General features: G+C 56.8%; 208 protein-coding genes (1 of these 208 cut by a window edge). 122 read left to right on the forward strand and 86 right to left on the reverse strand.

Features of this window, described 5'->3' with window-relative positions:
- Positions 1–250: 250 nt before the first annotated feature.
- Complete coding sequence (locus ABNH18_RS09270; RefSeq protein WP_349382540.1) at positions 251–2395, reverse strand: TonB-dependent siderophore receptor; 2145 nt, start codon at positions 2393–2395, stop codon at positions 251–253.
- Positions 2396–2539: 144 nt separating this feature from the next.
- On the reverse strand, positions 2540–4306 hold the full coding sequence (locus tag ABNH18_RS09275; protein ID WP_349382541.1) for a monovalent cation:proton antiporter-2 (CPA2) family protein: 1767 nt from the start codon (positions 4304–4306) through the stop codon (positions 2540–2542).
- A gap of 196 nt (positions 4307–4502) precedes the next feature.
- Here ABNH18_RS09275 and ABNH18_RS09280 point away from each other — a divergent pair, with 196 nt between their 5' ends.
- Positions 4503–5105, forward strand: a complete 603-nt coding sequence (locus ABNH18_RS09280; protein WP_349382542.1) for an HPP family protein — start codon at positions 4503–4505, stop codon at positions 5103–5105.
- Between the two features lie 75 nt (positions 5106–5180).
- Positions 5181–6440 carry a PepSY-associated TM helix domain-containing protein gene (locus ABNH18_RS09285; protein ID WP_349382543.1) on the forward strand — a complete coding sequence of 420 codons (1260 nt, stop codon included), beginning with the start codon at positions 5181–5183 and terminating at the stop codon, positions 6438–6440.
- Between the two features lie 185 nt (positions 6441–6625).
- On the opposite strand, the gene ABNH18_RS09290 is transcribed toward ABNH18_RS09285, so the two are convergent.
- The 5 genes from ABNH18_RS09290 to serA form a co-directional block, all read right to left on the reverse strand.
- Complete coding sequence (locus tag ABNH18_RS09290) at positions 6626–7918, reverse strand: CsgG/HfaB family protein (protein ID WP_349382544.1); 1293 nt, start codon at positions 7916–7918, stop codon at positions 6626–6628.
- 196 nt (positions 7919–8114) lie between these two features.
- The gene (gene lpoB / locus ABNH18_RS09295; RefSeq protein ID WP_349382545.1) at positions 8115–8705 is read right to left on the reverse strand and encodes a penicillin-binding protein activator LpoB; all 591 of its coding nucleotides are present in this window, start codon (positions 8703–8705) and stop codon (positions 8115–8117) included.
- Between the two features lie 43 nt (positions 8706–8748).
- Positions 8749–9147: a YcfL family putative periplasmic lipoprotein gene (locus ABNH18_RS09300; protein ID WP_349382546.1), complete on the reverse strand. Its 399-nt coding sequence runs from the start codon at positions 9145–9147 to the stop codon at positions 8749–8751.
- Positions 9144–10511: a COG3014 family protein gene (locus ABNH18_RS09305; protein ID WP_349382547.1), complete on the reverse strand. Its 1368-nt coding sequence runs from the start codon at positions 10509–10511 to the stop codon at positions 9144–9146. Before ABNH18_RS09305 ends, ABNH18_RS09300 begins: the two co-directional genes overlap by 4 nt.
- A 122-nt stretch (positions 10512–10633) precedes the next feature.
- Positions 10634–11863 carry a phosphoglycerate dehydrogenase gene (gene serA, locus ABNH18_RS09310; RefSeq protein ID WP_349382548.1) on the reverse strand — a complete coding sequence of 410 codons (1230 nt, stop codon included), beginning with the start codon at positions 11861–11863 and terminating at the stop codon, positions 10634–10636.
- 142 nt (positions 11864–12005) lie between these two features.
- On the opposite strand from serA, the gene ABNH18_RS09315 reads away from it, so the two are divergent.
- From ABNH18_RS09315 to ABNH18_RS09335, 5 genes are all read left to right on the forward strand, one after another.
- A complete protein-coding gene (locus ABNH18_RS09315; RefSeq protein WP_349382549.1) occupies positions 12006–13400 on the forward strand; it encodes a D-2-hydroxyglutarate dehydrogenase in 1395 nt (464 codons plus the stop codon).
- Positions 13393–14094, forward strand: coding sequence for a fumarylacetoacetate hydrolase family protein (locus ABNH18_RS09320; protein WP_349382550.1), 702 nt, complete (start codon positions 13393–13395; stop codon positions 14092–14094). Before ABNH18_RS09315 ends, ABNH18_RS09320 begins: the two co-directional genes overlap by 8 nt.
- A 229-nt stretch (positions 14095–14323) precedes the next feature.
- Entirely contained in the window at positions 14324–15802 is a 1479-nt protein-coding gene (locus tag ABNH18_RS09325; protein ID WP_349382551.1) for an SEL1-like repeat protein, read from the forward strand.
- 262 nt (positions 15803–16064) lie between these two features.
- Complete coding sequence (locus ABNH18_RS09330) at positions 16065–16346, forward strand: putative quinol monooxygenase (protein WP_349382552.1); 282 nt, start codon at positions 16065–16067, stop codon at positions 16344–16346.
- A 137-nt stretch (positions 16347–16483) separates the two neighbouring features.
- Entirely contained in the window at positions 16484–16720 is a 237-nt protein-coding gene (locus tag ABNH18_RS09335) for a DUF5062 family protein (protein ID WP_349382553.1), read from the forward strand.
- 18 nt (positions 16721–16738) lie between these two features.
- On the opposite strand, the gene ABNH18_RS09340 is transcribed toward ABNH18_RS09335, so the two are convergent.
- Both ABNH18_RS09340 and ABNH18_RS09345 read right to left on the reverse strand, forming a co-directional pair.
- Complete coding sequence (locus ABNH18_RS09340; protein WP_349382554.1) at positions 16739–18124, reverse strand: PepSY-associated TM helix domain-containing protein; 1386 nt, start codon at positions 18122–18124, stop codon at positions 16739–16741.
- 17 nt (positions 18125–18141) lie between these two features.
- Complete coding sequence (locus tag ABNH18_RS09345; RefSeq protein ID WP_349382555.1) at positions 18142–20217, reverse strand: TonB-dependent receptor family protein; 2076 nt, start codon at positions 20215–20217, stop codon at positions 18142–18144.
- Between the two features lie 273 nt (positions 20218–20490).
- On the opposite strand from ABNH18_RS09345, the gene ABNH18_RS09350 reads away from it, so the two are divergent.
- Positions 20491–22680, forward strand: coding sequence for an OsmC domain/YcaO domain-containing protein (locus ABNH18_RS09350; RefSeq protein ID WP_349383253.1), 2190 nt, complete (start codon positions 20491–20493; stop codon positions 22678–22680).
- Positions 22681–22741: 61 nt separating this feature from the next.
- Here the strand turns inward: ABNH18_RS09350 and ABNH18_RS09355 are convergent, their stop codons facing one another.
- Positions 22742–23698 carry an NAD(P)-dependent alcohol dehydrogenase gene (locus tag ABNH18_RS09355; RefSeq protein ID WP_349382556.1) on the reverse strand — a complete coding sequence of 319 codons (957 nt, stop codon included), beginning with the start codon at positions 23696–23698 and terminating at the stop codon, positions 22742–22744.
- A 135-nt stretch (positions 23699–23833) separates the two neighbouring features.
- Positions 23834–24250 (reverse strand): alternative ribosome rescue aminoacyl-tRNA hydrolase ArfB, encoded by a 417-nt coding sequence (gene arfB, locus ABNH18_RS09360; RefSeq protein WP_349382557.1) that lies wholly within the window; start codon positions 24248–24250, stop codon positions 23834–23836.
- Between the two features lie 49 nt (positions 24251–24299).
- Here arfB and ABNH18_RS09365 point away from each other — a divergent pair, with 49 nt between their 5' ends.
- Both ABNH18_RS09365 and ABNH18_RS09370 read left to right on the forward strand, forming a co-directional pair.
- The gene (locus ABNH18_RS09365) at positions 24300–25988 is read left to right on the forward strand and encodes an Hsp70 family protein (protein WP_349382558.1); all 1689 of its coding nucleotides are present in this window, start codon (positions 24300–24302) and stop codon (positions 25986–25988) included.
- Positions 25988–27268: an RDD family protein gene (locus tag ABNH18_RS09370; RefSeq protein WP_349382559.1), complete on the forward strand. Its 1281-nt coding sequence runs from the start codon at positions 25988–25990 to the stop codon at positions 27266–27268. Before ABNH18_RS09365 ends, ABNH18_RS09370 begins: the two co-directional genes overlap by 1 nt.
- A gap of 152 nt (positions 27269–27420) precedes the next feature.
- Here the strand turns inward: ABNH18_RS09370 and ABNH18_RS09375 are convergent, their stop codons facing one another.
- The 6 genes from ABNH18_RS09375 to ABNH18_RS09400 all read right to left on the reverse strand — a co-directional run bounded on the left by ABNH18_RS09375 (position 27421) and on the right by ABNH18_RS09400 (position 33541).
- The gene (locus tag ABNH18_RS09375) at positions 27421–27957 is read right to left on the reverse strand and encodes a cytochrome b (protein ID WP_349382560.1); all 537 of its coding nucleotides are present in this window, start codon (positions 27955–27957) and stop codon (positions 27421–27423) included.
- 178 nt (positions 27958–28135) lie between these two features.
- Positions 28136–29392 (reverse strand): DUF445 domain-containing protein, encoded by a 1257-nt coding sequence (locus tag ABNH18_RS09380; protein WP_349382561.1) that lies wholly within the window; start codon positions 29390–29392, stop codon positions 28136–28138.
- Positions 29393–29395: 3 nt separating this feature from the next.
- On the reverse strand, positions 29396–30055 hold the full coding sequence (locus ABNH18_RS09385) for an Abi-alpha family protein (RefSeq protein ID WP_349382562.1): 660 nt from the start codon (positions 30053–30055) through the stop codon (positions 29396–29398).
- A 163-nt stretch (positions 30056–30218) separates the two neighbouring features.
- Positions 30219–32105 carry an MFS transporter gene (locus tag ABNH18_RS09390; protein ID WP_349382563.1) on the reverse strand — a complete coding sequence of 629 codons (1887 nt, stop codon included), beginning with the start codon at positions 32103–32105 and terminating at the stop codon, positions 30219–30221.
- Positions 32106–32167: 62 nt separating this feature from the next.
- The gene (locus tag ABNH18_RS09395) at positions 32168–32767 is read right to left on the reverse strand and encodes a TetR/AcrR family transcriptional regulator (RefSeq protein ID WP_349382564.1); all 600 of its coding nucleotides are present in this window, start codon (positions 32765–32767) and stop codon (positions 32168–32170) included.
- A 141-nt stretch (positions 32768–32908) separates the two neighbouring features.
- On the reverse strand, positions 32909–33541 hold the full coding sequence (locus ABNH18_RS09400) for an acyltransferase (RefSeq protein ID WP_349382565.1): 633 nt from the start codon (positions 33539–33541) through the stop codon (positions 32909–32911).
- Positions 33542–33771: 230 nt separating this feature from the next.
- Between ABNH18_RS09400 and ABNH18_RS09405 the strand changes: the two genes are divergently transcribed.
- Positions 33772–34479: a DUF4197 domain-containing protein gene (locus tag ABNH18_RS09405; RefSeq protein ID WP_349382566.1), complete on the forward strand. Its 708-nt coding sequence runs from the start codon at positions 33772–33774 to the stop codon at positions 34477–34479.
- A gap of 177 nt (positions 34480–34656) precedes the next feature.
- Here the strand turns inward: ABNH18_RS09405 and ABNH18_RS09410 are convergent, their stop codons facing one another.
- Together ABNH18_RS09410 and ABNH18_RS09415 are read right to left on the reverse strand one after the other, a co-directional pair.
- Positions 34657–35388 carry a glutamine amidotransferase gene (locus ABNH18_RS09410; RefSeq protein WP_349382567.1) on the reverse strand — a complete coding sequence of 244 codons (732 nt, stop codon included), beginning with the start codon at positions 35386–35388 and terminating at the stop codon, positions 34657–34659.
- Between the two features lie 209 nt (positions 35389–35597).
- Positions 35598–36161 carry a DNA-3-methyladenine glycosylase I gene (locus ABNH18_RS09415; protein ID WP_349382568.1) on the reverse strand — a complete coding sequence of 188 codons (564 nt, stop codon included), beginning with the start codon at positions 36159–36161 and terminating at the stop codon, positions 35598–35600.
- Between the two features lie 161 nt (positions 36162–36322).
- Between ABNH18_RS09415 and glyQ the strand changes: the two genes are divergently transcribed.
- The 5 genes from glyQ (at position 36323) to ABNH18_RS09440 (ending at position 41402) form a co-directional block, all read left to right on the forward strand.
- Positions 36323–37327 carry a glycine--tRNA ligase subunit alpha gene (gene glyQ / locus ABNH18_RS09420; RefSeq protein WP_349382569.1) on the forward strand — a complete coding sequence of 335 codons (1005 nt, stop codon included), beginning with the start codon at positions 36323–36325 and terminating at the stop codon, positions 37325–37327.
- Positions 37327–39399, forward strand: a complete 2073-nt coding sequence (glyS, locus tag ABNH18_RS09425) for a glycine--tRNA ligase subunit beta (RefSeq protein WP_349382570.1) — start codon at positions 37327–37329, stop codon at positions 39397–39399. The genes glyQ and glyS overlap by 1 nt, the downstream gene beginning before the upstream one ends.
- 153 nt (positions 39400–39552) lie before the next feature.
- Positions 39553–40095, forward strand: coding sequence for a D-glycero-beta-D-manno-heptose 1,7-bisphosphate 7-phosphatase (gene gmhB / locus ABNH18_RS09430; protein ID WP_349382571.1), 543 nt, complete (start codon positions 39553–39555; stop codon positions 40093–40095).
- A 2-nt stretch (positions 40096–40097) separates the two neighbouring features.
- On the forward strand, positions 40098–40826 hold the full coding sequence (locus ABNH18_RS09435; protein WP_349382572.1) for a lysophospholipid acyltransferase family protein: 729 nt from the start codon (positions 40098–40100) through the stop codon (positions 40824–40826).
- A 219-nt stretch (positions 40827–41045) separates the two neighbouring features.
- Positions 41046–41402 carry an H-NS histone family protein gene (locus ABNH18_RS09440; protein ID WP_349382573.1) on the forward strand — a complete coding sequence of 119 codons (357 nt, stop codon included), beginning with the start codon at positions 41046–41048 and terminating at the stop codon, positions 41400–41402.
- Positions 41403–41556: 154 nt separating this feature from the next.
- Here the strand turns inward: ABNH18_RS09440 and gyrB are convergent, their stop codons facing one another.
- The 4 genes from gyrB to dnaA all read right to left on the reverse strand — a co-directional run bounded on the left by gyrB (position 41557) and on the right by dnaA (position 47756).
- Complete coding sequence (gene gyrB / locus ABNH18_RS09445) at positions 41557–43974, reverse strand: DNA topoisomerase (ATP-hydrolyzing) subunit B (protein WP_349382574.1); 2418 nt, start codon at positions 43972–43974, stop codon at positions 41557–41559.
- Between the two features lie 9 nt (positions 43975–43983).
- Positions 43984–45093: a DNA replication/repair protein RecF gene (recF, locus tag ABNH18_RS09450; RefSeq protein WP_349382575.1), complete on the reverse strand. Its 1110-nt coding sequence runs from the start codon at positions 45091–45093 to the stop codon at positions 43984–43986.
- Between the two features lie 84 nt (positions 45094–45177).
- Complete coding sequence (gene dnaN / locus ABNH18_RS09455) at positions 45178–46278, reverse strand: DNA polymerase III subunit beta (protein ID WP_323774854.1); 1101 nt, start codon at positions 46276–46278, stop codon at positions 45178–45180.
- Positions 46279–46331: 53 nt separating this feature from the next.
- Positions 46332–47756, reverse strand: a complete 1425-nt coding sequence (gene dnaA / locus ABNH18_RS09460) for a chromosomal replication initiator protein DnaA (protein ID WP_349382576.1) — start codon at positions 47754–47756, stop codon at positions 46332–46334.
- A gap of 511 nt (positions 47757–48267) precedes the next feature.
- Here dnaA and rpmH point away from each other — a divergent pair.
- The 4 genes from rpmH to mnmE all read left to right on the forward strand — a co-directional run bounded on the left by rpmH (position 48268) and on the right by mnmE (position 52068).
- On the forward strand, positions 48268–48402 hold the full coding sequence (gene rpmH / locus ABNH18_RS09465; protein WP_011590025.1) for a 50S ribosomal protein L34: 135 nt from the start codon (positions 48268–48270) through the stop codon (positions 48400–48402).
- Between the two features lie 38 nt (positions 48403–48440).
- The gene (gene rnpA, locus ABNH18_RS09470; protein ID WP_349382577.1) at positions 48441–48806 is read left to right on the forward strand and encodes a ribonuclease P protein component; all 366 of its coding nucleotides are present in this window, start codon (positions 48441–48443) and stop codon (positions 48804–48806) included.
- Positions 48807–48846: 40 nt separating this feature from the next.
- Positions 48847–50595, forward strand: coding sequence for a membrane protein insertase YidC (gene yidC / locus ABNH18_RS09475; RefSeq protein WP_349382578.1), 1749 nt, complete (start codon positions 48847–48849; stop codon positions 50593–50595).
- A gap of 102 nt (positions 50596–50697) precedes the next feature.
- Positions 50698–52068, forward strand: coding sequence for a tRNA uridine-5-carboxymethylaminomethyl(34) synthesis GTPase MnmE (gene mnmE, locus ABNH18_RS09480; RefSeq protein WP_349382579.1), 1371 nt, complete (start codon positions 50698–50700; stop codon positions 52066–52068).
- 148 nt (positions 52069–52216) lie between these two features.
- Here the strand turns inward: mnmE and ABNH18_RS09485 are convergent, their stop codons facing one another.
- Positions 52217–52783 carry a carboxymuconolactone decarboxylase family protein gene (locus ABNH18_RS09485; protein WP_349382580.1) on the reverse strand — a complete coding sequence of 189 codons (567 nt, stop codon included), beginning with the start codon at positions 52781–52783 and terminating at the stop codon, positions 52217–52219.
- Between the two features lie 163 nt (positions 52784–52946).
- On the opposite strand from ABNH18_RS09485, the gene ABNH18_RS09490 reads away from it, so the two are divergent.
- The 6 genes from ABNH18_RS09490 to ABNH18_RS09515 all read left to right on the forward strand — a co-directional run bounded on the left by ABNH18_RS09490 (position 52947) and on the right by ABNH18_RS09515 (position 62227).
- Positions 52947–53552 carry a TetR/AcrR family transcriptional regulator gene (locus ABNH18_RS09490; RefSeq protein WP_349382581.1) on the forward strand — a complete coding sequence of 202 codons (606 nt, stop codon included), beginning with the start codon at positions 52947–52949 and terminating at the stop codon, positions 53550–53552.
- A gap of 83 nt (positions 53553–53635) precedes the next feature.
- The gene (locus tag ABNH18_RS09495) at positions 53636–55015 is read left to right on the forward strand and encodes a class II fumarate hydratase (protein WP_349382582.1); all 1380 of its coding nucleotides are present in this window, start codon (positions 53636–53638) and stop codon (positions 55013–55015) included.
- 276 nt (positions 55016–55291) lie between these two features.
- Positions 55292–56923, forward strand: a complete 1632-nt coding sequence (locus ABNH18_RS09500) for a fatty acid--CoA ligase (RefSeq protein WP_349382583.1) — start codon at positions 55292–55294, stop codon at positions 56921–56923.
- A gap of 280 nt (positions 56924–57203) precedes the next feature.
- Positions 57204–58352: an efflux RND transporter periplasmic adaptor subunit gene (locus ABNH18_RS09505; RefSeq protein ID WP_349382584.1), complete on the forward strand. Its 1149-nt coding sequence runs from the start codon at positions 57204–57206 to the stop codon at positions 58350–58352.
- Positions 58349–61453, forward strand: a complete 3105-nt coding sequence (locus tag ABNH18_RS09510; RefSeq protein ID WP_349382585.1) for an efflux RND transporter permease subunit — start codon at positions 58349–58351, stop codon at positions 61451–61453. Before ABNH18_RS09505 ends, ABNH18_RS09510 begins: the two co-directional genes overlap by 4 nt.
- A 108-nt stretch (positions 61454–61561) precedes the next feature.
- Positions 61562–62227: a M48 family metallopeptidase gene (locus ABNH18_RS09515; RefSeq protein WP_349382586.1), complete on the forward strand. Its 666-nt coding sequence runs from the start codon at positions 61562–61564 to the stop codon at positions 62225–62227.
- Positions 62228–62344: 117 nt separating this feature from the next.
- Here ABNH18_RS09515 and ABNH18_RS09520 read toward each other — a convergent pair whose 3' ends face one another.
- From ABNH18_RS09520 to ABNH18_RS09535, 4 genes are all read right to left on the reverse strand, one after another.
- Positions 62345–62809 (reverse strand): REP-associated tyrosine transposase, encoded by a 465-nt coding sequence (locus ABNH18_RS09520; RefSeq protein WP_349382587.1) that lies wholly within the window; start codon positions 62807–62809, stop codon positions 62345–62347.
- A 226-nt stretch (positions 62810–63035) separates the two neighbouring features.
- The gene (gene cspE, locus ABNH18_RS09525) at positions 63036–63239 is read right to left on the reverse strand and encodes a transcription antiterminator/RNA stability regulator CspE (protein WP_011590014.1); all 204 of its coding nucleotides are present in this window, start codon (positions 63237–63239) and stop codon (positions 63036–63038) included.
- A gap of 199 nt (positions 63240–63438) precedes the next feature.
- Entirely contained in the window at positions 63439–64326 is an 888-nt protein-coding gene (locus ABNH18_RS09530; RefSeq protein WP_349382588.1) for a D-hexose-6-phosphate mutarotase, read from the reverse strand.
- A 70-nt stretch (positions 64327–64396) separates the two neighbouring features.
- Positions 64397–65770, reverse strand: coding sequence for a WS/DGAT/MGAT family O-acyltransferase (locus ABNH18_RS09535; RefSeq protein ID WP_349382589.1), 1374 nt, complete (start codon positions 65768–65770; stop codon positions 64397–64399).
- Positions 65771–66186: 416 nt separating this feature from the next.
- On the opposite strand from ABNH18_RS09535, the gene ABNH18_RS09540 reads away from it, so the two are divergent.
- Complete coding sequence (locus tag ABNH18_RS09540) at positions 66187–67785, forward strand: isocitrate lyase (RefSeq protein ID WP_349382590.1); 1599 nt, start codon at positions 66187–66189, stop codon at positions 67783–67785.
- A gap of 174 nt (positions 67786–67959) precedes the next feature.
- Here ABNH18_RS09540 and ABNH18_RS09545 read toward each other — a convergent pair whose 3' ends face one another.
- The 5 genes from ABNH18_RS09545 to ABNH18_RS09565 form a co-directional block, all read right to left on the reverse strand.
- The gene (locus ABNH18_RS09545) at positions 67960–68328 is read right to left on the reverse strand and encodes a hypothetical protein (RefSeq protein ID WP_349382591.1); all 369 of its coding nucleotides are present in this window, start codon (positions 68326–68328) and stop codon (positions 67960–67962) included.
- A gap of 161 nt (positions 68329–68489) precedes the next feature.
- Positions 68490–69785 carry a hypothetical protein gene (locus tag ABNH18_RS09550; RefSeq protein ID WP_349382592.1) on the reverse strand — a complete coding sequence of 432 codons (1296 nt, stop codon included), beginning with the start codon at positions 69783–69785 and terminating at the stop codon, positions 68490–68492.
- A gap of 154 nt (positions 69786–69939) precedes the next feature.
- Positions 69940–71754 (reverse strand): acyl-CoA dehydrogenase C-terminal domain-containing protein, encoded by a 1815-nt coding sequence (locus ABNH18_RS09555; RefSeq protein WP_349382593.1) that lies wholly within the window; start codon positions 71752–71754, stop codon positions 69940–69942.
- 249 nt (positions 71755–72003) lie between these two features.
- Complete coding sequence (locus ABNH18_RS09560) at positions 72004–72816, reverse strand: SDR family NAD(P)-dependent oxidoreductase (RefSeq protein ID WP_349382594.1); 813 nt, start codon at positions 72814–72816, stop codon at positions 72004–72006.
- Positions 72817–72984: 168 nt separating this feature from the next.
- On the reverse strand, positions 72985–74685 hold the full coding sequence (locus ABNH18_RS09565) for a potassium/proton antiporter (protein WP_349382595.1): 1701 nt from the start codon (positions 74683–74685) through the stop codon (positions 72985–72987).
- Between the two features lie 282 nt (positions 74686–74967).
- On the opposite strand from ABNH18_RS09565, the gene mnmG reads away from it, so the two are divergent.
- From mnmG to ABNH18_RS09655, 18 genes are all read left to right on the forward strand, one after another.
- Positions 74968–76863, forward strand: coding sequence for a tRNA uridine-5-carboxymethylaminomethyl(34) synthesis enzyme MnmG (gene mnmG, locus ABNH18_RS09570; protein ID WP_349382596.1), 1896 nt, complete (start codon positions 74968–74970; stop codon positions 76861–76863).
- Positions 76860–77474 (forward strand): 16S rRNA (guanine(527)-N(7))-methyltransferase RsmG, encoded by a 615-nt coding sequence (gene rsmG, locus ABNH18_RS09575; protein ID WP_349382597.1) that lies wholly within the window; start codon positions 76860–76862, stop codon positions 77472–77474. The genes mnmG and rsmG overlap by 4 nt, the downstream gene beginning before the upstream one ends.
- Positions 77475–77541: 67 nt before the next feature.
- Entirely contained in the window at positions 77542–78339 is a 798-nt protein-coding gene (locus ABNH18_RS09580) for a ParA family protein (protein WP_007151340.1), read from the forward strand.
- 96 nt (positions 78340–78435) lie between these two features.
- Positions 78436–79350 carry a ParB/RepB/Spo0J family partition protein gene (locus ABNH18_RS09585; RefSeq protein WP_349382598.1) on the forward strand — a complete coding sequence of 305 codons (915 nt, stop codon included), beginning with the start codon at positions 78436–78438 and terminating at the stop codon, positions 79348–79350.
- A gap of 393 nt (positions 79351–79743) precedes the next feature.
- Positions 79744–80169, forward strand: a complete 426-nt coding sequence (locus ABNH18_RS09590) for an ATP synthase subunit I (RefSeq protein ID WP_349382599.1) — start codon at positions 79744–79746, stop codon at positions 80167–80169.
- Positions 80170–80202: 33 nt separating this feature from the next.
- Positions 80203–81111 carry a F0F1 ATP synthase subunit A gene (atpB, locus tag ABNH18_RS09595; RefSeq protein ID WP_349382600.1) on the forward strand — a complete coding sequence of 303 codons (909 nt, stop codon included), beginning with the start codon at positions 80203–80205 and terminating at the stop codon, positions 81109–81111.
- Between the two features lie 70 nt (positions 81112–81181).
- Complete coding sequence (atpE, locus tag ABNH18_RS09600) at positions 81182–81403, forward strand: F0F1 ATP synthase subunit C (protein ID WP_007151035.1); 222 nt, start codon at positions 81182–81184, stop codon at positions 81401–81403.
- A 65-nt stretch (positions 81404–81468) separates the two neighbouring features.
- Positions 81469–81939, forward strand: a complete 471-nt coding sequence (locus ABNH18_RS09605; RefSeq protein ID WP_349382601.1) for a F0F1 ATP synthase subunit B — start codon at positions 81469–81471, stop codon at positions 81937–81939.
- A 15-nt stretch (positions 81940–81954) separates the two neighbouring features.
- Positions 81955–82491 carry a F0F1 ATP synthase subunit delta gene (locus ABNH18_RS09610; protein ID WP_349382602.1) on the forward strand — a complete coding sequence of 179 codons (537 nt, stop codon included), beginning with the start codon at positions 81955–81957 and terminating at the stop codon, positions 82489–82491.
- A 16-nt stretch (positions 82492–82507) separates the two neighbouring features.
- Positions 82508–84052: a F0F1 ATP synthase subunit alpha gene (atpA, locus tag ABNH18_RS09615; protein WP_323774881.1), complete on the forward strand. Its 1545-nt coding sequence runs from the start codon at positions 82508–82510 to the stop codon at positions 84050–84052.
- A gap of 23 nt (positions 84053–84075) precedes the next feature.
- The gene (gene atpG, locus ABNH18_RS09620) at positions 84076–84936 is read left to right on the forward strand and encodes a F0F1 ATP synthase subunit gamma (protein ID WP_349382603.1); all 861 of its coding nucleotides are present in this window, start codon (positions 84076–84078) and stop codon (positions 84934–84936) included.
- 49 nt (positions 84937–84985) lie between these two features.
- The gene (atpD, locus tag ABNH18_RS09625) at positions 84986–86368 is read left to right on the forward strand and encodes a F0F1 ATP synthase subunit beta (protein WP_323774883.1); all 1383 of its coding nucleotides are present in this window, start codon (positions 84986–84988) and stop codon (positions 86366–86368) included.
- Between the two features lie 22 nt (positions 86369–86390).
- On the forward strand, positions 86391–86810 hold the full coding sequence (locus tag ABNH18_RS09630) for a F0F1 ATP synthase subunit epsilon (RefSeq protein ID WP_349382604.1): 420 nt from the start codon (positions 86391–86393) through the stop codon (positions 86808–86810).
- Between the two features lie 161 nt (positions 86811–86971).
- Positions 86972–88330, forward strand: a complete 1359-nt coding sequence (glmU, locus tag ABNH18_RS09635; RefSeq protein ID WP_349382605.1) for a bifunctional UDP-N-acetylglucosamine diphosphorylase/glucosamine-1-phosphate N-acetyltransferase GlmU — start codon at positions 86972–86974, stop codon at positions 88328–88330.
- 172 nt (positions 88331–88502) lie between these two features.
- Positions 88503–90332: a glutamine--fructose-6-phosphate transaminase (isomerizing) gene (gene glmS / locus ABNH18_RS09640; protein WP_349382606.1), complete on the forward strand. Its 1830-nt coding sequence runs from the start codon at positions 88503–88505 to the stop codon at positions 90330–90332.
- A gap of 636 nt (positions 90333–90968) precedes the next feature.
- Entirely contained in the window at positions 90969–91427 is a 459-nt protein-coding gene (locus ABNH18_RS09645) for a hypothetical protein (RefSeq protein WP_349382607.1), read from the forward strand.
- An 87-nt stretch (positions 91428–91514) separates the two neighbouring features.
- Complete coding sequence (locus ABNH18_RS09650; protein WP_349382608.1) at positions 91515–92108, forward strand: hypothetical protein; 594 nt, start codon at positions 91515–91517, stop codon at positions 92106–92108.
- Between the two features lies 1 nt (position 92109).
- Positions 92110–93231, forward strand: coding sequence for a DUF262 domain-containing protein (locus tag ABNH18_RS09655; RefSeq protein ID WP_349382609.1), 1122 nt, complete (start codon positions 92110–92112; stop codon positions 93229–93231).
- A gap of 134 nt (positions 93232–93365) precedes the next feature.
- Here the strand turns inward: ABNH18_RS09655 and ABNH18_RS09660 are convergent, their stop codons facing one another.
- Positions 93366–94166 (reverse strand): SDR family NAD(P)-dependent oxidoreductase, encoded by an 801-nt coding sequence (locus tag ABNH18_RS09660; protein ID WP_349382610.1) that lies wholly within the window; start codon positions 94164–94166, stop codon positions 93366–93368.
- A gap of 104 nt (positions 94167–94270) precedes the next feature.
- On the opposite strand from ABNH18_RS09660, the gene ABNH18_RS09665 reads away from it, so the two are divergent.
- On the forward strand, positions 94271–94540 hold the full coding sequence (locus tag ABNH18_RS09665) for a hypothetical protein (protein WP_349382611.1): 270 nt from the start codon (positions 94271–94273) through the stop codon (positions 94538–94540).
- Positions 94541–94606: 66 nt separating this feature from the next.
- Here ABNH18_RS09665 and ABNH18_RS09670 read toward each other — a convergent pair whose 3' ends face one another.
- Both ABNH18_RS09670 and ABNH18_RS09675 read right to left on the reverse strand, forming a co-directional pair.
- Positions 94607–95647 carry a YHYH protein gene (locus ABNH18_RS09670; RefSeq protein WP_349382612.1) on the reverse strand — a complete coding sequence of 347 codons (1041 nt, stop codon included), beginning with the start codon at positions 95645–95647 and terminating at the stop codon, positions 94607–94609.
- A gap of 119 nt (positions 95648–95766) precedes the next feature.
- Positions 95767–96210: a hypothetical protein gene (locus tag ABNH18_RS09675; protein ID WP_349382613.1), complete on the reverse strand. Its 444-nt coding sequence runs from the start codon at positions 96208–96210 to the stop codon at positions 95767–95769.
- Between the two features lie 236 nt (positions 96211–96446).
- On the opposite strand from ABNH18_RS09675, the gene ABNH18_RS09680 reads away from it, so the two are divergent.
- The 3 genes from ABNH18_RS09680 to ABNH18_RS09690 all read left to right on the forward strand — a co-directional run bounded on the left by ABNH18_RS09680 (position 96447) and on the right by ABNH18_RS09690 (position 102320).
- Entirely contained in the window at positions 96447–99719 is a 3273-nt protein-coding gene (locus tag ABNH18_RS09680; RefSeq protein ID WP_349382614.1) for a carboxyl transferase domain-containing protein, read from the forward strand.
- Between the two features lie 251 nt (positions 99720–99970).
- Positions 99971–101317: a Na+/H+ antiporter NhaC family protein gene (locus ABNH18_RS09685; protein WP_349382615.1), complete on the forward strand. Its 1347-nt coding sequence runs from the start codon at positions 99971–99973 to the stop codon at positions 101315–101317.
- 70 nt (positions 101318–101387) lie between these two features.
- Positions 101388–102320: a DUF808 domain-containing protein gene (locus ABNH18_RS09690; RefSeq protein ID WP_349382616.1), complete on the forward strand. Its 933-nt coding sequence runs from the start codon at positions 101388–101390 to the stop codon at positions 102318–102320.
- Positions 102321–102390: 70 nt separating this feature from the next.
- On the opposite strand, the gene msrB is transcribed toward ABNH18_RS09690, so the two are convergent.
- On the reverse strand, positions 102391–103452 hold the full coding sequence (msrB, locus tag ABNH18_RS09695) for a peptide-methionine (R)-S-oxide reductase MsrB (protein ID WP_349382617.1): 1062 nt from the start codon (positions 103450–103452) through the stop codon (positions 102391–102393).
- Between the two features lie 145 nt (positions 103453–103597).
- Here msrB and ABNH18_RS09700 point away from each other — a divergent pair, with 145 nt between their 5' ends.
- A complete protein-coding gene (locus ABNH18_RS09700) occupies positions 103598–104470 on the forward strand; it encodes a DNA ligase (protein ID WP_349382618.1) in 873 nt (290 codons plus the stop codon).
- 229 nt (positions 104471–104699) lie between these two features.
- Positions 104700–106103: a phospholipase D family protein gene (locus ABNH18_RS09705; RefSeq protein ID WP_349382619.1), complete on the forward strand. Its 1404-nt coding sequence runs from the start codon at positions 104700–104702 to the stop codon at positions 106101–106103.
- A gap of 44 nt (positions 106104–106147) precedes the next feature.
- On the opposite strand, the gene ABNH18_RS09710 is transcribed toward ABNH18_RS09705, so the two are convergent.
- Positions 106148–107758: a class I adenylate-forming enzyme family protein gene (locus ABNH18_RS09710; RefSeq protein ID WP_349382620.1), complete on the reverse strand. Its 1611-nt coding sequence runs from the start codon at positions 107756–107758 to the stop codon at positions 106148–106150.
- 100 nt (positions 107759–107858) lie between these two features.
- On the opposite strand from ABNH18_RS09710, the gene ABNH18_RS09715 reads away from it, so the two are divergent.
- A complete protein-coding gene (locus ABNH18_RS09715; RefSeq protein WP_349382621.1) occupies positions 107859–108314 on the forward strand; it encodes an acyl-CoA thioesterase in 456 nt (151 codons plus the stop codon).
- 70 nt (positions 108315–108384) lie between these two features.
- Here the strand turns inward: ABNH18_RS09715 and ABNH18_RS09720 are convergent, their stop codons facing one another.
- From ABNH18_RS09720 to ABNH18_RS09745, 6 genes are all read right to left on the reverse strand, one after another.
- Positions 108385–108789: a PaaI family thioesterase gene (locus ABNH18_RS09720; protein ID WP_349382622.1), complete on the reverse strand. Its 405-nt coding sequence runs from the start codon at positions 108787–108789 to the stop codon at positions 108385–108387.
- A gap of 98 nt (positions 108790–108887) precedes the next feature.
- Positions 108888–109868 carry an NADPH:quinone oxidoreductase family protein gene (locus tag ABNH18_RS09725; RefSeq protein ID WP_349382623.1) on the reverse strand — a complete coding sequence of 327 codons (981 nt, stop codon included), beginning with the start codon at positions 109866–109868 and terminating at the stop codon, positions 108888–108890.
- Positions 109869–110128: 260 nt separating this feature from the next.
- A complete protein-coding gene (locus tag ABNH18_RS09730; RefSeq protein ID WP_349382624.1) occupies positions 110129–113236 on the reverse strand; it encodes a penicillin acylase family protein in 3108 nt (1035 codons plus the stop codon).
- A gap of 406 nt (positions 113237–113642) precedes the next feature.
- Entirely contained in the window at positions 113643–114488 is an 846-nt protein-coding gene (locus tag ABNH18_RS09735; RefSeq protein WP_349382625.1) for a MerR family transcriptional regulator, read from the reverse strand.
- A 153-nt stretch (positions 114489–114641) separates the two neighbouring features.
- Entirely contained in the window at positions 114642–116387 is a 1746-nt protein-coding gene (locus ABNH18_RS09740) for an SDR family oxidoreductase (RefSeq protein ID WP_349382626.1), read from the reverse strand.
- Positions 116387–117082, reverse strand: coding sequence for a hypothetical protein (locus tag ABNH18_RS09745; RefSeq protein WP_349382627.1), 696 nt, complete (start codon positions 117080–117082; stop codon positions 116387–116389). Before ABNH18_RS09745 ends, ABNH18_RS09740 begins: the two co-directional genes overlap by 1 nt.
- A gap of 246 nt (positions 117083–117328) precedes the next feature.
- Between ABNH18_RS09745 and ABNH18_RS09750 the strand changes: the two genes are divergently transcribed.
- Positions 117329–119635 carry a mechanosensitive ion channel domain-containing protein gene (locus tag ABNH18_RS09750; RefSeq protein ID WP_349382628.1) on the forward strand — a complete coding sequence of 769 codons (2307 nt, stop codon included), beginning with the start codon at positions 117329–117331 and terminating at the stop codon, positions 119633–119635.
- Positions 119636–119841: 206 nt separating this feature from the next.
- Here ABNH18_RS09750 and ABNH18_RS09755 read toward each other — a convergent pair whose 3' ends face one another.
- Positions 119842–120687, reverse strand: coding sequence for a metal-dependent hydrolase (locus ABNH18_RS09755; RefSeq protein ID WP_349382629.1), 846 nt, complete (start codon positions 120685–120687; stop codon positions 119842–119844).
- A gap of 86 nt (positions 120688–120773) precedes the next feature.
- Between ABNH18_RS09755 and ABNH18_RS09760 the strand changes: the two genes are divergently transcribed.
- The gene (locus ABNH18_RS09760) at positions 120774–121769 is read left to right on the forward strand and encodes a hypothetical protein (protein WP_349382630.1); all 996 of its coding nucleotides are present in this window, start codon (positions 120774–120776) and stop codon (positions 121767–121769) included.
- Positions 121770–121890: 121 nt separating this feature from the next.
- On the opposite strand, the gene ABNH18_RS09765 is transcribed toward ABNH18_RS09760, so the two are convergent.
- Positions 121891–124770, reverse strand: coding sequence for an EAL domain-containing protein (locus ABNH18_RS09765; RefSeq protein WP_349382631.1), 2880 nt, complete (start codon positions 124768–124770; stop codon positions 121891–121893).
- Between the two features lie 177 nt (positions 124771–124947).
- On the opposite strand from ABNH18_RS09765, the gene uvrD reads away from it, so the two are divergent.
- The 7 genes from uvrD to ABNH18_RS09800 all read left to right on the forward strand — a co-directional run bounded on the left by uvrD (position 124948) and on the right by ABNH18_RS09800 (position 133271).
- Positions 124948–127110 (forward strand): DNA helicase II, encoded by a 2163-nt coding sequence (gene uvrD / locus ABNH18_RS09770; RefSeq protein WP_349383254.1) that lies wholly within the window; start codon positions 124948–124950, stop codon positions 127108–127110.
- A gap of 143 nt (positions 127111–127253) precedes the next feature.
- Complete coding sequence (locus tag ABNH18_RS09775) at positions 127254–128402, forward strand: TRAP transporter substrate-binding protein (protein ID WP_349382632.1); 1149 nt, start codon at positions 127254–127256, stop codon at positions 128400–128402.
- A 220-nt stretch (positions 128403–128622) separates the two neighbouring features.
- A complete protein-coding gene (locus tag ABNH18_RS09780; RefSeq protein ID WP_349382633.1) occupies positions 128623–129477 on the forward strand; it encodes a sugar phosphate isomerase/epimerase family protein in 855 nt (284 codons plus the stop codon).
- Between the two features lie 10 nt (positions 129478–129487).
- Positions 129488–130513, forward strand: coding sequence for a fatty acid desaturase (locus ABNH18_RS09785; protein ID WP_349382634.1), 1026 nt, complete (start codon positions 129488–129490; stop codon positions 130511–130513).
- Between the two features lie 9 nt (positions 130514–130522).
- Complete coding sequence (locus ABNH18_RS09790) at positions 130523–131398, forward strand: ABC transporter permease (protein ID WP_349382635.1); 876 nt, start codon at positions 130523–130525, stop codon at positions 131396–131398.
- Positions 131399–131414: 16 nt separating this feature from the next.
- A complete protein-coding gene (locus ABNH18_RS09795) occupies positions 131415–132452 on the forward strand; it encodes an ABC transporter substrate-binding protein (protein ID WP_349382636.1) in 1038 nt (345 codons plus the stop codon).
- 21 nt (positions 132453–132473) lie between these two features.
- Positions 132474–133271: an ABC transporter ATP-binding protein gene (locus ABNH18_RS09800; RefSeq protein ID WP_349382637.1), complete on the forward strand. Its 798-nt coding sequence runs from the start codon at positions 132474–132476 to the stop codon at positions 133269–133271.
- Positions 133272–133277: 6 nt separating this feature from the next.
- Here ABNH18_RS09800 and ABNH18_RS09805 read toward each other — a convergent pair whose 3' ends face one another.
- Both ABNH18_RS09805 and glnT read right to left on the reverse strand, forming a co-directional pair.
- Positions 133278–133886 (reverse strand): TetR family transcriptional regulator, encoded by a 609-nt coding sequence (locus tag ABNH18_RS09805; protein ID WP_349382638.1) that lies wholly within the window; start codon positions 133884–133886, stop codon positions 133278–133280.
- A gap of 58 nt (positions 133887–133944) precedes the next feature.
- Complete coding sequence (glnT, locus tag ABNH18_RS09810; RefSeq protein ID WP_349382639.1) at positions 133945–135303, reverse strand: type III glutamate--ammonia ligase; 1359 nt, start codon at positions 135301–135303, stop codon at positions 133945–133947.
- Between the two features lie 93 nt (positions 135304–135396).
- Here glnT and ABNH18_RS09815 point away from each other — a divergent pair, with 93 nt between their 5' ends.
- On the forward strand, positions 135397–136410 hold the full coding sequence (locus tag ABNH18_RS09815) for an alpha/beta fold hydrolase (protein WP_349382640.1): 1014 nt from the start codon (positions 135397–135399) through the stop codon (positions 136408–136410).
- Here the strand turns inward: ABNH18_RS09815 and ABNH18_RS09820 are convergent.
- From ABNH18_RS09820 to ABNH18_RS09830, 3 genes are read right to left on the reverse strand one after another with little or no spacing between them, the layout of a single operon-like run.
- A complete protein-coding gene (locus tag ABNH18_RS09820) occupies positions 136407–136802 on the reverse strand; it encodes an acyl-CoA thioesterase (RefSeq protein ID WP_349382641.1) in 396 nt (131 codons plus the stop codon). The genes ABNH18_RS09815 and ABNH18_RS09820 overlap by 4 nt on opposite strands.
- A gap of 4 nt (positions 136803–136806) precedes the next feature.
- Positions 136807–138177 (reverse strand): TRAP transporter large permease, encoded by a 1371-nt coding sequence (locus tag ABNH18_RS09825; protein ID WP_349382642.1) that lies wholly within the window; start codon positions 138175–138177, stop codon positions 136807–136809.
- The gene (locus ABNH18_RS09830) at positions 138177–138743 is read right to left on the reverse strand and encodes a TRAP transporter small permease subunit (RefSeq protein WP_349382643.1); all 567 of its coding nucleotides are present in this window, start codon (positions 138741–138743) and stop codon (positions 138177–138179) included. Before ABNH18_RS09830 ends, ABNH18_RS09825 begins: the two co-directional genes overlap by 1 nt.
- Before the next feature lie 289 nt (positions 138744–139032).
- Between ABNH18_RS09830 and ABNH18_RS09835 the strand changes: the two genes are divergently transcribed.
- The 9 genes from ABNH18_RS09835 to arsH all read left to right on the forward strand — a co-directional run bounded on the left by ABNH18_RS09835 (position 139033) and on the right by arsH (position 147419).
- Positions 139033–140085 (forward strand): substrate-binding domain-containing protein, encoded by a 1053-nt coding sequence (locus ABNH18_RS09835; protein WP_349383255.1) that lies wholly within the window; start codon positions 139033–139035, stop codon positions 140083–140085.
- 138 nt (positions 140086–140223) lie between these two features.
- A complete protein-coding gene (gene pstC / locus ABNH18_RS09840) occupies positions 140224–141612 on the forward strand; it encodes a phosphate ABC transporter permease subunit PstC (RefSeq protein ID WP_349382644.1) in 1389 nt (462 codons plus the stop codon).
- Between the two features lie 18 nt (positions 141613–141630).
- Positions 141631–142899 (forward strand): phosphate ABC transporter permease PstA, encoded by a 1269-nt coding sequence (gene pstA / locus ABNH18_RS09845; protein WP_349382645.1) that lies wholly within the window; start codon positions 141631–141633, stop codon positions 142897–142899.
- 25 nt (positions 142900–142924) lie between these two features.
- Positions 142925–143818, forward strand: a complete 894-nt coding sequence (pstB, locus tag ABNH18_RS09850) for a phosphate ABC transporter ATP-binding protein PstB (protein ID WP_349382646.1) — start codon at positions 142925–142927, stop codon at positions 143816–143818.
- A 24-nt stretch (positions 143819–143842) separates the two neighbouring features.
- On the forward strand, positions 143843–144556 hold the full coding sequence (gene phoU, locus ABNH18_RS09855; protein ID WP_349382647.1) for a phosphate signaling complex protein PhoU: 714 nt from the start codon (positions 143843–143845) through the stop codon (positions 144554–144556).
- Between the two features lie 231 nt (positions 144557–144787).
- On the forward strand, positions 144788–145105 hold the full coding sequence (locus ABNH18_RS09860; RefSeq protein WP_349382648.1) for a metalloregulator ArsR/SmtB family transcription factor: 318 nt from the start codon (positions 144788–144790) through the stop codon (positions 145103–145105).
- Positions 145106–145137: 32 nt separating this feature from the next.
- A complete protein-coding gene (locus ABNH18_RS09865; RefSeq protein WP_349382649.1) occupies positions 145138–145632 on the forward strand; it encodes an arsenate reductase ArsC in 495 nt (164 codons plus the stop codon).
- Positions 145632–146663, forward strand: coding sequence for an ACR3 family arsenite efflux transporter (arsB, locus tag ABNH18_RS09870; RefSeq protein ID WP_349382650.1), 1032 nt, complete (start codon positions 145632–145634; stop codon positions 146661–146663). The genes ABNH18_RS09865 and arsB overlap by 1 nt, the downstream gene beginning before the upstream one ends.
- A 45-nt stretch (positions 146664–146708) precedes the next feature.
- Positions 146709–147419 carry an arsenical resistance protein ArsH gene (gene arsH, locus ABNH18_RS09875; protein WP_349382651.1) on the forward strand — a complete coding sequence of 237 codons (711 nt, stop codon included), beginning with the start codon at positions 146709–146711 and terminating at the stop codon, positions 147417–147419.
- A 61-nt stretch (positions 147420–147480) separates the two neighbouring features.
- On the opposite strand, the gene ABNH18_RS09880 is transcribed toward arsH, so the two are convergent.
- The 3 genes from ABNH18_RS09880 to ABNH18_RS09890 form a co-directional block, all read right to left on the reverse strand.
- Positions 147481–148665: a hypothetical protein gene (locus tag ABNH18_RS09880; RefSeq protein ID WP_349382652.1), complete on the reverse strand. Its 1185-nt coding sequence runs from the start codon at positions 148663–148665 to the stop codon at positions 147481–147483.
- A gap of 139 nt (positions 148666–148804) precedes the next feature.
- Positions 148805–149356 carry a YaeQ family protein gene (locus ABNH18_RS09885; RefSeq protein WP_349382653.1) on the reverse strand — a complete coding sequence of 184 codons (552 nt, stop codon included), beginning with the start codon at positions 149354–149356 and terminating at the stop codon, positions 148805–148807.
- 125 nt (positions 149357–149481) lie between these two features.
- The gene (locus ABNH18_RS09890; RefSeq protein WP_349382654.1) at positions 149482–150033 is read right to left on the reverse strand and encodes a TMEM165/GDT1 family protein; all 552 of its coding nucleotides are present in this window, start codon (positions 150031–150033) and stop codon (positions 149482–149484) included.
- A 510-nt stretch (positions 150034–150543) separates the two neighbouring features.
- On the opposite strand from ABNH18_RS09890, the gene ABNH18_RS09895 reads away from it, so the two are divergent.
- Positions 150544–150750, forward strand: a complete 207-nt coding sequence (locus ABNH18_RS09895) for a SlyX family protein (protein ID WP_349382655.1) — start codon at positions 150544–150546, stop codon at positions 150748–150750.
- 143 nt (positions 150751–150893) lie between these two features.
- On the opposite strand, the gene ABNH18_RS09900 is transcribed toward ABNH18_RS09895, so the two are convergent.
- From ABNH18_RS09900 to ABNH18_RS09910, 3 genes are all read right to left on the reverse strand, one after another.
- Positions 150894–151319, reverse strand: coding sequence for an NINE protein (locus ABNH18_RS09900; RefSeq protein ID WP_349382656.1), 426 nt, complete (start codon positions 151317–151319; stop codon positions 150894–150896).
- 203 nt (positions 151320–151522) lie between these two features.
- Complete coding sequence (locus tag ABNH18_RS09905; RefSeq protein ID WP_349382657.1) at positions 151523–152644, reverse strand: PilT/PilU family type 4a pilus ATPase; 1122 nt, start codon at positions 152642–152644, stop codon at positions 151523–151525.
- 66 nt (positions 152645–152710) lie between these two features.
- A complete protein-coding gene (locus ABNH18_RS09910) occupies positions 152711–153745 on the reverse strand; it encodes a type IV pilus twitching motility protein PilT (RefSeq protein WP_349382658.1) in 1035 nt (344 codons plus the stop codon).
- A 135-nt stretch (positions 153746–153880) separates the two neighbouring features.
- Here ABNH18_RS09910 and ABNH18_RS09915 point away from each other — a divergent pair, with 135 nt between their 5' ends.
- From ABNH18_RS09915 to ABNH18_RS09935, 5 genes are all read left to right on the forward strand, one after another.
- On the forward strand, positions 153881–154570 hold the full coding sequence (locus ABNH18_RS09915) for a YggS family pyridoxal phosphate-dependent enzyme (protein WP_349382659.1): 690 nt from the start codon (positions 153881–153883) through the stop codon (positions 154568–154570).
- A 19-nt stretch (positions 154571–154589) separates the two neighbouring features.
- On the forward strand, positions 154590–155399 hold the full coding sequence (proC, locus tag ABNH18_RS09920) for a pyrroline-5-carboxylate reductase (RefSeq protein ID WP_349382660.1): 810 nt from the start codon (positions 154590–154592) through the stop codon (positions 155397–155399).
- A gap of 175 nt (positions 155400–155574) precedes the next feature.
- Complete coding sequence (locus ABNH18_RS09925) at positions 155575–156123, forward strand: YggT family protein (RefSeq protein WP_349382661.1); 549 nt, start codon at positions 155575–155577, stop codon at positions 156121–156123.
- A gap of 179 nt (positions 156124–156302) precedes the next feature.
- Positions 156303–157766, forward strand: coding sequence for a sensor domain-containing diguanylate cyclase (locus tag ABNH18_RS09930; RefSeq protein WP_349382662.1), 1464 nt, complete (start codon positions 156303–156305; stop codon positions 157764–157766).
- Between the two features lie 81 nt (positions 157767–157847).
- The gene (locus ABNH18_RS09935) at positions 157848–158321 is read left to right on the forward strand and encodes a PaaI family thioesterase (RefSeq protein WP_349382663.1); all 474 of its coding nucleotides are present in this window, start codon (positions 157848–157850) and stop codon (positions 158319–158321) included.
- A gap of 109 nt (positions 158322–158430) precedes the next feature.
- Here the strand turns inward: ABNH18_RS09935 and ABNH18_RS09940 are convergent, their stop codons facing one another.
- Positions 158431–159366 (reverse strand): hydroxymethylglutaryl-CoA lyase, encoded by a 936-nt coding sequence (locus tag ABNH18_RS09940; RefSeq protein ID WP_349382664.1) that lies wholly within the window; start codon positions 159364–159366, stop codon positions 158431–158433.
- Between the two features lie 329 nt (positions 159367–159695).
- Between ABNH18_RS09940 and ABNH18_RS09945 the strand changes: the two genes are divergently transcribed.
- The 8 genes from ABNH18_RS09945 to ABNH18_RS09980 all read left to right on the forward strand — a co-directional run bounded on the left by ABNH18_RS09945 (position 159696) and on the right by ABNH18_RS09980 (position 168106).
- On the forward strand, positions 159696–160550 hold the full coding sequence (locus ABNH18_RS09945) for an esterase/lipase family protein (protein WP_349382665.1): 855 nt from the start codon (positions 159696–159698) through the stop codon (positions 160548–160550).
- 84 nt (positions 160551–160634) lie between these two features.
- Positions 160635–161084, forward strand: a complete 450-nt coding sequence (locus ABNH18_RS09950) for an OsmC family protein (RefSeq protein WP_349382666.1) — start codon at positions 160635–160637, stop codon at positions 161082–161084.
- A gap of 189 nt (positions 161085–161273) precedes the next feature.
- Positions 161274–162413, forward strand: a complete 1140-nt coding sequence (locus ABNH18_RS09955) for an acyl-CoA dehydrogenase family protein (RefSeq protein WP_349382667.1) — start codon at positions 161274–161276, stop codon at positions 162411–162413.
- Between the two features lie 402 nt (positions 162414–162815).
- Positions 162816–163667 carry a hypothetical protein gene (locus tag ABNH18_RS09960; RefSeq protein WP_349382668.1) on the forward strand — a complete coding sequence of 284 codons (852 nt, stop codon included), beginning with the start codon at positions 162816–162818 and terminating at the stop codon, positions 163665–163667.
- 152 nt (positions 163668–163819) lie between these two features.
- On the forward strand, positions 163820–164761 hold the full coding sequence (locus ABNH18_RS09965; RefSeq protein WP_349382669.1) for a HamA C-terminal domain-containing protein: 942 nt from the start codon (positions 163820–163822) through the stop codon (positions 164759–164761).
- Between the two features lie 2 nt (positions 164762–164763).
- Positions 164764–166962 carry a DEAD/DEAH box helicase gene (locus ABNH18_RS09970; RefSeq protein ID WP_349382670.1) on the forward strand — a complete coding sequence of 733 codons (2199 nt, stop codon included), beginning with the start codon at positions 164764–164766 and terminating at the stop codon, positions 166960–166962.
- A 169-nt stretch (positions 166963–167131) separates the two neighbouring features.
- Positions 167132–167551, forward strand: a complete 420-nt coding sequence (locus ABNH18_RS09975; RefSeq protein WP_349382671.1) for an SRPBCC family protein — start codon at positions 167132–167134, stop codon at positions 167549–167551.
- Positions 167552–167794: 243 nt separating this feature from the next.
- Positions 167795–168106: an EthD family reductase gene (locus tag ABNH18_RS09980; RefSeq protein WP_349382672.1), complete on the forward strand. Its 312-nt coding sequence runs from the start codon at positions 167795–167797 to the stop codon at positions 168104–168106.
- 411 nt (positions 168107–168517) lie between these two features.
- Here the strand turns inward: ABNH18_RS09980 and ABNH18_RS09985 are convergent, their stop codons facing one another.
- The 4 genes from ABNH18_RS09985 to ABNH18_RS10000 all read right to left on the reverse strand — a co-directional run bounded on the left by ABNH18_RS09985 (position 168518) and on the right by ABNH18_RS10000 (position 172857).
- The gene (locus ABNH18_RS09985; protein ID WP_349382673.1) at positions 168518–169369 is read right to left on the reverse strand and encodes a hypothetical protein; all 852 of its coding nucleotides are present in this window, start codon (positions 169367–169369) and stop codon (positions 168518–168520) included.
- 13 nt (positions 169370–169382) lie between these two features.
- Positions 169383–169961 (reverse strand): hypothetical protein, encoded by a 579-nt coding sequence (locus ABNH18_RS09990; RefSeq protein ID WP_349382674.1) that lies wholly within the window; start codon positions 169959–169961, stop codon positions 169383–169385.
- Between the two features lie 378 nt (positions 169962–170339).
- The gene (locus tag ABNH18_RS09995) at positions 170340–170900 is read right to left on the reverse strand and encodes a class GN sortase (protein ID WP_349382675.1); all 561 of its coding nucleotides are present in this window, start codon (positions 170898–170900) and stop codon (positions 170340–170342) included.
- Entirely contained in the window at positions 170887–172857 is a 1971-nt protein-coding gene (locus ABNH18_RS10000; RefSeq protein WP_349382676.1) for a marine proteobacterial sortase target protein, read from the reverse strand. Before ABNH18_RS10000 ends, ABNH18_RS09995 begins: the two co-directional genes overlap by 14 nt.
- A gap of 371 nt (positions 172858–173228) precedes the next feature.
- On the opposite strand from ABNH18_RS10000, the gene ABNH18_RS10005 reads away from it, so the two are divergent.
- Together ABNH18_RS10005 and ABNH18_RS10010 are read left to right on the forward strand one after the other, a co-directional pair.
- On the forward strand, positions 173229–173621 hold the full coding sequence (locus ABNH18_RS10005; protein ID WP_349382677.1) for a DUF4345 family protein: 393 nt from the start codon (positions 173229–173231) through the stop codon (positions 173619–173621).
- Complete coding sequence (locus ABNH18_RS10010; protein ID WP_349382678.1) at positions 173618–174061, forward strand: hypothetical protein; 444 nt, start codon at positions 173618–173620, stop codon at positions 174059–174061. Before ABNH18_RS10005 ends, ABNH18_RS10010 begins: the two co-directional genes overlap by 4 nt.
- Before the next feature lie 47 nt (positions 174062–174108).
- Here the strand turns inward: ABNH18_RS10010 and ABNH18_RS10015 are convergent, their stop codons facing one another.
- Positions 174109–175053 carry a LysR family transcriptional regulator gene (locus tag ABNH18_RS10015; protein WP_349382679.1) on the reverse strand — a complete coding sequence of 315 codons (945 nt, stop codon included), beginning with the start codon at positions 175051–175053 and terminating at the stop codon, positions 174109–174111.
- A 119-nt stretch (positions 175054–175172) separates the two neighbouring features.
- On the opposite strand from ABNH18_RS10015, the gene ABNH18_RS10020 reads away from it, so the two are divergent.
- Positions 175173–176210, forward strand: a complete 1038-nt coding sequence (locus ABNH18_RS10020) for a zinc-binding alcohol dehydrogenase family protein (RefSeq protein ID WP_349382680.1) — start codon at positions 175173–175175, stop codon at positions 176208–176210.
- A 98-nt stretch (positions 176211–176308) separates the two neighbouring features.
- Here the strand turns inward: ABNH18_RS10020 and ABNH18_RS10025 are convergent, their stop codons facing one another.
- Positions 176309–176974: a GntR family transcriptional regulator gene (locus ABNH18_RS10025; RefSeq protein ID WP_349382681.1), complete on the reverse strand. Its 666-nt coding sequence runs from the start codon at positions 176972–176974 to the stop codon at positions 176309–176311.
- Positions 176975–177136: 162 nt separating this feature from the next.
- Here ABNH18_RS10025 and ABNH18_RS10030 point away from each other — a divergent pair, with 162 nt between their 5' ends.
- On the forward strand, positions 177137–178285 hold the full coding sequence (locus tag ABNH18_RS10030; RefSeq protein ID WP_349382682.1) for an alkane 1-monooxygenase: 1149 nt from the start codon (positions 177137–177139) through the stop codon (positions 178283–178285).
- Positions 178286–178622: 337 nt separating this feature from the next.
- Here the strand turns inward: ABNH18_RS10030 and ABNH18_RS10035 are convergent, their stop codons facing one another.
- The 5 genes from ABNH18_RS10035 to def form a co-directional block, all read right to left on the reverse strand.
- On the reverse strand, positions 178623–180074 hold the full coding sequence (locus tag ABNH18_RS10035) for a TrkH family potassium uptake protein (RefSeq protein ID WP_349382683.1): 1452 nt from the start codon (positions 180072–180074) through the stop codon (positions 178623–178625).
- Positions 180075–180189: 115 nt separating this feature from the next.
- The gene (trkA, locus tag ABNH18_RS10040) at positions 180190–181566 is read right to left on the reverse strand and encodes a Trk system potassium transporter TrkA (protein WP_063538233.1); all 1377 of its coding nucleotides are present in this window, start codon (positions 181564–181566) and stop codon (positions 180190–180192) included.
- Positions 181563–182876 carry a 16S rRNA (cytosine(967)-C(5))-methyltransferase RsmB gene (gene rsmB, locus ABNH18_RS10045; RefSeq protein ID WP_349382684.1) on the reverse strand — a complete coding sequence of 438 codons (1314 nt, stop codon included), beginning with the start codon at positions 182874–182876 and terminating at the stop codon, positions 181563–181565. The genes trkA and rsmB overlap by 4 nt, the downstream gene beginning before the upstream one ends.
- Positions 182863–183855, reverse strand: a complete 993-nt coding sequence (gene fmt, locus ABNH18_RS10050; protein WP_349382685.1) for a methionyl-tRNA formyltransferase — start codon at positions 183853–183855, stop codon at positions 182863–182865. Before fmt ends, rsmB begins: the two co-directional genes overlap by 14 nt.
- 202 nt (positions 183856–184057) lie before the next feature.
- Entirely contained in the window at positions 184058–184564 is a 507-nt protein-coding gene (def, locus tag ABNH18_RS10055; protein ID WP_349382686.1) for a peptide deformylase, read from the reverse strand.
- Positions 184565–184711: 147 nt separating this feature from the next.
- Here def and ABNH18_RS10060 point away from each other — a divergent pair, with 147 nt between their 5' ends.
- The 7 genes from ABNH18_RS10060 (at position 184712) to ABNH18_RS10090 (ending at position 190865) form a co-directional block, all read left to right on the forward strand.
- Positions 184712–185782 (forward strand): LysM peptidoglycan-binding domain-containing protein, encoded by a 1071-nt coding sequence (locus tag ABNH18_RS10060; protein WP_349382687.1) that lies wholly within the window; start codon positions 184712–184714, stop codon positions 185780–185782.
- A gap of 145 nt (positions 185783–185927) precedes the next feature.
- Positions 185928–186989, forward strand: coding sequence for a DNA-processing protein DprA (dprA, locus tag ABNH18_RS10065; RefSeq protein WP_349382688.1), 1062 nt, complete (start codon positions 185928–185930; stop codon positions 186987–186989).
- A gap of 76 nt (positions 186990–187065) precedes the next feature.
- Entirely contained in the window at positions 187066–187614 is a 549-nt protein-coding gene (gene tsaC, locus ABNH18_RS10070) for an L-threonylcarbamoyladenylate synthase type 1 TsaC (RefSeq protein WP_349382689.1), read from the forward strand.
- Positions 187615–187643: 29 nt separating this feature from the next.
- On the forward strand, positions 187644–188552 hold the full coding sequence (gene hemF / locus ABNH18_RS10075) for an oxygen-dependent coproporphyrinogen oxidase (protein WP_349382690.1): 909 nt from the start codon (positions 187644–187646) through the stop codon (positions 188550–188552).
- Positions 188549–189385, forward strand: coding sequence for a shikimate dehydrogenase (gene aroE, locus ABNH18_RS10080; RefSeq protein WP_349382691.1), 837 nt, complete (start codon positions 188549–188551; stop codon positions 189383–189385). The genes hemF and aroE overlap by 4 nt, the downstream gene beginning before the upstream one ends.
- A 2-nt stretch (positions 189386–189387) precedes the next feature.
- Positions 189388–189834: an ion channel gene (locus tag ABNH18_RS10085; RefSeq protein ID WP_349382692.1), complete on the forward strand. Its 447-nt coding sequence runs from the start codon at positions 189388–189390 to the stop codon at positions 189832–189834.
- A gap of 50 nt (positions 189835–189884) precedes the next feature.
- The gene (locus ABNH18_RS10090) at positions 189885–190865 is read left to right on the forward strand and encodes a lipid A deacylase LpxR family protein (RefSeq protein WP_349382693.1); all 981 of its coding nucleotides are present in this window, start codon (positions 189885–189887) and stop codon (positions 190863–190865) included.
- A 203-nt stretch (positions 190866–191068) separates the two neighbouring features.
- Here ABNH18_RS10090 and ABNH18_RS10095 read toward each other — a convergent pair whose 3' ends face one another.
- The gene (locus ABNH18_RS10095; protein ID WP_349383256.1) at positions 191069–191605 is read right to left on the reverse strand and encodes a gamma carbonic anhydrase family protein; all 537 of its coding nucleotides are present in this window, start codon (positions 191603–191605) and stop codon (positions 191069–191071) included.
- A 212-nt stretch (positions 191606–191817) separates the two neighbouring features.
- On the opposite strand from ABNH18_RS10095, the gene prlC reads away from it, so the two are divergent.
- From prlC to ABNH18_RS10110, 3 genes are all read left to right on the forward strand, one after another.
- Positions 191818–193851 carry an oligopeptidase A gene (gene prlC / locus ABNH18_RS10100; RefSeq protein WP_349382694.1) on the forward strand — a complete coding sequence of 678 codons (2034 nt, stop codon included), beginning with the start codon at positions 191818–191820 and terminating at the stop codon, positions 193849–193851.
- Between the two features lie 78 nt (positions 193852–193929).
- The gene (locus ABNH18_RS10105; protein WP_349382695.1) at positions 193930–194127 is read left to right on the forward strand and encodes a YheV family putative metal-binding protein; all 198 of its coding nucleotides are present in this window, start codon (positions 193930–193932) and stop codon (positions 194125–194127) included.
- A gap of 242 nt (positions 194128–194369) precedes the next feature.
- Positions 194370–195098, forward strand: coding sequence for a hypothetical protein (locus tag ABNH18_RS10110; RefSeq protein ID WP_349382696.1), 729 nt, complete (start codon positions 194370–194372; stop codon positions 195096–195098).
- A 108-nt stretch (positions 195099–195206) separates the two neighbouring features.
- On the opposite strand, the gene ABNH18_RS10115 is transcribed toward ABNH18_RS10110, so the two are convergent.
- Entirely contained in the window at positions 195207–196067 is an 861-nt protein-coding gene (locus ABNH18_RS10115) for a metal-dependent hydrolase (protein ID WP_349382697.1), read from the reverse strand.
- A gap of 113 nt (positions 196068–196180) precedes the next feature.
- On the opposite strand from ABNH18_RS10115, the gene ABNH18_RS10120 reads away from it, so the two are divergent.
- Positions 196181–197245 carry an AraC family transcriptional regulator gene (locus tag ABNH18_RS10120; protein ID WP_349382698.1) on the forward strand — a complete coding sequence of 355 codons (1065 nt, stop codon included), beginning with the start codon at positions 196181–196183 and terminating at the stop codon, positions 197243–197245.
- Positions 197246–197296: 51 nt separating this feature from the next.
- Here ABNH18_RS10120 and ABNH18_RS10125 read toward each other — a convergent pair whose 3' ends face one another.
- Positions 197297–198505, reverse strand: coding sequence for an FAD-dependent oxidoreductase (locus ABNH18_RS10125; protein ID WP_349382699.1), 1209 nt, complete (start codon positions 198503–198505; stop codon positions 197297–197299).
- 144 nt (positions 198506–198649) lie between these two features.
- Positions 198650–199426: a ferredoxin--NADP reductase gene (locus tag ABNH18_RS10130; RefSeq protein ID WP_349382700.1), complete on the reverse strand. Its 777-nt coding sequence runs from the start codon at positions 199424–199426 to the stop codon at positions 198650–198652.
- Positions 199427–199585: 159 nt separating this feature from the next.
- Here ABNH18_RS10130 and ABNH18_RS10135 point away from each other — a divergent pair, with 159 nt between their 5' ends.
- Positions 199586–200470 carry a LysR family transcriptional regulator gene (locus ABNH18_RS10135; protein WP_349382701.1) on the forward strand — a complete coding sequence of 295 codons (885 nt, stop codon included), beginning with the start codon at positions 199586–199588 and terminating at the stop codon, positions 200468–200470.
- Complete coding sequence (locus ABNH18_RS10140; protein ID WP_349382702.1) at positions 200437–200985, forward strand: M23 family metallopeptidase; 549 nt, start codon at positions 200437–200439, stop codon at positions 200983–200985. Before ABNH18_RS10135 ends, ABNH18_RS10140 begins: the two co-directional genes overlap by 34 nt.
- 1 nt (position 200986) lies before the next feature.
- On the opposite strand, the gene ABNH18_RS10145 is transcribed toward ABNH18_RS10140, so the two are convergent.
- Entirely contained in the window at positions 200987–202690 is a 1704-nt protein-coding gene (locus tag ABNH18_RS10145) for an alkyl sulfatase dimerization domain-containing protein (RefSeq protein ID WP_349382703.1), read from the reverse strand.
- 89 nt (positions 202691–202779) lie between these two features.
- On the opposite strand from ABNH18_RS10145, the gene ABNH18_RS10150 reads away from it, so the two are divergent.
- Together ABNH18_RS10150 and ABNH18_RS10155 are read left to right on the forward strand one after the other, a co-directional pair.
- The gene (locus ABNH18_RS10150) at positions 202780–203796 is read left to right on the forward strand and encodes an AraC family transcriptional regulator (RefSeq protein WP_349382704.1); all 1017 of its coding nucleotides are present in this window, start codon (positions 202780–202782) and stop codon (positions 203794–203796) included.
- The gene (locus tag ABNH18_RS10155; RefSeq protein WP_349382705.1) at positions 203796–204575 is read left to right on the forward strand and encodes an adenosylcobinamide-GDP ribazoletransferase; all 780 of its coding nucleotides are present in this window, start codon (positions 203796–203798) and stop codon (positions 204573–204575) included. Before ABNH18_RS10150 ends, ABNH18_RS10155 begins: the two co-directional genes overlap by 1 nt.
- 99 nt (positions 204576–204674) lie before the next feature.
- Here the strand turns inward: ABNH18_RS10155 and ABNH18_RS10160 are convergent, their stop codons facing one another.
- On the reverse strand, positions 204675–205487 hold the full coding sequence (locus tag ABNH18_RS10160) for a DUF3298 and DUF4163 domain-containing protein (protein WP_349382706.1): 813 nt from the start codon (positions 205485–205487) through the stop codon (positions 204675–204677).
- Positions 205488–205732: 245 nt separating this feature from the next.
- Between ABNH18_RS10160 and ABNH18_RS10165 the strand changes: the two genes are divergently transcribed.
- The 3 genes from ABNH18_RS10165 to ABNH18_RS10175 all read left to right on the forward strand — a co-directional run bounded on the left by ABNH18_RS10165 (position 205733) and on the right by ABNH18_RS10175 (position 207250).
- The gene (locus ABNH18_RS10165) at positions 205733–206179 is read left to right on the forward strand and encodes a YtoQ family protein (RefSeq protein ID WP_349382707.1); all 447 of its coding nucleotides are present in this window, start codon (positions 205733–205735) and stop codon (positions 206177–206179) included.
- Between the two features lie 140 nt (positions 206180–206319).
- Positions 206320–206784 carry a sll1863 family stress response protein gene (locus ABNH18_RS10170; protein WP_349382708.1) on the forward strand — a complete coding sequence of 155 codons (465 nt, stop codon included), beginning with the start codon at positions 206320–206322 and terminating at the stop codon, positions 206782–206784.
- A 103-nt stretch (positions 206785–206887) separates the two neighbouring features.
- On the forward strand, positions 206888–207250 hold the full coding sequence (locus ABNH18_RS10175; RefSeq protein WP_349382709.1) for a SpoIIAA family protein: 363 nt from the start codon (positions 206888–206890) through the stop codon (positions 207248–207250).
- Positions 207251–207468: 218 nt separating this feature from the next.
- On the opposite strand, the gene ABNH18_RS10180 is transcribed toward ABNH18_RS10175, so the two are convergent.
- On the reverse strand, positions 207469–207699 hold the full coding sequence (locus tag ABNH18_RS10180) for a hypothetical protein (protein WP_349382710.1): 231 nt from the start codon (positions 207697–207699) through the stop codon (positions 207469–207471).
- Positions 207700–208115: 416 nt separating this feature from the next.
- On the opposite strand from ABNH18_RS10180, the gene ABNH18_RS10185 reads away from it, so the two are divergent.
- Positions 208116–209207, forward strand: coding sequence for a hypothetical protein (locus ABNH18_RS10185; RefSeq protein ID WP_349382711.1), 1092 nt, complete (start codon positions 208116–208118; stop codon positions 209205–209207).
- A gap of 62 nt (positions 209208–209269) precedes the next feature.
- Entirely contained in the window at positions 209270–210052 is a 783-nt protein-coding gene (locus ABNH18_RS10190; protein WP_349382712.1) for a substrate-binding periplasmic protein, read from the forward strand.
- 54 nt (positions 210053–210106) lie between these two features.
- Here the strand turns inward: ABNH18_RS10190 and recG are convergent, their stop codons facing one another.
- Both recG and ABNH18_RS10200 read right to left on the reverse strand, forming a co-directional pair.
- Positions 210107–212218, reverse strand: a complete 2112-nt coding sequence (recG, locus tag ABNH18_RS10195; protein ID WP_349382713.1) for an ATP-dependent DNA helicase RecG — start codon at positions 212216–212218, stop codon at positions 210107–210109.
- A 90-nt stretch (positions 212219–212308) separates the two neighbouring features.
- Complete coding sequence (locus tag ABNH18_RS10200; RefSeq protein WP_349383257.1) at positions 212309–213211, reverse strand: hydrogen peroxide-inducible genes activator; 903 nt, start codon at positions 213209–213211, stop codon at positions 212309–212311.
- Between the two features lie 146 nt (positions 213212–213357).
- On the opposite strand from ABNH18_RS10200, the gene ABNH18_RS10205 reads away from it, so the two are divergent.
- The 4 genes from ABNH18_RS10205 (at position 213358) to ABNH18_RS10220 (ending at position 217176) form a co-directional block, all read left to right on the forward strand.
- Positions 213358–214212, forward strand: coding sequence for an NAD-dependent epimerase/dehydratase family protein (locus tag ABNH18_RS10205; RefSeq protein WP_349382714.1), 855 nt, complete (start codon positions 213358–213360; stop codon positions 214210–214212).
- A gap of 469 nt (positions 214213–214681) precedes the next feature.
- A complete protein-coding gene (purE, locus tag ABNH18_RS10210) occupies positions 214682–215173 on the forward strand; it encodes a 5-(carboxyamino)imidazole ribonucleotide mutase (RefSeq protein WP_349382715.1) in 492 nt (163 codons plus the stop codon).
- Between the two features lie 45 nt (positions 215174–215218).
- On the forward strand, positions 215219–216325 hold the full coding sequence (locus ABNH18_RS10215; protein ID WP_349382716.1) for a 5-(carboxyamino)imidazole ribonucleotide synthase: 1107 nt from the start codon (positions 215219–215221) through the stop codon (positions 216323–216325).
- Positions 216326–216603: 278 nt separating this feature from the next.
- Positions 216604–217176 (forward strand): TVP38/TMEM64 family protein, encoded by a 573-nt coding sequence (locus ABNH18_RS10220; protein ID WP_349382717.1) that lies wholly within the window; start codon positions 216604–216606, stop codon positions 217174–217176.
- A 139-nt stretch (positions 217177–217315) separates the two neighbouring features.
- Here ABNH18_RS10220 and ABNH18_RS10225 read toward each other — a convergent pair whose 3' ends face one another.
- From ABNH18_RS10225 to gmk, 5 genes are all read right to left on the reverse strand, one after another.
- Positions 217316–217552, reverse strand: a complete 237-nt coding sequence (locus ABNH18_RS10225; protein WP_349382718.1) for a DUF2789 domain-containing protein — start codon at positions 217550–217552, stop codon at positions 217316–217318.
- A gap of 188 nt (positions 217553–217740) precedes the next feature.
- Complete coding sequence (ridA, locus tag ABNH18_RS10230) at positions 217741–218127, reverse strand: deaminase RidA (RefSeq protein ID WP_349382719.1); 387 nt, start codon at positions 218125–218127, stop codon at positions 217741–217743.
- A 157-nt stretch (positions 218128–218284) separates the two neighbouring features.
- Positions 218285–220396, reverse strand: a complete 2112-nt coding sequence (locus ABNH18_RS10235) for a RelA/SpoT family protein (protein ID WP_349382720.1) — start codon at positions 220394–220396, stop codon at positions 218285–218287.
- Positions 220397–220670: 274 nt separating this feature from the next.
- Entirely contained in the window at positions 220671–220934 is a 264-nt protein-coding gene (rpoZ, locus tag ABNH18_RS10240) for a DNA-directed RNA polymerase subunit omega (protein WP_007149241.1), read from the reverse strand.
- A 208-nt stretch (positions 220935–221142) separates the two neighbouring features.
- A complete protein-coding gene (gmk, locus tag ABNH18_RS10245) occupies positions 221143–221766 on the reverse strand; it encodes a guanylate kinase (RefSeq protein WP_349382721.1) in 624 nt (207 codons plus the stop codon).
- A 100-nt stretch (positions 221767–221866) separates the two neighbouring features.
- Between gmk and doeB the strand changes: the two genes are divergently transcribed.
- Both doeB and ilvD read left to right on the forward strand, forming a co-directional pair.
- Positions 221867–222856 carry a N(2)-acetyl-L-2,4-diaminobutanoate deacetylase DoeB gene (doeB, locus tag ABNH18_RS10250; protein ID WP_349382722.1) on the forward strand — a complete coding sequence of 330 codons (990 nt, stop codon included), beginning with the start codon at positions 221867–221869 and terminating at the stop codon, positions 222854–222856.
- Positions 222857–222874: 18 nt separating this feature from the next.
- Positions 222875–224560, forward strand: coding sequence for a dihydroxy-acid dehydratase (gene ilvD / locus ABNH18_RS10255; RefSeq protein ID WP_349382723.1), 1686 nt, complete (start codon positions 222875–222877; stop codon positions 224558–224560).
- 122 nt (positions 224561–224682) lie between these two features.
- On the opposite strand, the gene ABNH18_RS10260 is transcribed toward ilvD, so the two are convergent.
- On the reverse strand, positions 224683–224898 hold the full coding sequence (locus tag ABNH18_RS10260; protein ID WP_349382724.1) for a hypothetical protein: 216 nt from the start codon (positions 224896–224898) through the stop codon (positions 224683–224685).
- 39 nt (positions 224899–224937) lie between these two features.
- Complete coding sequence (locus ABNH18_RS10265; RefSeq protein WP_349382725.1) at positions 224938–225750, reverse strand: ribbon-helix-helix protein, CopG family; 813 nt, start codon at positions 225748–225750, stop codon at positions 224938–224940.
- A gap of 579 nt (positions 225751–226329) precedes the next feature.
- Here ABNH18_RS10265 and ABNH18_RS16920 point away from each other — a divergent pair.
- Both ABNH18_RS16920 and ABNH18_RS10270 read left to right on the forward strand, forming a co-directional pair.
- Entirely contained in the window at positions 226330–227034 is a 705-nt protein-coding gene (locus tag ABNH18_RS16920; protein WP_063521151.1) for an inovirus Gp2 family protein, read from the forward strand.
- 65 nt (positions 227035–227099) lie between these two features.
- Positions 227100–227315 (forward strand): helix-turn-helix transcriptional regulator, encoded by a 216-nt coding sequence (locus ABNH18_RS10270; RefSeq protein ID WP_035460473.1) that lies wholly within the window; start codon positions 227100–227102, stop codon positions 227313–227315.
- Here the strand turns inward: ABNH18_RS10270 and ABNH18_RS10275 are convergent.
- On the reverse strand, positions 227312–228211 hold the full coding sequence (locus ABNH18_RS10275; RefSeq protein ID WP_349382726.1) for a helix-turn-helix transcriptional regulator: 900 nt from the start codon (positions 228209–228211) through the stop codon (positions 227312–227314). The two genes, ABNH18_RS10270 and ABNH18_RS10275, sit on opposite strands and share 4 nt — an antisense overlap.
- Positions 228212–228386: 175 nt before the next feature.
- On the opposite strand from ABNH18_RS10275, the gene ABNH18_RS10280 reads away from it, so the two are divergent.
- The 5 genes in view from ABNH18_RS10280 to ABNH18_RS10300 are tightly spaced (at most 57 nt apart) and all read left to right on the forward strand, a layout consistent with a single transcriptional unit that may run on beyond the window.
- Positions 228387–228815, forward strand: coding sequence for a hypothetical protein (locus tag ABNH18_RS10280; RefSeq protein WP_155849254.1), 429 nt, complete (start codon positions 228387–228389; stop codon positions 228813–228815).
- Complete coding sequence (locus tag ABNH18_RS10285) at positions 228769–229029, forward strand: hypothetical protein (RefSeq protein ID WP_051428740.1); 261 nt, start codon at positions 228769–228771, stop codon at positions 229027–229029. The genes ABNH18_RS10280 and ABNH18_RS10285 overlap by 47 nt, the downstream gene beginning before the upstream one ends.
- 23 nt (positions 229030–229052) lie before the next feature.
- Positions 229053–229661: a hypothetical protein gene (locus ABNH18_RS10290; protein WP_155849255.1), complete on the forward strand. Its 609-nt coding sequence runs from the start codon at positions 229053–229055 to the stop codon at positions 229659–229661.
- 30 nt (positions 229662–229691) lie between these two features.
- Positions 229692–230615 (forward strand): metallophosphoesterase, encoded by a 924-nt coding sequence (locus tag ABNH18_RS10295; protein ID WP_035460478.1) that lies wholly within the window; start codon positions 229692–229694, stop codon positions 230613–230615.
- Positions 230616–230672: 57 nt separating this feature from the next.
- Positions 230673–230686, forward strand: partial view of a hypothetical protein gene (locus ABNH18_RS10300; RefSeq protein WP_349382727.1) — the 5' portion only. It continues 901 nt past the right edge of the window; the window shows 14 of its 915 coding nt (coding positions 1–14); it begins with the start codon at positions 230673–230675; its stop codon lies off the right edge, out of view.

Consider the following 230686-nt stretch of genomic DNA (forward strand, 5'->3'; position numbering starts at 1 on the left):
GTCGGCGCTTGGAGCCGCCATGAGAAAGCTGGTGCACATCGCTTACGGCGTACTGGCGCACCAGAAAGAATATGAACCACAACCCATGTGAGAGGGTTGTAGTTCATTAGGAGAGACGGTATCTACACGCTCTCGCGGTACCCTCCAAAAAAACGCCGACGCCCTTGCTTGTGCAGACGTCGGCGTTAAACGGTTGCGCTTTTTTCTGACTCAAGGCGGGTTAGCTGTAAGCCCCAGCCATCAGCCCTTCTCAGAATGTATAATCGAACCGCACATTGGCCCCACGTGGCGCCCCGTAGAACGCCTGCCCAACGTACAGCGAGTTGTAGTATTTCTCGTCGGTCACATTGTTCACGTTCAGCGTGGTGGTCAGGTGTTTGGTCCAGTCATAGCTGGCCATCAGGTTCACCAGGGTGTAACTGTCCTGCGTGGTTTTTGGAACGCCACCGGTACCACCCCGGTAAATGCTGTCCTGCCAGCTGACCTGTACACCGGTTTTCAGCTTCTGAATAGCCGCAGGGCGGTAGGTCGTAGATAGGCGGAAGATTTCCCGCGGGGTATAGGTGCGAATTTCGTCGCCGTCCTCATCTTCAATTTCCAGCCAGGTGTAACCACCAGACACTTGCCAGCCGGGCAGAAGCTCACCGCTGATCTCCCCTTCATAGCCGAAGCTTTCCACGTCCACACCACCGTAGTAGGTGTCCGGGCCGATCATGCCCGCAGCCTCTGCCAGGTTTTCCTGATCCGTTCGGAAGGCAATCAAGGCAGTATAAATCCGGCCATCCTGCCATTCGGATTTGAGGCCCAGCTCCTGGGTTTCACCGGTCACCGGCTCCAACCGCTGGCCGGTGATGTCTTCTTCGGTCTGCGGGTTAAAGATTTTGGTGTAGCTACCGTAGACCGAATGCACATCGGTCAGGTCGTAGATCAGGCCGACATAAGGCACCGTTTCACTGGCGCTAGCATCCTTACTACTGCCGCCGTAGCCTTCCCCCTCGCTGGTCACATCCACATAGCGCGCGCCGCCAATCAGGGTCAGCGGATCGGCCAGGCTCAAACGAGTGGCCAGGTAAGCACTGCGGTACCGGTCATCCCACGTGCTGCCATCAATGGCGGCATCAAACAGCGGCCTGGGGTAACTGCCACCAAACGCCTCATCTGGCGTCAATGCAGTACCAATGCCACGCCCATAATTGGACGTTTCTTCAATGCGGCCTTTCGCATAGTTAGCGCCAACCACCATTTCATGGACACGGCCCCCGACTTCAAATGGCCCACGGGCATACAGGTCGAGCACCCGCTCAGTCACTTTATCTTCATAGTAGCTGGGATAGGCGAACAAGCCGGTTTCGTCCTTGTTCGGGGTGCCATAAACGTAGAATAGTTCTGACTCACCTTCCATCTTGCGGTAGGTGTAAACCGCCTTGGCTTCCCAGCCGTTATCAAAGCGCTGCTGCAGCTCCGCAAACACCGATTCGGTGTTGCTGTCCCAGTACGCCCAATCTGCCGCGGTGCTGGTCTCCACGTCGTAGTCTGTGGCGGTACCGTCAGAATAGAACAGTGGCAGCGAACCCCACATGGGGCTGTCGGCGTTGCTGTTCTGATAGCTATAACCCAGTGTGAACAGAGTGGAGTCGGTCAGATCGGCCTCTACCACACCGTAGAAAACACCGCGCTCATTCTCGTAACGGTCCAGGTAGGAATTGCGATCCTGATAGGCACCGACCATGCGACCACGCACCCGGCCGTCTTCCGTCAAGCTGCCGGAGGTGTCCACTTCCAGGCGGCGGTTATCCCAAGACCCGTAAGACGCCGATAGCGTCGTATTGCTGTCCAGAGTCGGCCGCTTGCGCACGTAGTTAACCGTGGCCGAGGGGTTGCCCAGGCCGCTCATCAACCCATTGGAGCCACGTACGATCTCCACCCGCTCGAACATGCTGGTGTCCATATCACCGTTAACGATTTCGTAGGGCAGTGGCATGCCCAGGCCATCGTACTGGTAGTTGGTGATTTCAAAACCACGGGCGTTGTAATAGACCCGGTCGGTTTCCACCTGATCTACGACGACACCCGGCGTGGCTGCCAGCGCTTCACTAACGGAGACAATCTGGAAATCATCCATCAGTGTCCGCGTTACCACCGACACCGCCTGAGGCGTTTCGCGGCGGGTCAACGCTAAACCCGTAGCCGAGCTCACCGGGGTTTTCGGTTCGTAGCTTTCCGTGGTGTCGGCGAGGGTGCCCTGGTTTCCGTCGGCGTTGACGCTGACTTCAGGGATTTCGTGAACGTTACTGCTGGAGGCTTCCGTTTCGGCCTCTGCCGCCAATGTGGCCAGCGGCAATAACAACAGGGTGGCCGTCAGTGAACGGCCCAGCAAGCGGGCGGGTAGGGTCATGGGAGTGCCTGTGGTTGTTTCTGCGATCCCCCGGCCTGAGCCTTACCGCCAATAACGTCCCTTTCGTCAGCGCGGCAAACCGGAATTCAGGGCGGGGATGATAATGCAGATGCAAACCATTCTCAACACATGGAGCCTCACTTGTTACTCGCCATCCCCCTTGGAGAGCAGCGACTGCAGCTCCGCTCGGCCTTTGGCATTAGTTTCCACCAGCATGTCCATGTCGCTGCGATGGGCAATTTGTTCCTGCAATAAGCGATCATCCAGCTCCCGGAAACTGCGCACCAGATCAATGGCGGTAGATTCAGGCACGCCGAGCTGCATCAGGGTCAGCCGCGCACTGAGCAACGCGGACTCGAAGGTTTCCCGGATCACTTGATGCACGCCCAGCGCATGAAGCTTATAGGCGTGGTAGCGGTCTCGGGCCCGGGCAACAATGGTAATGGCCGGAAAATGGTGGCGCACCAGCTCCACGGTTTTCAATGACGCCTCCACATCGTCCACCGCCAGCACCAACACCTTGGCGTGCTCCAGGCCGGCGTTGTAAAGCAGGTCCAGCCGGGTTACGTCGCCGAAATACACCTCGTTGCCGTAGCGGCGCAGCATGTCGATTTCGTCCGGGTCGGAATCCAGGGCGGTGAATGGAATCTGCCGCCCCACCAGAATCCGGGCGGTGATTTGCCCAAAACGACCCAGCCCGGCTATCACCACCTGGGGATGGTGCGCAGGCATGCTTTCTTCTTCCAGATCCTTGCGTGGCGCCTTACTGCTCGCTTTCGGCCACAGCATGGCCATCAGTTTCAGCAATAACGGCGTACACGCCATGGATAACGCAACCACCAGATTCAACTGCCCGGCGATGGCACTGTCGAGCAAGTTCAACGTTTGCGCCTGGGTGAGAAGCACAAAGGCGAATTCGCCCCCTTGGCTGAGCAGAATCCCGAACATAAAGGTACTGCGCCATTCACCGCCGCGCAGACGGCTGATTACGATCAACACCAGCGCCTTCAGGCCCAGCAGCATCACCAGAAACAAGGCAATATTACCCGGGTGATCGAGCAGCAGGCGCAAATCCATGGTCATGCCGATGGCCAAAAAGAACAGCCCCAACAACAAACCCTTGAAGGGCTGAATGTCCGTTTCCAACTGCTCCCGGTAGGGCGAGTTGGCCAGCAGCACACCCGCGACAAACGCACCGAGCCCCATGGACAGGCCCAGGTGCTCCATCAGCGCCGCAGACCCCAGCACCAGCATTAAGGCACTGGCGGTCATCAACTCCCGGTTACGCAACTTGGCCAACCAACCCAGCCAGGGATTCAGCGCATACTTGCCCGCCAGCACCATGGCCACCAGTGCCGCCAGCCCGGCCAGCAACTGCGGGCTATCCTCGCCGGCCTGGGCTCCGGCCAGCACCGGCAACAGCAGCAAGATGGGAATCACCGCCAGATCCTGAAAAAGTAAAATAGAAAACGCGGAGCGCCCTTGCGGCGTACCCAGCTGATTGTTCTCCACCAGCATCTGTACCACAAAGGCTGTGGATGACAGCGCCAGCGTAGCGCCGATGGCCAGGCTTTGGTTGGTGCTGAACCCCACCAGCCAAAACCCGCCTGCCAGCAGCAGGGCACTGAATACCATCTGGCTGGCGCCCAGCCCCACCAGGCGACGGCGTTGTGCCCACAGTTGCTGAGGGGCCAACTCCAAGCCCACCAAAAATAACATCAGCACCACGCCTAATTCGGCAAAATGCAGCACGTCGTTACCGCCGCTGACCAACCCGAACCCCAATGGGCCCACCGCAATACCCGCGGCCAGATAACCGAGAATGCTGCCTAGCCCCAGCCGCTGGAACAGCGGTAACAACAGCAGCGTCGCCGCCAGCAATACCAGCGCCTGCGAAAAAAATCCGTCCACACCCGATCTCCTTGTCATCTGCGTTCATGCTAGCGGATTTACCCTTGTCGCGTTGTTAAAAAGCCGCTGGCGCGCCCTGGCGAAGCCTGTTCGGCCTCCACACACCTTGCTCCCGCATGGGATGCACCACAATTGCCCATCGACCCGCAAAGCCTTAGTATGCGCGCTCTTTTTCTGCCCCGGATTAGTGCAAGCCATGAGTAAGGAAAGTGATCAGCTCCGCCAGCAACAGGTTGGCGGGCTGCTGCGGTTGCTGCACCTGGAAACCATGAGCGAACGCTTTAATCCGCGCGTAGTGCTGGCGCTGTTCAATCTGGTCAATGGCGGCCTGAGCATCGCGCTGATCGCCAGTGTGGCCTTGATCACCCAGCAGTCATTTATCTTTCCCTCACTGGGCGCCAGCGCCTTCCTCCTGTTTCACCTGCCGCTGGCGGAAGCGGCATCTCCGCGCAATGTACTTAGTGGCCACCTGATTGGCGCCCTGTGTGGGTGGGCAGCGCTGTGGCTGTTCGGCCTGCACGATGCGCCTGCCGCCTTTATCTCTGGCGTTGAATGGTCTCGGGTAGCCGCCGCCGGGCTGTCGCTGGGCCTGACCAGCGCACTGATGATTCTATTCCGTGTTGCCCACCCACCGGCCGGGGCGACCGCCCTAATTGTGTCTCTAGGGTTGATGCCCGAACTGCAGCAGCTGCCCGTACTGCTCAGTGCAGTGGCCTTATTGGTCGGCCAGGCCTTTGTTATCAATCGTCTGGCGGGGATTCCCTACCCGTTGTGGAAATCTCGCCAAGCGGGCGCTTGACCCTTCATTTCTGTAATGAGAACTATTCCTCCTTATGCTAGGCTGCGCCGCATTGTCAGCCCGGTTGGATTTCCCATGCGCGCATTTCTGGTTCTACTTCATCGCTGGTTCGGCCTTTTTATTGCCGTCTTCCTGATTATTGCCGGCCTGACCGGGGCGCTAATTTCCTGGGACCACGAGCTGGACGAGTGGCTCAACCCGCACTTGTTTAAAAGCCAAAGCCAGGGCGAGCCGCTACCCATGCTGGAGCTGGTTCGCCATGTGGAAGACGCCGACCCCCGGGTGCGTGCCAGCTTCTTTGGCCTGGAAGCCGAGCCTGGCCATAACGCGGAAATCTGGGTGGATGCCCGGGAAAACCCGGAAACCGGGCAGCGTTATGAACTGGGTTACGATCACGCCTTCGTGGACCCGGTCACCGGCGAGATTGTTGGTAAACGCGAGTGGGGGAAAATCTCCCTGCACCCGGAACACCTGATGTCGTTTCTCTACAAGCTGCACTTCACCCTGCACCTGCCTGAATGGAAGGGCATCGACCGCTGGGGCACCTGGTTGATGGGTGCCGCCGCCATGGTCTGGCTGTTCGATACCTTTATCGCCATGGCGCTGACCCTGCCGCGCAAACGCCGCGTGCAAAAGCCCGGTGGCAAAGGCTGGCTGCAACGCTGGAAACCCGCCTGGATGATTCGCCGCGGGGCGGGTGCCTACAAGCTGAATTTCGACCTGCACACGGCGGTGGGTCTGTGGCTGTTCGCGCTGCTGCTGATGCTGGCCTTTACCTCTTTTTCCCTGAATTTGTACCGAGAAGTTTTTTACCCTGTCATGTCCATGGTGTCCGAAACGACGCCGGGGCCTTTTGAAACGCGCACTCCCACCGCTCTGCATGACCCGGTAGAACCCCAGGTAAGCTGGCAGGAACTGCTTAAGAAGGCCCGCAGCGAAGCGGACAAGCGCGGCTGGGAAGAACCCATTGGCGACACTTTTTACAGCGACAATTTTGCCGTTTTCGGCGTGCGTTTCTACTACCCGGGCGAGGACCACGACAGTGGCGGCATGAAAGTGAAAAGCCTCTACTACGATGGCAAGAACGCGGACTTGATCGGGGACGAAGTGCCGTGGACCGGCACCGCCGCCGATGTCTTCAACCAGCTGCAATTCCCGCTGCATTCCGGCCGCATTGCCGGCCTGCCCGGGCGCATCATCGTGTCGATCATGGGTATCGCTGTGACCATGCTATCCATCACCGGCCTGGTGATTTGGTGGAAGAAAAGAAAGGCGAGGGTGGCCAGCAAACGCCGCAAGCAGGATGCAGCCCTGACGGCCACGTCTTCAACCTGATCGGCTGCATACCAAAACCGCTGTAGGAGCACCTCTCGAGGTGCGAACCCCAGCATATAAATGATGCCCAAACCTGTGGGTGTTGCGGAAAGGCTTCTGTTCGCACCTCGAAAGGTGCTCCTACCGGACCGCGCCGGGAGTGCTTCACCTGAAACAAAAACCCCCGCGTTGCGGGGGTTTGGGCTTTACCATTTTAGCGGGGCTTCGCCAGAGCCGGGGGTGGCCTGCTGGCCGGCCGGACCGGCGGAGGCGTTGTTAGCCTGCTTGTCCGGGCGGACGCGGTCGCCCACTTGCAAGGCACTGGCTTCGCCTTCCATCTTGGCAATACCGTAGTCGGTGCGTACATCACTGACCTTGAGGGTGGCCAGGGATTCGCCTTCCAGCTTGATGGTCATGCCGGTGTCCGGGTCTTTCATTTCACCGGCGGGACGATACACCTTCATGATGCCGTCCTTTTCCAGACGACCTTGCCCTTGGCTAAGGAACACGGTTTCACCGTCCACTTTGATTACCTGCACCGGGTACAGCACGTCGGTGGCATCACCGGCGATGGCACGGGCAATTTCCGGGTAGAGTTGGTCAGCCAGACGCTCCGGATGATTACGGTCGTCGATGTTCTGTTGGCGAGCCATTTCACGGATCACCGCTTCGGACTTATCCCACTCGTAGAGGTCGCTCCACAGAATTTCCGTGGTGGTGGTGTCGATTAAGCGATAACGCACCCGCACATAGGGTTCATAGCCGCCCATCTTGGCACCGTAGAACTCACGCTCACTGTCGCCAATCTGGAAGTCTTCGATGGTGCCCACCAACAGCAGATCGGCGCCCTTGCGCTGACCCAGACGCGCCATTTCTTCCGGCGCGATGCTACCGCTGGCCACCACACCCAGCTCCTCATCGATATCATCCAGGTAGGCGCGGTCCAGTACCCGGTAACGACCAGACTGGGTGAACGCCATGGTCAGGTTATCCTGCAGCTGGCGTTGCACGTCACTGGCCGACACCTTGATATCGCCAAGGTCGTAGCTGCTGCTACGGCTATCGAAAGTGGCAATGGCAATGCCGGGCAGGTGAGAGCGATCCGGGCCGATGGACTTGGGACGCAGGATTTCTGCCTGGACGTCCGCCTGCCACATGCCGTCATCCACTTGCTTAACGGACTGCACTTCATAGGTCTTGATGTTGCCCAGGGTCGGCAGCTGCGGTTCCGGCACGGACGTTTCCTTGCCCATCCAGGTAGAGACGTCACCCTGGGACTGGATGACCCACTCATACACATTGGTGCGGAAGTTGGGGTCCACCGCCAGGGTCACACCACCGCCCTGTCGCACGGCGGCGACCAGGGCATTGGTCATGGCCTGCTCCGGATTATCACCATAACCACGCGCGGATACGGAAACGGTTTCCGTCATCGCATGGCTGAAGGACGAGCACAGTAGCAGGACAAGAAAAAAGGGAGAGAAAAGACGTTTGATCATGATGACCTCCTTGCCAGTAGCGACAATCGTGCCACCACTTATATCACGAATATGGCCGGCGCGAGCCGGAAACGGGCGGCATCGTTGATACCGCCCCGGCGAATCTCAAACGGCCGAGGCAGGGCGCCCCTGCCTCCAGCCTCCCCGCAGCTCTACGCTATGGCCGTTGCCGTTTGCAGCCGCGAATACGGCCGGTTTACAGGCCGAACAGGCTTTTGCTCTGACTTTTACGAATTTCTTTCTCGTTGGCCCACTCGATGATGCCGGTCTGGATGTTGAGCAGCTTCAGGGTGAACTTGTAGTACACATCCTTGGTGCTGCCTTCACGCTTCACGATGGAGGAAAAATTACCGTACATCATGAACTCAGCGCCGATCTGACGGCCCATGGCCGCAGCCGTGCTCTGATCAACCAGACCAGATTCGCTTTGGTAATCCAGCTGTTCACGTACACGGTTAACCACGGTCATGTCCGCAAAGCGGAACTTGCCGGAGTTGATCAGTTTGGACTGGATGGTGTCGGTGATGGACTCAGTGTCCACATGCTCGGTGGTCTTGTTTTTAATGCTGTCGACAAACACCACCGGACGACGGTTCTGGGTCATCTGCACAATGGGCGGGAACACCAGCATGTCATCCACCATCTTGCTGGAAATCATCTGCAGGTCGGTGGAACCGAAATCGGTATTGACGGTTTCACGGCCCTGGGCATCGCCATAATCCACGGTGGAACAGCCAGACAGCGCCAGTGCAGCGCCGAGCATCATCATTGAAAATACACGTACCATTCTTGTTTCTCCTTGTTCCTTGTTACGTCAGCCGGGCTGACAGTTATTCCTGCACCCAGATTTCGAAGCGCACGGCGGACGGATTGGGGGAGACCCCCTGCACACTGTTCTGGCTGCGACCAGCCATGACCACCTGCCGCCAGGGCTGGGCTTCCGGCTCCAGTTCGAAACCGTCAGCATCAAACCATTTGAATTTGTATTGGAAGTCGAGCTGGAATTTCCAGTCGTTCTCCAGCACGGCCTGCACCTGAAGCAAATCGCCTGCGCGCTTTTGACGCAGGTCTTCTACAGAAATGCGGCTGGAAAGCAGGCTGTTGCTGGAATACACCTTGGTAACGACTTCACCATCTTCGGTCACTTCCATCTGGCCTTTATTACTGGCCGAACATGCGGCCAGCATCAATGCGACCAGTATCGCCAACATGGGGCGTAAGAATGTCATAAGGGTCCCTCCTGAACGGGTAATACGCGAGTAATCAATTGGCCATGTACAGCCACTGCATGAATCACGGTGAGGCCCCGGCGCACAACCGGAACCGTCAGCGTTCTGTTACCTGCCGGGGTACTGAGCACCAATGCATGCTCCCCCTGGGGCAGGTGAAAGCGGGTGGCCTGGGCATAGGCCGGCAGGCTCAGCCAGCTGCGTCGATCGGCCTGCTCACTGACCAAATTATAGATCTGCGTACTCAATGAGCCTAACAGACCGAAGTTGTCGTTGGCCTGTTTTTGTAAATTGTACTTGGCGGTAGCCCGCAGGGTCTGCCGGACCAGCATGCCGGCCATGCGCTCTTTCAAGTCCTTGGCGGCCAGACCGCCCACGTCGGCCAACACCACGGTTTCTCCCAGCGGCTGGCTGGCGCTATCGAGTACTCGCAGGCTGTCCGGGCGCGGCTTACTGCCAATGGCATAGGTGGGGAAGGCCACGGAAAACACCCCGTGGACGGTGGGGATGGGCAGCGTGAACTCTTCCCGGGGCTGCACAAAACCTTGTTCATAGAGCACCGCGACCATCCCTTCGTCGCTGCCACGCAACGCACGGGGGTTGGAGACTCGCTCCACATCTTCCTTAATCATATCCACACCGGGATTGATCTCCAGCGCTTTCTTGTAATCCACCAAAGCACTGTTGTACTCGCCGTGGGCTTCCCAGAAGAGGGCGGAGAGGTAGAAGGTCCAGGCGTTCTGGAAGCTGGCCTTGACGCCACCGGCCACCGCATCAATGCCGTCGAAGTAACCGTCGAACTGGCCAATGTCGATCTTGTTCTCTTCCGCCTCTTCCTCGGCCTTGGCGATTTCCTTTTCCCGCTTGTTGGCCGAAACCCGCTGCTCCAGGGCCGCTGCCCGCAATTCCACGGCGGTGCCGGTCACATCGTTATCGGCCCAGTAATTCATGGCCTGATAGGCACGGGTGAAGATGCGCTCGTAGTCCGGCGCCACGTAAGGGCGGGCGTTATCGTTGGTAATCAGCGAAGTGCCGCTGGCGGCCAGGGAAGACACCTGGATTTTCGCGCTGGCGTCTTCTGCATCGTATTTGGACACCGCGTCGGCAAAAGCATTGCGGCTGGCTTCACCTTCGCCATTGAGCTGCGTGACCCGCCCCAGTTCTTGCAGATAGAGCACGCCATCGCCCCCGGCGGTGGCCTTCTCAAGCTTCAATGTCGTCCCTGAACTGGCGGCCTCATTCCCCAATGTGGCCTTCCATTTCTCTGCCTGGCTGGGGTAGGACACGAACAGGGAATTCGTGGCACAGCCGCTCAGCATCGCCAATAACGCGACAGACAGGCATCCCTTCCTGAAGAAATTCATAATCTTAGTGTACGCCCCAAGAAAAAAGCCGAAGCAGGCAAGTTAGCCTGACTCCGGCTTTTTGTCGAGCAGTTCACATCCTGCTGGCACATTATGCCAACATTTGTATCCCGCTATGCCGACTAGAACAGCACCCGGGTACGGATGGTGCCATCGATGGTGCGCAGCTTCTCCAGCGCCAGCTGGCTGTAACCCTTGTCCACATCGATCACCACGTAACCAATCTCTTCGTTGGTTTGCAGGTACTGGCCGCAGATGTTGATGCCGTTCTCGGAAAACACGGTGTTGATCTGGGTCAGCACGCCGGGCACGTTCTGGTGAGTGTGCAGCAGGCGGTGCATGTCCGGGTGCGGCGGCAGGGCCACTTCCGGGAAGTTCACCGCGCCCAGAGTAGCGCCGTTGTCGGAATAACGGATCAGCTTCTCGGACACTTCCGTGCCGATGTTCACCTGCGCTTCCTTGGTGGAACCACCAATGTGCGGGGTGAGAATCACGTTATCGAACTCGCGCAGCGGGCTGATGAACTCATCATCGTTACCCTTGGGCTCTTCCGGGAACACATCGATGGCGGCGCCCAGCAGGTGGCCGTCTTTCAGGGCTGCTGCCAGGGCGTCGATGTCTACCACTTTGCCGCGGGCATAGTTGATCAGGTAGCCCTTGGGCTTGATCGCACGAATCTGCTCTTCCTGAATCATCCAGCGGGTGTCGGCGGTATCCGGTACGTGCAGGCTGACCACATCGGACTGACTCAGCAGGTCGGTGAGTGTGCCCACCTGTTCGGCATTCCCCAGCGGCAGCTTGGGCACCACGTCGTAGAATTTCACCTTCATGCCCATGGACTCGGCCAGCACGCTCACTTGCGCGCCGATGTTGCCGTAACCCACGATGCCCAAGGTCTTGCCACGAATTTCGTAGCTGTCCTTGGCAGACTTCAGCCAGCCGCCACGGTGGGCAGAAGCGTTCTTCTCGGGAATGCCGCGCATCATGTTGATGGTGTGGGCAATCACCAGCTCCGCCACCGAACGGGTATTGGAGTAGGGCGCATTAAAGACCGGAATACCACGCTTGAGGGCGGACTTCAGGTCCACCTGGTTGGTACCGATACAGAAACACCCAACGCCAATCAGCTTTTCCGCCGCCTCGAACACCTCGTCGGTGAGCTGGGTACGGGAGCGAATGCCGACAAAATGGGCATCTTTGATTTTGGCAGTCAGGTCATCCCCGGTCAGTGCGGTGGGCAGCAGCTCCACATTGGAGTAACCGTTCGCTTTCAGGTTCTCCACAGCATTTTCGTGGATGCCCTCGAGCAGGAGAACGCGGATCTTATCCTTCTCAAGAGAAGTATCGGCCATGATTCTGTCTCGGTAGCCTGTGAAATGGGCGCGTATGTTAACATAGCGCGCTCAAATTGAGAGCAACCCATGCTGTACTTCTGTTCAAGTCAGCGTGAAGCCGTTTCAAGCCCCCGGTTAGACCCGTTCAGGAGACCCGTTGATGACTGCCCTTGCCCATGCTGCTCTGGAGCAACTCACTGATTTGCTTGGCAATCGCTGCCTCACCGACCAGGAAAGCGCCGAGCGCTACGGGGTCGACTGGACCAAGGTCTGGGCGCCAGCCCCCTGCGCCGTGGCACTGCCGGAAACCACCGACGAAGTGCAACAGATCGTCGAAATTGCCAACGAGCATGGTTTGCACCTGGTGCCATCCGGGGGCCGCACCGGCCTGTCCGCCGGCGCGGTTGCGGCCAACGGCGAGCTGGTGGTGGCCTTCGATCGCATGAACCAGGTGCTGGATTTCAACGAGTTCGACCGCGCCGTCACCGTACAACCCGGCGTCATTACCCAGCAGCTGCAGGAATTCGCCGAACAGAAAGGTCTGTTCTACCCGGTGGATTTCGCCTCCGCTGGTTCCAGCCAGATCGGCGGCAACATCGGCACCAACGCCGGCGGCATCAAGGTCATTCGCTACGGCATGACCCGCGACTGGATCACCGGCCTGAAAGTAGTCACCGGCAAGGGCGAACTGCTGGACCTAAACAAGGGCCTGATCAAGAACGCCACCGGCTACGATTTCCGCCACCTGTTTATCGGTTCCGAAGGCACCCTGGGCTTTGTGGTGGAAGCCACCGTCAAGCTGGCCCGCGAACCGAAAGACCTGACCGCACTGGTACTGGGCGCGCCGGGCTTTCGCGAGATCATGAAAATCCTGCACGCCTTCCAGCAGGACATCGACCTGACCGCCTTCGAATTTTTCTCCGACAAGGCCATGGCTCACGTACTGGAACACGGCGTGGCCAAACCTTTCGACACCGAATGCCCGTTCTACTGCCTGCTGGAATTCGAGCAGCTCTCGGAGACCATCGGCGATAAGGCCATGGCGATCTTTGAAAAATGCGTGGAAGAAGGCTGGGTGCTGGACGGCGTCATGAGCCAATCCCTGCAACAGCTGGATCAGCTGTGGCAGCTGCGCGAGCGCATCTCCGAATCCATCGCTCCGCACACCCCGTACAAGAACGACATTTCTGTCAGCGTCTCCAAAGTGCCGGACTTCGTGGAAGACATCGACACCGTGGTGCAAGACGCCTACCCGGATTTCGAAATCGTCTGGTTTGGCCACATCGGCGACGGCAACATGCACCTGAACATCCTCAAACCGGCAGACCTGGCCAAGGAAGACTTCTTCGCCAAGTGCAACAACGTTTCCAAGTGGGTGTTCGAAATCGTCGAAAAATACAACGGCTCCATTTCTGCCGAACACGGCGTGGGCATGACCAAGAAGCCCTACCTGGAATATTCCCGCAGCCCAGAAGAAATCGCCTGCATGAAAGCGGTTAAGCAGGTGTTTGATCCCAACAATGTGATGAACCCCGGGAAACTGTTCGATGTTTGATGAGATAAACGAAGTCCACATCGACCCGAACGGTTATCAACATCGCTGGATCGACGGCGCTCCCATGAACATGCCCGTGGGCAAGGTGGTCTGCGTGGGCCGCAACTACGCCGACCACGCCAAAGAGCTCGGCAACGACGTGCCGGATGCCCCCATCCTGTTCATGAAACCCGCCACCGCCTTGACCAGCCTGCACGAGCCGATCGTGCTGCCCGAAGGGCAGGGACCGGTACACCACGAAGTGGAAATGGTGGTGCTCATTGGCAAACGGCTGTGCAAGGAAACTCGCCTGGACCACGTGCGCTTCAGCGTGGCCGCCTACAGCATCGGCCTGGACCTGACCCTGCGCGAAGTGCAAAACCAATTAAAAGAAAAAGGCCATCCCTGGGAGCGCGCCAAAGCCTTCGACGGCGCCGCCCCGGTGTCTGGCTTTATCGATGCCCGCGGCATCTCCGTGCGTCAGAGTCTGAATCTTTCTTTAGACATTAATGAAAAAATTCGTCAAGACGGCAGCACCGCGGACATGCTATTCCCCACTTTCGAGTTGCTGTCAGAAATCAGCCAGACCTTCACCCTGGAACCCGGCGATGTGGTCTTCACCGGCACCCCCGCCGGCGTCGGCCCACTGAACAGCGGCGACAAGTTCACCGCACGGCTGGGCAACATCATTCAGGTGTTTGGTTCGGTCGCCTGATCTCCAGCCACGGTGAAAATCTGGCTTAGCCAGCCACCTTCCTGCAGCGACCCAGCCCACGTTGGGTCGCCCGCTTAAACAACCTATGCCAAACCGTTGTGGCCTTTTTTTCTAAAACAAGCCGCCCTCCCCAATTTGGGGTATGACCCTGGCGCGAAAGCTCCCTATTATGGATCACTACCACCGAGAGATTGGCAGTTATTTTATGGGGTCAGTGATGAGACGAGCTGTGCGAGCTTATGTGTTTTTTTCTGTGTGTGCCATCTGGAGCAACACGGTTCAGGCATCGGATAATTGCGGCAAGGAGGCGTATCAGGAAGCGTTCCATTATTGCATGTCGACCAATGGCCACTGCAAAGAAAAAGCTCGCCAAGGCGACTATGCCGCACAGCACCGCCTGGCCGCACTGGAATACTTTGGCGCAAAAGAGCAAGGCATAAAGCAGAACATAAAATCCGCAATGAAAAAAATGGCAACGCTCGCCGACCAAGGCTATACGGATTCATCGTTTTTTCTTTACCAACGATACTCCCTGGGGCAAAAGACCCGAACAGATCTATTTACCGGCAAAGATACCCAGGAAGCTATCTGCCCACTAAACCCCAACCGCGACGATAAAAAAAGCGAACGCTATTTTTTTAAAACTCTGGATCCGGCAGCGCAACCCTGGCACAAAAGGATCGAGTTACTCTTGATAAACAAACTCAACAGTGACCCCTCCCTCGCAAACAACCCAAGCCTTGCCCCGATCATTGATCAGGCTCTGGCCCAACCAGAACAATATCCTGATTTCCTGTCCAGCTATTTTTTGGCTCAGTATAGAATAACCGGTGATGCACCCTACCTTCTGAAAACTGCGGAAATTGAATTAGCCATCGGGGATGCCCACAAGCGAGATTTCATCCGGAAAAGAGGCAGCCTGGGTGGCATCAATAGCTCACCCTCGTCCTATATCGATATATATCCAGCGGGTACCCTTGGTGATTTCTATGACCAAGCCTTTCTTATCGACTATTTAAAGAAAAAATCAGACCAGGGTAGCGCCACCGCCGCCGTGGTATTAACCGATTTCTATGAAGAAAGAGACAAGGATAAAGCGGCATACTACAAGGAAGAGTCCGCCACTCATGGCTATATTGGTGCCCAGTTAGCACTAGCCTCTCTGTCGACGGCCAAAGGACTGGGTTTTGCCGAAAAGGCGGCTGAAAGTGAGAGCTTGTGGAAAGTGCTTGTCGGGGTGGGCTATGCCGTCAGCTGGCAAGGCGCTCCGCATGATCCTGACAAGGGAGTTCGCTACCTTAAGAGTGCGGTTAACGGGGTCACCGGCGGCCAGGGTCAAGCGTATACGGAAATGGATACCGTCCAGGCCATGAAAGCAGCGAGGCGACTAGGCCTATTTCTTGGTTGTCAGGGCCGATTTGAAGGAAAACTGGGTACCCACTGCAGCATTGAAGATGCCTATGCGTACTCAAAACTGTCTGATCAATCGCATATTCTGCAGCGCTATGAGAACGCCATGAATAGCCAGCAGAAAGCCGAGGCAGAAAAACGCTACGAGGCCCTACAGACGCGTTTTGATGAGGATATCCATCAGGCCCGCATCGACAATATAAAACACGCCAACACGGTAGAGGCACAACGCCGGCAGGCACTCCTTGATTACTCAAAGAATATCGACTTGCGCTCGCAGTCTCTGATGAATCAATAAGTGATTGCTGATACGCACACAGGACAAGCCCGCCCTGTGTGCGTCACGGCGTTACACCCTCCCGCATTCAAATACCCTACCTTTCGATCTCTTGTAGACGCCTGGCACCTCATTACTGCGACTTGCCAATGCAGATCTTCTGTCGGCATCTATTGGGCCTTTCTGGCCGCAACAGCGACGTGAAACACCATGGTTGCGTTTGCCAGGCTGTGTGAGGATCCCTTATCCACCCATAACCACAGCCAGATAACGGGAGAGAACCATGATTGCTATTACCGCTGTCATGTCCGCCACGCCGGGTAACGGTGACGCACTGATCGCAGAGATGAAGAAGATCGCCGCCGAAGTGGTGAAGGAAGAGGGCAATCATTGCTACCTGGTGCACCAGTCCGTAGACAATGCCGATACGGTACTGATCTACGAACAGTACACCGACCAGGACGCGATTGTGGCCCACCAGGAGAACATGAAAGCACTGGGTGGCGGCCTCAAGGGCCTGCTCGCCGGGCGACCCGATGTGAAGCTGTTTACGCTGCAAGGCTAAATACACACGAGGCAGGGGCCGACTGTTACCCAAAGGCCCCACTCCGCCATGCGCACTTCCCTCAACTCCTCCGGCACTTATGCCCAGGTCTGCTTTGTGCCAAGCTGCACCCTGAGCCAGCGGTGACGGAGAGCCCCATGAAGAAACTAAAAAACGAAAAAGAACTGGTGAAGAAAGCCATACAGATGGGCGTTGCCTATGCCGAGAAGCGCGGCGTGGTGGAATTTGAAGCGACGGACTCCGCCGCTGAAAAGACCCTCTATATTTACCGCTTGCTAGTTCATGACAAGATCATCCAGCCACTGCCGGAAGACCAGGTGTCGCAGCCGGCCATTCAACACAAGCTGGCGATCTGGGCCTCCAAGCAAAAGTAACGGCACAATATAGCCGCGCTACGGCCTTGCGGTTTTACGCGCCGTCAGCACGGTATCCAGCAGGATGATGCCGAGCAAGGCGGCGGCGGATAGCGGGAAGGCAAGGGCAACCACCAGCATAATCAGGCCGACCGCACGGGCCGGTGCGGGCTCCGCTTTCGGTGGCGCCCGCCGTGACTGGCGCTTCCACCACAGCAGAGCGCCGGTGACGATCAATACCATGATCAGGCACACCAACAGCACATTCAGCAACCAGTTCCACAGCCCCAGATCCCCCTGATGCAAGGGAATGGAGGCGGCCATGGCCTTACCCATGATGGGGTAATCCGCGAACTGGATATCCTGCAACACCTGGCCACTGTGTTTATCCAAATGCACAATGCGTTCCCCGGCGGGGTTGTCGATATCACCGGCGATGGTGGTAGCGGAGAGCGTCCACACACCGCTATCACCTTGCGGGAAGTGCACCCGGAAAGGCCCCAGCCCCTGGTGGCCGGCCATTGCCACCACTTCATCCAGTTGCAAAGCGTCCTCCCCAGTCGCGGACTCAGGCATAGGCGTTTGTTCCACCGCCCAAGGCACTCGGTGCAGGCCTGCCTCATTCATAGAGGCATGATCCGCCACCGGCTGTGGCTCGGCTTTCTTGTCCGTCTGGCTTTCCTGCGAGGCTTTATAAGTCGTGCCAGGCAACGAGCCCCAGGGCTGTACGATCTTGCCACCCCAGATATTGGTCCAGGCCAGCCCGGAGATCAGAAAGAACAGCAGCGGCAACGCGATCAACCAACCCAGACTCAGGTGCCAACGGCGCCAGCCTTCCCGTTGGCCTGCTTTTCTTGCCGGCGCCGGAAGACGCTCGCCCCCCTTGGGCCAGGCCAGATACAAACCCGAGACGATCATTAATACCGCCAGCCCAGCGGCGATTTCTATCAACGCATCCCCCAACGAGCCCATAAAGAGTGAGCCATGGAAGGTTTTGATACGCGAATACAGGCTTGCCGCCGGGTCCTGGTCACCCAATATCTCGCCGGTGTATGGGTTCAGGTACACCAATGTGGAAGGCGCATGGTGGCCACCATGGCCCGCATGCGAATGGGGCTGCAGGGAAAAGCGTGCGGATTGGTCCTTTGCCTGCGGCGGCAAATACAATTTCACCGACGCATGCGGATAGTGCTGCTCGACAGTCTCCAGCAACACTGTTGCGGGCAGTGGCTGATCGCCCACTTTCACCGTCAACAGCGATTCATTCAAAACACTATCCAGTGGTTTGCTCAACAGCATGAGCAAACCACTGAACGCCAGCAGGAACAGGAAGGGAATGACCAGCACGCCAATCATAAAGTGCCAGCGCCATACGGCCGCATAGAAACGGCGGGGCGCTGACGGTGCGGGTGAGGTGCGGGTCATATCAGGTACTCTTTACTTCAAAAATCGAACCGGACGCCAGCATAAACAGAGCGGGGCTCGCCTGCCTGAATGCCGACCGGATTGATGGTCTCGTCGTTACTGACGCTCACATTGGTGACATAGACTTCGTCGGTAAGGTTGCGGCCTTCCAGATAGACTTCCCAGCTATCGCGGGTCACACCGGTGCGAAGGCCCAGCAGCTCATAACCGTCCACCTCCTTGTTATTGGCGAAGTCACCGTAACGATCATCGACAATGTCGAAGGTGGGGCCAGCGAAGAAGCCATTGCCATGGCGATACATGATTTCGCCCTTGATAAAGAAGGTGGGCGCCACTGGCAGTTGGTTGTCGCCATACTTCGGGTCGTTATCGAAAGTGAAATCGTTGTAGGTCATGCTCAGCAGCGGCTCAATACGCTGACCGTCATTGCCCAACGCAACGCTGGCACCGACCAACGCTTCCACGCCGGCGTGAATGGTGTCTTCCACGTTAAGGGCCAGGCTGGTGCCAGTTGCTGCCGGGTTATCCACAGAGAGGATTTCATCTTCCAGCTGGGCATAGTAAACCGATACTTCCCAGTTCCATTCGCTGGCCTGCCCCAAGGGTGCCGTACCGCGGGTACCGATTTCCCCGACTACGCCCTGCATGGCATCCAAGGTTTCATCGCTGGCATCCGCATCGTCTTCCAGTTCGTACAAGGTCGGCGCTTCGTACAGCTTGCTGACATTGGCAAACAACTCGCTGCGATCGGCGACCTGATAAATCACCCCCACACGCGGGTTGATAGATTCATAGTCATCTTTAGGATTGCGTTCGGTGCCCGCAGCAACGTCCACGTTGCGGACCTCGCGGGTGCCGGTAACGGCCTGAGCCCCATAGACCAGCGTCCAGCGATCGGCAAAATGCCAGCGATCCATGGCGAACACTTCCAGGTTATCGGCCTTGTTATCCACCCGCACATCGAGAGCACCGCGAATACCGCCGGTATGGGAGTAGTTACCGCCTTTCACCCGGGTTTCGCCATAGTTCAGGCCGAACAGCAAATCGTGGTTACCCAGCTGCTTGTCATAGCGAATGTTGGTGCCAAAGGTGGTCTGGTCATTGTCGATCAGCAGGCTGAAGAAAGGATTCTCAACGATGGGGTGATACAGGTGCTGGTCCTCGAAGGAAAAGCCCACCACCAGGCGACTGGTATCATCGAGCTGCCACTGGGTACGGTTGGCGACACGCCAGCTTTCCACGTTCTTGAGGAAATTGCCGGGGATGTTATTCGGGTTGGCCTGATAGGGGTCGTCGTCAAACTGAGCCTGCGTCAGTGAACCGGGAAGCTCCTGATCATTATCCACATAGGTGAAATAAAACCGGTTCTCCACCGCGTCATTGATCTGCCAGCCAGTGTTGGCATAAACGCTGCCTCGCTGTTGCTCCTGATGGCCGCGAAAACCGTCATAGCTGCGCTGCTCCACTGTCACCAGGCCATCCAGATCACCCTCAACACCGCCCGCGGTAATGCGGCTTTGCACCGTACCGTGGCTACCACCACTCAGATAGATCTGATTGTCCGTGTTACGCGCCGTGGGGCTGATGAAATTGATGGCACCGCCCAGGGTGCTGGCTCCGTAGGTCAGCGCATTGGCGCCACGGGCGATCACCGCATAGCGCGCTGCCAACGGGTCGATAAAACTGTTGTGGTTGTTGCCATCGGCAGCGGTCACCGGCAACCCGTCGACCATTAATTTGATGCCATTACCGTCGTAGGCAACCGCATCCAGATTGGAGCCCCGGCTGGAAATAAAAGTGTCGTCACCCGTGGACCCGTTGCCTGTCCACATCCCCGGAACGTAGCGCAGCATATCGCCGATACTGACCACATTACGCTCGGTCAGGTCTTCCGATTCCACCAGGGTCACACCGCCCGGCGTCAGGGCCTGCTCACGCTCAAGCTCAATTTTTGTGGCTTCGACGCTCTGTTCCCCTTGCTCGGAAACCGTAATAGGTGCCAGTTCATTGGCCTCGGGTTCCACCGCAAGCGCACTGACCGGGGTTAAAAGGGTCAGGCAGCCGAGCAATGATGTTCGAGTAGACAAACGCATGATGGTATTCCCCCAAGGCAACCGGTTGCTGCCATAGAGGTTATGGCAGCAAGACGGCGAGGGATTCTACGGCAGTGGCTGAGGCGCCAACATGCGGCATATCGCCGCACAGGTCTGACAATCGTCCGTCTTCGCGGCATTCCCTGCGCGTAATCATCGAAAATGTGCCTCTTGGGCCACGCCTGATGGCACCAGACATCCGATGCCAAGACGCCAGCCCCCAAAAACTGGATAATGGCCGCCACAGCCATTCCCCAACTCGGTAGCCTCACCATGGAAATCAACGTTAACTTCCTCGACAACCTTCGCCTGGAAGCCAAGTTCGACGACTTTACCGTTATCACCGACCAACCCATCCGCTACAAGGGCGATGGTTCGGCGCCGAGCCCGTTCGACTACTTCCTGGCATCGTCGGCCATGTGTGCAGCCTATTTCGTGAAGGTGTACTGCAAGGCGCGAGATATCCCCACCGACAATATCCGCCTGTCGCAAAACAACATCGTGGATCCGGAAGACCGCTATAACCAGATCTTCAAGATTCAGGTAGAGCTACCGGAAGATATTTCCGACAAGGATCGCCAAGGCATTCTGCGCTCCATTGATCGCTGCACGGTAAAGAAGGTGATCCAGACCGGGCCGGACTTTCAGATCGAACAGGTAGACAGCCTCACCGAGGATGCCCAGGCCCTGCTGATGGTGGAACCGGACGAAGCCCACCGCACCTTTATCGAAGGCAAGGACCTGCCGCTGGAGCAGACCATCGCCAACATGACCGCCATCTTGGCGGAGCTGGGCATGAAGATTGAAATTGCCTCCTGGCGCAATATCGTCCCCCACGTCTGGTCTCTGCATGTCCGCGACGCGGCGTCGCCCATGTGCTTTACCAACGGGAAGGGCGCCACCAAGGAAGCGGCGCTGTGTTCGGCGCTGGGCGAATTTATCGAGCGCCTCAACTGCAACTTCTTCTACAACGACCAGTTCTTCGGGGAAGAGATCGCCAACAACGACTTTGTTCATTACCCCAACGAGAAATGGTTCAAGCCTGGCGCCAACGACTCACTGCCCCAGGACATTCTCGATGACTACTGCCTGAGCATTTACAACCCGGAAGGCGAGCTGGGCGGCTCCAACCTGATTGATACCAATTCCGGGCGGACGGATCGGGGCATTTGTTCGCTGCCGTTTGTACGACAGTCTGATGGCGAAACGGTGTACTTCCCCTCCAACTTGATTGAAAACCTGTACCTGAGTAACGGCATGAGCGCGGGCAACACTCTGGCCGAAGCCAAGGTCCAGTGCCTGTCGGAAATTTTCGAACGGGCGGTCAAGAGACACATTATTGAAGAAGAAATTGCCCTGCCGGATGTGCCTGAGGAAGTACTGGCCAAGTACCCCGGCATTGTCGAAGGCATCCGCACGCTGGAAGAACAGGGCTTCCCGGTTCTGGTGAAAGATGCGTCGCTGGGCGGGCAGTTCCCGGTCATGTGCGTAACGCTGATGAACCCTCGCACCGGCGGCGTATTCGCCTCCTTTGGCGCCCACCCAAGTTTCGAAGTCGCCTTGGAGCGCAGCCTTACCGAGTTGTTGCAGGGTCGCAGCTTCGAAGGCCTGAACGATTTGCCGCCGCCGACTTTCAATAGTCAGGAAGTCTGCGAACCCAATAATTTCGTAGAGCACTTTATCGACTCCAGCGGTGTAGTGAGCTGGCGGTTCTTCAGCGCCAGCGCTGACGAAGATTTTTGTGAATGGGACTTCGCCGGCACCACCGAAGAAGAAACCGCACGTCTCTTCGGTATCTTGAAAGACTTGGAAAAAGAAGCGTACGTCGCGGTCTACGAAGAACTCGGCGCACCGGTCTGTCGTATTCTGGTGCCGGACTTTTCCGAGGTGTACCCGGTGGAAGACCTGGTCTGGGACAACACCAATATGGCACTGGATTACCGCGAGGATATTCTCAACCTGCACACACTCAACGATGAACAGTTGAGCCAACTGGTTGAACGCCTGGAAGAAAGTCAGATTGATAACTACACCGACATCATCACCCTGATCGGTATCGAGTTTGACGAAAATACCGTGTGGGGTCAGCTCACCATTCTGGAATTAAAACTGCTGATCTACCTGGCATTGCAACGCCATGAAGACGCGCTGGAAATGGTGGAAATGTTTATCCAGTTCAATGACAACACGGTGGAACGGGGCCTGTTCTATCGGGCGGTGAATGCGGTACTGGAAATTACCCTGGACGAAGAACTGTCGCTGGATGATTACCGGGTTAACCTGGGCCGCATGTATGGCGAAGAGACCCTCAACACGGTGATAGGCGCCGTTGAAGGCAGCGTGCGCTTCCCCGGCCTGACGCCCACCAACATGCAGCTGGACGGACTGGAAAAACACCAGCGTCTGATCGAAAGCTATAAAAAACTGCATGCCGCCCGGGCGGCGAAAGCAGCAATAACTTAACGGAGAGGCGAAGATGCCCTACAGGCATTTCCGCCCTACGTTATTCACACGCAGGCGGTAATTAAATAGCTGAAACCTCGATGACCACCTTCCCACGGCAACGCCCAGAGCGGCTGCGATTATAGGCCGCTTCGCTGTCTGCCAACGCAAAGGCGCTATCGATGATCGGCGTCAGGGTGCCCGCCTCGACCATGGCTTTCAGTGTTTCCAAATCACGCCGGTAAGATTCCACCACCACGGTGCCGGATTTTTTACCCAACAAGCGGTAGAACGGGGTGCCCAGCATGGACTTGCCGTCACCACCGGTGGAAATAAAGTAGCCGTTCTTGCCCAGCAATGTGGCGCAGGTCAGCGGAGTTTCGTAGGAGGTGACGTCGAATACCAGATCGAATTCACCCGCCGATTGGCGATAATCCCCCTGGGTATAATCAATCACCGTATCGGCACCCAGTTCGCGCACAAAATCCGCGTTTCGCCCGCTGCACACCCCGGTGACATGCAACCCCAAGTTTTTGGCCACTTGCACAGCGAAAGTGCCCACACCGCCCGACGCGCCAATAATCAACACGGATTTTCCCGCGGCGGCCTTCCCTTTGCGCAACCCTTGCAGGGCGGTGAGCGCGGCCAACGGCATGGCAGCGGCTTGTGCGAATGACAGGTTCTCCGGTTTTTTGGCAATGCGACGCTGGCTAATCCGGGCCAGCTCGGCCAGCGATGCGGTGCGCAGGCGCATGTCCATACCGTAGACCGCATCACCAATCTCGAAGTCACGCACGTTGCGGCCCTTGTCCACCACGATACCGGCCAGGTCATCACCGAACAGGGGAGGCAGATGGTTGACCATGACCGGGCTAGCCGCCACGGCCAGGTGGTAATTCAGCTTCCAGTCCTTGGGATTCACCGATGCCGCATGGACGGCCACCAGCACATCATCCGGCTTTAACCGCTCGGGGGCATCGGTATCCATCAGAGTGAGAGTGGGCTTCAGGCCCCAACCGGTGGTGACGATGGCTTTCATGTATGGCTCCGTAAGGATCAAGGCGAAACCCAGCCTAACAAAGGGCGGCGCATTGCAAACCATCCGATAGAGCCAAAGGTAGAAGACGTTTGTGTCAAGAAAGCCCTGCTAAACCGCAACGCAGCCGGGAAACCCTCAGCTAGGGTCAACCTTGCCGCGCAGGGACTTGGTTTTCCCACGTTTGGTCTTGCTGTCCAGGCGCCGACGTTTGCTGCCCAGCGTCGGACGGGTTGCCTTGCGAGGCTTCTGCTCCACGGTCACGCTTTTAATCAATTGGGCCAGTCGCGCCAGGGCATTTTCCTTATTCATTTCCTGGGTACGAAATTGCTGGGCCTTGATGACAACCACGCCGTCGGTGGTAATGCGCTGGTCACTCAGCGCCAGCAGCTTGTCCTTATAACGGTCGGGCAGGGACGAAGCGCGAATATCGAACCGCAAATGGATGGCTGAAGCGACCTTGTTCACATTCTGGCCACCACTGCCCTGGGCACGGATCGCCTGCAGGTCGATCTCGTTGTCGGGAATCTGTAAATTACGGCTGACTTGAAGCATAACCACGGCTGCTGCAACGGGATTGCCAGCCTAACAACTAGGAACTCGCATGACCATTATCGGTATCGACTTGGGGACCACCAACAGTGCCTGCGGCATCTGGACGGACGAGGGGGTCACGCTGATACCGAACCGGCTAGGCGAGGTACTGACCCCCTCGGTGGTGGGGCTGGACACCCATGGCGAACTGATCGTGGGCCGTACCGCCCGCCAGCGGCTAATCAATCACAGCGACAAGACCGTGGCGGCTTTCAAGCGACTGATGGGCACCGACCATAAAATCAAACTGGGCCGCCAGGCATTCACCGCTACGGAACTGTCGTCGCTGGTGCTACGCTCGCTCAAGGATGACGCCGAGGCCTATCTGGGCGAAACGGTCACTGACGCGGTGATCAGTGTGCCCGCCTACTTCAATGACAACCAGCGCCACGCCACCAAACAGGCCGCCGAACTGGCAGGCCTGAAAGTGGAACGGTTAATCAACGAACCCACCGCCGCCGCGATTGCCTATGGCCTGCACGAAAAGCAGGAAGGCCTGTTCCTGATTTTGGATTTGGGCGGCGGCACCTTTGATGTATCACTGCTGGAATTTTTCGACGGCATCATGGAAGTCCACGCCAGCGCCGGGGACAACTTTCTCGGCGGCGAAGACTTCGTCGATGCCATGGTCGATGACGTGCTCCGTGAGCATGCACTGCGTCGTGATGACCTGAAGCCTCAACTGCTGCAACAACTGTACCTGCAGATGGAAGGCGCCAAGCGCAAGCTGGGCCCAGCGGACCAGACCCTGTCGCTGGATCTGGGCGGCAAGACCGTGGAGCACGTGGTGACCAACGACTGGTTTATCCGGGTCAGCACACCACTGCTGTTGCGCGCCAAACATCCCATCGAGCGAGCGTTGCGCGATTCCAATACCCACCCAAGCAAGATCGACGATGTGGTGCTGGTGGGTGGCTCAACCCGGCTGGCTATTTTCCGCTCCACCGTGGGCAAGATGTTCGGCCGCCTGCCGTCCTGTCACCTGGACCCGGATACCGTGGTGGCCATGGGAGCCGCCATTCAGGCCGGGCTGATGATGCGCAACGAAGCGCTGGATGACGTGGTGCTAACGGATGTCTGCCCGTACACCTTGGGCACCGGTGTGATCAATCGCGATAACAACAAGCTAGGCGACTATTTCATGCCCATCATCGAACGCAATTGCGTGGTGCCTGTGAGCATCGCCCGGCAGGTATGCACCGCTTACGATGACCAGACCGAACTGACCATCAAGGTGTACCAGGGCGAAAACCGCTACGTGGAAAAAAATGTCTTTCTTGGCGAATTGAATGTGCGCGTCCCCAAAGGACAGCAGGGCGAGCAGGCTGTGGACATTCGCTACAGTTACGACATGAATGGTTTGCTGGAAGTGGACGTAACCGTGGAATCCACCGGTCAGGTTCACAGCCATCTGATTGAACATGCACCGGGGGCCCTCAGTGACGAGCAAAAAAAGGCCGCCCGGGAAAAACTCGCGGCGCTGAAATTTCACCCCCGCGATGGCGAAGACAACCGCGCACTGATTGCCCGTGGCGAACGGTTATACGAATCCAACCTGGGAGATCGCCGTGAGTACATCGCCAACATCATGAAGCGATTTGAGAAAGTCCTCGACGACCAGAACCCGGCGGACATCGCGCGTATTCAGAAACAAGTAAAAGAAGCGCTGGATAGCCTGGAAAGCGAGGACTGGTTCTGATGCCGCCCTGGGATAGTCTGCAGATTGAACCTACCGCCGACGCGCGGGCAATCAAACGTGCTTACGCGAAACAACTCAAGCAGACCCGTCCGGACGAAAACCCCCAAGGCTTCCAGCAACTGCATGAAGCCTACAAACAGGCACTGACCTGGGCCGAACAGCAATCGTCGCAAGACGCGCCCGCGGCGCCCCTGGAAGGCTGGCACAGCGACCCGCTCTCGCCACCGGTTGGCGCCGCGCCCCATGAACCAGTGGAAACCAGGCCTGAGCCCGAGCCGGAACAGGTGCCGGGCCCAGCCCATACCCCACCGCCCAGCCACGATACCTTCGTCACTGACCCGGAACCGGACGAGACTCTGAAGCAGGCCAGTTGGTCGGTGCAACTGACAGCCACGCCACCGCCTCCCATTGACGACGACCCGGACCCGCTGGATACCAGCAACGACCCCATCGTCAGTGCCGATGAGCAGGACCAGACACTGGCAGCACTGCTGTCGCAAGCCCGCGACCTTGTGCAGCAACCCACGGATACACAGCAAGCAGATCGCTGGCATTTTCTTACCCGCACATCACTGATTCTGGACGATACCTTTAACCATCGGCTCGGCCATGCCCTATTTGCCCTACTGGCCGAACAGCAACAATCCGGGCAGCTGTCCCTGTCATGCCCGGAGATCCGCTACTTGAACGGACTGTTCAACTGGGAAGGGCAGCGTCGCTGGCTGAACGAAGAGTTTAACCAAGACGTCTGCGATTCACTGTTTCGGATACTGGACGATACACCACTGAACCAGGAGGCCATCAAGGCCGTGCGTGGTGGCCATGGCGTCGTCACACAGATAAAGAAACGGCCAGAGATAGCACCGGATGAGGTGGCTATGGGCGGCTACCTTTTGCGCATGCTCGCTTTTTCCATGGATGTTTTTCTGGTGGTGGTCTGCGCTATTTTTGTGGTCGAAGCCCTGCACAGCGTCAGCGACAGCAGTGACGAAAGTGGTGCCCCACTGGCCCTGATTTTAGCCGTCCCGCTCTATTTGTTAATGGCGCTAATCATGGAATGCAGCTCACTGCAATCCACACCCGGCAAACGACTTCTCGGTATGCGTGTGACCAACCGGCGGTTGCAACGGCTTCATCCGCTGCACAATCTCGGGCGGATTCTGGCCTTCTGTATTACCGGTGCCTTGTGGAAGGTCATCTTTATTCTCAATGCTTTTATGAAAGGGCATCTGCTACATGACCGCATCAGCCGCAGCTATGTGGTTATGCACAAAAGATAAGGTTTTCTGCGGGTATACCAGATGCCTGCAGTGCAGGCATCGATAGAGACCTAAAAATCTGTGTTCAACCGGCATAACGTCATTCAGCCGGCATAGGGACGGGTGTACGCCTCGGCGCCGATATTTCGCGCTTTTGCTTCTGGAAAAACCCATCAATCCTTGCCCCACATGCGTGGCAGCACATTGATCTGGCCCGGTTGCTTACGGTGCAGTAGCGCCATGCCTACATGACCGATAACCATCGCCAGCAATACCCAGCCCAGCACACCGTGAAGCAGGTTTCCCGGTTCCACCATCCAGGCAATCTTGTCACCCTCGAAGCCCGACATCAGAGGCAGACCGAAAGGCTCAAACGCGCGGCCAGAACCGTATTGGCGCAGTAGGGCCAGGGCCGGAATGAAGAACAACAATCCATACAATCCCAGGTGACCCAATTTCGCAGCCAGGTTGATGGACGGTGGGCGACGAGCCACGTTGACTAGTGCCCAAAGCAGGCGAATTACCACCAGCACAATAAGGATCACCCCCAAAGGTTTATGGGTGGGCCAGAACAGGGATTCAAACGCCGTATCTTCAAAACCGTAGTGCGACAGGGCAGACAGAAACTGCCAGATCAACAGCAACGCCATGCTCCAGTGCAATAACCGGCTGATGCTGCCGTAGCGTGTAGGACTGTCTTCCATGGCCATGGGGTTCTCCCGTCAGGTCAGATTAAGGTGGCACAAGGCTGCCGGAAACCGTTACCGATTATCAAAATACGCAGGGAAAATAATGGCAAGGGAATGTGCAGGAAATATGGAAGCCGACTCTGCCATCCAATCTCAGGCCGACTCGGGCCGTTCGCCCAAGCCAGCCAGTGATAACAAATCAGCTAACCGGGACAGCAAAGTGCAGCATAGCGTGCACCTGAATCTCGCCCACCAGGAAACCCAACACGGCCCCCACGGTAATCAGGATCCATTCGTCTTGCTGAAAGGCCGGGCGCAGCAATCCCTCAAATTCCTCTTCGGTGAGCTCCTGCATTTTTTCCACCATGAGATTTTTCAGATCCATGGCTTCTTCGGCGTACTCTTCCATGTGGCTCAGGGTTTCTGGCAGGTGCTCCATGACTTTCTCAGACACGGACCGTTTCATTTCCTGGTATTTGGTACTGCCGACGGCAAATACCACCAGCGGCTTAGCGAGCCCGGATTGCTCATCCAGTGTCCGCTGTACCTGCTTTTGCACCAGCCCAAACAAACGGTCTGACATTGGGCCTTTCAAAATGCCTTCGATAACCGCCGCTGGCGTCACCACTTCACTGGCAATCAGTTCACCGTAGCGGGCCGCGACCTGCTGGCGCCGCTTGAGAAACAGGCCCTGCCATTCAAACAAGCCCAAATACCGCACCGGCTGTTTCGGGTTAAAAATCATTTTCAATGCGAGCCAATCGGTAAACCAGCCGGTGAACAAACCGAACAGGGGTATCACCCAGATGTTGTGGGTAAAGGCCCACACCACCGCCTGAACAATACCGATGGCAAAGCCAAAATAAATCCCGGAATTGCGAATGAACTTGAACTCCACGTGGCCGGCTTCCAGGAACACGCGGTTGAGCAATTCCTTGTCTCGCACCAGCGCGTTGATCACCAGATCCTTGAGATCAAACACCCGGGTGATATTGCTTTTAATGTCCTCCATGATCTGCTCGACCATGTGCGGCGCTTCATGCTGGATCCGCTGGATCACCAAGCGTTTCACCGATTCCGGGGCCGCTTCCCACAGGCCCGGTTGGTATTCCGCCGCCACTTCTCGGGTGATGTCCTCCACCGAACGAATCAGCGGCTCGCGAATTTCCTCGGCCACCCGATGTGGATCCAGTTTATTGAACACGTCTTCCGGTTTGAGTAACCGTTCCATCATCAAATCGCAGGCGATACTGGCCATGGTGGCGGCTTTACTCGGCACAATACCTTGCCATCCCAAAAAAGGGCGCCAACCGACAAAGGTCAGTGGTTTGAACATCATCTTGATGGCCACCACCTTGGTGCCATAACCAATAGCCGCCGCCACAAACGGCATAGACAGATACAACAGCCAATTGGCCTGCAGGTCGGCCAGAATTAGATCCAGATCAGTAATCACGGGCTACTCCTCAACGTCCGCAGGGGGTGTCATCAACGTCCACAATTGCCGTCCCAGCGGGCTGATCCGCAAGGTTTCCCGTCGCGTGGATAATTTTGGCAGGTGAGTTTCCAGCTCGGTTTTCGCGGTACGGAAGCCGCTATCCCCTTCACACAGTTCATAATCCGTGCGCATTGCTTCGATGAAATCGCTGGCAATGACCAAGCCCTGTGCAAACAGCCGATTCAGGTACAGAGCAATAAAATCATTGCACTGGATACCGGCCGCACGACCCACGTTGGAATGGCGATACAACACCTCGCCGCGAGAGAAACGTCCGCCGCTGTATACCGTCAACATGGGAAAGGCGCTGCCATCGGATAAAGCCGCCAACAGGCGCGCTTCATCCGCCGTCAGGTTTGCCAGCTGGCGCTGCACCAACATCGTCTGTGCCTGGGGCACACTCTGCTCCATGGACACATCCAGCAACTGGTGCAGGCTGTCTGGTGTCGCATCCATTTCACCGGGCTCATGGAGAGATTCAAGTCGGTGCTTCAATCCGTGCAGCAGATCGTGCTCCACCTCATGATAGCGAGCATCCGCACGCTGCACCGGCGGCAATTGCAGCAATATCTGCTGAATCCGCGCCCGCAGCGATGCGGGCGACAGTGGGGAGTCAGACACATTCGTTCCCTGTTGTTATTGTCGTTGTGGGCTTTCCCTGCCTTCCTGTCATACCGACAAAGGAAGCCACTTACCCTTTATTATTGAGTGTCCGGTCTTTTCGGCCGACTGCAAGTTACTGTGCGTATGCTTTCGGCAACCACGGAGAATAGGCGCCGTTTTGCTAAGGGCGTTCTCGCAGTGCCAGCACCCGTGTACGCAGATCCTCTGCCTGTACAGATTGAGGCGGTACACCTGTGCCCACAGCCAGTTTGATCCGCGACCAGAAACGGCGGGGCAAGCGGGTCAACGCCTTGCCACCCTTGTGGCTGAACACGCTGCCCCACAACCCGGACAGGGCCATGGGAATCACCGGCACCGGACTATCGCTGACGATTTTCTCAATGCCCGCGCGAAATTCATCAATTTCACCGTCATTCGTCAACTTGCCCTCCGGAAAAATACACACCACTTCTCCAGCCGCCAGCTCTTCGCGAATGCGCACAAAAGCCCGGTCATAAATCTCCGGATTACGGGTTTTCGAATCAATAGGGATGGTTTTACCGGTGCGGAAGATATAATTGAGCACCGGCATGTCATAGATCGGCTTGAACATTACGAATCGCACTGGACGCCGAATTGCGCCGGCCAGGAGCAATGCATCCACGTAGCTCACATGGTTACAGACCAGCATGCACGGGCCCTCATCCGGAATGTTATCCATGCCCTCGTGCTTCACCCGATACAGGGTGTGGGTGAGCATCCACACCAGCAGACGGATCAGGAACTCCGGCACTACCGAATAGATATAGACCGCCACCACCACATTGGTCAGCGCCAACGCCAGGAAGAATTGCGGCACCGTCATATCCAGCATGCCGATCAAAACGATACCCGCCACCGCGGATAGCACCATCAGTAAAGCATTGATAATATTGTTGGCAGCGATAATCCGTGACAAATGTTTAGGATTGGCTCGGTGCTGAATAAAGGCAAACAACGGCACGATATAAAAGCCGCCAAACACGCCAATACCCAGCAAGTCCAACAACACCCGGTAACCCCCGGCCTGTTGCAGAAAGCTACCAATCCCGACAGCACTGTTCATCACTGGATCCACACTGCCCAGCCCCGCGTAGGAAAAAAACAGGTCAACGCCAAACACACTTAAGCCAATCGAACCCAACGGCACCAGCCCCAGTTCTACCCGTTTCCCCGACAATTTTTCGCACAGAAATGAACCCAGCCCAATACCCACGGAAAAGGTGCCCAGTAGCAGGGCGTACAGGCCATCGGTACCGAACAGGTAATCATCCACATAGACTTTCAACTGGGTGGTGTACGCCGCCCCCATAAACCAGAACCAGGAAATCGCCAACACACACATCCACACCGATTTTACTTCCCGCGCGTAACCGACGATGTGCCAGGTTTCCTTCCATAAATTCCAGTTAATTTTGATCGATGTATCCGCCGCCGGCGCGGCCGGAATGCCTCTTGCCGCCAGATAGCCGAGCACCGCCAGTCCCACTACGGTCATAGCCACAACACCATCGCCCACGCCGTCCATTTTCAATAACACACCGGAAATGGAACCAAGCAAGATGGCCAGAAAAGTCCCCATTTCTACCAGTGCATTGCCGGACACCAGCTCCTTGTCGGTCAGATGCTGGGGAATGATCGAGTACTTGATAGGGCCAAAGAAAGTAGATTGCAGCCCCATGCAAAAAAGCACCGCCAACAGGAAATAAACACCATCAAAAAAGAAGCCCACAGAAGCGGCAGACATGATGAACACTTCCACCAGTTTTATCTTACGAACCAGTGTGGCCTTGTCGTACTTGTCCGCCACCTGTCCGGCCAGGGCAGAAAACAAAAAGAAGGGCAGAATGAACAACGCGAGCGCCACATTATTCAGGGTATTCACACTGACCGTGCTCACCACCCCGGAGGCGATCAGCAAGATCAGTGCTTGACGAAAAACATTATCATTAAACGCACCCAGAAATTGGGTCATAAAAAACGGCCCGAAACGCCGTGCGGCCAATAATGAGAACAACCCTTTTTTCATTTTTTCGCCTTTGATTTTTGTTCGGGTTTGAGTTGAAAGTGCAAAGTTAAAACTTTGCACTTTTAACTCTCCTTCGCCCAACTATTCAAATAATGGTCCAGTAACGAATCCAGCATGACCTGTTCGTCCACATCGCCCGCTACGTCCAGTTTGTTCTCTGCTGCCAGTACCGCGATACCATGAACACTGCTCCACAGAGTACGGGCTGCCAGATGGATTGCCGCAGCTGACTGTCCATCAGCCAATCGCGCCATTTGCTGTTCTACTCGCTCGAACAATTGTGCCGTACGTTGTTGGTACCAGTCCGGCACCGGCGCTGCATTGTGCATGCGATGCATAAACACCATTTGCCATAGCGCGGTTTGCGTACGCGCCAATGACAGGTAGGCGCTAGCCATCTTATGCAGAACCTGAATCGGAGACAGGTTTGATGATGCCCGCATATCCGCCAACAGGGTATCCAGGGTGGCCGCATTGGCATGCAGAATCAGGTCATCAAGATTGGTGAAGACGTGATACAACATGCCGGGGGTATAGCGTATTTTTTCCGCCACTTTGCGTACGCTCAGTTTCGCCAGCCCCTGTTCAGCCACCAATTCACGCACGGCGTCGATGGCCAGGGCCTGTAATTCTTCGCGGCTGTGTTGGTTGCGGCGTGCCATGGTTGATACCTGCAGTGATTTTTGCTGTTTCGGAGCAGGGCCTTTGCTTGATCACAGCCCGTGCATCCACTCAGAACCAGTTAACCACAACTTCTAAACGCTGTTCAATAGTGAACTGTTTCCGATCATGACACCCTGCGCTCAGGAGGGGAGCGACAGCGGCGGGGCCCCCGGGCGGCGGCCAATGGGCCGGGCCGGGTTTCCGGCGACGATGGTCCAGGGCGGCACGTCATGGGTGACCACGGCCCCCATACCCACCACTGCGTGGTCGCCCAGAGTGACGCCGTCCACGATACCCGCTCGGGCACCAACCCAGACATCCCGGCCAATGCGAATGCCCCTGGAGCTCACCGGTTGCTCGCGCACAAGCCGGTCCGCCTGCATACCATGGTTAAAGGCAAAGAGCGTGCAATAGGCAGCGATACGGGTGTCATCACCGATTTCAATGCCCGCCGCGCCGCCTTCCAGGCTCACATGGTGGTTGAGGCTGACACGCTGACCCAGCCGAATCGGGCCATGAATAACGCAATCAGCAGCGATTTGGCAGCCATCTCCCACGAAAATATCGCGACCTGGCTCGGCAAGTACAACCGCCTGGGGCGCCACAAAACACCCCTGGCCGATGTGCACCGTCTCCAGCGCCATCAATGCCTGCTGAATGGCCTGCTGCCAGGGCTCCGCCCAGGCCCTGTGTTTTGGCTTGAGCCGACCGTACAACCAAGGCATGTAGGCAAGGCGCTGTTTGTGTTGTTCGCGGTAATCGTCGTCGGTCATAAAAGCAGGAACGAGTTGAAAGTTTAAAGTTGAAAAGCGCGAGTCAGGTCATTGGGCCCTGAAAGCCCGTGCACGCGCAACCGCTGATACCCTAATCGCGGTGAAAATCGTTTTATCGACGATAAGGCCTTGTCCGCGTTTAAACTTTGAACTTTAAACTTTCAACTCAAGAAGTGTTTAGCCGCCCCCGCCCATGCAGTAGCATGACGCCCCAAAACAAGGAGAACACCGTGAAGACATTATTGCCGCTGGTCATCGGGCTGGCTCTGGCCGGTTGCCAGAACATGGAATCGGTCATGCCCTGGGTAAACGTGGGCAACGAAATGGCCAAGAATGCTGGCTACGATACCGATGCGCGGCTGGCCGCCGGCATCAAGGAAGCCCTGATCAAGGGCACCGATACCGCTGCGGCACAGTTATCCCGTGAAGGGGCCATGAATCTGCAATTGCCCCAGGCGGCACAGCCTGTGGCCAACACCTTGCGACAGTTCGGGCTGGGCAGTTACGTGGATCAGCTGGAAACCGCCATGAACCGTGGGGCGGAAAGCGCCGTGGCCGCCGGGGCTCCGGTCTTCAAGAGCGCCATTAATGCCATGAGCGTGGACGATGCCTTGGGCATCATTCAGGGCGGCGACACCGCTGCCACGGATTACTTCCAAGGTGAGACCGAAAGTGCCCTGCGCCAACGCTTTGCGCCAATCGTGGAAGACAACCTGCGCAAGACCGGATTCTACGACCAATACCAGACGTTGCTGGAGGCCTATAATAAGTTACCACTTACTAACAAGCCAAATCTGGATCTGGAAGACTACGTGATCACTACCAGTATGGATTCGCTCTACACCCGCATCGGCGATGAGGAAACCCTGATCCGTCAGAACCCCATGCAGCAGGGTAGTGCGCTGATTGGTGCGGTGTTCGGGAACTCGAATAAGTAGCCCGTCGATCGGCAAGAGCGTCACGGACGGCGCGATCACAAAAATATCGGGTTGCGAGAAGCGAGTTTCGACAGTCAACATTCGAAAGCCGAGAACGCCAGGTTTTTCGTTTCTCACTCCTCGTGACACGTACTTGGGTGATCGCGCCGCCAGCGACGCTCCTACGGCAAAATGTCGCTACGCCACCTCCGCCAGGGTGAGCTGAGCGAAGCGCGCAAGGATGCCGCTGGCATCATGACATTCGCGCACATCCTGTAGATGCGCATCCACCTGTTGCTGGGTGAGTCCTTCTCCACTCAGGGCCTGCAAGTAGGCCCGCATCACATCGGCGCTGAATTCCGGATGAAACTGCACCCCCCACACCTGTTTCCCATAACGAAAGGCCTGGCAGGCGTCGTGCCCATTACTGGCCAGCACCGTGCAGCCCGGCGGCGGAGTAAGCACTGACTGTTTGTGCACCACTTGCGCCCATGGGTGGCCTGCCATGGCCCCTAACAGCGCATCCTGATACCCCGCCGGGGTAAGCCGCAGCGGCACGGTTCCCACTTCCATCCCCAACGGGTTATCCGCCACCTCACCCCCCAGCGCCTGAGCCAGTAATTGATGGCCAAAACACAAACCAAGCACTGGCAGCTGCGAGCCCCCTTCAACCGTCGAAAACAACCAGTGCGCTAGCTGCCGCATCCACGGTTGTGCCTCAGTAACCATGGCATGAGAACCGGTAATCACCGCGCCAGCCAGTGATTCCGGGGCGGGCAGGGCACGTTCATTGGTGGCGTCTATCCGAATCACCGGCGTCGACGGGCCCAGTCCCTGGGCAATCCAATCATCAAAGTCGCCAGAATGCTGGCTGATTTGTGGATAGGTCTGGCCGGCTTTGATAATGGCTATCGGTTTGTTGCTGCTCATAACACTCTCCTTGTAGAGGAAACCTCAGCAAGGGATGTACCAACTTTTCAGGGGCAGGCTGAAAGCCACAGTCTGCAACACGAGGACTGGATTGCAGGGTCGATACGTTGCGGGACTCGGCGCTCAAAAGCAGGGGCGCGGGTAATGCCTCTCCGCCTACCTATCATCGTGTTTCGCGTTGCCGCTTGAAGCTTGTCACTTGAAGGCTTTCAACTTAAATCCCGGTGCCGCGGGCAACTAGTAAGGTGGTCATTCACCATGCCGGTGGCCTGCATGAAGGCGTAGACGATGGTGGGGCCCACAAAGCGAAAACCCCGTTTCTTCAGCTCTTTACTCATGGCTTGTGCCACCGGGGTGGTCACCGGCACCTCTTTCAACGAGCGGAAACGGTTAATCTGTGGTTTACCGTCGACAAAAGCCCACAAATATTCGCTCAGCGTGCGCCCCTGCTCGCGCAACGTCAGGTACGCCTGGGCATTGCCAATAGTGGCAGCCACTTTCAGCCGATTGCGAATAATCCCCGGGTCAGCCAGTAACGTCGCCACTTTGGCATCGTCATAGCGGGCGATTTTCTCCGCGTCGAAGCCATCAAAGACTTGCCGGTAATGGTCGCGTTTACGCAACACCGTGATCCAGCTCAACCCGGCCTGCGCCCCCTCCAGGTTCAAACATTCGAACAGGCTGCGGTCATCATGGTCGGGCACGCCCCACTCATGGTCATGGTAATGCTGATACAGCGGATCTTCCCCACACCAGGGGCAACGGTCATTCATGCTGGCACCTCTTGATTCGCTTTGCTGTGCTAATCGCCCGGCAACCGCCGCCCGCCACCGGTATCACCGACCGGGCCGGGCCGGTATACTTGGCGCCTTTCGTGGCAATCTCGCGCGGCAATCTAATACCGGAACACCATTACCGAATAACAGGATTCACCATGGCGGAACAACCGCAAACGGATATCTTAACGTTCCAGGGCCTGATTCTCGCCCTGCAACAATACTGGGCAGAGCAGGGCTGTGTCGTTGTACAGCCGCTGGATATGGAAGTAGGCGCGGGCACCTTTCACCCCTCCACCTTTCTGCGAGCCATCGGCCCGGAAAACTGGAACAGTGCTTATGTGCAGCCATCCCGTCGGCCCACCGACGGCCGCTATGGGGAAAACCCCAACCGGCTGCAGCATTATTACCAGTTCCAGGTGGTACTGAAACCGTCGCCGGACAACATCCAGGAGTTATACCTGGGTTCGCTACGCATGCTCGGTTTTGACCCGCTGGTTCATGATATCCGTTTTGTGGAAGATAACTGGGAATCGCCCACACTGGGCGCCTGGGGTCTGGGCTGGGAAGTGTGGCTCAACGGCATGGAAGTCACCCAGTTCACCTATTTCCAGCAGGTAGGCGGGATCGACTGTTATCCCGTGACCGGGGAAATCACCTATGGCCTGGAACGCCTGGCCATGTACATTCAGGGCGTGGATTCAGTCTACGACCTGGTGTGGTCTGATGGCCCGTTCGGCAAGGTCAGCTACGGCGATGTATTCCTGCAGAACGAAATCGAGATGTCCACGTTCAACTTTGAACACGCCAACGTTGACGAACTGTTCAAACAGTTCGATCTGTTCGAGGGCGAGTCCACCAAGCTGATCGCCGCAGGCCTGCCCCTGCCCGCCTACGAGTATGTTCTGAAAGCGTCGCACACCTTTAACCTGCTGGACGCACGCAAGGCCATCTCGGTCACTGAGCGGCAGCGTTTTATTCTGCGCGTGCGCACCCTGGCCCGGGCCGTGGCCCAGGCCTATTTCGACAAGCGCCGTTCGCTGGGCTTCCCCATGGCGGATGATTCCATTCGCGACGAAGTGATGGCCGAGCTGCAAAAGCAGGATGAGAAAGCCGCCAAGCAGGCCCAGAAAGACGGCCAAAAGAAAAAGGGGAAGCAATAATGTCCCGGGATTTACTGATTGAACTGGGCACCGAAGAGCTGCCGCCGAAAGCGCTGGCGTCCCTAAGTGCCGCACTAACCGAAAGTTTTGTACATCAACTGGATTCACATGGACTTTCCCATGGTGAAGTTGAGTCTTTTGCAGCACCAAGACGTCTTGCTGTGCTAGTAAGGAATCTGCAAGAGAAACAGGAAGACCAAGAGATTGAACGCCATGGTCCAGCTGTAAAAGCTGCATTTGATGCTGACGGGAATCCGACTAAAGCAGCGGAAGGCTTTGCCGCTTCACTGGGACTATCTGTCTCTGATTTAGGAAAACAAGACTCTGGGAAGGGCGAAAGACTTTTTGCAAAAGTCACTGTAAAAGGCACTAATACAGCCCTTCTCATTCCCACGTTTCTTAACGTGGCAATCACAAACCTGCCGATCCCCAAACGCATGCGCTGGGGCAAGCGCAAAGTACAGTTTGTGCGCCCGGCCCATTGGCTGGTCGCGCTGTTCGGTGACGAGGTGATTCCCTTCGAGTTGCTGGATCTACAATCCGGTCGTACCAGTTACGGCCACCGCTTCCACGCGCCCGGCGCCATCGAGCTGGCCAACGCCGGCGATTATGCTGCACGCATTGAGAAAGACGGCCACGTTCTGGCGGACTTTGATCGCCGCAAGGCAATGATCGAAGAGCAGACCCTGGCGGCGGGTAAACAAGCCGGCGGTGTCGCCCAGATCGACCCGGACCTGCTTAACGAAGTCACCGCGCTGGTGGAGTGGCCCGAAGCGCTGATGGGCAGTTTTGATGATGACTTCCTGCGGGTGCCCCAGGAAGCTCTAATCAGCGCCATGGAAGAACACCAGAAGTACTTCTCTGTACTGGATGCCGACGGCAAGCTGATGCCACGCTTTATTACCATCAGCAATATTCAGTCCAAGGATCCCCAGCAGGTAATTCACGGCAACGAAAAAGTGATCCGCCCACGCCTGGCTGACGCTGCGTTCTTCTATGATAACGACTGCAAACGCACCTTGGCCCAGCACGCCGAAGGCTTGGCCAATGTGGTGTTCCAGCAGCAGCTGGGCACCGTGGCCGATAAGTGCCAGCGCATTGGTCGCCTCGCCGCTGTGATTGCGGGACAAATCGACGGCGATGCCGCCAACGCCAAACTGGCCGGTGAACTGAGCAAGGCCGACCTGAACAGCGAAATGGTCGGCGAATTCGACACCATGCAGGGCATCATGGGCTTCTACCTGGCCCAGCGCGAAGGGCAGCCCGAAGAGGTGGCCAAGGCCCTGTATGAGCAATACCTGCCACGCTTCGCCGGCGATAGCCTGCCGCAGAGCAAAACCGGCATGGCCGTTTCCCTGGCCGACAAGATTGATACCCTGGTGGGCATTTTTGGCATTGGCCAGAAACCCAGCGGCACCAAAGACCCCTACGCATTGCGTCGCGCCACCCTGGGTGTCCTACGTATCATCATTGAGAATGAGCTAGCTCTGGACCTGCGCGAGTTACTGGACCAGGCCGCTGAACAACTGGGTGAGCGCATTGATGCCAGCCAGGTAGAAGACGCGTTCGACTTTATCAAGGGTCGCTACCGCGCCATCTACCAAGAGCAGGGCATTGCCACCCCGGTGATTCTCTCTGTGCTGGCCATTGACGACGCCTGCCGCAAGCCGCTGGATTTTGATCGCCGGGTGAAAGCCGTAGCGGCCTTCCAGCACCGCGAAGAAGCCCAGGCCTTGGCCGCCGCTAACAAGCGAGTGTCAAACATTCTGGCCAAGCTGGACAGCGCACCGCCAGAGGAAATCGACGGTGCACTGCTGGAGGACGAAGCGGAACAAACACTCACCAATATGGTGGTTGGTGCCTTTGAGCAATCCTACGAACTGCTGGAAGCCGGCGATTACGCCAGCGTGCTGGAATTGCTCGCGGATCTGCGCGAACCGGTGGATGCCTTCTTTGATACCGTCATGGTGATGGCGGAGGATGAGGCAGTTCGCAATAACCGCCTGGCGCTGCTGGCCTTCCTGCGTGACCTGTTCCTGAACGTGGCGGATATTAGCCTGTTGCAGGAATAAGAGAGGCAGCATCAGGCAACACGCTGAACACAGGGCCGCTTTTATAGCGGCCTTTGTTTATATCGCCGTAGGAGCGGCGCTTGAGCCGCGAACAATCCAAAGTCCGATTCGCGGCTCAAGCGCCGCTCCTAAGGCAAACAGAGAAGGAATCCCATGAACAAACTCATCATTCTTGATCGCGACGGGGTCATCAACGAGGACTCTGATGCCTACATCAAGACTGTGGACGAGTGGATTCCGATCTCCGGCAGCATCAACGCCATCGCCCGCTTAAGCAAAGCGGGCTATACGGTGACGATTGCCACCAACCAGTCCGGCATTGGCCGTGGCTATTATGATGAAGCTACCCTGGATGCCATGCACGCGCAGCTGCGGGAGTTGGTGGCAGAGCAGGGCGGCACAATCGGCACAATCGTCTATTGCCCCCACGGCCCGGATGACGGCTGTGATTGCCGCAAGCCGCTACCCGGGCTGATCGACCAGATTGTTACCGAGTATGGCGATGTCACCGGTGCCCCCCTGATTGGTGATAGCCTTAGGGATCTTGAAGCGGGAGTCGCTCGCCATTGCGCACCAGTATTGGTGCGGACCGGTAAAGGGAACAAGACACTGGAAAAAGGTCTACCTGAATCCCTGGGTCCGGTTGCCGTTTACGACTCACTGGCTGACTTTGTTGATCACACCTTGAAGGATTAGGCATGACCCAGCACGCGCCACCGTCGCTGTCGATCAAGGTCCGCAGCGCGCTGTTTTTTGTGCTGTATAACCTTGCCGGTATTTTCCACAGTTTCCTCTGTGTTCTGATTGGCCCCCTCCTACCGCTTCGCGCCCGCCACCGGTTTATCAATCAGTGGACCCGTTTCGCCATGTGGCTGGACCAGCGCCTCAACCGCATCACGGTAAAGGTGGAAGGGCGGGAATACCTGACCGATGATCCCTGTGTCGTGCTGGCCAATCATCAAAGCAGCTGGGAAACCTTTTACCTGCAAGTCCTCATCAGCCCACAGTCCACTGTGCTAAAACGAGAACTGTTGTGGATACCTTTCTTCGGTTGGGGCCTGGCCCTGCTTAATCCCATCCGAATTAACCGTAGCGATGGCAAAGCCGCGTTGAAATCGGTGTTGTCTCAAGGGAAGCAGCGTCTTAACCGTGGCCTTCGTGTGGTTATTTTTCCGGAAGGCACACGACAACCGCCAGGCACCCACGGCAAGTTCAATCACGGTGGCAGCATGCTGGCCACGCAAGCGGGGGTACCCGTCATTGCGCTCTCCCATAATAGTGGTAACTGCTGGCCCCGCAGAACCTGGGTGCGTTACCCGGGCACCATCACACTGTGTATCAGTCCCCCGATACAGACACACAATAAAAAGGCCAAACAAGTCACCGCCGAAGCACAACAATGGATTGTGGATAATTATCCCGGCTAGACTCCACCTTTTCCCACGGTCTTTATTTCCGAACACAGCCGGTGCGCTAATCAGTGCACCGGCTTTAGGTGGTTTAATAATCACTGGCTGCTGGAATATTATCGCTGATCGATTTATCTGGCCGTTTTCTGTTTGCTTTTAACCCACTATATTGCCAAGCCCCGTTAAAATAATTACAGTCCTTTCCGTTATTCAATGACCTAAAACAAGGGCACCTCAATGAGCATTAATCTTGACGAACTGTCTGTAGACGAACTGGAAAAATTGATCAAACAGGCAGAGTCCGCGCTCGACAAAAAGCGTAAAGCCGAATTGAAAAATGCCCAGGCGGTACTGGAAAAAATGGCCAAGGATCTGGGTGTGGATCCCCAGGATCTGCTGAAAAATACCGCCGACAAGAAAAAGACCACGCGCAAGAAAGCCGCCAAGAAAAAAACCGGCGTGCGCCGTCCAGCCAAAGTAAAGTTCCGCGACCCGAACAACAGCAGCAACACCTGGACCGGCCGCGGCAAGCGCCCGCTCTGGTTGCAGGACGCACTGAGTAAAGGTGCGAACCTGGACGACTTTTTGGTGTAATCAAGAAACGCTACACGCTGCAGGCACCACGAAAAAGCGAACCCGAAGGTTCGCTTTTTTTATGCTTCAACCACAGTAACGAGTTGCGAGAAGCGAGTTTCGAAAGGCAGGAACCAATGGTGGTTTTCGAAACTCGTATCTCGCTTCTCGGCGCTTATACGTCCAGGTTGGATACCTGCAGTGCATTGGACTCGATGAACTGACGGCGCGGGTCCACGTCATCACCCATCAGGCAGGTAAAGATCTGGTCGGCGGCAATGGCATCCTCAATGGTCACCTGCAGCATGCGGCGGCTTTCCGGGTCCATGGTGGTTTCCCACAGCTGATCCGCATTCATCTCACCCAACCCCTTATAACGCTGGAAACTGGTGCCACGGCGCGCCTGAACCATCAACCAGTCCAATGCTTGTGCAAAGTGACGAATTGGCCGTTGTGATTCACCACGCTGGATGTACGCATCTTCAGCCAACAAGCCTTCCAGGGTTTCCCCCAGCGCTTTGATTTTCTGATAGTCCGGTGATTGCAAGAAATCCTGAGTGACCTTGTATTCGCGGGGCACACCGTGAGCAAGTACTTGCACACGTGGCAGGTAAAGACCTCGCTCCTCATCACGCTGGGCGGTAATCGTGAACGTCTGGGTCGCATCGGTGATGGCATCCACACGTTTACCCAGGACCTCGCACCACTGCGTCATAGCCGCCTCATCATTCAGCGACTCTTCACTGAGTGAGGACATATAGATCATCTGCTCCAGCACTTCCTCAGGGAAAACCCGGGACTGGCGGTCGACAATTTTCATTACGCTGCGGTATTCGGCGATCAGCTTTGCCAACGGCTCTCCACTGATCGGTGGGGCACTATCGCCCGGGTACAAACCGGTTTTATCCAGGGCCAGGGTGGTGAGGTACTCTTCCATGGCCGGGTCGTCTTTCAGGTAGGTTTCCTGCTTACCCTTTTTCACCTTGTAGAGAGGCGGCTGGGCGATGTAAATATAGCCGCGCTCGATCAGCTCGGGCATCTGACGGAAGAAGAAGGTCAGCAGTAGGGTGCGGATGTGAGAGCCATCCACGTCCGCATCGGTCATGATGATGATGCGGTGATAACGCAGCTTGTCGATATTGTATTCGTCACGGCCAATGCCACAGCCCAGAGCCGTAATCAGCGTGCCCACTTCCTGGGAAGACAGCATCTTGTCGAAGCGCGCCTTTTCCACGTTGAGGATCTTCCCTTTGAGCGGAAGAATCGCCTGATTCTTGCGGTTACGACCCTGTTTCGCCGAGCCCCCCGCAGAATCACCCTCCACAATGTAGAGTTCGGACTGCGCCGGGTCTTTCTCCTGGCAGTCTGCCAGCTTGCCAGGCAAACCCGCGATATCCAGCGCTCCTTTGCGGCGCGTCATGTCCCGCGCTTTACGCGCCGCATCACGGGCACGGGCCGCATCGATGATTTTTTGTACGATACTGCGAGCTTCACCCGGGTTTTCCAGCAAATAATCCTGGAAAAGGTCACCCATGGTTTGCTCCACCGCACTTTTCACCTCGGAGGAGACCAGCTTGTCCTTGGTCTGGCTGGAGAATTTGGGATCCGGCACCTTCACGGAAATCACCGCTGTCAGGCCTTCCCGGGCATCATCTCCGGACGGGTTGGCTTTCTCCTTCTTGAGGAAGCCTTCCTTGTCCATGTAGCTATTCATGGTGCGCGTCAGCGCGGCCCGGAAACCGGCCAGGTGTGTGCCGCCATCACGCTGGGGAATATTGTTGGTGAAACAGAAGATGTTTTCCTGGTAGGAATCGTTCCATTGCATCGCCACTTCCACCGCGATGCCATCCTCTTCACGCTCATAGTTAAAATGGAAAACCTGATTCAACGCCGTTTTATTGGTGTTGAGGTAGGCAACAAAGGCGCTCAAACCGCCTTCATACTCAAACACATCTTCGTCACCGCTGCGCTCATCCATCAGGTGAATACGCACACCAGAGTTCAAAAAGCTCAATTCACGCAAACGTTTGGCGAGGATATCGTAGTGAAACTTGATATTGGTAAAGGTGTCCGGGGAAGGGCGGAAGTGCACCGCTGTCCCGCTGGAATCCGTAGTTCCGACCACTTCTAACGGTTTGGCGGGTACGCCGTGATGGTAAATTTGCTCGTGGACCTGGCCATTACGACGGATAGTCAGTTTCAACTCTTCCGACAGGGCATTCACCACAGACACCCCCACACCGTGGAGACCACCGGACACCTTATAGGTGTTATCGTCGAACTTACCGCCGGCATGCAGCACCGTCATGATCACTTCGGCGGCGCTCACCCCTTCCTCTTCGTGCATATCGGTGGGAATACCACGGCCATTATCCTGGATGGACATGGATTCGTCCGGGTGGATAATCACCTTGATCTCGGAGCAAAACCCGGCAAGTGCTTCATCGATGGAGTTATCCACGACCTCAAACACCATATGGTGCAGGCCTGTGCCATCATCTGTATCACCGATATACATGCCGGGACGTTTACGTACGGCATCCAATCCTTTCAGCACCTTAATGCTGGATGAATCGTAATTTTTCTCCGCCATGGTATTTCCTTATTTACTCTCGGTGAGGGGTCGCAGCTTGCCATGTTCCACGTGGAACATTTTGCTCTCAACCGCCTGTAATGCGTTATTGTCATTCACGATGGCTGCCCACTGGGGCATATCCAACGCTGTAATCAGTGTCTGGTGGCCCGTGGTGGCCAGATAACCCAACAACTGATTACGGTGTTCTTCATCCAGCTCCGCCGCCAAATCATCCACCAACAGGGTGCAGACCTTTCCAGCCTGACTAATCAGCGGTAGCTGGGCCAGCACCATGCCATAGGCCACTAATTTAGCCTGCCCACGAGATAAACGGTCGCGGGCCACAACCCCGTGGCTCTCAATGCGAATGTCGCTGCGATGAAATCCAGCCTGACTGAAACCACGCCGGAGATCATCCTGCTGCAGCCGATCCAGGGCCTGCGCGTAAGACTCGTCTTTCTGTAGCCCTGTTTGCAGCCTGAGCCGTATTTTCAGCTCGGGCGCCAGAACCATTAGGACCTCATCCAAACCGTGCTGTAGCGAAGCCAGATAGCTTCTGCGTAACCCTTCGATTCTATCAGAAGTCTGCGCCAGTTGCTGATTCCAAAAGCCCAGTTCTCGCGAGGTCGGACGACCGGTACGCAGCAAGGCATTACGTTGCTTCAATGCCGCCGATCCCTCTCGCCACAGGGGCATAAACTGATGTTCCACGTGGAACATTCCCCAGTCCATAAACCGCCGCCGCAGCTGAGAAGAACCAAAAACCAGCTCCACAGACGTGGGATGCAGTGCCAGAACGGGCAGCAGCGCCGCCACTTCGCTCAGCGCTTTAGGAGTCTGGCCATTGAGCTTGATAGCATCAATTCCGCCCGGTGTGCGACGCACTCCAAGCCGGTGCACATCCTCGGCAACCAACACCTCTGCATACAGCGTCGCCGCCTCAGCGCCGTCACGCACCAGGCGCGACAGTCGACCGCCACGGAAAGAGCGGCCACCACTACCAATAAAATAAATCGCTTCAAGCAGACTGGTTTTGCCACTGCCGTTATCGCCGAGGATCACATTCAGCGACGAAGACAGATCCACCTCTGCGGTGCCGTAATTACGGAAATCGCTCAATTGAAGGCGGCTAAGCATCAGGGGAACAACAGCAAAGAAACAGGGGAGAGGAGAACAACGGCGGGGCAGCCATGGCGGCCACCCCGGAAAGACGCATCATACTCAGAGGCGCATCGGCATAACCACATACACGGCTGCCTTACTCTCTGGGTCAAATACCAGGGCGCTACTATTGCTGTCGCCCATTTCCAGCTCTGCCTGGGTGCCACCCATGGTGTTCAGCACATCCAGCAGGTAGCTCACGTTAAAGCCGATTTCCAGCGGCGAGCCGTTGAAGTCCACGGATACTTCTTCTTCCGCTTCTTCCTGTTCCGGGTTGTTTGCCACAATTCTCAAGCTTCCCTCAGACAACTGCACTCGCACACCGCGGTACTTCTCATTGGAAAGAATCGCTACCCGGGCCAACGCCTGACGCAGGGTTTCGCGGTCGGCAACCACCTTGCGGGAACCTTCCTTGGGGATCACCCGATCGTATTCTGGGAACTTTCCGTCCACCAGCTTGGAAGTGAAGGTGATGGCGCCCACCACAATGCGCACATGATTGCGGCCAATGGTCAGGCGAGCCGCCTCACCGCTGTCACCTAGAATACGGGACAGCTCCATCACCCCCTTACGCGGCAGGATCACCGAGGCTTCTTCCACTGGCGCATCCAACTCTGCATCGCACAGAGCCAGGCGGTGTCCATCGGTAGCCACAGCACGCAGACGACCCGGCTTTAGCTCGAACAGCATGCCATTCAGATAATAACGCACGTCCTGCTGCGCCATAGAAAAGGCAGTACGATCAATCAGACCGCGCAGCACATCCGGCTTCATTTCCAGGCTGCTACCGGCGGCATCTTCTTCCAGATTCGGGAATTCTGAAGCGGGCAGAGTCGATAAGGTAAAGCGGCTACGACCAGAACGAACCAGCATGCGCTCACCATCAACCTCGAAGCGGATATCCGCTTCCGCCGGCAGGCTCTTGGCAATATCCACCAACTTACGGGCAGGCACGGTGGTTTCACCGGGCTCCAGCTCACCCTCAAGCGGCAACCGCGCCACCAGCTCCAGCTCCAGGTCAGTCCCGGTCATGGAAAGCTGGCCATCACCCACTTCCAGCAATACGTTGGACAGTACCGGCAGGGTCTGCCGCTTTTCCACCACGGCGGCGACCTGCTGTAGCGGCTTGAGCAGTTGTTCTCTATTGATTGAGAATTTCATTGCGCTTTCCCGTTCTGGTTATTGGGCTTGCTCGCCACAGAGCGCCACCCCGATTAGGACGTCAATGTCCGTAACAGATTCTGATAATCTTCTTCAATTTCCGGGTTGGATTCCCGCAGCTGCAACACCTTGCGACAGGCGTGCAATACAGTGGTGTGATCCCGGCCACCAAAATTCTCACCAATCTCAGGCAGGCTGTGGCTGGTCAACTCTTTCGACAGTGCCATGGCAACCTGGCGGGGCCGCGCTACAGAGCGCGTCCTCCGTGGTGATAACAAATCATTGATCTTGATCTTGTAATACTCGGCCACGATACGCTGAATATTATCGATACTGATTTGCCGCGCCTGCAACGCGATCAGATCTTTCAGCGCTTCCTTGATCAAGCCGATATCAATCTGCGCCCCGGTAAAACGCACATGAGCGATCACCCGGCGCAACGCGCCTTCCAGCTCCCGAACGTTAGAACGGATTCGCTGGGCGATAAAAAACGCAGCGTCATTGGGCAAATCTACTTTCGCCTCTTCCGCCTTCTTCTTCAGGATCGCTACCCGGGTTTCCAGCTCCGGCGGTTCCATGGGCTGAGACAGGCCCCAACCAAACCGGCTCTTGAGGCGCTCCTCCAAGCCATCCACTTCTTTGGGGAACTTGTCGCAGGTGAGAATGATCTGCTGACCATTTTCCAGCAACGCATTAAAGGTATGAAAGAACTCTTCCTGGGACTGCTCTTTACCTGCAAAGAATTGAATATCATCAATCAGCAGCGCATCCACCGAGCGATAGAAACGCTTGAACTCATTAATGGTTTTGTTACGCAGAGCGGAAATCATATCCGCCACAAAGCGCTCACTGTGCAGGTAAACCACCTTGGCATTGGGGTTGCGGCGTAGCAGTTCATTGCCCACCGCATGCATCAGGTGCGTCTTACCCAGGCCCACCCCCCCGTATAACAGCAACGGGTTATAGCCGTGGCTGGCCGGGTTCTCGGCAACCTGCTGGGCCGCCGCCGCCGCCATGCGGTTGGACTTGCCTTCAACAAAGGTGGAAAAGGTAAAGCCGGTATTGAGGTTGCTGCGATGTTTGCGGGCTCCGCCCAGCGCTGTGGGCTGCGGCCGAGTATCCGATTCCGGCTGACGGGGCGCAGGAGCCACCGCAGGCGTGGTTATCGGCCCATGGCCGGCAGCAGGAGCGGAACCATTAAAAGACGCCGCCACGGGCGTGCTAGCACGGGTGGAACCCACTTCCAGACGCAACTGGGGCAGTGGACCTGATTGCATCTCCCCCAAGACCTCACCGATGCGGTCCAGGTATTTGTCGCGGACCCAGTCCACCACAAAACGGTTAGGGGCAAACAAGGTCAGCTCCGCACCATCCGCAGATGCAGCCACCTGAAGCGGCCGAATCCACATGTTGAACTGCTGCGACGGCAACTCATCCTCGAGTCGCGTCAGACAGCGTTGCCAGAGCTCTTCAGACACGCAACCGCCTTTATTTCCTTGATGTATTACTCGTCGTGATCGCGGTTCAACCATTCGTACACAACCGCTATCGAGCCAGCCATTCTACCCCTACAGAAGGCTACCTATCCACAGGAGAGCCGGCTTTTTTTGATCGCAACTTTCTGTGGATAACTAGGGCCATAACCCTGTTAACCAGTACCGGTACAACCCGGTGGATAACCTGGGGCACAACTTATACCCACATTTAATGACAGCTAGTCCACACACAGCCCCCAACACTTACGCACAGTGATACGCAAGTTATCATTGCTCCAGGTAACTGAAATATAAGAGATTTCAAGGCTTACCCACAAAAAATGGGCTCCCCTATAACTACTACTACAATCAATAAATACTTAAATATATAAAATCTATTAACAGTCTTTTCTTTTCTTCTTTCGAGCAGGCTGAAAAGCGCGTTGACACAACCCCTCAGGTTCCCTAGACTTGCCGCCCTTCTAATCGCTGTCTAATCCATGGGGAAGACGCCATGAAACGCACATTCCAGCCAAGCGTACTCAAGCGCAAACGTGCTCACGGTTTCCGTGCTCGTATGGCCACGAAAAATGGCCGCAAAATCCTGGCCGCTCGTCGCGCCAAGGGCCGTAAGCGGTTGGCTGCATAAGCCAACCGTTTTACCTTGCCTTCCTGGCTGAGGTAACAGTGCCAATATCACAGGCCTTTACCCGCCAACATCGCCTTCTTACCGGTTCCCAGTATCAAACCGTCTTTGATCAACCTGAATGGAAGGTTGGCCTTGGCAGTTATCTGCTTCTGGTAACCCGAAATACCCAACCGCAGCCCAGACTGGGCTTGGTGATTGGCCGTAAGCGCGCCAAACGCGCCGTAGACCGTGGCCGAATCAAACGCCGGGTACGCGAACAGTTTCGCTGCCGACAGCAGGAACTGGCTGGCCTCGATATTATTTTGCTGGTTCGGGGGCGTATCGAGAACCCGGATCCCGATCAGGTTACCCGCGATATCACCCGGCTATTTGACAAGCTGCTTGCTAAGTGCCGGCAAGCTTGAGAAACTGCGGCCCGTTTTTCACGCCACAGATAAGCCTCTTATGGAAATCCAGCGCGCCCTAGTTATTACCGGTATTGCCGTTGTCTCTTACCTGATGATTCAGGCTTGGCAACAGGATCACGCAGACTCGGCAACCCCTGTCCCTGTTGAGCAGGTGACAGAGCAAGGTAGCCCTTCATCCGCCAATGGTGCGGATTTGCCTGCGGCACAGCCGGAAACCGATAACAGCATTCCTGCGGCCCAGGCCGATAGCGATCAGCCAACGGTTGCATCAGCGGACATTGCTGAAACTACTCCCACTTCAGAACGGATCGAAGTCAACACCGATGTACTGCGTGTGGAAATCAATCCGGTGGGCGGCGATATCGTTCGCTTGGCATTGCCTGATTATCCCAAACATATCGATACCCCCGATCAGCCCTTTGTGTTCATGGACCAGAACAGCAATGGCACCTATGTGGCTCAGAGCGGGCTGGTAGGCAAAAACGGCACGGACTCCAGCAAAGGGCGTCCGCACTGGAGCAGCGCAAAGCAGAGCTACCAGCTTGCTGATGGGGATAACGAGCTAAACGTTGACCTGACCCTGACTCAGGACAACGGCGCTGAAATCATCAAGCGGTATACCTTCGAAAAAGGAAGCTACCTGGTTCGCGTCAGCCATATCGTCCGCAATAAGGGGAACGCTCCCTGGACAGGCGCTTTGTATGGCCAGATCAAGCGCGACGGCAGCGATGACCCCGGGCTCTCCAAGGCTGGCTTCGCCCCCATGCCGACCTACCTGGGTGCTGCGTACTGGAGCACTGAGAAGCCTTACAACAAGCTCACGTTTGATGACATGAGCGAAGATGACGTCAAGCTGAATCAAACCGTGGAAGGCGGCTGGCTTGCTATGGTGCAGCATTACTTTGTGTCTGCCTGGATTCCCGACGCCAAACAGAAAAACCATTATTCCAGTGTGTACCTGCAATCCCGCGATCAGTACCTGCTGCGATTCGTTTCTCCGAATACCACTGTGCAGCCTGGTGAAGAATCGGTGCTGTATGCCGAGTTCTATGCCGGTCCCAAACAGCAGGACAACCTGGAAGCGATTAGCCCCGGTTTGAACATGACTGTGGATTACGGTTGGTTGTGGTTTATCTCTCAGCCCATTTTTGCCCTGCTAGTGTTCCTGCAAAGCGGGGAAGTGTCCGTGTTCGGTATGGATATCGACATCGGTGGCGGTGTGGGGAACTGGGGTGTGGCAATCATCCTGCTGACCTTCATTATCAAGTCGATCTTCTTCAAGCTCAGTGCCACCAGTTATCGTTCCATGGCCAAGATGCGCAAAGTTGCGCCGGAAATGCAGCGCATTAAGGAGCAGAACAAGAACGACAAGCAGAAGCAGCAGATGGAAACCATGAATCTGTTCAAGCGGGAAAAGATCAATCCGCTGGGCGGCTGCTTGCCCATGCTCGTGCAGATGCCGGTGTTTATTGCTCTGTACTATGTGCTGTTGGAGTCCGTTGAGCTGCGCCAGGCGCCGTTCTTCCTGTGGATCAACGACCTGTCCGTGATGGATCCGTACTTTGTACTGCCGATCCTGATGGGTGCGTCGATGTTCCTGCAGACACGCTTGAACCCGACACCGGCGGACCCGACCCAAGCGCAGGTGATGAAATGGATGCCGATGATCTTTGCGGTCTTCATGCTGTGGTTCCCGGCCGGCTTGGTGCTGTACTGGCTGACTAACAACATCTTGTCCATTGCCCAGCAGTGGATTATTACCCGCAAGATTGAAAAAGAGGCCTGACGCCCGATACGCGGAATGCAAGACAGAATGAAGCCGGTCGAGAGATCGGCTTTTTTCTTTTCTGTCTGGCATCAAGCGTTCGGTGCTCTCTATAATCTCCTTATGCACATTGCTTCCCCAGACACCATCGTTGCTATTGCCACCGCTCCCGGTCGGGGCGGTGTGGGTGTGGTTCGTCTTTCCGGCCCACAGGCTTTGAGCATTGCCTCTGTCATTGTTGGTGAGCGATCACTTTCGCCCAGGGTGGCGCACTTTCGACGCTTTCGGGATCAAGCCGGTGAGACTCTCGATGAAGGCCTGGTTATCACGTTTCCGGCCCCGCATTCCTTTACCGGAGAAGATGTGGCGGAACTGCAGGGCCACGGTGGTCCGGTGATTCTGGACATGTTGGTGGCCGCTTGCATTGCCGCCGGCGCCCGCCAGGCTCGTGCCGGAGAGTTCTCTCAGCGTGCCTTCCTCAACGACAAGATGGATCTGACCCAAGCGGAAGCTATCGCGGATCTCATTGATGCTGGCACCACCGCCTCGGCCCGAGCGGCCCTGCATTCCTTGCAGGGGGTGTTTTCCGATGAAGTGAACCAGCTGGTCGAAGCGCTGATTGGGCTGCGCATCTATGTGGAAGCGGCCATCGACTTCCCGGAAGAGGAAATTGATTTCCTGTCCGACGGCAAGGTGGCTAGCGACCTGACCGAAGTGCAAACCCAGTGTCTGCGCGTGTTGGATGAAGCCAATCAGGGGCGACTGGTACGCGAAGGCATGACCCTGGTGATCGCAGGTAAACCCAATGCCGGCAAGTCCTCCTTGATGAATGCTCTGGCGGGTTTTGACGCCGCCATTGTCACCGACATTGCCGGTACGACCCGAGATGTACTGCGTGAATCCATTCAGCTGGATGGTATGCCCCTGAATCTGATCGACACCGCCGGCCTGCGTGACAGCGCTGACGTGGTGGAACAGGAAGGCATTCGTCGTGCCTACGCGGAAATGCGCAAGGCAGACAGATTGTTGGTGATGGTGGATTCCCGCGATAGCGAGGACGATACCCGGGATATCCACAGTCTGCTCCCACAAAGCCAGCAACAGTTAGAAAACCTGGATTTGCCTGTCACCGTGGTGCTTAACAAGGCGGACTTGTCCGGTCTGCCGGCCGGTCAGCGTAAGGATGGTGCGTTTGTCATTTCAGCCGTCAGCGGCGACGGACTGGAGGCGCTGCGTAGCCACCTGAAAGATGCCGCTGGCTACCAGGGCGAAGGGCAAAGTCGTTTCTCCGCCCGGCGCCGCCACATCACTGCGTTGGAGCAGGCGCTAGTGGCGCTGGATAGCGGTGAGCGACAACTGCATGGCCATGCCGCCGGCGAGCTGCTGGCCGAAGACCTGCGCGCTGCCCAAAAAGCGCTGGAGGAAATCACCGGGACGTTCACAGCGGACGATCTGCTCGGGCGGATTTTCTCGTCTTTCTGTATTGGAAAATAAGCAACCCCAATAGCCACACTGACGAAATGCCACAGGCTTTAATCGCGCGGATCTTTTGGGGGTGGCTTGTCGGTATGGAGAGGTTCGGGCGAGGGCAATCGGTGGGGGCATTGCCCCACCGTTAGTGGTGGGGCAAGAAAGGCCTTGTTCAGGAAGTGGGTGCACCATCCGCATGCCATTCAAACTTTTTGAAGGGCTTGTCCACCGGCGTGTTTGCCAGGTGATTGGTGTAGTTGCTCATCACTTTCTGGGACAGGCCGAGAATTATTTCCAGAATATGCCGTTTTTCAAAACCCGCGTCGAGGAAGGCTTTGACGGCGGCATCGTTCACCTCACCGCGATCACGCACCACGGATAACGTGAAATCCCGCAGGGCTTCCAGTTTGTCTGTGGGCAACGGCGTTTTGTCTCGCAGGGCATCAGTAATGCGGTCGTCCACTTCCATGGATTTGGCAATGCCGGTATGCGCTGGGACGCAATAGTGGCAGGCATGTTCCACATTAATGGTTTGCCAGACGACGGTCACTTCCTCATCGGTAAAGCTGGTTTCCAGGAATAGAGCATGCAGTTTCTGGTAGCCCTCCAGCAGGCCGGGGGCTTCCGCCATAACGGCATGCAGATTGGGAATCATCCCAAAGCTTTTCTGCGATTCTTTCAAAAGCGCCAGGCTGGCTTCGGGGGCCGTCTCTTCGGTGTGCAGGGTGAAATCGGTCATGGTGTCCTCCTTTGGATCAGCCGGGGTAAGCGATGTCTTTATTTGAGTGATCGCTCAATAACGGCATTACCCTAACACGTGTATGAGCGACTGCAATACCTTTTTTGAGTGAATGCTCAAAAATTGTTAAACTGCCTCATTGTTTGCATGGTGGAGATAACAGATGCCCAGAATGGCGGCGTATGATCGGCAAGATTGCCTCGAGAAGGCCGTGACCCTGTTCTGGGAGAAAGGCTTTCATGCCACTTCTCTCAAAGACATCGAGCATGCGCTGGATATGCGCCCCGGCAGCATCTATGCCGCGTTTGGTAACAAGGAGTCGCTCTATAGTCAGGCTCTGGACTTGTATGCAGGCACCATGGGTCAGGATTTCCTGGACAATCTCCGTGGCAAGCAAACCCCCATTGAAGGTCTGGCAGACTATCTGCGCGAACTGGGCAAGCTGCGCGACACCAACCCGCCTTCCCGGGCCTGCATGTTAGTAAAGGGGCTGCTGGAAGCGGGAGCAGAAACCCCGGCGTTACAGCAGAAAATTGAAACGCGCCTGGCGGATATGGAAGCGATCTTCCGGGAAGCCTTTACGGAGGCGAAAGCGGCAGGCCAGATTCGTGATCCTGGCCATCCCTCCCATCAGCCGGAACGGCTCGCGCGCCGTCTGCAGTGTGAAGTCATGGGGTTGCGGGCGTTCGCTCAACGTTCCGGCGACAGGCAGGAACTGCAGCAGCTGGCGGGGGACTTGGCAGATACTGTGCTGTCTCTTCAAGCCTGAGGCGGGCCGACTTGTAATGAATCCCCATTGTCGCCATGCCATGATGAAACAACACAGGTTCTATTGTTGGCAGGAGGCTGATCATGTCCACGCACCATCCAGAAACCCGCACCGAAACCGATTCCCTTGGCGACATTCAGGTTCCCGTAGCCGCCCGTTGGGGTGCACAAACTCAGCGAGCAGTGGATAACTTTCCCATTAGTGGTCGGTGCTTGCCTGTGCGTTTTATTCAGGCGGTGGTGCAGATCAAACGTTGTGCTGCACAAGCGAACCGTGAACTGGGCGAGTTATCAGAGGACAAGGCGGTGGCCATTGTCGGCGCCTGTAATGATTTGCTCGAAGGTCACCACCAGGACCAGTTCCCGGTGGATATTTTCCAGACCGGTTCCGGCACCAGTACCAATATGAACGTGAACGAGGTGATCGCTCATCTTTGCGATGAGGCCGGGGCGTCAATTCATGCTAATGACGATGTGAACCTGGGCCAGAGCAGTAACGACACGATCCCCACGGCGATTCATCTGTCTGCCGCGTTGGCGGTAACCGAGCAGCTAATTCCGGCACTGGAAACGCTGATCGCTGAGTTGGGCCTGCGCGCCCGGGAACACCGCAGCACGGTGAAAACCGGGCGTACACACCTGATGGATGCCATGCCAGTGACTGTGGAACAGGAGCTGCAGACCTGGGCCATGCAGTTGCAGGATGCCTGTGCGCGCGTGGCGCGGGCCCGTGATGACCTGTTGGCGGTACCACAGGGCGGGACGGCCGTGGGCAGCGGTATCAATGCCCACCCGGATTTTGCCGACACCTTTGCCCGCCACCTGGCCGAAGAAACGGATCTGGCCTTTCGCGCCATGCCCCATCCCTTTGTAGCGCAGAGTGCGCTGGACAGTCCGCTGGCGTTATCCGCCGCGCTGCGCGGCGTGGCGGTGGTGCTGATGAAGATCAGCAACGACCTGCGCTGGATGAACTCCGGGCCGATCCATGGGTTGGGTGAGGTGCAGCTGCCGGCCACCCAGCCGGGTTCGTCGATCATGCCGGGTAAGGTGAATCCGGTGATTTGCGAGTCTGCCACCATGGTGGCGACGCAGGTGATGGGGCTGGATCAGGCCAATGTCATCGCCGCTCAGAGTGGCAACTTCCAGCTCAATGTGATGCTGCCGCTGGTGGCCAGCAACGTGCTGGATATGACCGAATGGCTGGCCAACAGCTGCACAAACCTGGCAGAGCGAGCGATCAAGGGTATGACGTTCAATGAAGAACGCTTGGCCGAAGGGGTGGGCAAAAATCCCATTCTGGTAACGGCGCTGAATCCGGTGATCGGTTACGAAAAAGCCGCCAAGATTGCCAAGGAAGCGTTTGCCAGTGGCCGGGCGGTGCTGGATGTGGCGCAAGAGCAGTCTGGCCTGTCCCGTCAGGAGCTGGAAAAGCTGCTGGACCCCAAGGATCTCACCCATCCTTGATAGGATGTTTAAGGTTATTGCAGGGGCTCCGTTCCTCTGTAAAAGGCGAGTTGTCTTTGAAGGGAAATGTCCAAGGGGCAGGAAAATGGGCTGAATAGGTGAGCTAGACAAGGTGTCTACAGCGGGTAGTATTTTGTAACCTAATGGGCCTGAGCGTGGATGACCTGTGCAGAGGTCTGTGTCAGTCTTGAGCGCCACACATACTCATGGGTAGGAAGAATCGAGCCGTTTTTCCCTGCTCGTGAACGGCAGAATAACAAGGTAACGGAGCAAGTTATGAGTAGTCACCTGAACATCCCCCGCAGCGCCTCTGCGGTGGAGTCGTCACTGGTCATCAACCATATTCTGGAAGCCGGCGTGCGCAAGGCACCGGACCAGACGATTACCTATGGCGATCGCACGTTCACCTACCGCGACCTTAACGAGCGCGTGCACCGTCTGGCCGGGGCGCTGGCGGCGCAGGGCGTGAAGCCCGGTGATACCGTGGCGGTGATGGACTGGGATACCAACCGCTACCTGGAAGCGTTTTTTGCCATCCCGATGATGGGGGCAGTGCTGCATACCGTGAATGTGCGCCTGAGCCCGGAGCAGATTCTCTACACCATCAACCATGCTGAAGATGATGCGATTCTGGTCAACAGCGAATTCCTGCCGATCCTGGAAGAGCTGAAAGACCGAGTCGAGACGGTAAAGACTTATATCCTGCTCGACGACGATGGCGTAAAGGGTAGCGACAGCCTGCCGCTGGCTGGTGAATATGAAGAGCTGCTGGCCAAGGCGCCGGCCCAGTACGATTTTCCCGAGCTGGACGAAAATACCCGCGCCACGACCTTCTACACCACCGGAACCACCGGCCTGCCCAAGGGAGTCTATTTCTCCCATCGTCAGCTGGTGCTGCATACCTTCGCCGGCCGTAACACCATGGCGGGTGTGGGGCAGGGGCGTTTCAACGAAGACGATGTCTACATGCCGATCACGCCCATGTTCCATGTGCACGCCTGGGGCATCCCGTTCATGGCCACCATGATGGGGGTGAAACAGGTGTACCCAGGGCGTTATGAACCGGCCACCCTGCTGAAATTGCTGGTAACCCACAAGGTCACCTTCTCACACTGTGTACCCACGATTATTCAAATGCTGTTGCAGGCGGAAGCGGCCAAGAGCATCGACCTGAGTGGCTGGAAAGTCATCATCGGCGGGTCCGCCCTGCCCAAGGCACTGGCCATGGGAGCGCTGGAGCGCGGTATCGATATCTATACCGGCTACGGCATGAGTGAGACTTGCCCGTTGTTGACGCTGGCCCAGCTGACTCCGGAACTGGAAAACGCGGACCTGGAAACCCAGGCGGATTACCGCACTCGCACCGGTCGCCCGGTGGCCATGGTGCAGATACGCATCGTCGATGGTGAAATGAACGACGTGCCCCATGACAACAAGAGCCAGGGGGAAGTGGTCGTGCGCGCGCCCTGGCTGACCCAGGGTTACCTGAACGATCCCGACAAATCTGAAGAACTCTGGCACGGCGGCTGGTTGCATACCGGTGATGTGGCGGTGATGTCGGATGACGGCTGGCTGAAAATCGTCGATCGCATCAAGGACGTAATCAAGACCGGTGGCGAGTGGGTGTCCTCCATCGACCTGGAAGGCCTGGTGCTGCAGCACCCCGGTGTGGGCGAGTGTGCCGTGGTGGGCGTTCCCGATGAAAAATGGGGCGAGCGTCCGGTGGCACTCGTGGTGAAGAGCGGTGATACAGATGAAGATAGCATCAAGGCGCTGGTTGGCGATTATGCCGACAAAGGCGTGATCAGCCGCTATGGCATCCCTGACCGGGTAGTCTTTGTGGACGAGCTGCCACGCACCTCCGTGGGCAAGCTGGACAAGAAGAAGATGCGCGCTGAAATGGTTTAGATAGAGACGCAACACGGTAAAAGAGACGCAACACGCTTCACGCAACACGCGGCACGAAAAGAAAAAACCCACCAGCATGGTGGGTTTTTTTCTTTTTAGGGGGGGCTTAGAGCCCTCACTCCACTGGGGCAGTGTTTCGCGCCGCTGACGATCTTTACATGAACCCTCTTCAATTTATTTGTTCCCACTAACGAGTAGTGACGCATTCCTTGCATAATTGCACGCTAGACTGCTTTGTCGTCAATCAGACTTGGCTTGAATCAGCATAACGGAGAATGGCATGGCGCGGATTATCGCGGGGCTGGTGCTGGTGGCACTGGTGGGGATGGGCGCATGGTGGTTTTGGCCCGCCGAGCAGGTGCCCATGGGAACCCGCCCGCCTACAGTAGTGAATCTGGCTCCGAGCATTGAGCGCCCCCTGTATGACCGGGTGGAAGCCGTGGGGACCGCCCGCGCGGCCCAGGCCGTTGTATTGTTGGCAGAAGTGCCCGGCCGTGTAGGCGAGCTTCATTTTCAGCAGGGCCAGCAGGTCACTCGTGGCCAGTTGCTGGTGACTCTCGATGATCGCAACGCCCGTGCCGAACTGGCCCGGGCGGAAGCTGAATACCAGCGCGCCAAGGCGGATTACCGCCGCGGTCAGCAGCTGGTGGAACGGCGCGCCATTTCCCAGTCCGAAGTGGATACATTCCGCACCACCCTGGAAGCGGCCGAGGCGAGTCGCAACGTGGCCCGTGCCAATTTCAACGATCACACCATTCGCGCCCCGTTTGCCGGGGTGCTGGGGTTGCGCCAGGTGGATTCGGGGGCCTATTTGCGCACTGGTGACCCGGTGACGACCCTGGATAACTTGGGCCATGTGGAAGTAGATTTTCAGATCCCCGAACGCTATCTGGCCAAGCTATCCGTAGGCCTGCCGGTACAGGCGCGCAATGAGGCATTTGAAGACCAGATTTTTGAAGGCGCCATTACCCATCTCGATTCTCGGGTGAACAGCAGTAGCCGTAGCCTGACCGTGCGCGCCCGGCTGAATAACCTCCAGGGACAATTGCTGCCCGGCCAGTTTTTGCGGGTGTCTGTGCAGTTGGCTCAAAGGGCCGCGCTGTTGGTGCCGGAGCAAGCGGTCATCACCCAAGGCGCGCAGAGTTATGTGTTCACGGTGAGCCCGGATAATCGCGCCCAGCGCCACCCGATAACCCTGGGCGGGCGCCGCGATGGTTGGGTGGAAGTGACCAGTGGCTTGACCAACAAACCGGATGTGATCGTCAACGGCCATTCCCGTTTGGGCAGCAGCCAGCCGGTAAAAGTGATCGAGGATCCGGAGGCGCTGTTGCCCGGACAGCGGGTGTTGTTGAACCCGGCACCGGCAGTAGACGACCCATCCGGTGACTCGCAAGCGGATGGCCCGGCCACCACCGAGGCGGCTGCATGATTCTGTCGGATGTCTCCATCAAGCGGCCGGTCTTTGCCACCGTGATCAGCCTGCTGATCGTGGTGTTTGGCGTTAGCGCCTTGATGAAATTGCCGATCCGGGAATACCCGGATATCGACCCGCCGGAAGTGTCGATTAGTGTGGACTATGCCGGCGCCGCGCCGGAGGTGATTGATACGCAGATTATTCAGGTGATCGAAGGGGCGATTTCCGGGGTCGAAGGGGTGCGTAAGATCGAGTCGCGCAGCCGTTTGGGTTCGGCCCGGACCACGGTGGAATTCACCCTGGAACGGGATGTGGATATCGCCGCCAATGACGTGCGTGATGCGGTGTCCCGGATCTTGAACCGGTTACCTGAAGAAGCGGAAACCCCGGTAATTGCCAAGGCCGATGCGGATGCCCGGCCGATTATCTGGGTGACCCTGACCAGCAGTACGCTGGCGCCCCAGGAGCTGACGGATTTTGCTGAACGGTCGCTGGTGGACCGCTTTGCCGTCCTCGACGGCGTGTCGGAAGTGATTATTGGCGGTGAGCGACGCTATGCCATGCGTGTTTGGCTGGACCGCCAAAGCATGGCGGCCAACCAGGTCACCGTTACCGATATCGAACAGGCGCTACGCAGCAATAACGTGGAACTGCCCGCCGGCAAGCTGGAATCTGAATCCCGGGGCTTCACCATTCGGGCGGACAATCGCCTGGCCACGGTGCAGGCATTCGAGGATCTGGTAGTCCGCCGGCAGGGTGATTACCTGCTGCGGCTGGGCGATGTGGCGCGGGTGGCGCTGGGCGTGGAAAACGATGATTCGGTGTTGCGTGCCAACGGCGAAACCGCCATCGGGCTGGGCGTGGTGCGCCAATCCAAGGCCAATACCGTGGCGGTATCAGACCGGGTGCGCGAAGAAATCGTGGCGGTGCGCGACAGCCTGCCGGCGGATATTCACCTGGATATTAACTCCGATGAGTCCCTGTTTATCCGTGCCTCCATCCGTGAGGTACTAATTACTCTGGGGATTTCCGTGGTGCTGGTGATCGCGGTGATCTTCGCCTTCCTTGGCAACCTGCGCGCCACCCTGATCCCGGCGGTGACCATTCCGGTGTCGGTGATCGGCGCCTTTATTGGTTTCGGCATGATGGATTTCTCCATCAACGTGTTAACCCTGTTGGCACTGATTCTGGCCATTGGCCTGGTGGTGGACGATGCCATCGTGATGCTGGAAAACATTCAGCGACGCATCGATGAAGGCGAGTCGCGGCTGGTGGCGGCGTACCTGGGGGCCCGGCAGGTGGCGTTTGCCGTGGTGGCCACCACGCTGACGCTGGTGGCGGTGTTCGTGCCCATTTCCTTTATGGGCGGCGACGTGGGGAGGCTGTTCAGCGAATTCGGCTTTACCCTGGCCTCAGCGGTGATTATATCCAGCATCGTGGCCCTGAGTCTGGCGCCCATGTTGTGCTCGCGGTGGCTGCATCGTCACAGCCGCAAGGAGCTGCAGGGGCAAAACAATTTTCTGCAGAGGGGCCTGACGCGCTTGAATCAGGCCTACGCCAACGGCCTGCAACGGACGTTGAAAAGCCCCTGGCCGCTGGCGGTAGGTTGCGTGCTGTTGTGTCTGGTGGCGGCGCTGTTGTTTCGGCAGTTGCCCCAGGAGCTGGCGCCGACGGAAGACCGGGGTGTCTTTATTATTCCTGCCACCTCGCCCCAGGGCTCCACGGTGGAATACGGCGCGCACCACACCCAGGCGGTGGAAAAAATTCTCATGCCCCTGGTGGAAAACGGTGAAGCAGAGCGGGTGCTGGCCATTGTCGGTTTTCGTGGCGTGCCGGAACGGGCGTTTACCATCGTGCGGCTGAAAGACTGGGAAGAGCGTGATCGCACCCAGCAGGAAATTGTCGGTGAGCTGCGCGGCCAGCTGTCCCAGGTCACCGGTTTGCGGGCCTTCGCAGTGAACCCGCCGGGGCTGGGCCAAAGCGCTTTCGACCAGGCGCTGGAAGTGGTGGTCGCCGGGCCGGACTACGAGCAGGTGCTGGCCTGGAGTGAAACCCTGATGGCGGCCCTGAACGAAAACCCGAACCTGACCAGTATCGACACGGATTTTGAGCAAACCCAGCCACAGCTGGATGTGAACCTGAACCGTGAACGGGCGGCGGATCTGGGCATTACCGCCACCGATGTGGGGGAAACCCTGCAGGCGATGTTTGCCACCCTGACCGTTTCCACCTATGTGGATAGGGGGCGCGAGTACGATGTGCTGCTGGAGGCGGAAAAGAGTTCCAGTGAAGTGCCGGAGGATGTGTTGCCAATCTACCTGCGCAGCGACAGTGGTGGGTTGGTGCCGTTTTCCAGCGTAGTGGAATTGGCCACCACCGGGGATGCGCCAGAATTGCGCCGCGTGGACCGTCTGCCGGCCATCACTTTGTCCGCCAATCTGGCCGACGGCTATGACCTGGCCACCGCCATGCGCTATGTGGAAGAGCAGGCTCGAGAGCGTCTGCCCCTGGAAGCACGGATCGGTTACAAGGGTATGGCCGAGGAGCTGCAGGAATCGGCATCGGCTATTCTTGTGACCTTTGCGTTGGCGTTGGTGATTGTGTTCCTGGTATTGGCGGCGCAGTTTGAAAGCTGGATTCACCCGCTGATTATCATGCTCACGGTGCCGCTGGCGCTGGCTGGAGCGGCGATCGCCATTAGCGTTACCGGCGACAGCCTGAATATCTATAGCCAGATTGGCATGATCATGTTGCTGGGGCTGATGGCGAAAAACGGTATTCTGATCGTGGAGTTTGCTAACCAGTTGCGCGACCAGGGCCGCAGTGTCAAAGAGGCGATCTATGAAGGCGCCATCGTGCGGTTTCGCCCGGTATTGATGACCGGTGTCTCCACCATCTTCGGTGCCGTGCCGTTGGTTCTGGCCACCGGTGCTGGCGCGGAAAGCCGCTTTACCATTGGTGTGGTGATTCTCGGCGGGCTACTGTTTGCCACGGTGCTCACCCTGTTTATCATCCCGGTGCTGTACCAGTGGCTGGCGCCCTATGCGTCACCGGCAGATGCGGTCAGCCAGCAGCTGGATAAAGAGATGGCCGTTAACGAAAGCCAAGATGGATAATCCGTAGGAGCGGCGCTTGAGCCGCGAAGCGTACTTGGGAAAACACTCCTTCGCTGCCGCTCGGTTCGCGGCTCAAGCGCCGCTCCTACCAATCGCCAGACAGGATCCATGACCGATTACGAACTGATTCGCAGCAAACGCCGCTCTTTGGAACTGCGCGTTCTGGAAGACGGGCGTGTGCAGGTGCGTGCGCCACAACGGGCGCCCCTGCGCATGGTGCAGACCTTTGTGGACAGCCGTCGCCAGTGGATCAGGGATCAACAACAGCGCCAGGCCAGCCGCCCCCGGCAACGCTGGCAGGATGGCAGCAGCATTGTGTTCCGGGGCCAACCATTGATCCTGGATGTCTCTGCAGGGCGGTCGTCGGTGAGTGTGGCTGGCGGTTATCTACAGGTGAGGGTTGCCGAGCCTGACAGCGAGGCGGCAGTACAGCAGGCGGTGGAACGCTGGTTGCGCCAGCAGGCCAAGCCCTTGTTTGCCGACAGCATCGAGCGGCAGTTCGGCTGGTTTGCCGGGCAAGGCTATGCCCGCCCGGTATTGCGGGTGAAAAAGATGCGTACCCGTTGGGGTTCGCTGTCGGCAAAGGGGTACATCAACCTGAACATGGCCCTGTTGCATTACCCGCCTGCGGCGCTGGATTACGTGGTCATGCACGAACTCTGTCATCTCCAGCACATGGATCACGGCCCCGGCTTCCACTCCCTCATGGACGCCCGCATGCCCGACTGGCGCGAACGCAAGCACCTCCTCGACCAACCGTTATATCAACCCTGAGCGTGTTCGATTTACCAAGCGGCCCTCTAAACCTGCCGTAGGAGCGGCGCTTGAGCCGCGAAGCGTCTTGGCAAAGCATTTCTTCGCGACGCTCGGTTCGCGGCTCAAGCGCCGCTCCTACAGCCAGGCTGCATTCCAGTATGGATAATCGGCGATCCGGTTAACCAATTGCGCCCGTAATGGATTAGCCACGATATAGCGGGCTACGTCTTTGATGGGTTCTTCTTCCCGAAGCGCATGATCGTGATATCCCTTTTGCCATATAGACATCCCACACCGACGTGAAGAATGGGATTTAACCATGTTGACGGTGTGAGACAGGGAGTAGTGCTGACCCAACATGAATAACCAGTGCAAATGATCGGGCATGACTACAAAACAGAATGTGGTGCTGGCGGCGAGTTGATCCGAGCGGTGAATACAGCGGCAAACCTCGCGAGCACGAAGGTAGTTTGAGAAGCAGTCGTGGCGCGCTCGAGTGACGGTGGTGATGTGGTAGATACTGTTGGCTTGCGAGTACCGGCCTTTTCTCAAATCCCTACCATGAAATTTATCGTCCATGAGGGGGAGATTGCGCGGCATTCGTCGCCGCAACAATTAGCGATCGCTGAAATACATGTAGGAGCGGCGCTTGAACCGTGAAGAGTACTTGGGAAAACACTCCTTCGCTGCCGCTCGGTTCGCGGCTCAAGCGCCGCTCCTACGGGAAAAGGTAAGGTGGTGCATCAGGTGCGTGGCGCGAAGCGTCTCTTTTTTCCAGACACAAAAAAACCCGCCGAAGCGGGTTTTTCCGTACTAGCGAGGTTGCTTATTCAGCAACGACGTTAGCAGCCTGCGGACCTTTTGGGCCCTGCTGGATCTCGAAGGAAACCTTCTGACCCTCGGCCAGGGTTTTGAAGCCTGAACCGGTAATTGCGCTGAAATGAACGAATACGTCCGCACCACCATCGTCCTGGGAAATGAAACCAAAACCCTTGGACTCGTTAAACCACTTCACAGTACCTGTAGCCATGTGAATCTATACCTCAAAATCTATTACTTAGGGTGTTGCTTGCAAACCATGTTGGGCGGTGTTCGGAGACAACTTCAGCTTCACGCAGGGAAGACAACTACCAAAACAATCCACGGCCATAATTCGCAGCCACTTCTGACTCTACTCCCCTTTTTCTGATTGCACCACCCCTTTTTCCCGGCACTTTTCAAGCCCGAAATCACTGAATTGTCATGATCTCCACGGCCATTTCATGGTGCTCGCCGGGGGCCAGGGTGAGCACGTTATCCAGCACTCGGGCGGTTTCGATACACAGCATGCGCTGCCACGCATCGGGGGCAAACTGGCTGAGGCGTTGGCTTTTTTCTATCCAGGGGTTCCAGACCACCGCAGAACGGCTGCCCCGGCAGCTCAGCTGGATTTGCCGTTGCCAGAGTGGGTCCATTACCTGCAGCTGTGCAGGCAGCTGCAGGTAAAGGCGGTCGGTTTCCTGATCAAGTTGCAGCGGGCCGGTGTCCTGACGGGTTTGCCAGTCTGCCAGGGCGTCCACATAGGGCGATTGCGTCAGCCCTTGCACGGTGACGTGTCGACTATCGGCCACCGCCAGGTAGCTGTGCAGGGCCTGGCTGATGGTTACAGGGTGGTCGCCGTGATTATGGTTACTCAAGGTGAGGGTCAGAGCGGTATTACTGAGGGCCACCGTCAGGGTCGGCGTGACCGGGGGCAGGTGCTGGCCGTCAGCGTGCTCTGCAAGTTGGAAGACCAGCTGCGCCTGATTGTCGTTGAGGTGTTGCTCGCCTAGTTGCCAAGGTTGTTGGCGGACCAGGCCATGGGCCGGGGGCTCGCTGAGGGTGTATTGCTGCGCCACGCTCTCCGGGTTGCGTTCCAGGGCGCCGAACCAGGGCCAGCATACTGGCACACCGCCACGGACTCCGTGGCCAATATAGTACGCCGCCTGTTCACTGAGCCAGAGAATGGGCGGTTCGTCGTCACGGCCGTACTCAAGCACCTGGGCGCCTTGTTCGGCGATCACCACCGTTTGCCCGCGATGGCGTAATTGCCAGCAGATGAGCTCGCCTCGGGTGATGCGTTTCAGATCGGTTGCCATGGTTGCTCGTTCGATGCCAGACACCGGACGCCTGACCCGTCAGGCATCAAGCGTCTGGCGCTCGGCGTGGCTATTTAATTCCCGCGCCGATTTCCAGTTCGCGGATGGATTGTTCCAGGTAATCCAGTAGTCGTTGCATGGAGGGCAGGGTGCGGCGACAGGCGATCAGGCCGAATTCCAGCTGGTCCACGTAACTGGTCAGGGTGATATTCAGGGCGATGCGGTCCAGGGCAATGGAAACCGGATATGTGCCATGCAGTTTTGCACCATTCCAGTACAACGGCTCTTTCGGGCCGGGCACGTTGGAAATCACCACGTTAAAGGCCCGCCATTTCGGCGCCAGCCCGGTGAGCAGGTTCAGGCCGGTGGGGGCCATGCTCAAGGCGGTGAAATTGAGGATCTCTTCCGGGCTCATCTGCGAGAAGCGGGATTTGGCTTCCTGCACGGAATCATTGATCACGCGTAGGCGGTTGGCCGGGTCGCAGATATGGGTGCCCAGGTTGGCCAGGATCATGCCGATCTGGTTGCCGCCGGTGCTGTCGTCCTGGCGCAGGTTCATGGGCACCATGGCGATCAACGGCTCATCGGGTAGCGCATGCTGGCTGATCAGGTACTCGCGCAGGGCGTGACCACACATGGATAACACCACGGTGTTAATAGTGCAACCATACGCCTTGGCGATGACTTTCAAGCGCGGCAGCGAGAAGCTTTGCGCCGCAAAGCGACGGGAGCCGGTGATGGTGTTGTTCAGAATGGTGTCCGGGGCCTGGAAAATGGACACGTAGTTTTCGTCACTCTTGGCTTTTTGGCTGACCTTGTAGATCTCACGGGCCAGCCCGGGCACGGTGGCGGCCTGCTTGCTGATACCAGCGGTTAGCCGCGCCATGCTGGAGGCCACATCCATCGGGTTACTGGGCAAGGAGCGACCTCGTTTCTTGCGCTCGTAGGCCCACAACGGTGGCAACTCCCGTTCATTCGGATCGGTGGACAGGGCACGCATACCCATGCGCATGGCAGAAATACCGTCCACAACGGAATGATGAATCTTGGTGTAAAGGGCGAATTGACGGCCGCGAATGCCTTCGATCAGGTGGACTTCCCACAGTGGGCGCTCCCGATCCAGCAGGTTGGAGTGTTCCGCAGAAACCAGCGACAACAGCTCACGAATGCGGCCGGGCTTGGGAAGGGCCTCGTGGCGGAAATGGTGATCGATGTCGAAATGCTTGTCTTCAGTCCAGTAATACTGGCCAAGCCGGCGAGTCAGGCGCTGGTTGAACGGAGCGACGGGGGAGCAATGGTCCCGCATGTGCTGGGCCAGTTCGCTGACATACTTGGGGCCGGCATCTTCCGGGAACGAAAATAGCTGCAACCCTGCTACATGCATGGGCTGCTGTCGTTTTTCTAGCCACAGGAAAAGTTGATCCATTGGACTAAGCGCTTTCATAGTTTCCCCTTGGTTATAATTTGCTCCCTGGGTACACGGTGTCTACCTTCAACAGGTAGTGCACTCTCCATGCCAACCGTGTAGGGGAGATCATAGTCGCAAAGACGAGGGTGGGTCACTGGGTGTGAGTCGCTAAATGCGGGCGTTTCGGTAAATTAACGCGCTGTCTCATTGGGCAATGGCAACAGCGGGTTCGATCTAATGACTAATACTGAGTGGGGGGCACCACCAAGGATGAATTTTTTGGCCAACACTATGGCATTCATGCCGTGAATACCGAATATAGATCATATTGATTATGTTTATGTGTCTGGTAGCACTAGAATGCGCGGCATCGGTAGACCGGCATGAAACGACATGAGCAGGGTTTTCCCTCTCCGGCGTCGATAAACCAATTTCATATTCAGAGGTTCACCATGTCATACACCAAAGACATCGAAGCACTCGGCTCCGTGGTTGGTGCGCAAAGCACCTGGAACGACATCAACCCGGAATCTGCGGTTCGCATGCGTCTGCAAAACCGTTTCAACACGCATCTGGACATCGCCAAGTACAACGCCAAGATCATGCGTGAAGACATGGCGGCCTATGACGCTGACACTTCCAAGTACACCCAGTCTCTGGGTTGCTGGCACGGTTTTGTTGGTCAGCAGAAAATGATCTCCATCAAGAAGCACTTCGGTAGCACCAAAGGTCGTTACCTGTACCTGTCTGGCTGGATGGTTGCTGCGCTGCGTTCCGAGTTCGGTCCGCTGCCTGACCAGTCCATGCACGAGAAGACAGTTGTTGCTGACCTGATCCGTGAGCTGTACACCTTCTTGAAGCAGGCTGACGCTTGGGAAATGAACCACCTGTTCCGTGCTCTGGACGATGCCAAAGAAGCTGGCGACGAAGCCAAGCAGAAAGAAATCATCGGTCAGATCGACAACTTCGAAACTCACGTTGTGCCGATCATTGCTGACATCGATGCTGGTTTCGGTAACCCGGAAGCCACCTACCTGATGGCCAAGCAGCTGATCGAAGCTGGTGCTTGCTGTATCCAGATCGAAAACCAGGTTTCTGACGAGAAGCAGTGTGGCCACCAGGACGGTAAAGTAACCGTTCCTCACGCCGACTTCCTGGCCAAGATCAACGCTGTACGTTACGCGTTTCTGGAGCTGGGTATTGACGACGGTGTCATCGTTGCCCGTACCGACTCCCTGGGTGCTGGCCTGACCAAGCAAATCGCTGTAACCAACGAGCCGGGCGACCTGGGCGACCAGTACAACGCATTCCTGGACGGTGACGTGGTTGAGTCCGCTGGCGACATCAACAACGGCGACGTTGTGATCAAGTCTAACGGCAAGCTGCTCAAGCCGAAGCGTCTGGCTTCTGGCCTGTTCCAGTTCAAAGAAGGCACTGGTATCGACCGTGTTGTTCTGGACTGTATCACCAGCCTGCAGAACGGCGCTGACCTGCTGTGGATCGAAACCGAGAAGCCCCACGTTGGCCAGATCGCAGAAATGGTTAACCGTATCCGCGAAGTGGTGCCGGACGCCAAGCTGGTTTACAACAACAGCCCGTCCTTCAACTGGACCCTGAGCTTCCGTCAGCAGGTATTCGATGCTTGGGAGAAAGAAGGTAAAGACGTTTCCGCTTACGATCGCGATCGTCTGATGAGCGCTGACTACGACAGCACTGAGCTGGCTCAGCTGGCTGACCAGTGGACCCAGAACTTCCAGCGTGATGCGGCCCGTGAAGCAGGTATCTTCCACCACCTGATCACTCTGCCGACTTACCACACTGTAGCTCTGTCCACCGACAACCTGGCTAAAGGCTACTTCGGTGAAGAAGGCATGCTGGCCTACGTTGCAGGCGTTCAGCGTAAGGAAATCCGTCAGGGTATCGCTACTGTGAAGCACCAGGACATGGCCGGTTCCAACATCGGTGATGACCACAAAGAGTACTTCTCCGGCGAAGCAGCACTGAAAGCTGGCGGTAAAGACAACACCATGGGTCAGTTCGAGAACAACTAAGTCTCGATAGATTCAAGGCAAGTCTGAAAGGCGGCTCCCGAAAGGGGGCCGCTTTTTTTTTGGTTTAACGCGGATGAGAGTGAAAATACGTGATTGGATTATCGCGCACACTTTGCACGTTCTCGGACGCTTAGCGCCGTATGCCTACTGATGAATAACGGACGTCGCTTTCCCTTACAGCTTGCTCACATTCACAGTGGCGTGGGTCTGAATGATGCCGCCTTGGCCTTCACACACGCAGTGGTCTCGCTGGGGAATCGAACTGTTTCCCGGTAACAGGTGCAGAGTGTCAGCGCTATCACTGTATTCCACCTGACCCGTGCGGCAGGTGTATTGCTTGTCTTCGATGGCCGGTAAAACGGCAAAATTGCTGGTATTTTTAGCCTTCCACGCCACATCAGTACAATGTTTGTGGCTGTTGTAACTGATGTACATCACCACCCCATCCACCGAGGTAAACCGCTGGTAGTTGTCCCATTCCGCCTGGGTGGGCGTGACCAGCAATGCCTGTACCAGCAGAAGATAACGTAGCGCTTTTCGCATGACGCACCTGATGTACCGTGAAAAGGGGTGAGATCAGGGTAAAGGTTGGGTCACGGGGGGCGCATCACCCATATGGGGTAGCATTTTGCGTGGCGTCGAGCGATGAGAAGGTGCAGGGGCGTAAGCGCCCCTGTTATTGATGCCCTGTTGATCTAGGGGGGTCAGAAACTCAGCGGGCAATTCAGGCCGCCAAAGTTTTTCTTTACCTGACTCAGGCAGAGTTTCAGGGACAGGCCAAACGGGTCACCGGGGAGTTTTTCGCAGGCTTTGCGAGCGGCATAAGCTTTACCGCATTCCGACGCCGTATTGCTGACCGTATTGGAGGCATCTTGCGCTGTTGACGGGCTTGTGGGGTTGGCAGGGGCTGAGGCTTGCATGGCAATGGCGGGCGGTGGGGTGGTTGTCTGTGGCAGGCTTTTGCGAATGCGTAATATCGGATCTATGTAAACACCGTCCTGACCGAATTCAGATTCGTTGGCTGCGACACAATCGTAATCGCCATCCATCCGGAAGTACTGCACCGAGGCACCTTGATCTTTGCAGTAAACAAGAGGTGCCTGGCCGGTCATTGGCACCACAAACAGGCCGCTCTGCTTGCCATTTTTCTGGGTAAGAATTGCGCCGTTACGCATCCATGTCCGGGTCATGAAATCATCGCCGTGGGTCCAGCGCATGGTGATGCTGTTGCCGGTCTTGTTGGTCAGGGTCTGACGAAACAGGGTGATGTTCTTATAGTGATCATTGCCGGCTGAAAAATACGTAATGATAAACATGGGTTGTTCCTGAAATTGGGAAATATCCACGTCGCCCTGTTTCAGGGTTTGCGAATGCTCCCAGCTGGCCTGTTGATAAGCAAACCCACCAACCTCACTGCGGGTGCGGTAACGTTTCACGGAAACGCGGGCAATACCCAGGTCGGAAGTGCGCCATTTATTATTGATGTTGACCTTGTTTCTGGTGTGCTTGGTATAGCTGCCATTCATATAAACCGGATAGGAAAAATCATAGGGCAGCCGTTTCAGGTTGACGACCATATTGGGCTCAACATGCATTTCCACATTGGCCAGTGCTGCACAGCCAGCGGTGGTGGAGCGAATGGTCATAGGTTCATAGGTGACGGTGGATTCGTTTTTAACGTTACCGTTGGCGGGAGGGGTGGGGTTGACCATATCCGGGCTGATACCGGTGATGTCCAGCGCATGCTCCTGGGATAGATCGCAGACCACCAGATGGGCATAATCCGAGCCGACATCGTTGTTGGCATAGTTGGCTTGATAGTGCGCCACGAAATCGTTCTGTAGCACGGTAAGGTCTTTCTGGCTTTGCGCAGGCCAGTGGTTTATTGGATCAGTTTCCACGGCATACAGTTTCTGCATGGCTGGGCTGGTGGCGGCGGTGGTGCAGGCATTGAGTGCGGCGATAACGGCAGTGCACGCCAGTATACGGAATAGTTTCATGTCGTTCCCTTTCAGCTTCAGACAGACTTCCCCATGGTATGAAGAAATAGTGCATGGCCAGGAACGATGGCGCATCCCTCAAATGGGGGATGAGAGGCGAGACAAATAAAAAAGGCGGCCAAATGGCCGCCTTTTTTGTGCGTGCTGAACTGATTTACTCGTAATCGAACGAGAAATCGTCCACGCCTAGCTGCATGGTGCTTTTGCTGGGCTTGAGTGCCGCTTCCGCGTGGCCCTTGGCGCTGGGCAGCATGCGGTCGAAGTAGAATTCTGCGGTGGCCAGTTTGGCCTTGTAGAATTCCGCCGGCTCATTGCCGCCATTTTCCAGCTTGTCTTTGGCAACGCCAGCCTGCAGTGCCCAGAAGTACGCCATCATGGCGTAGCCGCTGTACATCAGGAAGTCGTAGCTGGCGGTGGACACCATGTCGCGATCTTTTGCGGCTACCAGCATGATGCGGGTGGTCAGGTAGTTCCACTCGGCGGCGATCTTCAGCAGCTTCCAGGCGAACGGGCGCAGCTTGGGATCACGCAGGTTTTTGGTGCCGAAATCCACCAGCTTCTTGGAGAATTCGCGCACACACTTGCCACGGGAAGACAACAGTACCTTGCGGCCCAGCAGATCCAGCGCCTGAATACCGGTGGTGCCTTCGTACAGAGTAGAGATGCGCGCGTCGCGGGCAATCTGTTCCATGCCGTGTTCTTTGATGTAGCCGTGGCCACCAAATACCTGCATGCCTTCGTTGGCCGCTTCCAGACCTTTCTCGGTCAGGAAGCCTTTCAGGATCGGGGTCAGGAAACCCAGTTCGCTGTCCCAGTGTTCATACTTTTCCATGTCGTCTTCGAGCATGCCGGCGATCATGTTGTCCGCGTACTGGGCGGCGTAATAGATCATTGCGCGGCCACCTTCAGCGATGGCTTTCTGCTTGAGCAGCATGCGGCGCACGTCACCGTGGTGAATCAGGCTGTCGGCGATGGCATCCGGTTCTTTCTTGCCGGACAGAGCACGCATGGATTTACGTTCTTTGGCGTAAGGCAGAGCGCCCTGGTAGGACAGTTCCGCGTGGGCCACGCCCTGCATGGCGGTACCGATACGGGCACTGTTCATGAAGGTGAACATGCATTCCAGACCGCCGTGTTCCGGGCCGATCAAAAAGCCGGAGGCTTCATCAAAGTTGATCACGCAAGTGGCGGAAGCCTTGATGCCCATTTTCTTTTCCAGCGAACCACAGCTGACGCCGTTGTCTTCACCGATTTTGCCTGGCAGGTACTTGGGCACGATAAACAGGGAGATGCCTTTGGTGCCTTTCGGCGCATCGGGCAGGCGAGCCAGCACGATGTGGACAATGTTTTCAGTCAGGTCGTGGTCACCGGAGGAGATAAAGATCTTGGTGCCGGAGATTTTGTAGGAGCCATCTTTCTGCGGGTCGGCCTTGGTTTTTACCTGGCCCAGGTCGGTGCCGCACTGTGGCTCGGTCAGGCACATGGTGCCACCCCAGGTGCCTTCGGTGAGCGGTACCAGGTAATCCTGAAGTTGCTGGTCGGTGCCGTGCATCTGGATAGTGTTCATGGCGCCCAGTGACAAACCCGGGTACATGGAAAAGGACCAGTTAGCGGTGGCCATCATTTCCTGTTTGATCAGGCCCAAAGACATGGGTAAGCCCTGGCCACCCACTTCTACCGGGTGGCTCAGACCCTGCCAGCCGCCAGCGACAAATTCGTCGTAGGCTTCTTTGAAGCCCTTCGGGGTGGTGACCACGCCGTCTTCCAGTTTACAGCCTTCCTCATCACCACTCTGGTAAAGGGGTGCAATGGTGTTTTCACACAGTTTGGCCATTTCACCGACAATCGCTTCTACCATATCAGGCGTGGCGTCTTCGCCATTGGGCAGCGTTTTGTAGTGGCTTTCGAAATCGAAGACTTCGTTCATCAAAAAGCGCATATCGCGCACGGGGGCCTTATAAGTCGGCATAGCAATCACCCTAGAAAAAACGGATTAACTGTCAGAAACGGACAGCGCAACAAGGCAGGCATTGTTGGGTAATTACAGGGCGAAGGCATTGACTGCCAAGGCGGGCAAGGGACGGCGTTAGGGTGAATGGGTGTAAACGGGGTAGTTTCTAGCTGCGAGCTACTAGCTTCCAGGAAAAAGAAACGGCTACGTTGATGTGTTCGGACAAGGGTGTGCCCGCGGGGTTTTCTCGCAGCTAGAAGCTCGCAGTTACTCCTTCTTTCCTTTCCAGCTATACATGGAGGTGGAGACGCCCATGCGCAGGGCAACTTCATCCCATACCCCTTGGGGGAGTACAGCCTTGAGCAGTTCAGTGGATTTGGCGATGGGTGGCTCGATAACGAAGCTGTCTTTCTTTTGCATGCCCTTGATGATGCTGTTGACCACTTTCTTGGGGGTGAGCATGGGAGTAAACATGGGCGTCTTGACGCCATCAAACATGCCGGTGGAGATATAGCTGGGGCAGACTGTGGTCACGTGCACATGCTTGATCTTGCGCACATCCAGCTCCAGGCGGATGGATTCAGAGAAGCCGACCACGGCCCATTTGCTGGCCGCATAGGTGCTGCCATAGGGCAGGCCCACAAAGGCGGACGCGCTGGCAATATTGACCAGATAGCCTTCCTTTGCCTGGATCAGGTCTTCAATAAAAGCATGGCTGGTGGCCATCAATCCTTCCGTGTTGATGCGGAAGGTGTTCAGGTGCTGTTCCAGCGGGACTTGCTCAAACTCGCCGCCGAACACCACGCCCGCATTATTGATCAGACCGGTGATGAGGCCGACTTCGCTATGGAGCTTGTCGCGAAATTTGGCGATGGACGCGATCTTGCTCACATCCAGTACATAGGGGTGGGCCTTGCCGCCGGTGGCCTTGATCCGGTCAGCGACTTCGCGGGCTGCGCTGATACGGCGGGCAGTGACGATGACTTCTGCCCCCTGTTTGGCAAATTCCTCTGCCATCAGAGCGCCAATGCCTGCGCCTGCGCCGGTGATCAGAATACGATGATTATCAAAACGAGCCATGCGTCGTCCTTGCTGATGAGTTGAAAGTTGAAAGTTTAAAAGCGCGGGATGGGTGCTCTGCTTTCAGATCCCGTGCCCGCGCCGTTACCGTTAATCGCGGGCACAGCACTGCATGACAGCGCTGCCTGATCCGCGTTTCAACTTTAAACTTTCAACTCGTAACTGCTTTTACCCCGGCAGTTTTAGCCCGGCCATGACGACCGTGCCGTTTTCAACGGATCTTGCCCTTAGCCGCAAGCCACTGACCCGCACCGTATCACCCACAACCGCCTGTTTCCCTACTTGTTTGGTAAACATCTCGGCCACGGTCAGTCCTTGCCAGAGTGGCGGAGGGGCGTCGACCCCATACACCGCAATTAACTGTGCCACCGGGGTTTTGCCGAGCACGCTGAAATCGCCGTAATAGCGTTTTTCATCGCTGCTTAATTTATGGCACAGGTCCGACAGGCTGGATTTGTGTGACAACGGCGCCAGCCAGGCAATCAAATCGCCGGCTTCGATCTTGGGATCATCATTGAGGCTGAGTACCTGTTTGTTGCGGTACAGAATCAACGGGGTGCGTTCCGCTTCGCCCAGTTCGCCCAAGCCCTTGCCCACCGCTTTGGCGCCGTCTTCCACTTCAAACTGCATTAAATAACGATCCCGCGGCGCGGCCAGTGCCACAGTCTGCTTGGGCTCGGTGGTGCGCGGCACCGAGACTTTCAGTTTGCGGGCCACAAAACGCAAGCTGGCGCCCTGGCCAAGCAGGGAGATCAGCACCACCACCAGGGTGATATCGAACAGCAGGTAGGTTTGCTCTACCCCGGCTAGTAGCGGGAATACGGCCAGCACAATGGGTACCGCCCCGCGCAGGCCGGTCCAGGCAATAAAGATTTCTTCGCGCCAAGTGAAACGAAAGGGCAGCAGGCTCAGCCACACGGACACCGGACGCGCCAGCAGCATCAGGAAGGCCGCCACCGCCAGTGCCCAGGGCAGGTTTTCGGTAAGCCGGGAGGGCGTGACCAGCAAGCCGAGAATCAGGAACATGCCGGACTGCGCCAGCCAAGCCATGGAATCCATGGATTTGAGCACATTGTCGCCGGTGCCGCCGCGGCGATTGCCGGCCACCAGGCCGGTCAAGTACACGGCCAGGAAACCGGAGCCGCCCACCAGGTTGGTGATGGCAAAGACCATGGCGCCGCCGCTACACAGCAGCAGGGCGTGCAGGCCTTCGTTGCTGCGCACCCGCAGCAGCACTTCACTGATCACCGCACCCAGCAGTAGGCCCAGCAAGATGCCCAGGCCAAATTGCTGGAGCAGGGTGACGAGCATGCCGACGCCCCATTCGGCGTCCGGGTCCACCAGTAGCCCCACCAGCATCAGGGTAATAAAGATGGCCATGGGGTCGTTGAGGCCGGACTCGATCTCCAGGGTGCTCGCCACGCGTTCATTGAGGGTAACGCCGGCGCCCTTGATAACACTGAATACCGCCGCCGCATCGGTGGAGCCGATAATGCCCCCCAGCAGCAGACCAACCCGCCAGTCCACCCCGATTAGCCAAGTAGCAAAGGCACCGACCAGGGCGGCGGAGATGGCCACGCCGAAGGTGGCCAGGCTAAGAGCCGGGCGCAGGCCTAGTTTAAAGGTGCTTAATCGGGTGCGCAGGCCGCCATCCAGCAAAATCACCGCCAGGGCGATGTTGCCAATCACATAGGCGGTGGAGAAATCATCGAATTCGATACCACCCAGGCCGTCTTCCCCAGCCACCATGCCGACCACCAGAAACATAAGCAGAGACGGCACCCCGAAACGGGCGCTCAGGGAGCCCAGCAGCAGGCCGGTGAACATCAGGCCCGTGCCGATCAGCAGAAAGAGATTCAATGATTCCAAATGCGTTCCTGGTTAAGTGACTTCTAGGTTCTATAGTAGAATAGCTTACACGTAAGAGGTGATGCATGGATTCAGTTACGAGTTATGAGTTACGAAAAACTAAAAAACAGACTGAAGGTTTTGCCTTTCGCAACTTGCTCCTCGGAACGCGTTACTCGCTTTACGGCACAGTTTGCGGTGCATGTCGGGTGATGCTTGCAGCGTGAGGCGTTCTCTTTATACTACCGCGCCCGAGTTGACTATATTTTGAGCAGCAGGCCTGTCCTGCAAGGTAAGTAAACGATGGATTTTTCCCAGCGATTTGGCGTGATTGTGATCGGCGGCGGCCATGCCGGTACCGAGGCGGCACTGGCCTCTGCGCGTATGGGCGTTTCAACGCTGCTGCTCACCCATAATATCGAAACCCTGGGCCAGATGAGCTGTAACCCGGCCATCGGCGGGATCGGCAAGAGCCACCTGGTGCGTGAAATCGATGCCCTGGGCGGGGCCATGGGCCGCGCCACCGATAAAGGCGGCATTCAGTTTCGCGTGCTCAATGCCCGCAAAGGGCCGGCGGTACGCGCCACCCGCGCCCAAGCAGATCGCGAGCTTTATAAGGCTGCTATTCGCGGGACCCTGGAAAACCAGCCCGACCTGACTCTGTTCCAGCAAGCCGTAGACGACCTGATTGTGGAAAACGGCCGCTGTGTGGGTGTCGTGACCAATATGGGCCTGCGCTTCATGGCCGATGCGGTGGTGCTCACCGCCGGCACTTTCCTGGGCGGTGTCATTCATATTGGCCTGGATAACCACCAGGGTGGCCGCGCCGGCGATCAGCCTTCCAATGCACTGGCGCGCCGTTTGCGCGAGTTGCCGTTTCGGGTGGACCGTTTGAAAACCGGCACGCCGCCGCGTATCGACGGCAAGACCGTGGATTTCTCGGTGATGGAAGAGCAGTGGGGCGACAGTCCGCTGCCGGTGATGAGCTACTTGGGCTCGATGGACGAGCATCCGCAGCAGGTGTGCTGCTATATCACGCATACCAATGCCCAAACCCACGACATCATCCGCAGTGGTTTTGACCGCAGCCCCATGTTCACCGGTGTGATTGATGGGGTGGGGCCGCGCTATTGCCCCTCCATTGAAGACAAGGTGAATCGCTATCCAGACAAGGACAGCCACCAGATTTTCGTGGAGCCGGAAGGGCTGAATACCCACGAGTTATATCCCAATGGCATTTCCACCAGTCTGCCGTTTGATGTGCAGTTACAGGCGGTGCGCTCCATTCGTGGCTTTGAAAATGCCCATATTACCCGCCCGGGCTACGCCATCGAATATGATTACTTCAATCCCCAGGATCTCAAGCACAGCCTGGAAACCCAGCATATGCCGGGGCTGTTCTTTGCGGGGCAGATTAACGGCACCACCGGTTATGAAGAAGCGGGCGCCCAGGGGTTGCTGGCGGGCCTGAATGCGGCCCTGTTGAGTCAGGGCAAAGACGCTTGGACCCCCCGCCGTGATGAAGCCTACATCGGCGTGCTGGTGGATGATCTTATTACCATGGGCACCCAGGAGCCTTACCGCATGTTTACCAGCCGCGCGGAATACCGGCTGCTCTTGCGTGAAGACAACGCGGACCTGCGACTTACAGAAAAAGGCCGCGAGCTGGGTCTGGTGGATGACGAGCGCTGGGCGGCATTCAACGCCAAGCGTGAGGGCATGGCGCAGGAAGAACAGCGCCTGAAGACTACCTGGGTTCGGCCGAAAACCCCCGAAGCCGAGGCGGTGAATGCCCTGATCGAGAAGCCCCTGGCCCACGAATACAATCTGCTCGATTTGCTTAAGCGCCCGGAACTGACCTACGCCAATCTGGCGGATGCAGTGGTGCTGGCGGAGCGCCCGCATGCGGCGGTTATCGAGCAGATGGAGATCCTCGCCAAATACGCCGGCTATATCGATCGTCAGGCCGACGAAATCGAAAAACTGCGCGCCGCAGAAACCACCGCGCTGCCGGCGGAATTCGATTACGGTCAGGTGAAAGGCCTGTCCAATGAAGTGAAGCAGAAGCTCGGCGAGATTCGCCCACAAACCCTGGGCCAGGCCGGTCGGATTCCCGGTGTGACCCCGGCGGCCATCTCCCTGCTGATGATTTACCTGAAAAAACATCACCATCAAAAGAAGGCCGCCCAACAAGCATGAGTCTCTCTGACACCCTGGCCGGGGGCATCGATACCTTGGGCCTTACCTTGAGTGACGACCAGTCGCGCCTGTTGCTGGCCTATGTGGACCTGCTGGTTAAATGGAACCAGGCCTACAACCTCACCGCCATTCGCGATCCGCAGGAGATGGTTACCCGCCACCTGCTCGATTCCCTGGCGGTCCTGCCTCATCTGGGTGAAGGCGAAACCCTGGATGTGGGCACCGGCGCTGGTATTCCTGGCATTATTCTGGCGGTGGCACGCCCCCAGCAGGCATTTGTGCTGCTGGATTCCAACGGCAAGAAAACCCGTTTTGTGCGCCAGGCCCGACGAGAGCTGGGGCTGGATAACGTGGAGGTTGTGCACGGTCGCGTGGAACAGTACCGTAAAGCCCCATCGCAGATTATTTGTCGCGCTTTTGCTTCCTTGTCGGACATGTTGGCGTTGATGACGCCCATAATGACTGACAATACCCGCCTGCTGGCCATGAAAGCGGCCAGCACGGAAGAAGAGTTGGCCACCCTGCCGACGCAGTGGCAAGGGCGCCATCACACCCTGACAGTGCCGGGACTGGATGAGCCCCGCACCTTGGTGGTAGTGAACAAAGCCTGATGTCGAGCGGGGGTGCTGCGTCAGGCATCCGGCCTCAGACGTCAGGCGTACAATCAAGGAGAACGCAGTGACCACCGTATTTGCCGTAGCCAATCAGAAAGGCGGCGTGGGCAAGACCACCAGTAGTGTGAACCTGGCGGCGTCGCTGGCGGCCACCCGCAAGAAGGTGATGCTCGTGGACATCGATCCACAGGGCAACGCCACCACCGGGTCCGGGGTGGACAAGTTTGAAACCGACTACACCATTTACGATGTGCTGTGCGATGACGTGGCCATCGAGCAGGCGGTAACGGGGACGCCGGAAGATTCCGGCTTTGACCTGATCGCCGCCAATGGCGACCTGACCGCCGCCGAAGTTCAGCTATTGGACATGAGCGCCAAGGAATTTCGCCTGCGTAATGCGCTGGCGCGGATCCGCGACCAATACGATTACATCCTGATCGATTGCCCGCCGTCCCTGAACATGCTTACTGTGAATGCGCTGACAGCGGCGGATTCGGTGATTGTGCCGATCCAGTGCGAGTACTACGCGCTGGAAGGCCTTACCGCGCTGATGAACACCATCGAGAAAATCCGCACGGTGCTGAATCCGAAGCTGCACATTGGCGGCTTGTTGCGCACCATGTATGACCCGCGCAACAGTCTCTCCAATGATGTGTCGAACCAGTTGATCAGCCACTTCGGCGACAAGGTGTACCGCACCATTATCCCCCGCAACGTGCGGCTGGCCGAAGCGCCCAGTCATGGTGCGCCGGTGATTACCTATGACCCGAAATCCCGGGGCGCGGTCAGCTACCTGGCTCTGGCCGGCGAGATTCTGCGCCGTGAACAGGCGCTCAAGGCCCAGCCCGCCGCCGCGTCATGATGGTGGCATCCGGTATCATTTTTTCAGGCGGGCGGAGTTTGCCCGCAGCGTCAGGCGCCAGGCGTCTGGCGTCATGCGTATCATCAAGGATTAATCATGGCGGCAAAGCGTAAACGCGGTCTCAGCAAGGGCCTGGACGCCCTGCTCAGCAGCAACGAGTCCTATCAGCGGCACCAGGAAGAGGTCAGTCTGCAGAGCGAAGGCGACGCGGCCGGCGAATCCAGTCAGCGCCCCCGCGATGGCGAGTTACGTCACCTGCCGGTGGGGTGCATGGAGCGCGGCCGCTATCAGCCGCGCCGGGACATGTCACCCGATGCTCTGGAAGAGCTGGCGGAGTCCATTCGCGCCCAAGGGGTGATGCAGCCCATCGTGGTGCGCCCATTGGGCGACAAGCGCTACGAAATCATCGCCGGTGAACGCCGCTGGCGCGCCGCCCAGATGGCCGAGCTGGACACCATTCCGGCGGTTATCCGCGAGGTGCCTGACGAAGCCGCCATCGCCATGGCGCTGATCGAGAATATCCAGCGGGAAAACCTCAATCCCATGGAAGAGGCCATCGCGTTGGGTCGCCTGAAAGAAGAATTCGGGCTCACTCACCAGCAGGTGGCGGATGCGGTGGGGAAATCCCGCGCTATGGTCACCAACCTGCTACGGCTGATGAGCCTGGAAGCCGACGTCAAAAAGTTGCTTGAACACGGGGACCTGGAAATGGGCCATGCCCGTGCGTTGCTGGCACTGACCGGCAACAAGCAGATCGATGCCGCTCGTACGGTGGTTGCCAAGGGCCTGTCAGTGCGCCAGACCGAAGAGTTGGTCCGTGATTTCGAGAAAGCGAAACCGGCCAAACCAGTGGCGCCCAAGGAAGACCCGAACGTAAAAGCGCTGATCAGCGATCTGTCCGACCGCCTGGGTGCGCCGGTGCAGCTCCAGCAGCAAGGCAAGAAGGGCAAGCTGGTGATCAGCTATAACAGCCTGGATGAGCTGGACGGCATTCTGGCGCACATCAAGTAATCGGGCAGGGTTACCTGCCGGGGAAATATTGCAACAAGCTGTTTCCTGTATGCAGGCAGGCGGGCTATCGCTGTGGTGCTGGTTCGCAGGCGGGCAGAGAGTCTGGCGTTATCCCGTTCGGTGTGCGCGCAGATCAGGCAATATTGCCTGATCGCGCAGGTATATAAAAAATGGCCGTTTGGGTGTTATTTTTCCTGAATCAGGTTCATGCATTTTTTGTGCACATCTTGCTGCGAAAAGTTGGTCTTGATGCACGAAGTTTGACCAACAATCCGCGCACGGCGGTTGCCACTTGCGCGCCAACTCCATATACTTCGCCGCGCTAAAGATCAGGGGTGCCCGAGACCTTAGTGCCTGATGTGGCATCACTTTGCATCAGCCAAGAGGCTCACGGTGACCAGCAACGAATTTCAGCCCGACAGAGCACTGTTCTGGGGCTTAATGCGCGCTCAGCTGACCACGATAGTGGTATTTGGGCTGCTGGTAACCGGGTTGGCTGGCGTTTTCGCCGGTCTGGTGGCTGCCTGGGGCGGCACTATCAGCCTGATCGCTTATGCCTGGGGTGGCTTCCAGATATGGATGCACCCGGGCAACCGTGCGCCAAAGCGCATGGCCACCGCAGCAATGCGGGCCGAGATGGGCAAGATCGCAATCATGTTGTTGCTGTTCTGGCTGACATTCTCCAAGGTCCCTGAAGCGCGGGAAATGAAAATTGCAATGGTTCTGCTGTTAGGCTTCGTGCTGGCCCAGATTGTGGGTTGGATACAGGTAGCCCGCCTCGACGGGCGAACGGCAGGGCAAAACAGGCACGACGACTAGCCTGTAGGCATCGGCTCTCTATAGAGGTTTGACATGGCAGCGAACTCCGCCGGCGAGTATATCCAGCACCATTTGGGCAATTTGACCTATGGCAAACTGCCGGAAGGCTATGTCCGTGAATGTCACGGCCATGCGGAGACTCTGAGCCAGGACACCTGGACCATGGCCTGCAACGGCACCGAAGCCAAAGACATGGGCTTCGCTGCGTTTCACGTCGACTCTCTCGCCTGGTCTGGCGGCCTCGGTATCATCATGTGTTTGCTGTTCTGGTTGGGCGCCCGCAAGGCGACCGCCGGGGTTCCTTCTGGTTTCCTTAACTTCGTGGAAATCATCATCGAGTTTATCGATACCCAGGTGCGTGATTCCTTCCACGGCAAGAGCAAGCTGATTGCGCCGCTGTCGTTGGTGATCTTCTGTTGGGTATTCCTGATGAACCTGATGGATTTGATCCCCGTGGATTTCATCCCGATGACCTTTTCTTGGATCGTGACCACGTTCTTCGGTTGGACGGCCCACGAAGCGTACTTCAAGATTGTTCCGACCACCGACCCGAACATTACCTTGGGTATGTCGTTTACAATCATGTTCCTGATCATCTTCCTCACCATCAAAACCAAAGGTGTGGGCGGCTTTGTCGGGACGTTGGCTCTGCATCCTTTTGAATCCGGCAACCCGGTGGTCAAGGCGCTTCTGATTCCGGTTAACCTGCTGCTGGAAACCATTGCCCTGCTGTCCAAACCGGTGTCTCTGGGTCTGCGACTGTTCGGTAACATGTACGCGGGTGAGTTTGTATTTATTCTGCTGGCCGCCATGATGGGCACCTGGCAGTTCATAGGTGCCTGGCCTTGGGCGGTATTCCATATTCTGGTAATCACCCTGCAGGCATTTATCTTCATGGTTCTGACCATCGTGTATTTGAGCATGGCGGTCGAAGAGCACTGATTTAAGTAAGTAACTGTTTTTTAAACCGGTTTTTAATTAAACCAACCAAGCACTTAACGGGAGTGTAAAGATGGAAGGCATTCAATTTCTTGCTGCTGCTATCGTAGCTGGCCTGGCGGCCATCGGCGCAGGTCTGGGCTTCGGCATGATGGGTGGTCGTTTCCTCGAGTCTGTGGCTCGTCAACCGGAACTGGCTCCGATGCTGCAAACCCGCATGTTCATCATCGCTGGTCTGCTTGATGCTGTGCCGATTATCTGTATCGCTATCGCGTTCCTGCTGATTTTCCAGTAAATCGCGCTTTAACGTTTAAGCCCCGATTTAGGGAAATCTAAAGCAACGCGGATTGAGGTGTTGGCATGAATATTAATGCGACACTAATTGGCCAGGCCATTTGGTTTGCCCTGTTTGTGTTCTTCTGCATGAAGTTCGTTTGGCCCCCGATTTCACGGGCGCTGGATGAGCGTAAGCAGAAGATTGCCGAAGGCCTGAGTGCCGCGGATCGGGCAGAGCGTGATCTGGAACTGGCGCAGGAAAAGGCGACCGCCAATCTCAAAGAATCTAAAGAGAAGGCGGCCGAAATTATTGATCAGGCCAATCGCCGGGCTAATCAGATTGTGGAAGAGGCAAAAGATGCAGCGCGCACCGAAGGTGAGCGACTGATTGCCAAAGCACACTCTGAGATTGACCAAGAGGTTAATCAGGCTCGCGAGCAATTGCGTAAAGAAGTGGCTGTGCTGGCGTTGAGCGGTGCCGAAAAGGTACTGGGCAATGAAGTAAACCAGGACGCACACTCGCAGTTGCTTGAGCAGCTGGCGGCTGAACTCTGAGAATACGGGTAACCCATGGCTGAACTGACCACCATCGCACGCCCCTACGCCAAGGCCGCATTTGTGTTCGCTAAAGAACACGATGCCCTGGAGCAGTGGGAGAAGATGCTGGGCCTGGCAGCAGCAGTGGCAGGTGATGCCTCCATGCGTGCCTACCTTGACCAGCCGGAACTGGATGACGCCACCAAGGCTTCTGCTTTTGCAGAAGTCTGTGGTGATGAGCTGGACGAAAGCGCGCGCAACTTTGTTGCGCAACTGACGCAAAACAAGCGTCTGCCGCTTTTGCCAATCATCCTGCAACTGTTCCACGAGCTTCTGGCCGAACAGCAGCAGTTCACCGATGTGGAGATGATCTCTGCATTCGAGTTGGACGATGCCGCTACCGACAAGCTGGTAGCAGCGCTTAAGAAACGCCTTGGAACGGAAGTGAATGTCACCACTTCCGTCGACCAATCTCTGATTGGGGGCGTGCTGGTGCGAGCCGGCGATACCGTAATTGATGGCAGTGTGCGCGGCCGACTTAACCGTCTGGCAGAGCAACTGAACTCTTGAGTTTGAGGGATTAGAGATGCAGCAACTCAACCCGTCCGAAATCAGCGAGATTATCAAGTCGCGCATCGCGAAACTTGATACCTCCACCGAAGCACGCAACGAAGGTACGGTGGTTTCCGTATCTGATGGTATTGTGCGCATTCATGGTCTGGCCGACGTGATGTTCGGCGAGATGATCGAGTTTGAGGGCGGCATCTACGGCATGGCCCTTAACCTGGAGCAAGACTCTGTCGGCGCCGTGGTACTGGGTGATTACCTGGGCCTGGCCGAAGGTCAAAAGGTCCGTTGTACCGGTCGTATTCTGGAAGTCCCCACTGGCCCCGAAATGCTGGGTCGTGTGGTTGACGCTCTGGGTAACCCGATCGATGGTAAAGGCCCGATTGAAGCCAAACAGACCGATGCGGTTGAAAAGGTAGCGCCTGGCGTTATCTGGCGTCGTGAAGTTAACGAGCCTGTGCAAACCGGTTACAAGTCTATCGATGCCATGGTGCCAATCGGCCGTGGTCAGCGTGAGCTGATCATCGGTGACCGCCAGATCGGTAAGACGGCTGTCGCGGTTGATGCGATCATCAACCAGAAAGACTCCGGCATTAAGTGTGTCTACGTTGCCATCGGCCAGAAGCAGTCCACCATTGCTAACGTGGTGCGCAAGCTGGAAGAGCATGGCGCGATGGAAAACACCATCATCGTTGCCGCTTCCGCGTCTGACCCCGCTTCCATGCAGTTCCTGGCACCGTTTGCCGGTTGCACCATGGGCGAGTACTTCCGTGACCGCGGCGAAGATGCACTGATCGTTTATGATGATTTGACCAAGCAAGCCTGGGCGTATCGTCAGATCTCCCTGCTGCTGCGTCGTCCGCCGGGTCGTGAAGCTTACCCTGGTGACGTGTTCTACCTGCACTCCCGTCTGCTGGAGCGCGCCGCCAAGGTAAACGAAGATTACGTTGAGCAGTTCACCAACGGTGAAGTGAAAGGCAAAACCGGTTCTCTGACCGCACTGCCAATCATTGAAACCCAGGGTGGTGACGTTTCTGCCTTCGTACCGACCAACGTGATTTCCATTACCGATGGTCAGATCTTCCTGGAAACCGACCTGTTCAACTCCGGCATTCGCCCGGCGATGAACGCCGGTGTGTCTGTATCCCGTGTAGGTGGTGCAGCCCAGACCAAGATCGTGAAGAAGCTGGGTGGTGGTATTCGTCTGGCACTGGCTCAGTACCGTGAACTGGCGGCATTCGCCCAGTTCGCTTCTGACCTGGATGACTCCACACGTGAACAGCTGGAGCATGGTCAGGCCGTTACCGAGCTGATGAAGCAGAAGCAGTACAGCCCCATGAGCGTTGCTGAAATGGGTGTTGTGCTCTACGCCGCCAACGAAGGCTACCTGAAAGGTATGGCTGTCGAGAAAATCGGCCCCTTCGAAGCGGCACTGCTGGACTACATGAACAGCGAAAAGAAAGCGTTGATGGATAAAATCAACGAGAAGGGTGACTACAACGGCGAGATCGAAGCTGAGATCAAAGAATCTCTCGATCAGTTCAAAGCCACCCAGACCTGGTAATTCGCTGATAAAGGAACGTTCCTATGGCCAGCGGTAAAGAGATCAAAGGCAAGATTGCCAGCGTCCAAAGCACGAAGAAAATTACCCGTGCAATGGAAATGGTAGCAGCCTCCAAGATGCGTAAGGCGCAAGAGCGTATGACGGCAAGCAAGCCGTACGCCAGCCGTATGCGTCAGGTGGTTGCTCACCTGGCTAACGCCGATCTGGAATACCGGCACGTTTACCTGCAAGAGCGGGAAGTGAAGAACGTTGGCTACATCGTAGTGAGCTCCGATCGGGGCCTCTGCGGTGGCCTCAACGTCAACCTGCTCAAGAATGTCGTCAAAGGCGCGAAAGAGTGGGAAGAAAAAGGCGCTAAAGTTCGCTACTGCGTAGTGGGCTCCAAGGGCATGTCTTTCTTCAAAAGCGTTGGCGGTAACGTGGAAGCGAACGTCACAGGCCTGGGGGATACCCCGCACCTGAATGACCTGATCGGTTCCATCAAGGTGATGCTGGATGCCTACGAAAGTGGTGAGATCGACCGTTTGTACATTGTGTACAACGAATTCGTGAACACCATGACCCAGTCGCCCAAGAACATTCAGTTGCTGCCACTTGAAGCGGGTAGCGATGAAGAGCTGAAGCGCCACTGGGACTACATTTACGAGCCGGCCCCGAAAGAGCTGCTCGACGAACTGCTGGTGCGGTTCATTGAGTCTCAGGTGTATCAGGGTGTGGTTGAAAACAATGCCTGTGAGCAGGCAGCGCGTATGATCGCCATGAAGGCCGCCAGCGATAACGCCGGTGACATCATTCGTGATCTGCAATTGGTGTACAACAAAGCGCGCCAGGCTGCTATTACGCAGGAAATCTCCGAAATCGTTGGTGGTGCTGCTGCGGTTTAATCGTCAAGCAGATTAACGCGGCAAAAACGCAAGTTAAGAGGATGCAAGCATGAGTAGCGGTCGTATTGTTCAGATCATCGGTGCTGTGATCGACGTGGAATTTCCACGCGAAACCGTACCGAAGGTATATGACGCCCTCTCCGTGGACGGTACTGAAACTACCCTGGAAGTTCAGCAACAGCTGGGCGACGGCGTAGTCCGTACTATCGCCATGGGCTCCACCGAAGGTCTGAAGCGCGGCCTTGGCGTGACTGATAACGGCGAGCCGATTCAGGTTCCTGTCGGCACCAAGACATTGGGCCGTATCATGGACGTGCTGGGTCGCCCAATCGATGAGGCTGGCCCCATCGGTGAAGAAGAGCGCATGCCGATTCACCGTGCTGCGCCTACTTATGCAGATCAGGCAGCCACCAACGAACTGCTGGAAACCGGCATCAAGGTAATCGACCTGGTTTGTCCTTTCGCCAAAGGCGGTAAGGTTGGCCTGTTCGGTGGTGCGGGTGTAGGTAAAACCGTAAACATGATGGAGCTGATCCGGAACATCGCGATCGAGCACTCCGGTTTCTCCGTGTTTGCCGGTGTGGGTGAGCGTACTCGTGAGGGTAACGACTTCTACCACGAAATGAAGGATTCCAACGTACTGGATAAGGTATCGCTGGTTTACGGTCAGATGAACGAGCCACCTGGTAACCGTCTGCGTGTTGCGCTGACCGGTCTGACCATGGCCGAGAAGTTCCGTGACGAAGGTCGCGACGTACTGTTCTTCGTAGATAACATCTACCGTTACACATTGGCCGGTACCGAAGTATCTGCACTGCTGGGCCGTATGCCTTCAGCGGTAGGTTACCAGCCGACTCTGGCGGAAGAGATGGGCGTTCTGCAGGAGCGTATTACTTCCACCAAGACCGGTTCTATCACCTCCGTACAGGCGGTATACGTACCGGCGGATGACTTGACTGACCCGTCTCCGGCAACCACTTTCGCGCACTTGGATTCCACTGTATCCCTGAGCCGTGATATCGCTTCCAAGGGTATCTACCCGGCGATCGACCCGCTGGATTCCACTTCTCGTCAGCTGGATCCGCTGGTTATCGGTCAAGAGCACTACGACATCGCGCGTGGCGTTCAAACCGTACTGCAGCGCTTCAAAGAGCTGAAGGACATCATCGCCATCCTGGGTATGGACGAACTGTCAGAAGACGATAAACTGACCGTATCTCGTGCCCGTAAGATCGAGCGTTACCTGTCCCAGCCGTTCTTCGTGGCCGAAGTATTTACTGGCTCCCCGGGCAAGTATGTTTCCCTGAAAGACACCCTCGCGGGCTTCAAGGGCATTCTTGGCGGTGATTACGATCACATCCCGGAGCAGGACTTCTACATGAAGGGCTCTATCGACGAAGTGATCGAAGCCTACAACAAGCGTAGCAAGTAACCTGCACCCGGGAGACAAGCAAATGGCGATGACCGTGCATTGCGACATTGTAAGTGCAGAACGCCAGCTGTTCTCCGGCTTGGTTGAAATCGTGGTAGCTTCCGGTGTGGAAGGCGACCTCGGTATCATGCCTGGCCACGCCCCGCTGCTGACCCGGCTCAAGCCGGGCCCGGTACGGGTGAAGAAGCAGAATGGTGAAGAAGAAGTGTTCTACGTATCCGGCGGCTTCCTGGAAGTGCAGCCCAAGCTGGTGACTGTACTGGCGGATACTGCTGAGCGCGCTGAAAACATGGACGCCGCTGAAGCTGAGCGTGCCAAAGCCCGTGCCAAAGAAGCGCTGGAAGGCAAGAGTTCCGAAATGGATTACTCCCGTGCCGCCGCCACTCTGGCAGAAGCTGTTGCACAGCTACGAGCGATTCAGCAGTTGAAGAAGAAGCGGTAAGTATCTTTTGCAATTCTTCAACACAGAAAGGGGTAGCCAAGTGCTACCCTTTTTTGTTTCTGTCGTTGTGAGATGGCAAGTTAACGGATGACGTTGCAGAAACTGAAGTGGCGCGGTGGTATAACAAGGCACTAGCGACAGCAAGAAGACAAGGACAGGGTATGAGTCTAGCAGTAGTGATTCTGGCGGCGGGCAAGGGAACGCGAATGAAAAGCGCCCTGCCCAAAGTGCTCCACGCAGTGGCAGGTAAGCCCATGGTGCAGCACGTGGTCGATGCGGCAGCGTCGCTGGACCCGGCTAACATTGTCATCGTGTACGGTCACGGTGGTGACAAAGTCAAAGCCACAGTAACAGGCCAGCAACTGGCCTGGGCAGAGCAGGCCGAACAGCTCGGCACCGGCCATGCGGTGGCGCAAGCCATGCCCCATGTGAAAGAGGACATGGTGCTGGTGCTGTATGGCGATGTGCCGTTGATCCGCCCGGAAACCCTGAAAGACTTCGTTGCGTCGGTAGACGACAACACCCTGGCACTGATGACGCTGACCCTGGACAACCCCAACGGCTACGGCCGTATTGTTCGTGATGGCCAGAACAACGTGCAGCGTATCGTTGAGCAGAAAGATGCCAGCGAAGCCGAGCTGGGGATTCAGGAAATCAATACCGGCATTCTGGCGTGTTCGCGCCGTTTTCTGGACGAAAGCCTGCCCAAACTTTCCAGCAACAATGCCCAAGGTGAGTACTATCTCACCGACCTCATCGCCATGGCGTCCCAGTCCGGTCTGAACGTGGAAACGTTGCAGCCTAACGAAGGTTGGGAAGTGGATGGGGTGAATGACCGCGTGCAGTTGTCACGTCTTGAGCGCATTTTTCAGCAGGCCCAGGCGGAAACGCTAATGCGCGACGGGGTCACCCTGCGCGACCCGGCCCGGCTGGATATTCGCGGCACCGTGCAAATTGCCAGTGACGTGATTATTGATGTGAACGTCATCCTCGATGGCGACGTCACCATTGAAGAAGGCGTGGTTATCGGCCCCAACTGTATCCTGCGCGATGCCAACATCGGTGCCGGTACCGTTATTGAAGCCAATACCCTGATCGACGGTGCCATCGTTGGTGAAAACTGCCAGCTCGGGCCCTATGCGCGCCTGCGCCCGGGCACCGAACTGGCCGACAACGCCAAAGTCGGTAACTTCGTAGAAACCAAGAAGTCCTACATTGGCGAAGGCTCCAAGGTAAACCACCTCACCTACATCGGCGACAGCCAGATCGGTAAAGGGGTCAACGTGGGCGCCGGCACCATCACCTGCAATTATGATGGTGCCAACAAATTCCAGACAGTGATGAAAGACGGTGCCTTCATCGGCTCCAATTCCTCACTGGTTGCACCCGTGACGATTGGCGAAAATGCCACCGTCGGTGCAGGCAGCACCATCACCAAAGATGTAGACGACAACGGCCTGGCGGTCGCCCGCGGCCAGCAGCGTAACGTCAGCGACTGGAAACGTCCGAAAAAGAAATAAGAAGTCTCTGAAAACCGGAACATCACTGATTGCTGTGGGATGAACATCGCTTCCCACAATAGAACGGGGTTTGCAGAGCGTCGAGAATTCGTTGGAGCCATGCTCGCATGGCGAATAGACACGGCAGTGATCCCACAAAGACTGCCGGCAAGCAATATTCAAGGAAACCAACATGTGTGGAATCGTCGGGGCCATTGCCCAGCGTAATGTCACCAATATCCTGATCACCGGTCTTAAGCGACTCGAGTACCGGGGTTATGACAGTGCCGGTGTGGCGCTGCTCAACGATAGCGGTATCAGCCGTGTCCGTCGTCAGGGCAAAGTGGCCGGGCTGGAAGAGGCTGTTCAGGAAGCACAAACCCAGGGTTTCACCGGCATTGCCCACACCCGCTGGGCCACCCACGGCAAGCCTTCTGAGCCTAATTCGCACCCACACATGTCAGGCAACGATTTGGCGCTGGTGCATAACGGCATCATCGAAAACTTCCAGGCGCTCAAAGATGAACTGGAAGCGGCGGGTTATCACTTTGAATCGCAAACCGATACCGAAGTGATCGTTCACCTGGTGCATCAGGCGCTGGATACTGGCTTGAACCTGTTCGACGCCGTGCAGACCGTCACCAAAAAACTCCACGGTGCCTATGCGCTGGGTGTCATTCACGCTTCGGAACCGCATAAGCTGGTCACCGTTCGCTCTGGTAGCCCGCTGGTCATTGGTTTGGGTATCGACGAAAACTACATCGCGTCGGACCAGCTGGCCCTGCTGCCGGTCACCAACCGCTTTATCTTCCTGGAAGAAGGCGACCAGGCGGAAATCACCACCGATAACGTGCGCATTGTCGATGCGGCAGGTAACCCGGTAACCCGTGACGCCCATGAGTTTGACGGCACCCACGAAGATGCGGAAAAGGGTGAATACCGCCATTACATGCAAAAGGAAATCTTCGAGCAGCCGGCGGCTATTCAGCGCACCCTGGAAGGTCGTATTGATGGACCGGCAGCCCTGATCGAATCCTTCGGTGAAAAAGCCCCAGCGATTTTCGACAAGGTAAAAACCGTCCAGATCGTCGCCTGCGGTACCAGCTACCACGCCGGTATGGTGGCCCGTTACTGGCTGGAAGATATCGCCGGCATTCCCTGCCAGGTGGAAGTGGCCAGTGAATTCCGCTATCGCAAGCACGTGGTGCCAGAAGGCACGCTGTTCGTCACCATCTCCCAGAGTGGTGAAACCGCCGATACCCTGGCCGCCCTGCGCGACACCCAGTCACCCAACTATGTGGGTCGCCTGGCCGTGTGTAACGTGGATAGCTCCTCGCTGGTGCGCGAATCGGAACTGGTGTTCCTGACCAAGGCCGGACCGGAAATCGGCGTTGCCTCCACCAAGGCGTTTACGACTCAGTTGGTTGGGTTGTTGATGCTGGTGCTGGCACTGGGCCGCCAAAAGGGCCTGGCCGATAGCGAAATCGAAAAAATTCTCGAAGAACTTCGCCAGTTGCCCAACCTGATTGAACAGGCGGCAGCGCTGGACAAGCCCATCGAAAAACTCTCCGAAGCCTTCGTGGAAAAACACCATGCCCTGTTCCTGGGCCGTGGCGTACAGTTCCCGGTCGCCCTGGAAGGGGCACTCAAGCTCAAGGAGATTTCCTACATCCACGCCGAAGCCTATGCGGCGGGTGAGCTGAAGCATGGCCCCCTGGCGTTGGTAGACAGCGAGATGCCGGTGGTATCCGTGGCCCCTAATGACGAGCTGCTGGAAAAGCTGAAATCTAACCTGCAGGAAGTGCGTGCCCGCGGCGGCGAACTGTATGTCTTCGCCGACAAAAACGCCCACGTGAAAGAAGGCGAAGGCATACACGTGCTGAACATGCCGGCGATACCGGAAACCATCTCCCCCATCGTATATACCGTGCCGTTGCAGTTGCTCAGCTACCATGTGGCGGTGCTGCGGGGGACGGATGTGGATCAGCCGAGGAATCTGGCCAAATCGGTGACGGTGGAATAATCGTCACTGGCACAAAAAAGCCCGGCATTCGCCGGGCTTTTTTGTGGGTGTCTGCGGGCAAGCATAATCTTAGCTTTGCCGAAAGCGTCGCTGGCGGCGCGATAGTTGGCCTGATCCGATATTTTTCGCAGCTCTCCTGCTAAGCGAACACACACACAAGTATCCGGTAAGTGCGGACTTCACCGTTTTCAGCGGAAAGCGCCCAGGCAATAACGCGCACCTTAGATCCGGGGTCATAACTTTCATCGTGTATTCGAGCGCACGATGCAAGACCTGACCCCCAACGTTCCGTGACCCCCAACGTTCCGTTAGTGTAGGCAAACCCCGACTAGTCCCATGCTCAACAGATGGGCTTTACTGGCTTGTAAGATATGGCTTACAGAAAACTCTAAATGCTTGATATAAAGTGGATTTGTAGAGAGGGATCGTTTTGCCAAACAGCACGTTCGTACTGGCATTATGTCGAACGTTCGCGATTTTCCAGTTGGGATAGGTTCTCAACTTGCTGGTAAGCTTCTGACCAATATTAAATTAATCGTGGCTGATCTTGTAAGCCAAAAACAATTATGTCGAATTGAGTTAAGTCGATTCGTTCGTCTTAATACGCTGTTAAGTTCGAAGGCGGGAGGTGATCGAGTGGAATTGAATGCAGATTTAGATAGCCTATCTAGCAATTTTTTCAGAGAGTTTTCGCGTTCAGAATATGCTTTGAAGGCTGCGGGATTCCACAATGGAGAAGGCAATGCGCAGGCGAACTGGGCCGCGTTCGCTTTGCAGGTTGAGCCATATATCCAGAACCCAGGCGACGCTTCTGTCTCTGAGGCAATCAAATTCATTCTCCATGAACCGCCAAAAAAGCAGATAATCCGAGACGGCTTGATTCAATGGGACGCTGCAGAACCAAACCATAATTCCCAGGCTGAAAATCTATTTGTTTATATCCGACGGGTGAGAAATAACCTATTTCATGGTGGAAAATTCAATGGGCATTGGTTTGCGCCAGAAAGAAGTGAGGCATTAATAACCTGCTCGTTGGTTGTTCTGAAGGCGTGTATCAACCAAATAGTCTCCACGAGAGAGGCCTACAATGGATAAGAAATTAAAAGAGCCTGCATGCCGACCTTCGGCGGCTGAAGCGGGCGTTAAGATCCAGCAATAAATCCTCCAGTAAAATGATGGCTTATGAATGAAGTGAAAAGAGAGTTTTTAGAGGATCTGGTAAGCGCGCCACCTGATTTGGTCGCGTCAGTGTGGATATTAAATCGAACACCATACCCTTTTGATGGTGACACACGACTATATGAGAATTGGCGTCGAGAGCTAGCGCAAAGAATTGAAGTGGACTCTTCTGAGATCGTTGTTACTGGAAGTGGCGCATTCGGCGTTAGCTTGAACCCAAACAAGAATTTTCGCGAGTTTAATTGCCGATCAGATATCGATGTTGCGGTTATTTCAGATTATTTCTTCACTTCATCTTGGCGCTATTTGAGAAACTTAGGTTCTGGCATACACGGCTTGCCTCAGCCAGCCAAGCAGTCTGTTCGCGATCATGTGCAGAAGTATATCTATTGGGGAACGATTGCGACAGATAAGCTGCTACCGTACCTACCATTTGGAAAAAAATGGCTAGAGGCTTTGGATGACATGTCAAAAATCGCTCCGACTGTGGGTCGAGATATAAAGATCAGAGTGTATAAAGATTTCGATAGCCTTAGGTCTTACCAAGTAAATAACTTGAAGAACCTAAGAGCTCAAGAGTTAGAAAAGGGGTTGTGATATGTCAAGATTTCTAAATACGACAAATAGAACTGTCGTTTGGTTTAAAAAAACAAATGACGCTGGCGATCTTCAAATGAAGCCGCCATTCCAAAGGAATCCGGTTTGGACTTGGCCACAAAAAAGCTACCTTATAGATAGCATATTGAATGGATATCCTGTTCCCGAAATTTATATGCAGGAGTTTGTTGATGAAGATGGTAATGAGCAGCATATCATTATCGATGGTCAGCAGAGAATTAGAACTTGCTTAGACTTTATCGAGGGTAAGTTTTCCATAAAAGAAGACGAATCACCCACATGGGGTGGCATGGCCTTTGACGACTTATCAGGAGAAGATAAGAAAAAGATTTTTGGTTATATATTTATCGCCAGGATATTGCCCGAAATGTCTGACGATGCTATTCGGGGTATCTTTCAAAGATTGAACAAAAACGTTGTTGCCCTTAATAAACAAGAGCTTAGACAAGCTACTTACTGGGGGCCTTTTATAAACACGATGCAAGAAATCTCTAACTACAACTATTGGAGTACTACTGGGATATTTACTCCACTTAATGTCCGCCGAATGATGGATGTAGAGTTTATCTCCGAGCTGGCGATCGCTGTTATTCATGGGCATCAGAATAAGAAAGAAACTATTGATAGATATTATCAAGAGTATGAAGATGATTTTGAGCAAAGGGATGAGCTAGTTTCAACCTTTAGAACAGTGATTTATGAACTTGAGCAATTGCTACCAGATATAAAAAATACACGATGGAAAAAGAAGACGGACTTTTACTCTCTGTTCTTGTACCTAGCCTCGCATCATAGTCGACTCCCTTTGACTCAAGAAAAAAGAGGAGAGTTCAGGGAATCTCTCGACAGCTTTTCCACGGAGGTCAATAGCTATATTAGGTCCGACGCAGATGATGAGGAGTTCTCACCGCAGGTAGTGAGTTACGGAAGATCTATTAGGGCATCCTCGGACCTTGGCAACAGAAAAAGAAGGCACTTGGCACTTTGTGAGGTGTTCGATCCTATACTCGACGTAGCAACTCAGGAAGTACCTGCGTCAAAAATGACTCCTCTGCAAGAGGGACTTTTTGATCAGGAGTATCATGATGAGGAAGAATCTTAACAAGTGGCTCAAGCCGACCGGTACTGCGCTGCGCTGCGTCCCGGCGGCTTAGTCCAGGCGTTATATAGGCGAGAGAGCTGATTGATATGGGCGGACGTCCGGGGTCAGGTCTTGCCCCGTGCACCTACCAAAAATTAAACATACCTCACCGCTCCCCCATCCACCCGAATATTCTGGCCATTGATAAACCCTGCCCTCGGACTTGCCAGGAAAATCACCAGGTCCGCCACTTCCTCTCGGGTGGCTAGCCTGCCGCAGGGGTTGGGGAAGTCGTGTTGGACGATGGCTTGTTCCAACGTCATTGTGTCCAGTGACCAGCCTTTCTTTAGTGCGCGATGTTGATAGGCGCGTTCCACCTCGGCTGTTTTGATGAGCCCGGGGGAAACGGTGTTAACAGTAATGCCGGTATCGCTTAATTCTCTTGCCAAACTCACGGTGCTGTTAGAGAGCGCACCTTTAGCGGCGTAGTAATGGGGCATGATGCCGTTGGGTTGATGATCGCCGATGGTACTGAGGTTGATGATGCGTCCCCACTGGTTTGCTTTCATGTGGGGGGTGCAGTGCTGAATCAGCCGTACTGCACTGAGCAAGTTCACATTAGTGGCTTCGATCCATTGCTCAGTAGAAAGGGAGTCCCATTTTCCCGCCAGCGCCGAGCCGTAATTGTTCACCAGGATATCGATGCTCAAGCCGTGATTTCGCAGCTGATCAATCACCTGCTGCGCACCCTCATCGGTAAGAAGGTCACCCACCACCGGTACAATGTTAAAGGCAGGATCAGTGAGAGCGGCCATGGCCGCATCGGCTTCTTGTTGGGTAAAGGCATGGAGCGCCACCGTTGACCCTTCTTGCGCCAGCGTGGTGGCAATTACATTGCCGGTGCCACGGTGAGCACCGCTAACAAGCGCCGTTTTATTCTTGATTTGTAAATCCATGGCGAGGACTCTTCGGCTGATATTTTCCGGGCTGAAAAAAATTCAAAGACACTTGGTGCAGATACATCACCGGATTAAAACGTGGCCGGAGCGTACCGTTATCAATGGTTCGTATTTTTTTCGCCGTGGCTATGGGCTGCGCTGGGCCCATCCTCATGATCAGTGGGCGTTATCGTCTGTATGGGCTTGGTCCTGACACAGATAAGGGCCTCTTCGGTGACATTCTGGCACGTGCCAATGTAGAGGTCATGATGATGACCTTGATACTGGCAAGCCTGGGAGCGTGCTTTGTCTTTGCACGCATCCAGCGCGAGTTGGTTAAGTTGACCGGCATGGGCAACGGCCTTACCCGCCGCGAGGAAGAGTACGAGTAAAAAGAATGTCCGTTGGCGAATCATGGGGTTTATGAATGGCATGGTTTTGTTCCTTTAAGTATTCGCTTATTCGTCGCCAAAAGGGGGTGGTGGCGCACCGGCACCGGGGCCGGGCCCATGGTCACCCGGCTGCGACACCGTTTCACCCCGTAGGCAGCCAATCATCATGTTTTCACTGGGGCTGGCCGCTCGGTAGTGGTAACCGCGAATGTCATCCGTGGTGCCACGGCATTCATCTAACGTGTCGGCTTCATTGCCCTGAGCGTCACGCATGGCATAGATGGCGTAACCATCGGGGGCATATCCAATGAGAGGGGCATAGCCATCATCGCTTTGCTGGACACCGATGCAGCCGGTGGTGGAATGATAGTGATACCCCTGATGCTCATTGATATGGCCGCCACAATCATCAAAGGCCGCAATGGTGTAGCTGCCCAAAATGGCATCAACCGGGGCCGGCCCAGCCAGTTCCGCTCCATCAATGGCCACCCCTACGGTGCGTACCCGTTCAGTGCTTTCACTGGGGATAGGTTTGACCGGGATGAGATAGGTGCGGGTGAAGCCTTCTTCCAGGTAGGCCATTTCACACTCAATGCAGTTTTGCTTGTACTGTTCTTCCACATCCGGTTTGGCGGCACCGAAGCAGGCTTCCTTGGTGGCGGTGTAACGCACCTTTCCGGTTTCTTCATCAAACAGCTGCCAGTTGGGATCGTTGTAATAGTCTGCAAGGCCGGCGATAAATTGGCCTGTGAGATCCACTAAGTCACCTTCGCCATCGGCTGCAAACCAGGCGCCAACGTCTTCCGGGCCGTCATCAAGGTTTCTGGGACAAAAGGGGCCGGGGGAGCGGCCGGTCGGCTCGCCTGCGGTTTTGAGCAAATAGCAGTCGGTTTGGGTGCCGGCAGTGGTTTCACAGTCAACGATTTCGGGGGGTTCGACAAAGGCACCTTCAGTGAACATGGCAGGATTAAGGCCCGGTCCCCAGAGAGAGATTTTGGTGTCCGCTTTGTCGGCTTGGGCGACGCCGTTGCTGTCATCGCCGCAGCCCGTCAGAACAACCAGTAACGTGAGGCCGATGATGTGATGCGGAGCGTGTTGTAATTTCATCGTTATTCCACCTTGATGTGAAGGAATGCCGGGCGTAAATGCGGTGCATACATGAGGCGTAGCCAGGCAGAACATTACAAAGATATCGTGCAAGCCCTATGGAATGGGTTCTTCCTTGTTTACGGTATTTCATCTATTACCGAAGTCGTCAGGCGCTTGAATATGGCTTTGCCATACATTTCGCCGATGGACCAGCTGCCGAGAAGTGTGTGGCCGCTCTGGCTCATTGTTAGCATGTAGCGAACTTTATGGGCGCCGTCCTTAATTATGAGAGGGGCGGTGCTTTCTAGGTCAGAGAAATAGGCCTTGTCGAAAATCACCACACCATCATGGATGGTGCCTGAAATAATGGCAGGGCGCCCCAGCGCCTTGTCATTGCCGTTGGTCCTCAGCTCGATCATGGTGCCCATGAAATCATTGCCATCTGATTCAATCGACACCGACATGGGCACCCGGTTAATGTCCGAGTAACTGTAGTAGCCAACCCACATGCCGGTCAGATCGGTAGCGGTGGCGCTGAAGGAGGCAAGCAACAGTCCAAACAAAACGGTGATTCGTGTCATTGGTATCCCTTCCGGTGTGACCACGGCCCCAGCGCCTTGGCCGTCTTAATCTGAATTGGGACGTTATCACGGCGCTGACGGGAACTCCCGCGTCTTGCCAGAGGAGGGCGGTTACGTCTACTGGTGGCCTGCATTAACCTAATGCATAACCCTCCATGCACCCCGATCAATGCCATCGATAACCCCGACTGGCTACACTGTGGTCTTTGCTTTCACACCCAAGATCGGAGTCCGCCGTGCCCGTGCCGTTTTCTGCCATCCTGATCGCCAACCGTGGCGAAATTGCCATTCGTATTGCTAATGCCTGTGCAGACCTGGGGATTCGGTCCGTGGGGGTGTTTGCGGAGGATGATCAGGCATCGCTGCATGTTCGCCGGGTGGATGAGGCGGTGGCCTTGGCTGGGCGGGGGGTGCCGGCGTATCTGGATGGGGCGCAGTTGATTGCCATTGCCACTGAGCAGGGTTGTGAGGCTATTCATCCGGGCTACGGGTTTCTGGCGGAAAACGCGGACTTTGCCGAGCAGTGTGAACGAGCGGGGCTGATCTTGATCGGGCCGGGTGCGCAGACCCTGCGCCTGTTTGGCGACAAGGCGGCGGCCCGGGCGTTGGCGGCACGCTGCCAGGTGCCGCTGGTGCAGGGCACGGCGCAGGCGGTGACGCTGGACCAAGCGCAGGCGTTTATGGCGTCACTCGGCGGTAGCGCGGTAATGATCAAGGCGTTGAGCGGCGGTGGTGGCCGAGGTATGCGAGCGGTTACTGACCCGGCGGAGCTGGACGTGGCGTATCAGCGCTGCCAGTCAGAAGCGAAAGCGGCCTTTGGCAACGAGGCAGTGTATGTGGAGCAGCTGGTGCCCGCCGCCCGCCATATTGAGGTGCAGGTGCTGGGCGATGGCACGGGGGCGGTGAGCCACCTGTGGGAGCGTGACTGTACCTTGCAGCGCCGTCATCAAAAGCTGGTGGAATTTGCACCCGCGCCGGGGCTGGATGCCGGCCTGCGCGATCGCATTATTCACAGCGCACTGACCCTGGCCGCCGAGGTGAACTATCGGGGCATCGGCACCTTTGAGTTTTTGGTGGAGCCGGAGCAGGAGCGGTTCTACTTTATGGAAGCCAACCCCAGAGTGCAGGTCGAGCACACCGTTACCGAACAAATCACCGGGGTGGATCTGGTGCAAAGCCAGATTCGTCTGGCGGCGGGGGCGAGTCTTGCCGATCTGAATCTGGAAACCGCCCCGCACCAGCATGGCATGGCGGTGCAGTTGCGCCTGAATATGGAAACCCTCAAGGCTGATGGCAGCACCACCCCGGCGGCGGGCACGCTCACCGCCTATGAGCCGGCTAGTGGTTCGGGCATTCGGGTGGATGGCTATGGCTATGCCGGTTACGCGGTGAGCCCGGCCTACGATTCCCTGCTAGCCAAACTGATTGTCAGCGGTGCGGATTATGCGGCGCTGTTGCAGCGCGCCCGTCGCGCCCTGAAACAGACCCGCATTGACGGCGTGCCAAGCAACCTGCCTTTGCTGCAGGCGTTGCTCGCCAGTGAGGCGGTGCAGGCTAACGCCGTCACTACCCGCTATGTGGAAACGCATCTGCCAGCGTTGATGGCGGCGTTGCCGGACACGGCTTCAGCGGTGCAGCCTGCTACCGTTTCTGCCGCGCCAGTACAGGATCCGGCGACGCCTCCCGGCTGTGAAGCCGTGACCAGCCCCACCACCGGGGTGCTGGTCTCGCTGCTAGTACAAGCTGGTGATGCGGTGCAGAACGGTCAGGTGGTAGCGGTATTGGAAGCCATGAAGATGGAATTCGAAGTGCGTGCCACGGTGGCGGGTCGGGTGCAGGGCCTGGCGGCCAATGAGGGGGAGGCTATCAGCGAAGCGTCACCGCTGTTGTTTGTTGAGCCGGGGGATGTGGAAGGCGACGCCATTGCCACCGAAGAAAGTGTGGATCTGGACTATATCCGCCAAGATCTGGCCGAGGTGCTGGAGCGTCATCAGGCCATTAGTGATGCAGGCCGCCCCCAGGCGGTGGAAAAGCGCCACCGCAAGGGCAAGCGCACCGCCCGGGAAAATCTGGATGATCTGCTGGATGCGGACAGCTTCCAGGAATACGGGGCCATGGCGCTGGCCGCCCAGCGTCGCCGCCGCAGTGAGGAAGAATTGCGGGCCCTGAGCCCGGCGGATGGCTTGATCGGCGGGACCGGCACGGTCAATGGTGATGCGTTTGGTGAGCAGGCCGCCCGTGTCATGGCGATCAGTTATGACTACACGGTGTTCGCCGGCACCCAGGGGATGATGAATCACAAGAAGACCGATCGACTGTTGCAACTGGCTGGGAAGTGGAAGATGCCGCTGGTGTTGTTTGCGGAAGGTGGCGGCGGCCGCCCCGGGGACACGGATTTTGTCGGCGTGGCCGGGCTAGACTGCCACACCTTTGCGGCCATGGCGAAACTGTCCGGTGAGGTGCCGTTGGTGGGCATCGGCTCTGGCCGATGTTTTGCCGGGAATGCGGCATTGTTGGGTTGCTGCGATGTGATCATCGCCACCGACGATGCGTCCATCGGCATGGCCGGGCCGGCGATGATTGAAGGCGGTGGCCTGGGCCGTTTTACCCCGGAGCAAGTCGGGCCGGTGAGCGTACAGGCGCCCAACGGTGTGGTGGATGTGCGGGTAAAAGATGAAACCGAGGCAGTGGCGGTGGCCAAACAGTACCTGTCTTATTTTCAAGGCACAGTGACGGACTGGCAGGCGGTGGATCAACGTGAACTGCGCCACCGCATTCCGGAAAAACGCACGCGTGTTTATGACATTCGCACCGTGATCGAAACCCTGGCAGATACCGGTTCGATGCTGGAGCTACGCAAGGCGTTTTCGCCGGGCATGATTACCGCGCTGGTGCGCATCGAAGGCAAACCGTTTGGGTTGATTGCCAACGACCCGGCCTATTTGGGGGGCGCCATCGATGCGGTGGGCGGCGACAAGGCCGCACGCTTTATGCAGCTGTGCGAAGCTTTTGGGCTGCCCATGCTGTCCCTGTGTGACACCCCCGGTTTCATGGTTGGTCCGGAAGCGGAAAAGCAGGCCACCGTGCGCCATGTGTCGCGCATGTTTGTTACCGCCGCCAGCCTCACCGTGCCGTTCTTCACGCTGGTGTTGCGTAAGGGGTATGGGCTGGGTGCCCAGGCCATGGCGGCGGGCAGCTTTCATTCGCCATTGTTCACCGCCGCCTGGCCCAGTGCTGAATTTGGCGCCATGGGCCTGGAAGGGGCGGTGCGATTAGGCTTCGCGAAGGAACTGGCAGAGCAGCCCAGCGAGGAGAAACAACAGCGGCTGTTCGACAAACTGGTGGCCAAGGCCTATCAGCAGGGCAAGGCGCTGAATATGGCCAGCTTTCTGGAGATTGATGCGGTGATTGATCCAGTGGAATCCAGGCAGTGGATTTTGCGTGGGTTGAATGCATCAGGGTTCAAGACGGGGCGCCATGGCGGCCGGCCGTTTGTGGATACGTTCTGAAAAGGCCAGGCGAGCTACGCGTTGCGAAAACCCAGGTAGGAAACCGCTGCAGGAACGTAGCGTAGCGGAGTAACGCACGAGGTGCGGCCTGAAGGGTGAGCGAAGCGGATAACGTCACTCGTGACTCGCAACCTGGCTTATCGCGCCGCCAGCGACGCTCCTACGGAAATGCTAGGTGTGCTTCGCGATGCCTACCGACATGGTTCCGGAATCTCTACACTGGGTCGATCGTTGATTGATCGGGATTCTCCATGGCCGACCCACATAGCCAAGCTGTTCCTTCGCCACGTGCCTGGCCGCTGCTTCCTCTACTGTTTTTTCTGGTGGTGTTCCTGGGCAGCGGACTGTACTACACCTCTGCCGGCACTGATTTCGCGTTTTACCAGATCAAGGCGCCCGTGGTGGCTATGGTCGCCATTGTGTTGTCCATGCTTATGGCGCGGGTGGCCGGGCAGCGTTTGAATGCCAGTGTCGAGAAGCTGCTGGAAGGGATTGGTCATCCCAATATCATTCTCATGTGCCTGGTGTTCTTGCTGGCGGGGGCCTTTGCCAGTGTCAGTGACAGCATTGGCAGTGTGGATGCCACGGTGCACTTGGGGCTGACCATTATTCCTGCCCAATGGGTGCTGCCAGCACTGTTTTTGATTTCAGCTTTTATTGCCACGGCCATGGGCACCTCCATGGGCACCATTGCCGCCACGGCGCCCATTGCGGTGGGCTTTGCCGGGGCCACCGGGTTGCCCATGCCGTTGGCGTTGGGTGCCGTGGTGGGCGGCGCCATGTTTGGTGACAACCTGTCGATGATTTCCGATACCACCATTGCCGCCACCCGCAGCCAGGGTGTCTCGTTGAAAGACAAGTTCCGAGTCAATATCTGGATTGCCTTGCCGGCGGCGCTGGTCACCGTGATGGTGTTGGTGCTACTCGGTGGCGGGGATCATCAGGTGGAAGCCAAGCCGTTCGAGTTTGCGCGGGTGGTGCCTTATCTGCTGGTGTTTGCGCTCGCTCTCAGTGGTCTGAATGTATTGGCAGTGCTGATTATCGGTATCGTCGCGGCGGGGGTGACGGGGATGGTGGTGATGCCGGACTATGGTCTGGCGAGCATCAATGGCGCGATCTACACGGGCTTTGAAGGCATGTTCGAAATCATGCTGTTGTCCATGTTGATTGGTGGCTTGTCCTTGTTGATGACCGACCAGGGCGGTACCCGCTGGGTGATTGAGCGCATCCACGGCCTGACCCGTTGGCTGAAACTGCCCATGCAGCGTGCCGGTGAAGTGGGCATCGCCCTGCTGGTGGTATTCGCCAATGTGTTTGTGGCCAATAATACTGTGGCCATTGTGTTGACCGGTGAAATGGCTCGGGACATTGCCAACGAGCACGGCGTGGACCTGCGACGCTCTGCCAGCCTGATGGATATTTTTTCCTGTGTGGTGCAGGGGGTAATTCCCTACGGCGCCCAGGTACTGCTGGCCTGCTCCATTGCCAAGTTGTCGCCGCTGGCACTGATTGGCTCCATCCATTATTGCTGGGCGTTGGCCATCGCCGGGATGTTGGCGATTGCTTTGAACAGGCCACGGCTGGCCACTGCGGCGTGATAGGCTTGGCGGCATTATTTTGTTAGGGATGGTCCCATTGTTGGGGCTGCATTGTTGAAGGAAAAATAACGTGGCTGGAACCAGTTTATTGATGCTGCTGGATGATATTGCAGCAGTGCTTGATGACGTGTCCGTGATGACCAAGGTCGCGGCAAAGAAAACCGCCGGGGTGCTGGGTGATGACCTGGCATTGAACGCGGAGCAGACCTCGGGGGTGCGGGCGGAGCGGGAGCTTCCCGTGGTGTGGGCGGTGGCCAAAGGCTCCATGCGTAACAAGTTTATTCTGGTACCGTCAGCGCTGCTGATCAGCGCCTTTTTGCCTTGGTTGATTACGCCATTGCTCATGCTGGGAGGGGCCTATCTTTGTTACGAAGGGGTAGAAAAGCTGGCGCATAAATTTCTTCATGGTAAGGAAGATGCCCAGGAGCATGAGGAAAAACTCAAGGCCATGGCGGACCCCAATGTGGATCTGGTGGCGTTTGAAAAAAATAAAATTAAAGGTGCCGTGCGAACGGATTTTATTCTTTCTGCAGAAATTATCGTGATCGCCCTGGGGACAGTGCAAGCTGCGCCTTTCATACAGCAAGTGATGGTGGTCAGCGTGATTGCGATTGGTATGACGATTGGCGTCTACGGGCTGGTGGCTGGCATCGTGAAACTGGATGATGCTGGCTTGCATTTGATCGAAACCGCCAGGGAGAGTGGTGGAAAAGCTCGTGAAGCGGTAGGGAGAATGCTGGTGGGATTCTCTCCCAAGTTAATGAAATTTCTGTCTATTGCCGGTACCGCCGCGATGTTTTTGGTGGGCGGAGGGATTCTTCTTCACGGCTTTCCGGGAAGCCATGATGCCCTGCACCATCTGGACGAAGTGATCGCGCCACTCCCTATGGCTGGCCTGCTCGGTGTTATCGCTCCGATGCTGGTGAACTTTGTGGTGGGTATTATCGCCGGTGCTATTTTACTGTTGCTAGTCACCGGTGTGGGCTCATTAAGAAAGCGGTAAGAAACCCCGGGAAAAGCAGCATAAAAAAGTGCGAACAAGAATCCTTGTTCGCACTTTTTTGGCGTTGAATTTACTCAAATAAAGACAGGTATTTTTCGTAGCCTTTTTCTGCCATTTCTTCCTTGGGAATAAAGCGCATGGCGGCTGAGTTCATGCACCAGCGTTTCCCGGTGGGCTCAGGGCCATCACCAAAGACATGCCCCAAGTGGGAATCCGCATAGCGGCTGCGAACTTCCGTTCGGGTAGTGAACAGGGTGTTGTCCTCGTGCACAGTGATAAAGGATTTATCAATGGGCTGGGTGAAGCTGGGCCAGCCGGTGCCAGACTTGTACTTGTCCTTGGACGAGAATAACGGCTCGCCACTGATCACATCCACATAAATACCTGCGGCCTTGTTGTCCCAGTAGGGGTTCTGAAAGGCGCGTTCGGTAGCATCCTCACGAGTAACCTTGTAGGTCAATTCCGGCAGCGATTTTTTCAGCTTATCATCGCTGGGGCGCTCAAAATTATCCGGCCCCTGCCACGAATGGGTAACCCCTTTTTCAAGCCAGGGTCGGTGACTCGGATCTTCCCAGTTCTCTTCCAGGAACTGGTCCCGGCCGGAGCGATAGCGGTAATACTTATACTTGATAGAGTGCGTTTTGTAGTAGTCCTGATGGTAATCTTCAGCCGGATAGAATGTGTCCAGCTTGGTGACCTGGGTAACAATAGGCTTGTCGAAACGGCCACTCTTTTCCAGGGCTTGCCGCGATGCGTCAGCAGTGGCCTTTTCGTCCGCGGTTTGATAAAAAATTTCGCTACGATACTGGGCGCCACGGTCCACAAATTGCCCGTCCGCATCAGTGGGATCAATGTGTTGCCATAACCAGGTCACCAAGTTGGCATAGCTGACCACCTCGGGGTCGTAGATCACCTTTACTGCTTCGGTGTGCCCGGTGTTTCCAGATGCCACTTGCTCATAACTGGGGTTGGCTTCGTCGCCGCCTGCGTAGCCACTAATGGCTTCGCTAACGCCGTCCAGTTGCTCAAAATCGGACTCGGTACACCAGAAGCAGCCACCGGCAAAATAGGCCTCGGCGGCCAAGGACGGTGCGCTGATAACCAGCAGTCCCATTAATGTAATAACTCGCATATTGTTTACCTCCTGCCTGTTGGATGCAGCCGGTCGCGATTTGTTGCAAACCGTTATGGCTTACATAAGCGGTATGCACAAGCGGACAGGGCGTGCGGCCGGGATCTGTCATGGTGCCAGCCTGACATATACAGGGGAGTATGCCGTGAAGAGCAGGCAAGGGTTGGCCATGATTGGCCTGTGGATACTGGCGGGATGGTGCCTGGCGCAACCGCCGGCATTACAGCTGGCGCAGCAGTACGAGCAGGGAGTATCACTGCCTGAATACTGGGTGAGCGAAAAGCTGGATGGCGTGCGGGCTTACTGGGATGGAAAACAGCTAATTTCTCGAGGTGGTCATGTGATAGCGGCTCCGGATTGGTTTGTCCGTGGCTACCCGGCGGTGCCCTTGGACGGAGAGTTGTGGATGGGGCGCGGCCGCTTTTCGGACGTGTCCGCTGCAGTGCGCCGGTTGCAACCTAACGCGCAGGAGTGGCGGCAGATTCAATACAAGGTATTCGACTTGCCGGCCAGTTCGGCACCGTTTTCACAGCGTATCGTCCAGATGAACGCGCTGGCAGCGGCCAGCAGCGCCTACACATTGTCCGTGATCGAGCAGCAGCGCGTGCCCAGCCATGCCGTCTTGCTGCAGCGCCTGGATAAGGTCATGGCGGCAGGAGGTGAAGGCCTGATGTTGCACCATGGGGGCAGTTTTTATCAGGCGGGCCGCAGTGATGCTATTTTGAAAGTGAAGACGCATCAGGATGCGGAGGCCGTGGTGATCGCTTACACGGAGGGGAAAGGGAAATACCAGGGCATGCTGGGCGCGCTGGTGGTACAGCGGCACGATGGCCGCCAGTTTAAATTGGGCACCGGGTTGACCGATAAGCAGCGTGAAGACCCGCCGCCGTTGGGCGCTACGGTGACCTATAAGTATTTCGGCAAAACAGCCACTGGGCTGCCACGCTTTGCCAGTTTTTTGCGAATCAGGCACGACGGGCCAGCGTCGGCTGATCAGGTCGCTCCTGCGTCTCCATGAAGAGATAGCGACATCATGCGGCTTTGTTAGCCCACCCGGTGGAGTGTTGAGGGATAAATGACGTAAAAAGACAAGTATATGCAGCGGTGTTGCGGTGAATTTATGGCACAGTCGTAATGACAGTATATTGGGGTTCTGACTGTATCAGGGTGTTCGCACTGTCTTGGTTACGGTGGGCTTAAGGAGTGGGTAAATCCATGCAAGCGCAAAAGCGAAAAGGGGCTATTTCATGAGCGATGGACCCACTGCTTCATCGCCCACGCCGGTTTCGTTTTTTTCACTGGTCGCAGATAGCGACCAGGCGTTTACCTTGCGTGTCACTCTGGCGCGGATGGCGAAGCGCACGCTGGATGTGCAGTACTACATCTGGGATGACGACACCACCGGCAAGCTGTTGATCTATCGCGTGCTGGAAGCGGCGCGGCGAGGTGTGAAAGTACGTATGTTGCTGGATCATGCCAATCAGCTGGGCCGGGATGTGAAGTGGGCGGCGCTGGATGCACACCCCAATATCCAGGTGCGATTGTTCAATCCGTTCAAGGGGCGCTATAAACATTTTCTGCAGTGGCTGTACCATGCGCCGCTTCTTAACCATCGCATGCACAACAAGGCATGGATCATGGATGGGGAGCGGGCGCTGGTGGGCGGGCGCAACATTGCCGACCATTATTTCGGGGTGAATGCGTCCACCAATTTCCGTGATCTGGATTTGTACGCCCATGGCCCGATCGTGACGGATACTCGTGCTGCGTTTGATGCGTTTTGGCAGAGTCCGCTGGCGGTTCCGATGAAAAGTTACCGCCACCGTACCGAAGCCACGGCGGAACGGGTCTGGCGGTGGTTGGGGCGCTGGCGCACCTCCCTGAAAGGTTATCCGTACCTGTTTCCCCAACACGAAGCGTTTTTTACTGATTACCTGGCCAAACAAGAACGCCTGTGTGTGCAAGCGCCGGCAGTGTTGTTATTTGATAGCCCGGAAAAAGCCAGCGGTGCCAAGCAGACATTGATGGGTGACCAACTGGCCAATTTGCTGGGCCGGGAAGACCACCGTGAATTACTGATGGAAGCCAGTTACTTCATACCCGGGGATGAATTTGTAGAGGCGTTGGCCGGGTTCCGGCGGCGCGGCGGGCGCGCCGCCGTATTGACCAATAGTCTGGCCACCAATGATGTGATCGCCGCCCACGGTGCCTATGCGCGTTATCGTTCCGGGTTGCTGGCGGCGGGGGTGGAGCTGCATGAATTGCAGCCCAATGCCCGGGCGCTGCACCGTCAGGTGCGGCTGTTCAAAGGCCGCTCCCAGGCGAGCCTGCATACCAAGGCCATGGTGCTGGACCGTCGCGAAGTGTTTGTTGGTTCCTTCAATATCGATCCACGTTCGGTGCATCTGAATACCGAAATGGGTTACTACGTGGCGTCGGAGGAACTGGGCCAGCAGGTGGCGGCGTTTATTGAAGAAGGGCTGGCGCCGGAAAACAGTTTTCGATTGTCCCGTGAGAAGGGCCAGTTAACCTGGGTGGCTGATGGCAACGATGGCACCCCGGAAGTTCTGCACCGGGAGCCGCGGGTTAGCATTGGGCGCTGGTTGGCTGCCTGGCTGTTGGCGCGGTTGCCGATCGAGCGGTTCTTGTAGGGCGGCCATCGCCCCGGTGTGTTGGCCGGGGCGATGGATGAGGGTTAGCCCCGCGCCTGTTGTGGCTGTTCCTGCCAGTAGGGATCGCGAAGTTCCCGTTTGAGAATTTTGCCAATGGTACTGCGTGGTAAGCGGTCGCGCTGTTCCAGTGCGGATAGCCGTTGGGCTTTACCCAATTGCTGGTTAGCCCAGTCACAGATTGTGGCCAGCTCGGTATCACAGCCGTCGCGCAGTACCACCAGCCCCAGCGGGGTTTCGCCCCATTGGCGGCTGGGGATGGCGATCACGGCGGCGTCGATCACGTCCGGGTGATTGAGCAGGGCTTTCTCCAGGTCTTCCGCGTAGATGTTGAAACCTCCGGAAATAATCATGTCCTTGCGCCGATCCAGCACCGAGAGAAAGCCGTCACTGTCGAGCCGGCCCATGTCACCGGTGCGGTAGAACACGGCGCCGTCGGCGCGGGTCCAGAGGAGTTCGTCGGTCTTGTCTTCGCGTTTGTAATAGCCGCGCATCATGGCGTTGCTGCGCCCGACGATTTCACCAATCTCGCCTGCCGGTAATGCTTCCAGTGCTTCGTTGATAATGTGGACTTCGCAGCCTTCCCCCGGTTGCCCCACGGTGGCCCATTTGTCCGGGTTTTCAGCACAGTTGAGAACGGTCGAGAGGCCGCCTTCAGTAAGCCCATAGAATTCGACCAGGTTGCCCGGCCAGCGCGCCATGGCATCGGCAATCAGTGGCGCTCGCAGGGGCGCGCTGGTGGAGAATTTCACCTTGAAGCTGCTTAGGTCAAAGCGATCAAACGCCGGGTCATCCAGCAGCCGTTGATACTGCACCGGCACCAACATGGTATGGGTAACGCGGTGTTGTTCGGCCAGTTCCAGGTAACGCTGGCTGTGGAATTTGGCCATGGTGATCAGGGTGCCACCGGCGAACAGGGTGGGCAGCACGCACACCAGGGTGGTGTTGGAATACAGCGGAGTGGAGACCAGCGTCACCGCCTGTGGGTCATAGCCCAGGTCGGTGACCCGTTCCAGTTGGCGGGCGCGCATGCGGTGATCGTGGAGAATGCCTTTGGGCACGCCGGTGGTGCCGGAGCTGTAGATGATGTTGAACGGGTCGTCTGGCTGCGGGTGGTGGTTCGGTGCGCGAGTGTCGGCATCGGCCATCCAGTCATCAAAGGCGCGCCATTCCGGCGCTTGAAAATCCAGGCTGAAGCGGTGGTCTTGGGGAATATTGGTCAGCTCGCCCAGCAGGGGGTCAATCAGGGTACGATGCTTGTCGGAGACGAACAGGAAGCGGGCGTCGCAATCGTTGATCATCAGCGCCAGGGTGTCACCGGAGGCCATGCCGGAGAGCGGCACCATGCAGCCGCCAGCGGCCAGTGTGCCCAGAAAAAGGGTCAGGTAACGGGCGTTGTTTTCGGACAGGCCAGTCACCGTGTCGCCCGGCTGCAGGCCCGCGGCTATCAGCTGATTGGCCACCTGATTAACGTGATCCACCAGTTGCCGCCAGGTGAGCATGCCGCTTTCATCGTACAGTGCCGGCGTGTCGCCTTGGGTGTTTGCCCAGTGCTGCAGGCGTTGGGGAAGCGGGGCAAAGACCTCGTTGTCAATCTCCGGGGCGTAGCGGGGCATGGCAGTGCTGGCGGTGGTCATGGGCTCTCCCTTTATGGAATAGAATTCCGAAAATTAATCGAGCATACTCTTCGGTATGTTTGCTCGCAATACAGCGATTCCACAGGATCAGGTGTGATTTATGGCAGCTCCTTTCTGCTTTCGATTTCGGGTGCGTTATAACGAGTGCGATGCCCAGCAGGTGGTGTTTAATGCCCGTTACGGGGATTACGTGGACATCGCCATGACCGAATTCATGCGTGCCCTGGGGCGGGATTACAGCCAGTTGCTGGCGGCAGGATTGGATAACCAGGTGGTGAAACTGACCACCGAGTGGCAGTCTCCGGCCCGCTTTGATGATGTGCTGGACGTGTTCGTGTCACTGACCCATATGGGCAACACTTCGTTCTCCCTGCAGGCGGATATTCGCCATGCGGACGATGGCCGGGCTATTGCGCACTCAGAAGCGGTGTACGTGATGATGACCACTGAACCGTTCGAGAAAACCCCGGTGCCCGACGACCTGCGCGAGCTGCTGCAGGTGGGAGCGCCGGGGGTGGTGATTGATCAGAGCGGTCGGGGGCTGAGAGCGGGCTGAAAAGGGAATGGGCGGCCGGGCGGCGGAGGCGGTGGGCTTGTGTGGAGCCTGTCTTGGTGGGAGACAGTTTTCAGGCGATGACACTGAAGATGGCACTGGCCCTCGCAATGCGTCTGGCGTCAATATGGAAATAGCAGTTGGCAAAGGCGGTGCTGCGGCCGACCTTCTGCACGTCGGTATGCACTTCGATCCAGTCCCCTTCTTCGGCTTTGCCCACATAATCCATGGTTTGACTGGTCGTCACCATGGGCGTGGGAGGTTCCGTGGAAAACGCTGAGCTGTATCCCATGGCAATATCGGCCAGGGTGCCCAGGACGCCACCGTGAACAATGCCCCTGGCGTTGCAGTGCTTTTTCTCTGCCAGCATGCCGATGACCAGACCGCTTGCTGCTCGTTTTTCGTGGATCGGGCCGAGCAAATCCGTGAAAGGGCTGGTGCGTGAAAGAGGCCCAAAATCTTTAGGTATAGCGCTCATACTAGAATCCTTTCTGGTTAATGGCGTAGGCAGATTGTGTGGTTGAGTGGTCAGCGGCGGAAATGGCTTTGCGGCCATTTCCGCCCTGCGTTGAGCGGTTATTGACCAGCCACGTCCAGTACCACTTTGCCTTTGGCGGTGCGTGAGGTCAGCGCGGCCAGCGCTTGCTCATAGTCCTCGAACTTGAACACCTGACTGATGCGCGGTTTAAGCTTGCCCTGGCCGAACAGCTGGAACAGTTCCATGATGTTCTGCATGTTCACTTTCGGCTCTTGCTGGGTGAACGCGCCCCAGAATACCCCGACGATGGAGCAGCCTTTCAGCAGTGCCAGGTTGGCAGGAATCTTGGGGATGTCGCCGGCGGCGAAGCCGACGATCAGCAGGCGGCCGTTCCAGGCCATGTTGCGCAGAGCGGCTTCGGTGAACTTGTCGCCCACGGGATCGTAGATCACGTCCACGCCTTTCGGGTAACGCTTCTTGAGTGCCTCTTTCAGGTCTTCGTCAGCGTAGTTGATCAGGTCGTCCGCGCCGGCTTCCTTGGCCACTTCCAGTTTCTCGTCACTGCTGGCACAGGCGATTACGTTGGCGCCCATGGCCTTGCCCAGTTCAACCGCCGCTAGACCAACGCCGCCACTGGCGCCGAGCACCAGCAGGGTTTCCCCGGGCTGGATGTTGGCGCGCTGTTTCAGTGCGTGGTAACTGGTGCCGTAGACCATGGAGAAGGCGGCGGCGGTGTGATCGTCCATGCCATCAGGCACCGGAATCAGTCGGTTCTCTGGCACCAGGATTTCTTCGGCAAAAGCGCCGTAACCGGTAAGGCCCATGATCCGCTGGCCGGGTTTGAAGTTTTTCACCCCGTCGCCCACTTCCAGCACTTCGCCGGCCATTTCGCCGCCCGGTGAAAACGGCAGTTCCGGTTTGATCTGGTACTTGCCTTCGATGATCAGGGTGTCAGGGAAATTCAGGCCGGCGGCCTTCACTCGCACCTTTACCTCACCTTTGCCCGGTGTAGGGGATGCAATGTCCTCAATGACCAGCGTGTTGGCTGGGCCCAGTTCTTTGCACAGAATGGCGCGCATGCGTAGCTCTCCCGGAAATCAGAATTTTTATGTGTAGGAGACGCTAACGCCGATGAGTGCATTAGACAAATGCATGGGGTGGATATGGGTGTATGCGGGGAAGTAATGATCGATGGTGGGGATCGTGTAGATGCTGTGCTACCCGAGATGCTTGGCGAGTAACGAGTAACGAGTAACGAGAAGCGAGAAGCGAAAACCAAGCTTGGTAAGATTGGGCTATTGATCTTCGCAACTCGTTACTCGTATCTCGTCACTGGGCTTTACCGGTGCCCGGTGAATTCCACTACCTGCTGGAAGGTCGGGCGGTTTTGCCAGTGGATGGGGGCGACGCCGGACAGTCCGATAGCGCGGTGCTGGATTTGATCCTGGCTTTCGTCCACGTCCCAGCTATCCATGCCGGCGATGCCGCCCAGTTGCTCGATGGCCTGGTTAAGGCTGTCAGCCAGGGCATCGCGGCAGGCGTTACTGTCATCGCTATTCGCACAGCGCAGTTCCCGGTAGGGGTTGGCGCTGGTGCCCAGAGCCTGTTCCAGCACTCGCTCCACGTAGCTGTAGTAACCAAAGTTGTAGGCAGAGCCGCCGGCTGCGGGCTTGTTATCACGATCCATCAACGACAGGTTCTGGCCGTTCACATCCTCCACATCGGTGATTTGCGGTAGCAGGATGTCGATCATCAGCGGGTACCAGGCATCCATCAGGGCCACGGCGGCTTCTTCATCGTAGTCACCACTGCCGTCCCGGTCCCGGCGCATGGCGCCGTTGGCTACCCAGTCGTGCATCAGGCTGATGGCACTGTCTTGGTCGCCGGTAACCGGGGCAGTCTCTAGCAGAGCCAGGGCATGGGGGATGATTTCCTGACCGCGCAGATCCACGGTGGCGGCATCGCCCATGGCTTCCACCATGCGTGCTCGGGTAACGCTGCCTTCCTCCACTAGCTGTTGCAGGCGCACATCGAGGATGCTGTTGCGGTGGGCGGAACCATAGGGGGCATGGGCGTCGGCGGCCCACCAGTCTCGCGCCGGACGGTTGTTCCAGCTGGCCAGGTAGCCACGCTCCGGGTTGCTGGCCTGGGGATGAGCCGCTTGGGGCAGAAAGCCGTTCCAATCGTATTGGCCATTACCCCAGCTGGGCAGTTCCGGGTGAATGCCGTTGGCACGCTGCGGGTAGTCGCCGGAGTGGAAGAAGGCGATGTCGCGATCGTCGATGTAGAACCAATTGAAGCTGCCGGTGGTGTTGTAGAACACGTCGTAGAAGCTCTGCACGTCGTGCACATCATTACGAGAGGCCTGCATGAACGGCAGGGCGGTATCCAGCTCGGCAAAGTAGGTGCTGCGCTGGCGGGTTACCGCCACGGGCAGGCCAGAGACGGTAGCAAAGCCGATCACCGGGCCGTATTCCTCGGTGCGGATGACGCGGCGGCGGACGGTTTCGTTTTGACCGACCGCTTCCGGGTCGGTGGAAGAGGCCAGGTTCCAGCGGGCCACCCATTCTTCGTCGATCACGTCGAAGGGTTTGCACTGGCCGTTGACCTGATAGCCGCCTTCGCCATGGGCGGGGGCCTCGGCGGGCGAGCAACGTTGCACCACGCGCACGTCGGTGAGGTCGGAGCTGCCGGAGGTGGCGCTCCAGGCGAAGTCAGGGCCGCGGCCGATGACCACATAGGGCAGGCCGGTGAAGGTCATGCCACGGGTGTTGATGCCACCCCCGTGAATAGCCATTTCGAGCAATAGTTGTGGCACAAAATAGCTGGTCTGCGGGCCGAACACGGCCAGCGGCTGGCCACTGGCAGAGTGCTCGCCATTGAGCAGCAGGGCGTTGGACATCGCGCTGGGGAAGCCATCGCGCAGGCCGCTGATGCCGGTTTGGATGCCGGCAATGCGTTGCAAAACCTGCTCGCGTTGTGTCTTGTCCAGGCTGGCATCGGGCTGCCCAGTGTCACCAAGCTGACGGATCTGTTGGCTCAGGGTGGCCCATTGCGCGCCCAGTTGGGCGCCATGGTCATCCAGAAACGACAGCGTCAGAATGCCGCCTAGCAGATCCCCCACGGTGTCCAGCAGGCCGCCGACCACGCCGGTGCCGGGCAGGGCGGGTACATTGCCCAGTGCTTCAGGACATTGGGGCTGACCCGGACGTCCGCAGGGTTCATGGTCAAGCGGTTGGTGGGCCTGGAAGGAGCCCGCGTCGAACATCACCGCGCCGGGGAACTGGCCGGCCAGCTCACCGCTCAGCGGGCACAGGTCGGGCAGAGTGGGCGGTGACTGGGTGGCGAAAGAGCGAGTGGTGGTGACCGAGGATTCTGAATCCAGGCCGTTGCGCAGGTCTTTCCATAATGCGCAGGCGCTTTCCGCGCTGCCGGTTTGTTCTTCCAAAGCCTGCAGTAACAGCACGTTTTTGTGCTCGTTACCGCCGCCGCCGGCGAAGATGCCCTGAATCAGGGTGGCGATGGCGACCACGTCTTCAATCACGAAGGGTTCCAGTTGCACGCCCAGCGCCACGTATTCCACCGGCACCTGCAGTAGCCCGCTGCGCGCGTCGGTCACGTACTGGTTGAGGCCGGCCACATAGTTGGTGGCGTCTTCGAAGACCTGAGCGCCGTCGTCACCAAAGCGCGCCACGGTCTTGGCGATCATGGTGGTGCGGTCTTCTTCTCGATAAGGCGCATCTACGGCAATGTCCTGATCGAAGGAGAAATCTGCCGGACCGAGAAAACGGGACAGTTCGCCACGACCGGCGCGGCGCAGTACGTCGAGCAGAAACAGGCGGTCGGCGGCGGTCACATAGCCCACGCCGAACAGGGCGTCGCGGCGGGCGTCGCCGAAAATATGTGGCACGCCATAGCTGTCACGTTTGATGTCCACCTGATAACCGGCGGCGTCCAGGGTCAGCTCACTTTCCCAGTTACCGGTGTCAGGGCCGAGTAACGGAGCGGCCTTGAAGTAGTCGGTTAACTGATCGTCAGTGATCCCCGGTTCGCTACGCACCAGGGCGTCGTAGAGCCCCAGTTGATCATCGAAGTGAGGTTCCTTGGTCAGCGCGGGGACCAGCCCGGTTTCCGCCACCAGGTCATCCAGCAGGGTACCGACCAGATCGCCCAGGCCGGGGATGTCGGCGGTAAGGCTGCTGAGCCCGCCGATATCATCCTGGCCGGGTGGCAGGATGTTAAGCACGGTGCCGTAATCTGCGTAAGGGGCAGAGACGTTGGCGGGGCGGTCCGCGGGCGTTTCGGGCGGCGTTTCAGGCTCCGGTTCCGTGGGTAGGTTGGGGGTGGGGGTGTTGGCTACGGGGGCGGGGCTGCTGGAGCCGCCGCCTCCACAGGCACTGATCAGGCTGGCGGCAAGCAGCGCGGTAATGACGAATCCGGGTTTCATGGTGCTCTCCTCGGGACTTTATTGTTTTAGTGCGGGGGTTGCGCAGGGTATGGAGAGGGCGCATTTTTTCGCACGGTCGTCCCAAGATTGGCATTCCCGTGGGTATGGGGGGAGAGGCGGCAACAAAACAGAAAGAAAAGCCTACTTAACGCAAAAATAGCTACGAGCTACGAGCTACGAGCTACGAGTCGCGGGTGAGGGTGTCAGGGTCGGACAGGATGTGCCCGCGATTCCGGGAATGAGCTACAAGCCACAAGCCACAAGCTTCAAGCTGCAACGCGGATCAGGCCGGGGATTTTGAAAGACAGTACCCGCGCATCCAGGTAATTGCGCGGGAACTGAGGCGCAGAACAGGAAAATCTGTCTCGCGCTTTGTAGCTCGAAGCTTGTGGCTTGCAGCTGCTTTTCAGCCCTTTTCTTCCATATGCGCCAGCACGTTGGCCAGGCGGTCGACGAGGATCTTGTTGATGCTTTTTTCCAGCACCCGGCCCAGTTCATCGCTGACCACGGCATCGGCCAGTGGGCGGATGCGGGTGATGAAGTCGGCCAGTTTGGGCACGTCTTCGCCTTCGGGAAGGGCTTCGTCGCCGTATTTTTCGTCCACCAGGTGATGGATGATCATGCCGATGAAGCGCTCGGCCAGCTTGTCCACTTCCTCGCGGACCAGGCTCACATGGGTGAGTACCGCGTCCAGCGGGACGCCCGCTTCGCTGAGTTCCTTGCCGGCGTTGTAGACGCGCGGGAACGGCAGGCGCAGGCGCATGCCTTCGGGAATGATGTAGCCGAGTTTGACCGCCTTGGTCATCACTTCCGGGGTGATGTCTTCACCGAAGTCATCAAGCAGATCCTGGTAGTCCACGTAGGAGGGGACGCTGGGGGTCTGCCACGAGGTGACGGCCACTTCCAGGCCCAGGATATCGTTGAGCTCACGGCCCTGTTCCCAGGCGCTGAGCAAATCGCGGATATTGTTGAGGGTGTAACCGCGTTCCAGCAGGGCGCCGATGATTTTCAGGCGGGCCAGATGTACATCCGTGTAGATGCCCGTGCGGCCGCGTTTTTCCGGGGGCGGCAGGATGCCGCGGTCCTGGTAGGCACGCACATTACGCACCGTTGAGCCGGCTTCGCGGGCCAGTTCGTCGATGGTGAATTCCTTGTGGTCGCCGTTGTCAGCCGGGGCCTGTTGTTCTGCCGGCTGAGTGTATTTTTTCAGGCTGCGCAGAATCGCTGCGGGATTACGGTCACTGGTTTTCATGTGGCGATGATAGCCCCCTTTTTGTACTGGGGCTAGAAGGGGAAAGAGACGCGGCACGCAATATGCCGAATGCCTGAAGCCTGAGGCCGGACGGTTAAACATACCCGGGGTTTTGATTGTTGGTGTCTGGCACCAGGCGTCTGGCGTTTTCTTCTATGGCGTCATATCCACTTGTGCCAGATTGCGGGCGAGGGAGGGTGTGAAGCGCCCCAACCATTGCATCCCGAGAGCTTCTGGGCTTACGGGAACCACCGCGCGATTTTTCTCTACCGCCTCGACGATGGCTTGAGCCACCCGGTCGGGGGTAAAAGCTCGTCGCTGGTACAGCTTTTCAGCGCTTTCCTGGCGACGGCTCTGCTCGTCATCGGCGACGCCCACAAAGCGAGTGTTACGGGTAATGGGAGTATTGATGATGCTTGGGCAAATGGCGCTGACGCCAATGTTGTGTTCCGCCATTTCCGCGCGCAAGCACTCGCTAAACATCAGTACTGCACTCTTGCTGGTGGCATAGGCGGGCAACGTGCGCGAAGGCATAAAGGCGGCGGCCGACGCGATGTTGACGATATGCCCAGCGCGGCCTTGATCAATCATTTGGCGAGCGAATAGCCGACTACCATGAATGACACCCCACAGGTTCACGCCCAGCACCTGTTGCCAGTCCTTCACACTGGTGTCGAGCAGTGAGCCGGAAAGGCCGATGCCGGCGTTATTGATCAAGATGTCCGGGGCGCCCAGTTCCTTTTCCACGTAGTTGGCCAGGGCCTCCATGGAGCGGGTGTTGCTCACGTCGCATTTGCGGCTGAGCGCGTCGCCGCCTTCACGGACGATGATGCTGGCGGTGCTGGCGGCGGCCTCGGCATTGATGTCAGTGCACAGCACCAGCGCGCCCCGGCGGCCAAAGGCCAGCGCGGTTTCGCGGCCGATGCCGGAGCCGGCTCCGGTAACCACAACGCGCTTGCCGCTGTCCGGGCCTTTCGAGTTTGTGCCGGTGATTTCGCTGCGTTGCAGTGGGCCGCTGGCAGGGGCGCCGTCGATGTGTTGAATAAACTCGCGGATCCAGTGGGCGGTCACGTCCGGGTGTTGCAGTAAGGGACCCCAGTGGCCGCAATCCAGCTCCCGGCGCCACAGTCGATCGGTCCACAGATGCAGGTCTTCAAGCATGGCAGGGCGTACATAGTTATCTTCGCGGGCAACGATCAGTTGCACCGGTACCTTGGTATAGCGTTCCCGGGGCTTGAGCAAGGAGGGGCGCATGTTGGCGCGGTACAGTTCGATGCCGTGAATGCCGTCCTGTTGCTGCGTGGCGCTGGCTTCGCTGTGCAGGTTTTCGCTGCGGCGCAGTAATTGGGGCCAGGCCTTGGCCAGCCCAACTTTCCACAAAGCCGGCGCCAGCACCGGTAATTGAAAGGCGCCGATATACCAGGAATGGGCGAGCTGATTGAGTACGGTGCCAACTTTCTGTTCGCGCAGCCGGGCTTTCATCCAGTGCCCCACGTGATCCAGGCAGGGGCCGGACAGGGTGGTGTAGGAGGCAATGCGTTGTTCCGCGCCGGGGTCGGTCACTGATTCCCAGGTTTGAATGGAGCCCCAGTCGTGGCCGACCAGGTGGACTTTCTCATTGGGACAAACTGCATCCATCACCGCATGCAAGTCGTCACGGAGCTGGCGGAGCTTGTAGGCCGCTCGACCCTTTGGAATAGAGGAATTGCCGGCACCGCGGACATCATAGGCGACCACTTTGAAATCCCGGCTGAGCCGTTCTGCCACTTTTTCCCAGACATGATTTGCGTCGGGATAGCCGTGAACCAGTACTACGGTGGGGCTCTTGTCGGAACTCCAGGTTCGCACGGCCAAATCAACGCCATCACGGCTCACTTTGCTGTCGCGCCACTGCACCATCAGGCTGCTTCCTCTTGCTTGTGGTTATTGCCGTTATTGTTTGTGTCGAGCAGGTGCGCCGGGGTGTCGGTTAGCCAGCGCGGCCCCTGATCGTCCATCAGCAGGAATTCACTGCTGCCGACGCTGTGCGTACCGTCGCTCAGGGTCAGCTGCCATTGCCACAGGCCGGGTATCAGTGGCCCTTCGCCGATGCGGTTGCCCTCCGGCAGGGTGCCGGTGAGCGGCACCAGACGGTAGTGCTGGCGCAGGCCGGTGAAGCGGTCTGCAAGCTGCTGAGGCGTCTCTCCACTGTCCAGTGCCAGCGGCAGTTGATCGCGATAGTCGCGCAGGCGACGGTGTAACGGCGCCAGTTGAACGGTGTCGGGGCCGCTAAGGCAGGCTTTGGCGGCGTAGCCGTTTTGCACCGCATCGCAACGCAGTATATAGCCCATGCCGATCCGGTAACGGCGCTTTGCCGGTCTGTTCAGGCCAAAGCGACGGCGGGTGGGTTGGGCTGTAAAGCGCGCCTTGGGTGGCCGGGCGGGATCGAATAGTTGGTGCGCACGCAGCCAGTCGCGGATCAGCAGTTCGCAATCCTGTTCAGTCATGCCGGGTTGCAGTGATGAAGCAATAATCTGCAGCCCTTTGTGGGCGTGGTGCCAGGCAGCGAGATAAGGCGCCAGAGCCTGCGAATCCGGGGTCCAGAATGCGTTCATGAACGCCTCCGCCAAGTGTTATTGGAATGGAGTCCGATAATTACAGTGCTCAATGTCATGGTCAACCGCTGTGACTGGCATTCTCACCGGGTTGGCGGCTCCCCAGGGCCAACCCGGGGCGGAAATCGACGGTAAATCCTTCGCGCAATCTTCACATTTTTTGGTGTCTGACTTGTTAGGGTGGGCGCCTGAATACGCTTCAAATCGTGCATTTTGCCCGGCGATGACCGGGATGAGGAGATCAGTTTGCGCCATCAACCCCAGGCGTTTCGCGGCCTGACAGCCCTTATTACCCTTTTGCTCATGCTCTTCACCGCAGCGGCCCACGCCCAGGAGGCCGCTCAGCCAGCGGCAGCTGCCCCCAGTGAATATTCTGAGCTGGCGGATCTGCTGGAAAATGACGCTAGCCGCCAGGTATTGATCGATCAGCTGCGTGGCGTGCACGCGTCAGCCCAGCCTGAACCGCTGGGGTTGGACGGTGAAGTGCCCGCCGCTGAGATTGCCGCCCAGGCGCCCAGCGGGCAGACCGCCGAGCAAGTTTCGATGGCTCGCCGCATGGCGGCGGCTACCGGTAATCTGGCCGGTGATATGGGGCGCCAATTTGCGGCGCTGGGGGCCTTGGTATCGGGCTGGTTTGACGGCGATGCTGTTGCCAGTGACGCGACGGCGGCGGCTACGCCGGTGGACATGAAAACGGTCATCGCGGCCTTGCTGAATCTGGCAATTCTGGTGGTGGTCACCTTTGTGGTGTTCTGGTTGCTGCGCAAGGTGGTGGGGTCGGCTTTTGCCCGTCTCAGTGCCTGGGCCCGGGCCGGTTCGGAAAAGTTGGCGATCCTGCGCACCATGGTGGCCGTGGCGGTGGCAGCCTTGCTGGATATTATCGTGGTGGCGTTGGCCTACCTGGCCGGCAGCTTTGTGGCGCCACTGCTCACCGAACAGCTGGGCGCGGATGCTACCCGGTTGTCGCTGTTTCTGAATGCCTTCCTGCTGGTTGAGCTGGCTAAGGCGGGCCTGCGGATGTTCTTTTCCTCTCGCTATGAGGGCTTGCGGTTGCTGCCGGTGGCGGCGGAGCAGGCGCGCTACTGTAACCGTTTTCTGGCCCGTGAGGCCGGTTTGATCGGCTACGGCATGCTGGTGTTGGTGCCAGTGCTGAACTTCAACGTGTCCCCGTCTCTGGGCAGTGGTGCCGGGACGGTGATCATGCTGGTGGCTTTGGTGTATGCGACGGCGGTGATCTGGCGTAAACGCCAAGTGCTGCGTGAGGCGCTGACACAGCGGGCCAATGCCGGATCCGGGCCAATTCGCTTGTTGTTACTGTTGCTGGCGCGTACCTGGCACTGGTTGGCGTTGGCCTACGCGTTGCTGGTGTTTACCGCGACCGTACTGAACCCGGAAACAGCGTTGCCGTTTGTGGCGCTGGCGACGCTGGAGACTTTGATCTATGTGGGCTTGGGCCTGCTGGTGTCGGTGGCGCTGGGGCAGCTGATTGGTAAGGAAATCCAGTTGTCGGAACGGCTTAATGCCAGCATGCCTCGCTTGCAGGCTCGGGTGAATACCTATGTGCCTACCGGCCTGAAAATCATCCGGGCACTGATTCTGGCGCTGGTAGTGGTGTTGTCGCTGGATGCCTGGGAGCTCTATGACCTGGCGGCCTGGTATGCGACTACGGCCGGTGCGCAAACTGTATCCGCGCTGATTGATATCCTGCTGATTCTGGCGCTGGCGGCGGCGGTCTGGATTGCCCTGGCCAGCCTGGTTGAGCATAAGTTCAGTCCCAGCGAAAACAGTACGCCGGCACAGGCAGCACGCGGTGAGACTTTACTGGGGCTGTTCCATACCACTCTGGCCATGACCATCATCATCATGACGGTGATGATCGTGCTCTCTGAAGTGGGCGTGGATATCGGTCCGCTGATTGCCGGTGCGGGCGTGTTGGGCCTGGCCATTGGCTTCGGCGCCCAGAAGTTGGTGCAGGATGTGATTACCGGCGTGTTTATTCAGCTGGAAAATGCCATGAACACTGGCGATTTCGTTGGCGTTGGCGCCCACTCCGGTACCGTGGAGCGGGTAGGTATCCGCTCGGTGGCCTTGCGTGACTTGTATGGCACCTACCACATTGTGCCCTTCTCCTCGGTGGATGCGGTCTCCAATTACACCCGCGAGTACGGCAACCATGTGGGAGAGTACGGGATTGGCTACCGGGAAAGCATCGACGATGCCATCGTCCAGCTTGAGGCCGCGTTTGAAGCGCTCAAGGAAGGCGAGCACAAGAATAATATTCTGGCGCCCATGACCGTTGCAGGGGTTACCGCCCTGGCTGACAGCTCAGTGAATATCCGTGTGGTGATCAAGACCACCCCGGGTAACCAGTGGGCGGTGGGTCGTGCTTTCAATCGACTGGTGAAGATCTACTTCGACAAGGCCGGCATTGAGATTCCCTTCCCGCATACCACCCTGTATTTCGGTGAAGACCGGGAGGGTAATGCGCCAGCGGCGAATGTCCGCCTGGCGGACGATCGAGTGGTGTCCACACAAGAGGGCAACCACGAGTAATCCCCGGGTTGGGCTTATAAAAAAAGCGTCTGCAATTGCAGGCGCTTTTTTCGTTATGAACTGGGTGGTCGGGCGGCGCTTTACGCAACGTTTGTCCATGTCGCATGAAGTATGCCGTGGCCGCAGAACGGCAAAAAAAAGGGCCGGCAAAGTGCCGACCCTGAAAGTCACCGGAAAAGGGAGAGCTCGGTGAATGGAAAAAGGGGTTAGGCGGCTTCCTCTGTGAGCAGGTCGCCGAGCAGGGCCTCGACGTTTTGCAGCTGCTCGCTGTTGTCGTGATCCCATGGATGGAAGCCGGGTTTGAACCAGTCAAACCAGGGTTTGGTGATGTTCAGGAAGATCCCTTTGCGGCCCCAGGTGTGTTTGGCCACGGCCCGCCAGCCTTTCAGGTCGGTCAGGCCGCCCTTAATCCGCACGTTGTGCAGGTAAAAAGGGATGAACAGGGCAAAGAAGATGCCGGTGGCGGCTACCAGGGTGCCGCTGCGCAGCGCGTAGGCACCCAAGTTGCTGTCGTCGCCGATTACGGTGCGGTACACGTCGAAGGCCACGGCTTTATGTTCGGTTTCTTCCAGCGCGTGCCAGTTCCAGATGGCCTTGTAGCCTTCATCGGCTCCGTCCATGATCTCGGGCAGGTCCAGCAGGCCGCCGCCGAGAATGGCGGTCAGGTGTTCCAGCGCCACGGTGGCGGCCAGTTGAAAGGCTTTGGGGCTGTATTGCTGGGCGGCACCAAGCAGCTTGGCAACGAACGCTTCCTGGGCATGCAGTGGAATACCGGCCTGGGCCACGAAGTCATTGTATTCTTCGTGCTCACGGCCGTGCATGGCTTCTTGACCGATAAAGGCAGTGACTGCCTTTTTCAGTTCTGAATCGGTAATCTGGTCGCGATAGTGGCGGACGCTGTCGATAAAGAAGCGCTCACCCACCGGGAAAAACAGGCTCATGGTATTGAGGAACTGGCTGACATTCAGGCCGTCCCGGTGCCAGGTGAGTGCCTTGGCCGGGTTCAGGTTGAATTTCAGGTTGCGGCGTATGGGCAGAATCGAAATCGCCATTATGCGTCCCTCCGTAACTGTGACATCGTTCAATGATACAATCGATGTGTGCAGCATCAAGAACTTTTCATCGGGAAATGCGAAAAATGGCGGGCAATAAACAGGAAGTGGCAAATCGTTTACTGGATGGGCTGGTCGATTATCTGTTGGCGCGCCTCTCGCCGGAACAGCTCGATTCACTGGTGGTTGAGGAGCTCGACTACGTGCTTGAGCGGGCGGCGGGTTATTCCCTGAACCAGTGGGTGCAAGCCGAGCAGGTGTTTGCCACGGCGCAGAAATACGCGGTGCAGATGGATATCAGCGGCGCGATTCCCGAGCTGGTGGGCGATATGGTGGAGCGGTTTTATGACCACGCCATTCAGGGCGAGCGCACAGTAGAGGATGTGGTAGACGAGGCCGTGGTGATGGCGCTGTTAGACAAGGCGCTGGAGATTCCCCTGTCGCGGCAAGGTATGGCCTGGCTGGGGCGTAACCCGGTGCTGTTGGCCTTGCTGGCCGGCGGTGCGCAACTGGGGCTCAAGACGTTGCTGCATCAGGGGCTGCCCGGTCCCCTGCGTAGCCAGTTGAGCAAGCGCTTGCCGGAACGCTGGTTGGCCAGCCTGGAGGCGCGACTGCAAGAATGGTTGTTGCGTCGCACGGAGCAATTGTTGAGTGATCCGTACCTGTATCGTGACGATAATCTGGATGAGTTGCGCGAGCTGGTGAAGGTGGGTTGGCAGGACTTTTCCCAGCGCCCGGTGGCGGACCTGAAGGAGCTGGTCAGCAGCGAAGATATTCAGGAGCTGTTCGTGATCGTGTTCGAGTATTGGCGGGACCTGCGCCACACGGATTACTTCAATGCCATGCTGGAAGCGGGCGTGCAGGCGTTTTTCGATAAATATGGTGATACCAGCCTCACTGGCCTGCTGGATGAGCTGGGCGTCACCCGCGAGCTGATGCTTGATGATGCCCGCCGCTTCCTGCCGCCAGTGATGGCCAAGCTGCAGAGCGAAGGGCTGCTGGAGGCGTGGTTGCGTCGGCATCTGGAAGGGTACTTTCAGGCGGAGCAGACCCTCAAGCTGCTGGAAGCGGACAGTGAATAATGAACCGTGAACAGCGACGCGATTAGCGTGCGTTGTTCTTGCAAACAAAGAGGCCGCGTCCAAACCCAGGACGCGGCCTCTTTCGTTTGAAGAGCCGTAGCGTATGTAGCCCCACAGGCGATTAACTATCCAGCGCTTTTCGATACGCCTGCGTATGCAGCAATTCCAGTAATTCGTTTTCCGGCACCGGGCGGCTGATCAGGTAGCCCTGGATGCTGTCGCAATGCATATCGCGCAGAATGCTCAGGTGATCTTCGGTTTCTACCCCTTCGGCGATCACGTTCATCTTCAGGCTGTGGGCCATGTCGATGATGGCGCGGGTAATGGCGGCATCGTCCGGGCTCTTGTCCAGATCCATGATGAAGGAGCGGTCGATCTTCAGGGTGTCCACCGGGAAACGCTTCAGGTAACTCAGTGACGAATAGCCGGTGCCGAAATCGTCCAGCGCCAGCTCAATGCCTCGGGTACGCAGTTGCTGGAGCAGTTCGATGTTCTGCTCCATGTCTTCCATGATCAGGCTTTCGGTGAGTTCCAGTTCCAGCAGGTGCGGGGGTAATTCGGTGGTGGACAGTACCCGGTCCACGATTTCCGCCACGTTACCTTTGCGGAACTGGTGGGCTGACAGGTTCACAGACACGCAGATATTGCCCAGCCCCTGTTTGTACCACTTGTGGGCCTGGCGGCAGGAGCGCTCCAGCACCAGCTCGCCGATGGCGGAAATTAGCCCGGTTTCTTCGGCCAGGGGAATGAAGTCCGCTGGGGGCAGCAGGCCCATGGTGGGGTGCTGCCAGCGTACCAGCGCTTCCACCGAGGTAATGCGGTTGTTGGCTAGCTCCATTTTTGGCTGGTAGTGCACCACGAACTCGTTCTTGAAGATTGCCTTGCGCAGGCTGGTTTCCAGGGCCAGCTGTTCCACCGATGCTACGCGCATGTTGCTGCGGTAGAACTGGAAATTATTGCCGCCGCTGCGTTTGGCCTGATACACCGCCATGTCGGATTGGTTGATCATGCTCTGGGCTTCTTTAGCGGTATCCGGGAACAGGCTGATGCCGATGCTGGCACCCAGCAGCAGTTCGTGGCCGTCAATCAGGAACGGCTTCTTCATGGCGTTGATCAGTTTCTGGCACTGCTGGCTGATGCTGCCTTCGCCACCGTGATTTTCCAGCAACAGAGTGAATTCATCGCCGCCCACCCGAGCCAGGGACTCTTCGCCGCCGGCATGCTGGGCAATGCGCAGGGCGGCTGCTTTAAGCAGGCGGTCACCGATTTCATGGCCCAGGGATTCATTGATGGGCTTGAAGCGGTCCAGGTCGATCATCAGCAGTGCTACCTTTTCCCGGTTCAGGCGGGCCAGGGTCAGCGATTTGTGCAGATGCTCGCGGAACTGGGTGCGGTTGGCCAGGCCGGTAAGGCGGTCGTAGTTGGACAGGAACTGTAATTGCTGCTCGGTTTCCTTGCGGGTGGTCAGGTCGGAAATCATCCCCACATAGCGGATTACCCGTTTTTGTTCGTCACGCACGGCGCTCATTTGCAGCCATTCAGGGAACATTTCGCCATTGCGGCGGCGTTCGCTGATTTCCCCTTCCCAGAAGCCGTTCTCTTGTAGAGCGGTGGTAATGCTCAGGTAGGTGTCCCGGTTCGGGTGGGCCTGTTCTTCTTCGAGGATGCGCCGGCCGATGACCAGGGACTCGGAATACCCGGTGATCTGCTCGAAGCGCGCATTCACGGCAAGGAAGCGGAATTCGTGGTCGAGGATGAAGATGCCTTCCGGGGCATTTTCGAACACGGTGGCCGCCAGTCGCTGTTGTTCTTGGGCCTGGCGGTCATCAGTAATGTCTCGGCGGGTGCCTATCATGCGGGTGGCGCGCCCTTCTGTGCTACGCGACACCACTCGGCCTTCGTCTTCGATCCAGCGCCAACTGCCGTCTGCGTGGCGCAGCCGATAGACTGCGTGATAGCGGCTATCATTGCCCTTGAAGTGCGCCACCATGGCTTCGCGGATGCGCGTCAGGTCATCGGGGTGGACCAAGGTCTCCAAATCACCGAAGAAGTTCTTGAAGTAAGCACTGTCGTAACCCAGCAAGCGGTCGAAGTTGGTGTGGTAGTTATGCCCGGTGTCCAGCATCCAGTCCCACAAACCAATGTTGCTGGCTTCCAACGCTAGCTCTAATCGTTCACTGGTGGCGGCCAGCGCCGTGTTGGTCTCGCCCAGTGCCTGGGTGCGTTCCTGCACCATGCTTTCCAGGCGCTCGTTGGTTTCCTGCAACCGCTGGCGGGCTTCCTTGCGCTCATAGATTTCCTGCGCCAGTTTTTCGTTCAGGGCTTCGGCGTCGCTGCGGGCCCGGTTCAGGTAGTCGATCAGGGAGCGATTGCTGGCTTGCAGCATCATTGCCTGGTGGCCGGTGCGGTTGATGCGGCGGGCAGCGACCAGGAAGAACAGCCCCAGCAGCGATATCAGCATAACCAGGGGTAACGGATGGTTCTGTTGGGTTTCAGCCAGGCGGGCTACGGCTGGGCCCAGCAGCATCACCAGGTACAGGAACACGGTGGGGAAATAGCTGCTGTAGGCGGCCAGCGCCATGACACTCAGCCCCAGACCCAGGCAGGCGCAAACCAGCTGGGCGGACAGCATCTGCGATGAGAATAGGGTTTCCAGGGGGTTGAATAAGTATCCGGCCATGCCGAGCAGTAGCGGTGTGGACAAGGCCAGGCCGGAGAGCATGCGGCGGCAGAACGGCATGGTTTCCTGCGCATCAAGGCGGCGACGGCAATAAGGCAGAACCAGCAAGCGAGCGATCTGTATCGCCGCGATCACACCCAGCCAGATCAGCAGGGGCTGATGGGCGATCGGGGTAAACCAGTACGTCCACACCAGGGTAATGGCTGCGGCACTTTCCAGCAGCAACAGGGCGGCGATGCCGCTTAGCAGCAATTGGCACTGTTCATTAAGTACACCGTTGAACGGTGGTACTGACTGGGATGCTGGAGACTGCGAAGACACCGTGAATGCTTCCTCTGGCGTGGGAGCCGAGTGTTTTTTTATTTTACAGTTTACCCACAGGTTGGCGGCGAAGGAAACCGGCTTTAGTGGGAGTGTGAAGGAAGGCCCCGGCGCAGGGCAAAATTGCCTTCCCCGGCAGGCATCACCGGCGAGGACATTCTGCTAAACTTTCGCGCCATGGATGATGTGACTTCCCTTATTGATGGCTTGAACCCGGCCCAGCGCGATGCGGTGGCTGCCGATGACCGACATTTGCTGGTACTGGCGGGGGCCGGTTCCGGTAAAACCCGGGTGCTGGTGCACCGTATTGCCTGGCAGATTGCTACCGAGCAGGCTTCGCCGTTTGGCATTCTGGCGGTGACCTTTACCAACAAGGCCGCCGCGGAAATGCGCGGGCGTATCGAGCAGCTGCTGGATATGTCCGCCGACGGCATGTGGGTGGGCACCTTCCACGGCATTGCTCACCGGTTACTGCGGGCTCACTGGCAGGAGGCGGGGCTTCCTCAGGGCTTCCAGATCATTGATGCGGATGATCAGATCCGCCTGATCAAGCGGGTGAGTAAGGAGCTGGGGCTGGATGAACAGCGCTGGCCGGCCCGCCAGGCCACCTGGTTCATCAATGGCCAGAAGGATGAAGGGCTGCGCGCCCGGCATATGGACGCCAGCGGCGATTTGTTTGCGCTGACCATGCAGAAGATCTACTTCGCCTATGAAGAAGCCTGTGAGCGTGGCGGCCTGGTGGACTTCAACGAAATGCTGCTGCGGGTGCTGGAGCTGTTCCGCGATAATGATAGCCTGCGTGGCCACTACCAGCGCCGCTTCCGACACATCCTGGTGGACGAATTTCAGGATACCAACAGCATCCAGTACGCCTGGCTGCGGTTGCTGGCGGACGAGAACAACGCGGTCACCATCGTGGGCGATGACGACCAGTCCATTTATGGCTGGCGTGGCGCCAAGATCGAGAACATTCACAAGTTCAGCCGGGATTTCCCCGATACCCGTACTATTCGCCTGGAACAGAACTATCGCTCCACCGGCACTATTCTGAAAGCCGCCAATGCGGTGATCGGCAACAACAGCGACCGGCTGGGCAAGGAGCTGTGGACCGAGGGAAGCGATGGCGACCCGATTCGCCTCTATTCCGGCTTCAATGAAGTGGACGAAGCCCGCTTTATCGCCGGGCGCATGGATAAGCTGTTCCAGGAAGGCACCGCGCGCTCGGAAATGGCCGTGCTTTACCGTTCCAACGCCCAGTCGCGGGTGCTGGAAGAGGCGTTCCTGCAAGCGGGTATTCCTTACCGCATTTATGGCGGCCAGCGCTTCTTCGAGCGGGTGGAAATCAAGAATGCCCTGGCGTACCTGCGATTGCTGAGCCATCGCGATGCGGATGCCGCCTTTGAGCGGGTGGTGAATACGCCGACCCGGGGCATCGGCAACAAGACCCTGGAAACCCTGCGTGAAGTGGCCCGCCAGCGTAATGTGTCGTTGTGGGCGGCAGCCCAGGCGCTGGTTGGTGAGCAGTTGCTAACGGCCCGTGCTACCAATGCGCTGGCCGTCTTTTTGAATTTGGTGGCGCAACTGGAGCAGCAGTGCGAGGGCTTGTCGCTGGCGGAAACTACTGAGCATGTGATTGAAGCTAGCGGCCTGCTGGAATTTCATGGCAAGGAAAAAGGCGAAAAGGGTCAGCAACGGTTGGAAAACCTGCGCGAACTGCTTTCTGCTACCCGAGAGTTCGGTGACGAGGACGAAGACTCGGAGCTGGATAGCCTCACAGCCTTCCTGGACCATGCGGCGCTGGAATCCGGTGAAGGGCAGGCCGATGCCCACGAAGACGCGGTGCAGATGATGACCCTGCACTCGGCCAAGGGCCTGGAGTTCCCCGTGGTGTTTATCACTGGTATGGAAGAGGGCTTGTTCCCGCATAAAATGTCCAGCGAAGAACCGGGCCGGTTGGCGGAAGAGCGCCGGCTTTGCTACGTGGGGCTGACCCGCGCCATGCGAGAGCTGTACCTGACCCACGCGGAAAGCCGGCGTTTGTACGGCAACGAGAACTGCAATCCGCCGAGCCGTTTTCTGCGCGAAATTCCTGCTGAGACGCTGGAAGAAATCCGCGCCCGGGCCGGCTTCAGTCGGCCCATGGGCGGAGCGGGCAGGCCGGTTCGCGAAACCGAGTCCAATGGCATCAACTTGGGGGCGCGGGTGCTGCACCCGAAATTCGGTGAAGGCACGATATTGCACTTTGAAGGGCAAGGGCCGAATGCGCGCCTGCAAATCAATTTCGATGACGCTGGCACCAAGTGGCTGGTCAGCCAGTACGCTCGATTGGAAGTGATATAGGGCCTGTGGCCCGCTTGATGCTAGACGCCTGATGCCTGACGCTGGAAGAAAGACCGTCGGGCATTGGGCGTTCAACGTCAGGCCGTAAACAATAACCCGAAAGCGGCAGAGCACTGTGCCGCCCATTATCGGAGGAAATCCCATTGGATCGCCGTAAATTTGTTTCCGCCCTGGGTTTGGGGTTGGGCGGCCTGGCGTTGGCCGGCTGTGAAAAGAAAGATTGCCCGCCCACAGAGGGCGCAGCAGCGGCAGCGCCTGAGCCAGAAAAAAAGGCGCCGAGGCAGCAAACCTACGAATGGAAAATGGTTACCACCTGGCCGAAGAACTATCCGGGGCTGGGGGCGGGCGCCAACCGCTTCGCCAAACGGGTGGAAGAAATGTCCGCCGGGCGGATCAAGATCAAGGTCTATGGTGCGAAAGAGCTGGTGCCAGCCTTTGAAGTGTTCGATGCCGTACGCCAGGGCAGCGCGGAAATGGGCCATGGCGCGGCCTATTACTGGAAGGGCAAACACCCGGCCACGCCGTTTTTCACCGCCGTGCCTTTTGGGCTCACCGCTCAGGAAATGAACGGCTGGTTGCACCACGGTGGCGGCCAGGAGTTGTGGGATGATCTGTATGCCCAGTTCAACCTGAAGCCGTTTGCCTGCGGCAATACGGGCACGCAGATGGCGGGTTGGTTTAACAAGGAAATCAACAGCATCGAAGACCTGAAAGGGTTGAAGATGCGCATGCCCGGCCTGGCCGGCGAAGTGCTTGGTAAGGTGGGCGCCACCCCGGTACAGCTGCCCGGTGCGGAAGTCTTTACCTCCCTGCAAACCGGTGCCATTGATGCGGCGGATTGGGTTGGCCCTTATAACGACCTGACGTTTGGCCTGCAGCGGGTGGCGGAGTATTACTACTACCCCGGCTGGCAGGAGCCCGGCCCGACGCTGGAGCTGACCATTAACAAGAAGGTGTGGGAAGGGTTGCCGGCAGACCTGCAGGCGATCATCCGTTACGCGGCCCAGTCAGAAAACCAGGACATGCTCGACGAGTACACCGCCCGCAACAATGCGGCCTTGGATGAGCTGGTTAACAAGCACGGCGTGAAACTGCGACGGTTGCCTGATGATGTACTCAAGGCGTTGAAAGAGGCCAGCGATGAGGTGATCGAGGCGCTGGTGGCCGGTAATAAGGAGGCGCGCAAAGTCTATAACTCCTATCGCCGCTTCCGGGATGAGTCCTTGCAGAGCATGGCCGTGGCGGAGCAATCCTATCTGAACGTGCGGCAATCCTTGTCTGATCCTGCCTGATCCCATAGTGGTGGCGCGAGGCCACCGCTATGCCCTGCCATGATGGTGCGGCTGCCTTGATTCTGGGCAGTCGCTGCCGATCCTGTCTGAACCCCTTAATAAAATAATCGGGACTAATCAGTGGCTTGGCGTCTTTCTTTGCGTAATTAAATATTGGCATGCATGTTGCTTTGACACGTATATATGACGAAAAGTCGACGTCTGTATACGGGAGTTATCAATGCAGCTTGCACATTTTAAGACGCTCTGGGGTCACGAGGGATCCCTTGAAGAGGCGGTTAGCCTGGCGTTGGACGCAGGGTTTGAGGGGCTCGAGGCCCCTTGCCCAGAGAACACAGAGAGTCGCGATCAGCTGGGCCAACAGCTGGCGGACGGCAACCTGCAATGGATTCAGGAAATCTGCACTGCAGGCAGTTACGTGCCGCGACGGGACGCCACGCTGAACGAGCATCTGGACGACTTCGAATCACAGCTGCTGGCGGGCAAGGCGATCGGCGCCCGGTTCGTGAATGTGATGGGCGGCTGCGATGCCTGGCCGATCAGCGACAGCGTTACCTTTTTTGGCCGGGCAAATGACATTGCACAGCGCCATGGAGTGCTGGCCAGTTTCGAAACCCATAGAGGGCGAAGTTTTTTCTCACCCTGGAATACCGTTGCCATCCTCGAACAACTCCCTGAGTTAGCCGTTACCTGTGACTTTAGTCACTGGGCGGTGGTGTGTGAGCGTCAGCCGGATGTGGAGTGGGACTGTATTACCCGGGTTGCCACACAGGCGCACCACATTCACAGCCGCGTGGGGTACGACCAGGGGCCACAGGTGCCTCATCCGGGAGCGCCGGAATATCAATCGGCACTAACGGCGCACCAGCGTTGTTGGGAGGCGGTGTGGGAGTCCCAGCTGGCCCGAGGAATGGAAAGTACCAGCATGACGCCTGAATTTGGCACCGATGGTTATTTGCATTTGCTGCCCTATACCCAGGCGCCGGTGGCAGATTTGTGGGCGCTAAACCGCTGGATCGCCGAGTGTGAAATGGCCCATTTCGACAACTGGAAAATGGCCAACAAGCAAGGCTGAGGAGAGAGTAATGAACCCGGTAGTCACGTTGAAAAAATCCCTGCGGCATGAAGACGGTCTGTGGCCGAATTTGGCTGTGCTGGCGTATATCCTGGTTAGCTACATCGGCGGATGGTTGTTGATGGCGCAGGCGGGCTGGTTACTGCCTGTTCTCGGGGTGCTCAGTTGTGCCCACGGAATGATTATCGCCGCCTACTTGATTCACGATTGCGCACACAATGCGTTGTTCAAAAAAGTGGAACACAACGCAGCGTTGGGCAAGGCACTGAATTGGGTTGCGGGAGGATGCTACGGAACCTATGAAGACCTTCGCTACAAACATATGCGCCACCATGTGGATAACGCCGACACCATTGCCTTTGATTATCGTGCCTGGTTAAAGGCGCGCCCAAAAATGGAAAAAATGGTATTCGCGCTGGAGTGGATGTACATCCCGGCAGTGGAATACATGATGCACGCAGTGCTGATGGCGGGTCCGTTCCTGGGCTATGGCAACCGGGAATTACGCATGCGCACGGTTAGGGTCATGGTGGTTCGCCTTGGCGGATTGGCATTGCTTTCGCTATGGAGTGTTAAAGCGGTGCTGCTTTACATCCTCGCCTATGCAATCGTGATGACGGTGTTGCGTTTCTTCGATGCGTTTCAACACAACTACGAAATCATTGCGATTCTGGATGACGCGAAAGCGGTCCTGCCCTACAAGGGAAATCGCGAATATGAAGAAGATAATACCTACACCAACCCTGTCTCGCGGCGTTGGCCACGGCTGAACCTGCTGGTTTTGAATTTCTGCTATCACAATGCTCACCATGCAAAGCCCACCCTCCCCTGGTACAAGCTTCCGCAGCAGCACCTGACCATGTATGGCGATATGAAAGAGAAAAGCTTACCACTGCTTGCGCAGGTGCGTAGCTATCACCGTTACCGATTGCAGGCTGTTTATGCAGAGACCTACGGCCAGGTGGCTGTTCCGGATGCCATTCGAGATGGTAAGGCGGTCCCGGTTTATGGCCTGAGCTTTTTAACCGCATTTTGAGGGTGTGCCATGACTGTCATTGCTGATATTGAAAAAGCGAAAAGTGAGCCGGTACCCGCTGTGAGCCGGAATATAAAGCGAAGACGTAAACCCTGGTTGGATTATGGCCAAAATCTGCAATGGAAAAGTCGTTTGCTGATTGGCCTTTCGGGATGGATGGTTTTTTTGCTGGGTTGGTACCTGGCGGCAAATGTAGATTTGGCGCCAGAGAGACTGTTCCCGAGTCCGGAAGTGGTGATGTCATCCCTTTGGGATTTGTTTGCGGAAGAAAATTTTGGCAGCGATGTGCTTTCCAGTATCCGACGTATTGCGGTGAGCTTTTCGCTGGCGGTTATGGTCGCACTTCCTCTGGGTATGCTGATGGGGTCTTTTGCAAAAATTGATGCCCTGTTGAATCCACTGTTAGGTGCGTTTCGGTACCTTCCTGCGCCAGCTTTCATTCCTCTTTTGCTGATGTGGTTGGGGACCGGTGACGCTCAAAAAATTACGCTTCTGATGATTGGCGTGGTGTTCTTTTTGGTCATCATGTTGGCCGATGTAACCCGCCAAGTTCCCTCCGACTTTATAGAAACAGCGAAAACCTTGGGGGGAAGCCGAAAGGCCATTATGTGGACAGTGGTGTTAAGGCAGTCCTTGCCCGGTTATGTGGATACCTGCCGGCAGATGCTGGCAGTGAGTTGGACCTACCTGGTCATTGCCGAGATTGTTGCTGCGTCTGATGGCATAGGAGCCATGATGATGCGGGCAAAACGGTTTGTTCATGTGGACGACATCATGGCAGGAATCGTGACGATTGGATGTTTGGGTTTGCTGTTTGATACGGCATTCAGGTTGTTGTATCGCGTTTGTTTTCCGTACCTGAAAAAGCACGCCAATGAAAACTGAAGTTGAGGGTTAAACCATGAAAAAACTACTCTGTTTAAGCGCTCTATTAGGTTGTCTGTTTTCCTCATTTTCCGTCCAGGCAGATGAGGTAAAAGTATCTTTGTTCTCATGGCCAGGCTATGGGTTTTGGTTTATTGCGAAAGAAAAAGGCTTTGTGGAGGACCTGGAGCTTGACCTAACGATTATTGAGGATCCTTACGAGAGCTTCTCGTTAATGAGTGCAGGGGTACTGGATGTGACATCCAGTACCGGGGAATACGGCCCCATCGCGGCAGATAAGGGGGTGCCGATCAAGTTGGTGACTTACACCAACCCTTCCTATGGCACAGACAAAATTATCCTCGCTCCCGGCATTGAAAATGCCAGCGACCTTATTGGCAAATCCGTTGCGGTGTTAGAAGGTGGATTGACCCAGATTTTTATGGGGATATGGCTTGAGGAGCAAGGTGTTAGCTTCGATCAGGTTAATTACACCAATTTGATTATGGATGACGCCGTGGGTGCCTTGGTAGGTGGTGATGTGGCCGCCGCTGAATTTTGGGAACCCTTTGGCTCCCATGCGATGGCAGCGTTGCCCGATGCCAAAGTCGTTGCTTCTTCTGCTGAAGAGGGCTGGATTGAGACGGCATTGCTGGGGGACGGCATGTACATGAGCGATCAGTTCATGGAAGAAAAGCCAGAGTTGGCGACAAAAACTCTGAAAGCGTATTTCGATGCTGTGCAATGGTGGAAAGACAATCCCAAAGAAGGCAATGAAATCATTGCTAATGGCCTTAACTTCCCGATTAAAGATGTGGAAAAGGTACTGGGGACCACCGGTGAAATTTACAAAGGTGGAATCTGGGCATTTGATGCTCAGCAAGCAGGGCGATTCATGGGGGTGATCCCCGGTGAATTACCGCTCGGGCAGAAAAATGGTCAGATTTATGAGCATTGGGATACCACGACCAAGTGGTGGCTGAAGTTTGGCATGGTTGATGCGGCCCATGAGATGGATAAGGGCATCAATCTTGAGCCGATGAAAGCCCTATTCTCTGAAGCAGCTAACCAGTAATCCGCAATGGGAGGATCCATCATGAAACAACGATCGCAAGGTTTGCAGGTGAGTGGCGTTAGCAAGGTGTTCCATACGGCACGGCATACCAGCAGAGTGGCATTGGACAACGTGTCACTTGCTCTGCCCGCCGGTGAGGTTGGTGTTCTGCTGGGTCCTTCGGGTTGCGGTAAGTCCACGCTGCTAAGGATGGTGGCCGGTCTGGAAGCGCCCAGTCGTGGACAGATTGTGTTGAATGAACAGCCCGTGGACGGGCCGGGGAAGGAACGTGGCATGGTGTTCCAACGCTACACCTCCTTTCCCTGGTTAACAGTCCGTGACAACGTGGCGTATGGCTTGTCCATCAATGGCGATGGCGCCAGCATGCGAGAAGGAGTGGTCGATTACTTTCTGGATGCGGTGCGTTTATCTGATGTGGCTAACAGCTATCCCCATGAACTTTCCGGTGGTATGCAGCAGCGCGTGGCGATTGCTAGAACGCTGGCCAACCAGCCGCAGTTATTGCTCATGGACGAGCCTTTCGGGGCGCTTGACCCTGAAACCCGTTGGCAGATGCAGGCGTTGTTGCAGCAAGTGGTAAAAAAGGAAAAGACCACGGTGCTGTTGGTCTCCCACGACATTGAAGAAGCCATCTATCTGGGGGACCGTATTTTCTTCCTGTCCAGTCATCCTGGCAGGCTGCGTGAGGAAATAATTCCTGAGTTCAAAAGCACACTCCCGGCTGGAGACCGGGAGGCCATGCTGGCGTCGCCAGCCTATCGGGAGATGGAGTTGAAAATACGCAGAATGATGAGCGAAGAAAAACCCCAGGCTGCTTGATGCAGCCTAGGCGTCCAGTAAGCGAAGGATTTGTTGTTTGATAAAAGGAATGTCTTCTTCAAGATTGAAAAGGCGGGGAGAGAACAGCCAGGTTTGCGTTGTCCCCATCAACTGGGTGTAACATATCAGGCCCAGTTTGTCGGCTGGATAGTCTCCCCGTACGTCCCCGCTTTCCTGCCCTTTAGTGACCAAATCAGCCAGTGTGCTAATCAAGTCGTTGGTGAGTTCCTGCTCCCGTTTCAGGGTGCGGTCCAGGTTGTTGGTCAATTCTGTCTTGTTAAGGAAAATCTCGAACGACTGTCGATAACCTGCATCGGTAACTAGCCAGCGTAACCAGCAATCACAAAAGTGATCGATGGTTTGGCGGGGAGTAGAGGTGGATGCCTTGGAGGTTTCCACTAGTTCCGCGAGTGGGTCCTGGGAAAGCCGTAATACAGCCTCAAAAAGCTCGTCCTTGTTTTTGAAATGCCAATAAATAGGACCACGGCTGAAACCAGCGTGGGCGGCAATATTGGCAAGGGTCGTGTTGGTATAGCCATTCTGGCTGAATAATGACAAGGCGGAATGAATAATCTGTTGGCGGGTTTTTTCTGCGTCTTCTTTGGTTCTTCTCATGATTGTTACCGTTTTCTGATCAGAGGTGTGCGCCAGCCTTGGCTGGCGCACAGGGTTTTCAGAACATGGTCAGGTAGCGACCCACTTCCCACTCGGACACATGGTTATGGTATGCCTCCCACTCGTTGCGTTTAAAGTCAGCGAATGTATCAAACATCAGGTCTCCGAAAACTTCGCGGGACAAGGGGTCAGCCTCGAATGCATCCACGGCTTCACTAAGCGTGCGAGGTAGTAGCTCGATACCCATATCCCGAATTTCCTTACGGGAGTACTGATTCATATTCTCACGGTGCGGTTCGCCGGGCTCAAGCTTCTCGCGAATCCCTTCCAGGCCCGCTGCCAGCATCATTGCGGCACCAAGGTAAGGGTTGCAGCTGATGTCTGGGGCTCGGCATTCAACCCGTCCGCCCTGGGAAGGAATGCGCAGCATATTGGTGCGGTTGTTGTTGCCGTAACAACAGTATACCGGTGCCCAGGTGGAACCGGACATGGCGCCCTGCTGAACCAGGCGCTTATAGCTGTTCACCGTGGGGGCAATCACCGAGCAGATGGCCCTGGCATGTTTGAGAATGCCGGCAATAAAGTGATATGCCAGAGGTGACACACCGCAGCCATGGGGGTCGTCTTCGCCGGGTTCAAACAGGTTCTTGCCGGTTTCCTTATCGGCCAACGACATATTGTAGTGGGCGCCACTACCGGTACGGTCGGCAAAGGGTTTTGCCATGAAGCTGGCGAAGGCGCCGTGCTTGCGGGCGACTTCGTTGGCCATCATCCGGAAGTACACCAGCCGGTCAGCCATGTTCAGGGCATCGGTGAACATGAAGTCGGTTTCAAACTGGCCGTTGGCATCTTCATGGTCAAAGGAATACACATCCCAGCCCTGCGCGTCCATGGCCTCCACGATATCCTTGATGATGGGCAGGTTGTCCATCAGTGGGCGGGGGTCATAGCAGGGCTTGTCCAGAACATCACGATCACTGAACGGGGCGAAGCCACCGTCTTGGGTTTCTTTGAAAATAAAAAATTCGGTTTCGATCCCCAGATTAAAGGTTAGCCCCATGTCGGCGGCGGCCTGGATCTGGCGTTTTAGAATGCTGCGCGAGCAGGCTTCAAAGGGTTTGCCGTTGAGGTAAAGGTCGCTAGCGTACCACACCAGCTCAGGATTCCAGCTGCAAGGGGTGGCGCTGGCCGGGTCCGGCATGGCGGCCACCTCGTCGTCATTGATGTCCTGGGGAACACCGTCCAGCGCTGCGCCTGTGTACAATTCGGAACCGCCAAGCATGCGGTCCAGATGGGCAACAGGAACAAATTTACCCTTGATGACGCCATGGATGTCCACATAGCTGGCCATGGCAAATTTTGCTGTATCGGTGTCCAGGGGAGCAGACTGGCCCTGCTCGGGAAGTTTGGCATTCATCGTTCGTTCTCCTGTAGGAATAGACCAATGATGTTCATGGTATGGCTATTGCATTCAATATACATGCCAACATGTATATAAAAGGAGAGGCCCATGACGGTGCAGACCCGTTCCTGGTCATTCGCCCTAGGCGACTGGCCCTTAAACAGCGGCCAGGTGTTACGCAATGCCACCCTGACAGGCCTTATTACTGGCCAGCTAAATAAGGCAGCAGACAATCTGGTGGTGATTCCCTGTTACTACGGGGGTACAGCACAGGGCAGCGTGCCCTTGCTTGGTGCAGCAGGAGGTGTCGATAGCCTGCTTGGCAGCGGTGATTACTGTGTGGTGCTGTTTGATCTGTTTGGCAATGGTCAGGCGACCTCTCCCAGCAATGCCCACCCGGATCAGCGCGGCGACCATTTTCCGCTGGTAACCATCGCCGACAATGTCGCCGCTCAGCAACAGGTGATTCGCCATTGGTACGGGGAGCCAACGGTGGCCCTTGCCACCGGGTGGTCCATGGGGGGAATGCAGTCTTGCCAGTGGGCGGTGAGTGCGGGTGATCAAGTGAAGCGACTGTTGCCGGTGTGTGGCACCTACCGTTGTTGGCCCCACAATGAGGTGTTCTTGCAGGGGCTGCGGTACGCCCTGCGTGCTGACCCACTGCTATACGACAGTCAGGCTGAAGCGGTGCCGGTGGAAGGGTTAAAAGCGTTTGCTCGCGTCTATGCGGGCTGGGCCTATAGCCAGGCATTTTATCGCAAGGCGCTGTATCGCGAACTGGGTTTTGCGGACAGAGCGGCGTTGCTGGATTACTGGGAACGGGATCATCTGGCTCAGCATGCCCACGACCTGTTGGCCATGCTTGCCACCTGGGAGGCGGCTGCCGGACATGATCCGGGCAGCCTGATACAGGTATCAGCCGAGACGGTGGTGATGCCCAGCCGCACCGACCTGTATTTTACCGTGGACGATGCCTGTCTGGAGGCGCGCCATATGCCCAGGGCCCAGATCCGTGTGCTGGAATCCGAGTACGGTCATGCCGCCGGTGCGCCTGGCCGAGAGTCGGCGAGTACGGCGCACTGGTTGACTGCAATGAACCGCTTACTCAAATCAGGCGATTAATCCCGGGGTACGGCGCGCGTGCGCCCGGTGTCATCAATGGCCACGAAGGTGAAATGCCCTTCGGTCACTTTCGACAGGGTGCCGGTGTCTTCGCGTACCCAGACTTCCACCAGGATCTGCATAGAGCTGCGGCCCACGTCCTGCAGGCGGGTGTAGCAGCTCACCACAGCGCCTACCGGCACCGGGCGCAGGAAGGCCATGGAATCAATGGCGACGGTGGCGACACGGCCCCGGGCTTTTTTGCGGGCGGTGACAGCACCGGCCAGGTCCATTTGCGATACCAGCCAGCCGCCGAAAATATCGCCGTTCCAGTTGGCGCTTTGTGGCATGGCAATGGTCTGAATGGCAAGAGTGCCAATCGGCTGGGGTGTGTCGTCAGTGTGGTCTGTCATGTTGTTATCCGTAGAGCGTATGCGGCAGCCAAGTGGCTAATTCAGGGAACAATGCCAGAATGCCCAGCATAATTAGTTGTATGGCGATAAAGGGTATCACGCCTTGATAAATGTGCGCGGTTTTTACCTCCGGCGGCGCCACCCCACGCAGATAAAACAGCGCGAACCCGAAGGGTGGAGTGAGAAACGAGGTTTGCAGGTTCAAGGCAATCATTACGCCCAGCCAGATTGGGTCCAGCCCCATGCCCAGTAATACCGGGGCGACAATCGGCACCACCACAAAGGTGATCTCGATAAAATCCAGAATGAAGCCGAGCAGGAAAATCAGCAGCATCACCATCACGGTGGCGCCGATCACCCCGCCGGGCATGGCCGCGAACAGGTTGTGCACCGCCTCTTCACCACCAAAACCCCGGAACACCAGCGAAAACAGGCTGGCGCCAATCAGGATCATAAACACCATGGCGGTGACCCGGCTGGTGGCACGGACCACCTCTCCGAGAATGGTTAGATTCAGGTGCCGGTTAGCGGCGGCGAGCAACAGAGCGCCAAAGGCGCCGACTCCGGCCGCTTCCGTGGGGGTGGCCTTGCCGGTGAGAATGGCGCCAAGCACCGCCACGATCAGTAATAGTGGCGGGATCAGCCCGCCCAGCAAGGAGCGCCAGCCGCGCTGCCCGTCGTCGGCGGGTTTAAAGGCGGGCGCCCATTGGGGTTTCAGCAGGCTGATGGCCACGACGTAGAGCAGATACAGGCCCACCAGAATCAGGCCAGGAATCAGCGCCCCGACAAACAAATCCCCCACAGACACCGTGTCCAGCGACCACAGGCCCTGCTTCAGTTGCGCATCCTGGTAGGCGTTAGCCAGCACATCGCCCAGCAATACAAGGGCAATGGACGGGGGAATGATCTGCCCCAGGGTGCCAGTGGCGCAGATCAGCCCGGTGGACAGCTGCGGCTGGTACCCCTGGCGTAGCATGGTTGGCAGCGACAGCAGGCCCATGGTGACCACGGTGGCGCCGACAATGCCGGTGCTGGCCGCCAGTAAGGCGCCCACCAGAATAATCGCCAGCCCCATGCCGCCGGGAAGTGGCCCGAATAGCCGGCCCATGCTGGATAATAGCTTTTCCGCCACTCGGGATTTCTCCAGCATGACGCCCATGAAGACAAACAGGGGGACCGCCATCAGCGTGCTGTTTTCGATGATGCCGAACAGCCGGTTGGGCACGAATGTCAGGTCAGAGGGGGAAAAAGTGCCAGTCAGGATACCGCCAGCGGCAAATAGCAGGGCAGTGCCGCCCAAGGCAAACGCCACCGGGTAGCCGGTGAGTAGCACCAGGCAGACCGCCACGAACATCAATAAGGGGAGCCATTCCATCACAGGCCCTCCTCGGGGTGTTCATCGTGTTCACTGACCCGCGGGGCAGGTGTGGCGCCTAGCAGTGTGAGGCCGTGACGCAATAGCTCCGCGATTGCTTGCACGGTCAGCAGGGCAGGCAATATAAGCAGTAGGGTCTTGAGCAGGTAGACAAAGGGCAGGCCGCCGTTGGCGGAGCTTTCCTGTTCGCGCCAGCTGCTGGCCACGTACTCCAGCGACAGCCAGAAAATGGCGGCACAAATGGGCAGCAGCAGGAACAGGGTGCCCAACAGATTGACCCAGGCCCGCCCGCGGGGGCTGAAACGCTGATAGAGCACATCCACCCGAACATGCTCGTCTTCTGCCAGGGTGTAGGCAATGGCCAGCATGAACAGGCTGCCGTGCAGGTAGGTCAGCGATTCCTGTAGGGCAATATTGCCAATGTCGAAGCCGTAGCGCAGCACCACCACTAGCACCATGCCCAGTACCAGCAACAGGGCCAGCCAAGCGCTGCCCCGGCCGATGGCAGTGGTGAAAGTGGTGAGCCATTGCTGGCAGCGCAGTGCGTTGGAGTATTGTTGTGTCATAAACGCCTGTGGTCAGGCCCCGGCAAGAGCCCTGCAAATGGTCTGTGAATTGCTTAAAAGGCAGATTATACGGGGCTTGCGGGTCATAATCAGCCCGCCATGGGGGAATTTTCCTGACGATGAAAAATCACATCGAGACCGTTATTCTGTAACGTGGATGTCACAAACCCTCTCTAGCATGCGCTGTGCTGAAACATGAACTGGCTTGCAACACGCGCAAAACGAACCGGGGTGGATACTTCCAACAAGCGCCGGTGCCAAAACTAGGAGGCTTATTGTGAACGTTAAAATGAAAGCAACACTGGCAGGTGCCGCTGCTGCTCTGGCCATGGCCAGCGTACCGGGTACTGCAATGGCTCGTGACACTATTTCCATCGTGGGCTCTTCCACGGTATACCCGTTCGCCACCGTAGTGGCCGAGCGTTTTGGCCGCAATACTGATTTTGCGACCCCGAAAATCGAATCTACCGGTTCTGGCGGCGGCATGAAGCTGTTCTGTCAGGGCGTTGGCCTGCAGCACCCGGACGTGACTAACGCGTCCCGTCGCATGAAGAGCTCTGAGTTTGAGCTGTGCCAGAAGAATGGCGTAAAAGAAATCACCGAAGTTCAGATCGGTTACGACGGCCTGGCCGTTGCCAATTCAGTGAAAGCCAAGGACATGGATATTTCCTTGCGTGACCTGTTCCTCGCTCTGGCCAAGGAAGTGCCGAACCCGAACGGTAAGGAAGAGCTGGTTGCCAACCCGTACAAAACCTGGAAAGAAGTGAACCCGGCTCTGCCCAACGTAAAAATCGAAGTGGTAGGTCCGCCGCCGACTTCCGGTACCCGTGATTCCTTCAACGAGCTGGGTATTGAAGGGGGTTGTAAAACCTTCCCTTGGCTGAAGGCCATGAAGAGCGAAGACAAGTCCAAGTATAAAGCGGTTTGTCGCAGCATCCGTGAAGATGGTGCTTATGTCGAAGCAGGTGAAAACGACAACTTGATCGTGCAGAAGCTGGAATCCAACCCGAGCGCTGTGGGTGTTTTTGGCTACTCTTTCCTGGAAGAAAATACTTCCATTGTTAAGCCAGTGACCATCGGTGGTGTAGCTCCGGGTCCTGAGACTGTGAGCAGCGGCGAATACCCGATGTCCCGTTCCATGTTCTTCTACGTGAAGAAAGCCCACGTGGGTGTGGTGCCTGGCATCGAAGGCTACGTGAAGGAATTCACCAGCGAGCGCGCTTGGGGTAACGATGGTTACCTGGTAGAAAAAGGTCTGATTCCTTCTGCTGACAGTGAGCGTGAGAAGTGGGGCAAGCAGGCTAAAAATCTGCAGCCGATGACTGGCAAAGAGTTTAAATAGAACACCGGACGAAAAATAAAAGCAGGGATGCTTTGACCCGGTGATGAAACATCACCGGGTTTTTTCGCCCTTAAATGATTTGTTTTTTGCCGCAAGCGCTGTAACGCGTTTGCGAGAAAAAACTCACTGGAGCACCGCATGCAAACCGGTAATCTTTTACTGCTTCTGATAGTAATGATCGCAGGCGCTTACTATCTGGGGAATCGCCGGGCCCTGATTCTGGCACGGCCACTGGGTGGCATCCGCCACTTGCACTCACTGCCATTCTACTTTGCCATGCGATCGGCAATCTGGAGTGCGCTGCCGGCCCTGCTGGTGCTGGGTGCCTGGTTGGCGTTTCAAAATACCATTATTCGTACGGTGGTCGTCGGTGGCATGCCGGAGTCAGCTCAACCAGCGGACCCGTCCGCCATGAGCCTGGTTGTCAGCCAGATTCAGAATGTGGCATCCGGTGCCATTCCTCCCAGTTTTGTTAGCCCGGAAGTGGCGCAGGCGGCAGAGCAGTTAACCCGGCTCGGCGATATCAGTGCCATGGCAATGACGGTGGTGGTCACGGTGCTGTCCATGCTGGGAATCGCCTGGGCCTGGTTGCGCGTCTCGGCGCGCATGCGTGCTCGTCAGCAAGTTGAGCGGGTGCTGCAAACCCTGTTTATGGTCTGTGCCACTTTGGCGATCCTGACCACCGTGGGTATTTTGCTGTCAGTGCTGTTCGAATCCATGCAGTTCTTCAGCAAGATTCCGGTCACCGAATTTCTGTTCGGTGTGCAATGGAGCCCACAGACAGCATTGCGGGCCGATCAAGTAGCGGCCCAGGGGGCGTTTGGTGCGATTCCACTATTTGTGGGTACCTTGCTGATTTCCGCCATTGCCCTGCTGGTGGCTGTGCCGGTGGGGCTGATGTCGGCTATCTATTTGGCGGAATATGCGTCACCTCGGGTTCGCGCTTTCGCCAAACCGGCTCTGGAAGTGCTGGCAGGGGTGCCCACCGTGGTGTACGGCTTCTTTGCGGCGTTGACGGTTGCGCCGTTTATTCGTGAGCTGGGCCAATCCATCGGCCTGAGTGTGGACTCAGAGTCTGCGCTGGCCGCGGGTTTGGTCATGGGCGTGATGATTATTCCTTTCGTTTCTTCTCTGGCCGATGACGTGATCACCGCGGTACCACAAACACTGCGCGATGGTTCGCTTGGCCTGGGTGCAACCCGATCCGAAACCATCAAGAAAGTGGTATTTCCGGCGGCGCTGCCGGGCATCATGGGTGGCATTCTGTTGGCGGCCTCTCGAGCCATCGGTGAAACCATGATTGTGGTAATGGCGGCGGGTCTGGCTGCCAACTTGACTGTTAATCCGCTGGAAGCGGTGACGACCATCACCGTGCAGATCGTGACCTTGCTAACCGGTGACCAGGAATTCGACAGCGCCAAAACGCTGGCCGCATTCGCGCTGGGGTTGATGCTCTTCATTACGACCTTGTTGATGAACATGGTGGCACTGCACATCGTGAAAAAATACCGCGAGCAGTACGACTAGGGCCTGGAGGAATTTGATATGAGTAAAACGACCGAACAGGTTCGCAAAACGCTGGGCCGCCGTTATCGTGCAGAAAAACGCTTCAAGGCATTTGGCATCGGTTCCATTTTGATCGGGCTAATGGCGTTGGTGATTTTGTTCACTGACATTATTGGTAAAGGTCATAGCGCCTTCATTGAGCACACCATCACTCTGGATGTGACCTTCGATGCGCAGACGCTGGAAATTGATGATCCGCTCGATAGAGAGCAAGTGCTCTACGGTAATTACAATGGTGTGCTGCGAGACGCGCTGCGAGAAAAATTCCCCAGCGTGTCTGACCGCAAAGAGTTAAAAGAGCTTTATTCCATCATCAGTAATGGTGCGGGTTATGAACTGCGCAGCATGATTGAGGAAGACCCGGCGTTACTCGGAGAGACCCGCACGCTTGAAGTGCAGCTGGATGATGCTGCAGACCTGTTTGTGAAAGGTAATAGCAAACAGCGTGAAGCGGCTCGAGTATCAGAACAGCAACGTGGTTGGCTGGAAGAACTTGAGGCGGAAGGCTCGATCGCAATGCGCTTCAACCAGTCATTGTTCACTCGCGGTGATTCCCGTGAGCCGGAACAGGCGGGCATGCTGGGTGCGATTCTGGGTTCTTTCTTTACCATGCTGGTGACGCTCGGATTGAGCTTCCCGATTGGTGTGGCAGCAGCGATTTATCTGGAAGAATTTGCGCCGAAAAATCGCCTTACCGATTTCATTGAAGTCAATATCAATAACCTGGCAGCTGTGCCGTCTATCATCTTTGGGTTGCTGGGGCTGGCTGTGTTTATCGGTATTTTCGGTATGCCTCGTTCGGTGCCGCTACTTGGCGGTGTGGTGCTGACGCTGATGACATTGCCCACCATCATTATTTCCAGCCGTGCTGCGATCAAGGCCGTGCCCCCGAGCATTCGCCAGGCAGCGATGGGTCTGGGGGCATCCAAGATGCAGGTGGTATTGCACCATGTGCTGCCATTGGCGCTGCCGGGCATGCTGACCGGTGCCATTATCGGTATGGCTCAGGCTCTGGGCGAAACGGCTCCGTTGCTGATGATCGGCATGGTGGCCTTTATTGTGGAATTGCCAACCGGACCGCTGGATGCGGCTACGGTGCTGCCGGTACAGATCTTCCTTTGGGCAGGCAGCCCGGAGCAGGCCTTTGTGGCCCTGACCTCCGCTGCAATTATGGTGCTGTTGGCGTTCCTGATCACCATGAACACTCTGGCAGTAGTATTGCGCAAGCGCCTTGAGCGCCGCTGGTAACCGGACCGCTAACGAGGATTTAGTTATGGAAACGGCACAGCAACTGGACAAAAACACTTTGGGCGCCAATGATCTGCCCAAAGACACTGTTAATGAAGAGCAAGGTTCAATGACACAAGACACTCCTTATCCGAAAGAAACAGTGGGACGCCCCTACGTGGACGATCCCAAAATGCGCCTGCGCGATGTGGAGGTGTTCTACGATGATAACCAGGCGATTCATGGTGTGAGCCTGGATATCGGTAAGAATGAAGTGGTTTCATTGATCGGCCCCTCAGGCTGCGGTAAATCCACCTTCTTGCGCTGTCTTAATCGCATGAATGACACCATCGATATTTGTAAGGTAAAGGGCAGTCTGCATCTGGAAGGTCAGGATCTTTATGATCCCAAGCTGGATGTGGTGGAGTTGCGTGCCCGTGTGGGCATGGTTTTCCAGAAGCCGAATCCTTTTCCCAAGTCCATCTACGATAACGTGGCTTATGGCCCGCGCATTCATGGTTTGGCTAACAAGAAGTATGACCTGGACGAAATCGTGGAAAACAGTCTGCGCAAGGCGGGGCTGTGGAATGAAGTGAAGGACCGTTTGCATGCGCCGGGTACCGGCCTGTCCGGTGGTCAGCAGCAACGTTTGTGTATCGCCCGGACTATCGCAGTGAGCCCGGAGGTGGTGCTGATGGATGAGCCCTGTTCCGCGCTCGATCCTATTGCGACAGCAAAAATCGAAGAACTGATTGCCGAGCTGAGCGAGTCTTACACTATCGCCATTGTGACCCACTCCATGCAGCAGGCAGCACGGGTATCTAACCGTACGGCTTACTTTCATTTGGGGCATTTGGTGGAAATGAACGATACCGAGACTGTGTTCACGAAGCCGGAACACAATCTGACAGAAGCCTACATCACTGGTCGCTTCGGTTAACGCGCGGGAAAGGAGAGTAAAAAAATGGACCGTATGCATTTTGGCGAGCATAGCTCGACCCAGTTTAACGAAGCGCTGGAATCCATCCGTAACCACTTGATGGAAATGGGTGGGTTGGTGGAAAAGCAGGTTGTCGATGCGTTGCAGGCGTTGTTGCAGGCAGATTCGGCACTGGCAGAAAAAGTGATCGAAACCGAAGACAAAGTCGACAAGCTGGAAATGCTTATCGACGAGGAATGCACTCGGGTGCTGGCTCTGCGTCAGCCGGCCGCGTCGGATCTGCGTTTGATTATCGCGGTGTCCAAAGCCGTGTCGGACTTGGAGCGTATTGGTGACGAGTCCGCCAAGATCGCCAGCATGGGCTTGCAGCTGGCTGAACAGGGTGAGTCGCCGCGGGGTTATGTGGAAGTGCGCCATATTGGTAACCACGTGCGCAACATGTTGCGCGATGCACTGGATGCCTTTGCTCGCTTTGATGCCAAGAAAGCGCTAACTGTGGCAGCGGAAGATAACGAAGTGGACATGGAGTACGCCAGCGCCATGCGTTCACTGGTTACCTTCATGATGGAAGATCCGCGCTCCATTACTCGGGTGTTGAATATCATCTGGTCACTGCGCGCGCTGGAGCGCATCGGCGACCATGCTCGCAATATCGGCGAGCAGGTGATCTACCTGGTGGAAGGCAAGGACGTACGCCATATCAGCGTGGACGAGATCGAAGCCAAGCTGAAGCAATAAAGGCAGCGACAAGCTTAGAGCGGCAAGCTACAAGTAAAACCCGCTGCGAAACCGTTGTAGGAGCATCTCTAGCGACGCTCCTACGATCCTTTCAAAGGCTGTGCCTAACCTTCAGGCGCGGCCTTTTTCCTTTCTGGCATCGTCACAAAACTTTCCCGAGTTACAGCTTGAAGCTTGACGCTTTAGCCTTTAATATCCGTATTTCCGAATATACGAATACAAGGCAGAAACATGCTTACACCTACCCAGCTCTGTAAATGCCTCGGCGATGACATCCGCCTTGGCCTGGTTTGCCTGTTACAGGGTCAGGGAGAGGTGTGTGTGTGCGATCTGGTGGATGCCATGCAGGCGCCCCAGTCCACGGTGTCACGCCATCTAGCGCAGTTACGACAGTGTGAGCTGGTGGTGGCCCGACGCCAGGGTACCTGGATGCATTACCAGTTGAATCCCGCATTGCCGGAATGGGCCGCCACGGTGATCGAAACACTGGTGTCGCCTGCCCGGGATGCTCTTGGCATGACGCTTCCAAACCAAGCCTGTTGTGGCTAAACCGATTGACGATCAACAAACGAGACGAATGTATGAATACGCCATTGAATGTTTTGTTTCTGTGTACCGGTAATTCCTGCCGTTCCATTATCGGTGAGGCTCTTGCGGACCACCTGGGTCAGGGCGCATTGCGTGGCCTGAGTGCTGGCAGCATGCCCACCGGCAAGGTTAACGATAATGCGTTGGCCGTGCTGCAGCGCCACGGTGTCACCGTGAATAACCCCAGCTCCAAGAACATGGATGATCTGGAAGGTGAGCAGATTGATATGGTCATCACCGTGTGTGATGCCGCCGCCGGTGAGTCGTGCCCGGTGTGGCTGGGAGATACACCCAAGGTCCATTGGGGGCTGGCGGATCCGGCGCATGCTACAGGTACCGAAGACGAAATTAATGCAGCGTTTGAAACCACCTTTGATGAGCTTTATGCCCGTATTGAAGCATTGGTGGCATTGGATCTGGCTGATATAAATCCGTTGGGCCTGATTGCTTCAGCCCAGAAAATTCACCGTGATTTAGGTAGTGCGTAATGCCGTTTTTTGAACGCTATCTCAGTGTATGGGTGGCACTGGCTATTGCTGCCGGTGTAGCCCTTGGTGTGGCTGTGCCCGGTGTGTTTGAAGCCGTAGCCGGTTTCGAATATGCCCATGTGAACCTGGCCGTGGCGGTATTCATTTGGGTGATGGTTTACCCGATGATGATTCAGATTGATTTCACTGCCATTAAGAAAGTGGGCCAGAACCCCCGAGGTTTGCTGCTTACTCTGGTGATTAACTGGCTGATCAAGCCTTTCACCATGGCCGCGCTGGGCTGGTTGTTCTTCAAGGTGTTTTTTGCCGGCTGGGTGGACCCGCAAACGGCCACCGAATATATCGCCGGGATGATCCTGTTGGGCGTGGCCCCCTGTACCGCCATGGTGTTTGTGTGGAGCCAACTGACCAAAGGCGATGCGAATTACACCCTGGTACAGGTATCGGTAAACGACATCATTATGGTGTTCGCCTTTGCGCCTATTGCCGGCTTGTTGTTGGGTGTCAGCGATATAACGGTACCTTGGGATACCTTGTTGTTGTCAGTGGGGTTGTATGTGGTGCTGCCGCTGCTTGCAGGTATGGTCACGCGGTATATGTTAGGCAGTGAAGAGCGGGTTGCCAACTTTGTGCACACGCTTAAGCCCGTTAGTGTGATGGGCCTGTTGGCCACGGTGGTGTTGCTGTTTGGTTTCCAGGCAGAGACCATTCTGGCGAAACCCATGGCTATTGTGCTGATTGCCATTCCGTTGCTGATCCAGACGTACGGCATCTTCATTATCGCTTACTGGGCGGCAAAACGTTTGCGGCTAGCGCACAACGTAGCGGGCCCCGCCTGCTTGATCGGCACCAGTAATTTTTTTGAACTGGCTGTGGCGGTAGCGATCAGTGTGTTTGGCCTGCATTCCGGTGCGGCTCTGGCCACTGTGGTTGGGGTGCTGGTGGAGGTGCCGGTCATGTTGTCGCTGGTGGCCATTATTAACCGCACAAAGCACTGGTTTCCCGAAGGCCAGGAAAAAATTGATCTGTAGAAGCCAGCGCGCTTGCGATGACGACGCAATGGCATTGAGAGTGTTATGAACGATTTAGCCAATCTCGACAAAGAATCTTTTCAGGCGCCCACGCAAGACGATGTCTTCCGTGACAAGCCCGCCGTGCACAAGCCGAGAATCCTTTTGCTCTATGGATCTTTGCGGGCACGCTCCTTCAGTCGCCTGATGGTGCAGGAGGCGGCTCGCTTGCTGGAAGCCATGGGCGCCGAGACGCAGATCTTTCATGCGGATGGCTTGCCCTTGCCGGACAGTGAAGATGCCAGCCATCCCAAGGTGCAGGAGCTGCGCGATCTGGTGACCTGGAGTGAAGGCATGGTGTGGTGTTCGCCGGAGCGTCATGGCGCCATGACCGGAATTATGAAAACACAGATCGACTGGATTCCCCTGTCGCTTGGCGCGGTACGGCCGACGCAGGGAAAGACCTTGGCAGTGATGCAGATCAGTGGTGGATCCCAGTCATTCAATGCGGTAAATCAATTGCGTGTGTTGGGTCGCTGGATGCGCATGGTCACCATCCCCAATCAATCGTCGGTACCGAAAGCCTTTTTGGAATTCGATGATGATGATCGAATGAAGCCCTCAGGGTTTTATGATCGCATTGTGGATGTGATGGAAGAGCTGGTGAAGTTCACCTACCTGACCCGGGACCGCAGCGATTATCTTACTGATCGCTATTCCGAGCGCAAGGAATCAGCCGAGCAGCTCATGGCGCGAGTGAATCAGCGGAGTATGTAGCGGGATGCGCTACACGCTGCACGCAACAGGTCTTCATGCTCAAGCGGCAGCTTGCTTTTATTCACAGCAAAGGCAGGCAGGCATTATAGCGGTCATGGTCTGGTGCGTGGCGAAAGCATAGCTGCTGGTCTTTACGGATCAGCGTGTCATCCTTCCCCGGCGTCCAGGGGTTGGCTGCCCGAGGGGGCACATCGGTATCACCAAGCTGTTTCAGTAACGTCATGCGCGCATCCAGCTGTACCAGCCGCAGTAGATATTGTTTGAAATCCGGCGACGCGGTTTCCAGCAAAACATTGCCGATGGGGTTGCGGATGGCCTCACTCGTTGACGCAGGTTTGGGTTGAAACTGGTCGGCTTCGATGACGTCAACAGGTTGATCAGCGAGCTGCGCATAGTGTTGATAAAGCGGTAGCATGCGGTTAACGCTGATATTTTTTTTCAGGCCGGCCCTGAATTGTATTTCTTCAATCCAGCTTGCGACTTCATTGCCATCCCGGTATTGCTCATCAATGAAAAAGTGCGCCATCAGTGCGAACTCTTTCTGCATGGGTGCCTGAAAGCTTTTTTCCTCTGGGCTCAGCGGAGCAAGCGTCAGTGTGGACATTCTTCCTTGCTGCACCAGCAGGGCGGTCAGTTGCAGTTTTTCTGCCAGCAGCGCATTGGCGATCATCTTGCTGATCAGGCTATGGTCCTGGGTGAGCCAGTGCCGTAGTTGCTGTATTTCCTCGACGATTTTTTCCCCGGGCGCCTCACTGATAGCCCAGGCGAGGGATTGCAGCCGCGAAGCGGTGACCAGCAGGTTGTATTCAGGGAAGGTGGCGTCCAGACGAGGCGGTGTATTGTCCGAAAAATACGCAAAGCCCAGAAAGGTTTGGTAGCGATCAATCAGGAACTGATACTGGTTCACCAGAGCCTCGGACTCCACACGTTTTTCCTGTTGGTGAAGCAGGCAGCTCGCGTCCATATTCCGGCATAGCAGAGATGATGCGTCGAGGTCCCGGTGGGCATTGGGCAGTGCCAGGTCCGGGTGGCTCTTCTGTCGTTGCACCAGTGCGCTGCCCTGTCGGGAGGGGGATTGATCGGCGGGTGCGCCAAAGCCCAGCAGGTAAGCGTAAGCAGGATTGTCATCGCTGGGTGTTGTGTTCAGCCACTGCCGGGCTGCGTCATCAAGAGGGGCGTCCTGTAGCCACCAGGTGGTAAACCCCGACAGCGCCAAGACGCCAATAATCAGTATGATTTTTTTCATTAACCCGATTCTTTACGTGTCGTGAGTTGTGATGGTGCAGGCTTTGGCAGCGTTACGGATCATATATCCGTATCGGCATGCCGGTTGCTGCCATTGGCCAGGGGGAAGAGTGTCAGTGTGGCTCCCAGAAGGTGCCGCATTAATTGGCGCCGCCCGGGTACCAGGTTTGCAGGGCAATCTCCACGTTATTGTCCGTGGTTCCCAGCCAGACCTGGCCATCCTGGATCATGGCTTGCAACTGCATGGCGCGCTTGGCGCAGCTGGCCAGTGCGGCCTCACTATCTGCATCTACATGAACAACTGTCAGGTTGTCGAAACGGCGCACCTTGTTCTTCATGCTGTCCCACCACACTTGGGGTGCGCGCGGGCCGTAACAGTAAATGGTGACCTGCTCGGCCAGCCCGCAGGCTTTGCGCAGACGTTTCTCATCAGGCATGCCCAGCTCGATCCAGTGCGCCAACGTGTCGTTGGGATGGCGTTGCCAAAGATCCGGTTCTTCCGGGTTGGACAGGCCCCGCGAGAAGCTCAGATCTTCATGGGCGTTGAGCGCAAAGGCCAGCAGCCGCAGCATCATCCGAGATTCGGTTTCCGAGGGGTGCAACGCCACTGTCAGATTATGGGTGGCGTAGTAATCCCGGTCCATATCGGAAACGGTGAGTTCGGCTTTGTAAATGGTGGCGGTGAGGGCCATGAATGAATTCCGATTGAGGCCAGATGCCGGCCGCCAGACGTTGGTGCCTCGCAGCGCGACCAGGGTTGCAGGTATAGCGCGTGAGCATACGCTCTTTGGCGTCAGGCGTCAGGCGTCAGGCGTGCCTACACCAACGCCCATACCCCGAAACCCAAAAACAATAGTGCACTGATGCGATGGGCCCAGGTTTCAAAGCGTTTGCTGCCGAACTGGTGAGCCAGCCAGATAACGGGCAGGTTGGTGGCAATCATACCCAGGGTGGAGCCGCTCAATACTGGCCAGAACTGATCCTTGAATTGTACAGCCAGGGCAATGGTGGCCAGCTGGGTCTTGTCGCCGATTTCGGCAATAAAGAACAGTACCAGCGCGGTGACAAAGGGGCCGAAGCGAGGGTTGTCATCAACGTCTTCATCGCCGTCCGGAATCAACATCCACAGGCCCAGGCCAATAAAACTGATGCCGAGAATCCAGCGCAGCCATTCCAGCGGGATGGCATCGGCCAGCCAGTCGCCAAACCAGACAGAGGCGCCGTGGTTAAGCAGGGTGGCGATCACCACGCCGGCGAGGATAGGCCAGGGTTTGCGGAATTTGAGAATCAGCGCCAGGGACAGCAGCTGGGTTTTGTCGCCAATTTCACCAAGGCCAACCAGCAGGAAGGAACTGAGCAGGGCGTCCATGAATGTTTCCAGAGGGGCGGGATTGTGCGACACAGAGACATCACCGGCCAATCCCGCCCCTGCGGAATGCCTGCGATGTCTCAGGTCTCGTCAATCCTGGGGGAGGTAGAGCTCCCCGGATGCGGACGCGGCCACCATGCGCATGAGGCGCAACTATGTTGATGACCGCCAAGGGGCTTTGCGTGAAAGCGATCGAGCGACTACTCCCCCAAGACGGCGAAAACCATAGCGGAATTATGGGTAAAGGGCCAGTACAATAGGTGCAGATGATTTTTGTAGGAGCGTCGCTGGCGGCGCGACAGAGCAGCAGTGATGAGTGGCGAGCAGCGAGTTTCGAAAATCAAAATCCGGGCGTTGGGGTAGTCAGGTTTTCGCTTTTCGTTGCGTGTCTCTCGCAACTGAGTTCCGGTTCGCGCCGCCAGCGACGCTCGCTACGCGAGGTAATGGGAATCCTTGGCAATGTAGACTGGCATGCCGGTGGTCCCGACGGTTATTACAAGAGAGCAGAGTATGAGCGAAGACAGCCTGATCGAGCTTGAAACCAAGCTGGCCTACCAGGAAGACATGGTGGAGTCGCTGAACAAGGTGGTCTGTGACCAGCAGCGCCAAATCGATGCGCTGGAAAAAACCTGTCGCAAGATGGCGGATAGGCTGATGGATTTGTCCGAAGCGTTCGAGTCCACCCAGGTCGAAGACGCCCCGCCACCGCATTACTGAAAGGCAGCAAGCTGCCCGCTTCACGCCGCACGCACCATGCAACACGCTAATTAAACAAATAGGGCCGCGCCCAGGGGGTGGGCGCGGCCTGTTTCATTACACAAAATAGCCAGTTCGAGTTACAGCTTGTGGTTTGCTCTTCCTCATGCGGGTACGGGCTCGCCCTGTGCAGCTGCCCCGTTGCGTTCGGAAACCTGGCCATTTAGCGTGAACAGGTCGTAGAGCACGCCGAAACCAAGTAGGCCGAAGGTCAACAAGTAGAGAATGCCAGTGCCGATCTTGCCCATGTAGAAACGGTGTGCGCCAAATACGCCCAGAAACAGCATCAGTACCCAAGCTACGCTGTAGTCGGTATCGCCGCTTTTGAACTGATTATTGGCATCCTGATTCATGCTGGGAATCAGGAATGCGTCCACGACCCAGCCGATGAAAAAGACTCCCAAGGTAAGCATCCACAGCAAGCCGGTGAGCTGACGACCATAGTAAAACCGGTGATAACCAAAGATCCCGCCGAAGAACCACAGCAGATAGCCGATGGGTGTAAGGTGTGTTTCCTTTTGTTGTTGCATGGGTTTCCCCCTCCGTTGGTAAAGTACAAAAACGTCCTTGTTATCGCGAGATTCAGTAGTAAACGCAAAGCGTAAAGTGGAAACGCGGGTGTTTCTCTGAAATGAGTAGGCCGCGCCCAGTGGATGGGCGCGGCCTCTTTGCTTGGAGAACACTGGGCATTTCATCCGCGTTGTTGCGTGAAGCGTGCGGCCTGCAGCGTCTCTTACTCCGTATCCTCGATGCTCAGTCCCCGCGTCGCTACGTCCAGGCTGGAAGCGTCGGTTTCGTTGCCCAGTTTGATCATCAGGCGCAGGTCGTTGGGGGAATCGGCGTGGAGCATGGCATCTTCGTAGGTGATTTCACCGGCGGAGTATAGGTCGTAAAGCGCCTGGTCGAAGGTCTGCATGCCCTGCTCACGTGATTTGCTCATCAGCCCCTTGAGCTGATGCACTTCGCCTTTGCGGATATGGTCCTGCACCAGTGGTGTGCCCAGCAATACTTCGATGGCTGCGCGGCGGCCTTTGCCATCAGGGGTGGGAATCAGCTGCTGGGCGACAATGCCTTTCAGGTTCAGTGACAAGTCCATCCACAGCTGGCCGTGGCGGTCTGCCGGGAAGAAGTGGATGATCCGGTCCAGCGCCTGGTTGGCGTTGTTGGCGTGCAGGGTGGCCAGGCACAGGTGCCCGGTTTCGGCGAAGGCGACGGCCTTGTCCATGGTGTCGGGGGTGCGAATCTCACCGATTAGAATCACGTCCGGCGCCTGGCGCAGGGTGTTTTTCAGCGCCACATCAAAGGACTCGGTATCAATGCCCACCTCACGCTGGGTAACGATGCAGCCCTGGTGCTGGTGGATAAATTCGATCGGGTCCTCGATGGTGATGATGTGACCCTTGGAGTTCTTGTTACGGTGGCCAATCATGGACGCCAGCGAGGTGGACTTACCGGTACCGGTGGCGCCCACGAAAATCACCAGGCCACGCTTGGTCATGGCCAGTTCCTTGATCACTGGTGGCAGGCGCAGGTCATCCACGTTGGGAATCTTGGTTTCAATACGGCGCAGCACCATGCCCACCAGGTTGCGCTGGTAGAATGCGGAGACCCGGAAACGGCCCACGCCACGGGCGGAGATGGCGAAGTTGCACTCGTGGTTGGCGACGAATTCCTTGCGCTGTTGTTCGGTCATTACACCGAACACGATGTCCCGGGTCATGTCCGGGGTGAGCGCGCTTTTGGTCACCGGCAGGATCTTGCCGTTGATTTTCATGCTCGGGGGTACGCCGGCGGTGATGAAAAGGTCCGACCCGCCTTTCTGTACCATTAATTTGAGAAGCTCTTCGAATTCCATGCTTAAGGCCTGCCTGTGCTGATTCCGCCGGCGCCCTCAGTGGGCGCCAGTGCCGTGCGTTCGGGGTTACAGTGAGTCCGGGCTCTTGGCTTTTTCGCGGGCCACGTCACGGGCCACCAGGCCTTTCTGCACCAGGCCCTGCAGGCACTGATCGAGAGTCTGCATGCCCAGGGCGCCACCGGTCTGGATGGCGGAATACATCTGCGCGACCTTGTCTTCGCGAATCAGGTTCCGGATCGCCGGAGTACCCATCATGATTTCGTGGGCTGCTACCCGGCCGCCGCCGTTTTTCTTCATCAGCGTTTGTGACACTACGGCCTGCAAGGATTCCGACAGCATCGAGCGGATCATGGATTTTTCTTCCGCCGGGAATACATCGATCACCCGGTCAATGGTCTTGGCCGCCGAGGTGGTGTGCAGGGTGCCGAACACCAGGTGGCCGGTTTCGGCGGCGGTGAGGGCCAGGCGGATGGTTTCCAGGTCCCGCAGCTCACCCACCAGAATAATGTCCGGATCTTCCCGCAAAGCCGAGCGCAGGGCTTCGGAGAAGCCCAGGGTGTCGCGGTGGACTTCGCGCTGGTTAACCAGGCATTTTTTTGATTCGTGCACGAATTCGATGGGATCCTCAATGGTGAGGATGTGCTCGTAGCGGGAATCGTTGATGTAATCGACCATGGCCGCCAGGGTGGTGGATTTACCGGAACCGGTGGGCCCGGTGACCAGTACAATACCCCGTGGCATCTCGGAGATCTTCTGGAACACCTTGCCCATGCCCAGGTCTTCCATGGTCAGCACTTTCGAGGGAATGGTCCGGAATACCGCGCCGGCGCCCCGGTTGTGGTTAAAGGCGTTCACCCGGAAACGGGCCACGCCGGGCACCTCGAAGGAGAAATCGGTTTCGTAGAATTCCTCGAAATCCTTACGCTGCTTGTCATTCATGATGTCATAGATCAATGAATGGACTTCCTTGTGTTCCATGGCCGGCAAGTTGATGCGGCGCACGTCGCCATCCACCCGGATCATCGGGGGCAGGCCGGCGGACAAGTGAAGGTCAGAGGCGCCGTTTTTGGCGCTGAAAGCGAGCAGCTCGGTAATATCCATGATTTATACTTGCTGTTATGGCTTGGAAAGAGCCTCCGTGGGCGGCCCTTTGTTATTATGTTGGGGGCCTGCCAGCAGGCTCCTCAGAAAATCGTCGCATGCCTAAAGTAACCCGACCTCTTGAGCCGTTCAATAATGACTGACGTCAAATCACCACTGCTGCACATTGATGAGCAAATAAATGTACTTTGCGCGCGTTTAGGCCGCGATCCGCACAGTGTGCAGCTTTTGGCGGTCAGTAAGACCCGTACCGCAGACGAACTGGCCCAACTGGCAGACCGGGGGCAGCGCCATTTCGGGGAAAACTACCTCCAAGAGGCGCTGGACAAGATTGCCGCCCTGGGCGAGAGGGATCTGGTGTGGCATTTCATCGGGCCGATTCAGTCCAACAAGACCCGCGATATCGCCGCCCATTTTCACTGGGTGCACTCGGTCGATCGTCTTAAGGTCGCCCGCCGCCTCAGTGAGCAGCGCCCGCCTGAACAGCCCCCGTTGAACGTCTGCATTCAGGTTAATGTGGATGACGAAGCCAGCAAGAGCGGGGTGCCGTTGGCCGATGTGGCCACCTTGGCGACGCAAATACATGCCTTGCCAAACCTGTGCCTGCGCGGCTTGATGGCCATTCCCCGGGCGGACAACGACGATGGCAACCGCGCCGCCTTCCGACAGCTCGCCATGACACTGTCACAATTGCGCAATACAATGCCCGCCCTCGATACGCTCTCCATGGGCATGAGCGCGGACTATCCGGTGGCCATTGAAGAAGGCGCCACTGTGATCCGGCTGGGCACCGCCCTGTTCGGACCGCGCCCGCCCAAGGCCTGACAACAAGGACTGCGCAGTTATGGCACAACAACTAATCGGATTTATCGGCGCCGGCAACATGGCAACCAGCCTGGCCGGTGGCATGGTGGCGAAAGGAATTCGCCCGGCCCGTATCTGGATGAGTGATCCCTCCAAAGACCGCCTGGACGAAGTCGCCCAGCTGCACCGGGTGCACGTGAGCACTGAAAACCGTGATGTGGCCGGGCGTGTGGATGTGCTGGTGCTGTCGGTAAAGCCGCAAATGATGGAACAGGTTTGCACGGATCTGCGTGATCTGATTGCTGACCGCCAGCCGCTGATTATCTCCATCGCTGCCGGCGTCACCGTGGGTAACCTGCGCAAGTGGCTGGGCAGCACCCCGATTGTGCGTTGCATGCCCAACACACCGTCACTGGTACAGGCTGGGGCCACTGGCCTGTATGCCGCCGATGACGTGAGCGATGCACAGAAAGCCATGGCCAAGGAAATCCTTGGCTCCGTGGGCATCGCCTTCTGGTTCGATGAAGAGAAAGAGTTGGATGCGGTCACCGCCGTGTCTGGCTCTGGCCCGGCCTACTTCTTCTTGCTGATGGAATCGCTGATCGAAGCGGCCAAGGCCCAGGGGCTGGATGCCGCCACCGCCCGCCAGATGGTACTGCAAACCGCCTGGGGCGCCGCCCAGCTGGCCATCACCAGCGAAGCCGGCCCGGATGTACTGCGTCAGCAGGTTACCAGCCCCGGCGGCACCACCGCCGCGGCGCTAAATGTGTTTGAAGAAGCCGGTTTCCGCGAACAGGTGCAGGCGGCCGTGGCGGCGGCGCGGGAGCGGTCGGAAGAGCTGGCGGGGTAAAAGGCGAAGTAACGAGTTGCGAGAAGCGAACCCCAAACCGGTTTTGGTTTTCGTCACTCGTCTCTCGCTTCTCGTTACTGTTTTTTGTCCACCCTTTGAAATTTGCCCCCCTTGCCCCAAACTCTGTCCCAGTTTCCGGCTAAACGCCGGTCAAGACATTGCAACGGAGTGATCCATGAACCCGCAGGGTGCCCTGGTCTTTTTGCTGGATTTCGCGTTCAGCGCCTACATCTTTATTGTACTGACCCGCTTCGTGCTGCAATTGGCGCGGGCGGATTTCTATAATCCGATCTCCCAGTTCGTGCTCAAGGCGACCAACCCGCTGCTCAAACCCCTGCGCCGGATCATCCCCGGCTACGGTGGCCTCGATGTGGCCGCGCTGGTGTTGGTAGTGGTGCTGATCATGCTCAAGGCGGTGCTGATTCTCGGCATCCAGGTGGGTGGTTTTCCGGCAGGTATCGGCGGGCAGTTGGTGATCTACAGCCTGCAGGAACTGGCCAGCCTGATCCTCAGCTATGTGTTCTGGGCGGTGTTGATTCGGGTGATTCTCAGTTGGGTAGCCCCGGACCCGTATAACCCGGTGGTACGGGTCATTGTGCAGGTTACCGAACCGATCATGGCACCGATTCGCAAGATGCTGCCGCCCATGGGCGGGTTTGATTTGAGCCCGCTGATTGTGTTGTTGGGCATCCAGCTACTGCAGATTCTGTTTAAGCTGCACTAAGCTTGTCAAAGTGGAAAAAGGCGCCGTATGGCGCCTTTTTTTGTTTCAGCGGTATCAAAAAGCGGGCCTTTCTCTGGTGCAAAACGTTGCAAGAGTTTTTACTTGTCTTGCGCCTTTGGTTACAACGTAAGAATAAACACCGTGCCGCTATACAGCAGGCGCGAATAAGAGGAACAAACATGCAAGACCGGGGTGATTTCAGCCTGACCGGCCTGAGAGAACTGCACCAGTTATCGCTGCTGCCCGGCGGGGATTTCAATGCACTGTATGCGGCTTACCTGGAGGTGGGGCGTAGCCTGCTGGGTCTGTCCATTGGCATTGTCAGCCGCATAAAAGACGGTGACTACGAAGTGCTAGCGGTGCAACCGGTCGACGATGGCATCAGCGTTGGCGATCATTTCCCACTGGGTGATACCTATTGCTCCACCGTGATCAGCAAGCAGGGGTCGGTGGCGTTGCACCATGTGGGCGAACTGGAAGAAATGCGCTCGCACCCGGTCTATGTGGGGATGCAGCTGGAATCCTATATGGCCGTGCCGCTTTATGTGCAGGGCGAGATTTTTGGCACCCTCAATTTCAGTGACCCGGTACCTCGCCGCGAGCCGTTTAGCATCGAAGAAATGGAGTTTCTGGAGTTGATGGGGCGATCCCTCAGCCAGGCTTTGGAGCAGGAGAAGCTGGATCAGCAACGGCAATTTGCCGTTAACAAGATGGAAGAGAACATGGCCCTGTTCGAGGGCGCGTTCCGTCATGCTGCCATTGGCATGGCCATCGTATCCCCGGAAGGGGGCTGGATGCGGGTTAACCCCGCGCTGTGCAACATTCTGGGCTATGACGAACAGGCCTTGCTGGCCAGTGATTTTCAGACCATTACCCATCCGGACGATCTGGAAAAGGACCTGAACCAGGTGCAGGCGCTGTTGGCAGGAAAGCGCAACAGTTACTGGATGAAGAAACGGTATTTTCACCAGGATGGGCATATCGTCTGGGTATTGCTGGCGGTATCTATTGTCCGCAACGCAGATGGCACGCCCCGGTATTTTCTCTCGCAGATTGAAGATGTGTCCGCTCAAGTTACCGCAGAGCGTGTTTTGCGCCAGAAGCAGGATGAGCTGGAGCAGCTCAATCAGGAGCTGGCGGACATGGCCCGCACGGATCCGCTTACCGGACTGAATAACCGGCTCGTGCTGATGGAAAGCCTGCGGCAGGAGTACCGCCGTTGTGAGCGTCGTGGCGAACCCATATCGGTGATCTTCATGGATGTGGATCATTTCAAGCAGTACAACGATAGCTATGGGCACATGGAAGGGGATGTGGCGCTGCAGGCCGTGGCGGCGGCGCTGCGCCAGGTGATCCGTGATACCGATGTGCTGGCGCGTTATGGCGGTGAAGAGTTTGTTGCTTTGTTGCCCTCTGCCAATGCGCAGGCAGCCGAAAACGTGGCGGAACGTTGCCGCCAGGCGGTAGCTGGCATTGCTTCGCTCAGCCAGCCGGTGAGCTTGAGCGTGGGCGTGGCGACGCTGATGTCCTGCGACGGAACGGATGCTGTGAGCAAGCCGGAAGCACTGCTAAGTGCGGCGGATCAGGCGCTCTACGCTGCCAAGGAAGCTGGCCGTAACCGGGTGCGAACGACATTGCTCTAACCGCTCCCGGAGTCTTTCTTATAAGGCGGAAGAGTCAGGAATCGTGGCGCTCAAGTTGTAAGTTCCAAATAGGAACTTATAATGCAGACAACGCCATTACCCCTGAGAATGACCATGAACCCTGCCACCATGACTGGCCTGGAAATCATGCAGGCCTTCGCCGCCGGCAAGATTCCCCGTGCCCCCATTTCTGAAACCATCCCCATGGACCCGGATACCGTGGCAGAAGGCCGTGTGGTCTTTATCGCGACCCCGGACAAGCGCCACACCAATCCACTGGGCGGGGTACATGGTGGCTTTGCGGCCACCGTGCTGGACTCGGTGACTGGCTGCGCCACTCACACCGTGCTGGCGGCTGGCGAGAGCTACGGCACCACAGACCTGAATATCAAAATGTGTCGGCCGTTGACGTTCGACAAGGCCTATAAGGCGGAAGGGAAGGTGATTAACCGGGGCCGCAGCCTGGTGATTTCCGAAGGACGCATCGTGGATGATGAAGGCAAGCTCTACGCCCACGCCACCTGCACTTGCATGATTATTGCGCTGCGCTCTTGAACGGTACCGTTGTTGATCACTGCTTTTGTAGGAGCGGCGCTTGAGCCGCGAATGGACTTGCGGTAACGCGGCTTTCGCGGCTCAAGCGCCGCTCCTACGATAGGCCTTGCTACCCTATGCAGGGCGTCTTGCCCTGTTTCTCCTGAGATGCCATCCAGTTCAGGATGCGCCCGCCTAGCGGTCGCTGGGTCGCTTCGGCGGCCAGAGCCACTGCTTCGCGAAGGCCCTGCACATCAATGCCGGTTTTCAGCCCGGCGCTTTCCAGCAGATAGACCAGATCTTCCGTGGCCATATTGCCAGTGGCGCCCGGCGCGAACGGGCAGCCGCCCAGTCCGCCCACGGACGCATCGAACCGCCGCACACCCAGGTCCGCCGCGGCCCAGGCCATGGCCGAGGCCAGCCCGCGGGTATCGTGCAGGTGCACATAGAATCGCTCGGCCCCGAATTCGCGGATCAGCGGTGCCATGATGTCTTTCATCTGCTGGGGGTTGCCGGCGCCAATGGTGTCGGCGATGGCCACCTCGTCGGAGCCGGCGGCAAACATGCGCTCGCTAAGCTGCTGGGGCAGCGTCACCGGCACCGGGCCATCGTAGGGGCAGGCAAAAGCGCCGGAGATATAGGTGCGGGTGGCGATGCCGTCGGCCTTGGCGGCGGCGATAATGGCCTCGCAGCTCTGCGCCGCCTGCTCCAGGCTCATGTTCAGGTTGCGCTCATTAAAGGAATCCGTGGTGGAGAGCACCAGCGCCACCGTGGGGTAGCCCGCATCCCGGGCCAGCTGGTAGCCCTTAAGGTTGGGGACCAGGGCCGTGTAGTGTAGAGGGGTATGCAGGTTGTCCCCTTTGGGCAGCAGTGGGGTGAGGGCGGCGGCATCGGCCATCTGTGGAATTGCCTTGGGGCTGACAAAACTCACCGGCTCCAGGTAACGCATACCCGCATCCACCAGCAATTGGGCCAGTGTCGCCTTGGTGGCCGTGTCCACGGTAACCGGTTGGTTCTGAAGGCCGTCGCGCAGCCCCACTTCATTGATGATTGCCTGGTCTGTCATGGTGCTCGCCGTCGTACCGAAAGGGGTCAGCAAGTGTGCCATCGGTGCAGGCATTGTGCATCATGGACGGATAAGCGGTAGTGAACGGTGCTGACAGCGCGGGTTGTCGAAGCAGCCCGATTGTCAGGAAGTGACCGGCGTAAACCCTTACTATGCAGAAAAATAAGGGCGGACGACGTGCGTTATCGCCATGCGATGGCTGGCATGGGCAAGGCGTGGGGGGAAGGGGACATTCTCTTCCTAGCTTGTCCTACAGTCATACCAACCGCACTGGATACGGGCCAGCATTAGCCTAGCGTCGCGAATAATAACAACGGAGTAATCACGGGATGGGTTTGATTCTTTTTTTGCTGGCACTGTTGGTGCTCACCACGGTGTCTGTCACCTTGGCGTTTTATCTGTGCTGGTACTACGACCGCCGCAGCTTTCCAGAGCAATCGGTGTTGCCCGGCGAGCAGCCGTTGCGGCTGTTGCCCGTGCTGCTCGGTATCGCCAAAGAGGCAGCAGCGTTGACCCTGCTGGTGGCCAGCTACCCGCTGCGCCTGATTCACGATACCTCGCCCGCGCGCAGCCGCCATCACGGAGAGCCACCGGTGATTCTCGTCCACGGCTACGGCGGCAACAGCGCCAACTTCCTGTTTATGCAATGGCGACTGAAGTGGCGGGGTTGGTCCAATGTGTATTCGGTGAGCTACACCCCGCCACACATCAATGCCCGTAAATTGTCTCAACAAGTGGTCGACCATGTGGAGCGCATCCTGGCCGCTACGGGGGCGGAAAAAGCCCATTTGATCTGCCACTCCATGGGCGGGCCGTTAACCCGCTATGCCCTGAAGAATCTGGGCCTGGCTGGGAAAGTGGACCGGGTGATCACCTTGGGCAGCCCGCACTATGGATCCCGCGTGGCTGGCCTGTTCCCGCCCTTGGGGGCCGCTGCCCAGCTTCGCTACCAGAGCCCCTTCGTGCGTGAGCTTGCCACGGAAGAAACCTGCCCAGGCGGCGCGCGATATTTTTCTATTTTCTCCAACATGGACAACTTCGTGTTGCCGGTGTCCTCCGCCGTGCTGCATGGCGCCGAAGAAAATGTGCATGTCCCTTATCTGGGGCACTGCGCGTTGCTCTATAGCACCCGGGTCATGGATCAGGTGGAGCGTTGCCTTCTGGCGCCCAGGAGTGACACCTGATCCAACATTGATCTGCCGCAAGGTTGCCTTTCCTCTCATGCGGGATCATGGTGAAAGTGATCACGTGAGAGAAGGAGTTCGACCATGAGTGAATACGGCGCAACGGTGGCCTGGCATCTGCAGCGGGGCACCGCCTTCGACTACGAACACTTCAACCGGGACCACGAGTGGACCTTCGCCGGCGGCGAAGTGGTACAGGCGTCTGGTTCCCCGGATTTCTACGGCTGCGCCAACCGGGTCAACCCGGATGAAGCCGTCATTGCCGCCACATCCAGCTGTCACATGCTGACCTTTCTGTCCATCGCCGCCAAGCGTGGTCTCACCGTCGTCAGCTATATCGATCAACCCGCCGGCACCGTGGAGAAAAATGCGGAAGGCCGAATGGCAATCACCCGCATCGTGCTGCGCCCCAGGGTGGTTTTCGACGGCGAAGAGCCGGACGGCCCGGCCCTGGAAAAACTCCACGACAGCGCCCACCGCAACTGCTTCGTGGCTAATTCCCTGAACGCGGATGTGCGCATCGAGCCGCTTTAGTCCATCCGTTTCCCCCAAACCTAATAGATTCTGTAGGCGCGCCCTTCCAGGGCGCGAACCTCCACCCGTCGGGACCGGACAGTCACCCGGCAGTGATGTGACCGACACCCCTTACCGCTAGAATGTGGGCCATTGTATTCCGGTCCACCCTGCGTGGTCCGCTTTCGTAGACTCACAGGACTAGCCAGCATGCTTGATCAAAACGAAATCGAACTGTTTCGCGATAACGTCAAAAAATTCCTCGAAAACGAAGTCGCTCCTCACTACGACCAGTGGGAAAAAGCCGAAATGTTCCCCCGCGAACTGTGGAACAAGATGGGCGAAAACGGCCTGCTGTGTGTGGACGTGCCGGAAGAGTACGGCGGTTTTGGTGCTAACTTCCGCCTGTCCGCGATCATCGTGGAAGAAGCTTCCCGTGCCGGCTTCGGCGCCCTGGCCTCCAACATTTCCGTGCACTCCGACATCGTTGCTCCTTATATCCTGCACCTGGGCAATGAAGAGCAGAAACAAGCCTGGTTGCCGAAAATGGTCACCGGTGAAGCCGTGGGCGCCATCGGCATGACCGAACCCGGTGCCGGCTCTGACCTGCAAGGCATGAAAACCCGCGCCGACAAAGACGGTGACGGCTACAGCATCAGCGGCCAGAAAACCTTCATCACCAACGGCCAGCATTGCGATGTGATCGTGCTTGCGACCAAGACTGACCCCAATGCCGGCTCCAAAGGCATGACCCTGTTCACCGTGGACTGCGCCCTGGACGGCTTTGCCCGTGGCCGCAACCTGGAAAAAATGGGTCACCACGCAGCGGACACCTCCGAGCTGTTCTTCGAAAACGTGAAAGTGGGCGCCGACCAGATTCTTGGCGGTGAAGGCAAAGGGTTTGCCAACCTGATGAACGAACTGCCGCGCGAGCGTTTGATTCTGGCCTTGGGTGCCATCGCTGCCTGTGAAGGCATGATCGAGCGCACCATCGAATACACCAAGGAACGCATGGCGTTCGGCAAGCCGATCTCCAGCCTGCAGAACACCCGCTTCGTGCTGGCGGACTTGCACGCCCAGGTCGTGGTGAACCGCGCCTACGGTGAACAGTGCATCGAGCAATATGATCGCAGCGAGCTCACCGCCACCAACGCTTCCATCGCCAAGCTCACCACCACCGAACTGCAAGGCGTAGTGGCGGACAAATGTCTGCAACTGTTCGGTGGGTACGGTTACATGCAGGAATACCCGATCTCCCGCGATTACGTGGATGCCCGCATCCAGCGCATCTACGGCGGCACCAGCGAAATCATGAAGGAAATCATCTCCCGGGACATTATCGGGCGGTAAGTCGCTTCAGATTTTCGAATAAAAAAACGCGGCCATCGGCCGCGTTTTTTTATGCCTCCTCTTTCTGTAGGAGCACCACTTGAGGTGCGAACCTTAGTGCAGTCAATTCTGACTAGTCCATGCTCAACAGAAAACCCGGCTTATTTGTAGGATATGGCTTACATAAAAATATAAGCGGTTGATATAAAGTGAGTTTCACTAGGGGAGAGGGTCAAGGAAGCGCAGGAAATAACTCGCTGCTTCGACTTTTTTCAGATGAGATCAATTCTCGACGATGCTCCAGGTCATTGTTCATGCTAGATATTTTTATTGATCTGAGTGCTACCTAGTAAAGAATTATGTCGAAAAAAGATATGTCGAATCGTTCGACTGAATACGCTGTTAGATTTCTTGGGAGATGAAGTGGAATACGCAGGTCGTGAATGGTGGTATTCGTACCGCGAGCTATTCGATGTTTGCTCGGAGAAGAAACTGTCCCGGGTTGCGGGAAGTGTACTTACACAATATTCAGGCTTGACCAAGGCTTGGGACGTTGAAGCAAATTCAGCATGGGTTTGCCGTACGTATCTCTGCACAAAGATGATATTGAATGCCACTGTTCTGACGAATGCACTTGAGCACAGTTCTGAAACGGGACTCAGAATTGCGAATCCTTACTACGAATACTACGCGGCGCTGTCTTTGATGAGGGCCGTTGTTTACACGCTGCCCACAGTTGAGTGGTCAGGTGGAGACCTCATCTCGATTTCTCATTCGCGAGCCATTAATTTAGCTTTTGATTGGCTCGCCAAGCTTGATCAAGCTACAGCGAAACGCTTGAAGGAGCTCGCGCAGCAGTTGAAGGCGCAGCGTGAGGTGATTTCATATCGTGCGCCGGCAAGTGGGGACTCGATTCTGGACGGTGAATACGATCTTTATGAATTGCTTACCATTCTGTCAGAGTTGACCCAGTTCAATACGGAACTACTTGAACAGTCCCTCTCCAAGAATGCCGATCCTTCAATGTTCGTGGTTAATAGGGAGTGCGTTGCGCAGCTGTCGACCTTTGAAATTGAAGGGTTAACCTTTCATGATTCAGAAGATTCTTACCGTCTCGACTATTTAAGACGCAAAATGCCTAGGCCCTTTAATTTGGCAGCAACAATGACCGAAGGGCAAACAGAGGACTTTATTGGTGCTTGGGACGCTGATGAAGAAGGTAAGTTTAATAACGGCGGTCCATGGGATTGGCAAAAAATCTTTGATGTGCCATAAGAAATCTAACAAATCGCTGCAGTGGACGTTTGACTCGCCACGCACTTTTGCTGCCGCAAAAGCACCCGTCGACTCAAACGCCCCTGAGCTCAGGCGTTAAACGTCTTTGTGCAAACCTCTAGATCAGCAATCAACAAAATTATGGAATATATATGAAAAATGGACCATTCGGTTCAAAGAATGTAATTGAATCGAAAATATCAGAAGATAAGCTTCAGAGCTTTCTAGTTGGTTTTGATCTAGATGATGATGGAGCTAGCAAATACAGGTGGTCTCAACTTGTAACTAAAATCACAAATGTAATCCATGAATTTTCATTCGGATTTCATGAGGGTACAAGCACTGAGAATACACAAACCCTTGAAAAAATTATTGAAGCTGCAAATTCTATTTATAAAATCGATGAATTCCAAAAAGTAAGAGATATTTATAAAAATAATGACCATATTGATGATGAGCTTGATGACAAATACCTCAGAAGAGGAGAGTTTGGCGAACTAATTCTTCATTTGATACTAAGAGATCACTTCAATACAGTACCTCTTCTCTCTAAAATATACTTTAAAGACTCGCTTGGCCATACAGTTCATGGATTTGACTGCGTACATATTGAACCAAAAACAAAAACACTTTGGCTAGGAGAGTCCAAGCTCTACCTTGATCCTAAGCGCGGATTGAGCGAACTCATAAAGGATATAGAAGAACATTTTAAAATTGATTACTTAGATTCAGAGTTTGGGCTGATTGCAAAGAAGATAAAGCACTTTGATAACATACCAGAGTCTGAACATTGGATAAAATTATTCTCATCTTCAACTAAGCTTAAAGACAAATTAAACGAAATCTATATTCCATTGTTATGCACATATAGTTGCGACTTGTTTTCAAAGTATGATGATGAGAACGATCCTAGCTTTATTGATGAGTATGAGAATAAAATCAGAGAATTACAAAAACATTTTGATGACAGAAACAAGCATCCGCTAAAGTCAAAATTACGAATAATAGTAATACTTCTTCCTGTTCAGTGTAAGAAAACACTTGTGAAAAAACTGCACCACAAACTCTCTCTCTTACAATCTGTTGGAGAGTAAAAATGACTGAAATACTAGAGAAAATTCAAACAGTAGCTGAATTCAATAATTCAGAAACATTTGATGTCTATCGTCATTGTGCAGCGACTTTGATTCAAGATGAAGAAGAAGGCATTAACCTTTTAATTCACATTTTAAACTCAAGGGAAAAGTTCTCAAAATCACTGGATGAAATGTTAGCTGACTTGGTAGAGTCTATTGGCTTCTACCCATACCTTAAAAAAGAAAGCTTAAATCTTTCGTCGACCAGTTCGAGAATCAGACAAGTAGCTAGTTTATCCTCAAACATACAAGACAAGTATTTTCACGAAGAGCAAAAATATGTCCTCGACTTATTGAATTCAGATAAGAACGTAATTGTAAGTGCTCCTACAAGCTTCGGAAAAAGTCTGCTCATTGAAGAGATTGTTGCATCATATAAATATAATAGTATTGTTGTAATACAACCAACATTAGCGCTATTAGACGAGACTAGGAAGAAACTTTCGAAATATGAAGAGAACTACAAAATAATAGTTCGAACTTCACAAGAAGCATCTACTGAGAAAAGTAATTTATTCCTTTTAACCTCAGAGAGGGTTAACGAATACCAAAATTTGCCAGATATTGATTTTCTTATTATTGACGAGTTTTATAAATTAAGTTCAAAGAGAGATGATGAAAGATCAGACTCTTTGAATAATGCATTCAGATATATTTTAGAAAAATTCAATCCTAAGTTTTATCTGTTGGGCCCTAACATACAGGGAATATCTAAAGGATTTGCAGAAAAATACAATGCTATTTTTTATAAAACAAGTTATAGCCTAGTTGGATGCGATGAAATAGATATATATCAAGAGCATAAAGGTAAATTCGGCGCGCAAGGAGAAAAGAAAAAATATAAGGAAAAAATATTATTTGACTTGCTTTATGACCTCAAAGAACAGAATACTATAATCTATTGCTCTTCCCCAGCTAGAGCCAGATATTTATCAGCTGAATTTTTAAAATACTTGATCGAAAAAAACGAATCTCCTAAAAATCGTGATCTGTCACTCATAGACTGGATAGAAACCTATGTCTCTGAAGACTGGACTCTTGTTGATTGTTTAAAATATAGAATTGGAGTTCACGATGGTGCATTACAGAAACACTTAACATCATCAATTATCGATTATTTCAATAGCGGGATACTGAAGACTCTGTTTTGTACAGCAACAATAATCGAAGGTGTCAACACAACTGCAAAAAATGTAGTATTTTTTGACCACAAAAAAGGACGAAATACTCCAATTGACTTTTTTGATTACTCAAATATCAAAGGTAGAGCGGGACGGTTAATGGAGCATTATGTTGGTAGAATATTTAATTTTAATCCAACACCCAAACATGATCAAGTATATATTGATATTCCTTTTTTCGAGCAAAATCCTATTTCAGATGAAGTGCTTATAAATATCAACAATGAGAATATTCTAGATAAGGAAAGTGAGCAATATCAATATTTGTCAAAAATTCCAGAAAATGAAAAGGAAATTTTTTCTAAGAATTCTCTCTACATTCGAGGCCAAGATTCGCTAATATCCAAGATTAGGCAAGACATAAGAGAACACTATGAGCTGATATGTTGGGATTCTACCCCAAGGTATAGACAACTTGAATATTGCTTAGGACTTGCTTGGGATTACCTTATAAAGCCAGGTGAAAATGTTAACCCAATGACAAAGAAAAAAATTGTTAAGGTTACTTTTGACTATGGGATCAATAAAAGCATCATTGAACTAGTAAAGAATAATTTTGTTTATAAGAAAAAACTTGAACGCTATGATAGCTGGAGTGATAAAGAAATACTTGATGAATCAATACGAGATAGCTTTCAGATTTTACGCCACTGGTTCCAATATAAAATTCCAAAATGGTTACTTGTTGTAAATGAACTTCAAAGGTTTGTGTGTAGTGAATTGGGTTTAAGACCTGGCAATTATACATTCTATGCAAGTTCAATCGAAAGTGACTTTGTTCGAGGAAATCTTACAATCCTTGCCGAGTATGGCGTCCCAAGATCAGCAATAGACAAAATAGAGAAATATATAGACAAAGATCTCAATCAAGATTTGGTAATAAAAGAAATCATCAATAAAAAAATACATGAAAAGCCAGAATTTTTAAGCTACGAGCGTGAAAAACTAATATCCAACTATACCGAAAAAGACGTTTAACAAGCCCATCCAAGCGACCACCTTCGGCGGCGCTTGATGGGGGCGTTGCTTCCTCCCCATCGAAAATAATACACAGTGTTGTCTATTTCCTTTCTCTCTATTCGATAAGTTACTGAGGCATAACCGCCGGCCTCTTTTGATGAATGAATAATCTCGATGGGGAGTTAGCATGAAGATTGTTATAGAAATGGAAGTGAAGGCGCCCTTGGGCCTGGTTTGGGCTGCCTGGGTAGGGGAAGAGGATATTGTTCAATGGAATTTTGCTGTTGATGAGTGGTGTTGCCCTAACGCAGAGCTGGACTTTCAGGTTGGCGGTAAATTTAGTTATCGGATGGAAGCCAAGGATGGTTCCGTTGGCTTCGATTTTGAAGGGGAGTTTACTGAAATAGCGCCATTCAAGTTGATTCGTTACAGACTTGGGGATGATCGTGAAGTTGAGGTTGCCTTCATGGAAATAGAAGATGGCGTTAAAGTTATTGAAGAATTTGTCGCTGAGGACGAAAATTCCGCCGAGCAGCAAAAGCAGGGCTGGTTAGGCATCCTGAGGAATTTCAAAAAGCACGTTGAAAGTAAGTGCAATGAACAATAGAGATAAGGGGCGCTTTGCGCCCCTTTTTCGGTATGGGGTAGGTCTTTAAAAAAACAATGAGACACGAACCAATGAGGCGATCCCTTTGCGCTGCTTCGCTTTACCCGCTTGGATATAATACTTTGGACGAATTTTTCCGTATTTTAGAGCGCTGTTTTTGCTACGTAAGTAGGTTGCGGTTATTGCTTTAAGCGGTGATTATTTAAAAAATTTTTAGTAAATGCTGAGGTTTGAGGAGAGGAAATGATAAAAGTAAGTGTTATGTATCCAAATTCTGAGAATGCGAGTTTTGATATCGACTATTATTGTAATACACATTTCCCCCTGGTTGAAAAACTGTTGGGGGAGGCGTTGAAGGGCGTTTCCGTGGATTATGGTGTTTCTGGCGGCGCGCCAGACGAGGCTCCAGGATTTATCGCTATAGGGCATCTGACGTTCAATTCAGTTGAGGGCTTTCAAGAGTCTTTTGGGCCTAACGCTGGTGTGATAATGGAGGATCTTGCTAATTTCACAAATATAGAGCCGAAAATACAAATAAATGAAATTAAAATTTAAAGCCACGGTTTGTCTGAAGGGTTATCAATAATAGGATAGCGCAGAGCGGGTGCTTATCTCTGCTGGTGCTGTCCGGCTGCGCCAATGTGGCCGGTGATGTCGCTAGGGCACTGGCAAAAAACAGGACACGCATAAATTAGACGACCGCTTACGCTGCGTCGATGGAATAGCTGGTGTTTGATCTTAGGCTCTGTCGTTAAGGGTTGTGCTTATGAACAGCAAGGAGATGTCATGACACAAGGTTTTTATTCCCAGAGCTATGGACGAGGCGTCCTATTGTCATAGTATCTGCCGCTGTGTGTGACGGGCCTTTATTGTTATGAGGTGGTTCTTCAGCATCGATGCTGAATAATCATAAATATATTTTCGAAATAAAAGGGCAGCGCTAGCTGCCCTTACAGATCAAACCACTTAGCGGCGTAGTTTTCTCAGGAAAAGCAGGTTCAGTGTCAGCAGCAAACCAACTGGCAGGCTGCCACCATTTGAGCCAGGGTTCTCTAAGGCGCTGACCGCTTTGTCAATTTTATCTAGTTTGGCGCTGATCTTGTCCAGTGCGGATTTTTGGCTGGCATAGGCATCCATTTGAGCCACGCTGAGCAAGTCCACGTCTTCTAGTGCCGTTGCCAGGTTGGCCAGGCGTCGCAGTTTTCCGGGGTTTCCCACGCTAACGGTGTTGTTAGAGTTTTCGCTATCAAACCCCAGGGTCACGCCACCATTAGTGTCGCTACTGCCTTGGGTGAAACGCACCCCGTTACGAGTCAGAGACTCGGTTCGGGTGGCGCACCACTGGTCTTCCCAGGGCTCTCCTGCGGGGATGGTGCCGACGATAGTGACGTCCATGTTGTCTTTACTGGCTTCACCGGAAATGGGAATCGTGGTTCCGGTGTAATAGCAGGTGTAGTCAGTGGCAGTACCATCGCTAAGGCGGGTTGAGAGGGTTGACTGTGCTTGTTCAAAAGCGAAATAGTTGTCGCCGCCATTGGTGCTGTCATTGCCGGCCAGGGTCCAGCTATTGCCGAGTATGGCGGTAAGGGTGTAATCCGGTCCGTTCAGGTTTATTTCATGGGTTGGTGAGCCATTATCTTGCAGATGAATGCGCAGGTTGTTTTCCGCGAGTTTAAGAATGGAGGCTTCAAAGGTTTCTCCGTCGGTGCAGTCAGTCCCGATACAGCTGTTGCCTTGAACGATCAGGTGACCGTTGTAGACCTGATCCGCCATGGACAGCATCGGCAGTAATCCGATGAGGTAAAGGTATTTTTTCATGATTCAGTCCGCCTTATTGGTCTTCAGCCAGAGCGCTGAGTCGTGCGGAGAGATCATCAATACGGTTTTGCAAGCTCTGAACCTGCGCATCGATATCGGTGGTATCGATTGAGGCGATGTAGCTGTTGAACTGCCCCAGGGTCACGGCGTCGCTGTCATCAATGCCCTGCGCTACATGGGTGACCCGTCGACCGTTACCCGCGGAACCTACGGAAACGGCACCGGCGACCGGCGTTGCGCCCGCGCCAAGGGCCACATCACCATCAGGGCTAATCTGCAGAACATGGGTTTCGCTGGTGGCGTTCATGATGAAAAAGGAGGCGGGCAGTGCTGAGGCGCCACCTGAAACGCCTACGCGCCAGTCTGTGCTAGGGAAGGCGGCTGAAATGCTAGTGTCGACAAAGTGGATTTGCGGTGAGTCGCTTTGCAAGCGAATAGTGTCAAAGCCAAAATCCATGCCATCTGCGCAGGTGGTTCCTACGCATGCACTGCCCTGAATAATTAAGTTCTCGGGAATAACCGTGTCGGCATAGTTAAAACTGCTCGCGCTTAGTAGAGCTGCGGCTATCATGAACTGTTTGTGCTTTTCCATAAATATCACCCCCAATAGTAAAATTTTTTTATACAAAAATGCAGTATAGGGATTAGTTGTCGCCTTGGGTAAAAAATAATCACTTTATGGTGGGCGGGCGATGGGGACTACGTTTATGTGTGTGGCGGCTTTGGGTTTTGGGTCGATCGAAATTTTGGGCTAATCCCAGCCCCGGGGGGCAGATCTCCCTTTTCCAAAAGTGTGGAGTGAGAGAGAAAGGGAGCTGGCCGTTTGCCGAGAGTCTTCATGCACGATTTCGGTGCTTTGTTTCCAACCACAGCGAGGTTCTCTCTTTAGCAAAATGCGTCTGATGAAATAACAGGCGTACTCTCATCTGTTGATAGCACTATCGGTGGTCGGGCAGGGCACCGGTTGGTTTCATGCTTTGCTTTGTGCTGTTACCACGTAGCGCAGTGGTCCGCCGGGAGTCAGGGCGCCGAAGGGGTAGCAGGTGATCAGTATTAGCTGTTGGTTGTCCCGTGGAATGTGTAGTGGGTGCTGTTGGCTGTTGATGACCTGCTGCCTGCTGATCTGAAAATGCTGCTGTGAACCGTCAGTGAATTGCACGTTGAGGGTGTCGCCGGTGTTCAGGGTTTTGAGAAAGGCAAAGTGAGTATCTCGGTGGCCGGCAAGGGTGAGGGCCTGGTTGCTGCCGGTGCCGCCGGCCAGTCGGCCGGGCCCGAAGGCTAGCGCTTCGCCGCTGGTGCTTTCCAATACATATAGGATTGCGCCATCGGGCGTGGTGAGGCGTGCCACCGGCCAAGTGTCCGCCCAGGGCCAGGGCCGCTGGGGCGCGCCCTGTTCCAGGGTGGTTTGCCAGGCGTGGGCAATCAGGTGCTGGGCCAGCCAGGCCTTGCCGTCCAGCCAGCTGGCCCAGCCTGCCAGCCCCAGAAACCCCGCCAGACTGAGTGCCAGCAACCCTCGTTTAAGCCGTGTCATGGTTCAGCCTCCGCTGAGGCAGCCAAAGGAGCAGGCAGGCGATGAGCATCAAGCCGGCCAGCCGCCACAGCAGGGGCGCAGGGGTGGCGGTGCTTGGCCAGGCGGTGCTTTGTTGGCTGCCGTGGGGCGCCTGGTTGCGCACGGTGTCGTGCAGCAGCGGTTGATGGGCCGGTCGGGAGACGGTCTCTTCCACCGCGATAAAGCTGGTGTAGCGGCTGACCAGTTGATGGCGCAGGGCGACTTCGGTGACTAATGGCGCGATATCGGTTTCCGGGGCGCCCAGGGTGATGCGGTCCATCAGGTCGGCTATCTTGCGCCGGGCCCACAGGCTGGCTGTGCCCGGGTGGTTGCTACTGGGCAGGGTGACTGACTGTTGCCAGTGTTGGTCACGGTAGCCGCTAACGATTATTCGGTCGGTTGGGGCGGACAGCTTCATGGCCACCAGCAAGGGTTCGCCGGCATACAGGTCTGGCAGCTTTTGCGGCCAACGCCCGGCGACGATGCCGTCAGGGAGTTGCACCTGCAGGTTACGCATCAGCGGCGATTCCAGGCGGCGAAACAGGGTGTCCATGCCTTGTTGCACCTGGTTCTGGTCGTTGATGTAGGTAAAGCTGCCGCGCCCGAACTGGGCGGCGCGGGTCATGAAATGGCTGTTGGGGGCGGAGCCGATACCCACGGTAAACAGGCGGGCTTCACCGAGTTGCTGTTGCAGGGCGCGAAAGATGCCGTTCTCGTTACCCACGGCACCGTCGGTAATAAAGATCACCTGGCGCAGGTAGCCGTCGCTGACGGGCTGATTCAGGGTGTCGCTGAGAGCGGGTAGCATGTGAGTGCCGCCGCTGGCTTGCAGGCCATCCACGAAGGTTTGCGCTTGTTGGCGGCTGTCATCGCTGACCGTGACCGGCGTTTCAAACAGCAGGGTGTGCTGGCTATCGAAGTCGGTGATGTTGAAACGGTCGCCGGGTTTCAGGCGTTGCAGGGCCAGTTGCAGGCTGGCCTTGGCCTGGCGCATGGGGGCGCCGCCCATGGAGCCTGAGCTGTCGATGATGAACAGGGTTTCACGGGGCAAGGAGGTCATCTGGCCGGTTTCCGGCGGCACCACCATCAGCAGAGCGTAGTGCTTCCCGTCGATTTTTTCGTGAAAGCTGGCGACTAGCGGTTCGCCGGTGTCTTTGAGTTCCCAGTTGAGCAGCAGGTCCCGATCCATGGCTATGGCGCCGGCTTTTGGGGTGATGGTGTAGCGTTGCCCGTGCCGTTGGTAGTGAATGGCGTGGCTGGGGCTGCCCAGCGTGGCCAGGCGCGCGCCGGCGTCCAGGTCGATGTGAATGGATGCAGTGCCGGCATCGGCCGTGCCTCCGGGGGCGGTCACGGTATTGCGCAGTAGAGAATCCAGCGGATGGGATGTTTCTGTGTGTGGGGTAAAGCGTGGCGTCAGAGTGAGTGGTAGGCGCAGTTGGAAGCGGTGGCCATCTACGTTCAGGGTTTGTTGATAATGTAGCTCCACCTGCACGGTTTCGCCGGGCGCGATGTTGGCCACGGCGGTGGTGAACAGGTTGGGGCGTTGCTGGCTGACCAGGCTGGCTTTCTTGCCGCTGGCGCGGGCCTGGCGGTAGGTTTTTTCTGCCTCGGCTTTCCTGTCGATGCGTCCGATGATGCGCCTGTCTCCGATGGTCAGCACCATGCCGTCCACGGCGGCGTTTTCCGGCAACGGGAACAGGTAACGCCCTTCGCGAAACTGCTGGCTGGGATTGTGAAAACGCTGGGTCAGCGTGACCTGTGCCACCGGGCCGCTAACGGTAATGTGGGCGTCGGTATCGAGCAGGGTGGCGGGATGAATCTGGCCCTGATCATCGGTCAGCAGCAGGGCGCCGGTGGCGGTTTCGTCCTGCCAGTGTTGCCAGTCTGCCCGGGCGGTGAGCGTGAGTAGCAGTAGTGTAAAAAAAAGCGTCGGTTTCATGGGGTGCCTCCTTGTGATGGGGCCAGCATGGCAAGTGAACAAGGAGGCTTTGTGGGGATTGTGTGGGGATAAGCAACGACAAGCCTTAAGGAAAATAAGCGGCCATTTAATGATTGTATGTGCGCTTCAGGGTGGAATCCTTGCTGCTTACACCGCCGCGTTGTGACCAGCAAGCGCCTGAAAGCTGCAGGCAGACGTCGAATTTAAAAATGCCTCCCTGTGGTGGATAAAGTAATGGGGGAGCCTTCAATGCATCGGTCGTGTTTGGAATTCAACGTCGAAATTTGATTGTCTCGTTCGGGAACGTCGAGGCGTTCTGTCTTTTTTATGGGTATGATCCTGAACATATGAAGATGTCAGGCCCTTTGTTTATGTCGCTGTCTAAATCTTTGGTTGCTCTCACCGCACTGGTCTTTCTTTTGTACGGACTCGGGTTTGTACTGGCACCGGAGCTGTTGTCGCAGTTTGTGGTGGATGCGGTGCCGGCTGCCGGTTCGGCAATGACCGACATGCGTGCCACTTATGGGGGTATGTCCGTGGCGGTGGGGGTGATGCTGCTCCTGCTGGCGCGCTCCGATGTTCGTCTTGGCCTTGTGGCCGTGCTGTTGTTGATGGTGTGCATGGCTGCAGGCCGGGGCTATGGCTTGTATGTGGATGCGCAGGCAAACACCCTTATGTATGTGTATCTGTTGTTGGAAGCAGTGGCGGCCATGGCGGCTGTGTTGTTGCTTTCCATGGCCGCGTCAGGGGGCGGTGAATTATGACGCCACGTAATCTGTGCCGCGGGCACACGATGTTATTAGCGGTGGGGTTGCTGGTTTTAGCCGGTTGTACCAACGTGACCAAAGACCAGCTCAGAACGATCGTGGCGCCAACGGGTGGGCAGCTTGCCAGCAAGCATCTGGCCGAGATGGCGTCGGAGTTTTTTTCAGGATTGGGTTATCAGTGCCAAGCGGATGGTGATGAGAGATTCTTGCGGTGCCGCAAGGACCTTCGCGATCTTTACATCCACCAGACCCATGCCGTGGTGCAGCTATTCCCGGGTGATACGCAGGACGAGCATTTGCTGCTCACATCCCGCTGGGATCAGGGATGGATCCCCGGTGAATTGATTTCCAACCACTTTGTTAACCCGGATGTGGCTGAGTTCTGTGATTGGCTGGCAGCGCAAGGCACGGCGACTTGTCGCATTGAAACGGCCTGAGGCGTCTTCAACTCGGGCATTGAACGGCGACGCAATGATGACGCTTTCTATGGCGTTGTGTGCTGGGATAACGCCGGGATTTTTTGTTGGCGTTCCAGCTGCAAAATAATCGCCTGGCACTTTTCCTGTAACTGATCCCGTAATAAGCGCATTGCCGGGGTGATTAATTGCCGGCTGGGACAGATAAGCCAGAGCTCGGTAATGCGCGGTTGGAAGGCCGGCATGACATTGATTAGCCGGCCCGCTAGCAGGTCCTCTGCAGTATCCAGACAGGATTTCACCGCCAATCCCTTTCCTGCCACACACCAGCGTCGTACCAGGTCGCCATCGTTGGAAGCCCGGTCCCCGCGCATTCTCACCTTGAATTGCTGATCGCCCTGGCGGAAGGTCCAGACGTCGTAGGGAATGTCTTGTAGCTGATAGAAGAGCCCATTATGGGCGGCCAGTTCGTGGGGGTGCTCGGGCACGGGATGCTGTTCCAGGTAGGCGGGTGAGGCGCATAGGACACCGGGGACATCACAGATCTTGAAGCCATACAGGCTGGCATCGTTTGGGGAACCGTAGCGCAACGCCATATCCACCGAGTCGCGGTAGAAGTCCATGTTGCTGTCACTGATGTTGACCCGCAGGCTGAGCTTGGGATGCGCGTCGAGGATTTGGTCGAGCCAGGGGATCACCTGGTTACGGCCCAGATCTGAGGACACCGCCAGGCGCAGTTCGCCGTCCACAGCGCCCTGGTCACTGAGTAGCGACTGCCGTGCCTGTTCCAGCACCTGAATGGCTTGTTCGCAATGCGGCAAGTATTTCTCACCGGCACGAGACAGCCTGAGTTGCCGAGTCGTTCTGACGAACAGTTCCGTGCCCAGGGTCTGTTCTACCCGTTTCACCGCGGCACTGGCCGTGGCGGTGCGCATGTCCAAGCTGGCCGCCGCGGCCGTAATGCTGCGGAACTCAGCGACTTTTAGGATGACCTGTAGATCGTCGATATTCATATTGTCAAAAATAAATTGATAATGTTTCTTTTATTGACCTGTTTTTAGCAGTGTAAACCTTCGCCACACTGGGCTCCATTGATTCATCACACTGATGTAGCCCGCCAGGAGGCGATAACATGAAAGCCATTGGATACGAGCAAGCTCTTCCCGTTTCAAATACTGATTCATTGCAGGACATCGAGCTGCCGCAGCCGACGGCCAGTGGGCGGGATTTGTTGGTAAAAGTGGCGGCGATCGCTGTTAACCCGGTGGATTACAAGATTCGCCAGAATGTCTCGGCGGAGCCGGGCGGCCACAAGGTGATCGGCTGGGATGCGGTGGGTGAAGTGGTGGCGGTGGGTGAGCAGGTCAGCGGTTTCCAGCCCGGCGAGATGGTGTACTACGCGGGCGACTTGAATCGTTCCGGCAGTAATGCCGAGTACCAGCTAGTGGATGAACGGCTTGTCGGTCATAAGCCGAAAAGCCTTACCAATGCAGAAGCGGCGGCACTGCCTCTGACCACGATTACCGCCTGGGAGCTGCTGCTTGAACACCTGCAGTTGGCAACGGCAGATGGCAAAGGGGGTTCGCAAGACGTGTTGTTGGTGGTGGGTGCCGCTGGCGGTGTGGGCTCTATTCTGATCCAGTTAGCTAAGGCGCTGACCGGGGCTACGGTGATAGCGACCGCTTCCCGTGAAGCATCGCGGAACTGGGTGACAGAGTTAGGGGCGGACTTCGTTATCGATCACAGCCAGCCACTCAAGCCACAGATTGATCTGTTGATTGCGAGCGGAAAGACCGGGCCTGTAACCCATGTGGCAAGCCTGAATGCCACGGAGCGTTACTTTGAGGCCTATGTGGAGCTGCTGGTGCCGTTTGGTCGCATTGCGCTGATTGATGATCCGGGGTCGTTGGATGTGTCGGTGATCAAACCGAAGAGCCTGTCGCTACATTATGAATTTATGTTTGCGCGCTCCATGTTCCAGGCGGCCGATATGGATCAGCAGCATGTGTTGTTGGAGCGGGTGGCGGAACTGGTGGATCAGGGGCGTATTCGGACCACGGCCGGTAAGCACCTTGGGGTGATCAACGCCGCTAACCTGAAGCAGGCTCATGCGGAGCTGGAGTCGGGCCAAGCTGTGGGCAAGATCGTTCTGGAAGGTTTTAGCGCTTGACGCTGCAGCTCTGACGGGTAGCCATGAAGCAAGGCCGGGCATGAAACAGCATGTCCGGCTTGTCATATTGATCTTTCATTTCTCTGCTAAACGCTGTCCTACGCCGCACGGCGTTTGGCGATGGCGCGTAGCACGATCTGGCACTGGTTTTCGCCGTATTCGTGGATATCCGCTTCTGCGTCGGCCACGTTGCGGCCAACCACGTTCACCAGCAAGCGCTGGAAGATCTGCAGGGACACGTCGAATTCCGAGGTGTCTTCCTGCAGGGCGATAAACGAATAGCGCTTAAGCAGCGGGATCAGGTCCTGAATATCGGTGGCCAGGTAGCGATTGTGGGCGAAGCGCACAGTGGCGACTTCCACAAAGCGAAAGGCCAGCTGATGCGCGGAGCGCATATCGTCATTTTTAAAGTGCTGCTCCAGTTGGGGCAACATCTCCACCAGATCTTCGATTTCACCGGGCTGCCAGCGGGCTGCTGCCAGCCCGGCCAGCCGTGACAGCAGCATAAACAGGAATTCGTACAGGTCGCGTACCTGCTCGTCGGTAACCTCGCAAACGCGGGCGCCCTTGCGCGGCTGCAACTCGATCATGTGCTGCTTTTCCAGCAGCCTGAAAGCCTCTCGGAGTGAGTTAGTGCTTACATCAAGCTGTTTGGCCAATTCATTTTCCGGCAGGCGGCTGCCGGGGGCGAGCTCACCGGTAATGATCTGTTCGCCCAGGTGTCGGGCGATTTGCTCGCTGAGGCTGACCGCTTGTAGCGACATACTGGCGTCCTTGGTAAGGCGAGTGTGGCGTGCGGGCTATTATCCGCAATTTGGGCAGATATGTCATTAATTGAGTTGTTTGACAATTCAGGAGATCACGGATAATGTGACCTTCACATTGATGACTGTTACTGTTTGGCTTGAACTAGCGAGGTGTAAGCCATGTTCGAGAATATGAATGCCGATGTAATGCTAAAAATGAAAAAATACGGCTACCTGAGTTTCTGGGCCATTATGGTTCCGCTGGTGCCTTTTTCTGCTTATGTGGGGGTGGAAAGCGGGACCCAGGATTATTGGGCCTGGTTCTTGTACGCCTTTATCTTCGGGCTGCTGCCGATACTGGATTTTCTGGTGGGTAAAGATCCCACTAACCCCAATGAAGAGATTCAGGTTCCCACCATGAGTGAGGAAATCTTCTATCGGGTATCTGCCATTGCCATGGGTTGCGTCTGGATTGGTGGGCTGTTTTACGCAGGCCATGTCTTTATGACCAACGATTATGGGCTGCTGGGCAAGATTGGCTGGATAGTTTCTGTTGGTACGGTGGGCGGTATCATTGCCATTAACCTGGGGCACGAGTTGATCCACAAAGACCCCAAGGTGGAAAACTGGATGGGCGGCTTGTTGCTGTCAACAGTGACCTATGCGGGGTTCAAGGTAGAGCACGTGCGCGGTCACCACGTTCATGTGTCCACGCCGGATGATGCTTCTTCCAGCCGTTATAATCAGTCCCTGTATAATTTCCTGGGAAAGGCGTTTGTACACAACTTTATCAATGCCTGGAGCCTGGAGAAAAAATACCTGGAGCGTAAGGGCAAGAAAAATATCAGCGTCTATAATGAGCTGATCTGGTGGTACAGCATTTCCGCGCTGTTTGCGGTGACCTTTGGTCTGCTGTGGGGTTGGCAGGGTGTGGTGTTCTTCCTGGGGCAGAGTTTCTTTGCCGCGCTGGCTCTTGAAATCATCAACTACATTGAGCACTACGGTCTGCACCGTCGTGTGAATGACAAAGGGCGCTTTGAGCGGGTTACTCCGGCACACAGCTGGAATTCCAACTACCTGCTGACCAATCTGGCTCTGTTCCAGCTGCAGCGTCACAGTGATCACCATGCGTACGCCAAGCGTCGTTATCAGGTGCTGCGTCACTATGAGGAAAGCCCGCAGTTGCCGGCCGGTTATGCTGCCATGTATGTGTTGGCGCTGTTCCCGCCGCTGTGGAAAAAAGTCATGAACCCGCGGGTGGAAGCCTATTACGAAGGCGAGCTGGACCAGCTGTTCCGTGACAGTAAGCGAGTCAACAATATCGCTTGAAGGCTATCAGCAATGGATAGTTGAAAATTGATTTTTTAAAAAGCCCCGGCATTGCCGGGGCTTTTTTATGGTTCACTGTGGAATTTAAGGAATGGTGAAGATTGGATGTCTTGCCAGACGAATTCACTGAGGAGAGGGCCTGACGCCTGATAGCCGGTGCCAGAGGAAATAACCGAAAGCCCTTTGATTTGTGGGCAATGTGGAAGCTTTCCCCTGTTTTTTAATCGCCAGAAAGAGGTTGCCAGGCAAGCGTCCGACTTTATCCCAGGAAGAAGTCTGCCTGCTGGAAAGCCCCTCGCTTCGCGAGGTTCACACTTCCTCGCGTTACTCCCTTACTTCACTGTTTCCAGAACATTGGCGTGAACAGTACCAACAAGGTAAAGATTTCCAGCCGGCCGGCGACCATCAGGACGGTCATCATCCACTTGGCGCTGTCGGTGATGTTGGCGAAGCCACCGCCCACCTGGCCGATGCCTACGCCCAGGTTGTTGAGGCTGGCGGCCACGGCGCTGACGGCGGTGGCCAGGTCCATGCCGGTCATGGTGAACAGCAGGGTGAAGATCACAGAGATGGTGATGTAGACCCCTACGAACCCCCAGACTGCCTGCAGCACTCGGTCGGGAATGGACTGCAGCCCGAAGCGTAGGGCGAACATGCCGTTGGGGTAAATCAGGCGGCGCAGTTCGCGGATGCTGTGATGGAATACCAATGCTGCACGTACGGCTTTCATGCCGCCGCCAGTAGAGCCGGCGCAACCGCCAATAAAGCTGGTGAATACCAGCAGATAGGGGATGAAACCGGGGAAGGCGGCAGCGTTGGTGCTGGTCAGCCCGGTGCCGGTGCTGAACGACGCGACCTGGAAAGCAGAATGGCGCAGTGCGTCATCGACTTCAAAATCATAATGAAAGAACAGTAGGCCGGCGGTGATGATGGCGGTGTAAATCAGAAACAGGCTGATGAAGAAGCGAAATTCCGGATCACGCAGGTAGGCAAGCAATGAGCGGCCCCGCCATACGGCAAAGTGCAGGGCAAAGTTGAGCCCGCCAATGAGAATAAACAGTGTGGCGGTCCAGTCGATGAGGGCGTTGTCCCAGTAGGCCATTGAGGCGTCGTGAGTGGAAAAGCCGCCAGTGGCCACGGTGCTGAAACTGTGACAGATGGCGTCGAATAGTGTCATGCCAAAAGCCCAATAAAGCAGTGCGCAGGCAATGGTGATGAACAGGTAGATAAACCACAGTGCCTTGGCGGTTTCCGCAATGCGTGGAGTGAGCTTGGTGTCTTTCATTGGGCCGGGAATTTCGGCCTTGTAGAGTTGCATGCCGCCAATGCCGAGCATGGGCAGAATGGCCACGGCCAGTACTACTACGCCCATGCCGCCCAGCCACTGTAATTGCTGGCGATAAAAGAGCACGGACTTGGGGAGGAAGTCGATACCGGACAAAATGGTGGCGCCGGTGGTGGTGAGTCCGGAGACGGATTCAAATACTGCGTCGGTGAAGCCGACGGGGACGTCGTCACTGATGATTAGTGGCAGAGCGCCGATGACGCCAAGTACCGACCAGAAAAGCGTGACTACCAGAAAGCCGTCTCGCGTTTGTAGTTCTGCCTTGTTCCGGAAGAACGGTAGCCACAGGCTTAGTCCCAGCGCCAAAGTAATGACAAAAGAAATCAGAAAAGGCGCTTCGCTCCCTTCCTGATACGAGTATGAAACGGCCACTGGCGGAATCATGGTAAAGCTGAATACCACCAGCAGCAGGCCGAGAATTTTTGAGATTAACGCGAAGTGCATGGCGCCTCCTCGTTAGAGTAGACGCCGGACGCCGGGCGCTGGACGCCTGACGTTGAAAAGGCGCGGTTTGTTTGTTCCGTCGAGCGCCGGGCGTTCGGCATCTGGTGTCTCATCATCAGAAGAACGTAAACCCGACCTGGAACAACTTTTCCACGTCTCGGGTGCGGCGTTTGTCGATCAGGAACAGAATTACGTGATCGTCCGGTTCAATCACCACGTGGTCGTGGGCAATCAGTACTTTCTCGCCGCGCACCACGGCGCCGATGGTGGTGCCTTCCGGCAGATCGATTTCATCGATGGCACGGCCCACTACTTTGGACGACTTGGCATCGCCGTGGGCGATAGCCTCGATGGCTTCCGCCGCTCCCCGGCGCAATGAATAGACGTTGACCACATCGCCCCGGCGCACATGGCTGAGCAGGCTGCCGATGGTAGATTGCTGGGGAGAGATGGCGATGTCGATGTCGTGGCCTTGTACCAGGTCCACGTAGGCCGGGTTGGAAATCAGCGTCATGACTTTGCGGGCGCCCAGCCGTTTGGCCAACAGCGAGGCCATGATGTTGGCTTCGTCGTCGTTGGTGAGCGCGCAGAATACATCGGTGTTTTCGATGTTGGCCTTGAGCAGTTCGTCACGGTCGGTAGCCAGCCCTTGCAGGACTACTGTCTGGTGCAGTTTCTCGCCCAGCCATTCCGCACGTTTTGGCATGCGCTCGAGGACTTTGACGTTGTAACGATGCTGAATGGTTTTGGCCAGCCGGTAACCAATGTTACCGCCGCCGGCGATCACGATGCGTTTGTAGTTATGCTCTAACCGACGTAGCTCACTCATTACCGCACGGATATCGTTTTTAGCGGCGATGAAGAAGACTTCATCGTCGGCTTCGATAACGGTATTGCCTTCCGGGATGATGGGCCGGCCACGGCGGAAAATAGCGGCGACTCGGGTATCCACGTTGGGCATGTGCTTGCGCAGTTCGCGCAGCTCGTTCCCTACCAGCGGGCCGCCGTAGTAGGCGCGCACCGCTACCAGTTGCACTCGGCCGCCGGCGAAATTAACGACCTGCAGGGCGCCGGGATGTTCGATCAGGCGCTTGATGTAGTCGGTCACCACTTGTTCGGGGCTGATGATCACATCAATGGGCAGCGCGTTTTCGTTGAACAGTTTTTCCGAGCGGCTGGTGTAGTGGGCGGTGCGAATGCGGGCAATCTTGGAGGGGGTGCGGAACAGGGAGTAGGCCACCTGACAGGCGATCATGTTGACCTCGTCAGAGTTGGTCACTGCGATTAGCATGTCCGCATCTTCGGCGCCGGCTTCCTTGAGCACGGCCGGGTAGCAGCCCATACCGCGCACGGTGCCGATATCCAGGCGGTCACCCAGCTCGCGCAGGCGTTCATCATCGGTGTCGATGACCGTGATGTCGTTGCGTTCATTGGCCAGGTTTTCGGCCAGAGTGCCGCCCACCTGGCCAGCACCGAGAATAATAATTTTCATGAACTGAGTCGGGCCCCCGATTCTTTACGCAGGCAAGCTAGGTAGAAACCGTCCGGGCCGTGTTGTTCCGGGAACAGCTGCCACCCTGCGTCCACCATTGTGGCCCCTTCCGGCCGTGGCGTCACATCCCGGGCCTGTGGCTGGCGCTGCAGGAAGTCACGGACCTGATGGTCGTTCTCGTCGCGCAGTACCGAACAGGTGGCATACACCAGCATGCCGCCGGGTTTGAGCAGCGGCCATAGTGCATCCAGCATGCGCGCTTGTAAATCAACCAGTGGGGCGATGTCAGAGCCCTTGCGGTGCCATTTCACGTCCGGCTGGCGGCGCAGAATGCCGGTGGCGGAGCAGGGTGCGTCCAGCAGGATGGCATCGAAGGGGGTGCCGTCCCACCAAGATTGCGGATCGCTGGCGTCGCCTTGTAGCAGGGTGACATCGGTGCCCAGCCGCGCCAGGTTCTCGCGGATGCGCATCAGCCGTTTGCCTTCCAGCTCCAGGGCGGTGAGGTCTGCCTCGGGGAATTTTTCACGCAGTTGGCCAGTTTTGCCACCGGGTGCGGCGCAGGCATCGAGAATACGGCCGTTGGGCGGGGCCTGCAGTAATTCGGCGGGTAGCTGGGCGGCTTCGTCCTGCACCGACAGGGCGCCTTGGTCAAAGCCGGGTAGCTGGAGCACGGGCCGGGCCGGCTGTAGATAAATGCTGTAAGGGGTCACGCTGCCGGCACGCGCGCCTTCGCCCAGGGCGGAGAGGGCGTCGGCCCGTTGTTGCTGCTGGCGGTTCACTCGCAGGGTGAACGGGGGTGCGTACAGGTTGGCGCGAGCCATGGCGTCGGCGTTGGCGGGCCAGTCGTGCTGCCAGCGTTTGAACAGCCAGTCGGGCAGGCTCAGCTGGATATTCGCGGGCGCTTCGGCCAAGGCTTGTTCAACGGTGATCTGGCTGGCTTTGCGCAACACCGCATTGCTAAGGCCGGCGGCCCAGGGGGCTTTGAGTTTGCGGCACAGCTGAGGGTAGGCGTTAACGATGGCGTGGGCCGGGCGTTCGCTGAACCATAGCTCGTAGAGGCCAGCCAGCAGGGCCAGCCGCACCGGTTGGGCGCTGGGTTTGAGGGGTTTGGAAAGCTGCTGGTTAAGCCAGTGGTTGAGGGGGCGAAGGTGGCGGCAGACGCCGAAGCAGATATCGCGCATCTGGCCGCCGTCGCTCCCTTGTAGGGGAAAGTCGCGCAGCACTTCGCGCAGGCTTTCGCCGTCGCCCTTGCCGGGTAGTACCCGGTTCAGGGCGCGCACGGCGCTGAGGCGCGGGTCAGGCGTGGTCACGTTGATCACCCTGTTCATCTGTAATGGCATCGCCCAGCGGTTCGCCTGGCTGGAATCGATCCGGGTTGCCGCGTAGCAGATCGGACGCTGCCATGCGCCGTTTGCCGGGCAATTGCAGCTCCTCCAGGATCAGGGTGCCATCGCCGGTGGCCACATGGATGCCGGCGTCGTCCACGCGCAAAATATGCCCCGGTTCATCGTTTTCCTGCCCTGGCTCGGGGCTTTCGCTGGCCTGCCAGATGCGCATGGGCTGGCCGTTCAGTGGTACCCAGCTCACCGGGAAAGGGTTGAAGGCACGAATGCGGTTGTAGAGGGCGCGGGTGGGCAGGCGAAAATCCAGCCGTGCCTCGGCCTTGCTCAGTTTGTGGGCATAGGTAACGCCTTCGTCGGGCTGTGGCGTGGCGTTTTCCAGGTAGTGTTCCAGGTCCTGCAATACAGTAACCAGAAGGCGAGCGCCCTGGGCGGCTAGCCGGTCGTGCAATTCACCGCCGGTTTCACTCTCGCCGATGGGCAGGACTTCGCTAAGTAGCATGGGGCCGGTATCGAGCCCGGCTTCCATCTGCATGATGGTGTTGCCGGTGTCTGTGTCGCCAGTGGTGATGGCCCGTTGAATGGGCGCGGCGCCGCGCCAGCGGGGCAATAGTGAGCCGTGCACGTTCAGGCAGCCAAGGTGGGGGATGTCCAGCACGGCCTGGGGAATGATCAGGCCGTAGGCCACCACCACAAGGGCATCCAGGTTCAGGTCGCGTAATTGCTGGCGAATGTCTTCACCCTTCAGGTTTTCCGGCTGCAGCACGGGAATGTCATGCTGCGCGGCCAGCTGCTTCACCGGGCTTTGCTGTACTTTTTTACCGCGCCCGGCAGCGCGATCGGGCTGGGTGAGGACAGCCACAACCTGATGATCGCTATCCAGCACGGCCTGCAAGCTGGCGGCGGCGAAATCGGGGGTGCCGGCGAAGGCGAGACGTAAGGGTTTCAAAAAAAGGCCTCTGGGTCGGTAAATGGTGGGGCAGAGAGGCGAGTTGAAAGTGAAAAGTTGAAAGTTCAAACGCGAACCCTCGAGAAAGCCACACGTCTAACGCCACGGCCGCGCCGCAGGGCTGGAATCGCGGGCATGGCGATTCGCTATTCTGAAAGCCGTTTCGCGCTTTTCAACTTTGAACTTTCAACTTGCCTCTCTCTTAAGCTTGCTGGCGATGGATCTTTTCCAGCTTCTTCTTGATGCGGTCACGCTTGAGCCGGGAGACGTAGTCCACGAACAGTTTGCCGTCCAGGTGATCGATCTCGTGCTGGATGCAGGTGGCGAGCAGTTCGTCCGCTTCCATTTCGAAAGCGTTGCCGTCCCGGTCCAGGGCATTAATTCGTACCCGGGCCGCGCGTTTCACCTTTTCGTAGAAGCCGGGCACCGACAGGCAGCCTTCTTCATAGGGCGCCAGCTCATCGGTGAGCGGGGTGATCTGCGGGTTGATGAACACCATGGGCTCATTGTGCTCTTCGGACAAATCCATCACTAACAGACGCTTATGCACGTTTACCTGGCTGGCGGCCAAGCCAATGCCGGGGGCGGCGTACATGGTTTCGAACATGTCGTCGATCAGTTTGCGAAGCTCGTCATCTACCTTTTCCACCGGCTTTGCTACTGTGCGTAGTCGGGGATCCGGGAATTCCAGTATTTCCAGTTTAGCCATGTACCTTCTCAGAAGTTGCGGTAGTACTCGAATTTCGGTTGCTAAATATATGATCGCATTGCTAATATCCAAAAGGAACCGCGTCTACAATAAAGGATCGCGGTCGCTCTCGGGGATGAGTCCAATAATGATAAAAGGAATCCGATGATGATGAAATCGGTCCAGCGCGCCTTGACCTTTGGCCTGGTGCTGGCGGTGTCCGGTATGGCCTCCGCAGCGGTGGTGCTCAAAGATGGGCACCCCAGCAAGTATTTCGTGAAAAACGGCGATACCCTTTGGGATATCAGCGGCCGTTTTCTGCAAGAACCGTGGCAATGGCCAGAAATCTGGCAGATTAATGAGGAAATCAGTAACCCTCACTTGATCTATCCCGGTGACGAAATCCGCCTTTCCTACGTTGACGGTGAGCCGCGCCTGTCGGTGAAACGGGGCGTGGAAGAGACCGTGATGTCCAATGGTACAGTGAAACTCACCCCGCGGGTGCGTGAAATTGCCAATGACGAAGCCATTCCTGCCATTCCTGCCAGTGCGATTCAGTCCTACCTGAAGGAAGGGCTGGTGGTGGATCGTCAGGAAATTGTCGAAGCTCCCTACGTGGTGGGTGGCCGCGATCGCCGTGTGATCTTTGGTGAAGGTGATACCGTTTACGCTCGCGATACCGCGACGAAATGGGAAGACCTGGATCAAGGGTACGGATTTTACCGCACCGGTGAGCAGTATGTGGACCCGGATACCAATGAAGTGCTGGGCTACGAAGCTCGCCAGATCGGCCTGGGCCGGGTAGCCAGCCACGATGACGACATGATTACCCTGCGGGTCACCGACTCCAGTGAAGACCTTCGCATCGATGATCGCCTGTTCTCCACGGAAGATCGCCGCGTGCGTGCAGTGTTGTACCCGTCTGCACCGGATACCAAGATTGAGGCGAAAGTGATTCGCTTCTTTGATCGCCTCAACAGCGTCGCGCGCAATGACGTGGTGGTGATCAACAAGGGTCTGCGTGATGGCCTGAAAGAAGGCAACGTGCTGGATATCTACGGCCAGGGTGAAACGGTCCGTGATCGCCAGCAGGGCGACATGGTCCAGCTGCCCCGCGAGAAAACCGGTTCTATGGTGATCTTCCGGGTGTTCGACAAGGTCAGCTATGGTTTGATCATGGAGTCCACACGCCCTATTTATATGCACGACATTGCTGAAAGCCCGGCGGGCAGTTACTGATAGGTAGTACGCTGCACGCTTGATGCCGAAAGCCTGACGCTCTGCGAGAACGCCCTTTCCATCCTTGGAAAGGGCGTTCTCGCAGACGTGGCCGTCAACAATTTGGTGTTTGGCCATATTCCAACGCACACAAGGAGGTGGGCGAATGGACGGACAATTTAAACGCCTGCTGTTGCAGGCGTTGTTTTCCCCGTCTTCAGCGGCCCTGGGCCGCGCACTGCAACAGCACCGGATCGCGTCTGCACCGGTGTCTGATTTTCTTCCCCTGCTGCCCGCCGGCCTGAAAGAGCGCGCCCGGCTGCTGGACAATACCGGCAATCTCCCCGTTTATTACGAGCAACTGCGTGAGCAGGGTTGGCGCTGGGTTGCGCTGGGTGATGCGGACTACCCGCCGTTACTGGCGCAAATCAACGATGCCCCCGGCGTGATTGCCGTGCGTGGTAGCGTGGAGGCACTGAACGCGCCGTCGCTGGCCATGGTGGGGGCGCGCAATGCTTCTGCGGACGGTATTGATAACAGCCGCCGTTTTGCCCGCAAGCTGGCCGCGAGTGGCTTTGTGATTGTCAGCGGCCTGGCGCTTGGCATCGATGCGGCCGCCCATCGTGGTGCAGTCAGTGCCGGGCGCACGGTGGCGGTAATGGGCAGCGGCCCGGATTGCATTTACCCGCCCCGCAATGGCCTGTTGGCCAGCCAAATCGTGGAAAATGGCGGTGCGCTGGTGTCGGAATTTGCCCCGGGGTCGCGGCCTCTTCCTGCCCAGTTTCCCATGCGCAATCGCATTATCAGTGGGCTTAGCCTCGCCACCATCGTGGTGGAGGCGGCGATCAAGAGTGGCTCGCTGATTACTGCGCGTACGGCCTTGTCCCAGAACCGTGAAGTGTTCGCCATTCCCGGTAGCATCCACAACCCGCTGAGCAAGGGGTGCCACCAGTTGCTGCGCGATGGCGCCAGCTGGTTGGAATCTGTGGACGATATTTTCCAGGCCTTTGGCGACTTTCAGCGTAGCGTGGAAGCCTGCGGCATTCATTATGAGGCCCCCGACTTGCTGGCTCACCTGACCAGCGGCCTGAATCCCCTGGATGTGTTGCAGGAACGTACCGGTTTGTCCATGTCCGAGTTGGCTAGCCAGCTGGCGGATCTGGAACTGGAAGGCTGGGTGGAGCGCGTGGCGGGCGGTTATCTGAAGCGCCAGGTCAGCGAAGCCTAAGCCGCCTGCTGATCGGCAGACTTGAGTCGCCGGGCTGTGCAGGGTAATTTGCCGCTTTTGCTTTCAGGGCGTTGTCATGGATCAGCACCTGCACAGTGCGGCACAGATCATTCAGGCGGGCGGCGTGGTCGCCTACCCCACGGAGTCCGTCTACGGCTTGGGCTGCGATCCGTTTAACCGCGACGCGGTGATGCAGTTGCTGGCCATCAAAAAGCGCCCAGTGAGTAAGGGGTTGATCCTGATCGGGGAGAGCCTGGCTCAGCTGGCGCCCTATCTATCACTGACCGAGGCGCAGTCTGCGCAATTACAAACGCAGTGGCCGGCGCCGGTGACCTACCTGATTGATGCCAGTGATCGCTTACCCGTTTGGGTGCGCGGACAGCACCGCAAAGTAGCCGTGCGCGTGCCGGACCACCCTCTGGCTCGCCAGTTATGTCAGCTGGCCGGACAACCCATCATTTCTACCAGCGCCAACATCAGTGGTCGCCCGGCGGCGCGCAATCGCTATCAGGTGGCCCGCCAGCTGGGTGATCAACTCGACTTTATTGTCAGCGGCGCCTGTGACCAGGGGAGCAAACCCTCTACCATTATTGATCTGGAAAGCGGGCGCGTCTTGCGCCCGTGAACACACCGACCGCATCCGGGGAAAGCACCATGTCAGAGGTTTCACTGCAGGCGGTGAAAGACTACCTGCTGGATCTGCAGGACCGTATCTGCGACGCACTGGGGGCAGAAGATGGCACAGCCACGTTCCGGGAAGACAGCTGGGAGCGCGAGCAGGGCGGGGGTGGCCGTAGCCGGGTGCTGGAAAATGGCGCGGTGATCGAGAAAGGCGGAGTGAATTTTTCCCATGTCTTTGGTGACCAGTTGCCACCGTCTGCCACGGCGGCTCGCCCTGAACTGGCAGGCCGCAGTTTTCAGGCCATGGGTGTGTCGCTAGTGATTCATCCGAAAAACCCCTATGCGCCCACTAGCCACGCCAATGTGCGTTTTTTCGTGGCGGAAAAAGACGGTGAAGACCCGGTGTGGTGGTTTGGTGGCGGGTTCGATCTGACACCGTACTATGGTTTTGAAGAAGACGTGGTGCACTGGCACCAAACCGCCAAGGCTGCCTGCGAGCCGTTTGGCAGTGAGATCTACCCGGAATTTAAAGCCTGGTGTGACGACTACTTTTATATCAAGCATCGTGATGAACCGCGCGGTGTGGGCGGGCTGTTCTTTGACGATCTGAATCGCTTTGATTTCGATACCAGCTTCGCGTTGATGCGCAGCGTTGGTGATGCCTTTGTGCCAGCTTACCAACCTATTCTGGCGCGGCGTAAAGGCCATGACTATGGCGAACGGGAGCGCCAGTTCCAGTTGTATCGCCGGGGCCGTTATGTGGAGTTCAACCTGGTCTATGACCGGGGCACTATCTTTGGGCTGCAATCCGGGGGCCGCACCGAGTCCATCTTGATGTCACTGCCGCCACTGGTTCGCTGGGATTATGATTATCACCCGGAGCCGGGCAGTGATGAGATTGCGCTTTACCAGAAATTTCTGATTCACCGGGAGTGGGTATGACCGCTGAGAAAACCGCATCGAGTGCGGCGTTGTATTGTGTCTTTGGCAACCCGGTGAATCATTCCCGCTCCCCGGATATTCACCATGGGTTTGCTGCTCAGCGCAGTGACGCGGTACAGTATGAAAAGCGCGAAGCGCCGCTGGATGATTTCGCCGGCGCTGTGCAGGCCTTCCGTGAGGCTGGCGGGTTGGGCGCCAATGTCACCGTGCCCTTTAAGGAGCAGGCTTTTGCATTGTGCGATGCCATTACCGAGCGGGCGGATCAGGCCGGTGCGGTGAACACGCTGTGGTGGGATGGTGACCAATTGCACGGTGACAATACCGATGGCGCCGGGTTGGTGAAGGATATCCGTGACAACCAGGGCTGGCCGATTCGTAAGAAGCGGGTGTTGATCCTGGGCGCGGGTGGCGCCGTGCGCGGTGTGCTGGGGCCGTTGCTGGCGGAAGAGCCGACGTTGTTGCGCATTGCCAATCGCACCAAAGAGAAAGCGGAAACCTTGGCGGGTAACGTGATGAAAGGTGAAGGGCCGCCCGTGTTGGGCGGTGGCCTGGATAATCTTATGGGGCAGTTTGATCTGGTGATCAATGCGATTTCCGCTGGCTTGCACGGTGACATGCCAGCCCTCCCGGACGGATTACTTGCGGAGGGGGCGGTGGCCTACGACATGGTCTACGGCAATGAGCCAACCCCGTTCCTGCGCTGGGCAGAACAGCAGGGTGCCTCGGCCACGGCAGATGGGCTGGGCATGCTGGTCGAACAAGCCGCCGAAGCCTTTGAAATCTGGCGTGGCTGGCGACCGGATACCGCCCCTGTCATGGCATCGCTGCGATAGTCATGACAGACAGTACGGTCATGTTCGAAGTGATGTATGCCTCCGCGGTCAGCCTGGCTATGGTGTTGACCACGGTGACGTTGCATTACTGGACGTTGGCTGGCCTGTCCCGCTTGCTTAAACGCTGGCCGAATTTCCGGGGTGAAATTCTGGTAGTGGTGATCGCCATGTTTGCCGCACACATGGTCGAAATTACGCTCTATGCCTGGGTCTATCTGCTTCTGGATGTGGGGGATACGGCCATGAGTATCGGTGGTGCAGTAAACGGCAGTTTTCTGGATCATCTGTATTTTTCCGCCGCCTGCTATACGTCCCTGGGCTTGGGGGATTTGTTTCCGGTGGGAACGCTGCGCCTGATTGCTGGAGTGGAGGCCTTGAACGGCTTGATCCTCATTACCTGGTCGGCGTCGTTCGCGTTTCTTGTTATGCAGCGTCGCTGGCGCTTCTAGTTCGTTTTATCGCATTGCGTGCCTTGGGGCTCGTTGATACTGGGTGAGGTATGTCTCTGCGTTTCGTTCTGCTTTTGGCGGGTGTGTTGCCTGTGGCCGCGATGGCGTCCACGTTGGGTTTTTCCTGGGATAACGATCTGTTTGTCGGTGCCGACGGGCAGTACACCAATGGGGTGCGAATCAGCTGGGTGGGAGATGCCCACGACCACTGCGAGCGCAATGATAGCTTCACCTGCGGCTTGGCGAGCACCTTGTCCCCCTTGCCGGGTATCAGCCTCAGCGATGAAAAGCATGCCCTGACGTTCAGTTTGGAGCAGGTCATGATTACCCCGGAAGACATTAGCCAGCGCACGCCAAATTATGCTGATCTTCCTTATGTGGGATATAGCAATCTGGAAATGGGATTGTTCAGCTGGAACGGAGACAGCCTGTTTGGCTATGGCGTTCGCCTGGGTGTGGTTGGCCCGGAGTCCGGGGCGGAGCAGAGCCAGAAGCTGGTGCACAAGATCACCGGCTCCAGCGAGCCGCAAGGCTGGGATAATCAGTTAGGCACAGACCTGATTGGTGGTGCCTACTTTATTAATGCCCGGCGCTTTCATCAATTTCAGTCAGACAGCGGCCTGCAGGGTGAGCTGGGGTATGCCTGGGGCGTGGATGCCAACAACTTTCATGGCACGGCAACAGCCGGCGGTTTTCTGCGCGTGGGCCGCAACCTGCCACGCAACTTCATTCCCGATTATGCGGGTATCGGTACCGCCGGTTCGCTGGTGGGCTTGTTCGATGGCAGTGGCTTTGGCTGGGAAGCCTTTGTGGCCAGCTTCGGTGAATACATCGGCTACTCCTACCTGGAAACTCATGCCGAGGAATATGCCGTGGAAGCCCGCGACGGTGTGCTGGGCCTGGTCGTAGGTGGGGGCGTTCACTGGGACAGCTTCTCTTTCACCCTCACATTACAAAGCTCCACCTCGCCCCTGCGTAGCACCGACGACCCCTTCAGCTTCGGCAACATGTCTTTCATGTGGCAAATTTGAGCTACGAGCTACGAGCTACGAGCTACGAGCTACGAGCTACGAGCTACGAGCTACGAGCTACGAGCTACGAGCTACGAAAAAAAGATAGGCAAAACCGGAAAAATTCCTCGAGATCGGTGATTTTTACGAAGCGGCTGTAGGAGCACCTCAAGAGGTGCTCCTACAGCCGACTTAATGTTTTTCTGGCAGCTGGACGCTCGTCGCTAGCCGCTGCTTTTTAAATACCGGTCTTTCAGGCGAACATAGTTGCCCGCCACATAGGGCAAAAAGGCGCGCTCCTCCTCGGTGAGCAGGCGCGCCTGTCGCGCAGGCTGGCCGCGATACAGATAGCCGCTTTCCAGTCGCTTGCCGGGCCCGACCAGGGAGCCGGCGGCGACGATCACGTCGTCTTCTACGATGGCGCCATCCATGATGATCGCCTGCATGCCCACCATTACCCGGTTGCCCAAGGTACAGCCGTGCAGCATGGCCTGGTGAGCGAGGGTCACATCGTCCCCGATCTGCAGCGCGAAGCCGCCGGGGTTGAAGGTGGAGTCATGGGTAATGTGCAGCACGGCGTTGTCCTGAATGCTGACGCGAGCACCGATACGGATGGCATGCATGTCTCCGCGGATCACCGCCTTGGGCCAGACGGAACAATCATCGCCCAGAATGACATCGCCAATGACAGTGGCGTCCTCATCCACAAATACCCGTTCCCCTAGCTGTGGGGCCTTGTCTTCAAAGCGGCGAATCCCCATCACTGATACACTCGATAGCTGAAATTCATCGTCAGGGAGGCCCATGAACAAGCCCCCCGGTCATATACTGATAGCCATACTGATCTTGCTTGGCGTTTTTCTGCTAAGCAAGTGGCTGATATTCCAGACGCTGCTGCAGCCGGACGAAACTACCCGTCACCGGCAGCCGCCGGCGCAGACATACGCTGAACCCAGAGCAGGACAGGATACCCATGAGCAACAATCCGCTGATTGATTACCCCGCACTTCCCCCTTTTTCCGATATCCAGCCTGAACAGGTTCTCCCCGCCGTGGAGCAGCTGGTGGCCGAGGGTCGTGTCCGGATTGAACAGGTGTTGGCTGAAGGTAACTTCGATTACGCGCACCTGGTTGCGGCGCTGGATCAGGAAGATGATCGTCTCGGCAAGGCCTTTGGCCCGGCCGGCCACTTGAATGCCGTGGCGCAGAACGAAACTCTGCGTAATGCCTACAACAGCTGCCTGCCGCTGCTCAGCGAATATGGCACCGAGGTAGGGCAGAATGCAGCGCTTTGTGCGGCCTACCAAGCGCTGCGCGATAGCGAGCAATGGCCAACCCTGAGTGAAGCTCAGCAGAAGGATATCGACAACACCCTGCGTGACTTCCGCCTCTCCGGGGTGGACCTGCCCGACGGAAAAAAAGCCAAGTACATGGCCAACTCCAAACGGTTGTCTGAACTGACCAGCCAATTTTCCGACAACACGCTTGATGCCACCCAGGCGTGGAGCAAACACATCACCGATGAAGGCGAGCTCGATGGTTTGCCCGACAGTGCCAAGGCCGGTGCGGCAGATCGCGCTAATGCCGAGGAAAAAGAGGGTTGGTTATTGACGCTGGATGCACCGGTTTTTATCGCCGTGATGAGTCACTGTAAAAACGCGGAATTGCGCAAAGAGATGTACACGGCTTGGACCACCAAAGCCTCTGATCAGGGGCCTCAGGCGAACCAGTTTGATAATGCGGCGATCATGGACGAGATTCTGGCGCTGCGGCATCAGCAAGCCCAGCTGCTGGGCTTTGCCAACTACGCGGAAGAATCCCTGGCCACAAAAATGGCCCGGGATGTGAATGAAGTCGTCCAGTTTCTCGACGACCTGGCGAAACGTGCCAAGCCCCAAGCGGAACAGGAACTGGCGGAGCTGAAAGCGTTTGCCGCGAAGCAGGGTGCGGACGAGTTGAATCCCTGGGATATCGGTTTCTGGAGCGAACGCCTGCGTGAAGCGCGCTACGATATTTCGGAAGAAGAGTTGCGCCCCTGGTTCCCGGCGGACACGGTCATCAATGGCATGTTTTCGGTGGTGGGCAAGCTGTTCGGTATTCAGTTCAAGCAACGCAAGGATGTGGATACCTGGCACGAAGACGTGCGCTTTTACGAACTGGTGGATGACGACGGCAGCGTGCGTGCCGCTTTCTATCTGGACATGTATGCCCGCACCGGCAAACGCGGTGGGGCCTGGATGGATGATGCACGTATTCGTCGTCGCCAACCCGATGGCAGCCTGCAAACACCGGTGGCCTACTTGACCTGTAACTTTGCCCCGCCTGCCGGTGGCAAGCCCGGTCTGTTGACCCACGATGAAGTGGTGACCTTGTTCCACGAATTCGGCCATGGCCTGCACCATATGCTTACCGAGCAGGATGTGTCCGGTATTTCCGGGATCAATGGGGTGGCCTGGGATGCGGTCGAGCTACCCAGCCAGTTCCTGGAAAACTGGTGCTGGACTGAAGACGGTATCGCACTGATTTCCGGCCATTACGAAAGCGGAGAGCCACTACCGAAAGAAAAGCTGGAAAAAATGCTCGCTGCGAAAAACTTTCAGGGTGCCATGCAGATGGTGCGGCAGATCGAATTTTCTCTGTTCGACATGCGCATTCACGCTGAGTACCAGCCGGGAATGAATATCTATCAGGTATTGAAGGAAGTGCGTGAGCAAGTTGCGGTGATTCAACCGCCGGCGTTCAACCGTTTCCCCAACAGCTTTGGACATATTTTTGCCGGCGGCTATGCGGCGGGTTACTACAGCTATAAATGGGCGGAAGTACTGTCGGCGGATGCCTATTCCCGGTTTGAAGAGGAAGGCGAATTCAACGAAGAAACCGGGCGCGCGTTCCGCACGGAAATTCTTGCCAAGGGGGGCAGCCGCGAACCCATGGAGCTGTTCAAAGCCTTCCGGGGTCGCGAACCCAGCGTAGAGCCGCTGCTGCGTCATTGCGGCATTAATGGATGAAACGCTTGATGCCGAACGCCCGTTGCCTGACGACAATGCGTCCGGCATCGGGCGTTATTCGTTAAGCGGAGAGATGTTATGAAACGCCAATTTATCGCCGGAGCAACCTGCCCGGAATGTGGGCAGATGGACAAGATTCAACGCATCATCGATGGCGACAGGCAGTGGATGGAGTGTGTTGCCTGCGGCGCCCAGAAAGACCTCGATGCCAAGCCGCCAGAAGCCACGGATGCGCTGGCTCAGCCGGTGACCTTACAACCTGGCACTAAAAAATAAATTTAGCCCCGGCTTTTTAAGCTGGCGGGGCATGTCCGCGTCTTCGCGACCCACCTATTCTATCCATGTGAATATCCGCGATTCGCAGGCGTTCACGTTGGGGCCTGTCGCGGGCGGGTCGTGTCTATTCCTCTACTTCATACAAGATGAACCAAAAATTAACGCAGAAATGCACAATTATACGGTAGTGTTATCTTTCCAGCGCAGCAGCGCATTATGAATGGGGGGAAGGGATGAGATTAATGACACGGGGTCGTATTGCCTGCGTGACAGGGGTTTCCATGCTGGCGCTGATGCAGGGTTGCTCTCTGCTGGAAGTGCCCATGGTGGCAGCGATGAAAGCGCCGGATCACGTTTATATCCATGAAAATGCCAAGGTGGGTGACAAGTCTATTGTCAAAAATCCTGCCCGAGGCCATCAGATTATGATCTGGGAAGTGCTCCAGGAATTTGATGACGGCTATGAAGTCGGCCTGTCCTGGCAGGATGAAACTGGGCGGATTATGGCGCTGGGCATGGAGCCGGGTTTGCGACGGCAATTTGTTATTGATAAAGAGGGCAACGTGAAGTCTGCCAAGGCGAAATCGGTACGGTTCGGGCTTGCCTTGCCCATGGCGGTAGCGGCGCCAGGCACTTATCTGAAATCACGAGAAAAAATTAAATTTGAAACCCCCCAAGTGATCACCACGCCAGCGGGAAAGTACACCGTTACTCATGCGCTAGTGTCGGAGTTCGATACGGTCTTGTTGGATAACAAAACCATCGACTTGATTGGTCCTGATGTGAGCTTTGGGGTAGTTCACAGTGACCAGAATGTGTCTAGTAACGTGCTGGCCGCCACCAATCTCTATATTGAAATCGCCAAATTGCAAACCCAAGCCTTTGACCCGACGCGGTTGAATAACGTGCTTACCTCGATTCGTGAGGGCGGCAAGATCAAGCAGAGCTTTGATCTGGTCGAGGTGAAATAAGGTTGTTGTGCGTAACGCCAGACGCTTGATGCATTAAAACGTAACCCTTTGCGGGTGTGTGTTTTTAAGCGCCAAGCATCCGGCGTTTGGCCTCTGGCAGCCTGAAAATCAGGCCCAGTTACCCAGCCATTTTTTCTTCGCCTTTTCCACCAGGTTGCGGGCATCGTGTTGCCACGGGTGGAAGCGGGGGCTGTAGAACTTGAAGTAGGACGGCAGCAGCTTACGGAATACGCCGGGTTTCCCCCACAGGTAATTGAGGCCACTCAGCCAGGATTTTATATTGGTCAGCTCGCCCTGTTCCTTCATCAGTTGGGTCAGATGGAGGGTAGAAAACAGCGGGAATAAAACGCTCACCAGAGCCATTTCCGTGATGCGGGTAAATTCGCTACCGCCGATGTGTTTGTACACATCAAACGCCACCGCTTTGTGTTCGGATTCTTCGATGGCATGCCAAGCCCAGATAGCTGCCATACGCGGGTCCATCTCGTCCAGAGTGTCATATTTGAGCAAGAACTCCTCTGCCATCAATGCCGTGAAGTGTTCCACTGCGACGGTGTGGGCGAGCTGCCGTTCCGGTGACAGGTTCTTACGCATCCAGTCCATGAAGGCCTGTATTTCACGGTCCAGCCGGCCAAGGCCGACGCCGCGTTCTTCCAGATAACCGTTAAGCAACTTGTGCTCTTTGGAGTGGTGAGCTTCCTGGCCGATAAAGGCCCGTACGGCTTTTTTCAGTTCCGGGTCACTGATTTGGTCCTGAAAGTGGCGAACGGAATCGATGAAAAATCGCTCCCCGGCGGGAAAGCTGGCGGACAAGGCGCCGAGTAGTAGCGTCTTCAGCGGGTCATTATCCCACCAGTATTTGGGCACATCGTCGGCCAGGTCGAACTCCGGTTGGCGGACGGTGGGAATCACCATGGCGGGACGCGCATCGGTCGGGTTGTTGTGAAGGTGTTTTGCCGGTGCATTCATAGTGAGCCTCCTGGCGAAAGGAATACGTTGCAACTTTGGCCTACACGGTACTGGCGAGGGCTGGGGTGGCGTGAGATGCTGGGCGGACAAAGCACTTGTCATCGGTGGCCATATTGCCTGAAATTGTACCGACAATCGACTGGACGCATTCCCCTGACTGGACTCGGCAACGGAACCAGTCGGTGACCTACGTGCGTATGTTTGCGGATGTGGCGGAGCAGCGAGAGGTTTCTCGTGAGGCTCTGCTCTCCGGTGCGGGGGTCTCTGCGACCTTGCTGGACGGTCCGTCTGCCCGGGTGTCCTTGCAGGAGACAGTGCAAGTGTTTGCCGCCGCCGCCGCGTTGACGGGTGATACCGGCATTGGCCTGGATGTGGGGCAGCGTATGCCGCTGACCGCCCATGGAAGCCTGGGTTATGTCCTTATGTGTGCGGGCAATGCCCGCGAAGCGATTGGCCTGCTGGAGCGGTTCTGGCATTTGCGCGGGCGCAGTGTGGTGCTGAGCGTCCAGATTGAAGGTGGCGGGGTGTTTTTCGAATTGGTACCGGAGGTGGTGTTGCCGTCGACGGTGCGCGATGTATTGCTCAGCTCCATGCTGGGCAGCATGGCTAGCGGGATACGGTTTATTCTTCCGGATTTGTCGCTGGTGCCGCAAATCTGGTTGCAAGGGCCACCGCCGGCATCCGGCACTGCGCCTGAAGGAGCGCAGGGGGTCCGCTATCATAAACCCCGCGCGGGTATTTGGGTGCCGGAAGCGGTGCAGTGGTTGGACAGCGCCTTGCCCACGGCGAACCCGGAAGCATTGAACCAGGCCCTGGCGCAATGTGAGCGGGAGAGTGCGCTGTTGGCGCCTGGGGATACCTTGATGCGGCACGTGCGTGAGGCACTGGTGCTCGGCGCGGACGGTTACCCCACGCCGGAGCAGCTGGCAGAGCGATTACACCTGACGCCCCGTACCTTGCGGCGCCGGCTGCAGGAGCGCGGGCAGGGGTTTCAGTTGCTACTGGAAGAGGCGCGGCGTCGAGATGGCTGCCATTTGCTGGGCAGTTCCGATGTGGAAATTCAGCGCATTAGTGAGCTACTGGGTTTTGCCGACCCGGCCAATTTTACCCGTGCGTTCAAGGTCTGGATGGGCATGACGCCCAGCCAGTGGCGGCATCAGCACGCTGGCGAGGACTGATGCCGCCAGCGTGCTGATCGTCACCGGATAAGCTCCCTTTTCAGGAATGCGTTAACGCAGCAGTCCGGTTTTCAGGCCGGCGACGGTTCTTGCCATTTGCAGCCGTAGCCAGGGAACCTGCGCCATCAGCGGGAACAGCATGTCGCGGCCGGTGGCGATGATGCGGCTGTGGGATTGAGAGGCCGGTGTCAGCCAGCGGCTCATGCGCTGGTAGAAGCGAATGTGCGGCCCGCGCTGCTGGTGATAATGCGCCCAGACGTCATCCCAGTTGTCCGACTGCTGCATGGCTTCGCCCAAGGCCCAGGCATCCAGCAGGGCCATATTGGCGCCCTGGCCCAACTGGGGGCTCATGGCGTGGGCGGCGTCGCCAATCACGCCGAGCCGGTTTTCTCCCCACTGATGCATGATCACATCGCGGTAGGTGGCGGGGGTCAGCTGGTGTGCCTGGGTCAGAGGGGTTAGCACCGAGTCCAGCTCCGGCCAGAACTCATGCAGGGCGTTTCGCCATTTCTCAAAAGGGGCACAGGCAAAGTCGGGTTGCTGCCAGCTAGCCATTTCAGTGACGGGCAGGCTCCAGAAAAAACTGGCCAGGGGGGTATCCGGTTGATCCGGGCGGCAACCGGTGGGAAGGATGCCGGCCATGGCGCTGGCCCGGTGATAGCGTTGCTGTAGCTGAGGCACATCAAAAGGGGCTGCAATGGGCACCATGGCCCACATGGCACCCCAAGGGTAAAGGCGGTCGTAGCGAGTCCAGTCGCTGGGACGCAGCTGGCTGTGGCTGCCGTTGGCGATTAGCACCGCATCAAAGGCGAGCACGTCCGTGCGTTGGTTGTCTTCAAGGGTGACCAGGGTCTGGTGTGCTTGGGTGTCCACGGCGATAACGGTGCAGCCCATGCGGCGTTGGTGCGGCAGTGTTTGCAGGTGACTATCCAGCACATGGCAGAGGCTGGCCCGATGGATGCCCAGCCCGTGGGCCTGCCCGCCAAGAGGGCGATAGTGGCTGTTCATGATGGCGCGGCCGGAACAGGTATGCCCCACTAGGGCATCGATATGCGCGCCGTAACGGCACATGGCCTGATAGAGGCCCATGCGGTGGAGGACGCTGAGCCCGGCGGGCTGTAACAGCAACCCGGCACCCACCGGTTCCAGGGCGGGGGCGCGTTCTATCAGCGTGATGGCGTGGCCCTGTTGGGCCAACAACGCGGCAGTGGCGAGCCCCGCGGTACCGGCCCCGATGATAGCAATGGATTGTGGTTGCACGGCTGGAACATTCCCTTCCCCGAAAAGGCTAGTGGAGAGTAGCAGACTGGGGCGCAGAGAGACGGCCACAGATAAAAAAACGGGCCGCGAAAGCGGCCCGTTAGCGTGTTGCATGCAGCGTGAAGCGTGCGGCGTCTTTTGCGTTTATTTTTCCACAAACGCCCGCTCGATCACGTACTCACCCAGCTCGCCGCCGCGGGTTTCCTTGAAGCCCCAACCGTCGAGAATTTCCTGGGTGTCCTTGAGCATGGCCGGGCTGCCGCAGAGCATGAAGCGGTCGTTTTCCAGGCTTGGTTTGGGCAAGCCCAGGTCTTCGAAAATTTTGCCGCTGGTCATCAAGTCGGTCAGGCGGCCTTCGTTGCGGAACGGCTCACGGGTTACCGTGGGGTAGTAGAGCAGTTTTCCGTTGACGAACTCACCGAAGAATTCGTTGTTGGGCAGCTCATTCTCAATGGTGTCCTGGTAGGCCAGCTCGGACACATGGCGCACCCCGTGGGTGAGAATGACGCGGTCGTACTGCTCGTACACTTCCGGGTCCTTGATGATGCTCATGAACGGCGCCAGGCCGGTGCCGGTGGATAGCAACCACAGGTTTTTGCCCGGCAGCAGGTGGTCGGCCACCAGAGTGCCAGTGGGCTTGCGGCTCACGTAGATCTTGTCGCCTGGCTTGATGTTCTGCAGCTGGGAGGTGAGCGGGCCGTCTTGCACCTTGATGCTGAAGAACTCCAGTTCTTCCTCATAGTTGGCGCTGGCAATGGAATAGGCGCGCAGCAACGGGCGGCCGTTATCCTGCTCCAGGCCAATCATGGTGAAATGTCCGTTCTTGAAACGGAAACCCGGGTCCCGGCTGGTGGTAAAGCTGAACAGGGTATCGTTCCAGTGGCGAACGCTTTTGACGGTTTCAGTATTCAGATTAGACATAGTTAAATCAGCGCTTATTCCAAAATTCGAGATGGTGGAAATTTAACCGAATGGCATTTATCGGTAAAATGGGTTATTCCGATAGTTGATATCGAGAAAACAGCTATGAGATTTTTTCACAGTTAATAATGATTCTCATTTAATCATGGATAGGTGCTCATGCGCTACACCCTCAGGCAACTGGAAGTCTTTCTCGCCATTGCCCACTTTGAAAATGTGAGCCATGCGGCCAATCACCTGAGCATGTCCCAGTCGGCCGCATCCGGGGCGTTGAAAGAACTGGAAGGGCTTTACGATGTGAAGTTCTTTGAGCGGGCCGGCAAGCGACTGAAGCTCAATGAGCTGGGCCGGCAGTTCTGGCCGCGGGCGGAAGCGCTGCTGGCCCAGGCCCGGGAGCTGGAAGCGGACCTGCAGTCTCACCGGGATCTGGGTCGACTCAATGTGGGCGCCACCCTGACCATCGGCAATTACCTGGCGGTGGCGATCATGGCGGATTATATGGCTCAGCAGCCGGGGGCGCGGGTGCATCTGGAGGTGGCAAACACTCGCTCCATCGTGGACAGGGTGCTCACCTTTGAGCTGGATCTGGGGCTTATCGAGGGCGAGCTGAACCACCCGGACCTGGAGTTGTTGCCCTGGCGCGAAGATGAACTGGTGGTGTTTTGTAGCCCGGAGCATGCGCTGGCGAGTAAGGAAGCGCTGACTGACGACGATTTGCGGGCGGCGCACTGGATTGTTCGTGAGTCGGGTTCCGGTACCCGCCAAACTTTTGAGCGGGCCCTGCATGGTCTGGTGCCGGAGCTGGACTTGGCTTTGGAGTTGGAGCACACGGAGGCGATCAAACGGGCGGTGGAAACCGGCTTGGGCATTAGTTGCCTGTCGCGGGTGTGCTTACAAGAGGCGTTCAAGCGAGGGTCTTTGGTGGAGTTGTCGGTGCCACACCGTGACTTCCATCGGGAATTCTATTTTGTGCTGCACCGTCAAAAATACCGCAGCCCGGGGATCGAACGATGGCTCGAATTATGCCGCGCATCCGTACTGTAATGCGCCGTGGCCTGTGGCTACTGCTATTTGTGTTGGCAGGGGCCCTGCTGCTGCCGGAAGCCCGGCGGATTCCGGTGCAGGATGCCGGTCGTAACGACTGGCACCCGCAAACCTTCTGGTATCACCCGTGGGGTAAGTCTGGCGTTCACAAGGGCGTGGATATCTTTGCCAATGCGGGCACGCCGGTTGTTGCCAGCAGTGGTGGGGTGGTTTTGTATCGCGGGGAGTTATCGCGGGGCGGTAAGGTGGTGCTGATGCTGGGGCCGAAATGGCGGCTGCACTATTACGCGCACTTGCAGGCGATCGCCGACAGTGGACGTTGGCTCAGTGCGGGAGACCCGGTGGGCACCGTGGGTGACAGTGGCAATGCGGCGGGTAAGCCGCCGCATCTGCACTATTCACTGGTGAGCTTGCTGCCGTTGTTCTGGCGGGCGGATGACGCGCCGCAGGGTTGGAAGAAGATGTTCTTCCTGGACCCTACGGCGCACTTTGTTGTCTCCAGGCCGGACGCTTGATTCAGTCGATTTTCTCGAAGTAGCCCAGCACTTTCATGGCCGACAGGGTACTGCCATCAATATCCAGTTGGTCACCGGCCAAGGCGCTGGCCGGGTTCTGGATGCCGGCGGCAATGGCTTTCCAGGTGGCCTCGGTGGTATCGAGTGTGGCGACTACGTCGTCATCAATCCCGCTATGTACCTTGGCGACCCCGTGACGGATGCGCAGGGTGAATTGCTTGCCGCTGTGGCGGAAGGCATAGCCCAGTGCCACGTTTTCTTCCAATGTCTCTTCGGCCTTGAGCAGTGCCGGCATGGCATGCAGGAAGTTCTCAATGGGCAGAGTGGCCAGGAAATCCTCAGTCATCTGGGTGCGGAAAGCCGGGTTCAGGCCGTCCTGCACTTCGCGGGCAACGGTGAAGTAATAGTTGCGAGCGTTGGGGTTGGCTTCCTTCTCGCCCAGTAGTCGCAGGGCGCCGGCACGCAGGGTTTTCACCGCGTCGTTGTCCGGCAACAGAATCATCAGGTGGTCACTGAGGTCCAGCGCCCACTGGGCATCCTCGTCTTCCAATGCACTCTGGGCTTTGTCCAGCAGTGCGTCGCTGCCGCCAGCCAGGGCTGCCATGCGCTGTGCTTCGTCCTGTTCCGGCATCGGTTGCAGTTCACTGGGGTTGCCGCCGAACCAGCCCAGGTAACCGTCGAATACGGAGCGCACCGACCAGCTGACCTTGCCGTAGAATTCCTGCAGCCAGGGGTTGCTGGCCAGATGTTCGGGCAGCTGCACTTTCTCCACGATCTGGTCCGGTGTCAGCCCCAGGTTCATGTAGCGCAGGGTTTGGTCGTGAACAAAGTTGATGGCATCGCTGTAATCAGTGAGTAGCGCGGACACCTTGTCCTTGCCGTGAACCGGGCGGGTATGGCTGGGCACCAGGTGTTCGGCGCCCAGGGCACGAATTTGATCCAGACTGTTGGCCCATTGTTTTACATCACGGTAGTAGGTGCCGCGGATGGTGTAGAGGTTGGGAAAGGCCTGATAGATATTGTCGCCGGTGAGTACGGTTTGTTTTTCCGGTAGCCACACGAACAACTGGTCTTCGGTTTCACCGGGAGCATGCACCAGTTCGATTTGAACCCCGGCAATGTTCACCGACATCGTGTCCTTGAAGGTGTGGGTTGGCGGCAGGGCATGGAGCTGGCTGTCCGGGGTGATGCCCAGGTGGGGGCCGATGCCATCGTTGATGCGCTCACCCTGGGGCAAGTGGTTGCCGAACATGCGCATGGAGCGGGCGGTGATGATGGGGCGGATCTGGTTGACCACTCGGTTGATGTAATAGCTGGTGCTCTCGTGGGCATACACCGGAATGTCCTTACCGTCGGCAAATCCGGCCGCGCCGAACACGTGATCGGTGTGATTGTGGGTATAGATAATCGCTTTCACCGGCTTGTCGGTGATCTCGCGGAATGCCGCCAGAACGGTGCGGGCTTCCTCCTCGGTTTCCATGGTGTCGACGATGATGATGCCGTCGTCGCCTTCCAGCATAATGGAATTGGCCAGCCCGTAGCCGATGGCCACGTAAACGCCGTCAGTGACCTTCTCCACGCCTTTATGGAACACCTCGCTGTGCGCCTTGAGCGCATCCGGGGCCAGCTGGGTGGTACTCTTGACGGGTTGCTCTTCCCCGCATGCCGCCAGCAGAGCGGCCAATAAAACAAACAGGTAGCGCATGGTGTTCTCTTTTCTTGTGATTGATCCCTGCAGGCTAGCGGTGGCTGCACTAACGGCAAAGGTTCGCGGTGGCCAGAGTGCGGTGCGCCGTGGCCACTGAGCGACCCTTGATGGCGTCCACTACGGTGGCCGCCTGGCCGCTGGCGGTGCTGGAAACTCTCAATGGCTATGGTGTGGATGGCCCGGATCTGTTGGCTCAGGCGGGGCTGGACCTGGCGGTGCTGCGCGCCAACCCCGGAGGCCGGGTGCCCACGGTGGCCATGACCCGGCTGTGGGCGCTGGCCACCGAGCAGAGCGGTGACCCGGCCATGGGGTTGCAAGTGGGCAAGACCTCCCTGCCCATGCATCTGCGGGTGATGGGCCTGTTAATTCAGACCGCGCCGACACTGGGCCACATTTTGGAGATGGCGGTGCGCTATCAGCGGCTGATTTCCACCGGGGTGACAGTGCGCCTGCAGCAGCGACCGGATGCGGTGGGGCTGGAGATCTGCTGTCTGCCGGATGTGGTGCTGCACCCGGCGTCCATTGATGCCTTCGTGGCTGCCCATGTGAGTAACTTGCGGCGGCTTTCACCGGAGGGCGGCGTGCAGCAGGTGATGTTACAGCGCTCGGCGCCTGCGGATGCTGGGCCCTGGCGCCAGATTTTGGGGTGCCCGGTGACGTTTGAGCAGCCGGGCAATATCGTCTGGCATCATCGCGATCGGCTGGCGGCGCCGTTGCTGTTGGGGGATGCGGGCCTATGGCGGCAGCACGAAACGTTGGCGCGGCAGGAACTGGCGGCGCTGGATGCTACGCCTCCGCTGATCCAGACGCTGCAAGGGTTGCTGCGCGCCCAGGGGGATGCTCTGCCTGGGCTGGCTGAGTTGGCCGCTGCTGTGGCCATGAGTGAGCGCTCCCTGCGCCGGCGGCTGGCCGAGCTGGGCAGCGGCTACCGGCAACTGGTGGATGCCTGGCGGTCAGAGCGTGCCGGCCAACTGGTACGCGGTGGGGAGAGCCTGGCAGAGGTGGCGCACCGGCTCGGCTTTTCCGATGCCAGCAACTTCAGCAAGGCGTTTCGCCGCTGGTACGGGATGAGCCCCGACACTTATCGACAACAGGATGATTGATGACACAACCGGCGAACAATGACCGTTCTCTGCAGCGGTATATTCAAGAGGAATGGCAGGCCTTTTGGCTGGCGGTAGGTTTTTTGACCCGCGTTCCCATGTTGGTGCGCATCGATTACAGCCAGGCCTTGATGAATCGCTGCAGTGTGTATTTTCCACTGGTGGGCCTGTTGCTGGGCGTCGTCTACGCGGGCCTGTTCGCGGTGCTGGATGGATACTGGGGCATCGGCATCAGTGTGGCCCTGGTGCTGGTGTTTCACTTGTGGGTTACCGGTGCTTTCCACGAAGACGGGTTGGCGGACAGCGTGGATGCGCTGGGCGGCGGCTATACCGTGGCGCGCCGTCTGCAAATCATGAAAGACAGCCGCATCGGCACCTACGGGGCGGTGGCGCTGATCATGGCGCTGGGACTGAAAGGGCTGTTGCTGGCAGAGGCGCAACCGGTCTGGTTGGCGTTGTTACTGAGCCCGATGATCAGTCGGTTGGCGCCGTTATGGTTGATGCTTTTTTTACCCTACGTGACCGACCCCGATACAAGTAAAAGCAAGCCGGTCGCAGAAGGCTTTAGTGCACAACGTTTGGGTGTTGCCACCGCGATGACAGTGATCGTGGCGGCACTGGCTGGGGCGCTGGTGCCTGCGCTGTTGGCCGTGGCGTTGGTGGCGTTGTTGTGGGGCGGGTATCTGTGGCGGCAATTGCGGGGTTATACCGGCGATGCGTTGGGGGCCAGTGTGATTCTGGCGGAGCTGGTGTTCCTGTTAGCGTTGGTGGCTGCGTAGGAGAGGGAAACAGTTTCGAGTTACGAGAAGCGAGTTTCGAAAGGCAAAAACATGAGAGCCTGGTTGTTTTGATCTTCGAAACTCGCTTCTCGAAACTCGTCACTGCTGTGGAAAATATGGCGCGCGCAAGATGCCTTCCAGCTCCGCATAGGGGATCGTCAGGGTGGGCTGGCCCATGGCGTAGGGGGCGATGTGGTACACGTTGTATTGCAGCAGCATCCCCTTGTCGCTGAAGAACACATTGTCGGTCTTGTCGAAAGGCCAGCTGTCGCGGAAGGTCTGATCCAGATTTTCCTTGTCCAGCCAGGCGGTGTGTTGCTCGCGGGCCTTTCCCCAGAAGGCGGATTGCTGGCCGGGCACCAGCAGGTCGTCCAGTTTGGCGCTTTGCTGCTTGGCCAGATTCCAGTGGAAATACTGCACGCTGGGTAACCCGTGGGCGCCCCCGGTGTATTCGTAGGTTTCCATGGACAACGTCACCAGGTCGCCGCGCTGACCCTGTTTTTTCACCGAGGCATTAAGCTCCCAGCCCTGTGCGGCGGCCATGGCCATGTCGGACGCATCCTGCAAAAAGGCATCGGCCAGGCCCTCGATAGTGCCGTCGTGGGTGGCGGTGCCTTCATCCTGAATCAGCATGGCGGCCAGATGTTGGGTGATGGCGCTGTTCAGTGCCGGCTGGTCTTCAAAAGAGAGCCATTGCAAGTCCACTTTCGGGCAGCCGTCGGCATCACACTGTTGGTCGGTTTTCTTCAGCGTATGCACGATACGCACCAGCGTCTCGGGTGCGGTGTCGGTTTTAGCGGTGTCGTTTTCTCCGGCTACGGCCGGTTTTTCAGTGGGTTTGGCCGGCGCGTCCGGATCGTCGCAGCCTGCCAGCAGTGCGGTGGCGAGCAGGAGCAAAAGTGTCATACGCATGGCATACCCTTCCTGAAAATCAGTGAGAACGAATGAGGGCATTTAACGGCAGCCACCGCTCCGGTTCAAGGTGTAATGGGGTTATCTCGGATTTGAGAGAATGGTCAGGACTGGGCGTTTTGCCAGACGAATTTACCGTTGAGAGCGTTAGGCGTTAGGCTCCGGATGTTTGGCCCCCAGCAAGATGGCTTTTGCAACCGGGCGGGCCTATCCTGCCGTTTTCAGAATCAATCGGGAGAATCACCATGAGTTTCTGGACCGTTTACCTTTCCGGGGAAATTCACACCGACTGGCGCGAGCGCATTGTGCAGGGCTGTGCCGATAAAGAGCTGGATATCGAATTCAGTACGCCGGTGACTGACCACGAGGCCAGCGACAAGGTGGGCGTGAATATTCTCGGCGCGGAAGAAAAGCGTTTCTGGGAAGACCGTCTTGGAGCAGGCATCAATGGTATTCGTACCCGCAAGCTGATTGATGAGGCGGACCTTGTGGTGGTGCGTTTTGGCCCCAAGTATAAGCAATGGAATGCGGCATTTGATGCCGGTTACACGGCGGCCCTGGGCACGCCGATGATCATTTTGCACGATGAAGAGCATGATCATCCGTTGAAAGAGGTGGATGCCGCCGCCGATGCGGTAGCGCGCACCCCGGAGCAGGTGGTGGAGATGCTGGCGTATATTCTTAACGCTTGATTTCCTGGTAAAACGGGGCCTTAAAGCCCTGTTTTACGGCTTTTTGCATCATTGGGGGAGCGTTTTGCCGTCTGACTTGTCACATTCCAGTACAGGCATAGCCAGAGATGGCAAAAAAGGCAAAACAAGGAGTTGTCCCGATGACACACCGAATATTGGCCGCCGCCACCCTTATGTTGGTCACCACCGCGTCTGCGTGGGCTGAGACCGAAGGCGTTCCTAACGTGAAAACGCCGGAACCGGAAAAAGTGGAAACCCAGATGGAAGAGACCCTGGACGATATCCAGAGTTATTCCGTGGAACAGAAGAACGAGGCTATGCGCGTGGCACGCCATGCCATCGATGATCTGGACCAGCAAATCACCTTGCTGCAGGGTGATATCAACAGCCAGTGGCGCGACCTGTCCCAGGATGCGCGCCTGCACAAGCAGGAGGCGCTGGCGTCCCTGAAAGAGCAGCAAACCCAGCTGGAAACCCGCTATCAGGCCTTGCAGAATGCCAGTGAGGATAATTGGGACGTGGCCAAGGTACAATTCCAGCAAAGCTGGGAGGCCGCCAAGCAGGGCTGGCAAAGCCTGACGGCGCCCGCGCCGGAACAGGAATAGCGCCCTCTACTCATTGCGGCAGACACAATGACGTGTCTGCGCGTGCGCCGTGCGAATTGACGCCGACGCACAGGGCAGGCACGACAGGGACGGGAGACGGACCATGCTGACGTTGATTCCTTTTGATGACGACCGGGTCGTGGGTGCACGGATCTCCGGCAAGATCACCCGCGAAGAATTTGATTCTGTGACCACGGCGCTGGAAGCCGCCCTGCAAAAGCATGAAACGGTACGTTTCTATGCAGAAATGGAAACCTTTGGCGGGGTGTCCATGGATGTGCTGTTTCAGGATCTGAAGTTCGGCCTTGCCCACTGGAAGCATTTCGACCGCGAAGCGGTGGTTACCGACAAAGACTGGATGCGCCGCCTGTCGGTGTTGGCAGACAAGCTGTTGCCGTCCATTGATGTAAAGGTGTTCCCCAGCGATGAGGCTGATGCCGCGAAAGCCTGGATCTGCGAACCCTGACTGCCCTTCTTTTTGATCATTCTTGATCAGTCAATAATCCCCGTGTGTCAGTAATGTTGGAGTCCTTGGGCTGCGGCGTGTTGTTTTTCTTTTTGTGCGCGGAATCGCCGATATTCAACGTAATCAAACCGTTGTCCTGTTTTAAAGCGCAAGGTGGGTAATGCGGTTTGGTATTTGGGCTGCAATGGGCAGCTAGTATCAGGACAGTAACCAATGAGTCAGAGAGGGGTGAGGAGTCGGTAAGTCGAAGAGGAGCCGTGTGGCCCCTCATTGCCGGTGGTGTGTGAATTGCCCTGACTGTCGTGCTGCCAGTCATCGTATTCGTTTAGCGCTTGGCGGGTCGCCATGCGCGGGCGCAGTGTGTTGCGGGCTTCCTGGTGGGCGCCGCCTTTTCGCATCAGCGGGTCCATGGCTGCCCAGTTGCGTAGTGGCTTGGGGCCTTTTGCCATTGAGTAATTCTCCGTGTCTGGATGGATGTGTTGTGTGGTGGATGGTATGCCGAAGCACATAAAAAAACCCTGATGAGTGCACTCATCAGGGTTCAGTTGGCTGCACTGTGCCTGAAGGCGATCTCAGTTGTCGGGATTGAGCTTTAACACTGTCATCACTCGCTTCATGTGGTGCACGGCGTGCGGCCGGTGGGTGTTTGTAAGGCGCGCGATCATACGACCCCCCGGCATGCTGCGCTAGTGGGTAGATGAAAAATATTTTCGGTAAAGGCAAAGGCCGGATTAGTCCCTTGGGAATCGAGGTAAAGCCATGCTAGTGGTGCGCGGCAAGAAAACCGGGCAGTCTAGGAGCTGGCCGGGTCAGAAGAGCGTATTAGCGCCGGTGGCGGCCCATTGATTTTCAGGGGGGAAAGTCCGTGTCGACCATTCCATTGGGGCAGAGGATCAAGATCAGCCTGTCCGCGATTGTTTATTTTTTTGTTGTTATTGCCTTTCTGCTCAGCCTGCCAGTGCTATTCAGCATCTCCCTGTGGGTGTTGCTGGCGGTTTCGGTACTGGCTTTGTTGCTGGGCGCGTTGTTAAACGGTGCGTTGCGCGTGCTGTTTGGGAAAAAGAAAAACCGCAGCGTATTCAAATCCGTCGGCGCGTTTTTCTGCTTGTTGACTATCGCCACGGCCTTGCCGATTTACTACCTGGTCTACAAGGTTCAGGCCGATCCGCCCCTGTTGCCCCAGGCGACCCTGAGCAATGGCAAAAAAACCGTGGTCTTTCAGGGCATGGTGCATGTGGGGATGGAGAGTTTCTATAAATCGGTGGTCTATGATCTGGAAGAGGCCCTCAGTGACGGCTACCGGTTGTATTACGAAGGAGTGCAGCCTTCGCCCGGTGAAGGCGATGCCTGGTTTGCCGAACAGCTTGCCAGTGGTGGTGACCTGGCAGAAAACTACAAGACACTGGCGGATGCCTGTGGGGTGAAGTTTCAAATCGATTACTTTGGCTTAATGGCACTGGATGCGCAGCAGAACCCGGAGCGTCATGTGGCGGCGGATGTCACCAGCCTGGAAATGAAACAGGAATACGATCGACTGATGGCCACAGATCCGGCTTTCGCCGAGCAGGTACGTGATCAGGAGGCTCCTTCCTCCACGGATACCGCTGACCCGATTGCGCTGTTGCTGGATTGGCATGCTGCTGCCACCGATGAACAGAAAAAATTGATCGGAATTTTGTGCCGCGGCGCCTTTGCGATTGCGCTGGGTGACCAGAGTGAGCATGAGCCCCGGCCGCTGGATAAGGTGATCCTCGATTTCCGCAATCGCCAGTTGGCGCAACGTATTGTGGACGACGACAGCCAGCAGATTTATATCACCTACGGTGCCGCCCATTTGCCCGGTGTGTTGGCGGCCCTGCAAGCAGCTGATCCGGCCTGGAAGATTACCACTGTGAAATGGATGCGGGGCATGGCAGCCCCGGAGCACCTTGAAGGCGCCTTGCCGTCCATGCCGTAGCAGGATAAGAGTAGGAACAGGCGCGAACATTGATTCAATGAAGACAACAGGATGCACAGAGAATGATGAAGCGAATCGGATGGATATTGGTATTGGCGGTGAGTCTGTTGGCAGGGTGCAGCAGTCATGGTCCTGGCGATTCGGAAGCCAAGGCCTTGCGGGTGGGTGTCATGCCCGATTATCCGCCGCTGGTGTTCCGCGAAGAAGGAAAGGTTGTGGGTCTGGAGCGGGATTTTGCCGAGCAGTTATCCCAGGATCTGGAACGCCGCCTGTCTGTGCATGAATACACACAGTTGAGCGATTTGTTTGCGGCCCTGAAGAGCAACGAAATCGATATCATCATGTCCGGAATTTCCATAACGCCTGCCCGGCAAAAAGCGTTTTCATTCAGCCTGCCCTATACCACTATCGGCCAGATGGCGATGATTCGTCTCGAGGATGCCGCGCGGTTGTCGACACCCGGTGCGCTGTTCACTGGGCAATACCGGGTGGGCTACAAGAACGGCACCACCGGGGAAACCTTTGTGAAGAGCACCATCGACGCACAGACCCAGGGGTTCAATAGCAGTACAGAAGCCACGACGGCGTTGGTGGAGGGTGATATTGATGCGTTTATCCACGATGCGCCCACGGTGTGGAACCTGGCCAACAAGCGCGAGTATCCGGTGGAACTATTGGGGCTGTATAAGCCGCTCACCAAGGAGCAGCTGGCGTGGGTGATGCGCAAGAATGATTACGATCTGAAGCAGGAAGTGGATACCGCTCTGAAAAACTGGGTGAATAACGGTTTCTTGATGCAGACAAAAACAAAATGGATCCCGGTAAAAATTCTTTCCGGACAGTGATTTTTTGTAGGTCGGGTTAGTCGCGTAGCGACGTAACACGACAATCTTTTTTATTTAGATATCCGCGAAATTTTCCCCGCCTTTTAGCCAACGGCGCAACAGTGGCTCAACCCATTGCGGACAGTCTTGCATCAGGTTGTTGGCCACGTCCTTGGCAGGCTCCATCAACGCTTCATCGCGCACCAGGTCGGCAATGCGAAAGGCCAGGTCGCCGGTCTGGCGAGTGCCCAGCCATTCGCCCGGCCCGCGCAGTTTTAAATCCTCTTCGGCAATAATAAAACCGTCGGTGGTATCGCGCATGACGGCCAGGCGCCGTTTGCCGGTGAGTGACAGCGGGTTCTTGTACAGCAGCAAGCAGTAGCTCTGCTCGCCGCCACGTCCCACGCGCCCGCGTAATTGGTGTAATTGCGCCAACCCCAACCGCTCGGCATTTTCCATCACCATGAGGGTGGCGTTAGGCACATCCACGCCCACTTCGATCACGGTAGTGGCAATCAACAGTTGCGCATCGCCCCGGGAAAAGCGCGCCATGCGTTCGGCTTTTTCTTTCGCTTTCATGCGGCCGTGAACCAGCTCCACGTTGATATCCGGCAGCGCGACCTGCAGTTCCTCGAAGGCGGCTTGCGCCGCTTGCGCCTGTAGCTCTTCGGATTCCTCAATCAGGGTGCAGACCCAGTAGGCCTGGGTGTTCTTGTGCCCCGGGCGTGGCCGGCAGGCGTCGTTGATGCGTTCGATCACTTGGGGGCGGCGGCCTTCCGGTAACACCAGCGTGTCGATGGGTTTGCGGCCCGGCGGCATTTCGTCGATCACCGAGGTATCCAGGTCGCCGTACACGCTCATGGCCAGGGTGCGCGGGATCGGCGTGGCGGTGAGTGTCAGTTGGTGGGGCACCTGGCTGCCGTTTGTCGTATCAAAGCGGCCTTTCTCGCGCAGGGCGAGGCGTTGCTGTACCCCGAAACGGTGTTGCTCATCAATGATGGTGAGGCCGAGTCGATGGAATTGCACCGCCTCCTGGAACAGCGCGTGCGTGCCGACGACGATACAGGCACTGCCATCGGCCAGCGCCGCATTGGTTTCCCGGCGGGCTTTGACGCCCAAGCTGCCGGCCAGCCAATGTACCTCGATGCCCAGCGGTGCCAGCCAGTGGCGAAAGTTGTCCCGATGCTGTTCGGCCAGCAGTTCGGTGGGCGCCATCAGGGCTACCTGATAACCGGATTCAATGGCGGCGAGGGCTGCTGCCGCTGCGACCAGCGTTTTGCCCGATCCCACGTCCCCCTGCACCAGTCGTAGCATGGGGTGGGGCTGGGCCATGTCGGCCATGAGCTCACCGATGACGCGCTGCTGCGCCCCGGTCAGGGCAAAGGGCAGGCTGGCCCGCAGTTTTTCAAACAGAGTGTTGCCGCTAAGCCGCGGGGCATGGAAGGCTTTTTGCCCGGCCCGCTTTTGTAGCATGCCCAACTGGTGAGCCACCATTTCTTCCATGACCAGTCGCTTTACCGCCGGGTGTTTGCCTTCCAGCAACAGGTTGACCGGGTCATCCGGATTCGGGTTATGCAGCTTGCTCAACGCCTCGGTGAGGCTGGGTAGTCCGCTCTGATCCAGCAAGTGTGCGGGGATCAATTCCTGGGGGGGATGCGCTTGCAGATAATGCAGGGCCTGGCCGGTGAGGTTGCGCAGGGTTTTCTGGCTGACGCCATCGGTGGTGGGGTAAACCGGGGTCAGGGCTTTTTCCAGTGGCGGCAGGCCGCTGTCTGAATAATCGAGCTGATATTCCGGGTGGTAGAACTCCAGCCCGGCAGAGCCGGGCCGGGGCTCGCCGTAGACGCGAAGGGTTCGGCCCCGTTCCAGGTTGTTCTTCTGGGCGGCGGTGAAGTGGTAGAAGCGTAGCGTTACCATGCCGGTGCCGTCGGCCACTTTACACAGCAGTGAGCGGCGGCGGCCGAAAATCACATCGGCGGCGATCACCTGCCCCTCGATAACCACGCCGGTTTCCGGGCGCAGGCTGCCGATGGGGGAAATGCGGGTGCGATCTTCGTAGCGGAACGGCAGGTGGAAAAGCAGATCTTCCAGGTTATGCAGGCCCAGCTTGGCCAGTTTTGCGGCCGCCGCCGGCCCCACGCCTTTGAGGCGGCTGAGGGGCAAGCTGGAAAGAGAGTCACTGGCCATGGATCACGCGTTTCCCGTCAGCGAGTCGCGAGGTGCGCAAGTAAAACCGGTCTGGATTTTCGAAACTCGTCACTCGCATCTCGAAACGGTTTATCCCGACAACCCTTCCTTGGGTACCGCCTGGCGTAGCACTTCGATGGCCTTGGGGCGCGGGAAGCTGTCGCGCCAGACCAGAGCGATGGTCCGTGCGGGTACCGGCTCCTCAAATGGCCGCACAGCAAAGGTGCTTTTGTCGTAACCGTGCTGGTGCAGGGCCGAGTTGGGCAGCACTGTAATGCCCAGACCGCCGGCAACCATATGGCGCAGGGTCTCCAGAGAGCCGCCTTCGATCTGTACCAGGTTGCGCTGGTGCTGGGAGTCGATGGCTGGACACAGCTCCAGCACCTGGTCGCGGAAACAGTGGCCTTCACCGAGCAGTAGCAGGGTTTCATCGAGCAGTTGTTCCGGGGCGATTTTTTTCTGCGCCGTCCAGGCATGGTCGCCGGGTAGCAGGACAGAGAACGATTCTTCGTACATGCGCGCCCGCACCAAGCCGCCACCGGAAAAAGGCAGCGCCACGATAATGGCATCCAGCTCGCCGTGTTCCAGCTTGCGGCGCAGCACATGGGTATAATTTTCTTCAATGAACAGCGGCATTTCCGGGGCGGCTTCGCGCACCCGGGGCACCATGGTCGGGAACAGATAGGGCGCGACGGTAAAGATCGCTCCGACCCGCAGCGGTGAGCCGAGCTGGTCGCGTTGGCTCATGGCCATCTGCGAGAGCAGATCTGCCTGTTCCAGTACGCGTTGGGCCTGGGCGACAATGGGTTCGGCCTGGGGCGTCACCACTACTTCACGGGGGCGTCGCTCGAACAGGGGCATGCCCAGCTGCTCTTCCAGCTTTTTGATCGCTGCGCTGAGCGTGGGCTGGCTTACGTTGCAGGCCTGGGCGGCGTGGCCGAAGTGGCGTTCGCGGGCCAGGGCGACCAGATAGCGTAGTTCTGTTAACGTCATGGCATTGATACACTTAATCGATTGAATGTCATTGTGCATTCTAATGGCGCCGGACGCCAGATGCCGGATGCCTGACGTAACAATGCCGAGTGCGGGCTGCGTTAGGCATTCGGCATCCACCGTTTGACGCCCCGCAAGGAGCCTCCATGTCTCATATTCTTATTGCCGGGTTGGGTGACCTGGGGACCGGTCTGGCCGAACAATTAATGGCGGGCGGACATCGTATCAGCGCGATTCGTCGCGGCACCCAGGCGCCTGCCGGGGTGGAATTGTACAGCCAGGATCTCACCGAAGGCGCGGCCATGTTGCCCCCGGATCCGGTGGATCTGCTGGTGATTATCATGACGCCGTCCGAGTACAGCGAAGAAGGCTATTTACAGGCCTATGTGCGTGCGCCGCTGACCTTGCTGGAATCGTTGGGGCGCCAGCAGCCGTTGCCGCCGGTGGTGTTTGTGTCCAGTAGCGCAGTGTTCGGCGATCTGGAAGGGGTCGTCGATGAGCTGACGCCGCCGCGTCCGGGACGTTATAACGGCAAGGTATTGCTGGCGGCGGAAGAAGAAATCAGCACCCGCAGCCTCAGCACAGTGGTGCGCTTTACCGGTATCTACGGGCCGGGCCGCCATCGCCAGATCGATAAGGCCGCCCGACTGGCCAGGGGCGAAGAAAGCCTGCCGGCCCCTCAGTGGACCAATCGCATTCACCGCGACGATTGCGTGGGCCTGCTACACAGCGTGGTGTTGGGGTGGCTGGCCGGCCGTGAAATGCCGCCGCTGGTGATCGGCACTGATGCGGTGGGTGGCTGCAATCTGGATGTGCTGAAATGGCTGGCGGACCAGCAGGGACTCACCTTGGCGGTGCCCGATGAACCGGCCACCGGCAAACAGGTGCGCAGCCTGTATATCCAGCAAGGACACTACACTTTGCAATATCCGGGTTATCAGGACGGTTATGCGCAGGTGCTGGCGGAGAAAAGCAATTCAAAGTTGAAAGTTCAAAGTTGAAAGCCGCGGGTTGAGGTTGTGCAGGGTTGCATGGCGCGGAGGCCGCGTTTGCCCGCCTGCAAGGGATTCAGCCGGGAAGAGACTCAATCGCCAGCAGGCTGGCTCCTGCGGCGAGGATCGCAGAAGGCTGCTTCCCTCAGTGATCTCTGTGGAAAAAACTGCCTTTGGGGGCGGTCGCCGGACGGAAAGATGGGGCGCGGGGAAGACGGCTCTGTCGGCGCCATACCTGGCCCCGCGTTTAAACTTTCAACTCGCTCCTTTGAACTGATCCAAAGCGCATTCCCGGCCAAATCACGCTAAAATCGCCCATCTGTCGGTCGGGGGCGTCATCACTGATCATTTTTTCGCCGATAGACTTGCCTCCGGCGCTGGCATTAGTAAAGTGTGCGCCTCAATTTTTTCTGTGGCGGTGCCGGGGTAATCCCGATGCGCCGCAAAAGCCCGTGATGGGCGCGATGGAGTAACGCGAATGAGCACGCCGGTTGCCGTGGTAATGGGGTCCCAATCTGACTGGGAGACCATGAAAGAAGCCTGTGACGCCCTGACCCAATTCAATGTGGGTTGGAAGGCCGAGGTGGTATCGGCCCACCGCACCCCTCAGCGCATGTATGACTTTGCCAAAAGCGCCCACGAGAACGGCTACAAGGTGATCATCGCTGGCGCCGGCGGCGCGGCCCATTTGCCGGGCATGATCGCTTCCCTGACGCCGTTGCCGGTGTTGGGCGTGCCAGTGAAGAGCCGCACGTTGTCCGGCTGGGACAGCCTGTTGTCCATCGTGCAAATGCCTAAAGGCGTGGCCGTGGGCACCCTGGCTATCGGCGCGGCGGGTGCCTGGAACGCCGGCCTGCTGGCCTCCCAGATGCTGGCGGCGGACAACCCTGAGCTGCTACAACACATCGCCGACTGGAAAGCCTCCCGCGCGGATGAGGTGTTGGCCAATGCGGAGCTGGGGCAGGGCTGATCCCCTGGCGCCGTTCTTTTCCCTGTTTGCTCTGACGGATTTGCTATGAATCGCGTACTTGTTCTTGGTGGTGGCCAGCTTGGCCTGATGATGGCAGAAGCCGCAGCCCGACTGGGGCTGGTGGTGGACCGTTACGACCCGGAACGGGCTCTGTTGCTGCCGGGCACTTCGGATCTGGCCGTGCCGATTAGTTGGGAAGAGTGCCAGGAGCGTTACCCGGTCATTACTGTGGAACGTGAAGCCTTTCCGGACACGGGGTTTTCCGCCGAATTAGCCCAGAGCGACCGCTGCGTGGCTCGGGGCGCCCTGCAAGTGATCCCCGATCGCCTCACCCAAAAATCCATGCTCGACAAACTGGGTATTCCCACTGCTCCCTGGGTCACACTGGATCAGGCCGATGATTTGCAGCAGGCCGTGGCAGACTTCGGTGGCGTGGTGGTCAAAGCCCGCAGCGGCGGGTATGACGGACGGGGTACCTGGATTGTGGGAGAAGGCGCTGACTTGAGCGCGGTGCCCGCTGCGGAGTTGGCCGGCAAGGCCATCGTTGAAAAGAAAATCCCGTTCCGCCGTGAGTTGTCCATCGTCGGCGCTCGCAGTATCACCGGCGAGACCCTGTTTTACCCGCTCACCCGCAATTGGCATGTGGACGGCATTCTGCGCCTGAGCCTGGCGCCAGCCAATGCCTGTGCCGACCTACAAAAGCCGGCGGAAAAAATGCTCAAGGGCATCATGGAAGAGCTGGATTATGCCGGTGTGATGGCGGTGGAATTCTTTGAAGTCGATGGCCAGTTGATGGTTAACGAAATTGCGCCACGGGTGCATAACTCCGGGCACTGGACCCATGAAGGGGCGGACTGGTCCCAGTTCGATCTCCATGTCCACGCGCTGGCTGGCGTCCCCCTGCATGCACTGAATGTGCATGGCCCATCGGCCATGGTGAACCTGATCGGCACCCCGTTTGAAAGCGCCTGGCTGCAACACCCGGGCGTGGTGCACTGGTACGGCAAGAGTGTGCGCCCGGGCCGCAAGGTGGGCCACGCCAACTTGGTGGCCGATACCTTGGACGGCCTGCGACAGGGGCTGGATGCCTGGGCCGATGTGTTGCCGGAAGGCTATCAGGCGGTGCTGGATTCCGAGCTGGATCTGGGGTGACTTTGAGTTGCGAGTGAGTTCAACGTTCAAGAGTTCAAGGTTGAAACGCGCGGCATCTCCGAGAGCCATGCGAAGCGCGCCTTAGCCGCGCCGCAGTACTTGGAAACAATCCAAACTCAAGCCAAGCGCGGGCACCAGCAGCGTTGTTTGGCTGGCCCCTCACGTATCCTGTACTTTTCAACTTTCAACCTGAAACTTCTGCCCCTTCACGTTTTGCTGGCCGTGCTTGCTTACACTGCCCATAGTGCAAGGTAAGAAAAGGCGAAACGGTTGTGATAATGACACTCTCTCTGGGCCGCTATCGGCGGCTGATCATGCTGGCCATGGTATTGGCGCTGGTTCTGATTACAGTAGAGCTTACCGGCTTGCGTGAGCAGTTGTCGGTGGCGTTCCTGCGGGCGCAACTGGAGGCCAACCCGATCACCGGTTTTCTGGCCTTTGTGGTGGTCTTCGTGATCGGCAACCTGATTCAGCTGCCTGGCTGGATTTTTCTGGCGGCGGCCATTCTGGCGCTGGGAACGGTAATGGGCGGGTTGGCCACCTATGTGGCGGCCTGTGTGTCCTGTTTGGTGACCTATGTGCTAGTGCGCGGGCTTGGTGGCAGTGCCCTGCGAGATATCGAGAGCCCCATGGCCCGGAAAATTCTGGCGCGCCTGGATAGCCACCCGGTGCGCAGTGTGGCCCTGTTGCGCCTGTTGTTTCAGACCATGCCGGCGCTGAATTACACCTTGGCCCTGAGCGGGGTCAAGCTGCGTCACTACATGCTCGGTAGTGTGATCGGGCTGCCGGTGCCGTTGCTGCTTTATTGCGTCTTCTTCGACCGGATACTGCTGCTGTTACCGATAGGGTGATGCGGGGCACATGACTCGCCGCAAGAGTATGCCTGCAAGCGATTCGCACGGTTTGAAGGCGCGTTGACTTGCGGGCACGCTCCTACGCAACCAAGCTTTTCGTAACTCGTAACTCGTAACTAGTAACCCGAGGCCGCCGTCAATGCCTCAACAGCGCACTCAGCGTATCCACGGTTTCTGCCCACTCCGCGTCTTCGCGAATCGCCTCGGCGAGAAACTTTGCCTGCGATTCATTCCAGAACGGTGCTTGATGCAGGTGCATGCTGTCGGTGAGTGTGCCGCCATGCTGGTGGATGAAGTCTTCGATATCGGGGTCGCTGCTGGCCAGCCCGAGCTGATCAAACAGGGTGTTGAGGTCGTGGGTCGCGGTATCCATATCGCACTCCCTTATGTTGTCAAAATAAGTGTTGCCGATTAACGCAAGCGAACCTTTGTCCGCCTACCGTCTGTTCAATGCTGCGCTTTTTCAGCTTCCCTGTCTCCTCTCCTTTCGGAGGGTCGCACCAACAAAAACGCCCGCACAAGGGCGGGCGTGTTGCGTGCAGCATGTTGCGGGATGCGGGTTTAAGCAATATCCAGGATGCCGTCCATTTCCACGCCCGCGCCCTTGGGCAGAGCCGCGACACCGATGGCCGCACGGGCCGGGTAGGGTTGGTTGAAATGCCGTGCCATCACCTCGTTGACCAGCGCGAAGTGGCTCAGGTCGGTGAGGAAGATATTCAGTTTGACGATGTCCTGCAGGCTGCCACCAGCGGCTTCACACACCGCGATCAGGTTGGAAAACACCTGCTCAATCTGCGCTTCTATGTCGCCGTCCACCAGTTCCATGGTTTCCGGTACCAGTGGAATCTGGCCGGACAGGTACACGGTGGAACCAGCCTTGATGGCCTGGGAATAGGTGCCAATGGCCTGCGGGGCCTTGTCGGTGCTGATTACGGAATGGTTGGACATGATGCGTTCTTCATCGGTTATGCCTCCGGCCAGGGCCAGCAGGCGAAAATAGGGAAGCGGCTATGCTTGCACGGGTTAACACCTGCACGCAACAGCGCTGGGAAACCGCCAGGATTGCCTTAGCGTCAAGCACGTTGCGTGAGGCGTGCTGCGTTCATCAAAGCCGGTGAATGCGGACGATGCTGTCCAGGGTGCGCAGCTTCTTGATGATGCGCGCCAGGTGGATGCGGTCTTTCACCGTCATGGTCACGTTGAGGATGGTGAGGGTGGGATCTTTTTCGGCCATGTCGATGGTGTCGATGTTGGAGCCGAGTTCCGACACGCTGTTGGCCAGGGTGGCGAGCACGCCGCGTTTGTTGATTAGCTCAATGCGCAGGGCGGCGGTGAATTCCTGTTCCACCTGTTTGTCCCAGCTGAGCGCGATGCACTTTTCCGGAGCGTTGCGCATTTCTGCCAGCAGGTTCTTGCAGGTGTCGCGGTGTACCACGATGCCGCGACCGGCACTGAGGTGGCCGATGATAGTGTCGCCGGGCAGCGGCCAGCAGCACTTGGCGTAGCTGACCATCAGGCCTTCACTGCCGCGGATCGCCAGTGGTCGGCGGTCATCTTCGTGCTGACGTTCGTCGTCATCGCGGGCGCCGGCCAGTTTGCGGGCTACCAGTGGGGCCAGGCGGTTGCCCATGCCGATATCTTCGAGTAACTCGTCCAGCTCCACATAGCCGTTGCCGGCCAGCTCGCTGACCACCCGTTCAATGGGCAGATCATCCATGCCTATTTCGTAAGGATGCAGGGCTTTTTCCAGTAGCCGTTCGCCCAGCTCTACCGCGTCTTCGCGGCGCTGGTGCTTGAGGAAATGGCGAATGTTGGTGCGCGCCTTGCCGGTGACCACAAAGTTGAGCCAGGCCGGGTTCGGGGTGGCGTTGGGGGCGGTGATGATTTTCACCGTCTGCCCGGATTCCAGCGGCGTGGACAGGGCGGCAAGCTTGCCGTCGATGCGCGCCGCCACGCACTTGTTGCCCACCTTGGTGTGCACCGCGTAGGCGAAGTCCACCGCGGTGGCGCCGCCGGGCAGTTCCTTGATGTCGCCCTTGGGGGTGAACACATAGGCTTCGTCCGGGAACAGGTCCACCTTCACGTTCTCGATGAACTCCATGGAGTTGCCGGCTTTCTGCTGCAGCTCCAGCAGCCGCTGCATCCAGCTCTGGGTGCGGCTGTGGGTGGGCGAGCCGGGCTCGTCATCGGACTTGTACAGCCAGTGGGCGGCGATGCCGTTGTTGGCCATGGCCTCCATTTCTTCGGTGCGAATCTGCATTTCCAGGGGAATGCCGGAGCGGGCCTTCAGCGTGGTATGCAGGGACTGGTAGCCATTGGCTTTGGGAATGGCGATGTAGTCCTTGAAGCGGCCGGGAATCGGGGTGAAATAGTTATGGGTGGCGCCGAGCACGCGGTAGCAGGTGTCGACCCGGTCCACGATGATGCGAAAACCGAACACATCCATGATGTCGGAGAAGGGTTTGTGCTGTTCCTTCATCTTGGTGTAAATGCTGTACAAGTGCTTTTCGCGACCCAGAACCCGGGCTTCGATGCCTTCTTCTTCCAGGCAGTGTTCCAGGCTGGTCTTGATGGTGGTGAGGATTTCCTTGCGGTTGCCGCGGGCCTTTTTCACTGCCTGGCCAATCAACTTGGCGCGCATGGGGTAGATGGCGTGGAAGGCCAGGTCCTCGTATTCCACTCGCATGTTGTACATGCCTAGCCGGAAGGCAATGGGGGCGTACAGTTCCAAGGTTTCGGTGGCAATGCGGCGGCGCTTTTCGGCGCGCATCACATGCAGGGTGCGCATGTTGTGCAGGCGGTCGGCGAGCTTGATGAGGATGACGCGGATATCCCGAGTCATGGCCAGCATCATCTTGCGCAGGTTTTCTGCCTGCTGTTCGGCCTTGGACTCGAACTTGATCTGGGCAATCTTGGAAACCCCGTCCACCAGCTCGGCCACTTCCTCGCTGAACTCGCCAGCCAGCTGTTCCTTGCTGATACCGGTGTCTTCGATCACATCGTGCAGCATGGCGGCCATCAGTGAGGCATGGTCCATGTGCATGTCGGTGAGGATATTGGCTACCGCCAGCGGGTGGGTGATGTAGGGATCCCCGGTGCGGCGGTACTGCCCCTCGTGGGCTTTCTCGGCAAAATGGTAAGCGTGTACGACTTGGGCGATCTGATCGTCGTCCAAGTAACTGCGTAACCGTTTTTCCAAATTATGGATGGTGGGCAAAAGGCCTCGTCACGCCCTTGGCGAGTATCAGGTTCGAAGATGACTCTTAGCTTAGATTTGAGGGCAGGCTTTGTCTATGACAAGGCGGATAGCCACAGACGATTGTTCGGCTCGGGGAAAGCTATGCGGGGGGAGAAAAAGAAAGTGAGAGAAAGAAAATACGTTTAAAAAGGTAGGGCGGAGGCGCCAGAACGCAAAACGGAGAGGCCGATTGGCCTCTCCGCTTGCTTGTCTTGTTGCCGTCGTCTCGTGTCTGAGAGACGGAAACCGGCAATTACTCGCCGAAAGACTGGGTCAGCAGCGCCAGCTCGTCCACGTCAGCGCTGCGGTCCGCGATCGGGTTGTCCACGGATTCTGCAGTCACATGCCCTTCGGCGATCTCACGCAGGGCAACGACGGTGGGTTTGTCGTTTTCCCAGGCTACGCGTGGCTCTTTACCGCCGCTCTGCAATTGATGGGCGCGCTTGCCGGCAACCAGCACCAGCTCAAAGCGGTTATCCAGTTTTTCCAGGCAATCTTCTACGGTAACTCGTGCCATGCTGCTCTCCTGACAAGCTGACGGGGCCGGTTCGACATGAGCGGGCACCGCCTGATAATTCGCAAGGGGGCGATTTTACGGGCGAAGGGCAGGGCAAGTCCAGTGCCGGCGGGCGGTTCGGGTTCTGTGGGAGCGGTGAGTCCACCGCGAACAGTCTTGCCAAGTGCCTGTCGCGGTCGAATGGCCGCTCCTACAGAGAGGAGGGCGCTTACCGCTGGGCGAGCAGGTTTTGCAGGGTGGCGGCCTGGCGGGCGGACTGCCGGGTGGTGACCAGCCGGCGGGCTTCGACGATGGCTTCCAGCTCATACAGAGCGCGCTGGAAATCATCGTTGACCACCAGGTAGTCGAATTCGCCGTAGTGGCTCATCTCGTCCTGGGCGCCGTCCAGGCGTTGCTGGATCACGCTTTCGTCGTCGGTTTCCCGGCCACGAAGGCGGTCGGCCAGTGTCTCCAGCGAGGGCGGCAGGATGAAGATGCTCACCGCATCAGGCAGTTGCTTGCGAATCTGGGTGGCGCCCTGCCAGTCGATCTCCAGAATTACATCATCGCCGCCGCGCAGGGTCTGGGCTACCCAGTCGGCACTGGTGCCGTAGAGATTGCCGAACACTTCCGCATGCTCAAGAAAACGGCCCTGTTCCACCTGGCGGACGAAGCTGTCACGGTCGGTAAAATGGTAGTTCACCCCGTCTTCTTCACCGGGGCGTATGGCGCGGGTGGTGTGCGAGATGGAAATGCGGACCCGGGCAAGCTTGTCGACCAGGGCGGCCACCAGGCTGGTCTTGCCGGCGCCGGACGGGGCGGAAATGATGTACAGCGTGCCTTTGTCGGCCATAAAGAGAATGTCCTGTTCGCGATCCCGGTAAAGCGCGCATTATAGGCGTAAAGACATGGGTGCGTCATATCCACCCTGACCTGAAGATAACGGACTCACTATGCACGATAGCGCCATTAGCGCCACGGTGGATTTTCATCAGGACGGCGTGCAGCACGGTTTTCTTAAACTGCCTTACTCCCACGATCACTCCGCCTGGGGGAATGTGATGATTCCCGTCACCGTGATTCGCAATGGTGATGGCCCCAGGGCGCTGCTTACCGGGGGCAACCATGGCGATGAATACGAGGGCATCACCGCCTTGCTCAAGCTGGCCAATCGCCTGCAGGCGGCGGACATTACCGGGCGGGTAATCATTGTGCCGATGATGAATCACCCAGCGGTGCAAAACGGCACGCGTACCTCCCCGTTGGATGGCGGCAACCTGAACCGCGCCTTTCCGGGCGACCCTGCCGGCACTCTCACCGAGAAAATTGCCGATTACTTCACCCGTTATCTGGTGCCGCTGGCCGACGTGGTGCTGGATATGCACTCCGGTGGGCGAACACTGGACCTGTTGCCTTTTGCGGCCACCCATCGCCTGGCAGATGAAGCCTTCGGCGCCCGGTGCCTGGCGGGGGCGGAGGCGTTTGGGGCGCCTTACACTCTGTTTATGGCGGAGCTGGAGGAGGCGGCCCTGTTCGACAGTGTGGTAGAAGCCCAGGGCCGGGTGTTTATCAGCACGGAGCTGCGCGGCGGCGGCACAACTACCCCGGATACCGTGGCGCTGGCAGAGCAGGGCGTGGACAACGTGTTACGCTTTGCCGGCATTCTGCCCGGCGACCCGTTGCCGGTGTCCTCGCAGGCGCTGGAGATCCCCAGCGCAGACTACTACCGTGTCAGCGAGCATCGCGGCTTACTGGAATTTGCGGTGGCGCTGGGCGACTGGGTGCAGCAGGGCGAGGTGCTTGCCCGCGTGCATAGCCTCGACCGTACCGGCCAGCCCCCGGTGGATTATCGGGCGCCGTTTGCAGGCATGTTGATTGGTCGTCGTCACCCGGCACGGGTGGACATTGGCGACACCTTTGCCGTGCTGGCGGTGAAGCGCTAATCGAAATCAGGAGAAACTATGAGTGACTCAAAGGGCGATCCGCGTCGCCGCCATTCAGCGAAGGTCGTTGACGGCCCCGGTAAATCGGCCAGTCGGGCCATGTTGCGGGCGGTGGGGTTTACCGATGAGGACTTCCGCAAACCTCAGGTGGGCATTGCCTCCACCTGGAGCCAGGTAACCCCCTGCAACAGTCATATCGGCGAGCTGGCCGAGCGGGCCTGCGAGGGCGCGGACGGCGCCGGCGGCAAAGGGGTGATCTTCAATACCATCACCATTTCCGACGGCATCGCCAACGGCACCGAAGGCATGAAATATTCGCTGGTCTCCCGCGAGGTCATCGCCGACTCCATCGAAACAGTGGCCGCCTGTGAAGGCTTTGATGGTTTGGTGACGCTGGGCGGCTGCGACAAGAATATGCCGGGCTGCCTGATGGGCATGGCGCGGCTGAATCGCCCCAGCGTGTTCGTTTACGGCGGCACCATCATGCCCGGCAAGGGCCATACCGATATTGTTTCTGTGTTCGAAGCCATGGGCGCCCATTCGCGCGGTGACATGGACAAGATTGAACTCAAGCAGATCGAAGAAACCGCGATTCCCGGCCCCGGCGCCTGCGGCGGCATGTACACCGCCAATACCATGGCGTCGGCCATTGAAGCGCTGGGCATGAGCCTGCCGGGCAGTTCCGCGCAGAATGCTGTTTCTGAAGAAAAAAGTGCCGACTGCGAGCGCGCCGGTGCGGCCGTGTTAGCCCTGCTGGAACAGGATATCAAACCGTCCGACATTATGACCCGTGCCGCGTTTGAAAATGCCATCACCGTGGTGATCGCTTTAGGCGGCTCCACCAATGCGGTGCTGCATTTGATCGCCATGGCCCGCACCATCGATGTGGCACTGTCGCTGGATGACTTTACCGAGATTGGTAAACGGGTGCCGGTGCTGGCGGACCTGCGCCCGAGCGGCCATTACATGATGAGCGAACTGGTGGCCATTGGCGGCATTCAGCCGCTGATGAAGATTCTGCTGGACGCGGGCTTGCTGCACGGCGATTGCCTGACCGTCACCGGTCGCACTCTTGCGGAGAATCTGGCTGATGTAACGCCGTACCCATTGGACCAGGAAATTATCGCGCCGTTATCCGCGCCGCTGAAAGCGGAAAGCCACCTGCGGATTCTCTACGGCAACTTGGCCCCGGACGGTGCAGTGGCCAAGATTACCGGCAAGGAAGGCACCCATTTTTCTGGCCCCGCCCGGGTGTTCGGCTCGGAAGAAGAAGCTCAGGCCAGGATTAACGATGCCACCGTGGTGTCCGGTGACGTGGTAGTGATTCGCTATGAAGGACCCCGTGGCGGGCCGGGTATGCGTGAAATGCTGACGCCGACATCGGCGATCATGGGACGCGGCCTGGGCAATGAGGTGGCGCTGATCACCGATGGGCGTTTTTCTGGCGGCAGTCATGGTTTCGTGGTGGGCCACGTCACCCCGGAAGCGTTTGATGGTGGTCCGTTGGCGCTACTGGAAGACGGTGACCTGATCACCATTGATGCGCAAGAGAACACGCTGGTTGTGGATCTCTCTGATGCGGAGCTGGCGCGCCGTCGTGCTAATTGGCAGCAACCGGCGCCACGTTATACCCGTGGGGTGTTGGCGAAATATGCACGGCTGGTCGGTTCCGCCAGTGAGGGCGCTCTGACGGATCAGAATTGATCTGTCGGGGTGTTTTAGTTTTCCCTATTCTTTGCGGTGCTCTTTAACGGGGCGGGTCAGTAGCATTGAAAAAGCCGGCGCACTGCCGGCTTTTTTTGCTGGTGAGGCACTAAAAAGAAGCGTTACTCGATATTCTGAATCTGCTTATTGAGCGTCGGCATAGAACCTAACAAGCTCAATGGCTTATCGAAAAGAAGCCGTTCAAAAATGCCTGTTAGCCCACCAGTCTGCCCACCACCATTAAGCCCTTGGTTTGGTTTAATGAGCAAATACACGGGGTCTTTTGGAGGGGGCGTTGCTGAATCGGATTGTGCTTGCAGGGCCATGATTTCTGTCATTTGGTCGCCATCTCTGTCTGGTGGCTTGTTTGGGGCTGGCTAGGAATCGCCTTTCTCGAAGGCTTGCAGAATCCAGTCTTCAACAATGTCATGCCTTGATCGTTTTTGCTGTTTCGCGATTTGATCCAGCTTCTCCTTTGCTTCTTCTTCAATGAACAGATAAAGCGGTTTTTTGGCTTTGCCTGAATGCCTGTACTTGTACTGGCTCCAAGCCTTTCGCATTGCGGTAAGAAATAGCTTGTGGTCGGAGGGGGGGAGCAGTGTGGTTTTGTCCAAAGCTGCCACTACATAGTCGTATTCTTCCTTTGGTGTTGCAGGTTTTGCCACCGATCTTGGCAGTGCCATGCGGTGCTGCTCCAAGTAGTCCATTGCCCAGTCCAGTTGTTTCTGATTCTTGGGGTCAAGCCAGGAAAGCTGTTTATCCTTAAGTCGATGATTGGCCCAACTCTCCTTGATTTGAAAGATTAAATCCTTCTTCGTCGTGAGCGATTCGGGCCAGATATCTAGCATTAGTAGCAACGCATCAGATCGCTCCTCAGGCGGAACGGTGCGGAAGGGGTGAAACCCTCTTATTTCCCTTTCAAGTTCTAGTTGGGCCCAGATTAGCTGTCTTTGTGAGCCATTTCTTATCCATGCAACTTGGGATTCAGGTAGCAATCTGCGGTTCTGTTCCTCCAATATCTTCTCGGCATCTGAGTCGCTAAGTCCGGCTAACTTAAAGTGAATTCCGTCTGGTGCGCGATGGAGCGTTGAGCGGAGCTCAGGGGTTTGGGCAATGAATTCATGCAGCCACTGCTTGGAGCGAGAGCTGGATTGAAGCTGATCGAGTGGCTTTCCTTTGTTTGGGGGCATGGAGGAGGGCCTTCTTATAGTATACATGGGGTATTTAAGAGCTATTTATGTAGTATAAACAAAGTATTTATGAAGTGTTAAATAGTTATTTGTAAGTTTTTAAATATTGAATTTTCATCAAAAACAATAAGTTATGAAGTTTTACGGTGGTGTTTTTAGGGGAGTTGTCAATTCAATAGGGCTTGTCAGTGCTGGAGCGATTGATCGATGGCCGATAGAGATTTCCCCATGTGGTCAGAGGAGATGGACCTGGGGAGGATGCAGGGGCGGGCTGCGGGGGAGTGGATTTGTGATGTTCGGTGCGGCGGCTAAGTTCTTTGACCGCCAGAATGTGGCCTAACTTGGGAGTGGATTTGAAACAGGGTCTCAGGACTGTTGTGGCTTGGGCTGCTTTTCTGTCCCGGTAATAGTATTGATAGAAGGGGTTTAAGAGGGTTCTCTACCCTCTGATTCATATCACATACAAGTATGATCAAAAGACCAGTAAGTAATTGATAGATAAGACCTACATAGTCATCTCTGGTTAAGAAATACACACCAGCTAATTCCTATGGATTCATTACATTCAAGGAGTTAGCAATGAGACGTCGTCACCCAGACAATACCCACCTGACTTACCACCACTCAGGCCCCTGGAACGGATATGAGGTTCAACTACAGAGAGGGCCATTATTCATTCCATACCTGGAGCGTATCCACCAGACCATGCATCGAGCTATCCATAGTCAGGCAAGCACTATGGCAGTGAGGGTAGATCTCAATCTTCCTGAAAATGGGTATGTACAATCTGGGGATTGGTTTGGTTCCTTCATTCGGTCTCTAAAAGAACAGGTGGATGCGGAGCTGGAGCGACGTAAACGCGAGGGTCGATGGGTGCCTGATTGTAAATTGGGTTACATAGGCGTCGAGGAGAAGGTAGGAGGTCAGCAGGTTCATTATCATGCCTGCTTGTTCCTGAATGGTGAGATCTATCGTGGGCTAGGCGAGTTTCCCACAGGGAGGGGCTTCGATCCGGATGTGCTGGGAGATCCACGGGCTGAGCGGGCAGATAGCCTGGCTAAAAAGATTGTTATGGCTTGGGCCAGGGCATTGGGAATGACCATGAGAGAAGCGGCTGGCTTGGTGCATTTCCCTACAGGAGGGGTGTACCGGCTGAGGCGTAGTAGCGCGGGATTCGAAGCGACTGAAGCTGGGCTGTTTAATCGGCTGAGCTACCTAGCGAAGGCGCAGAGCAAAAGGTTCGGCAGAGGAGGCCGAAATATTCGCTATAGTCGGGCTGGTTAGCGCCAGAGGGCATCTGGCCGTTTTTTACAGCCATGGCTCATCTCATGAGCAGAAGGAGATATCTCATGAGAATCATTCGATTGAAAGAAGTCATGGAAACTACAGGTCTGGGCCGATCATCCATCTACAAGTACGCCCAAGAGGGCTCATTCCCGAAACCCGTGAGCCTGGGAGGGCGCTCATCGGGCTGGGTGCTGGATGAAGTGGAGGAGTGGGTGATCGAGCAGATTGCCAAGCGGGATCAGCGTTTAGAAGAGGAGGGCATGCGGGCTGGCGGTTAGCCGGCCCCCCACAGCCAACCTTTAACCTCATCCTCGTTGGCCAGTACCACCTGCTGGGCCTCCGGGTCTCGGTGTCGCGACCCATCTAGTCTAAGCAGTTGCACAATGTAATTGGCCATGGCAGCCCGACACTCAATAGTCAGCGCTCCATCGGTCATGTCGTAATCCCGCGCAACCACGTCCTGTTGAGCCACAGAGAGGCGAGGATCCGGGGTGACATGCAGAATGAGTCGTTCTTGCCACGCATGATCATCCTGCTCAGTGTGGTGTTCGCTTTGTTCGCTTTGTTCGGTGAATTCGGGTTCATCCTGAATCCGGCTTAATACGAAATCCCGGTAGTCGCTACTCTTCTCGCACCAGGCCCGGGCATGCCAGCGCATGCCATTGTGTGCCACGGTGTGAGGTTGAATGATGCGGGATTCCGGCTCCGGGTTGCTCAAGGAAGTGTACTGGATTTCCACGCGTAGATTATCGCGGCAGGCCTGGAGAATCGGGCGCAGCACACTGGGGCGTAGGTCACGAGAAGGAGGAAGCAGCACTTCGGTATTGAGCTCGCGCACATCCAGGGCCTCAAAGGCACAACTGAGATCCTCCCGGGAATGCATCATCTGCAGGTATTCATCCGCCAAGCCCCGTGTGAATACGGGCTTGAAGGTGCTGGCGGGTTTGTAGCCTTTCAGGGAGCGGTCGTAAACCAGGTTGCCAGGCGCATGTTCAGCAAGATAGTGGTTAATGTCCTTGCTAGCCTGCTGCCTGCCAATACCGAATGCCCGCTGAAGGTGGTTGGTCGTCAGTCTCCCTTCCCAGAGGGCGATCACCTCGATCAGTCTGTAGCGTAATAACAGATCCCAGCGCAGCGGCCAGTCGGCGGCGTTTTTTCCTGCAGTGCGAGCCATAAGTGATCCAAAAAGCGATATGCGTTAAAAGGCGACGTGTTCATGTAATCAGTATCGACACGATTATATTAAATACATATCCTTGGTGTGTCACAAGGAGAAAGTGATCAGTAGCAAGGAGGCTACCGCTAGCACTGCCTGTTCTGGCAATGCCTGCAGATTTCAGGAGGAAATCATGCGACAGACTTACACCGTGGACAATCTGGTTTACGAATTTCAGATCAGCGCCACTAACGAGGTGACGCCGGCCATCACGGGCGGAGCCTCCCCCACTTTCCAGCCAGAACCAGATCCCTTCGATTGGGGGCACGTACCAGCAGTGACTGCGGATATTGGAGGTTCACGATTTCCGGTGACGGTGTTGCGGCAGCCCTGGCGATACCTGTTGAAATGGATCGGTAATGAACGCCCGCCCTATTTCACCATTGCAGCACTCGCTGATCGTCGCAGAAAGCTGTATTGCCGAGTGGCAAGACGACTGACAGCTCGGTTCCCTTATCAGCTGACGAGCTGGACGGCACCTTTAATTTCCAGAGGGCTAACTGAAGGGGAATGTCATGAGAAAACAGAATGGCTGGAAGGCCTATTCCCGAGTGCTTTATGACACCGATCCCATGGGGACTTGTTGTAGAGAGAATGTCTGCACGGATGAATACGATGGCGTGGCCAGATCGCTTGATTCTCTATTGTGCGAAGGGATGCCGCTGCAGGCTGCGCTGATGAATGTTCTGGTTGATTATTTCGGTGAGGCGCTGATTGAGGGGAGTGACATAGCCCCTGCCAGGATGGCGCTACAGGAAAGAATGACGAAAGCATGAAGAGTCAATGGAGAGAAAGAGACATGGTAGCAAAACTGAAAGGTCGATTGTTGCACAGTGCACCGAAACGCAAGCGTGCGGAAATCCTGAAAAAGATGGGCTATTCCCACCCCGATCCGAGCCATCTCTCTCGCCTGGATCGAGTCTTGAATGACCCGGACTGGGGGCTGCTTGACGGGGTTCATGACTCGCGCCATAGCGATGAGGAGTTCTTTCGTTCATTCTGCTCTGTGATGGAGGTGGACGCGCAGACGGTCGACACAGTGATCAACATCACTATCAAAGCGCATAAGGATCGGATCGCCGCTTTCAAACCCTATCTCTGGGTTGATACCGGCTTCACTAGAAAAAACCAGCCAATATTCGCGATGGCGGCCATGGAGCAATTTAGGCATCTTTATTTTCAATCAGCATTCCTGAGTTTGCCAATGCACCTGCAAATAGACGAAGTTCGTCAGCGCATCCGCGAGCATATGGCCGACACGGGGGGCGAGTTGCCGATGTGGGGGAAGATTCAGCAATACTGGTTCTTCAATAGCATCGACAAGGCCATTCTGTTGGACGTCAATGGAGACGTCATCGGCGAGCGAGAGGGGCCCGTTTCCAATAGCAGCAGTTGCTCGCTCCGCTGATGCAAGAAGACCGTGAAAGAAGGGGATGAGATGTATGACATCATTGGTGACATTCATGGTTTTGCTGAGCCACTGAAGCAGTTACTGCGCAGGCTGGGCTACAGCGAAATAGAAGGTGCCTGGCAGCATCCAGATCGCAAGGCTCTGTTTCTCGGCGATTACATCGATCGCGGCCCTCAGCAGGTAGAAGTGGTAAGCATTGTGCGAGCCATGCAGCAGGCAGGGCATGCTCTCGCCATCATGGGAAACCACGAATTCAACGCGGTGGCCTGGGCAAGCCCCAATCCTGACAAGGATGGTGAGGCACTTCGTGCGCACAATGCCAAGAACCGCCACCAACACCGTGAATTTCTGGAGCAGGTAGGTGAAGGATCGGAGCTACATGACGACATTATTGCCTGGTTCATGACACTGCCCGTCTACCTGGACCTGCCAGACCTGCGCGCGGTACATGCCTGCTGGCACCCTAAATACATTGAAGAACTGAAACCGTGGCTGGACGGGAATAACTGTCTCAAGGAAGAGGCATGGTATCCGGCCAGCAGGAAAGGTCATCGGGTTTACCGCGCCGTTGAAACCTTGTTGAAAGGACTCGAGATTCCGTTACCGGAAGGCAATGGTTTTCACGACAAGGATGGACACCCCCGCAAGGATATCCGCACCCGCTGGTGGTTGCAGCACTCACACACCTACCGAGACCTAGCCATGGTGCCGCCGGAGGTGATCGAACGAATCCCTCACCAGCCGGTGCCCGGCGATATCCTGCCAGGCTATGACAATCACAAACCGGTATTTGTGGGGCACTACTGGCTGACCGGCACACCGGAACCATTGGCGGAAAATATCGCCTGCCTAGATTACAGCGTTGTCAGTGCGAACAAGGGCAAGCTAGTTGCCTACAGATGGGATGGTGGGCCGCTTACCACAGATAACTACACATGGGTGGTACGCTAAGCGAAGAAATCGCGGTAAGAACTTCGCAGGTGGCGCGATTGGATCATGGAGTTGAACATGCAGTATGACCC

Origin of the sequence: Alcanivorax sp. (genome assembly GCF_040118815.1) — a bacterium.
In the GTDB taxonomy this organism is placed as follows: domain Bacteria; phylum Pseudomonadota; class Gammaproteobacteria; order Pseudomonadales; family Alcanivoracaceae; genus Alcanivorax.

Excerpts from the sequence above, each read along its gene's own strand:
- ABNH18_RS10220 (WP_349382717.1), top strand. The coding sequence starts at position 216,604 with ATGACACTCTCTCTGGGCCGCTATCGGCGGCTGATCATGCTGGCCATG.
- ABNH18_RS09585 (WP_349382598.1), top strand. The coding sequence starts at position 78,436 with ATGGCGGCAAAGCGTAAACGCGGTCTCAGCAAGGGCCTGGACGCCCTG.
- ABNH18_RS09905 (WP_349382657.1), bottom strand. The coding sequence starts at position 152,644 with ATGGAATTCGAAGAGCTTCTCAAATTAATGGTACAGAAAGGCGGGTCG.
- pstC (WP_349382644.1), top strand. The coding sequence starts at position 140,224 with ATGCAAACCGGTAATCTTTTACTGCTTCTGATAGTAATGATCGCAGGC.
- ABNH18_RS09545 (WP_349382591.1), bottom strand. The coding sequence starts at position 68,328 with ATGCGAAAAGCGCTACGTTATCTTCTGCTGGTACAGGCATTGCTGGTC.
- ABNH18_RS09610 (WP_349382602.1), top strand. The coding sequence starts at position 81,955 with ATGGCTGAACTGACCACCATCGCACGCCCCTACGCCAAGGCCGCATTT.
- ABNH18_RS09800 (WP_349382637.1), top strand. The coding sequence starts at position 132,474 with ATGAAACAACGATCGCAAGGTTTGCAGGTGAGTGGCGTTAGCAAGGTG.
- ABNH18_RS09980 (WP_349382672.1), top strand. The coding sequence starts at position 167,795 with ATGATAAAAGTAAGTGTTATGTATCCAAATTCTGAGAATGCGAGTTTT.
- ABNH18_RS10270 (WP_035460473.1), top strand. The coding sequence starts at position 227,100 with ATGAGAATCATTCGATTGAAAGAAGTCATGGAAACTACAGGTCTGGGC.
- ABNH18_RS10190 (WP_349382712.1), top strand. The coding sequence starts at position 209,270 with ATGATGAAGCGAATCGGATGGATATTGGTATTGGCGGTGAGTCTGTTG.
- ABNH18_RS09900 (WP_349382656.1), bottom strand. The coding sequence starts at position 151,319 with ATGCAACAACAAAAGGAAACACACCTTACACCCATCGGCTATCTGCTG.
- ABNH18_RS10295 (WP_035460478.1), top strand. The coding sequence starts at position 229,692 with ATGTATGACATCATTGGTGACATTCATGGTTTTGCTGAGCCACTGAAG.
- ABNH18_RS09955 (WP_349382667.1), top strand. The coding sequence starts at position 161,274 with ATGCTTGATCAAAACGAAATCGAACTGTTTCGCGATAACGTCAAAAAA.
- ABNH18_RS09780 (WP_349382633.1), top strand. The coding sequence starts at position 128,623 with ATGCAGCTTGCACATTTTAAGACGCTCTGGGGTCACGAGGGATCCCTT.
- glmU (WP_349382605.1), top strand. The coding sequence starts at position 86,972 with ATGAGTCTAGCAGTAGTGATTCTGGCGGCGGGCAAGGGAACGCGAATG.
- pstA (WP_349382645.1), top strand. The coding sequence starts at position 141,631 with ATGAGTAAAACGACCGAACAGGTTCGCAAAACGCTGGGCCGCCGTTAT.
- ABNH18_RS09330 (WP_349382552.1), top strand. The coding sequence starts at position 16,065 with ATGATTGCTATTACCGCTGTCATGTCCGCCACGCCGGGTAACGGTGAC.
- ABNH18_RS10095 (WP_349383256.1), bottom strand. The coding sequence starts at position 191,605 with ATGGGGATTCGCCGCTTTGAAGACAAGGCCCCACAGCTAGGGGAACGG.
- ABNH18_RS10160 (WP_349382706.1), bottom strand. The coding sequence starts at position 205,487 with ATGCGTATGACACTTTTGCTCCTGCTCGCCACCGCACTGCTGGCAGGC.
- ABNH18_RS09930 (WP_349382662.1), top strand. The coding sequence starts at position 156,303 with ATGCAAGACCGGGGTGATTTCAGCCTGACCGGCCTGAGAGAACTGCAC.
- ABNH18_RS10105 (WP_349382695.1), top strand. The coding sequence starts at position 193,930 with ATGAAACGCCAATTTATCGCCGGAGCAACCTGCCCGGAATGTGGGCAG.
- ABNH18_RS09560 (WP_349382594.1), bottom strand. The coding sequence starts at position 72,816 with ATGGCTCGTTTTGATAATCATCGTATTCTGATCACCGGCGCAGGCGCA.
- ABNH18_RS09510 (WP_349382585.1), top strand. The coding sequence starts at position 58,349 with ATGATTCTGTCGGATGTCTCCATCAAGCGGCCGGTCTTTGCCACCGTG.
- glnT (WP_349382639.1), bottom strand. The coding sequence starts at position 135,303 with ATGAATGCCAAACTTCCCGAGCAGGGCCAGTCTGCTCCCCTGGACACC.
- ABNH18_RS10085 (WP_349382692.1), top strand. The coding sequence starts at position 189,388 with ATGACAGACAGTACGGTCATGTTCGAAGTGATGTATGCCTCCGCGGTC.
- ABNH18_RS09530 (WP_349382588.1), bottom strand. The coding sequence starts at position 64,326 with ATGGCAACCGATCTGAAACGCATCACCCGAGGCGAGCTCATCTGCTGG.
- ABNH18_RS09660 (WP_349382610.1), bottom strand. The coding sequence starts at position 94,166 with ATGGATTTACAAATCAAGAATAAAACGGCGCTTGTTAGCGGTGCTCAC.
- ABNH18_RS10175 (WP_349382709.1), top strand. The coding sequence starts at position 206,888 with ATGCTGACGTTGATTCCTTTTGATGACGACCGGGTCGTGGGTGCACGG.
- ABNH18_RS09675 (WP_349382613.1), bottom strand. The coding sequence starts at position 96,210 with ATGACACGAATCACCGTTTTGTTTGGACTGTTGCTTGCCTCCTTCAGC.
- aroE (WP_349382691.1), top strand. The coding sequence starts at position 188,549 with ATGACCGCTGAGAAAACCGCATCGAGTGCGGCGTTGTATTGTGTCTTT.
- gyrB (WP_349382574.1), bottom strand. The coding sequence starts at position 43,974 with ATGGCGGAGAAAAATTACGATTCATCCAGCATTAAGGTGCTGAAAGGA.
- ABNH18_RS09895 (WP_349382655.1), top strand. The coding sequence starts at position 150,544 with ATGAGCGAAGACAGCCTGATCGAGCTTGAAACCAAGCTGGCCTACCAG.
- ABNH18_RS09760 (WP_349382630.1), top strand. The coding sequence starts at position 120,774 with ATGGCGGGCAATAAACAGGAAGTGGCAAATCGTTTACTGGATGGGCTG.
- ABNH18_RS09785 (WP_349382634.1), top strand. The coding sequence starts at position 129,488 with ATGAACCCGGTAGTCACGTTGAAAAAATCCCTGCGGCATGAAGACGGT.
- atpG (WP_349382603.1), top strand. The coding sequence starts at position 84,076 with ATGGCCAGCGGTAAAGAGATCAAAGGCAAGATTGCCAGCGTCCAAAGC.
- ABNH18_RS09485 (WP_349382580.1), bottom strand. The coding sequence starts at position 52,783 with ATGACCGATTTCACCCTGCACACCGAAGAGACGGCCCCCGAAGCCAGC.
- lpoB (WP_349382545.1), bottom strand. The coding sequence starts at position 8,705 with ATGGTACGTGTATTTTCAATGATGATGCTCGGCGCTGCACTGGCGCTG.
- ABNH18_RS10115 (WP_349382697.1), bottom strand. The coding sequence starts at position 196,067 with ATGAATGCACCGGCAAAACACCTTCACAACAACCCGACCGATGCGCGT.
- gmk (WP_349382721.1), bottom strand. The coding sequence starts at position 221,766 with ATGGCCGACAAAGGCACGCTGTACATCATTTCCGCCCCGTCCGGCGCC.
- ABNH18_RS09535 (WP_349382589.1), bottom strand. The coding sequence starts at position 65,770 with ATGAAAGCGCTTAGTCCAATGGATCAACTTTTCCTGTGGCTAGAAAAA.
- dnaN (WP_323774854.1), bottom strand. The coding sequence starts at position 46,278 with ATGAAATTCTCAATCAATAGAGAACAACTGCTCAAGCCGCTACAGCAG.
- glyQ (WP_349382569.1), top strand. The coding sequence starts at position 36,323 with ATGGCGGAACAACCGCAAACGGATATCTTAACGTTCCAGGGCCTGATT.
- tsaC (WP_349382689.1), top strand. The coding sequence starts at position 187,066 with ATGGATCAGCACCTGCACAGTGCGGCACAGATCATTCAGGCGGGCGGC.
- ABNH18_RS09970 (WP_349382670.1), top strand. The coding sequence starts at position 164,764 with ATGACTGAAATACTAGAGAAAATTCAAACAGTAGCTGAATTCAATAAT.
- ABNH18_RS09355 (WP_349382556.1), bottom strand. The coding sequence starts at position 23,698 with ATGAAAGCCATCGTCACCACCGGTTGGGGCCTGAAGCCCACTCTCACT.
- ABNH18_RS09270 (WP_349382540.1), bottom strand. The coding sequence starts at position 2,395 with ATGACCCTACCCGCCCGCTTGCTGGGCCGTTCACTGACGGCCACCCTG.
- ABNH18_RS09985 (WP_349382673.1), bottom strand. The coding sequence starts at position 169,369 with ATGAAAAAATACCTTTACCTCATCGGATTACTGCCGATGCTGTCCATG.
- ABNH18_RS10155 (WP_349382705.1), top strand. The coding sequence starts at position 203,796 with ATGACACAACCGGCGAACAATGACCGTTCTCTGCAGCGGTATATTCAA.
- ABNH18_RS09550 (WP_349382592.1), bottom strand. The coding sequence starts at position 69,785 with ATGAAACTATTCCGTATACTGGCGTGCACTGCCGTTATCGCCGCACTC.
- ABNH18_RS09520 (WP_349382587.1), bottom strand. The coding sequence starts at position 62,809 with ATGCCGCGCAATCTCCCCCTCATGGACGATAAATTTCATGGTAGGGAT.
- arfB (WP_349382557.1), bottom strand. The coding sequence starts at position 24,250 with ATGCTTCAAGTCAGCCGTAATTTACAGATTCCCGACAACGAGATCGAC.
- ABNH18_RS09495 (WP_349382582.1), top strand. The coding sequence starts at position 53,636 with ATGTCCACGCACCATCCAGAAACCCGCACCGAAACCGATTCCCTTGGC.
- ABNH18_RS09990 (WP_349382674.1), bottom strand. The coding sequence starts at position 169,961 with ATGGAAAAGCACAAACAGTTCATGATAGCCGCAGCTCTACTAAGCGCG.
- ABNH18_RS10130 (WP_349382700.1), bottom strand. The coding sequence starts at position 199,426 with ATGTCTAATCTGAATACTGAAACCGTCAAAAGCGTTCGCCACTGGAAC.
- ABNH18_RS09885 (WP_349382653.1), bottom strand. The coding sequence starts at position 149,356 with ATGGCCCTCACCGCCACCATTTACAAAGCCGAACTCACCGTTTCCGAT.
- rpmH (WP_011590025.1), top strand. The coding sequence starts at position 48,268 with ATGAAACGCACATTCCAGCCAAGCGTACTCAAGCGCAAACGTGCTCAC.
- ABNH18_RS09280 (WP_349382542.1), top strand. The coding sequence starts at position 4,503 with ATGAGTAAGGAAAGTGATCAGCTCCGCCAGCAACAGGTTGGCGGGCTG.
- dprA (WP_349382688.1), top strand. The coding sequence starts at position 185,928 with ATGGACGGACAATTTAAACGCCTGCTGTTGCAGGCGTTGTTTTCCCCG.
- ABNH18_RS09945 (WP_349382665.1), top strand. The coding sequence starts at position 159,696 with ATGGGTTTGATTCTTTTTTTGCTGGCACTGTTGGTGCTCACCACGGTG.
- ABNH18_RS09950 (WP_349382666.1), top strand. The coding sequence starts at position 160,635 with ATGAGTGAATACGGCGCAACGGTGGCCTGGCATCTGCAGCGGGGCACC.
- ABNH18_RS09390 (WP_349382563.1), bottom strand. The coding sequence starts at position 32,105 with ATGAAAAAAGGGTTGTTCTCATTATTGGCCGCACGGCGTTTCGGGCCG.
- ABNH18_RS09925 (WP_349382661.1), top strand. The coding sequence starts at position 155,575 with ATGAACCCGCAGGGTGCCCTGGTCTTTTTGCTGGATTTCGCGTTCAGC.
- mnmG (WP_349382596.1), top strand. The coding sequence starts at position 74,968 with ATGGATTTTTCCCAGCGATTTGGCGTGATTGTGATCGGCGGCGGCCAT.
- ABNH18_RS09540 (WP_349382590.1), top strand. The coding sequence starts at position 66,187 with ATGTCATACACCAAAGACATCGAAGCACTCGGCTCCGTGGTTGGTGCG.
- ABNH18_RS09605 (WP_349382601.1), top strand. The coding sequence starts at position 81,469 with ATGAATATTAATGCGACACTAATTGGCCAGGCCATTTGGTTTGCCCTG.
- ABNH18_RS10110 (WP_349382696.1), top strand. The coding sequence starts at position 194,370 with ATGACACGGGGTCGTATTGCCTGCGTGACAGGGGTTTCCATGCTGGCG.
- ABNH18_RS09805 (WP_349382638.1), bottom strand. The coding sequence starts at position 133,886 with ATGAGAAGAACCAAAGAAGACGCAGAAAAAACCCGCCAACAGATTATT.
- atpE (WP_007151035.1), top strand. The coding sequence starts at position 81,182 with ATGGAAGGCATTCAATTTCTTGCTGCTGCTATCGTAGCTGGCCTGGCG.
- ABNH18_RS10010 (WP_349382678.1), top strand. The coding sequence starts at position 173,618 with ATGACGCCACGTAATCTGTGCCGCGGGCACACGATGTTATTAGCGGTG.
- ABNH18_RS10275 (WP_349382726.1), bottom strand. The coding sequence starts at position 228,211 with ATGGCTCGCACTGCAGGAAAAAACGCCGCCGACTGGCCGCTGCGCTGG.
- ABNH18_RS09415 (WP_349382568.1), bottom strand. The coding sequence starts at position 36,161 with ATGAATGACCGTTGCCCCTGGTGTGGGGAAGATCCGCTGTATCAGCAT.
- ABNH18_RS09315 (WP_349382549.1), top strand. The coding sequence starts at position 12,006 with ATGACTGCCCTTGCCCATGCTGCTCTGGAGCAACTCACTGATTTGCTT.
- doeB (WP_349382722.1), top strand. The coding sequence starts at position 221,867 with ATGCACGATAGCGCCATTAGCGCCACGGTGGATTTTCATCAGGACGGC.
- ABNH18_RS10000 (WP_349382676.1), bottom strand. The coding sequence starts at position 172,857 with ATGAAACCGACGCTTTTTTTTACACTACTGCTACTCACGCTCACCGCC.
- ABNH18_RS10225 (WP_349382718.1), bottom strand. The coding sequence starts at position 217,552 with ATGGATACCGCGACCCACGACCTCAACACCCTGTTTGATCAGCTCGGG.
- ABNH18_RS09915 (WP_349382659.1), top strand. The coding sequence starts at position 153,881 with ATGACTGACGTCAAATCACCACTGCTGCACATTGATGAGCAAATAAAT.
- ABNH18_RS09720 (WP_349382622.1), bottom strand. The coding sequence starts at position 108,789 with ATGAGCGCTATACCTAAAGATTTTGGGCCTCTTTCACGCACCAGCCCT.
- ABNH18_RS09630 (WP_349382604.1), top strand. The coding sequence starts at position 86,391 with ATGGCGATGACCGTGCATTGCGACATTGTAAGTGCAGAACGCCAGCTG.
- serA (WP_349382548.1), bottom strand. The coding sequence starts at position 11,863 with ATGGCCGATACTTCTCTTGAGAAGGATAAGATCCGCGTTCTCCTGCTC.
- hemF (WP_349382690.1), top strand. The coding sequence starts at position 187,644 with ATGTCAGAGGTTTCACTGCAGGCGGTGAAAGACTACCTGCTGGATCTG.
- ABNH18_RS09490 (WP_349382581.1), top strand. The coding sequence starts at position 52,947 with ATGCCCAGAATGGCGGCGTATGATCGGCAAGATTGCCTCGAGAAGGCC.
- ABNH18_RS09705 (WP_349382619.1), top strand. The coding sequence starts at position 104,700 with ATGAGCGATGGACCCACTGCTTCATCGCCCACGCCGGTTTCGTTTTTT.
- ABNH18_RS09435 (WP_349382572.1), top strand. The coding sequence starts at position 40,098 with ATGACCCAGCACGCGCCACCGTCGCTGTCGATCAAGGTCCGCAGCGCG.
- ABNH18_RS10170 (WP_349382708.1), top strand. The coding sequence starts at position 206,320 with ATGACACACCGAATATTGGCCGCCGCCACCCTTATGTTGGTCACCACC.
- ABNH18_RS09860 (WP_349382648.1), top strand. The coding sequence starts at position 144,788 with ATGCTTACACCTACCCAGCTCTGTAAATGCCTCGGCGATGACATCCGC.
- ABNH18_RS09745 (WP_349382627.1), bottom strand. The coding sequence starts at position 117,082 with ATGAACGCATTCTGGACCCCGGATTCGCAGGCTCTGGCGCCTTATCTC.
- atpA (WP_323774881.1), top strand. The coding sequence starts at position 82,508 with ATGCAGCAACTCAACCCGTCCGAAATCAGCGAGATTATCAAGTCGCGC.
- ABNH18_RS09965 (WP_349382669.1), top strand. The coding sequence starts at position 163,820 with ATGAAAAATGGACCATTCGGTTCAAAGAATGTAATTGAATCGAAAATA.
- ABNH18_RS10180 (WP_349382710.1), bottom strand. The coding sequence starts at position 207,699 with ATGGCAAAAGGCCCCAAGCCACTACGCAACTGGGCAGCCATGGACCCG.
- ridA (WP_349382719.1), bottom strand. The coding sequence starts at position 218,127 with ATGTCCAACCATTCCGTAATCAGCACCGACAAGGCCCCGCAGGCCATT.
- ABNH18_RS09410 (WP_349382567.1), bottom strand. The coding sequence starts at position 35,388 with ATGAGCAGCAACAAACCGATAGCCATTATCAAAGCCGGCCAGACCTAT.
- rsmG (WP_349382597.1), top strand. The coding sequence starts at position 76,860 with ATGAGTCTCTCTGACACCCTGGCCGGGGGCATCGATACCTTGGGCCTT.
- ABNH18_RS09910 (WP_349382658.1), bottom strand. The coding sequence starts at position 153,745 with ATGGATATTACCGAGCTGCTCGCTTTCAGCGCCAAAAACGGCGCCTCT.
- ABNH18_RS09655 (WP_349382609.1), top strand. The coding sequence starts at position 92,110 with ATGTCAAGATTTCTAAATACGACAAATAGAACTGTCGTTTGGTTTAAA.
- ABNH18_RS09555 (WP_349382593.1), bottom strand. The coding sequence starts at position 71,754 with ATGCCGACTTATAAGGCCCCCGTGCGCGATATGCGCTTTTTGATGAAC.
- ABNH18_RS09400 (WP_349382565.1), bottom strand. The coding sequence starts at position 33,541 with ATGACCGACGACGATTACCGCGAACAACACAAACAGCGCCTTGCCTAC.
- ABNH18_RS10060 (WP_349382687.1), top strand. The coding sequence starts at position 184,712 with ATGATGAAATCGGTCCAGCGCGCCTTGACCTTTGGCCTGGTGCTGGCG.
- ABNH18_RS09370 (WP_349382559.1), top strand. The coding sequence starts at position 25,988 with ATGCCGCCCTGGGATAGTCTGCAGATTGAACCTACCGCCGACGCGCGG.
- cspE (WP_011590014.1), bottom strand. The coding sequence starts at position 63,239 with ATGGCTACAGGTACTGTGAAGTGGTTTAACGAGTCCAAGGGTTTTGGT.
- ABNH18_RS09795 (WP_349382636.1), top strand. The coding sequence starts at position 131,415 with ATGAAAAAACTACTCTGTTTAAGCGCTCTATTAGGTTGTCTGTTTTCC.
- ABNH18_RS10165 (WP_349382707.1), top strand. The coding sequence starts at position 205,733 with ATGAGTTTCTGGACCGTTTACCTTTCCGGGGAAATTCACACCGACTGG.
- ABNH18_RS09865 (WP_349382649.1), top strand. The coding sequence starts at position 145,138 with ATGAATACGCCATTGAATGTTTTGTTTCTGTGTACCGGTAATTCCTGC.
- pstB (WP_349382646.1), top strand. The coding sequence starts at position 142,925 with ATGGAAACGGCACAGCAACTGGACAAAAACACTTTGGGCGCCAATGAT.
- prlC (WP_349382694.1), top strand. The coding sequence starts at position 191,818 with ATGAGCAACAATCCGCTGATTGATTACCCCGCACTTCCCCCTTTTTCC.
- ABNH18_RS09395 (WP_349382564.1), bottom strand. The coding sequence starts at position 32,767 with ATGGCACGCCGCAACCAACACAGCCGCGAAGAATTACAGGCCCTGGCC.
- proC (WP_349382660.1), top strand. The coding sequence starts at position 154,590 with ATGGCACAACAACTAATCGGATTTATCGGCGCCGGCAACATGGCAACC.
- ABNH18_RS10140 (WP_349382702.1), top strand. The coding sequence starts at position 200,437 with ATGGCTCGAATTATGCCGCGCATCCGTACTGTAATGCGCCGTGGCCTG.
- ABNH18_RS09975 (WP_349382671.1), top strand. The coding sequence starts at position 167,132 with ATGAAGATTGTTATAGAAATGGAAGTGAAGGCGCCCTTGGGCCTGGTT.
- ABNH18_RS09285 (WP_349382543.1), top strand. The coding sequence starts at position 5,181 with ATGCGCGCATTTCTGGTTCTACTTCATCGCTGGTTCGGCCTTTTTATT.
- ABNH18_RS09365 (WP_349382558.1), top strand. The coding sequence starts at position 24,300 with ATGACCATTATCGGTATCGACTTGGGGACCACCAACAGTGCCTGCGGC.
- ABNH18_RS09305 (WP_349382547.1), bottom strand. The coding sequence starts at position 10,511 with ATGAATTTCTTCAGGAAGGGATGCCTGTCTGTCGCGTTATTGGCGATG.
- ABNH18_RS09350 (WP_349383253.1), top strand. The coding sequence starts at position 20,491 with ATGGAAATCAACGTTAACTTCCTCGACAACCTTCGCCTGGAAGCCAAG.
- rpoZ (WP_007149241.1), bottom strand. The coding sequence starts at position 220,934 with ATGGCACGAGTTACCGTAGAAGATTGCCTGGAAAAACTGGATAACCGC.
- ABNH18_RS10260 (WP_349382724.1), bottom strand. The coding sequence starts at position 224,898 with ATGACAGAAATCATGGCCCTGCAAGCACAATCCGATTCAGCAACGCCC.
- ABNH18_RS10025 (WP_349382681.1), bottom strand. The coding sequence starts at position 176,974 with ATGTCGCTACAAGCGGTCAGCCTCAGCGAGCAAATCGCCCGACACCTG.
- ABNH18_RS09740 (WP_349382626.1), bottom strand. The coding sequence starts at position 116,387 with ATGGTGCAGTGGCGCGACAGCAAAGTGAGCCGTGATGGCGTTGATTTG.
- msrB (WP_349382617.1), bottom strand. The coding sequence starts at position 103,452 with ATGCGAGTTATTACATTAATGGGACTGCTGGTTATCAGCGCACCGTCC.
- ABNH18_RS09685 (WP_349382615.1), top strand. The coding sequence starts at position 99,971 with ATGGCCGACCCACATAGCCAAGCTGTTCCTTCGCCACGTGCCTGGCCG.
- ABNH18_RS09300 (WP_349382546.1), bottom strand. The coding sequence starts at position 9,147 with ATGACATTCTTACGCCCCATGTTGGCGATACTGGTCGCATTGATGCTG.
- ABNH18_RS09340 (WP_349382554.1), bottom strand. The coding sequence starts at position 18,124 with ATGACCCGCACCTCACCCGCACCGTCAGCGCCCCGCCGTTTCTATGCG.
- ABNH18_RS10020 (WP_349382680.1), top strand. The coding sequence starts at position 175,173 with ATGAAAGCCATTGGATACGAGCAAGCTCTTCCCGTTTCAAATACTGAT.
- recG (WP_349382713.1), bottom strand. The coding sequence starts at position 212,218 with ATGGCCAGTGACTCTCTTTCCAGCTTGCCCCTCAGCCGCCTCAAAGGC.
- def (WP_349382686.1), bottom strand. The coding sequence starts at position 184,564 with ATGGCTAAACTGGAAATACTGGAATTCCCGGATCCCCGACTACGCACA.
- ABNH18_RS10280 (WP_155849254.1), top strand. The coding sequence starts at position 228,387 with ATGCGACAGACTTACACCGTGGACAATCTGGTTTACGAATTTCAGATC.
- ABNH18_RS09995 (WP_349382675.1), bottom strand. The coding sequence starts at position 170,900 with ATGACACGGCTTAAACGAGGGTTGCTGGCACTCAGTCTGGCGGGGTTT.
- atpB (WP_349382600.1), top strand. The coding sequence starts at position 80,203 with ATGGCAGCGAACTCCGCCGGCGAGTATATCCAGCACCATTTGGGCAAT.
- ABNH18_RS09710 (WP_349382620.1), bottom strand. The coding sequence starts at position 107,758 with ATGACCACCGCCAGCACTGCCATGCCCCGCTACGCCCCGGAGATTGAC.
- ABNH18_RS09290 (WP_349382544.1), bottom strand. The coding sequence starts at position 7,918 with ATGATCAAACGTCTTTTCTCTCCCTTTTTTCTTGTCCTGCTACTGTGC.
- ABNH18_RS09830 (WP_349382643.1), bottom strand. The coding sequence starts at position 138,743 with ATGACACAACAATACTCCAACGCACTGCGCTGCCAGCAATGGCTCACC.
- yidC (WP_349382578.1), top strand. The coding sequence starts at position 48,847 with ATGGAAATCCAGCGCGCCCTAGTTATTACCGGTATTGCCGTTGTCTCT.
- ABNH18_RS09935 (WP_349382663.1), top strand. The coding sequence starts at position 157,848 with ATGCAGACAACGCCATTACCCCTGAGAATGACCATGAACCCTGCCACC.
- ABNH18_RS10205 (WP_349382714.1), top strand. The coding sequence starts at position 213,358 with ATGTCTCATATTCTTATTGCCGGGTTGGGTGACCTGGGGACCGGTCTG.
- ABNH18_RS10015 (WP_349382679.1), bottom strand. The coding sequence starts at position 175,053 with ATGAATATCGACGATCTACAGGTCATCCTAAAAGTCGCTGAGTTCCGC.
- ABNH18_RS09815 (WP_349382640.1), top strand. The coding sequence starts at position 135,397 with ATGACGGTGCAGACCCGTTCCTGGTCATTCGCCCTAGGCGACTGGCCC.
- ABNH18_RS10200 (WP_349383257.1), bottom strand. The coding sequence starts at position 213,211 with ATGACGTTAACAGAACTACGCTATCTGGTCGCCCTGGCCCGCGAACGC.
- mnmE (WP_349382579.1), top strand. The coding sequence starts at position 50,698 with ATGCACATTGCTTCCCCAGACACCATCGTTGCTATTGCCACCGCTCCC.
- ABNH18_RS09440 (WP_349382573.1), top strand. The coding sequence starts at position 41,046 with ATGAGCATTAATCTTGACGAACTGTCTGTAGACGAACTGGAAAAATTG.
- glmS (WP_349382606.1), top strand. The coding sequence starts at position 88,503 with ATGTGTGGAATCGTCGGGGCCATTGCCCAGCGTAATGTCACCAATATC.
- ilvD (WP_349382723.1), top strand. The coding sequence starts at position 222,875 with ATGAGTGACTCAAAGGGCGATCCGCGTCGCCGCCATTCAGCGAAGGTC.
- ABNH18_RS09375 (WP_349382560.1), bottom strand. The coding sequence starts at position 27,957 with ATGGCCATGGAAGACAGTCCTACACGCTACGGCAGCATCAGCCGGTTA.
- ABNH18_RS10285 (WP_051428740.1), top strand. The coding sequence starts at position 228,769 with ATGAGAAAACAGAATGGCTGGAAGGCCTATTCCCGAGTGCTTTATGAC.
- ABNH18_RS16920 (WP_063521151.1), top strand. The coding sequence starts at position 226,330 with ATGAGACGTCGTCACCCAGACAATACCCACCTGACTTACCACCACTCA.
- ABNH18_RS10035 (WP_349382683.1), bottom strand. The coding sequence starts at position 180,074 with ATGCACTTCGCGTTAATCTCAAAAATTCTCGGCCTGCTGCTGGTGGTA.
- ABNH18_RS09940 (WP_349382664.1), bottom strand. The coding sequence starts at position 159,366 with ATGACAGACCAGGCAATCATCAATGAAGTGGGGCTGCGCGACGGCCTT.
- ABNH18_RS09825 (WP_349382642.1), bottom strand. The coding sequence starts at position 138,177 with ATGGAATGGCTCCCCTTATTGATGTTCGTGGCGGTCTGCCTGGTGCTA.
- trkA (WP_063538233.1), bottom strand. The coding sequence starts at position 181,566 with ATGAAAATTATTATTCTCGGTGCTGGCCAGGTGGGCGGCACTCTGGCC.
- ABNH18_RS09505 (WP_349382584.1), top strand. The coding sequence starts at position 57,204 with ATGGCGCGGATTATCGCGGGGCTGGTGCTGGTGGCACTGGTGGGGATG.
- ABNH18_RS09320 (WP_349382550.1), top strand. The coding sequence starts at position 13,393 with ATGTTTGATGAGATAAACGAAGTCCACATCGACCCGAACGGTTATCAA.
- ABNH18_RS09345 (WP_349382555.1), bottom strand. The coding sequence starts at position 20,217 with ATGCGTTTGTCTACTCGAACATCATTGCTCGGCTGCCTGACCCTTTTA.
- ABNH18_RS09335 (WP_349382553.1), top strand. The coding sequence starts at position 16,484 with ATGAAGAAACTAAAAAACGAAAAAGAACTGGTGAAGAAAGCCATACAG.
- ABNH18_RS09890 (WP_349382654.1), bottom strand. The coding sequence starts at position 150,033 with ATGGACGCCCTGCTCAGTTCCTTCCTGCTGGTTGGCCTTGGTGAAATT.
- ABNH18_RS09665 (WP_349382611.1), top strand. The coding sequence starts at position 94,271 with ATGGTTCGTATTTTTTTCGCCGTGGCTATGGGCTGCGCTGGGCCCATC.
- ABNH18_RS10005 (WP_349382677.1), top strand. The coding sequence starts at position 173,229 with ATGTCGCTGTCTAAATCTTTGGTTGCTCTCACCGCACTGGTCTTTCTT.
- ABNH18_RS09755 (WP_349382629.1), bottom strand. The coding sequence starts at position 120,687 with ATGGCGATTTCGATTCTGCCCATACGCCGCAACCTGAAATTCAACCTG.
- purE (WP_349382715.1), top strand. The coding sequence starts at position 214,682 with ATGAGCACGCCGGTTGCCGTGGTAATGGGGTCCCAATCTGACTGGGAG.
- phoU (WP_349382647.1), top strand. The coding sequence starts at position 143,843 with ATGGACCGTATGCATTTTGGCGAGCATAGCTCGACCCAGTTTAACGAA.
- gmhB (WP_349382571.1), top strand. The coding sequence starts at position 39,553 with ATGAACAAACTCATCATTCTTGATCGCGACGGGGTCATCAACGAGGAC.
- glyS (WP_349382570.1), top strand. The coding sequence starts at position 37,327 with ATGTCCCGGGATTTACTGATTGAACTGGGCACCGAAGAGCTGCCGCCG.
- ABNH18_RS09725 (WP_349382623.1), bottom strand. The coding sequence starts at position 109,868 with ATGCGCGCCATTCTGTGCAAAGAACTGGGCCCAGCCAACACGCTGGTC.
- ABNH18_RS09650 (WP_349382608.1), top strand. The coding sequence starts at position 91,515 with ATGAATGAAGTGAAAAGAGAGTTTTTAGAGGATCTGGTAAGCGCGCCA.
- ABNH18_RS10135 (WP_349382701.1), top strand. The coding sequence starts at position 199,586 with ATGCGCTACACCCTCAGGCAACTGGAAGTCTTTCTCGCCATTGCCCAC.
- ABNH18_RS09715 (WP_349382621.1), top strand. The coding sequence starts at position 107,859 with ATGGCAGCTCCTTTCTGCTTTCGATTTCGGGTGCGTTATAACGAGTGC.
- ABNH18_RS10090 (WP_349382693.1), top strand. The coding sequence starts at position 189,885 with ATGTCTCTGCGTTTCGTTCTGCTTTTGGCGGGTGTGTTGCCTGTGGCC.
- arsB (WP_349382650.1), top strand. The coding sequence starts at position 145,632 with ATGCCGTTTTTTGAACGCTATCTCAGTGTATGGGTGGCACTGGCTATT.
- ABNH18_RS09835 (WP_349383255.1), top strand. The coding sequence starts at position 139,033 with ATGAAAGCAACACTGGCAGGTGCCGCTGCTGCTCTGGCCATGGCCAGC.
- ABNH18_RS09515 (WP_349382586.1), top strand. The coding sequence starts at position 61,562 with ATGACCGATTACGAACTGATTCGCAGCAAACGCCGCTCTTTGGAACTG.
- ABNH18_RS09730 (WP_349382624.1), bottom strand. The coding sequence starts at position 113,236 with ATGAAACCCGGATTCGTCATTACCGCGCTGCTTGCCGCCAGCCTGATC.
- ABNH18_RS10215 (WP_349382716.1), top strand. The coding sequence starts at position 215,219 with ATGAATCGCGTACTTGTTCTTGGTGGTGGCCAGCTTGGCCTGATGATG.
- ABNH18_RS10265 (WP_349382725.1), bottom strand. The coding sequence starts at position 225,750 with ATGCCCCCAAACAAAGGAAAGCCACTCGATCAGCTTCAATCCAGCTCT.
- ABNH18_RS10145 (WP_349382703.1), bottom strand. The coding sequence starts at position 202,690 with ATGCGCTACCTGTTTGTTTTATTGGCCGCTCTGCTGGCGGCATGCGGG.
- atpD (WP_323774883.1), top strand. The coding sequence starts at position 84,986 with ATGAGTAGCGGTCGTATTGTTCAGATCATCGGTGCTGTGATCGACGTG.
- ABNH18_RS09735 (WP_349382625.1), bottom strand. The coding sequence starts at position 114,488 with ATGAAAACCAGTGACCGTAATCCCGCAGCGATTCTGCGCAGCCTGAAA.
- ABNH18_RS09790 (WP_349382635.1), top strand. The coding sequence starts at position 130,523 with ATGACTGTCATTGCTGATATTGAAAAAGCGAAAAGTGAGCCGGTACCC.
- uvrD (WP_349383254.1), top strand. The coding sequence starts at position 124,948 with ATGGATGATGTGACTTCCCTTATTGATGGCTTGAACCCGGCCCAGCGC.
- ABNH18_RS10290 (WP_155849255.1), top strand. The coding sequence starts at position 229,053 with ATGGTAGCAAAACTGAAAGGTCGATTGTTGCACAGTGCACCGAAACGC.
- ABNH18_RS09670 (WP_349382612.1), bottom strand. The coding sequence starts at position 95,647 with ATGAAATTACAACACGCTCCGCATCACATCATCGGCCTCACGTTACTG.
- arsH (WP_349382651.1), top strand. The coding sequence starts at position 146,709 with ATGAACGATTTAGCCAATCTCGACAAAGAATCTTTTCAGGCGCCCACG.
- ABNH18_RS09500 (WP_349382583.1), top strand. The coding sequence starts at position 55,292 with ATGAGTAGTCACCTGAACATCCCCCGCAGCGCCTCTGCGGTGGAGTCG.
- ABNH18_RS09820 (WP_349382641.1), bottom strand. The coding sequence starts at position 136,802 with ATGACAGACCACACTGACGACACACCCCAGCCGATTGGCACTCTTGCC.
- ABNH18_RS09880 (WP_349382652.1), bottom strand. The coding sequence starts at position 148,665 with ATGAAAAAAATCATACTGATTATTGGCGTCTTGGCGCTGTCGGGGTTT.
- ABNH18_RS10030 (WP_349382682.1), top strand. The coding sequence starts at position 177,137 with ATGTTCGAGAATATGAATGCCGATGTAATGCTAAAAATGAAAAAATAC.
- recF (WP_349382575.1), bottom strand. The coding sequence starts at position 45,093 with ATGCTTAGCCGCCTTCAATTGAGCGATTTCCGTAATTACGGCACCGCA.